Annotated in this window: 221 protein-coding genes, 6 tRNA genes, 1 other RNA gene and 1 pseudogene (1 of these 229 cut by a window edge); 135 read left to right on the plus strand and 94 right to left on the minus strand. The window is 67.8% G+C overall.

The annotated features are described in order from the left end of the window. Window positions 1–56 precede the first annotated feature (56 nt). From clpX to C6I20_RS04200, 4 genes are all read left to right on the plus strand, one after another. On the plus strand, window positions 57–1,328 hold the full coding sequence (gene clpX, locus C6I20_RS04185; RefSeq protein ID WP_118394813.1) for an ATP-dependent Clp protease ATP-binding subunit ClpX: 1,272 nt from the start codon (window positions 57–59) through the stop codon (window positions 1,326–1,328). 46 nt (window positions 1,329–1,374) lie between these two features. Beyond that, on the plus strand, window positions 1,375–2,526 hold the full coding sequence (locus C6I20_RS04190; RefSeq protein WP_118394814.1) for a trans-acting enoyl reductase family protein: 1,152 nt from the start codon (window positions 1,375–1,377) through the stop codon (window positions 2,524–2,526). A 97-nt stretch (window positions 2,527–2,623) separates the two neighbouring features. Beyond that, window positions 2,624–4,024 (plus strand): cytochrome ubiquinol oxidase subunit I, encoded by a 1,401-nt coding sequence (locus C6I20_RS04195; RefSeq protein WP_118394815.1) that lies wholly within the window; start codon window positions 2,624–2,626, stop codon window positions 4,022–4,024. Then, a complete protein-coding gene (locus C6I20_RS04200) occupies window positions 4,021–5,022 on the plus strand; it encodes a cytochrome d ubiquinol oxidase subunit II (RefSeq protein WP_118394816.1) in 1,002 nt (333 codons plus the stop codon). The genes C6I20_RS04195 and C6I20_RS04200 overlap by 4 nt, the downstream gene beginning before the upstream one ends. Here the strand turns inward: C6I20_RS04200 and C6I20_RS04205 are convergent. After that, window positions 5,019–5,954, minus strand: coding sequence for a 1-phosphofructokinase family hexose kinase (locus tag C6I20_RS04205; protein ID WP_118394817.1), 936 nt, complete (start codon window positions 5,952–5,954; stop codon window positions 5,019–5,021). The genes C6I20_RS04200 and C6I20_RS04205 overlap by 4 nt on opposite strands. Next, on the minus strand, window positions 5,951–6,718 hold the full coding sequence (locus tag C6I20_RS04210; RefSeq protein ID WP_118394818.1) for a DeoR/GlpR family DNA-binding transcription regulator: 768 nt from the start codon (window positions 6,716–6,718) through the stop codon (window positions 5,951–5,953). The genes C6I20_RS04205 and C6I20_RS04210 overlap by 4 nt, the downstream gene beginning before the upstream one ends. A 156-nt stretch (window positions 6,719–6,874) precedes the next feature. Here C6I20_RS04210 and C6I20_RS04215 point away from each other — a divergent pair, with 156 nt between their 5' ends. After that, window positions 6,875–8,524, plus strand: coding sequence for a phosphoenolpyruvate--protein phosphotransferase (locus C6I20_RS04215; RefSeq protein ID WP_118394819.1), 1,650 nt, complete (start codon window positions 6,875–6,877; stop codon window positions 8,522–8,524). Between the two features lie 86 nt (window positions 8,525–8,610). Here the strand turns inward: C6I20_RS04215 and C6I20_RS04220 are convergent, their stop codons facing one another. The 6 genes from C6I20_RS04220 to C6I20_RS04245 form a co-directional block, all read right to left on the minus strand. After that, window positions 8,611–9,657 carry a zinc-dependent dehydrogenase gene (locus C6I20_RS04220; RefSeq protein ID WP_118394820.1) on the minus strand — a complete coding sequence of 349 codons (1,047 nt, stop codon included), beginning with the start codon at window positions 9,655–9,657 and terminating at the stop codon, window positions 8,611–8,613. After that, window positions 9,654–10,097: a PTS sugar transporter subunit IIA gene (locus tag C6I20_RS04225; protein ID WP_118394821.1), complete on the minus strand. Its 444-nt coding sequence runs from the start codon at window positions 10,095–10,097 to the stop codon at window positions 9,654–9,656. Before C6I20_RS04225 ends, C6I20_RS04220 begins: the two co-directional genes overlap by 4 nt. Beyond that, the gene (locus tag C6I20_RS17595; protein WP_118394822.1) at window positions 10,090–10,401 is read right to left on the minus strand and encodes a PTS lactose transporter subunit IIB; all 312 of its coding nucleotides are present in this window, start codon (window positions 10,399–10,401) and stop codon (window positions 10,090–10,092) included. Before C6I20_RS17595 ends, C6I20_RS04225 begins: the two co-directional genes overlap by 8 nt. Before the next feature lies 1 nt (window position 10,402). Beyond that, window positions 10,403–11,497, minus strand: coding sequence for a PTS mannitol transporter subunit IICB (mtlA, locus tag C6I20_RS04235; protein WP_118394823.1), 1,095 nt, complete (start codon window positions 11,495–11,497; stop codon window positions 10,403–10,405). 227 nt (window positions 11,498–11,724) lie between these two features. Beyond that, entirely contained in the window at window positions 11,725–14,301 is a 2,577-nt protein-coding gene (valS, locus tag C6I20_RS04240; protein ID WP_118394824.1) for a valine--tRNA ligase, read from the minus strand. Between the two features lie 75 nt (window positions 14,302–14,376). After that, window positions 14,377–16,491, minus strand: a complete 2,115-nt coding sequence (locus tag C6I20_RS04245; protein WP_118394825.1) for an MMPL family transporter — start codon at window positions 16,489–16,491, stop codon at window positions 14,377–14,379. A 238-nt stretch (window positions 16,492–16,729) separates the two neighbouring features. On the opposite strand from C6I20_RS04245, the gene C6I20_RS04250 reads away from it, so the two are divergent. The 3 genes from C6I20_RS04250 to ndk are packed head-to-tail and all read left to right on the plus strand — an operon-like array spanning window position 16,730 to window position 18,876. Then, window positions 16,730–18,067 carry a folylpolyglutamate synthase/dihydrofolate synthase family protein gene (locus C6I20_RS04250; RefSeq protein WP_118394826.1) on the plus strand — a complete coding sequence of 446 codons (1,338 nt, stop codon included), beginning with the start codon at window positions 16,730–16,732 and terminating at the stop codon, window positions 18,065–18,067. A 5-nt stretch (window positions 18,068–18,072) separates the two neighbouring features. Next, window positions 18,073–18,405 carry a DUF4233 domain-containing protein gene (locus tag C6I20_RS04255; RefSeq protein WP_118394827.1) on the plus strand — a complete coding sequence of 111 codons (333 nt, stop codon included), beginning with the start codon at window positions 18,073–18,075 and terminating at the stop codon, window positions 18,403–18,405. Between the two features lie 60 nt (window positions 18,406–18,465). Next, entirely contained in the window at window positions 18,466–18,876 is a 411-nt protein-coding gene (gene ndk / locus C6I20_RS04260; protein WP_118394828.1) for a nucleoside-diphosphate kinase, read from the plus strand. A gap of 5 nt (window positions 18,877–18,881) precedes the next feature. Here ndk and C6I20_RS04265 read toward each other — a convergent pair whose 3' ends face one another. After that, window positions 18,882–19,511, minus strand: a complete 630-nt coding sequence (locus C6I20_RS04265) for a hypothetical protein (RefSeq protein WP_118394829.1) — start codon at window positions 19,509–19,511, stop codon at window positions 18,882–18,884. A 31-nt stretch (window positions 19,512–19,542) separates the two neighbouring features. On the opposite strand from C6I20_RS04265, the gene C6I20_RS04270 reads away from it, so the two are divergent. Beyond that, a complete protein-coding gene (locus tag C6I20_RS04270) occupies window positions 19,543–21,474 on the plus strand; it encodes a TIGR03960 family B12-binding radical SAM protein (protein WP_118394830.1) in 1,932 nt (643 codons plus the stop codon). A gap of 17 nt (window positions 21,475–21,491) precedes the next feature. Here the strand turns inward: C6I20_RS04270 and C6I20_RS04275 are convergent, their stop codons facing one another. Next, on the minus strand, window positions 21,492–22,715 hold the full coding sequence (locus C6I20_RS04275; protein ID WP_118394831.1) for an MFS transporter: 1,224 nt from the start codon (window positions 22,713–22,715) through the stop codon (window positions 21,492–21,494). A 43-nt stretch (window positions 22,716–22,758) separates the two neighbouring features. Here C6I20_RS04275 and C6I20_RS04280 point away from each other — a divergent pair, with 43 nt between their 5' ends. The 17 genes from C6I20_RS04280 to C6I20_RS04355 all read left to right on the plus strand — a co-directional run bounded on the left by C6I20_RS04280 (window position 22,759) and on the right by C6I20_RS04355 (window position 38,172). Continuing rightward, a complete protein-coding gene (locus tag C6I20_RS04280) occupies window positions 22,759–23,523 on the plus strand; it encodes a TIGR03936 family radical SAM-associated protein (protein ID WP_216822986.1) in 765 nt (254 codons plus the stop codon). A gap of 261 nt (window positions 23,524–23,784) precedes the next feature. Next, window positions 23,785–26,304 carry an Rne/Rng family ribonuclease gene (locus C6I20_RS04285; RefSeq protein WP_371682659.1) on the plus strand — a complete coding sequence of 840 codons (2,520 nt, stop codon included), beginning with the start codon at window positions 23,785–23,787 and terminating at the stop codon, window positions 26,302–26,304. Between the two features lie 93 nt (window positions 26,305–26,397). Beyond that, entirely contained in the window at window positions 26,398–26,706 is a 309-nt protein-coding gene (gene rplU, locus C6I20_RS04290; protein WP_118398583.1) for a 50S ribosomal protein L21, read from the plus strand. Between the two features lie 12 nt (window positions 26,707–26,718). Next, the gene (rpmA, locus tag C6I20_RS04295; RefSeq protein ID WP_118394833.1) at window positions 26,719–26,982 is read left to right on the plus strand and encodes a 50S ribosomal protein L27; all 264 of its coding nucleotides are present in this window, start codon (window positions 26,719–26,721) and stop codon (window positions 26,980–26,982) included. Between the two features lie 112 nt (window positions 26,983–27,094). Then, complete coding sequence (obgE, locus tag C6I20_RS04300) at window positions 27,095–28,633, plus strand: GTPase ObgE (RefSeq protein WP_118394834.1); 1,539 nt, start codon at window positions 27,095–27,097, stop codon at window positions 28,631–28,633. Beyond that, on the plus strand, window positions 28,633–29,721 hold the full coding sequence (gene proB, locus C6I20_RS04305; protein ID WP_118394835.1) for a glutamate 5-kinase: 1,089 nt from the start codon (window positions 28,633–28,635) through the stop codon (window positions 29,719–29,721). Before obgE ends, proB begins: the two co-directional genes overlap by 1 nt. A gap of 81 nt (window positions 29,722–29,802) precedes the next feature. Further along, on the plus strand, window positions 29,803–31,050 hold the full coding sequence (locus tag C6I20_RS04310; protein WP_118394836.1) for a glutamate-5-semialdehyde dehydrogenase: 1,248 nt from the start codon (window positions 29,803–29,805) through the stop codon (window positions 31,048–31,050). A gap of 12 nt (window positions 31,051–31,062) precedes the next feature. Beyond that, window positions 31,063–31,206 (plus strand): hypothetical protein, encoded by a 144-nt coding sequence (locus C6I20_RS17020; RefSeq protein ID WP_162891108.1) that lies wholly within the window; start codon window positions 31,063–31,065, stop codon window positions 31,204–31,206. A 5-nt stretch (window positions 31,207–31,211) separates the two neighbouring features. Further along, window positions 31,212–31,847, plus strand: a complete 636-nt coding sequence (gene nadD, locus C6I20_RS04315; protein WP_256372164.1) for a nicotinate-nucleotide adenylyltransferase — start codon at window positions 31,212–31,214, stop codon at window positions 31,845–31,847. Continuing rightward, complete coding sequence (gene rsfS, locus C6I20_RS04320) at window positions 31,844–32,197, plus strand: ribosome silencing factor (RefSeq protein WP_118394838.1); 354 nt, start codon at window positions 31,844–31,846, stop codon at window positions 32,195–32,197. The genes nadD and rsfS overlap by 4 nt, the downstream gene beginning before the upstream one ends. Further along, window positions 32,194–32,841: a histidine phosphatase family protein gene (locus tag C6I20_RS04325; RefSeq protein ID WP_118398585.1), complete on the plus strand. Its 648-nt coding sequence runs from the start codon at window positions 32,194–32,196 to the stop codon at window positions 32,839–32,841. The genes rsfS and C6I20_RS04325 overlap by 4 nt, the downstream gene beginning before the upstream one ends. Window positions 32,842–32,902: 61 nt before the next feature. After that, window positions 32,903–32,975 (plus strand) — tRNA-Ala (locus C6I20_RS04330). A gap of 78 nt (window positions 32,976–33,053) precedes the next feature. Beyond that, entirely contained in the window at window positions 33,054–33,800 is a 747-nt protein-coding gene (locus C6I20_RS04335; protein WP_162891109.1) for a DUF5819 family protein, read from the plus strand. After that, window positions 33,797–34,744, plus strand: coding sequence for an HTTM domain-containing protein (locus C6I20_RS04340; protein WP_162891110.1), 948 nt, complete (start codon window positions 33,797–33,799; stop codon window positions 34,742–34,744). The genes C6I20_RS04335 and C6I20_RS04340 overlap by 4 nt, the downstream gene beginning before the upstream one ends. 153 nt (window positions 34,745–34,897) lie before the next feature. Further along, window positions 34,898–36,223, plus strand: coding sequence for a hypothetical protein (locus tag C6I20_RS04345; protein WP_118394841.1), 1,326 nt, complete (start codon window positions 34,898–34,900; stop codon window positions 36,221–36,223). A gap of 97 nt (window positions 36,224–36,320) precedes the next feature. Then, window positions 36,321–37,076 carry a DUF5819 family protein gene (locus C6I20_RS04350; RefSeq protein ID WP_162891111.1) on the plus strand — a complete coding sequence of 252 codons (756 nt, stop codon included), beginning with the start codon at window positions 36,321–36,323 and terminating at the stop codon, window positions 37,074–37,076. 1 nt (window position 37,077) lies between these two features. Continuing rightward, a complete protein-coding gene (locus C6I20_RS04355; protein ID WP_118394843.1) occupies window positions 37,078–38,172 on the plus strand; it encodes an HTTM domain-containing protein in 1,095 nt (364 codons plus the stop codon). 13 nt (window positions 38,173–38,185) lie between these two features. On the opposite strand, the gene C6I20_RS04360 is transcribed toward C6I20_RS04355, so the two are convergent. Together C6I20_RS04360 and C6I20_RS04365 are read right to left on the minus strand one after the other, a co-directional pair. Next, window positions 38,186–39,397 carry an MFS transporter gene (locus tag C6I20_RS04360; RefSeq protein ID WP_118394844.1) on the minus strand — a complete coding sequence of 404 codons (1,212 nt, stop codon included), beginning with the start codon at window positions 39,395–39,397 and terminating at the stop codon, window positions 38,186–38,188. Window positions 39,398–39,417: 20 nt separating this feature from the next. Further along, a complete protein-coding gene (locus C6I20_RS04365; protein WP_118394845.1) occupies window positions 39,418–41,361 on the minus strand; it encodes a M13 family metallopeptidase in 1,944 nt (647 codons plus the stop codon). A 17-nt stretch (window positions 41,362–41,378) separates the two neighbouring features. Here C6I20_RS04365 and C6I20_RS04370 point away from each other — a divergent pair, with 17 nt between their 5' ends. Genes C6I20_RS04370 through C6I20_RS04380 form a run of 3 tightly spaced genes read left to right on the plus strand, consistent with a single transcriptional unit; the run spans window position 41,379 to window position 44,029 of the window. Beyond that, a complete protein-coding gene (locus tag C6I20_RS04370; protein WP_216822987.1) occupies window positions 41,379–42,209 on the plus strand; it encodes a siderophore-interacting protein in 831 nt (276 codons plus the stop codon). A gap of 27 nt (window positions 42,210–42,236) precedes the next feature. Continuing rightward, window positions 42,237–43,658 (plus strand): bifunctional cytidylyltransferase/SDR family oxidoreductase, encoded by a 1,422-nt coding sequence (locus C6I20_RS04375; protein WP_118394847.1) that lies wholly within the window; start codon window positions 42,237–42,239, stop codon window positions 43,656–43,658. Continuing rightward, window positions 43,655–44,029, plus strand: coding sequence for a hypothetical protein (locus C6I20_RS04380; protein ID WP_118394848.1), 375 nt, complete (start codon window positions 43,655–43,657; stop codon window positions 44,027–44,029). Before C6I20_RS04375 ends, C6I20_RS04380 begins: the two co-directional genes overlap by 4 nt. Window positions 44,030–44,165: 136 nt before the next feature. Here the strand turns inward: C6I20_RS04380 and C6I20_RS04385 are convergent, their stop codons facing one another. The 4 genes from C6I20_RS04385 to C6I20_RS04400 all read right to left on the minus strand — a co-directional run bounded on the left by C6I20_RS04385 (window position 44,166) and on the right by C6I20_RS04400 (window position 48,084). Then, the gene (locus C6I20_RS04385; RefSeq protein WP_162891112.1) at window positions 44,166–45,287 is read right to left on the minus strand and encodes a CDP-glycerol glycerophosphotransferase family protein; all 1,122 of its coding nucleotides are present in this window, start codon (window positions 45,285–45,287) and stop codon (window positions 44,166–44,168) included. A gap of 79 nt (window positions 45,288–45,366) precedes the next feature. Beyond that, window positions 45,367–46,545: a UDP-galactopyranose mutase gene (glf, locus tag C6I20_RS04390; protein WP_118394850.1), complete on the minus strand. Its 1,179-nt coding sequence runs from the start codon at window positions 46,543–46,545 to the stop codon at window positions 45,367–45,369. Beyond that, complete coding sequence (locus C6I20_RS04395; RefSeq protein WP_216822988.1) at window positions 46,535–47,509, minus strand: glycosyltransferase; 975 nt, start codon at window positions 47,507–47,509, stop codon at window positions 46,535–46,537. Before C6I20_RS04395 ends, glf begins: the two co-directional genes overlap by 11 nt. A 23-nt stretch (window positions 47,510–47,532) precedes the next feature. After that, a complete protein-coding gene (locus C6I20_RS04400; protein ID WP_162891113.1) occupies window positions 47,533–48,084 on the minus strand; it encodes a hypothetical protein in 552 nt (183 codons plus the stop codon). 195 nt (window positions 48,085–48,279) lie between these two features. Between C6I20_RS04400 and C6I20_RS04405 the strand changes: the two genes are divergently transcribed. Together C6I20_RS04405 and C6I20_RS04410 are read left to right on the plus strand one after the other, a co-directional pair. Further along, window positions 48,280–50,661, plus strand: coding sequence for an Ig-like domain-containing protein (locus C6I20_RS04405; protein ID WP_162891114.1), 2,382 nt, complete (start codon window positions 48,280–48,282; stop codon window positions 50,659–50,661). A gap of 273 nt (window positions 50,662–50,934) precedes the next feature. Then, window positions 50,935–52,362: an endonuclease/exonuclease/phosphatase family protein gene (locus tag C6I20_RS04410; protein ID WP_162891115.1), complete on the plus strand. Its 1,428-nt coding sequence runs from the start codon at window positions 50,935–50,937 to the stop codon at window positions 52,360–52,362. 12 nt (window positions 52,363–52,374) lie between these two features. Here C6I20_RS04410 and C6I20_RS04415 read toward each other — a convergent pair whose 3' ends face one another. Next, on the minus strand, window positions 52,375–54,096 hold the full coding sequence (locus C6I20_RS04415; RefSeq protein ID WP_118394855.1) for a CDP-glycerol glycerophosphotransferase family protein: 1,722 nt from the start codon (window positions 54,094–54,096) through the stop codon (window positions 52,375–52,377). 126 nt (window positions 54,097–54,222) lie between these two features. Between C6I20_RS04415 and C6I20_RS04420 the strand changes: the two genes are divergently transcribed. Continuing rightward, window positions 54,223–55,557, plus strand: coding sequence for a polysaccharide pyruvyl transferase family protein (locus tag C6I20_RS04420; protein ID WP_118394856.1), 1,335 nt, complete (start codon window positions 54,223–54,225; stop codon window positions 55,555–55,557). A 34-nt stretch (window positions 55,558–55,591) separates the two neighbouring features. On the opposite strand, the gene C6I20_RS04425 is transcribed toward C6I20_RS04420, so the two are convergent. Beyond that, a complete protein-coding gene (locus C6I20_RS04425) occupies window positions 55,592–56,836 on the minus strand; it encodes a polysaccharide pyruvyl transferase family protein (protein ID WP_118394857.1) in 1,245 nt (414 codons plus the stop codon). A gap of 213 nt (window positions 56,837–57,049) precedes the next feature. On the opposite strand from C6I20_RS04425, the gene C6I20_RS04430 reads away from it, so the two are divergent. After that, window positions 57,050–58,456 (plus strand): polysaccharide pyruvyl transferase family protein, encoded by a 1,407-nt coding sequence (locus tag C6I20_RS04430; RefSeq protein ID WP_162891116.1) that lies wholly within the window; start codon window positions 57,050–57,052, stop codon window positions 58,454–58,456. A 68-nt stretch (window positions 58,457–58,524) separates the two neighbouring features. Here the strand turns inward: C6I20_RS04430 and C6I20_RS04435 are convergent, their stop codons facing one another. After that, a complete protein-coding gene (locus tag C6I20_RS04435; protein ID WP_162891117.1) occupies window positions 58,525–60,090 on the minus strand; it encodes an endonuclease/exonuclease/phosphatase family protein in 1,566 nt (521 codons plus the stop codon). A gap of 188 nt (window positions 60,091–60,278) precedes the next feature. Here C6I20_RS04435 and C6I20_RS04440 point away from each other — a divergent pair, with 188 nt between their 5' ends. From C6I20_RS04440 to C6I20_RS04475, 8 genes are all read left to right on the plus strand, one after another. Continuing rightward, window positions 60,279–61,634, plus strand: coding sequence for a TrkH family potassium uptake protein (locus tag C6I20_RS04440; RefSeq protein ID WP_254052247.1), 1,356 nt, complete (start codon window positions 60,279–60,281; stop codon window positions 61,632–61,634). Then, complete coding sequence (locus tag C6I20_RS04445) at window positions 61,627–62,298, plus strand: TrkA family potassium uptake protein (protein WP_118394860.1); 672 nt, start codon at window positions 61,627–61,629, stop codon at window positions 62,296–62,298. Before C6I20_RS04440 ends, C6I20_RS04445 begins: the two co-directional genes overlap by 8 nt. A 93-nt stretch (window positions 62,299–62,391) precedes the next feature. Continuing rightward, a complete protein-coding gene (leuS, locus tag C6I20_RS04450; protein WP_118394861.1) occupies window positions 62,392–65,211 on the plus strand; it encodes a leucine--tRNA ligase in 2,820 nt (939 codons plus the stop codon). A gap of 30 nt (window positions 65,212–65,241) precedes the next feature. Next, window positions 65,242–66,087 carry a DegV family protein gene (locus C6I20_RS04455; protein WP_118394862.1) on the plus strand — a complete coding sequence of 282 codons (846 nt, stop codon included), beginning with the start codon at window positions 65,242–65,244 and terminating at the stop codon, window positions 66,085–66,087. A 112-nt stretch (window positions 66,088–66,199) separates the two neighbouring features. Beyond that, entirely contained in the window at window positions 66,200–66,919 is a 720-nt protein-coding gene (locus C6I20_RS04460) for a helix-hairpin-helix domain-containing protein (RefSeq protein WP_118394863.1), read from the plus strand. A 14-nt stretch (window positions 66,920–66,933) separates the two neighbouring features. Beyond that, window positions 66,934–69,168 carry a ComEC/Rec2 family competence protein gene (locus tag C6I20_RS04465; RefSeq protein ID WP_162891118.1) on the plus strand — a complete coding sequence of 745 codons (2,235 nt, stop codon included), beginning with the start codon at window positions 66,934–66,936 and terminating at the stop codon, window positions 69,166–69,168. A gap of 9 nt (window positions 69,169–69,177) precedes the next feature. After that, the gene (gene holA, locus C6I20_RS04470) at window positions 69,178–70,152 is read left to right on the plus strand and encodes a DNA polymerase III subunit delta (RefSeq protein ID WP_118394865.1); all 975 of its coding nucleotides are present in this window, start codon (window positions 69,178–69,180) and stop codon (window positions 70,150–70,152) included. A gap of 32 nt (window positions 70,153–70,184) precedes the next feature. Then, window positions 70,185–71,312, plus strand: coding sequence for a DUF418 domain-containing protein (locus C6I20_RS04475; protein ID WP_162891119.1), 1,128 nt, complete (start codon window positions 70,185–70,187; stop codon window positions 71,310–71,312). A gap of 38 nt (window positions 71,313–71,350) precedes the next feature. Here C6I20_RS04475 and rpsT read toward each other — a convergent pair whose 3' ends face one another. Then, window positions 71,351–71,611, minus strand: a complete 261-nt coding sequence (rpsT, locus tag C6I20_RS04480) for a 30S ribosomal protein S20 (RefSeq protein WP_118394867.1) — start codon at window positions 71,609–71,611, stop codon at window positions 71,351–71,353. 165 nt (window positions 71,612–71,776) lie between these two features. On the opposite strand from rpsT, the gene lepA reads away from it, so the two are divergent. The 3 genes from lepA to C6I20_RS04495 all read left to right on the plus strand — a co-directional run bounded on the left by lepA (window position 71,777) and on the right by C6I20_RS04495 (window position 74,737). After that, the gene (gene lepA / locus C6I20_RS04485; protein WP_118394868.1) at window positions 71,777–73,630 is read left to right on the plus strand and encodes a translation elongation factor 4; all 1,854 of its coding nucleotides are present in this window, start codon (window positions 71,777–71,779) and stop codon (window positions 73,628–73,630) included. A 78-nt stretch (window positions 73,631–73,708) separates the two neighbouring features. Next, complete coding sequence (locus C6I20_RS04490) at window positions 73,709–74,050, plus strand: hypothetical protein (RefSeq protein ID WP_118394869.1); 342 nt, start codon at window positions 73,709–73,711, stop codon at window positions 74,048–74,050. Window positions 74,051–74,095: 45 nt separating this feature from the next. After that, a complete protein-coding gene (locus C6I20_RS04495) occupies window positions 74,096–74,737 on the plus strand; it encodes an MOSC domain-containing protein (protein ID WP_118394870.1) in 642 nt (213 codons plus the stop codon). Window positions 74,738–74,752: 15 nt separating this feature from the next. On the opposite strand, the gene C6I20_RS04500 is transcribed toward C6I20_RS04495, so the two are convergent. Both C6I20_RS04500 and C6I20_RS04505 read right to left on the minus strand, forming a co-directional pair. Beyond that, entirely contained in the window at window positions 74,753–75,742 is a 990-nt protein-coding gene (locus C6I20_RS04500; protein WP_162891120.1) for an oxygenase MpaB family protein, read from the minus strand. Between the two features lie 46 nt (window positions 75,743–75,788). Further along, window positions 75,789–76,430, minus strand: coding sequence for a TetR/AcrR family transcriptional regulator (locus C6I20_RS04505; RefSeq protein WP_162891121.1), 642 nt, complete (start codon window positions 76,428–76,430; stop codon window positions 75,789–75,791). A 153-nt stretch (window positions 76,431–76,583) separates the two neighbouring features. Between C6I20_RS04505 and C6I20_RS04510 the strand changes: the two genes are divergently transcribed. Then, window positions 76,584–78,419, plus strand: coding sequence for a long-chain fatty acid--CoA ligase (locus C6I20_RS04510; protein WP_118394873.1), 1,836 nt, complete (start codon window positions 76,584–76,586; stop codon window positions 78,417–78,419). A gap of 3 nt (window positions 78,420–78,422) precedes the next feature. Continuing rightward, window positions 78,423–79,589: a radical SAM family heme chaperone HemW gene (gene hemW / locus C6I20_RS04515; RefSeq protein WP_118394874.1), complete on the plus strand. Its 1,167-nt coding sequence runs from the start codon at window positions 78,423–78,425 to the stop codon at window positions 79,587–79,589. 6 nt (window positions 79,590–79,595) lie between these two features. Here hemW and C6I20_RS04520 read toward each other — a convergent pair whose 3' ends face one another. Beyond that, window positions 79,596–80,435 (minus strand): DUF3097 domain-containing protein, encoded by an 840-nt coding sequence (locus C6I20_RS04520; RefSeq protein ID WP_118394875.1) that lies wholly within the window; start codon window positions 80,433–80,435, stop codon window positions 79,596–79,598. Continuing rightward, complete coding sequence (locus tag C6I20_RS04525) at window positions 80,428–80,871, minus strand: hypothetical protein (RefSeq protein ID WP_162891122.1); 444 nt, start codon at window positions 80,869–80,871, stop codon at window positions 80,428–80,430. Before C6I20_RS04525 ends, C6I20_RS04520 begins: the two co-directional genes overlap by 8 nt. Before the next feature lie 59 nt (window positions 80,872–80,930). On the opposite strand from C6I20_RS04525, the gene hrcA reads away from it, so the two are divergent. The 8 genes from hrcA to era are packed head-to-tail and all read left to right on the plus strand — an operon-like array spanning window position 80,931 to window position 87,543. Further along, complete coding sequence (gene hrcA / locus C6I20_RS04530; RefSeq protein WP_118394877.1) at window positions 80,931–81,947, plus strand: heat-inducible transcriptional repressor HrcA; 1,017 nt, start codon at window positions 80,931–80,933, stop codon at window positions 81,945–81,947. A gap of 46 nt (window positions 81,948–81,993) precedes the next feature. Then, window positions 81,994–83,145, plus strand: a complete 1,152-nt coding sequence (dnaJ, locus tag C6I20_RS04535; RefSeq protein ID WP_118394878.1) for a molecular chaperone DnaJ — start codon at window positions 81,994–81,996, stop codon at window positions 83,143–83,145. Beyond that, a complete protein-coding gene (locus tag C6I20_RS04540) occupies window positions 83,142–83,495 on the plus strand; it encodes an HIT domain-containing protein (protein ID WP_118394879.1) in 354 nt (117 codons plus the stop codon). The genes dnaJ and C6I20_RS04540 overlap by 4 nt, the downstream gene beginning before the upstream one ends. A gap of 47 nt (window positions 83,496–83,542) precedes the next feature. Continuing rightward, complete coding sequence (locus tag C6I20_RS04545; protein WP_118394880.1) at window positions 83,543–84,538, plus strand: PhoH family protein; 996 nt, start codon at window positions 83,543–83,545, stop codon at window positions 84,536–84,538. Beyond that, entirely contained in the window at window positions 84,516–84,992 is a 477-nt protein-coding gene (gene ybeY, locus C6I20_RS04550) for an rRNA maturation RNase YbeY (RefSeq protein ID WP_118394881.1), read from the plus strand. Before C6I20_RS04545 ends, ybeY begins: the two co-directional genes overlap by 23 nt. Before the next feature lie 10 nt (window positions 84,993–85,002). Next, a complete protein-coding gene (locus tag C6I20_RS04555) occupies window positions 85,003–86,307 on the plus strand; it encodes a hemolysin family protein (protein WP_254052248.1) in 1,305 nt (434 codons plus the stop codon). Next, window positions 86,291–86,629, plus strand: a complete 339-nt coding sequence (locus C6I20_RS04560; protein ID WP_174232940.1) for a cytidine deaminase — start codon at window positions 86,291–86,293, stop codon at window positions 86,627–86,629. Before C6I20_RS04555 ends, C6I20_RS04560 begins: the two co-directional genes overlap by 17 nt. Continuing rightward, window positions 86,626–87,543, plus strand: a complete 918-nt coding sequence (gene era, locus C6I20_RS04565; protein WP_118394883.1) for a GTPase Era — start codon at window positions 86,626–86,628, stop codon at window positions 87,541–87,543. Before C6I20_RS04560 ends, era begins: the two co-directional genes overlap by 4 nt. Before the next feature lie 179 nt (window positions 87,544–87,722). On the opposite strand, the gene C6I20_RS04570 is transcribed toward era, so the two are convergent. From C6I20_RS04570 to C6I20_RS04580, 3 genes are read right to left on the minus strand one after another with little or no spacing between them, the layout of a single operon-like run. After that, window positions 87,723–87,962 carry a hypothetical protein gene (locus C6I20_RS04570; protein ID WP_162891123.1) on the minus strand — a complete coding sequence of 80 codons (240 nt, stop codon included), beginning with the start codon at window positions 87,960–87,962 and terminating at the stop codon, window positions 87,723–87,725. Window positions 87,963–87,994: 32 nt separating this feature from the next. Beyond that, window positions 87,995–88,261, minus strand: a complete 267-nt coding sequence (locus tag C6I20_RS04575) for an acylphosphatase (protein ID WP_174232941.1) — start codon at window positions 88,259–88,261, stop codon at window positions 87,995–87,997. A 38-nt stretch (window positions 88,262–88,299) separates the two neighbouring features. After that, window positions 88,300–89,907 (minus strand): substrate-binding domain-containing protein, encoded by a 1,608-nt coding sequence (locus tag C6I20_RS04580; protein WP_118394885.1) that lies wholly within the window; start codon window positions 89,905–89,907, stop codon window positions 88,300–88,302. Between the two features lie 135 nt (window positions 89,908–90,042). Between C6I20_RS04580 and C6I20_RS04585 the strand changes: the two genes are divergently transcribed. Then, window positions 90,043–91,062, plus strand: a complete 1,020-nt coding sequence (locus C6I20_RS04585) for a PHP domain-containing protein (protein ID WP_118394886.1) — start codon at window positions 90,043–90,045, stop codon at window positions 91,060–91,062. A gap of 9 nt (window positions 91,063–91,071) precedes the next feature. On the opposite strand, the gene C6I20_RS04590 is transcribed toward C6I20_RS04585, so the two are convergent. Then, window positions 91,072–91,791, minus strand: a complete 720-nt coding sequence (locus tag C6I20_RS04590; RefSeq protein ID WP_118394887.1) for a hypothetical protein — start codon at window positions 91,789–91,791, stop codon at window positions 91,072–91,074. A gap of 42 nt (window positions 91,792–91,833) precedes the next feature. Beyond that, window positions 91,834–92,319 carry a flavodoxin family protein gene (locus C6I20_RS04595; protein ID WP_118394888.1) on the minus strand — a complete coding sequence of 162 codons (486 nt, stop codon included), beginning with the start codon at window positions 92,317–92,319 and terminating at the stop codon, window positions 91,834–91,836. Window positions 92,320–92,400: 81 nt separating this feature from the next. On the opposite strand from C6I20_RS04595, the gene C6I20_RS04600 reads away from it, so the two are divergent. The 9 genes from C6I20_RS04600 to C6I20_RS04645 all read left to right on the plus strand — a co-directional run bounded on the left by C6I20_RS04600 (window position 92,401) and on the right by C6I20_RS04645 (window position 103,533). Beyond that, window positions 92,401–93,339: a MoxR family ATPase gene (locus C6I20_RS04600; protein WP_118394889.1), complete on the plus strand. Its 939-nt coding sequence runs from the start codon at window positions 92,401–92,403 to the stop codon at window positions 93,337–93,339. 5 nt (window positions 93,340–93,344) lie between these two features. Next, window positions 93,345–94,607 carry a DUF58 domain-containing protein gene (locus tag C6I20_RS04605; RefSeq protein ID WP_162891124.1) on the plus strand — a complete coding sequence of 421 codons (1,263 nt, stop codon included), beginning with the start codon at window positions 93,345–93,347 and terminating at the stop codon, window positions 94,605–94,607. Further along, window positions 94,594–96,810 carry a DUF3488 and transglutaminase-like domain-containing protein gene (locus C6I20_RS04610; protein WP_118394891.1) on the plus strand — a complete coding sequence of 739 codons (2,217 nt, stop codon included), beginning with the start codon at window positions 94,594–94,596 and terminating at the stop codon, window positions 96,808–96,810. The genes C6I20_RS04605 and C6I20_RS04610 overlap by 14 nt, the downstream gene beginning before the upstream one ends. 223 nt (window positions 96,811–97,033) lie before the next feature. Further along, complete coding sequence (gene leuA / locus C6I20_RS04620; RefSeq protein WP_118394893.1) at window positions 97,034–98,764, plus strand: 2-isopropylmalate synthase; 1,731 nt, start codon at window positions 97,034–97,036, stop codon at window positions 98,762–98,764. A gap of 122 nt (window positions 98,765–98,886) precedes the next feature. After that, window positions 98,887–99,969, plus strand: a complete 1,083-nt coding sequence (locus tag C6I20_RS04625; RefSeq protein ID WP_118394894.1) for a saccharopine dehydrogenase family protein — start codon at window positions 98,887–98,889, stop codon at window positions 99,967–99,969. A 1-nt stretch (window position 99,970) separates the two neighbouring features. Continuing rightward, complete coding sequence (locus C6I20_RS04630; RefSeq protein WP_118394895.1) at window positions 99,971–101,476, plus strand: aldehyde dehydrogenase family protein; 1,506 nt, start codon at window positions 99,971–99,973, stop codon at window positions 101,474–101,476. 57 nt (window positions 101,477–101,533) lie between these two features. Beyond that, window positions 101,534–101,971, plus strand: coding sequence for a VOC family protein (locus C6I20_RS04635; protein WP_118394896.1), 438 nt, complete (start codon window positions 101,534–101,536; stop codon window positions 101,969–101,971). A 69-nt stretch (window positions 101,972–102,040) separates the two neighbouring features. Then, on the plus strand, window positions 102,041–102,769 hold the full coding sequence (recO, locus tag C6I20_RS04640) for a DNA repair protein RecO (protein ID WP_118394897.1): 729 nt from the start codon (window positions 102,041–102,043) through the stop codon (window positions 102,767–102,769). Then, window positions 102,769–103,533 carry an isoprenyl transferase gene (locus tag C6I20_RS04645; RefSeq protein WP_118394898.1) on the plus strand — a complete coding sequence of 255 codons (765 nt, stop codon included), beginning with the start codon at window positions 102,769–102,771 and terminating at the stop codon, window positions 103,531–103,533. The genes recO and C6I20_RS04645 overlap by 1 nt, the downstream gene beginning before the upstream one ends. 11 nt (window positions 103,534–103,544) lie before the next feature. On the opposite strand, the gene C6I20_RS04650 is transcribed toward C6I20_RS04645, so the two are convergent. Then, window positions 103,545–104,414, minus strand: coding sequence for a hypothetical protein (locus tag C6I20_RS04650; protein ID WP_118394899.1), 870 nt, complete (start codon window positions 104,412–104,414; stop codon window positions 103,545–103,547). A 124-nt stretch (window positions 104,415–104,538) separates the two neighbouring features. Here C6I20_RS04650 and C6I20_RS04655 point away from each other — a divergent pair, with 124 nt between their 5' ends. The 7 genes from C6I20_RS04655 (at window position 104,539) to C6I20_RS04685 (ending at window position 113,137) form a co-directional block, all read left to right on the plus strand. Next, entirely contained in the window at window positions 104,539–105,321 is a 783-nt protein-coding gene (locus tag C6I20_RS04655; RefSeq protein ID WP_118394900.1) for a fumarylacetoacetate hydrolase family protein, read from the plus strand. Continuing rightward, entirely contained in the window at window positions 105,311–106,801 is a 1,491-nt protein-coding gene (gltX, locus tag C6I20_RS04660; RefSeq protein ID WP_118394901.1) for a glutamate--tRNA ligase, read from the plus strand. The genes C6I20_RS04655 and gltX overlap by 11 nt, the downstream gene beginning before the upstream one ends. Before the next feature lie 76 nt (window positions 106,802–106,877). Next, window positions 106,878–106,949: transfer RNA gene (locus C6I20_RS04665), tRNA-Gln, on the plus strand. A gap of 66 nt (window positions 106,950–107,015) precedes the next feature. After that, window positions 107,016–107,091, plus strand: a tRNA-Glu gene (locus C6I20_RS04670). A gap of 383 nt (window positions 107,092–107,474) precedes the next feature. Continuing rightward, entirely contained in the window at window positions 107,475–107,873 is a 399-nt protein-coding gene (locus C6I20_RS04675) for a DUF1761 domain-containing protein (RefSeq protein WP_118394902.1), read from the plus strand. A 51-nt stretch (window positions 107,874–107,924) separates the two neighbouring features. Next, window positions 107,925–111,821, plus strand: coding sequence for a Pls/PosA family non-ribosomal peptide synthetase (locus tag C6I20_RS04680; RefSeq protein ID WP_254052249.1), 3,897 nt, complete (start codon window positions 107,925–107,927; stop codon window positions 111,819–111,821). Next, a complete protein-coding gene (locus C6I20_RS04685) occupies window positions 111,818–113,137 on the plus strand; it encodes a M1 family metallopeptidase (protein WP_254052250.1) in 1,320 nt (439 codons plus the stop codon). The genes C6I20_RS04680 and C6I20_RS04685 overlap by 4 nt, the downstream gene beginning before the upstream one ends. Here C6I20_RS04685 and C6I20_RS04690 read toward each other — a convergent pair. Continuing rightward, window positions 113,109–113,669 carry a 4'-phosphopantetheinyl transferase superfamily protein gene (locus C6I20_RS04690; RefSeq protein WP_162891125.1) on the minus strand — a complete coding sequence of 187 codons (561 nt, stop codon included), beginning with the start codon at window positions 113,667–113,669 and terminating at the stop codon, window positions 113,109–113,111. The genes C6I20_RS04685 and C6I20_RS04690 overlap by 29 nt on opposite strands. A 93-nt stretch (window positions 113,670–113,762) precedes the next feature. Here C6I20_RS04690 and C6I20_RS04695 point away from each other — a divergent pair, with 93 nt between their 5' ends. The 4 genes from C6I20_RS04695 (at window position 113,763) to C6I20_RS04710 (ending at window position 116,685) form a co-directional block, all read left to right on the plus strand. After that, entirely contained in the window at window positions 113,763–115,208 is a 1,446-nt protein-coding gene (locus C6I20_RS04695; protein ID WP_118394906.1) for a DNA-3-methyladenine glycosylase 2 family protein, read from the plus strand. After that, window positions 115,205–115,675 (plus strand): methylated-DNA--[protein]-cysteine S-methyltransferase, encoded by a 471-nt coding sequence (locus C6I20_RS04700; protein WP_118394907.1) that lies wholly within the window; start codon window positions 115,205–115,207, stop codon window positions 115,673–115,675. Before C6I20_RS04695 ends, C6I20_RS04700 begins: the two co-directional genes overlap by 4 nt. 101 nt (window positions 115,676–115,776) lie before the next feature. Then, window positions 115,777–116,184: a Rho termination factor N-terminal domain-containing protein gene (locus C6I20_RS04705; RefSeq protein WP_118394908.1), complete on the plus strand. Its 408-nt coding sequence runs from the start codon at window positions 115,777–115,779 to the stop codon at window positions 116,182–116,184. A gap of 12 nt (window positions 116,185–116,196) precedes the next feature. After that, window positions 116,197–116,685: a hypothetical protein gene (locus C6I20_RS04710; protein WP_118394909.1), complete on the plus strand. Its 489-nt coding sequence runs from the start codon at window positions 116,197–116,199 to the stop codon at window positions 116,683–116,685. Window positions 116,686–116,695: 10 nt separating this feature from the next. On the opposite strand, the gene C6I20_RS04715 is transcribed toward C6I20_RS04710, so the two are convergent. Further along, a complete protein-coding gene (locus C6I20_RS04715) occupies window positions 116,696–117,412 on the minus strand; it encodes an IclR family transcriptional regulator (RefSeq protein WP_118394910.1) in 717 nt (238 codons plus the stop codon). A 71-nt stretch (window positions 117,413–117,483) separates the two neighbouring features. Here C6I20_RS04715 and leuC point away from each other — a divergent pair, with 71 nt between their 5' ends. Further along, entirely contained in the window at window positions 117,484–118,905 is a 1,422-nt protein-coding gene (gene leuC / locus C6I20_RS04720; protein ID WP_118394911.1) for a 3-isopropylmalate dehydratase large subunit, read from the plus strand. A 2-nt stretch (window positions 118,906–118,907) separates the two neighbouring features. Beyond that, a complete protein-coding gene (gene leuD / locus C6I20_RS04725) occupies window positions 118,908–119,507 on the plus strand; it encodes a 3-isopropylmalate dehydratase small subunit (protein ID WP_118394912.1) in 600 nt (199 codons plus the stop codon). Between the two features lie 51 nt (window positions 119,508–119,558). Here the strand turns inward: leuD and C6I20_RS04730 are convergent, their stop codons facing one another. Next, on the minus strand, window positions 119,559–119,744 hold the full coding sequence (locus C6I20_RS04730) for a cold-shock protein (protein ID WP_174232942.1): 186 nt from the start codon (window positions 119,742–119,744) through the stop codon (window positions 119,559–119,561). Window positions 119,745–119,787: 43 nt separating this feature from the next. On the opposite strand from C6I20_RS04730, the gene C6I20_RS04735 reads away from it, so the two are divergent. Both C6I20_RS04735 and C6I20_RS04740 read left to right on the plus strand, forming a co-directional pair. Continuing rightward, window positions 119,788–120,513, plus strand: coding sequence for a 1-acyl-sn-glycerol-3-phosphate acyltransferase (locus C6I20_RS04735; protein WP_118394914.1), 726 nt, complete (start codon window positions 119,788–119,790; stop codon window positions 120,511–120,513). A gap of 12 nt (window positions 120,514–120,525) precedes the next feature. Further along, window positions 120,526–121,527 carry an NAD(P)H-dependent glycerol-3-phosphate dehydrogenase gene (locus C6I20_RS04740; RefSeq protein WP_118394915.1) on the plus strand — a complete coding sequence of 334 codons (1,002 nt, stop codon included), beginning with the start codon at window positions 120,526–120,528 and terminating at the stop codon, window positions 121,525–121,527. Here C6I20_RS04740 and C6I20_RS04745 read toward each other — a convergent pair. Beyond that, window positions 121,524–122,591 carry a PLP-dependent aspartate aminotransferase family protein gene (locus C6I20_RS04745; protein ID WP_118394916.1) on the minus strand — a complete coding sequence of 356 codons (1,068 nt, stop codon included), beginning with the start codon at window positions 122,589–122,591 and terminating at the stop codon, window positions 121,524–121,526. The genes C6I20_RS04740 and C6I20_RS04745 overlap by 4 nt on opposite strands. A 36-nt stretch (window positions 122,592–122,627) precedes the next feature. Between C6I20_RS04745 and C6I20_RS04750 the strand changes: the two genes are divergently transcribed. Continuing rightward, window positions 122,628–123,698, plus strand: coding sequence for a D-alanine--D-alanine ligase family protein (locus tag C6I20_RS04750; RefSeq protein WP_118394917.1), 1,071 nt, complete (start codon window positions 122,628–122,630; stop codon window positions 123,696–123,698). Between the two features lies 1 nt (window position 123,699). Here C6I20_RS04750 and C6I20_RS04755 read toward each other — a convergent pair whose 3' ends face one another. Beyond that, window positions 123,700–124,149, minus strand: coding sequence for a DUF3515 domain-containing protein (locus C6I20_RS04755; protein ID WP_254052251.1), 450 nt, complete (start codon window positions 124,147–124,149; stop codon window positions 123,700–123,702). 3 nt (window positions 124,150–124,152) lie between these two features. Then, the gene (locus C6I20_RS04760; RefSeq protein ID WP_118394918.1) at window positions 124,153–124,389 is read right to left on the minus strand and encodes an Lrp/AsnC ligand binding domain-containing protein; all 237 of its coding nucleotides are present in this window, start codon (window positions 124,387–124,389) and stop codon (window positions 124,153–124,155) included. An 85-nt stretch (window positions 124,390–124,474) separates the two neighbouring features. Between C6I20_RS04760 and C6I20_RS04765 the strand changes: the two genes are divergently transcribed. Next, window positions 124,475–125,431 carry a thiamine-phosphate kinase gene (locus C6I20_RS04765; RefSeq protein WP_118398595.1) on the plus strand — a complete coding sequence of 319 codons (957 nt, stop codon included), beginning with the start codon at window positions 124,475–124,477 and terminating at the stop codon, window positions 125,429–125,431. A gap of 10 nt (window positions 125,432–125,441) precedes the next feature. On the opposite strand, the gene C6I20_RS04770 is transcribed toward C6I20_RS04765, so the two are convergent. From C6I20_RS04770 to rpmB, 3 genes are read right to left on the minus strand one after another with little or no spacing between them, the layout of a single operon-like run. After that, window positions 125,442–125,963, minus strand: coding sequence for a GNAT family N-acetyltransferase (locus C6I20_RS04770; RefSeq protein ID WP_118394919.1), 522 nt, complete (start codon window positions 125,961–125,963; stop codon window positions 125,442–125,444). A 36-nt stretch (window positions 125,964–125,999) separates the two neighbouring features. Next, window positions 126,000–127,415, minus strand: a complete 1,416-nt coding sequence (locus C6I20_RS04775) for an amidase (RefSeq protein ID WP_254052252.1) — start codon at window positions 127,413–127,415, stop codon at window positions 126,000–126,002. A gap of 44 nt (window positions 127,416–127,459) precedes the next feature. Beyond that, window positions 127,460–127,645 (minus strand): 50S ribosomal protein L28, encoded by a 186-nt coding sequence (gene rpmB, locus C6I20_RS04780; RefSeq protein ID WP_118394920.1) that lies wholly within the window; start codon window positions 127,643–127,645, stop codon window positions 127,460–127,462. 162 nt (window positions 127,646–127,807) lie between these two features. Between rpmB and C6I20_RS04785 the strand changes: the two genes are divergently transcribed. From C6I20_RS04785 to coaD, 4 genes are read left to right on the plus strand one after another with little or no spacing between them, the layout of a single operon-like run. Beyond that, window positions 127,808–129,397: a DAK2 domain-containing protein gene (locus C6I20_RS04785; RefSeq protein WP_118394921.1), complete on the plus strand. Its 1,590-nt coding sequence runs from the start codon at window positions 127,808–127,810 to the stop codon at window positions 129,395–129,397. After that, the gene (recG, locus tag C6I20_RS04790) at window positions 129,397–131,538 is read left to right on the plus strand and encodes an ATP-dependent DNA helicase RecG (RefSeq protein ID WP_118394922.1); all 2,142 of its coding nucleotides are present in this window, start codon (window positions 129,397–129,399) and stop codon (window positions 131,536–131,538) included. Before C6I20_RS04785 ends, recG begins: the two co-directional genes overlap by 1 nt. Next, the gene (rsmD, locus tag C6I20_RS04795) at window positions 131,535–132,083 is read left to right on the plus strand and encodes a 16S rRNA (guanine(966)-N(2))-methyltransferase RsmD (RefSeq protein ID WP_118394923.1); all 549 of its coding nucleotides are present in this window, start codon (window positions 131,535–131,537) and stop codon (window positions 132,081–132,083) included. Before recG ends, rsmD begins: the two co-directional genes overlap by 4 nt. Window position 132,084: 1 nt before the next feature. Continuing rightward, the gene (coaD, locus tag C6I20_RS04800) at window positions 132,085–132,558 is read left to right on the plus strand and encodes a pantetheine-phosphate adenylyltransferase (protein ID WP_118394924.1); all 474 of its coding nucleotides are present in this window, start codon (window positions 132,085–132,087) and stop codon (window positions 132,556–132,558) included. An 11-nt stretch (window positions 132,559–132,569) separates the two neighbouring features. Here the strand turns inward: coaD and dinB are convergent, their stop codons facing one another. After that, window positions 132,570–133,754: a DNA polymerase IV gene (gene dinB, locus C6I20_RS04805; RefSeq protein ID WP_118394925.1), complete on the minus strand. Its 1,185-nt coding sequence runs from the start codon at window positions 133,752–133,754 to the stop codon at window positions 132,570–132,572. Window positions 133,755–133,919: 165 nt separating this feature from the next. Here dinB and C6I20_RS04810 point away from each other — a divergent pair, with 165 nt between their 5' ends. From C6I20_RS04810 to C6I20_RS04835, 6 genes are read left to right on the plus strand one after another with little or no spacing between them, the layout of a single operon-like run. Then, a complete protein-coding gene (locus C6I20_RS04810; protein ID WP_118394926.1) occupies window positions 133,920–134,468 on the plus strand; it encodes a DUF177 domain-containing protein in 549 nt (182 codons plus the stop codon). Between the two features lie 3 nt (window positions 134,469–134,471). After that, entirely contained in the window at window positions 134,472–134,657 is a 186-nt protein-coding gene (gene rpmF / locus C6I20_RS04815; RefSeq protein WP_056607529.1) for a 50S ribosomal protein L32, read from the plus strand. After that, window positions 134,654–135,376, plus strand: coding sequence for a ribonuclease III (gene rnc, locus C6I20_RS04820; RefSeq protein WP_216823061.1), 723 nt, complete (start codon window positions 134,654–134,656; stop codon window positions 135,374–135,376). Before rpmF ends, rnc begins: the two co-directional genes overlap by 4 nt. A gap of 9 nt (window positions 135,377–135,385) precedes the next feature. Then, window positions 135,386–136,237: a bifunctional DNA-formamidopyrimidine glycosylase/DNA-(apurinic or apyrimidinic site) lyase gene (mutM, locus tag C6I20_RS04825; protein WP_118394928.1), complete on the plus strand. Its 852-nt coding sequence runs from the start codon at window positions 135,386–135,388 to the stop codon at window positions 136,235–136,237. Window positions 136,238–136,262: 25 nt separating this feature from the next. Beyond that, window positions 136,263–136,733, plus strand: coding sequence for an N-acetyltransferase (locus tag C6I20_RS04830; protein WP_162891126.1), 471 nt, complete (start codon window positions 136,263–136,265; stop codon window positions 136,731–136,733). Continuing rightward, complete coding sequence (locus C6I20_RS04835; protein ID WP_118394930.1) at window positions 136,730–137,962, plus strand: deoxyguanosinetriphosphate triphosphohydrolase; 1,233 nt, start codon at window positions 136,730–136,732, stop codon at window positions 137,960–137,962. The genes C6I20_RS04830 and C6I20_RS04835 overlap by 4 nt, the downstream gene beginning before the upstream one ends. Here the strand turns inward: C6I20_RS04835 and C6I20_RS04840 are convergent. After that, window positions 137,959–138,967: pseudogene (locus C6I20_RS04840) on the minus strand (IS481 family transposase). The gene C6I20_RS04835 and the pseudogene C6I20_RS04840 overlap by 4 nt on opposite strands. A gap of 166 nt (window positions 138,968–139,133) precedes the next feature. Here C6I20_RS04840 and dnaG point away from each other — a divergent pair. The 3 genes from dnaG to C6I20_RS04855 all read left to right on the plus strand — a co-directional run bounded on the left by dnaG (window position 139,134) and on the right by C6I20_RS04855 (window position 141,758). Continuing rightward, the gene (gene dnaG, locus C6I20_RS04845) at window positions 139,134–141,026 is read left to right on the plus strand and encodes a DNA primase (protein ID WP_118394931.1); all 1,893 of its coding nucleotides are present in this window, start codon (window positions 139,134–139,136) and stop codon (window positions 141,024–141,026) included. Window positions 141,027–141,101: 75 nt separating this feature from the next. Beyond that, window positions 141,102–141,695 (plus strand): sigma factor, encoded by a 594-nt coding sequence (locus tag C6I20_RS04850; protein WP_118394932.1) that lies wholly within the window; start codon window positions 141,102–141,104, stop codon window positions 141,693–141,695. Further along, window positions 141,686–141,758 (plus strand) — tRNA-Asn (locus C6I20_RS04855). Before C6I20_RS04850 ends, C6I20_RS04855 begins: the two co-directional genes overlap by 10 nt. A 47-nt stretch (window positions 141,759–141,805) precedes the next feature. Here the strand turns inward: C6I20_RS04855 and C6I20_RS04860 are convergent. Then, window positions 141,806–142,441 (minus strand): hemerythrin domain-containing protein, encoded by a 636-nt coding sequence (locus C6I20_RS04860; protein ID WP_254052253.1) that lies wholly within the window; start codon window positions 142,439–142,441, stop codon window positions 141,806–141,808. Window positions 142,442–142,538: 97 nt separating this feature from the next. Next, window positions 142,539–143,279 carry a PIG-L deacetylase family protein gene (locus C6I20_RS04865; RefSeq protein WP_118394933.1) on the minus strand — a complete coding sequence of 247 codons (741 nt, stop codon included), beginning with the start codon at window positions 143,277–143,279 and terminating at the stop codon, window positions 142,539–142,541. Window positions 143,280–143,306: 27 nt separating this feature from the next. Between C6I20_RS04865 and C6I20_RS04870 the strand changes: the two genes are divergently transcribed. Beyond that, window positions 143,307–143,380: transfer RNA gene (locus C6I20_RS04870), tRNA-Met, on the plus strand. A 57-nt stretch (window positions 143,381–143,437) separates the two neighbouring features. Here C6I20_RS04870 and C6I20_RS17320 read toward each other — a convergent pair. Further along, on the minus strand, window positions 143,438–144,310 hold the full coding sequence (locus tag C6I20_RS17320; protein ID WP_216822989.1) for a hypothetical protein: 873 nt from the start codon (window positions 144,308–144,310) through the stop codon (window positions 143,438–143,440). Between the two features lie 166 nt (window positions 144,311–144,476). On the opposite strand from C6I20_RS17320, the gene heR reads away from it, so the two are divergent. Continuing rightward, the gene (gene heR, locus C6I20_RS04880) at window positions 144,477–145,289 is read left to right on the plus strand and encodes a heliorhodopsin HeR (protein ID WP_118394934.1); all 813 of its coding nucleotides are present in this window, start codon (window positions 144,477–144,479) and stop codon (window positions 145,287–145,289) included. Between the two features lie 12 nt (window positions 145,290–145,301). Here the strand turns inward: heR and C6I20_RS17025 are convergent, their stop codons facing one another. After that, window positions 145,302–145,466 (minus strand): hypothetical protein, encoded by a 165-nt coding sequence (locus C6I20_RS17025; RefSeq protein ID WP_162891127.1) that lies wholly within the window; start codon window positions 145,464–145,466, stop codon window positions 145,302–145,304. 133 nt (window positions 145,467–145,599) lie between these two features. Between C6I20_RS17025 and C6I20_RS04885 the strand changes: the two genes are divergently transcribed. Beyond that, window positions 145,600–146,028 carry a hypothetical protein gene (locus tag C6I20_RS04885; protein WP_118394935.1) on the plus strand — a complete coding sequence of 143 codons (429 nt, stop codon included), beginning with the start codon at window positions 145,600–145,602 and terminating at the stop codon, window positions 146,026–146,028. A gap of 3 nt (window positions 146,029–146,031) precedes the next feature. On the opposite strand, the gene C6I20_RS04890 is transcribed toward C6I20_RS04885, so the two are convergent. Then, on the minus strand, window positions 146,032–146,337 hold the full coding sequence (locus C6I20_RS04890; protein ID WP_118394936.1) for a GNAT family N-acetyltransferase: 306 nt from the start codon (window positions 146,335–146,337) through the stop codon (window positions 146,032–146,034). Between the two features lie 111 nt (window positions 146,338–146,448). Here C6I20_RS04890 and C6I20_RS04895 point away from each other — a divergent pair, with 111 nt between their 5' ends. Then, window positions 146,449–146,958, plus strand: coding sequence for a DUF3145 domain-containing protein (locus tag C6I20_RS04895; RefSeq protein ID WP_118398601.1), 510 nt, complete (start codon window positions 146,449–146,451; stop codon window positions 146,956–146,958). On the opposite strand, the gene C6I20_RS04900 is transcribed toward C6I20_RS04895, so the two are convergent. Then, on the minus strand, window positions 146,955–147,782 hold the full coding sequence (locus tag C6I20_RS04900; RefSeq protein ID WP_118394937.1) for an acyl carrier protein: 828 nt from the start codon (window positions 147,780–147,782) through the stop codon (window positions 146,955–146,957). The genes C6I20_RS04895 and C6I20_RS04900 overlap by 4 nt on opposite strands. 88 nt (window positions 147,783–147,870) lie before the next feature. Here C6I20_RS04900 and C6I20_RS04905 point away from each other — a divergent pair, with 88 nt between their 5' ends. Continuing rightward, window positions 147,871–148,830: an alpha/beta fold hydrolase gene (locus C6I20_RS04905; RefSeq protein ID WP_118394938.1), complete on the plus strand. Its 960-nt coding sequence runs from the start codon at window positions 147,871–147,873 to the stop codon at window positions 148,828–148,830. On the opposite strand, the gene C6I20_RS04910 is transcribed toward C6I20_RS04905, so the two are convergent. Next, window positions 148,827–150,434 carry a phosphatase PAP2 family protein gene (locus tag C6I20_RS04910; protein WP_162891128.1) on the minus strand — a complete coding sequence of 536 codons (1,608 nt, stop codon included), beginning with the start codon at window positions 150,432–150,434 and terminating at the stop codon, window positions 148,827–148,829. The genes C6I20_RS04905 and C6I20_RS04910 overlap by 4 nt on opposite strands. A gap of 47 nt (window positions 150,435–150,481) precedes the next feature. Continuing rightward, window positions 150,482–153,238, minus strand: a complete 2,757-nt coding sequence (gene aceE / locus C6I20_RS04915; protein ID WP_118394940.1) for a pyruvate dehydrogenase (acetyl-transferring), homodimeric type — start codon at window positions 153,236–153,238, stop codon at window positions 150,482–150,484. Between the two features lie 126 nt (window positions 153,239–153,364). On the opposite strand from aceE, the gene C6I20_RS04920 reads away from it, so the two are divergent. Continuing rightward, entirely contained in the window at window positions 153,365–153,751 is a 387-nt protein-coding gene (locus tag C6I20_RS04920; RefSeq protein ID WP_118394941.1) for a DUF3052 domain-containing protein, read from the plus strand. Between the two features lie 14 nt (window positions 153,752–153,765). Here C6I20_RS04920 and C6I20_RS04925 read toward each other — a convergent pair whose 3' ends face one another. After that, window positions 153,766–155,079 carry an HNH endonuclease signature motif containing protein gene (locus tag C6I20_RS04925; RefSeq protein WP_118394942.1) on the minus strand — a complete coding sequence of 438 codons (1,314 nt, stop codon included), beginning with the start codon at window positions 155,077–155,079 and terminating at the stop codon, window positions 153,766–153,768. Between the two features lie 179 nt (window positions 155,080–155,258). Between C6I20_RS04925 and C6I20_RS04930 the strand changes: the two genes are divergently transcribed. From C6I20_RS04930 to C6I20_RS04945, 4 genes are all read left to right on the plus strand, one after another. Continuing rightward, window positions 155,259–155,720: a peroxiredoxin gene (locus C6I20_RS04930; protein ID WP_118394943.1), complete on the plus strand. Its 462-nt coding sequence runs from the start codon at window positions 155,259–155,261 to the stop codon at window positions 155,718–155,720. A gap of 162 nt (window positions 155,721–155,882) precedes the next feature. Beyond that, window positions 155,883–155,956 (plus strand) — tRNA-Val (locus C6I20_RS04935). Between the two features lie 140 nt (window positions 155,957–156,096). Beyond that, window positions 156,097–157,200: a hypothetical protein gene (locus tag C6I20_RS04940; protein WP_162891129.1), complete on the plus strand. Its 1,104-nt coding sequence runs from the start codon at window positions 156,097–156,099 to the stop codon at window positions 157,198–157,200. A 156-nt stretch (window positions 157,201–157,356) separates the two neighbouring features. Beyond that, the gene (locus C6I20_RS04945) at window positions 157,357–157,680 is read left to right on the plus strand and encodes a hypothetical protein (protein WP_118394945.1); all 324 of its coding nucleotides are present in this window, start codon (window positions 157,357–157,359) and stop codon (window positions 157,678–157,680) included. Window positions 157,681–157,711: 31 nt separating this feature from the next. Here the strand turns inward: C6I20_RS04945 and C6I20_RS04950 are convergent, their stop codons facing one another. From C6I20_RS04950 to C6I20_RS04975, 6 genes are all read right to left on the minus strand, one after another. After that, window positions 157,712–159,232, minus strand: coding sequence for a hypothetical protein (locus C6I20_RS04950; RefSeq protein WP_162891130.1), 1,521 nt, complete (start codon window positions 159,230–159,232; stop codon window positions 157,712–157,714). 66 nt (window positions 159,233–159,298) lie between these two features. After that, complete coding sequence (locus tag C6I20_RS04955; RefSeq protein WP_118394947.1) at window positions 159,299–159,823, minus strand: hypothetical protein; 525 nt, start codon at window positions 159,821–159,823, stop codon at window positions 159,299–159,301. Window positions 159,824–159,828: 5 nt separating this feature from the next. Continuing rightward, the gene (locus C6I20_RS04960; protein ID WP_254052254.1) at window positions 159,829–160,422 is read right to left on the minus strand and encodes an isochorismatase family protein; all 594 of its coding nucleotides are present in this window, start codon (window positions 160,420–160,422) and stop codon (window positions 159,829–159,831) included. Between the two features lie 147 nt (window positions 160,423–160,569). Further along, window positions 160,570–160,821 carry a hypothetical protein gene (locus tag C6I20_RS04965; RefSeq protein WP_162891131.1) on the minus strand — a complete coding sequence of 84 codons (252 nt, stop codon included), beginning with the start codon at window positions 160,819–160,821 and terminating at the stop codon, window positions 160,570–160,572. An 84-nt stretch (window positions 160,822–160,905) separates the two neighbouring features. After that, complete coding sequence (locus C6I20_RS04970) at window positions 160,906–161,169, minus strand: metal-sensitive transcriptional regulator (protein ID WP_118394949.1); 264 nt, start codon at window positions 161,167–161,169, stop codon at window positions 160,906–160,908. A 27-nt stretch (window positions 161,170–161,196) separates the two neighbouring features. After that, complete coding sequence (locus C6I20_RS04975; RefSeq protein WP_118394950.1) at window positions 161,197–161,601, minus strand: DUF302 domain-containing protein; 405 nt, start codon at window positions 161,599–161,601, stop codon at window positions 161,197–161,199. Window positions 161,602–161,735: 134 nt separating this feature from the next. On the opposite strand from C6I20_RS04975, the gene C6I20_RS04980 reads away from it, so the two are divergent. From C6I20_RS04980 to C6I20_RS05020, 9 genes are read left to right on the plus strand one after another with little or no spacing between them, the layout of a single operon-like run. Then, a complete protein-coding gene (locus C6I20_RS04980; RefSeq protein ID WP_118394951.1) occupies window positions 161,736–163,109 on the plus strand; it encodes an MBL fold metallo-hydrolase in 1,374 nt (457 codons plus the stop codon). Further along, complete coding sequence (locus C6I20_RS04985) at window positions 163,106–163,921, plus strand: sulfite exporter TauE/SafE family protein (RefSeq protein WP_118394952.1); 816 nt, start codon at window positions 163,106–163,108, stop codon at window positions 163,919–163,921. Before C6I20_RS04980 ends, C6I20_RS04985 begins: the two co-directional genes overlap by 4 nt. Window positions 163,922–163,967: 46 nt before the next feature. Beyond that, window positions 163,968–166,130: an MMPL family transporter gene (locus tag C6I20_RS04990; protein WP_118394953.1), complete on the plus strand. Its 2,163-nt coding sequence runs from the start codon at window positions 163,968–163,970 to the stop codon at window positions 166,128–166,130. Between the two features lie 35 nt (window positions 166,131–166,165). Beyond that, window positions 166,166–166,984, plus strand: coding sequence for a putative protein N(5)-glutamine methyltransferase (locus C6I20_RS04995; protein WP_118394954.1), 819 nt, complete (start codon window positions 166,166–166,168; stop codon window positions 166,982–166,984). A 12-nt stretch (window positions 166,985–166,996) separates the two neighbouring features. Then, entirely contained in the window at window positions 166,997–169,108 is a 2,112-nt protein-coding gene (locus C6I20_RS05000) for an ATP-dependent DNA helicase RecQ (protein WP_118394955.1), read from the plus strand. Window positions 169,109–169,143: 35 nt separating this feature from the next. Then, entirely contained in the window at window positions 169,144–170,274 is a 1,131-nt protein-coding gene (locus C6I20_RS05005) for a Nif3-like dinuclear metal center hexameric protein (RefSeq protein ID WP_118394956.1), read from the plus strand. Next, window positions 170,271–171,863 carry an AMP-binding protein gene (locus C6I20_RS05010; RefSeq protein ID WP_162891132.1) on the plus strand — a complete coding sequence of 531 codons (1,593 nt, stop codon included), beginning with the start codon at window positions 170,271–170,273 and terminating at the stop codon, window positions 171,861–171,863. Before C6I20_RS05005 ends, C6I20_RS05010 begins: the two co-directional genes overlap by 4 nt. 5 nt (window positions 171,864–171,868) lie before the next feature. Beyond that, entirely contained in the window at window positions 171,869–172,612 is a 744-nt protein-coding gene (locus C6I20_RS05015; RefSeq protein WP_254052255.1) for a zinc ribbon domain-containing protein, read from the plus strand. Next, entirely contained in the window at window positions 172,609–173,733 is a 1,125-nt protein-coding gene (locus C6I20_RS05020) for a bifunctional RNase H/acid phosphatase (RefSeq protein ID WP_118394958.1), read from the plus strand. The genes C6I20_RS05015 and C6I20_RS05020 overlap by 4 nt, the downstream gene beginning before the upstream one ends. Here C6I20_RS05020 and C6I20_RS05025 read toward each other — a convergent pair. Together C6I20_RS05025 and C6I20_RS05030 are read right to left on the minus strand one after the other, a co-directional pair. Further along, window positions 173,730–174,494, minus strand: coding sequence for a YaaA family protein (locus C6I20_RS05025; RefSeq protein WP_118394959.1), 765 nt, complete (start codon window positions 174,492–174,494; stop codon window positions 173,730–173,732). The genes C6I20_RS05020 and C6I20_RS05025 overlap by 4 nt on opposite strands. 34 nt (window positions 174,495–174,528) lie before the next feature. Next, window positions 174,529–175,107 (minus strand): TMEM165/GDT1 family protein, encoded by a 579-nt coding sequence (locus C6I20_RS05030; protein ID WP_118394960.1) that lies wholly within the window; start codon window positions 175,105–175,107, stop codon window positions 174,529–174,531. Between the two features lie 260 nt (window positions 175,108–175,367). On the opposite strand from C6I20_RS05030, the gene rnpB reads away from it, so the two are divergent. Then, an RNA gene (rnpB, locus tag C6I20_RS05035) (RNase P RNA component class A) lies at window positions 175,368–175,789 on the plus strand. A gap of 25 nt (window positions 175,790–175,814) precedes the next feature. Here rnpB and C6I20_RS05040 read toward each other — a convergent pair. Further along, window positions 175,815–176,054, minus strand: a complete 240-nt coding sequence (locus C6I20_RS05040; protein WP_118394961.1) for a hypothetical protein — start codon at window positions 176,052–176,054, stop codon at window positions 175,815–175,817. A 164-nt stretch (window positions 176,055–176,218) separates the two neighbouring features. Here C6I20_RS05040 and C6I20_RS05045 point away from each other — a divergent pair, with 164 nt between their 5' ends. Continuing rightward, entirely contained in the window at window positions 176,219–177,055 is an 837-nt protein-coding gene (locus tag C6I20_RS05045; RefSeq protein WP_118394962.1) for an aldo/keto reductase, read from the plus strand. Window positions 177,056–177,119: 64 nt separating this feature from the next. Further along, complete coding sequence (locus tag C6I20_RS05050; protein ID WP_118394963.1) at window positions 177,120–177,305, plus strand: hypothetical protein; 186 nt, start codon at window positions 177,120–177,122, stop codon at window positions 177,303–177,305. Window positions 177,306–177,309: 4 nt separating this feature from the next. Here C6I20_RS05050 and map read toward each other — a convergent pair whose 3' ends face one another. Beyond that, complete coding sequence (gene map / locus C6I20_RS05055; protein ID WP_118394964.1) at window positions 177,310–178,158, minus strand: type I methionyl aminopeptidase; 849 nt, start codon at window positions 178,156–178,158, stop codon at window positions 177,310–177,312. Between the two features lie 51 nt (window positions 178,159–178,209). Here map and C6I20_RS05060 point away from each other — a divergent pair, with 51 nt between their 5' ends. Beyond that, window positions 178,210–178,410 carry a hypothetical protein gene (locus C6I20_RS05060; RefSeq protein ID WP_118394965.1) on the plus strand — a complete coding sequence of 67 codons (201 nt, stop codon included), beginning with the start codon at window positions 178,210–178,212 and terminating at the stop codon, window positions 178,408–178,410. Further along, window positions 178,407–178,679, plus strand: coding sequence for a hypothetical protein (locus C6I20_RS05065; protein ID WP_118394966.1), 273 nt, complete (start codon window positions 178,407–178,409; stop codon window positions 178,677–178,679). Before C6I20_RS05060 ends, C6I20_RS05065 begins: the two co-directional genes overlap by 4 nt. A gap of 1 nt (window position 178,680) precedes the next feature. On the opposite strand, the gene panB is transcribed toward C6I20_RS05065, so the two are convergent. The 4 genes from panB to C6I20_RS05085 all read right to left on the minus strand — a co-directional run bounded on the left by panB (window position 178,681) and on the right by C6I20_RS05085 (window position 183,017). After that, complete coding sequence (gene panB, locus C6I20_RS05070; protein WP_118394967.1) at window positions 178,681–179,550, minus strand: 3-methyl-2-oxobutanoate hydroxymethyltransferase; 870 nt, start codon at window positions 179,548–179,550, stop codon at window positions 178,681–178,683. Between the two features lie 349 nt (window positions 179,551–179,899). After that, window positions 179,900–180,289 (minus strand): HNH endonuclease, encoded by a 390-nt coding sequence (locus tag C6I20_RS05075; RefSeq protein ID WP_216822990.1) that lies wholly within the window; start codon window positions 180,287–180,289, stop codon window positions 179,900–179,902. Then, the gene (locus tag C6I20_RS05080) at window positions 180,289–181,158 is read right to left on the minus strand and encodes a DUF222 domain-containing protein (RefSeq protein WP_162891133.1); all 870 of its coding nucleotides are present in this window, start codon (window positions 181,156–181,158) and stop codon (window positions 180,289–180,291) included. The genes C6I20_RS05075 and C6I20_RS05080 overlap by 1 nt, the downstream gene beginning before the upstream one ends. Window positions 181,159–181,265: 107 nt before the next feature. After that, window positions 181,266–183,017 carry an NAD+ synthase gene (locus C6I20_RS05085; RefSeq protein WP_118394970.1) on the minus strand — a complete coding sequence of 584 codons (1,752 nt, stop codon included), beginning with the start codon at window positions 183,015–183,017 and terminating at the stop codon, window positions 181,266–181,268. Between the two features lie 113 nt (window positions 183,018–183,130). On the opposite strand from C6I20_RS05085, the gene C6I20_RS05090 reads away from it, so the two are divergent. Both C6I20_RS05090 and C6I20_RS05095 read left to right on the plus strand, forming a co-directional pair. Beyond that, window positions 183,131–184,468: a glutamine synthetase family protein gene (locus tag C6I20_RS05090; protein WP_118394971.1), complete on the plus strand. Its 1,338-nt coding sequence runs from the start codon at window positions 183,131–183,133 to the stop codon at window positions 184,466–184,468. Between the two features lie 33 nt (window positions 184,469–184,501). Next, window positions 184,502–187,423 (plus strand): bifunctional [glutamine synthetase] adenylyltransferase/[glutamine synthetase]-adenylyl-L-tyrosine phosphorylase, encoded by a 2,922-nt coding sequence (locus tag C6I20_RS05095; protein WP_254052256.1) that lies wholly within the window; start codon window positions 184,502–184,504, stop codon window positions 187,421–187,423. Between the two features lie 166 nt (window positions 187,424–187,589). Here the strand turns inward: C6I20_RS05095 and C6I20_RS05100 are convergent, their stop codons facing one another. Genes C6I20_RS05100 through C6I20_RS05130 form a run of 7 tightly spaced genes read right to left on the minus strand, consistent with a single transcriptional unit; the run spans window position 187,590 to window position 193,776 of the window. Then, window positions 187,590–187,874 carry a WhiB family transcriptional regulator gene (locus C6I20_RS05100; protein WP_118394972.1) on the minus strand — a complete coding sequence of 95 codons (285 nt, stop codon included), beginning with the start codon at window positions 187,872–187,874 and terminating at the stop codon, window positions 187,590–187,592. A 2-nt stretch (window positions 187,875–187,876) separates the two neighbouring features. Beyond that, the gene (locus tag C6I20_RS05105; protein ID WP_118394973.1) at window positions 187,877–189,106 is read right to left on the minus strand and encodes a cyclopropane-fatty-acyl-phospholipid synthase family protein; all 1,230 of its coding nucleotides are present in this window, start codon (window positions 189,104–189,106) and stop codon (window positions 187,877–187,879) included. Further along, on the minus strand, window positions 189,103–189,849 hold the full coding sequence (locus C6I20_RS05110; RefSeq protein ID WP_118394974.1) for a DUF1365 domain-containing protein: 747 nt from the start codon (window positions 189,847–189,849) through the stop codon (window positions 189,103–189,105). The genes C6I20_RS05105 and C6I20_RS05110 overlap by 4 nt, the downstream gene beginning before the upstream one ends. Further along, window positions 189,843–191,120 carry an NAD(P)/FAD-dependent oxidoreductase gene (locus tag C6I20_RS05115; RefSeq protein ID WP_118394975.1) on the minus strand — a complete coding sequence of 426 codons (1,278 nt, stop codon included), beginning with the start codon at window positions 191,118–191,120 and terminating at the stop codon, window positions 189,843–189,845. Before C6I20_RS05115 ends, C6I20_RS05110 begins: the two co-directional genes overlap by 7 nt. A gap of 15 nt (window positions 191,121–191,135) precedes the next feature. Continuing rightward, a complete protein-coding gene (locus C6I20_RS05120) occupies window positions 191,136–191,351 on the minus strand; it encodes a hypothetical protein (RefSeq protein WP_118394976.1) in 216 nt (71 codons plus the stop codon). Window positions 191,352–191,376: 25 nt separating this feature from the next. After that, the gene (locus C6I20_RS05125; RefSeq protein WP_118394977.1) at window positions 191,377–192,666 is read right to left on the minus strand and encodes an acyl-CoA desaturase; all 1,290 of its coding nucleotides are present in this window, start codon (window positions 192,664–192,666) and stop codon (window positions 191,377–191,379) included. Between the two features lie 21 nt (window positions 192,667–192,687). Further along, a complete protein-coding gene (locus C6I20_RS05130; protein WP_118394978.1) occupies window positions 192,688–193,776 on the minus strand; it encodes a ferredoxin reductase in 1,089 nt (362 codons plus the stop codon). Window positions 193,777–193,918: 142 nt separating this feature from the next. On the opposite strand from C6I20_RS05130, the gene C6I20_RS05135 reads away from it, so the two are divergent. After that, a complete protein-coding gene (locus C6I20_RS05135) occupies window positions 193,919–194,551 on the plus strand; it encodes a TetR family transcriptional regulator (protein ID WP_162891134.1) in 633 nt (210 codons plus the stop codon). Window positions 194,552–194,582: 31 nt separating this feature from the next. Here the strand turns inward: C6I20_RS05135 and C6I20_RS05140 are convergent, their stop codons facing one another. Both C6I20_RS05140 and C6I20_RS05145 read right to left on the minus strand, forming a co-directional pair. Then, complete coding sequence (locus tag C6I20_RS05140) at window positions 194,583–194,987, minus strand: SRPBCC family protein (protein WP_162891135.1); 405 nt, start codon at window positions 194,985–194,987, stop codon at window positions 194,583–194,585. 85 nt (window positions 194,988–195,072) lie between these two features. After that, window positions 195,073–195,786 carry a TetR/AcrR family transcriptional regulator gene (locus tag C6I20_RS05145; RefSeq protein ID WP_118398607.1) on the minus strand — a complete coding sequence of 238 codons (714 nt, stop codon included), beginning with the start codon at window positions 195,784–195,786 and terminating at the stop codon, window positions 195,073–195,075. Window positions 195,787–195,909: 123 nt separating this feature from the next. On the opposite strand from C6I20_RS05145, the gene C6I20_RS05150 reads away from it, so the two are divergent. Next, window positions 195,910–196,830: an NAD-dependent epimerase/dehydratase family protein gene (locus C6I20_RS05150; protein ID WP_118394981.1), complete on the plus strand. Its 921-nt coding sequence runs from the start codon at window positions 195,910–195,912 to the stop codon at window positions 196,828–196,830. 1 nt (window position 196,831) lies between these two features. Here the strand turns inward: C6I20_RS05150 and C6I20_RS05155 are convergent, their stop codons facing one another. Continuing rightward, complete coding sequence (locus tag C6I20_RS05155; protein WP_162891136.1) at window positions 196,832–197,470, minus strand: GNAT family N-acetyltransferase; 639 nt, start codon at window positions 197,468–197,470, stop codon at window positions 196,832–196,834. A gap of 102 nt (window positions 197,471–197,572) precedes the next feature. Between C6I20_RS05155 and C6I20_RS05160 the strand changes: the two genes are divergently transcribed. Beyond that, window positions 197,573–199,984: a hypothetical protein gene (locus C6I20_RS05160; RefSeq protein ID WP_118394983.1), complete on the plus strand. Its 2,412-nt coding sequence runs from the start codon at window positions 197,573–197,575 to the stop codon at window positions 199,982–199,984. A gap of 189 nt (window positions 199,985–200,173) precedes the next feature. Here the strand turns inward: C6I20_RS05160 and C6I20_RS05165 are convergent, their stop codons facing one another. The 4 genes from C6I20_RS05165 to C6I20_RS05180 all read right to left on the minus strand — a co-directional run bounded on the left by C6I20_RS05165 (window position 200,174) and on the right by C6I20_RS05180 (window position 203,115). Continuing rightward, complete coding sequence (locus C6I20_RS05165) at window positions 200,174–200,878, minus strand: hypothetical protein (RefSeq protein WP_118394984.1); 705 nt, start codon at window positions 200,876–200,878, stop codon at window positions 200,174–200,176. A gap of 193 nt (window positions 200,879–201,071) precedes the next feature. Continuing rightward, window positions 201,072–201,401 carry a glutaredoxin domain-containing protein gene (locus C6I20_RS05170; protein WP_118394985.1) on the minus strand — a complete coding sequence of 110 codons (330 nt, stop codon included), beginning with the start codon at window positions 201,399–201,401 and terminating at the stop codon, window positions 201,072–201,074. A gap of 28 nt (window positions 201,402–201,429) precedes the next feature. After that, window positions 201,430–202,647, minus strand: coding sequence for an alpha/beta fold hydrolase (locus tag C6I20_RS05175; RefSeq protein WP_118394986.1), 1,218 nt, complete (start codon window positions 202,645–202,647; stop codon window positions 201,430–201,432). 105 nt (window positions 202,648–202,752) lie between these two features. Continuing rightward, window positions 202,753–203,115, minus strand: a complete 363-nt coding sequence (locus C6I20_RS05180; protein ID WP_216822992.1) for a DUF488 domain-containing protein — start codon at window positions 203,113–203,115, stop codon at window positions 202,753–202,755. 149 nt (window positions 203,116–203,264) lie between these two features. Here C6I20_RS05180 and C6I20_RS05185 point away from each other — a divergent pair, with 149 nt between their 5' ends. Continuing rightward, window positions 203,265–203,444 (plus strand): hypothetical protein, encoded by a 180-nt coding sequence (locus tag C6I20_RS05185; RefSeq protein WP_118394987.1) that lies wholly within the window; start codon window positions 203,265–203,267, stop codon window positions 203,442–203,444. A 10-nt stretch (window positions 203,445–203,454) separates the two neighbouring features. Here the strand turns inward: C6I20_RS05185 and C6I20_RS05190 are convergent, their stop codons facing one another. Further along, window positions 203,455–203,727 (minus strand): metal-sensitive transcriptional regulator, encoded by a 273-nt coding sequence (locus tag C6I20_RS05190; RefSeq protein ID WP_118394988.1) that lies wholly within the window; start codon window positions 203,725–203,727, stop codon window positions 203,455–203,457. A gap of 147 nt (window positions 203,728–203,874) precedes the next feature. On the opposite strand from C6I20_RS05190, the gene gdhA reads away from it, so the two are divergent. Then, a complete protein-coding gene (gdhA, locus tag C6I20_RS05195) occupies window positions 203,875–205,224 on the plus strand; it encodes an NADP-specific glutamate dehydrogenase (RefSeq protein ID WP_118398611.1) in 1,350 nt (449 codons plus the stop codon). A 68-nt stretch (window positions 205,225–205,292) separates the two neighbouring features. Here gdhA and C6I20_RS05200 read toward each other — a convergent pair whose 3' ends face one another. The 3 genes from C6I20_RS05200 to C6I20_RS05210 form a co-directional block, all read right to left on the minus strand. Then, window positions 205,293–206,213: a haloalkane dehalogenase gene (locus C6I20_RS05200; RefSeq protein WP_118394989.1), complete on the minus strand. Its 921-nt coding sequence runs from the start codon at window positions 206,211–206,213 to the stop codon at window positions 205,293–205,295. 60 nt (window positions 206,214–206,273) lie between these two features. Next, entirely contained in the window at window positions 206,274–207,002 is a 729-nt protein-coding gene (locus C6I20_RS05205; protein WP_118394990.1) for a DsbA family protein, read from the minus strand. Window positions 207,003–207,214: 212 nt separating this feature from the next. After that, a complete protein-coding gene (locus C6I20_RS05210; RefSeq protein WP_118394991.1) occupies window positions 207,215–207,997 on the minus strand; it encodes a polyprenol monophosphomannose synthase in 783 nt (260 codons plus the stop codon). A gap of 116 nt (window positions 207,998–208,113) precedes the next feature. Between C6I20_RS05210 and C6I20_RS05215 the strand changes: the two genes are divergently transcribed. Beyond that, window positions 208,114–208,791 (plus strand): response regulator transcription factor, encoded by a 678-nt coding sequence (locus C6I20_RS05215; RefSeq protein ID WP_118394992.1) that lies wholly within the window; start codon window positions 208,114–208,116, stop codon window positions 208,789–208,791. Between the two features lies 1 nt (window position 208,792). On the opposite strand, the gene C6I20_RS05220 is transcribed toward C6I20_RS05215, so the two are convergent. The 3 genes from C6I20_RS05220 to C6I20_RS05230 are packed head-to-tail and all read right to left on the minus strand — an operon-like array spanning window position 208,793 to window position 212,389. Further along, window positions 208,793–210,205 carry a cell wall metabolism sensor histidine kinase WalK gene (locus tag C6I20_RS05220; RefSeq protein WP_162891137.1) on the minus strand — a complete coding sequence of 471 codons (1,413 nt, stop codon included), beginning with the start codon at window positions 210,203–210,205 and terminating at the stop codon, window positions 208,793–208,795. A gap of 22 nt (window positions 210,206–210,227) precedes the next feature. Then, window positions 210,228–211,358: a glycosyltransferase family 4 protein gene (locus C6I20_RS05225; RefSeq protein ID WP_118394994.1), complete on the minus strand. Its 1,131-nt coding sequence runs from the start codon at window positions 211,356–211,358 to the stop codon at window positions 210,228–210,230. Then, window positions 211,355–212,389 carry a lysylphosphatidylglycerol synthase domain-containing protein gene (locus C6I20_RS05230; protein WP_118394995.1) on the minus strand — a complete coding sequence of 345 codons (1,035 nt, stop codon included), beginning with the start codon at window positions 212,387–212,389 and terminating at the stop codon, window positions 211,355–211,357. Before C6I20_RS05230 ends, C6I20_RS05225 begins: the two co-directional genes overlap by 4 nt. A gap of 110 nt (window positions 212,390–212,499) precedes the next feature. Here C6I20_RS05230 and C6I20_RS05235 point away from each other — a divergent pair, with 110 nt between their 5' ends. The 4 genes from C6I20_RS05235 to C6I20_RS05250 all read left to right on the plus strand — a co-directional run bounded on the left by C6I20_RS05235 (window position 212,500) and on the right by C6I20_RS05250 (window position 216,199). Beyond that, on the plus strand, window positions 212,500–213,270 hold the full coding sequence (locus C6I20_RS05235) for a PIG-L deacetylase family protein (protein ID WP_118394996.1): 771 nt from the start codon (window positions 212,500–212,502) through the stop codon (window positions 213,268–213,270). A gap of 92 nt (window positions 213,271–213,362) precedes the next feature. Further along, a complete protein-coding gene (locus tag C6I20_RS05240) occupies window positions 213,363–214,991 on the plus strand; it encodes a bifunctional lysylphosphatidylglycerol flippase/synthetase MprF (RefSeq protein WP_162891138.1) in 1,629 nt (542 codons plus the stop codon). Continuing rightward, window positions 214,985–215,833: a hypothetical protein gene (locus C6I20_RS05245; protein WP_118394998.1), complete on the plus strand. Its 849-nt coding sequence runs from the start codon at window positions 214,985–214,987 to the stop codon at window positions 215,831–215,833. Before C6I20_RS05240 ends, C6I20_RS05245 begins: the two co-directional genes overlap by 7 nt. A 9-nt stretch (window positions 215,834–215,842) precedes the next feature. Next, the gene (locus tag C6I20_RS05250) at window positions 215,843–216,199 is read left to right on the plus strand and encodes an HNH endonuclease (RefSeq protein WP_254052257.1); all 357 of its coding nucleotides are present in this window, start codon (window positions 215,843–215,845) and stop codon (window positions 216,197–216,199) included. Window positions 216,200–216,243: 44 nt separating this feature from the next. On the opposite strand, the gene C6I20_RS05255 is transcribed toward C6I20_RS05250, so the two are convergent. The 3 genes from C6I20_RS05255 to C6I20_RS05265 all read right to left on the minus strand — a co-directional run bounded on the left by C6I20_RS05255 (window position 216,244) and on the right by C6I20_RS05265 (window position 218,139). Then, a complete protein-coding gene (locus C6I20_RS05255) occupies window positions 216,244–216,645 on the minus strand; it encodes a hypothetical protein (RefSeq protein ID WP_118394999.1) in 402 nt (133 codons plus the stop codon). An 89-nt stretch (window positions 216,646–216,734) separates the two neighbouring features. After that, a complete protein-coding gene (locus C6I20_RS05260; RefSeq protein WP_174232943.1) occupies window positions 216,735–217,370 on the minus strand; it encodes a CoA transferase subunit B in 636 nt (211 codons plus the stop codon). Window position 217,371: 1 nt separating this feature from the next. Beyond that, entirely contained in the window at window positions 217,372–218,139 is a 768-nt protein-coding gene (locus C6I20_RS05265; protein ID WP_216823062.1) for a CoA transferase subunit A, read from the minus strand. Window positions 218,140–218,191: 52 nt separating this feature from the next. On the opposite strand from C6I20_RS05265, the gene C6I20_RS17030 reads away from it, so the two are divergent. The 4 genes from C6I20_RS17030 (at window position 218,192) to C6I20_RS05285 (ending at window position 221,677) form a co-directional block, all read left to right on the plus strand. Then, window positions 218,192–218,434, plus strand: a complete 243-nt coding sequence (locus C6I20_RS17030) for a hypothetical protein (RefSeq protein WP_162891139.1) — start codon at window positions 218,192–218,194, stop codon at window positions 218,432–218,434. A 99-nt stretch (window positions 218,435–218,533) separates the two neighbouring features. Beyond that, window positions 218,534–219,817: an acyl-CoA dehydrogenase family protein gene (locus C6I20_RS05275; protein ID WP_254052258.1), complete on the plus strand. Its 1,284-nt coding sequence runs from the start codon at window positions 218,534–218,536 to the stop codon at window positions 219,815–219,817. Next, entirely contained in the window at window positions 219,814–220,872 is a 1,059-nt protein-coding gene (locus tag C6I20_RS05280; protein ID WP_118395002.1) for an acyl-CoA dehydrogenase family protein, read from the plus strand. Before C6I20_RS05275 ends, C6I20_RS05280 begins: the two co-directional genes overlap by 4 nt. Before the next feature lie 34 nt (window positions 220,873–220,906). After that, the gene (locus tag C6I20_RS05285; RefSeq protein ID WP_118395003.1) at window positions 220,907–221,677 is read left to right on the plus strand and encodes an SDR family oxidoreductase; all 771 of its coding nucleotides are present in this window, start codon (window positions 220,907–220,909) and stop codon (window positions 221,675–221,677) included. Window positions 221,678–221,715: 38 nt separating this feature from the next. Here C6I20_RS05285 and C6I20_RS05290 read toward each other — a convergent pair whose 3' ends face one another. The 6 genes from C6I20_RS05290 to C6I20_RS05315 form a co-directional block, all read right to left on the minus strand. Next, a complete protein-coding gene (locus C6I20_RS05290; RefSeq protein WP_162891140.1) occupies window positions 221,716–222,570 on the minus strand; it encodes a universal stress protein in 855 nt (284 codons plus the stop codon). Window positions 222,571–222,701: 131 nt separating this feature from the next. Next, window positions 222,702–223,265, minus strand: coding sequence for a hypothetical protein (locus C6I20_RS05295; RefSeq protein WP_162891141.1), 564 nt, complete (start codon window positions 223,263–223,265; stop codon window positions 222,702–222,704). A 238-nt stretch (window positions 223,266–223,503) separates the two neighbouring features. Continuing rightward, on the minus strand, window positions 223,504–224,478 hold the full coding sequence (locus C6I20_RS05300) for a nucleotidyl transferase AbiEii/AbiGii toxin family protein (protein ID WP_118395006.1): 975 nt from the start codon (window positions 224,476–224,478) through the stop codon (window positions 223,504–223,506). Then, the gene (locus C6I20_RS05305; RefSeq protein ID WP_118395007.1) at window positions 224,471–225,127 is read right to left on the minus strand and encodes a type IV toxin-antitoxin system AbiEi family antitoxin domain-containing protein; all 657 of its coding nucleotides are present in this window, start codon (window positions 225,125–225,127) and stop codon (window positions 224,471–224,473) included. Before C6I20_RS05305 ends, C6I20_RS05300 begins: the two co-directional genes overlap by 8 nt. A 40-nt stretch (window positions 225,128–225,167) precedes the next feature. Continuing rightward, entirely contained in the window at window positions 225,168–225,290 is a 123-nt protein-coding gene (locus C6I20_RS17710; protein ID WP_256372165.1) for a hypothetical protein, read from the minus strand. A 481-nt stretch (window positions 225,291–225,771) separates the two neighbouring features. After that, window positions 225,772–226,335 carry a TetR/AcrR family transcriptional regulator gene (locus C6I20_RS05315; protein WP_216822993.1) on the minus strand — a complete coding sequence of 188 codons (564 nt, stop codon included), beginning with the start codon at window positions 226,333–226,335 and terminating at the stop codon, window positions 225,772–225,774. A gap of 76 nt (window positions 226,336–226,411) precedes the next feature. On the opposite strand from C6I20_RS05315, the gene C6I20_RS05320 reads away from it, so the two are divergent. After that, window positions 226,412–227,178 carry the 5' portion of a zinc-binding dehydrogenase gene (locus tag C6I20_RS05320; protein WP_216822994.1) on the plus strand. It continues 301 nt past the right edge of the window, so the window shows 767 of its 1,068 coding nt (coding positions 1–767); it begins with the start codon at window positions 226,412–226,414; the stop codon falls past the right edge of the window.

Genomic DNA, 227,178 nt, shown 5'->3' on the forward strand with positions numbered 1-227,178 from the left:
GAAACTGTCGACGTCCCGGTCGCGGGCCGGTTCACGCCAACGAAAGGAGTCTTCACGTGGCACGCATTGGTGAGACCGCTGACCTGCTGAAGTGCTCCTTCTGCGGGAAGAGCCAGAAGCAGGTCAAGAAGCTCATCGCCGGTCCCGGCGTATACATCTGTGACGAGTGCATCGACCTCTGTAACGAGATCATCGAGGAAGAGCTCGCCGAAGGTGCCGAGCTCAGCCTGGGCGAACTGCCCAAGCCGCACGAGATCTATGACTTCCTCAACGGCTACGTGATCGGCCAGGACGGCGCCAAGAAGTCGCTCGCCGTCGCGGTCTACAACCACTACAAGCGGGTCCAGGCGCAGGCCGGCAGCACGCGCGGCAAGGATGACCAGGTCGAGCTGGCCAAGTCAAACATCCTGCTGGTGGGTCCGACCGGCTGCGGCAAGACCTATCTGGCCCAGACCCTCGCTCGCATGCTCAATGTGCCGTTCGCGATCGCTGACGCCACGGCGCTGACCGAGGCGGGCTACGTCGGCGAGGATGTCGAGAACATTCTGCTCAAGCTGATTCAGGCTGCGGACTACGACGTCAAGAAGGCCGAGACGGGCATCATCTACATCGACGAGGTCGACAAGATCTCGCGCAAGAGTGAGAACCCCTCCATCACCCGTGACGTCTCCGGTGAGGGCGTCCAGCAGGCGTTGCTCAAGATCCTCGAGGGCACGACCGCCTCGGTGCCGCCGCAGGGCGGGCGCAAGCACCCGCACCAGGAGTTCATCCAGATCGACACGACGAACGTCCTGTTCATCGTGGGCGGCGCCTTCGCGGGCCTGGACCAGATCATCGAGCAGCGCAGCGGCAAGACGAGCTTGGGCTTCAACACTGGCCCCGTCGACGTTGCCAAGACCGTGGCCCCGCAGAAGCTCTACTCCAAGGTGCTGCCGGAGGATCTGCTGAAGTTTGGCCTGATCCCCGAGTTCATCGGTCGCCTGCCGGTCATCGCCGCGGTCGACAACCTCGACAAGGAAGCGCTTGTCGCGATCCTCACCGAGCCACGCAACGCGCTGACCAAGCAGTACATCCGATTGTTCGAGATCGACGGTGTCGAGCTGGAGTTCAGCAAGGAAGCCAGCGACGCGATGGCCGATCTGGCCCTCGCCCGTGGCACCGGCGCACGCGGTCTCCGGTCGATCATCGAGGCCGTGCTCGAGCCGGTGATGTACGAGATCCCGAGTCGCGATGATGTCGCCAAGGTCGTCGTGACCGAGGCGACGGTTGCCGGCACCGAGGGCCCGACGATCCTGACGCACGACGAGGTTGCCAAGAAGGCTTCCTGAACGCAGCCCCTCGGGGCCGCGGCGGCTCTGCCGGTAGGTTGGTGGGATGACTTCTGTCGACATCGCCCTGCTCGGCGCCACCGGTTTCACCGGCGGCCTCACCGCGGACTACCTCTCCACGCACCTCCCCGCAGGCTCGACGTGGGCGATCGCCGGACGCAACCAGGCCAAGCTCGAGGCCGTTGCCGAGCGGGTCCAGAACCTGGGTGGAGTGCGCCCCGAGATCATCTCGGCCGACATCGGCAACACGGACTCGATGGCGGCACTCGCCAGGAGCACCCGCGTTCTCATCACCACAGTGGGGCCTTACCTGCAGCACGGTGAGCCGGCCGTCAAGGCGTGCGCCGAGGCTGGAATCGCGTACGTCGACCTGACGGGAGAGCCGGAGTTCGTCGACCAGATGTGGCTCAAGTACGACGCCGTCGCCCGCGAGACCGGGGCCAAGATCATCCACGCGTGCGGCTTCGACTCGATCCCCTACGACCTTGGCGTGCTCTACACCGTCGAGCAGCTGCCCGAGGGTGTCCCGATCTCGGTCTCCGGCTACATCCGGGCCGGCGGAACTGCATCGGGCGGCACCTACCACTCGGCGATCGGCGCGTTCTCACGTGTTCGCCAGGCCGGCAAAACTGCCGCGGAGCGCAAGCGGTCCGAGGTCCGTCCCGAGGGTCGCAAGGTTCGCGGCGGGGGCAAGATCGGCCGGGGCGCCGGCGGCAAGGGGTGGGCGCTGCCGCTGCCGACGATCGATCCGCAGATCGTGCTGCGCTCGGCCCGCGCGCTGGAGCGCTACGGCCCGGAGTTCAGCTATCAGCACTTCGCCCAGTTCAAGCGGCTCCCGATGCTGGTCGGCACGATCGCCGGCGCGGGCGTGCTGCTGGCCGGCTCGCAGCTCAAGCCAACCCGATCCCTGCTGCTCAAGCTCAAGGACCAGGGCGACGGACCCGACGAGGCCAAGCGGGCCAAGTCGTGGTTCAAGCTGCGCCTCGTGGGCGAGGCCGGAGGCACGAGCGTCACGACCGAGGTCAGCGGCGGAGACCCGGGCTACACCGAGACTGCCAAGATGCTGAGCGAGTCGGCGTTGGCCCTGGCCTTCGACGACCTGCCAACGGTGTCGGGTCAGACGACGACCGCGGTCGCGATCGGCGACGCGTTGATAGCGCGACTCCAGCAAGCGGGCATCAACTTCCGCACGCTGTGAGGACAACGGTGTGGGACGCCGTGTGACGAACTCGTCGCGCGACCATCTCACACCGTTCCGGAAGGGCGCTGCCGGCGGTCCGTCGTAGGCTTGGAGCATGGACTTCGCAGGATCCATCACCCACCTTCTGGCCTCGGGTGATGCTCCGCCCGGCCTGCTCCCCGCACGTGAGCAGATGGCCTTGTCGCTCGGCTGGCACATCATCCTGGCGTGCTTCGGCGTCGCTTTCCCGGCCATGATCTACGTCGTGCACCGGCGTGGACTCGTGCGCAACGACCCCGTCGCGCTGGCGCTCGCGCGCCGCTGGGCGAAGGTCTCGGCGGTGCTGTTCGCGATCGGCGCGGTGTCCGGCACCGTGCTGAGCTTCGAGATGGGCATCCTGTGGCCCGGGCTGATGGGCCGCTTCGGCGATGTGCTCGGCCTGCCGTTCGCGTTCGAGGGCCTGTCGTTCTTCGTGGAGGCGATCTTCCTGGGCATCTACCTGTACGGCTGGGACCGCATGCCGCCGCGCCGCCACCTGGCGATGCTCATTCCGATGGCGGCAGCGGGGGTGGCCGGCACGTTCTTCGTCGTGTCGGTCAACGCATGGATGAACAATCCGACCGGCTTTCGGATCGTCGACGGCGTGGTCACCGACGTGCACCCGTGGCAGGCGATGTTCAACGACGGCGTCTGGCTGCAGTTCGCGCACATGTGGGTTGGTGCGTTCATGGTGGTCGGCTTCGTGGTCTCCGGCGTCTACGCCGCGGGGATGCTGAGGGGTCGGCGCGACGCCCACCACCGGCTCGGCTTCACGGTGCCGTTCGTGTTCGCGACGATTGCTGCCGTGACACAGCCGCTGATCGGGCACGTCCTGGGTCTGCGGGTGGGTGACACCCAGCCGGCGAAGCTGGCGGCGTTCGAGCTGGCCACGACGACCGAGCAACCAGCCCCGCTCCGTCTCGGCGGGATCCTGATCGACGGCAAGGTCTACGGAGCGATTGACATCCCCAAGATCGGTTCCCTGATCGCCCGCAACTCCTTCGACAAGCCTGTGCCCGGGCTCGACACCATCCCGCTGGCGGACCAGCCGCCGGTCAACATCACTCATTTGGCCTTCCAGTCGATGGTCGGCATCGGCACGCTGCTGGCCGTCGCCGCGGTGATGTTCTGGGTGTTCCGCTGGCGGGGCCGCGACCTGCTGTCGAGTCGCTGGTTCCTGCGGGGATCGGTCATCGCGGGACCATTGGCGATCATCGCGCTGGAGTGTGGATGGATCGCGACCGAGGTGGGTCGCCAGCCGTGGACCGTGTGGCAGGTGCTGCGCACCAACGAAGCCGCCAGCACCAGCGGTGGACTCTGGTGGAGCTATGCCGCGGCTGTCGTGGTGTATCTCGGCATGACGATCGGCGCCTTCGTCGTGCTCCGCTCGATGGCGCGACGCTGGCGAGCAGGCGAGGAGGATCTGCCGAGCCCGTACGGCCCGGCCGCACCGGTCGACGAGGAGGCAGGTCGATGAGCCTTGCTGTGCTCGTGGCGGTGGCGATGTTTGCCGGGGTCGTGCTCTATGCCTTGTTCGGTGGGGCAGACTTCGGCTCGGGCTTCTACGACCTGACCGCAGGTGGCTCCCGGCGCGGCGGCGAGCTGAGAGCACTGATCGACCACAGCATCGGCCCGGTGTGGGAGGCCAACCATGTGTGGCTGATCTACATCCTGGTGATCTGGTGGACCGGCTTCCCCGAGACGTTCGCGGCAGTGACGACGACACTGACCCTTCCCCTGGCCCTTGCCCTGGCCGGCATCGTCCTGCGAGGTGCGAGCTTCGTGTTCCGCAAGTACGCCGGCTCGCTGGCACAGGCGCGGCTCTTTGGCGCGGTGTTCGCCGGCTCGTCCCTGATCACACCGTTCTTCCTCGGCGCCGTGGCCGGCGCCGTGGCATCGGGGCGCGTCCCGGCTGCGGGCAACGGCGACCAGCTTGGCTCATGGCTGCATCCGACGTCGTTGTTCGGCGGTCTGATCGCCGTCGGCACCTGCGCATTCCTGGCCGGTGTCTTCCTCACCGCTGATGCGGCACGGTCGGGGCACTCGGGGTTGGCCGAGACGCTCCGGATCCGGACGCTCGGCGTCGGAATCGCCACAGGGGCGATCGTGTTCGCGGCGCTGATCCCCATTCGGCAGGATGCGCCGACCCTCAGCGACCGACTGCTCGGCTCAGCCGCACCGCTCATCGTGATCTCTGCCATGGCGGGCCTCGCGACCCTGGTCCTCGTGCACCGTCGGCACTACTCGCCCGCACGTCTGGGCGCGGTCGCTGCCGTGGCGTCGGTCGTGATCGGCTGGGGTGTGGCTCAGTATCCGTGGATGCTGGTCGACCAGGTCAGCATCCAGGACGCTGCCGGTGCGCCCGCCACGCTGCAGGGCCTGCTGGTCGTCGTCGCTCTCGCCGGGGTCATCGTCGTGCCTGCGCTGGCGTACCTGTTCCGACTGACGCAGAGCGAGCCCTGGACGAGCGGCTAGAGCCGGACGACCTGGGGGAGTGGCGGCAGGTCTGCCGGAGTCGGCATCGTCGAGCCGGGGAGGGATGCCGCTGCGCTGCCGTACGCGATCGCAAGGGCCAGCCTGTCTGCCGGACCGGCGCCGTCCAGTGCTCCGACGAGATAGCCGGCCAGGGCAGAGTCGCCGGCGCCGACCGTGCTGCGGGCGGTGATCGTGGGCGCAGGGGCGGACCAGAGGCCCTCGAGACTCATCAGCAGGGCGCCTTGACCGCCCAGGGTCAACAGGATCTCGCCGACGCCCCGATCGAGCAGGGGTCGGGCGGTTTCGTACGCCGTCTGTGGATCTCCCTCGAACAGGCTTGCCGGCACGTCCAGCAGTTCGCCGAGCTCGTCGGAGTTGGGTTTGATCAGGTCGATCCGTTCGGCCGCTCGGTCGAGTGTCTTGCGCAGCGAGGTGCCCGAGGTGTCGACCGCGATCTGCAGGCCGTCGCCGTGGACTGCCTCGACGACATCGGCGTACCAGCCTGCGTCGACCCCAGGTGGCAGCGAGCCGGACAGGACAGCCCACCTCGCGCCGACCGCCTCGCGGGCGACCTCCCGCACGAGTCGCTCGAGCTGCTTCGGCGACAGCGGGGATCCGGGCGCATTGATCTTCGTCGTGACCCCGTCGGGCTCCGCCAGAGTCAGGTTGACCCTGGCGGCCACGCCGGTCGGCACGGCCCGATGCGTCAGGCCCAGCTCACGCAGGCGGGTCATCAGGGGGTCGTCATGATCGCCGGGCAGGACCGCGACGGCCAGCTGACCGGCCGCCCGCACGACCTGGGCGACGTTGACACCCTTGCCCCCGGCCTGGTCGGCGGCGCTGACAGAGCGCATGACTCCGCCGCGGTCCAGCGGGCCACCGAGTCCGATCGTGCGATCGATGCTGGGATTGGGAGTCAGCGTGACGATCATGCGAGAACGACCTTGATTCCGTGCTCGCGCAGTGCGGCCACGTCGCGGTCTGAGGCGCCCGTGTCGGTCACGACTACGTCGAGATCGTCGTAGGACGCGAAGGAGAAGACGTGGTCGGCGGAGAACTTCGACGAGTCGAACAGGGCGACGACCATGCGGGCTGACCGGGCGAGGGCCCGCTTGACCGCGGCCTCCTCCGCATCCGGCGTGCTCAGGCCGTGGCTGGGCGACGCGGCGTTCGTGGCGATGAAGCCCACGTCGACCTGGACCAGGGCGAGTGCGTCGACCGTGGCCTGTCCGACGGCCGCGGCGGTCACCCCACGCACTCGGCCGCCCAGGAGGTGCAGGCTGACCGAGGGGATGGCGCTGAGCTTGGTGGCCGTTGGCAACGCGTGCGTAATTGCCGTCAGCGGGTGGTCGAGTGGGATTGAGTCGACCAGATGGCTGATCGTGGTGCCGGCATCCATGACGACGCTTCCGCCGGGGTCGGGGAGGAACTCGATCGCGGCCCGGGCAATGCGGTCCTTCTGCTCGGCATTGGTGCTGGACCGCTGCGCGAGACCGGGCTCGAGGACCATCAGGGCACGTGCAGCGACGGCGCCGCCATGGACCCGCTGGGCGAGTCCGTCGCGCTCCAGGACTGCGAGGTCGCGACGGATCGTCTCGCTGCTGACCTCGAGCTCGTCGGCCAGGTCCATGACTGAGAGCCGACCGTCATGCCGGAGTCGATCGGCGAGAAGCTGCTGTCGTTCTGCGGCGTACACGGGGCTCCTCAGTGGATCTCGATGAAGCGATCATCACAAACGTGGTTATGTGTGGTTTTCAGGCAATCTACATATTGTTTTACGTCCGAATGCGTGTAAAGTCAAGAAAACCTCGTGAGGTGCATCACAGCCCTCCGTGACGCTCAAGGAGTCCAGATGTCGACGATTCTCCATGGCAACGGTGTGGTTCCGGGCATTGGGGTCGGCCCTGTCGTCCGGCCGATGCCACGGCCCGAGATCCCGCGGGACGAGGATGCCCCGGACCCCGAGGTGGGCGCGGCGCGATTCAGTGAGGCGGCCTCGCTCGTGGCTGACCGGCTAGCAGCGCGTGCGGGTCAGGCCAGTGGCGCGGCGTCCGAGGTGCTCATGGCGACGTCGTCGTTGGCTCGTGACCGTGGCCTCGTTGCTCTGGTCCACAAGCGACTCGACGAAGGCATGGGCATCTGCGCGTCGACGGCCGGCGCGATCGAGGAGCTCAGCGCGATGTTCGCCGCGGCCGGTGGATTGATGGCCGAGCGGGTGACAGATCTGCAGGACATTCGCGACCGGGTCGTGGCCGAGCTGACGGGTCAGCCGGAGCCGGGCATCCCGACACCGGATGTCGCCTCGGTGCTGTGCGCCGACGATCTTGCCCCGGCCGACACCGCCGGTCTGGATCCAGCCTCGATCATTGCTATCGCGACATCGCTGGGCGGCGCGACGAGCCACACCACGATCATTGCCCGCCAGCTCGGCATCCCGTGCGTCGTGGGCACTGACGGCCTCGACGACATTGCCGAGGGCACCGCGGTGCTGGTCGACGGCTCGACCGGCGAGGTCATCCTGGACCCGGATCCAGAGCTCGCGCGCGTACGCACCGAGGCCGCCGCTGCGGTGGGGGCTGCTGCCGCCTCGTGGCTCTCGCCAGGGGCGACGTCTGACGGCCACTCGATCGATGTGCTCGCGAACGTGCAGGACGGGGCAGGAGCCCGGAGGGCCGCCGAGACGCAGGTCCAGGGCGTCGGCCTGTTCCGCACCGAGCTGTGCTTCCTCGATCGGGATGTCGAGCCGACCGTCGCGGAGCAAGCAGAGATCTACCGCGAGGTCTTCGCGGCGATGGGGGACCGCAAGGTCGTGATCCGGACGCTCGACGCCGGATCGGACAAGCCGGTCAGCTTCGCGACGATCAAGGACGAGCCCAATCCCGCTCTGGGAGTGCGCGGCATGCGTCTGGGTATGCGCGACGAAGGACTCATGGATCGGCAGCTCGACGCGATTGCGCTCGCAGCGGCCGAGTCAACCGGGCCGGTCTGGGTCATGGCGCCGATGGTGGCGACCGAGGACGAGGCCGAGTGGTTCGGAGCGAAGGTTCGCGCCCGAGATCTGGTGCCGGGCGTCATGATCGAGATCCCGAGCGCGGCGCTGCTGGCTGACCGCATCCTGCGGCACGTCGACTTCGTGTCGATCGGCACGAACGACCTGAGCCAGTACGCCTTCGCGGCCGATCGGATGTCGCCGTCGCTGTCCAGACTGACCGACCCCTGGCAGCCGGCGCTGCTGGCGCTGATCGAAAGGGTCGCCGGAGCCGGGCTCGACGCCGACAAGCCGGTCGGGGTGTGTGGCGAGGCGGCGGCAGATCCGCAGCTCGGCTGTGTCCTGGTCGGACTGGGAGTCAGCTCGCTCTCGTCCGCCGCGACAGCAGCGCCTCTGGTCGGCGCCACGTTGGCCGGGGTGACGCTCGAGGCCTGTCAGGCTGCCGCTCGGGCCGCCCTGGGCGCCAAGGGGCCCGCCGAGGCGCGCGAGGCCGCGGCTTCTCACCTCGGCTGAGCCGGACCCACCGGACGGATCCTCACCGGGACAGCGAGACGCCCCGACCGCACGCAGCAGGTCGGGGCGTCTCGGATCGGGACTTCCTACTGTTGGGGCTCGATCGTGACCTTGATGCCCTCACCGCTGCGAACGATGTCGATCGCCTTGGGCACGTCGATCAGGGGCAACCGGTGCGTGATCAGGTCGAGGACCGGGACGGCTCCCGTCGCGATCCGGTCGAGCGCGTCCTTGTTGTTGGCCGGCGACGATCCATTGGCTCCGACTATCGTGAGCTCGCGGTAGTGCACCAGATTGGAGTCCAGCGTGATGGTCGGCTTGTCCTTGGGTAGGCCACCGAAGAAGCTGATGCGACCCTGCCGAGCGGCGTACTGGATCGCCTGCTCCTGCGCGATACCGGCCGCGGTCGCCGTGATCGCGACGTCGACACCGCGGCCGTTCGTCAGGTCCATGACCGCCTCGACGACGTCGACCTCGCCAGCACAGATCGTCTCGTCGGGCTTGACGATGCTCGCGGCCTGCTCGAGTCGGGACCGGTTGAGCTCGATCAGGGTGATGCGGCGGGCGCCGTTGGCGCGGGCCAGGCGTACGTGCAGGCAGCCGATCGGACCCGAACCGACGACGACGACGTCGTCGCCCTCGCCGACCCGGGCCAGGTTCTGCGCGTTGATCGCGCAGGCGAACGGTTCCGCGACGGAAGCCTCGGCATAGCTGAGGCCCTCGGGGATGCGATTGAGACCATCGACCTTGAGCACGGCCTGGGGCACGATCATGAATTCCGCGAACCCACCGTCGAACTGATATCCCATCGACACCTGGTTGGGGCAGACCGACATCTTGCCGTGCGTGCACTCGTCGCACACACCACATGGCACGGCGGCAATGACCTGGACCCGGTCGCCGGCCTGCCAACCGGGCACGGCCGAGCCGACCTCGACGACCTCGCCGGCGATCTCGTGGCCGATGACGCGCGGCGGGTCAAGGTTCTGGTGGCCGGCCGAGAAGATCTTGACGTCGGTGCCGCACGTCGACGTTGCCCAGACCTTGATCTTGACCTCGTCGGGCCCGGGCGTCGGCTCGTCGGCATCTTCGTACCGCAGATCGCCGGGGGCGTAGAAGCGCACTACCTTCATGAGTCGTCTCCTTCGGAGGGTTGCAGCAGACGGAGGACCGACTCGACGTCGGATGCCTCGCGGAGCTGTCGGGCCTGGTCTGGATCGACCAGGATCATGGCGAGCTGGGACAGGATGCCGACGTGGTTGTCGCCGATCGCGGCGATGCCGATCGCGACCCGGACGTCGTGCCCGTTCCAGTCGACACCGTCGGGGAAGCGCACGAACGAGAGCGCATCGCGGCGGACGGTGTCCTTGCTCTCGACCGTGCCGTGGGGGATCGCGAAGCCTTCACCCATGTAGGTCGACACGGACTGCTCACGGGCGAGCATCGCGTCGACGTAGGTCGGGTCGACCGCTCCGGCATCGACCAGGACGCCACCGGTGATCCGGATGGCCTCCTCGGCGGAGGACGCGGATGCCGCGAGTTGCACGGCGTCGCGGCTGAGCAGGTCAGCCATGGACCTGCCCGCCGTCCTTGAGGGTCTTGACCAAGGCAGTGACGGCCGGATCTCCGAGGAACACCTGGAAGGTCACGACCGGCTTGCCGGGTGCGCTGGAACGCGCCCGTTCGGCCAGGGACTTGTGACACACCACGACGTCGGCATCGTCAGGTATGGCACCGACGGGGGTGTGCTCGACCGTGATGTTGGTCTTCTTGAGCTGTCCACGCAGGGTGCTGGCCAGCATCACACTGCTGCCCATCCCGGCGTCGCACGCCACGATCAGCTTGCGTACGGCGTTGGCGTCAATGGTGTTGGTCATGTCAGGCCTCCTGCATCTCGGTGTCGGATTCAACGGATTCGTCATCGCTGCCGTGCCCGAAACCGAGCAGCAGCGAGGCGACGAAGAAGGAGACGGCCGCGGAGACCGTCACGCCGAGGAGCATGCCGCCGTAGTTGCCGAAGCCCTTCGGGGTCTGGGCGAGATAGGCGAAGATGCTGCCCGGTGAGGGCGAGGCAACCAGACCGGCACCGGTGAGCTGGAAGGTCGCGATGCCTGCTGCGCCGCCGGCGATCACGGCGAGGATTAGTTTGGGCTTCATCAGGATGTACGGGAAGTAGATCTCGTGGATGCCGCCGAAGAACTGGATGATGATCGCTGCCGGCGCCGAGGCGCGCAACGAGCGCGGTCCGAAGAGCCAGTAGGCGAGCAGGATGCCCAGACCGGGTCCGGGGTTGGACTCCAGCATGAACAGGACCGACTTGCCTTTCTCGGCCGCCTCAGTGACGCCGAGCGGGGTCAGCACGCCGTGGTTGATCGCATTGTTGAGGAACAGCACCTTGGCCGGTTCGATCACGAACGAGGCGAGCGGCAGCATGTTGTTGTCGACGAGCTTCTCGACGCCGTTCCCGAGCCATGTCGTGAGGTGCTCGACGACGGGGCCGGCGCCCTTGAGGCCGACGATCGCCAGCAGCATGCCCACGATCCCGGCCGTGAAGTTGTCGATCAGCATCTCGAACCCGGGCTTGACCTTGCCTTCGATCGACTCGTCGAGCTTCATGATGATCCAGCCGCCCAGGGGGCCCATGATCATGGCGCCGAGGAACATCGGCACGTCCGTGCCGACGATCACGCCCATCGTGGCGACGGCGCCGACTACGCCGCCTCGATGGCCGTGGACCATCTTTCCGCCGGTGAAGCCGATCAGGAGCGGCAGCAGGAACAGGATCATCGGACTGACGAGGGTGGCGATGTCCTTGTTGGGGATCCATCCGTCCGGGATGAAGATCGCGGTGATCAGACCCCACGCGATGAAGGCGCCGATATTCGGCATGACCATTCCGGCGAGCTTGGATCCGAATCTCTGGATCTTGGCCCGGAGGCCGTCACCCGCGGCATGCGGCGTGTAGTTGGACATGAGGACTCCTCGACTGAGCGCGAGGGATCGCAGCAACTTCCGCGAACCCGTGTGACATGTGCCACGCCTCCATCAAATGCCCGATCATGTGGTTTTGTCAAGGATCAATGTCGTTTTGTGTGGAGAACTGAGCAGTCCGAGCCCCCCTCGGGGCGGAATGCCAAGAACCCCACACGCCCGGGCGTGTGGGGTTCTTGGCGCCGCGCGATCGCGCGGCGGCTGCGGGGTCAGTCCGTCGTGGCAGTGGCCTCGACGGCAAATCCGACGACGTCGTCGTCTGCGACGTACGTCGGCTGGGCGGTGACCCGACCGGCGGCGAGCACATCGGCCATGGCCTGGCGCACGAGATCGAGGTTGGCCTGGCTGGCACTGATCCGCAGGCTGCTGATCTCGGTCTTCTGGCTGACCTTGGCGATGGACTTCGCGCCGCGGATGTCCGCCAGGACCGTCGCGGCCGAGGTCAGCACCGCTGGATCCTGCGCATCGGTCGTCAGGTCGACGTCGTTGACCGGCCAGGCTGCGCGGTGGATCGAGCCCTCCTGCCACCACGACCAGACCTCTTCGGTCACGTACGGCAGGAAGGGAGCCAGCAAACGAAGCTGGACAGACAGGGCGAGCACGAAGGCGCTCTTGGCAGAGGCCGCAGCGGCGTCGTCGCGGCGCGACCGCTCCTTGACCAGCTCGAGGTAGTCGTCGCAGAAGTCCCAGAAGAACTTCTCCGAGACCTCCAGCGCGGTCGTGTAGTCGTACTCCTCGAAGCGCGCGGTGGCCTCGTCGACGACGATTCGCAAGCGGCTGAGCATCGCGAGGTCGACCGGCTCGGTGACCCGTGCGGCGTCCAGGTGGCTCGCGTCGGCACCCAGGCCGTAGGCTTCCTCGGCGGCCAGGACGAACTTGCTCGCGTTGAGGACCTTCATCGCGAGCCGGCGGCCGACCTTCATCTGCGCCTCGTCGAAGGGCGAGTCCGCGCCCGGCCGCGCCCCGGCGGCACGCCAGCGCACCGCGTCCGCACCGAACTTGGTGAGGATCTCGTCGGGCACGACGACATTGCCCTTGGACTTGCTCATCTTCTTGCGGTCCGGGTCGACCACAAAGCCCGACAGGGCGGCGTGCGCCCACGGGACCACGCCGTGCTCGAGGTGGCTGCGAACGATGGACGAGAAAAGCCACGTGCGGATGATGTCGTGGCCCTGAGGACGCAGATCCATCGGGAAGGTGCGCTCGAACAGGTCGGTGTCCCGCTCCCAACCGCAGACGATCTGCGGCGTCAGCGACGAGGTGGCCCACGTGTCGAGGATGTCGGGATCGGCGAGGAATCCTCCGGGCTCACCGCGCTGCGACTCCTCGAAGCCCGGTGGCACCTCCGACGCCGGGTCGACCGGCAGGCTGTCTTCAGCTGCCAGGATCGGGGCGTCGTAGTCGGGCTCGCCGTCCGCGTCGAGGCGGTACCAGACCGGGAACGGGATGCCGAAAAATCGCTGGCGAGAGACCAGCCAGTCACCATTGAGACCTTCGATCCAGTTGGTCAGCCGGGACTGCATATAGGCCGGGACCCAGTCGATCTCGCCGCCGCGGGCGACGAGCTTGCCGCGCAGGTCGGCGCTGCGGCCCCCGTTGGTGAGGTACCACTGGCGGGTCGAGACGATCTCGAGCGGCTTGTCGCCGCGCTCGTAGAAGTTGGCCATGCGCTGCGTCGGCGCCGGTTCGCCATCGAGATCCCCGGTCTCCCTGAGGGCGACCACGACCGCCTCGCGGGCCGAGAAAGTCGTCTTGCCGGCGATGTCGGCGTATCGGTCGGCGGCGTCGGGGTTGATCCAGTCCGGCGTGTCGCGCAGCACGCGGCCGTCACGGCCGATGATCGTCCGGTTGGGCAGCTGCAGCTCGCGCCACCACTGGACATCGGTCAGGTCGCCGAACGTGCAGGACATCACGATGCCCGAGCCCTTCTCGGGGTCGGCCAGCGTGTGGGCCACGACCGGGACCTCGACCCCGTACAGCGGGGAGGTCACGGTCGTGCCGAACAGCGGCTTGTAGCGCTCGTCGTCGGGGTGCGCGATCAGCGCGACGCAGGCCGCGATGAGCTCGGGTCGGGTCGTCTCGATGATGACCGGAGCATCCGCTCCGTGGAAGGCCACCCGGTGGTAGGCGCCGGGGTACTCCCGCGCCTCGAGCTCGGCCTGCGCGACTGCGGTCTGGAACGTCACGTCCCACAGGGTGGGCGCGTCCTGCTGGTAGGCCTCGCCGCGGGCGACGTTGCGGAGGAACGCCCGCTGCGACACGACCTGGGACTCGTCGCCGATCGTGGTGTACTTCTGCGCCCAGTCCACGCTCAGGCCGAGCGTGCGCCACAGCTGCTCGAAGACCTTCTCGTCCTCCTCGACGAGCTCGTTGCACAGCTCGACGAAGTTGCGCCGGCTGACCGCGACCTGCTTCTTGGGGTCCGGCTTCTCCGGCGGTGTGTAGCCCGGCTCGTACGGCAGCGACGGATCGCACCGCACGCCGAAGTAATTCTGGACCCGGCGCTCGGTCGGCAACCCGTTGTCGTCCCACCCCATCGGGTAGAAGACTTCCTTGCCGCGCATCCGTTGGTATCGCGCGATCAAGTCCGTATGCGTGTACGAGAACACGTGCCCGACATGCAGTGATCCCGAGACCGTCGGCGGGGGCGTGTCGATCGAGAAGATCTGCTCGCGGGTCTTGGTGCGGTCGAAGGTGTAGGTGCCCTGCTCGGCCCACCGGGCGGACCAGCTGGCTTCAAGACCTTCGAGGACAGGCTTTTCGGGGACGGTGTTCACAACGGACAAGTCTAGGCGGGCGTGCTCGCGACGCGGGCATCGGCGTCGCGGGCACCCGGGGGTGCCCACGACGCCGATGCAGTCCTACGCGTCGGCCGTCGACCGGATCGGTTCGTCGCGGGACTGGCCGACCGGGACGTCCTTCTTGTGGGCCAGCTGGCTCGGCCACCAGATGTGACGTCCGATGTCCAGGTTGAGAGCCGTCACGAGGACCGACCGGACGATGATCGTGTCGAGCAGGACGCCGACCGCCACGGCGAAGCCGAGCTCGGCCAGGAACACGATCGGCAGGGTCGCGAGTGCCGCGAACGTGCCGGCCAGCACGAATCCCGCCGAGGTGATGACGCCACCGGTCGCTCCCAACCCGATCAACGCCCCGCGCCGAGTGCCGTGCTTCAGCGACTCCTCGCGCACCCGGGTCATGAGGAAGATGTTGTAGTCGATGCCGAGCGCCACGAGGAACACGAATGCGAACAGCGGGAAGGATGAGTCCGCACCGGCGAAGTTGAACACGTGGTGGAACACCAACCCGCTGATGCCGAGCGCGGCGCCAAACGACAGCACGACGGTGACGAGCAGGATGACGGGTGCCGCGATCGACCGTAGGAGCAGGGCCAGCACCAGCAGCACGACGACCAGGATGATCGGAATGATCAGCTTGTTGTCGGCCGACGACGCGCTCTGCACGTCCTTGTTGACTGCGGTGTTGCCGCCGACCTGAGCGTCGGCGCCGGGCACGGCATGGACCGCGGTGCGCGCCGCCTCAACCGTCGCGAAAGCCGCCGACGAGTCCGGGGCGGACGTCAGGGTTCCTTCAAGGTAGGAGGTGCCGCCGGCCTCGCCCTTGATCTCGACCGAGGAGGGATCGAGACCCTCGACGCCACGAAGCGCCTGCTTGACCGCTTGGGCCTGATCGGTTGCGGCCACCACCGCGAGCGGCGACCCCGCGCCACCGGGGAAGTGCTCGGAGAGCTTCTTCTCTGCGGCGACCGAGGGCTGTGCCTGGGTGAAGCTCTCCTCGTTGCTGAGCCCGTTGGCGTCAAGCTGCGCGATGCCGAATGTCAGGCCGACCAGCACCAGGCTCGTGCCGATCCACACTGCCCGCGGGCGTCGCGCGATGCGGCTGCCGACCTTGGACCACATGCCGGTCTCGCTCTTGATCGGGTCGCCGAAGCGGGGCACGAATGGCCAGAAGATCCACCGTCCGACGATCACCAGGAGCGCCGGGAGCGTGATCAGCATGACCAGGAGCGCGATCGCGATGCCCGCCGCTCCCACCGGGCCGAGGCTGCTGGTCGAGTTCATCTGGGCGAACAACAGGCACAGCAGGCCGATGATGACGGTCGCGCCGCTCGCGATGACTGCCGGGGCAGCGCGGTGCAGTGCGTGCCGCATGGCTTCGTGCCGGTCTTCGTAGTTGTGCAGCTCCTCGCGGTATCGGGCCACCAGCAGAAGGGCGTAGTCGACGCCGGCGCCCAGCACGAGGACGCTGAGGATTCCGGCGCTCTGGCCGTTGACGGTCAGTCCGCCGTACTTGGCCAAGAGGTAGACGGCGCCCTGGGCGGTCGACACGGCGCCGACACCGCACAACAGGAACAGGATGGCGAGCTGGAGGCTGCGGTAGGTGACCAGCAGGATCACGAACACGATCAGCAGGGCAGCGAGAAGCAGAATGCCGTCGATGCCGGAGAAGGCTTCCGCCTGATCGGCCCCCAGCGCTGCCGGGCCGGCGATGCGCACCTCGAGGCCGCCGGAGCCCCGGGTCGCGTGCTTCATCTCATCGACGATGCCGGGAAGCTTGTCCCAGCCGTCGTTGCCCATGTTGATCGTGGCGATCACCTGGGCGGCCTGGCCGTCCTGTGACGGGATCGGCTCGGCGGTGACGTCGGTGACCCCAGTGACCTTCGCGATCTTGGCGGCGTCGCTCCTGGCCGTGGCGAGGTCGGCCGGGGTCAGGCCTGTGTCGCGCACGAAGAGCACGACCGCCGGAATGGCGTCAGGGTCGGAGAACTGCGCCGACTTCTGGATGACCTTGGTCGACTCGGCATCACCCGGTAACCACGACGCGATGTCGTTCTCCTGCACGCTGGTCAGCTTGGCGCCGAGCGAACCGGCCCCCAGGATGATGACGAGCGACAGGACCAGGACGATCCACTTGGCCCAGTGATGGGTGACCCAGCCCGCAATGCTGCGATTCATGATTCTCCTGAGATTTCTGTGGTCCTGGGACGACCGGTTCGTGGACCGATCTGTCGATCGTCGCACCGGTGACCGACACAATTGGCCCGCCTTGGCAGCACGAACGCCATGCCATGTGTTCCAGTTAGGAATACTTCCGCTCTGGCGCCTTCGCCGTCAAGTCTTTCGGGCAGAGGAGTGCAAGGTGCAGGGGTGGCGACCCTGAGACGCCCCCGACTTGCTGCGACAATGGGTCGTGATGACACCCACGTACGCGGAGGTCGAGCGCGCGCTCCTCGGCCGGTGGCCCGAGACCCGTCTTGAGCCGTCCCTCGACCGGATAGCTGCCCTGTGCCGACTGCTCGGTGACCCACAGCACGCCTATCCGGTGATCCACCTGACGGGCACCAACGGCAAGACCTCGACGAGCCGCATGATCGATGCGCTGCTCCGCGCACTCGACCTGCGGACCGGTCGGTTCACGAGCCCGCACCTGCAGTCGATGACCGAGCGGATCTGTCTCGACGGCGAGCCTCTGACCGAGGCGCTGTTCGTGGATGCGTTCGCGGACATCGCTGCGTACGCGCAGATCGTCGACGACTCGGCGGCCCACCCGCTGTCCTACTTCGAGATGATCACGGCGATGGCGTTCGCGGCATTCGCCGACGCGCCGATCGACGCTGCCGTCGTGGAGGTCGGGATGGGTGGATCGTGGGACGCGACCAATGTCGCCGACGGGCAGGTCGCGGTCATCACGCCGATCGGCGTCGACCACGAGCGCTATCTCGGCGATCGCGCCGAGATCATCGCGATCGAGAAGGCCGGAATCATCAAGCCCGGCTCGCACGTCGTGATCGCGCAGCAGGAGGACGCCGTGATGGACGTCCTGATGCGGCGAGCGGTCGATGTCGGAGCCATTGCATTGCGCGAGGGCGTGGACTTCGGCGTCAACCACCGCACGACAGCGGTCGGCGGCCAGCAGATCGACCTGCAGGGTGTGGCGTCGGCGTATTCCGACATCTTCCTACCGCTGCACGGTGCGCACCAGGCTCACAACGCGGCCTACGCGCTCGCCGCCGTCGAGGCTTTCACCGGTAGCAAGGAGCTCGACCCCGAGCTCGTTCGTGCGGCCTTCGCCCAGGTGACGTCCCCGGGCCGGCTCGAGGTCGTGCGCCGCAGCCCCACGGTGCTGCTCGACGCCGCGCACAACCCGCACGGCGCGCACGCGACCGTCGAGGCGGTGCAGGACGCGTTCACGTTCAGCCCACTGATCGGTGTCGTCGGTGTGATGGCCGACAAGGACGTCGAGGAGATGCTGCGTATCTTCGAGCCGGTCATGGCCGAGATCGTGTGCACCCAGAACAGCACTCCCCGGGCGATGCCGGCAACCGAGCTGGCTGAGATCGCCGAGGACATCTTCGGCGCCGAGCGGGTCATCATCGCCGACCGGCTCGACGACGCTCTCGAGCAGGCGGTCGCGATGGCCGACTCCGCCGAGGGCAACGAGGAAGCCATGGGCAGCGGCGGCGTCCTGGTCGCGGGATCGGTCGTGACGGTCGGCGAAGCGCGGGTGCTCTTCGGAGGTACGCCCCAGTGAGGGGGATGTGCGCCGCGATGCTGACCCTCGAGGCGATCATCCTGGCACTCGCGGTCCCGGTCATGATCTCGGTCGAGGGCGTCAGCACACCGCTCGCCCTGACGGCGGGGCTGGGGCTGGCCCTGCTGTGCATCCTGACGGCAGGTGCGCTGCGCAGACCCGGCGTGTACCTCGTCGGACACGCGATCCAGGTCGGGGCGATCGCGCTCGGGTTCCTCGTGACGATCATGTTCTTCATCGGGGCGATGTTCGCGGCGCTGTGGCTCGGTGCGTTCTTCCTGGGCCGCCGGATCGAGGCTGACAAGGCCAGATGGGCTCGAGAGGCCGGCGAGGCCTGAGCTACTGCTGGTCGGCGGTCTCCTCGACGGTGCTCGGGCCGCCCGCGATAGGGTCGCGCCATGTCCCAACGCACCCTCGTCCTGATCAAGCCCGACGGCGTACGCCGCGGCCTGGTGGGCCAGATCCTGTCCCGATTCGAGTCCAAGGGACTGCAGATCGTGGCGCTCGAGCATCGCGCGATCGACGCCGCCCAGGCCGATGCGCACTACGCCGAGCACGTCGAGCAGCCGTGGTATCCGCCGCTGCGGGCTTTCGCGATCTCCGGTCCTCTTGTGGCTCTGGTGCTCGAGGGCGATGAGGCCATCTCGGTCGTCCGGGTGCTCAACGGCGTGACAGACGGACGCCAGGCCGCGCCGGGCACGATCCGGGGCGACCTGTCCCTGTCCAACCGCGAGAACCTCGTGCATGCCTCGGACTCCGAGGAGTCCTCGGCGCGCGAGATCGCGCTGTGGTTCCCCGGGCTGTCCTGACCGACTTAGAGCAGTGACTCCGGCCGCAGGTGGTGGGTCACAGCGTGGAAGCGACCCCGGACGTCCTCCGGCAGCCAGATGACGTGATTCGACACCGACGCCATGTCGATGTCCTCCTGCAGCGTCACGACGTCGACCGCCTGACGGGGATCGTCTCCGTGGCGGTCCTCGAACTCGACGAGCGAGACCCGGACGGTGACCCCGAACGGGTTGGGGTTGACCATGCCGACGCCCCAGAACTCCTCTGGGTCGGCGGTCGCCTTCTGCTCGAGGTCGATCATGACGGTCTTGATGTCGGCCTCCAGCGCGGGATGGTCGCTCTGCTCCGCCGCTGCCAACTGGACGTCGACGCCGCGCACGTGCCGTGCGCCGATCCCGTCGAACCGCAGGATGTCGACCAGGGTCCCGCCCGCCGCCAGCAGCGGTCCACCGCCCCGGTGGGAGCCGTTGACGGTCTGTACCGCGACACCGGGCAGCTCACGCCCCCAGAGGTCACGTGCGCTGAAGGAGAGCGTCGGCTGGACCGACATCTCGGTGTTGTTCTTGATGGTCAGCAGCTGATCGGGCGAATCATCCGCCGACAGCGGAACGTACTCGACCGTGAACGGACCAGGGGGGCGCGCGCGACGTCTCACCCCTCGAGCCTAGGACGTTACCCTTGAGAGCATGTCCGTCGACTCCGTCTTTCCTCGCCTCGAACCGCTCCTGCCCTCGATCAGCAAGCCGATCCAGTACGTCGGCGGTGAGCTCAACGCGACGAGCAAGGACTGGGACTCGGCCGAGGTGCGTTGGGCGTTGATGTATCCCGACGCCTACGAGGTCGGTCTCCCCAACCAGGGTGTCCAGATCCTCTACGAGGTGCTCAACGAGCGCGACTGGATCCTCGCCGAGCGGACGTACGCCGTGTTCGCCGACATGGAGAAGGTCATGCGGGACAACGACATCCCGCAGTTCACGGTGGACGCGCACCGCCCGGTCCGGGCCTTCGACCTGATGGGGCTCTCGTTCTCCACCGAGCTCGGCTACACCAACTTCCTCAACGCGATCGACCTGGCGGGCATGCCTCTGCACGCTGTCGACCGCGGTGACGACGATCCGATCGTGATTGCCGGAGGTCACTCGGCGTTCAACCCCGAACCGATCGCAGACTTCATTGACGCCGCCGTGCTCGGCGATGGAGAGGAGATCGTCCTCGCGATCAGCGAGGTCGTGCGCGAGTGGAAGTCCGAAGGGCGACCCGGGGGCCGCGACGAGGTGCTGATGCGGCTGGCCAAGAGCGGCGGCGTCTACGTCCCCAAGTTCTACGACGTGACCTATCTACCGGACGGTCGGATCCAGCGGATCGTGCCGAACCGGCCGGGTGTGCCGTGGCGGGTCGCCAAGCACACGCTGATGGACCTCGATGCGTGGCCGTACCCCAAGAACCCGCTCGTCCCGCTCGCGGAGACCGTGCACGAGCGGTTCAGCGTCGAGATCTTCCGCGGGTGCACGCGCGGCTGCCGGTTCTGCCAGGCCGGCATGATCACCCGCCCCGTGCGGGAGCGCTCGATCGAGGGCATCGGCGCGATGGTCCAGAACGGGCTCGACAAGACCGGCTTCGAGGAAGTCGGCCTGTTGAGCCTGTCGAGCGCCGACCACACCGAGATCGGCGAGGTCGCCAAGCAGCTCGGCGACCGATATGAGGGCACCAACACCTCGCTGTCGCTGCCGTCGACCCGCGTCGACGCCTTCAACATCACCTTGGCCAATGAGTTCAGTCGCAACGGCCGACGTTCGGGCCTGACCTTCGCCCCGGAGGGAGGCAGCGAGCGGTTGCGCAAGGTCATCAACAAGATGGTGACCGAGGAAGACCTGATCCGCACCGTCGCCGCCGCCTACTCCCACGGCTGGCGCCAGGTCAAGCTGTACTTCATGTGTGGTCTGCCGACCGAGACCGACGAAGACGTCATGCAGATCGGTGAGCTCGCCAAGCGGGTCATCCAGACCGGCCGCGAGGTCTCGGGGCGGCACGACATCCGTTGCACCGTCTCGATCGGCGGCTTCGTGCCCAAGCCGCACACGCCGTTCCAGTGGGCCTCGCAGCTCGACCACGAGACGACCGACGACCGCCTGCAGAAGCTGCGGGACTTCGTCCGCGCTGACCGCAAGTACGGCAAGGCAATCGGCTTCCGCTATCACGATGGCAAGCCCGGCATCATCGAAGGACTGCTGTCGCGCGGCGATCGCCGGGTCGGCCGGATCATTGAGGCGGTGTGGCGCGACGGTGGACGATTCGATGGGTGGAGCGAGCACTTCTCGTACGACCGCTGGGCTGAGCAGACCGCCGCTGTGCTGGCCAACGAGCCGGTCGACCTTGACTGGTACACCGTCCGCGAGCGCGAGTACGCCGAGGTGCTCCCTTGGGACCACCTGGATGCCGGGCTCGACCGGGACTGGCTGTGGGAGGACTGGCAGGACTCGTTGAACCCCGACGGCGCGCTGGAGGTCGAGGACTGCCGCTGGACGCCGTGCTTCGACTGCGGCGTGTGTCCGCAGATGGACACCGAGATCCAGATCGGCCCCACCGGCAAGACATTGCTGCCGCTCAGCGTCGTCTAGGACCGCAGGGTCGCCGGTCAGCTGCTGATCCGGTCGCGGGGCCCGCGACCGAGGGTGTCCTCGAGCATGACGGGCCTCGCGACGAACCAGCCGGCAACAGCGATGACCCCGGCGAGGCACATCAGGCCGATGATCGAGGCCGTCCAGGCGCCGGTCGCGTCGTGCAGGATCCCGGCTCCGAGCGGACCGATCCCCGCGACCAGGTAGCCGGGGCCCTGGGTGAACACCGACAGTGCCGTCGTGCCGGCCGCGGTCCTCGTACGCTTGCCGATCATCGTCAGCGTCCAGGTGAAGGAACCACCCCCGACGCCCAGCAGGACCGCCCACAGCCACGTCATGGTCGTCGGCGCCAGCAGAACGCCGAGCCAGCCACCGGCGGTCAGCGCCGCGAATGCCAGGGGCAGCACAGGTCGGTCGCCAATGATCCGCATGAGCCACGGGAGGCCCAGGGTCAGCGGGATCCCCACCCCGCTGAGCAGCCCCAGCATTGCGCCGGCGTGGGCAGTGCTGAGTCCTGCGTCGGTCAGGATCTCGGGGAACCAGCCGAACTGTGCGTAGGCCCCCGCGGACTGCGCCCCGAACAACAGTGCCATCGCCCAGGTCAATGGCGACCGGGCCACTTGTCGCAGGGGGAGTCGGTTCGTGCCCTGCGGGTCGGCACGGATGTCGCTGCGCAGGAATGCGAACCAGGGGAGCAGGGCGACGAACGCCAGGGCAGCCCACAGCCCCAGGCCCTGGCGCCATCCGCCGAGCGCGTCGGACAGGGGCACCGTCGCGATCGAGCCGAGCGTCGCTCCTGCCATCAGCGCCGCGCCGTAGAGCGCGCTGACCAGGGCGATGCGATCGGGGAAGTGCACCTTGACCAGCGGTGGAAGGATGATGTTTCCCATGGCGGCCCCGGCCAGCGCGATTGTGGTGCAAGCCAGGAACAGGGCGGTAGTGTCGGCCATCGCCCGGAGCACCAGGCCGATCGTCAGCATCGCCAGCACGAGTGCCGCGGTGCGGTGCAGACCCAAGCGCTTGACGACACCGTGCGCCCCGACGCCGAAGACCGCGAAGCACAGAACCGGGATGGCTGTCACGATCCCTCCGACGGCCGTCGACATGCCGAGGTCCGAGCGGACCGATCCGAGCACGACCCCCAGACTGCCCACCGCGACTCGCAGGTTGAGCGCCAGCAGCACGATCGCGCTACCGACCAGCAGTCTGCCCCCAGAGGACGCGGGGTTGATGGGTGTCACGAGGCACCATTCAACTCTCCGTTGGCACGGGTAGCCTCATCGGGTGACGACCCTCGAGGGGACACCCAATCCCGAAGCCCCCAATCCGCAGCTGCCGATCGTGCAGAAGATCCGCCTTCGCTACGCCAAACGAGGTCGCCTGCGCTTCACGAGCCACCGCGACTTCGCCCGGGCGTTCGAGCGGGCCGTGCGGCGCGCCGGTATACCCATCGGCTTCTCGTCGGGTTTCACGCCGCACCCCAAGATCTCCTACGCCAACGCGTCACCGACTGGAGCCGCCAGCGAGGCGGAGTACCTCGAGATCGGGATGACCCGTCCGTGCGATGCGGACGAGGTCCGTGCGGCGCTCGATGCAGCCCTGCCGCCCGGTTTGGACATCGTGGACGCCGTCGTGGCGAAACCAGGTGCGCTGGCCGACCGGCTGGAGGCAAGCTCCTGGGAGATCGCGTTGCCGGGAGTCGGGGTCGAGCACGCCCAGAGCGCGGTTGAGGCGTTCCTCGCGACCGACGAGGTCCTGATCGAGCGCATGATGAAGCGAGGCTTGCGCACACTGGACTGTCGGGACGCCGTGCTTGCCCTTTCCGCGCGTTCCGGAGCGACCGCCGCGGGTCCGTGTGCGATACTGGCGGTGGTTGTACGACACGACACACCGTCAGTACGACCGGACGACGTTCTCGCCGGACTCCGATCCAGCGGTGGCCTCGAGCTCGAGCAGACGCCCACGGCGACTCGCTTGGCCCAGGGTCCTCTTGACTCGGAGAACGGCACGGTAGGCGATCCACTTGCCTTCGACCGCGACGCATCCTGACCGGGTGCCGACCGCGGCGGCAGGCGGAGAAGCTGATGTGACAGACCAAGATTCGTCGTCAGTCCCCGGCGCGTGGCGCAGGGGTTGACCGAAGGCTTAGGCCCGCTTGTCGGGCCGCAGACGTGCCCCAGCCGATCACGATCGGCCACGGGCGAAGGAGAGCAGATGCTCGACGACAACGACACCACTGGCGAATCCACCACCGCGACGCCCTCCACCCGCCGGCGAGCGGCCGGTCGGCCCGCAGGGCCACCTGCCGCCGTGAGTTTCTCCGCCCCGGCCGCTCCGCAGGCCAAGGCTCCGGCCAGCGAGCCGGAGGAAGCGCCGGTCAAGAAGGCGCCCGCCCGCAAGAGCGCGGCGAAGGCGCAGGAACCGGCCGAGACGACCGAGCGGGCAGATGCACCGGTTAAGAAGGCTGCGGCCAAGAAGTCCAGCGCCGCGAAAACCGCCGCGAAGGCGGAGGAGCCCGCCGAGGAGGCTGTGCCGGTCGCCTCGACCGCGGCCATGTTCAAGGCTCCCGAGCCAGGACTCGCTCCGGCCCGGCCCAAGCCCAAGCCCGAGCCCGACGCCGACTCCGGTCGCGATGATGATGACGACGACGACGACGACGACAGCGACGGTCCGAAGCGTCGTCGCCGCAGTCGCGGCGGTCGTCGTCGTCGCAAGGGCGACAACGACGGCGACGAGTCCACCAGCGACGGTGACGACGACACCGAGGACGATGGCAACGGCGGCACGCGTCGCCGTCGGCGTCGAGCGCGGGCCGGAGAAGGGGCCGACGCCTCGCCCGACGACCCGGAGAACACCGTGGTGCGGGTCCGCAACGGCCGCACCGCCGAGGACGAGATCACTGGCGTCGCCGGCTCGACCCGCCTCGAGGCCAAGAAGCAGCGCCGCCGTGAGGGCCGCGAAGCCGGTCGCCGGCGCGCCCCGATCGTGTCCGAGGCCGAGTTCTTGGCCCGTCGCGAGTCGGTCAAGCGCGAAATGGTCGTCCGCCAACGCGACGACTACACGCAGATCGCCGTCATCGAGGACAACGTCCTCGTCGAGCACTACGTGGCCCGCGAGTCGCAGGTGTCGATCATCGGTAACGTCTACCTGGGCAAGGTCCAGAACGTCCTGCCGAGCATGGAGGCCGCCTTCGTCGACATCGGTGCCGGCCGAAATGCCGTCCTGTATGCCGGCGAGGTTGACTGGACGACGCTCGGCAACGGCAAGCAGCGCAAGATCGAGGATGCGCTCAAGCCCGGCCAGACGATCCTCGTGCAGGTCTCGAAAGACCCGATCGGCCAGAAGGGCGCCCGTCTCACGAGCCAGGTCAGCCTTCCCGGCCGGTTCCTGGTCCTCGTGCCCGGCGGCCAGACCAGCGGCATCTCGCGCAAGCTGCCCGAGAACGAGCGCGCTCGCCTCAAGACCCTCCTCAAGGAGGTCCTGCCGGACAACACCGGCGTCATCGTGCGCACCGCAGCAGAGGGTGCGACCGAGGAGCAGTTGACCCGCGACGTCACCGCGCTCTCGGCGCGGTGGGAGGTCATCGAGGGCAAGGTGGCGGCCGGCAACGCCCCCGAGCTGCTCTACTCCGAGCCCGATCTGATGATCAAGGTCGTGCGTGACCTGTTCAACGAGGACTTCCACGGGCTTGTTGTCGAGGGCGACGATGCCTGGGACATGATCAAGGGCTACATCGACCACGTCGCCCCGGATCTCGCCGAGCGGGTCAAGCCGTGGCAGAGCGATGACGGCCGGGATGCCTTCACGGCGTACCGACTGGACGAGCAGATCCACAAGGCGCTGGACCGCAAGGTGTTCCTGCCGTCCGGTGGCTCGCTGGTCATCGACCGCACCGAGGCCATGACGGTCGTCGACGTCAACACCGGCAAGTACACCGGCTCGGGCGGCAACCTCGAGGAGACCGTCACCAAGAACAACCTCGAGGCCGCCGAGGAGGTCGTGCGTCAGCTCCGACTCCGCGACATCGGCGGCATCATCGTCGTCGACTTCATCGACATGGTCCTCGAGAGCAACCGTGACCTCGTGCTTCGCCGCCTCGTGGAGTGCCTCGGACGTGACCGCACCCGCCACCAGGTCGCCGAGGTCACCTCGCTCGGTCTGGTGCAGATGACGCGCAAGCGCATCGGCACGGGGCTGCTCGAGTCGTTCAGCGTCGACTGTGACCACTGCCACGGCCGTGGCGTCGTGATCCAGGACGCGCCGGTCGAGCCCAAGCGGGACGAGCAGCGTCGCGGTGGGCGCGGAGGCCGTGGTGGGGGTGGCAACAACGGCAACAGCGGCGGCAACCAGGCCAAGTCCGGCGGCGGCAACGCTAAGTCCGGCGGCGGCAACGATGCCCCCAAGCCTGCAGAGGCCCCCAAGCCTGCAGAGGCCCCCAAGCCTGCGGAGGCCCCCAAGCCTGCGGACGTCGCGAAGCCTGCAGACGCCCCCAAGCCCACCCCGGAGACTCCTGCAAAGGCCGCTGACAGCGTCGAGCAGACCGACCGGGCAGTCCAGACGCCCAGTGTCGCGTCAGTGCCGCAGACCGACATCTCCTCGGTCACCCGGGACGAACCATCCGTCCCGGCCAAGAAGCCCGCCCGCAAGCGAGGGTCGGCCTCCAAGCCGGCTGGCCCGCCGCCCGCGGTGGAACCTGCGTCATCGGCCCCCAAGGCCGCTGTCAGCAACCCGATTCAGGCCGGCACGATCGCGGCTGAAAGTACGAGTTCTGAGCCTTCTGGGAACGACGGGGATGCCCCCGTTTTGACCAGCGAGGGTCAGGTTCCGTAAACTAGTCCCTCGGTGCGCTCTGCGCCCCGTTCTTGCGCGTCCCGCCCACCGGTGGATCGTGCCCCAGAGTTGAATTGAGTGAGGAATCCCGTGGTGTACGCAATCGTCCGCAGTGGCGGCAACCAGCAGAAGGTAGCCGTCGGCGACGTCATCCAGATCGACAAGGTCGCGCAGTCAGAGGGCGAGACCTTGTCTCTGCCCGCCGTGCTGTTCGTTGACGGCGACGCCGTGACGGCCGATGCTGACTCGCTCGCCAAGATCACGGTGACGGCTGAAGTCCTGGGACTGTCCAAGGGCCCCAAGATCGTCATTCAGAAGTACAAGAACAAGACCGGCTACAAGAAGCGTCAGGGTCACCGTCAGAAGTACACCCAGGTGAAGATCACCGGGATCAAGAAGTAGGGGTCTGAGCACATGGCACACAAAAAGGGCGCAGCCTCTACCAAGAATGGCCGCGATTCAAATTCACAGCGCCTCGGCGTCAAGCGCTTCGGCGGTCAGCTGGTTAACGCCGGCGAGATCATCGTGCGCCAGCGTGGCACTCACTTCCACCCCGGCACGAACGTCGGCCGTGGCGGAGACGACACGCTTTTCGCGCTCTCGGCCGGTTCGGTCGAGTTCGGTCGCCGTCGTGGCCGCAAGGTCGTCAACATCCTCCCCGGCGTTCCCGCGGAGTAGTACGGCGACCACACGTCTTTAGAGACAACTAGTTCGAAGGGGCAGTCCGCAGCTGCGGGCTGTCCCTTCGTTCCATTTTCGGCCCTGAGGGGCCCCACGAAAGGAGCGGCCGGTGGCTGTCCCCAGCTTTGTCGACAAGGTCACGCTCCACGTCTCCGGTGGTTCCGGCGGTGACGGCGTCTCCTCGGTGCACCGGGAGAAGTTCAAGCCGCTCGGCGGCCCCGACGGCGGCAACGGTGGCCACGGTGGCGATGTGATCCTTCGGGTTTCCGCCGATGTGACGACTCTCGTCGACTATCACCACGAGCCGCACCGCAAGGCGACCAGCGGCGCTCCTGGCGCGGGCAACAACCGCAGCGGCGGCAACGGTGAGGACCTGGTCCTCAAGGTGCCCGAGGGGACCGTCGTGCGGGACGACCAGGGCGAGGTGCTGGCCGACCTGACCGGTCCCGGCACCGAGCTCGTGATCGCGCCCGGTGGACGGGGAGGCCTCGGCAACTCCGCGCTCGCGTCCTCCAAGCGCAAGGCTCCTGGCTTCGCCCTTCTGGGAGAGCCCGGCGACGACTTGACCTTCACGCTGGAGCTCAAGGTCGTGGCCGACATCGGCCTGGTCGGCTTCCCGAGTGCTGGCAAGTCAAGCCTCATCGCCGCTCTGTCCCGGGCACGTCCCAAGATCGCGGACTACCCGTTCACGACCCTGGTGCCAAACCTCGGAGTCGTCACCGCGGGCTCGACGACCTTCACGGTCGCCGACGTCCCCGGGCTGATCGAGGGCGCCAGCGAGGGACGCGGGCTCGGGCACGACTTCTTGCGTCACGTCGAGCGCTGCGCCGCCCTGGTGCACGTGATTGACTGCGCGACGGTCGATCCCGGGCGTGACCCGCTGACCGATCTGGACATCATCGAGGGCGAGCTCGCCGCGTACGGCGGGCTCGAGGACCGGCCTCGCATCGTGGCTCTGAACAAGACCGATGTGCCTGACGCGAAGGAGATCGCCGGATTCGTCCGTGCTGACCTCGAGTCGCGCGGCCTGTCCGTCTTCGACGTCTCGGCGGCCAGTCACGCAGGTCTGCGCGAGCTCTCGTTCGCGATGGCCGAGATCGTCTCCGCGCGACGCGCCGCGACGCCGGTCTCCGAGGTCACCCGCATCGTGCTGCGGCCCAAGGCCGAGGCTGGCGTGGGCCGGGAGTTCACGATCACCGAGCGTGAGGGCCAGTGGATCGTCCGGGGGGACAAGCCCAAGCGTTGGGTCCGTCAGACCAACTTCAGCAATGACGAGGCGGTGGGCTTCCTGGCCGATCGTCTCAACCGGTTGGGTGTCGAGGACGAGCTGCTCAAGCTCGGAGCCAAGGCCGGTGACGACGTCATCATCGGTGAAGAGGACAACGCAGTCATGTTCGACTTCGACCCGCAGATCATGGCCGGCGCCGAGGTCCTGGGCCGGCGTGGCGAGGACCTCCGGATCGACCAGTCGGAGCGGCGGACCAACGTGGAGCGTCGCGAGGAACTGGCGGCTCGCCGGGCCTTCGAGGCCGAGAGCCGTGAGGCGCGCGAGGACGGTCGGGACCCCGACTGGTCGTTCCCCGAAGAAGATCCCGATCTCACCGATGGACCGACGGACGGTGACCTCGGCGACGAGGACCCGCGCTGATGTCCCGCATCGTCGTCAAGGTCGGCTCGTCGTCGCTGACCTCGGCGGGGGGCGGACTCGACGGTGAGCGGGTCGACGCTCTCGTCGACGCCCTGGCTGCAGCCCGCGGCCGGGGCGATGAGATCGTGCTGGTCAGTTCGGGAGCCATCGCGGCCGGGCTCGCCCCGCTGGGGCTGGGCCGACGTCCACGCGACCTGGCGACGCAGCAGGCGGCCGCCAGTGTGGGCCAGGGGGCCCTCATCGGGCGCTATGCCGAGCGCTTCGCGGGCCACGGGCTGGTGGTCGGTCAGGTGCTGCTGACGGCGGACGACGTGACGCGTCGGAGTCACTACCGCAATGCGTACCAGACGTTCGCCCGCCTGCTGGAGCTCGGCGTGGTCCCGATCGTCAACGAGAACGACACGGTCGCGACCAGCGAGATCCGCTTCGGCGACAACGACCGGCTCGCCGCGCTCGTGTCTCACCTGGTCCACGCCGACCTGCTGGTGCTGCTGTCCGACGTCGACGGACTGTACGACGGGGACCCCCACAGCGACGGCGCGCGGATCGTCTCCGACGTGCATGGGGAGGACGATCTCGCGGGTCTGGACATCGTCCGTCCGAGTGCCTCTGCCATTGGCACCGGCGGCATGGTGACGAAGGTCGAGGCGGCCCGGATTGCGACCGGTGCCGGCATCCCGGTCCTGTTGACCTCGACGCCCCACGCGGCCGACGCGCTCGAGGGCGCCGCGACCGGCACCCGGTTCCACCCCACGGGTCGACGTCGTCCGACCCGCCTGTTGTGGCTGGCACATGCCAGCGACACCAAGGGAGCTGTCCACCTGGACGCTGGCGCCGTACGCGCGCTGGTCGTGCGCAAGGCCTCGCTCCTGCCGGCGGGGATCACCGGTGTGACCGGCACGTTCGTCGCCGGTGATCCGGTCGACCTGGTCGGGCCGGACGGAGTCATGATCGCGCGCGGGATGGTCAACTACGACAGTGCCGAGCTCCCGTCGCTCCTGGGCCGGTCGACGCGTGACCTCGCCGCGGAGCTGGGCGCGCAGTACGAGCGTGAGGTCGTCCACCGCGACGACATGATGGTGTTCTGAGGACGCTGCGGCGACGGCCACCCGATCCGGCCTCGCCGGTTGACCGTCGGCGGCTGTGGGCCGCGAACTAGGATCGGGCCCATGAAGGATCAGGTTCACGCCGCCGCCCGCCGTGCGCGACTCGCAGCCGGCTCACTCGCTGTGGCGACCCGGGCCGACAAGGATGCTGCGTTGCGTGACATCGCCGATGCGCTCGTTGCTGGCACCGACGCGCTCGTCGCCGCCAACGCGATCGACGTCGACATGGCACGTAGCGCAGGAACCAGCGAGAACGTGATCGATCGGCTCCGCCTCGACACCGCTCGTGTTGCGGCGTTCGCCGACGGGGTGCGCGACATCGCCGGGCTGCCCGATCCGGTCGGCGAGGTCGTGCGGGGCTCGACCCTGCCCAACGGTCTGCGGATGCAGCAGATCCGTGTGCCGATGGGTGTCATCGGGATGATCTACGAAGGTCGGCCGAACGTCACGGCTGATGCCGCGGCGATCTGCCTCAAGGCCGGCAGTGCGGTCCTGCTGCGCGGCTCGTCCTCGGCCGCCCGGTCCAACGCCGCCATCATCCAGATCATGCGCGGGGCACTGGAAGCGGCCGGGCTCCCGGCCGACGCGATCCAGCAGATCCCGGCCGACGACCGATCGTCCGCGACCCACCTGATGCAGGCCCGAGGGCTGGTCGACCTGGTCATCCCACGTGGGGGAGCGGGGCTGATCCGTGCGGTCGTGGAGGAGTCGACCGTGCCGGTCATCGAGACGGGAGTCGGCAACTGCCACGTCTACGTCGATGCGGACGCCGATCTGGACATGGCGCTCGACATCGTCCTGAACTCCAAGACCCACCGCACGAGCGTCTGCAACGCGGCCGAGTCGTTGCTGGTCCACCGCGCCGTTGCGGATGTCTTCCTGCCGCGGGTCATCAAGGCCCTGCACGCCGCTGACGTGACGATCCACGGCGACGAGGCCTTCCGCGCTCTCGACGCCGCCGTCGTGCCGGTCACCGACGAGGACCACGCGACCGAGTACCTGTCGCTGGACATCTCGGCACGGGTCGTGGAGTCGATCGACGACGCCCTCGAGCACATCCGCCGGTTCTCCTCGGGGCACACCGAGGCGATCGTCACCTCGTCGCTGGCAGCGTCCTCGCGATTCACGTCGGGTGTCGACGCCGCGGCGATCATGGTCAACGCCTCGACCCGGTTCACCGACGGCGGCGAGCTCGGTTTCGGTGCCGAGATCGGCATCTCGACGCAGAAGCTGCACGCCCGAGGTCCGATGGGTCTGACCGAGATGACCACCACGAAGTACGTCGTTGTCGGCGACGGTCACGTGCGCTGATAGATTGCTCGCATGTTCTCGAACCTCGTGGCGTCTGAAGAGCCCCTTCGCGACATCGGCATCGACCCCTACGCCGTCGGTGCCATTGCGCTGGTGATCCTGGTGGTCCTGATGCTGGGTCTGCTGTCCTTCGGCAAGGGCCGCGAGCACTCCTGACTCGCGTGAGCGAGCACCAGCGGCCGCGCCCCACCGAGGGTGGGCGCCGACGTATCGGTGTGATGGGCGGGACATTCGACCCGATCCACCACGGCCACCTCGTGGCTGCGAGCGAGGTGCAGTCCTGGTTCGATCTGGACGAAGTCATCTTCGTGCCGACCGGCGAGCCCTGGCAGAAGGCCGATCGCGATGTGTCGCCGGCAGAGCACCGCTATCTGATGACCGTCATCGCGACGGCCGCAAACCCGCGCTTCGAGGTCAGCCGGGTCGACATCGACCGAGATGGTCCGACCTTCACGATCGACACCCTGCGCGACCTCTCGGCATCGCACCCCGACGCCGACCTCTACTTCATCACCGGTGCCGACGCCATGGCCGCTCTGCTGACCTGGCAGAACCACGAAGAGCTGTTCACCCTGGCGCACTTCGTCGGCTGCACCCGACCGGGGCACGAGCTGAACGACACGACGCTCGAGGGCCTGCCCCGAGATCGCATCACCCTCGTCGAGATCCCCGCCCTGGCGATATCGTCGACCGACTGCCGCGTCCGCGTCGGGCGGGGAGAGCCGGTCTGGTACCTCGTCCCAGACGGCGTGGTGCAATACATCGCCAAGCACGAACTTTATCGAAAGGTCTCATGAGCGCCACCGAACGCGCAGTCGAGCTGACCCGGGCCGCCGCGGCCGCCGCCGATGACAAGCTGGCCGTGGACATCATTGCCTTCGACGTCTCCGAACAGCTGGCGATCACAGATGTGTTCCTGTTGTGCTCGGCATCGAGCCCTCCGCAGGTCCGTGCCGTGCAGGATGCCATCGAGAAGCGGATGATCGAGCTCGGCGTCAAGGCCGTACGCCGGGAGGGTGAGCGCGAGGGCCGTTGGGTCCTGCTCGACTTCGCCGACATCGTCGTGCACATCCAGCACCACGACGAGCGGGTGTTCTATGCCCTGGAACGGCTGTGGAGCGACTGCCCGGTCGTCCCGCTGGCGTGAGCACCCGTCAGGTCGTCCTGTGGCGGCACGGCCGCACGGAGTGGAACGTCGCAGGACGCGTACAGGGTCAGAGCGACATCCCGCTCGACGAGGTCGGGCGGGCACAGGCCCGCTCGGCTGCCGCCCGTTTGGCGACGCTGGGACCGCACCGCATCGTCACCTCCGACCTCATGCGCGCCGCTGACACGGCGCAGGCGCTCGGGGACCTGACCGGGACGCCCGTCGAGCTGGACCCCCGGCTGCGTGAGCTGAACTTCGGTGCCCGCGAGGGCCTGACGTGGCAGGAGGCGTGGGCGCAGTATCCCGACGGCATGAAGGCCTGGACCTCGGGGGACGAGACCGGAATCCCCGGCAGTGAGACGCATCGCCAGGCGGGGGAGCGGTTCGCAGCGGCGCTGCATGATCTGCTAGACGACCTGCCGCCGGGGGAGGTGCTGGTCGTCGTGGCGCACGGTGCCGTCCTGCGGACCGGCGCGTGCGCATTTCTGGAGATCCCCGAGGAGCACTGGAGCTCCTTCGGTGGTCTCGGCAACTGCTCGTGGTCCGTCCTGGAGGAGTCGCGACACCGTGACTGGTCCAAGTGGCGCCTGACCGAATGGAACGCCGGGACGCTTCCGGAGCCCGTGATGTCGGACGACGAGTGACCCGGTTTGGGCATGAGCGGGGTCAGCGGCTAGCATTGGCGAGGCCCACAACACGGGCAGCGGGGCATTGGCGCAGTTGGTAGCGCGCTTCCATGGCATGGAAGAGGTCAGGAGTTCGAATCTCCTATGCTCCACAGATCGCGGGGGTTCGGCCGTACATCGGCTGGGCCCCCGCACTGCTGTGTTCGGGCGCTGATCGGTACCGTGTGCGCGTGCCCCGGGTGAGTCTTCGGACGTTGTTCGTCGCGGTCAGCGTCATCGTCGTCGCGTTCCACCTCGCCGCCGTGACGTTGGCGGCGCTGCCGCCCAACCGCTACTCCGACGCCGCGGCCCCGCGCACCGGTTATCTCCAGCCCTTCTTCACGCAGAACTGGCGACTGTTCGCGCCGAACCCGGTGGCGGAGGATCGGTCCGTCCTGTTCCAGGGCTCGTACGTTGCTGCTGACGGGTCGACCCGTCAGACAGCATGGGTCGACTGGACCGAGGTGGAGCTGGACCTGATCCAGCACCGGATCGTGGGCGGTCGGGCCGGCTATGTCACCAACAAGATGTTCCCGGCCCTGCAGTCGCGCTATGCCGGTCTCGGAACGAACCAACGACAGGCGGCCACGTCGACCAGCGAGAGCGACCCGCCGGACTGGGCAGAGCTGCGTTCCTCGCTCGGCGGCTCGGGCCGGGCGGCGTCGGCCGCGACGGGATTCCTGCGCTACGAGAAGGCCGTCACACGGCTCGCGACGGATGTCCTGATGGCCCGCTGGCCCGAGCGCGACATCACCTCGGTCCGCTACACGGTCCGGCGACAGGGCGTCGTGCCATACGCCGATCGCGGCGGCTCGACCGCCGAGCGGGCCGCAGCCCGTCCTGAAGCCCGCGACCGGGTCAGCGGATGGCGGGTCCCGTCGCCCGGCCCGACTGCCGAGCTGGACGCGGTCGCCGAATTCGACCGGCGGCACCGATGATCCGGCGGGCGGTCGACTGGCTGACCGAGGACAAGCACTCGACGTACGGGCTCTCCGTCACGCGGATGATCCTGGGCTTCATCGTGGCGAGCCAGCTCGTCGTCAACTGGGGCGATCGTCACTACACGTGGGGCGACGGGTCCCGGTGGACCGACAGTGTGCGCGACGGCCGGGGATGGCCGTCGTTCCTCGGCCTGTTCAGCCAGATCGGGGGGCTGGGCTTCGACCTGGCCTATCTCGCCACCATCGTGTTCGGGATCCTGCTGATGCTCGGGTGGTACACCCGGGCCTCGACCGTCATGACACTCCTGCTGTGGATGTCGCTGTACGTCACCGACCCGTTCGTGGGGTCCGGTGGTGACGCGATCCTGCGGATGGTCCTGCTCTACCTGTGTTTCACCGATGCCGGCCGGCACTGGTCGGTCGACGCGCGGCTCCGGTCACGACGCGGCCAGGTCAAGCAGCTCATGCCGACGTGGTTCAGCGCGACGCTGCACAACCTCGCCGTGATCCTGATCGTGCACCAGATCGTGATGGTCTACGTGGCTTCGTCGTTCTGGAAGGTGCAGAGCGAGCTCTGGCAGGACGGGACTGCGGTCTACTTCCCGCTGCAGACCGATGCGTACTCGCCCTGGCACGACCTGCTGGGCCCGGTGTACGCAAGCGCACCCGTGATCATGGGGGCGACCTACACCGCGATCGCGGTGCAGATGTTCTTCCCGGTCCTGCTGCTCTATCGGCCGTCGCGCTTCGTGGCGCTGATCATGATCACCGGGATGCACCTGGGCATCGGGCTGCTGATGGGAATCATGTATTTCTCTCTCGTCATGATTGCCGTCGATATGATCCTGGTCAGTGACTCGTCGTGGATCCGGGCGGCGAACTGGTGGCGCGATCGACGTTCGCCCGACGTCCCGGTGCCACCTACCACCGCCGGCGTGTGAGCCAACTCACTGACGGGCAGCCGTCATAGCGGAATACGTCGGGTCATCGGGACCTAAGAATGTGGTTAGACTGTCCGAGCAGTCTCGGTGCTGCACCTAGTCACGCCTACTGGGGCGAGCAACCCGCAGAAACAAATCAAGGAGCACTCCCAGATGAATCACAAGCTTGCCAAGAACTCGGTGGCAGTCGGACTGGTGACGTTGATCGTCACCGCCGGCATGTCCTTCTCGGCCAACGGAGCAGACGCTCCCGTGGCGCAGGCAGAGTCCAGCGCCATCACGGCCACGGGTCTGACCGGCATCGTCGACAGCGGCGTGTGCCGCGCCGAGTCGGCCGGCCCCGCAACCGAGGGCTCCGGCACGTGTGGTGTGGGTCTGGGCGTTAGCCAGCCCGCCGTCACGTCATTCGACCAGACGGCCTCCACCGACCTCGACGGTGACAAGGGAACCTCCACAGCTCGCGCTGAAGTTGCCGGCACCGGCATCGACGCGCTGACGACGATCGACCTGTCCGGCGTCGAGGGCGATGTGCTCGGTATCGACACCGCCACGATCCTCGACGGCGTCATCGACGGCCTCGGCCCCGTGCTCGGCCCCGTGTTCCAGACGGCACTGACGCCCCTCCTGAGCGCGATCCAGTCCGCGGCAGTCACGCCGGTGCTCGCCGCCCTACAGGATGCCATCCCGGTGTCCGTCGAGATCGGTGCCGTCTCCAGCACGTGCTCCGCAACGGCCGGAAGCCCGTCGACGATGAGCTCCACCGTCGCCGGTATCGACATCCTGGCCGAGCTCGCTCCGGGCAACGTCATCACGATCCCGGTCACGCTCAACACGGACCCCAACTCCGCACTCGTGGGCGCCATCGCACCGAAGCAGATCGTCGACGGCCTGCTCGTCGGTATCAGGGCCACGCTCAACGACAGCCTGAACGGCGTCCTCGGACCGCTCGCGGACCTGGTCGGCACCGTCCAGGAGACTCTGGTCGACGCGATCCTCGATCAGGTCGGGCCCGCACTGCTCGACCCGGTCGGCGAGGCGATCGTCCCGATCCTGGACGGCACCGTCAACAAGCAGGTCACGAACGACGACGGCTCCGTCGAGGTCACCGCGCTGAGCCTGAACGTGCTCGGCGACACCGCGACGCTCAACCTGGCCCGCACCAGCTGTGGCCCGAACACGCTGTTCGACGACCAGGCCGACGCCGATGCGAACGCTGACGCGAACGCCGATGCCGATGCGAACGCTGACGCTGACGCCGACGCAGTTGCCGATGCTGACGCCGATGCGAACGCTGACGCCGACTCGACCGACGCCGACGCGGTGGCCGACGCCGACGCGCAGGCCGACGCCGACGTGACGACTGCGCTGCCTGACGCCGGTGCGCCGAACCTGCTGCCCTTCTGGGCGCTGGGTCTGGCCCTGGTCATGTTCGGTGGAGCCGTTCTCGTCAACGAGAAGCGTCGCCTCGCGAACGCGTAACCCTTCACCACGACTGCCGGCCACCTCTTGAGGTTGCCGGCAGTTGTGCGTCCGGGCGCCGCCGGATCCGTTGTCGTCAGCACCTAGGATGGAGATCATGGACTCGGAGCCAGGCACGCCCGTGCCGTCGCGTCCGTGGCAGCGCTGGTCCATCCTGTCCCTCGCCGTCCTGGCGGCCGTCCACTCGGTCGTGCTGATGCTGTGGTTGGCGCCGTCCAGCCCGCTCCGCGACGCGGTCGGAAGCAGCAATCTGGCCTCGTACGTCGATCCGTACTTCCAGCAGGGTGACAACGGGGTCGGAATCGGTGCTCAGTTCGTCGACGAGTCGTTCAGCATCCGTGCCCTGATCCGACCCGAAGGCGCCAAGAAGACCACGCTGACCACGTGGGTCGACGTCACAGCAGTCGAGCGCCGTTCGACGGTCCACGACCTCGACCCGGCACGCGTCCACGCCACCGCCCGCCGGCTCGCGACCAACCTGAATCTCGCGATGTTCAATCTCGAGCCCGAGCAGCGCAAGCTCATCCGTTCGGTCAAGGCGCTCGATGGCGTCACCAAGGTCCGCGCCGCGCTGACCAAGAACGGCGCAAACGCCCGATCGATCACGTCATTCCTCGCGTACGACCAGATGGCCACCCAGTTCGCATCGCTGTACGCGCGGTCGCTGTACGACGGCGACCAGGTGGTGCAGGTGCAGTACCGGGTCGGCCGTCGCACCGTGCCGCCATTCGCCGACCGTGACAAGAAGACCCTTGCCGACGTGGACTACCGGATCTTCTACTTCGGCTGGCGCCTGCCGTTCCGCGGTTCGACCGAGGCCCGCGCAGCCTTCGACTCCTATGTGAAGAAGTGACATGGTTCAGGACATCTGGTGGCGTCTGAGAGACGCCTCGACCCACTTGCGGGATCGATTCGACGTCTGGGCGCTCGGCGGCAAACATGCCCTGCGCGGTGCAGCGGCCTGCCGTCTGGGCATCGGGCTCTCCGTGCTGGGTCTGCTGCTGTCGAACTTCTCCCGCCGCGACATGTGGATCGGGCAGGGCTCGGTCTGGGCCGAGCCCGCGCGCGCCGCGAGCAGGTTCCCCGAACTCGCACTCCTGCGCAACGTGAGCGGCGACGTCCTGACGGTCGTGTACGTGGCGACGGTCCTTGCCGCGCTGGCCCTCGTCCTGGGATGGCACACCAAGGCAGCCAACGTGCTGACCTTCCTGGGTTTCATCGCGATCGTGGGTCAGAACCCCGTCGTGGGGACGCAGGGCGACAACCTGATTCGGCTGACCCTGCTGTGGATGCTCCTGATGCGCACGGGGGAGTACTGGTCGCTGGACGCCCGCAGGCACAGCGCGCTCGCCGCGGGCACCCGTGCCGCGCGACGCGCGGAGGACGACGTGCTGCCGCCGTGGCTCTCCACCGGGATGCACAACGTGGGCCTGTTCGGTCTTGGCGCGCAGACCATCCTGGTCTTCATGTCCGGTGGCCTCGACAAGGTCGCGCAGCCCGTGTGGCAGCACGGCACGGCGCTGTATTACACGATGCAGCTGCCCGAGTCGCGGCCGTTCCCGTGGCTGTCGGACCTCCTGAGCAGCAGCTCGCTGGTTCTCGCGGTCCTCACCTACGCCGTCCTGATGGTCCAGCTGTTCTTCGGTCCGCTCCTGCTGCACCCGCTCAGTCGACGGCTCGTGCTGGGTCTGTCGATCGCGCTCAGCGTGATGTTCGCCGTGGTGTTCGCCGCGCCGTGGAGCTCGCTCGCGACGATCGCCGTGACCGGACTGTTCGTGTCCAGCGGCACCTGGGCCCGAGTCGACGTGCTCGTCAGACAGGCGGCCGGTCCTGCTGGTGACTGGCTCGTCCTTCGGTGGTACGACCTGCTCGACCTGCTCGATGCTGGACGCCACCGATTCGTGTTCCCTGCAGTCGACTGGGTCCGGATCACGGTCTTCCGTCGCTGACGGTCATGCGCCGCTAGACGGCAGCCGCGACCCGGCGACCCGAGAGCACGAGCGCGATGACCGGGAGTGTCAGCACGGCCGCTGCTGCGTTGAGGGTGCCGAAGCCGCTGATGGCGACCACGATCCCGGCGAGCAGTCCGCCGAGCGCGCCGGCAAGATTCATGACCAGGTCGGAGAAGCCCTGCACGACCGGTCGGTGCTCGGGTTCCAGCGAGGCGGTGAGCTTGGCCGCACCGGCGATCACCGACGCCGACCAACCGATTCCCAGCAGCACGAGACCCACCGTGATCTGGACGTCGGAGTGTCCGGAGGTGCCGGCGACCGCGACGGCAAGCAGCAGGATCACCTGCCCGAGGAGGATCGTCTGGTCTGCGCCCCACGCGTCGCTGAGCCAGCCCATCACGGGGGAGAGGGCGTACATCCCGGCAATGTGCAGGCTGATGGTCAGGCCGATCACCGAGAGCGCCGAGCCGTGGTCCTGCATGTGCACCGAGGTCAGCGCCATGACCGCGACCATCACGGCGTGCGACGAGCCGATCGCCCACACCGCGGTGAACGTGCGACCCCGGACGTGGGGGAGCGCGGTTCGGATGCCCCGCGGTGCTGGCGGTCCGTCCGCGAGGTGGATCAACGGGTCGGGGCGCAGCAGCACGAACGTGAGCAGGCCGGCGATCGCGAACCCGGTGGCGGAGAACAGCACAGGACCGGACAGGTCAGGCAGGCCGAGGCTGCCGGCGAGCGCCGCTCCGGGTCCGGTCAGGTTGGGGCCGGCCACGGCACCGATCGTCGTGGACCACACGACGATCGAGAGCGACCGCCCGATCTGGCCCGGTTCGGCCCGGTCGACGGCAGCGAACCGGGACTGCAGGTTGGCGGCGGTGCTCGCGCCGAACAGCAGCAGGCCGCCCAGGATCGCTGTCAGCGACTCGAGCTCGGCTCCGAGGACCACGATGGCCGCTCCGGCGGCGCCGGTCATCCAGCCCAGCGTGAGGGCCGGTCGCCGTCCCGTACGGGCTGCTATCGAGGACAGCGGGATCGTGAACGCGGCGGCGCCGAGCGTCAGCATGACGACGGCCATGCCTGCCCACCCGGAAGAGCCGCTGACGTCCTTGATCAGCAGCGCGCCGACCGCGATGCCCGCGCCATTGCCGATTCCACCGACGACCTGGGCTGACACCAGCACCCACAGGATCCGTCGCTGGGCCGGGTCGGGGTTCGTCGTCACCCGAGCAATCTAGTCGGGGATCACCAGATGCTGACGCGGGCCTCGGGCTCGAGCCACAGATCATCGTCCGCCGTGACGCCGAACGCCTCGTAGAACGCGGGGATGTTGCGGACGACCTGGTTGCAGCGGAACTCCGGCGGGGAGTGCGGGTCGATCGTCAACCGGCGTACCGTCTCGGCGGGACGTACCTTCGACTGCCAGGCCTGGGCCCACGAGATGAAGAACCGCTGGTCCGGGGTCAGACCGTCGATCTCGGCCTCGCCCGGCTGGGTCAGGCGGAACGCCCGGTAGGCGATGCCGAGGCCGCCCAGGTCGCCGATGTTCTCGCCGATCGTCAGGGAACCATTGACGGTGCGGTCGTCCGCACCGTCGGGGGTCAGCGCGTCGTACTGCGCGATCAGCGCTGAGGTGAGCTGCTCGAAGGACGAGCGGTCGTCGTCGGTCCACCAGTTCCGCAGTGCACCGGCACCGTCGTAGTGCGAGCCCTGGTCGTCGAAGCCGTGGCCGATCTCGTGGCCGATGACCGCGCCGATCGCCCCGTAGTTGACCGCATCGTCGGCGTCAGCGTGGAAGAACGGCGGCTGCAGGATCGCGGCGGGGAACACGATCTCGTTCATCGTCGGGTTGTAGTACGCATTGACGGTCTGGGGCGTCATGTACCACTCGTCGCGGTCGATCGGCGAGCCGATCTTGGCGAGCTCACGGTCGGTTCCCAGGGCGATAGCCCGGCGCGCATTGCCCAGCAGGTCGTCGGGCGCGGTCACGAGCGCGCTGTAGTCACGGAACTCGTCGGGGTGACCGATCTTGGGGTTGAAGGTGTCGAGCTTTTCGTAAGCCTTCTGCTTGGTTTCCTCGCTCATCCACGCCAGCTCCGAGATGCTCTGGCGGTATGCCTCGATGAGGTTGCCGATCAGCTCGGTCATGCGCTCCTTGGACGCCGGCGGGAACTCCGTGCGGACGTAGATCCGGCCGACCGCTTCGCCGACGGACGCCTCGACGAAGCCGACTCCGCGCTTCCAGCGTGGACGCAGCTCGTCGGTGCCGCTCAGGGTCCGGCCGTAGAACTCGAAGTTGGCGGCGACGAACGGGGACGAGAGGTACGGCGATGCGCTGTGGACGACCTGCCAGCGCAGCCAGTCCTTCCATGAGTCGAGCTCGGCATCGACCAGCAGGGTCTCGAGCCCTTCAAGGTAGGACGGCTGAGCGACGACCATCTCGGCGATGACTGGCGCGGGGATCTGCGCGGCCTCGGACCAGGCTGCCCAGTCGAATGACGGGGCGAGGCCCCGCAGCCCGTCGAGCGCCAGCAGGTTGTAGGTCTTCTGGGCGTCGCGGGACTCGACGCGGTCCCAGTGGAACGCCGCGATCCGGGTCTCCAGGTCCATGATCCGCTGGGCGCGGCCGTCGGCGTCGTCGAGGCCCGCCAGACCCAGCATCGTGGTGAGGTGCGTGACGTACGCCTCGCGGATCGCGGCGGACTCGTCGTCGCGGTAGTACGCCTCGTCGGGCAGGCCGATGCCTCCCTGGACGAGGTGGGTCACGTAGCGGTCGGGCTGACCGCTGTCGGGACCGATGTACATGCCGAACACGCTGCCCACTCCCTGGCGGTCGAGCGTGCCGAGCGTCGTGACGAAGCCCGCGATGCCGGTGATCGCATCCACCTGGTCGAGCTCGGACTGCAGTGGAGTCGCGCCGAGCGTCTCGATGCGGTCCTCGTCCATGAAGCTCGCGTAGAGGTCGCCGATCTTGCGCTGCTCGTCGTCCTCGGGCGCCGTGCTGGCGGTCTCGATGATCGATCGGACTGTCGCCTCTGCCTCGTCGACGAGGGTCACGAACGAGCCGGCCGTGGCTCGGTCGGGCTTGATCTCGGCGTCGCGCAGCCAAGGGCCGTTGACGTGTCTGAACAGGTCGTCCTGGACGCGGATGGAGGGGTCGAACTGCGTCGTGTCTATGCCGTGGGTCACGCCAGTAGGCTACACAGGTGAGCAAGACACTCCCCGCCCGAATGACAGTGCTCCGCACCGAGATCCTGACCCCCTCCATGCGCCGGATCGTGTTCGGTGGCCCGATGTTCGACGAGTTCCTCGGTCCGGAGAACGCCTTCACCGACAAGTACGTCAAATTGGTGTTCCTGACGGACGGTTTCACCTATCCCGAGCCGCTGGACCTGGCTGCGGTCCGCGAGACCATGCCCCCTGAGGCGTGGCCGGTGCTGCGGACGTACACGGTCCGTTGGGTCGACGCCGAGGCCAGGGAGCTGGCGATCGACTTCGTGGTTCACGGTTCCGAGGGCTTCGCCGGGCCCTGGGCCGAGCGGGCGGAGCCGGGTGACGTCATGCACCTGCGTGGACCGAGCGGGGCGTTCGCACCGGACCCTTCTGCCGACTGGCACCTGTTCGTCGGCGACGAGGCAGGGCTCCCGGCGATCTCCTCGGCGCTGGAGGCGCTGCCCGCCGGCGCGCCGGCGGTGGCCTTCGTCGAGGTCGACGGACCCGAGCACGAGATCGCGATCACGACGGATGCAGATTTGGAGATGCACTGGCTGCACCGGGGCGACGCGAACCCGGGCAGCACGACGCTGCTCGACGATGCCGTGCGGGCCTGGTCGTGGCGCGAGGGGCGTTGCCGGGCGTTCGTCCACGGTGAGTCTGCGTTGCTCAAGAGCGTCCGGCCGTACGTCCTGACCGAGCGCGGCGTCGCCCGCGCGGACGTCTCGGTGTCCGCCTACTGGCGGCGCGGCACGACCGAAGATGGCTTCCGCGAGTGGAAGTCGCGACAAACCGATGCCGTGCTTCGACCGGTGGCGTCTTGACGGCGCCACTGGTTGTAACCTCGTCGGGTGACTGAACTCCGCAACGTCGCCGTCATCCTTGCTGGTGGCACCGGCACCAGGGTCGGCCTGTCGATCCCCAAGCAACTGATCAAGATCGCCGGCAAGACGATCATTGAGCACACGATCGCAACTTTCCAGGCGTCCCCGTTGATCGACGAGATTGTGATCCTGATGGCCCCGGGCCACCTCGATCCGGTGCGTGCGATCGTGCAGAACGGCGGGTACGGCAAGGTCTCACAGATTGTCGAGGGCGGTGAGACCCGCAACGAGTCGACGAGTCGGGCTCTCGAGGCGCTAGGCACCGAGGAGTGCAACGTCCTGTTCCACGACGCGGTACGTCCGCTGGTCTCGCAGACCATCATCGGCGACGTCGTCGCGGCGCTGGCGACCCATCAGGCTGTCGACACTGCCATCCCGTCGGCTGACACGATCGTCCAGGTTCACGATACGCCCGGCGGCCAGACTGAGACGATCGCCGACGTGCTGCCGCGCCACCTGCTACGTCGTGGCCAGACCCCCCAGGCCTTCAGGTTGTCGGTGATTCGACAGGCGTACGAGCTCGCGTGGCAGGACCCGGACTTCACCGCGACCGACGACTGCACCGTCGTGCTGCGCTATCTCCCGGAGGTGCCGATCGCGGTGGTTCCCGGTCACGAGCGAAACATGAAGGTCACAGAGCCGATCGACGTCTACATCGCGGACAAGCTCTTCCAGCTTCACTCGGCCGATACGCCAGATCAGCTCAGCGATGAGCAGTATCGAGCGGCCCTCGCTGGCAAGACCATGGTCGTGTTCGGCGGCTCGTACGGCATCGGTGGCGACATCGCGGAGCTCGCCCGCGGCTTCGGCGCCACGGTGCACTCCTTCTCCCGCTCGTCGACCAACACACATGTCGACCGGCGAGAGGACATCGCCGCGGCTGCCGCCACGGTGCTCAGGGAGGCAAGCTCGATCGACTTCGTGGTCAACACTGCTGGCGTACTCGTGATCGAGGACCTCGCGGAGACCTCCGAGGAGACGATCTTCGCCGCGACCGAGATCAACTACCTCGCACCGATCTTCATCGCGCAGGAGTTCTATCCTCACCTCGCGCGGTCTTCGGGATCGCTGCTGCTGTTCACGTCGTCGTCGTACACCCGAGGACGTGGGGGCTACTCGTTGTACTCCTCGGCCAAGGCCGCGGTCGTCAACCTGACCCAGGCGCTTGCCGACGAGTGGGCTGGTGAGGTGCGGGTCAATTGCGTCAACCCCGAGCGGACCGGCACCCCAATGCGTACCAAGGCGTTCGGTGAGGAGCCCGAGGGTACTTTGCTGAGCTCGATGGAAGTCGCGCGCCAGTCGCTCGACGTCCTGCTGGCCAATCAGACCGGCCACATCATCGATATCCGTCGCGGCGGCGGCCCGGCGGCCGTGGGTGGTGGCAGTTGAGGAAGAACCTCCTGAACACGGCGTTCTACCTCCTGCTGGTTCTTGGCTTGATCGCCGTGGTGGTGTTCGTCTTCAAGTCCCTCAACAGGCCGCAGGACGATGAGGCGCCACCGCAGGCGCCCGAGGCGATCGTCATGATGTCGACCGATGGTGTGGTCAGCAACATCGAACGTCGGCTCGGTGCGAAGACCGGCCGCCAGGTCGAGGCCGAGTGCCCCGACGAGGTCGACAAGGCGGAGGGAACGACATTCAGCTGCGACGTCCGCTACACCGGACGCGAGGACAAGATCGCGATCGCCACCGTGGTGATCGACGGCCCGACCGGTGACTTCACCTGGACGTCTGAGTCCATGAAGAAGTCGAGTCCCTGATCGAGCAGCTCCCGGTCAGCCGAGGTGTCAGCGCTGACGGAGTACCCACGCGTATCGATGGGCCGAACCGGCGGAGTGCGGTCGAGTCTTCGCGCGAGGGACGAGGTCGTGTCGGGTTGCTGAGGCTGCATCGGCATCAGGGACCGGTAGCACCGTTGGCCTGCTTGACCGCCCACTGCTCGTCCCGCACCGCGAGGGCGTCTGCGCAGGCCTGAACGAAGCGCGCCGTGGCGACGCCCGGAGCTGGATCTCCGAGGTAGTACTCGACAAGATCGGCTCGTGCCTTTCGCGTGGGGTCCGCGCTCAGCTGCTCCGCGACGATCGTGGCTACCTTCGCATCTGGGTCCAGCAGCGGCACGGTCTCCATGAGCCGACTGGGGGGGAAACCGACTGCCGGCCGGGTCACGAGCAGCGGCTTGCCACTCGGCAACCAGTTCAGGGACACAGCGGAGACATCTGTGACGAGCACGTCGGCGTCGGCGAACGATCGCTCGAGTGGCACGTCGGTGTCTACCCGGTCGGCCAGTGCGCGAACCGCCGCGTCAGCGGCGGCGTACGACGGTCGAATCACACCGTTGAGGGGGTGCGGCCGATAGATCACGCGGTAGGTGCCGGAGAGGGCCCGCAGGAGGGCCACGCCATGCGTCTCGAGCGAGCCGTAGGAGACCGACGGCTGCGAAGCCTCCCACGTCGGGGCGTACAGCACCGTCGGTCGCCCGTCCGGAGACGGCGCGCTGGTGAGCGGGGCTGAGCCGTCGAACTGCGGCTGGCCGACCAGGACGCTGCGCGCCTCGGCGTCATACAGCATGACCGCCGACGAGGTACGGTCGAGCGCTGCGTGGCCGGCGAGGAAGCAGAAGTCGTAGGCCTTGACCTGGTTGGAGACCGAGACTCCCTTGTCGCTGTCTCCGTGCCCGAGGTAGACGTGGACCAACGAGGCGAACCGCAGGCACTCGAAGTTGGCCGGGTCGTGGTTGACGTAGAGCGCGAGCTTGATGTCACTGAGCCCGAGGATCTCGTCAAGCTGACCGTAGCGGGCGAGAGTCAGGCAGTCGAGCTCGGTCTCCTCGCGCACGACGGCCGCCGTCCGAGAGTCCTTGAAGACACACACCACGGGATGAGCGGCGTCGAGTGCCTGCAGCGCGTGATACCACGGCCGGATCTGGTAAAGGCTGTCCTGGGGGGTCGGGAAGTACACCAGGACCTGCTGCGAGAGGGCCTGCCCGACCCGGTCTTCGTCGGTCAGCTTGTCCGGCATCCCGACAGGCAGGAACCGGGAGCGCCGTAATCGGCCGATCGCCCACTGCTGCAGGCGCCTCACCGGACCCCCACGCCGCTCAGAGGCCATGATCGATGATCGCGGCACCATCGGTGAAGTGCGGCGCCAGCTTGTTGTCGAACATGCTGAGCGCCGAGCCGATCGCCATGTGCATGTCGAGGTACTGGTAGGTGCCCAGCCGGCCGCCGAACAGCACATCGGACTCGCCCTTGGCGAGCTCGCGGTAGGCCAGCAGCCGCTCACGGTCCTGCGCGGTGTTGATGGGGTAGTAGGGCTCATCGGCAGCTTCGGCGGCCCGGCTGTACTCCCGCATGATGACGGTCTTGTCGCTGGGGTAGTCACGCTCGGGGTGGAAGTGCCGGAACTCGTGGATCCGGGTGTGGTCGATGTCGGTGTCGGCATAATTCATGACCGGGGTGCCCTGGAAGTCGCCGATCGGCAGGACCTCGGTCTCGAAGTCCAGTGTGCGCCACGACAGGTCGCCGTGCGCGAAGTCGAAGTAGCGGTCGACGGGCCCGGTGTAGACGATCGGCACCTGTCCGACGGTCGAAGCCTTGTTGAACGGCTGCGTCTCGTCGAAGAAGTCGGTGTCGAGCGTCACCGAGATGTTGGGGTGATCGGCCATCCGCTCGAGCCATGCGGTGTAGCCGTCAACCGGCAGGCCCTCGTAGGTGTCGGAGAAGTAGCGGTTGTCGTAGGTGTAGCGCACGGGCAGGCGGGAGATGATCTCCGCGCTCAGCTCGCGGGGGTCGGTCTGCCACTGTTTGGCGGTGTATCCCTTGATGAACGCCTCGTAGAGCGGCTGGCCGATCAGCGAGATGGCCTTTTCCTCGAAGTTGGCCGGATCGCCGGTCAGCATCGAGGCCTGCTCGACGACCCAGGCCCGGGCCTCGTCGGGGGAGTAGGCGGCGCGTTGGTACTGGTTGATCGTGCCGAGGTTGATCGGCATCGGGAAGACTTCGTCGTGATACGTCGTGTAGACGCGGTGCTGGTAGCCGGTGAACTCGGTGAATCGGTTGGCGTACTCCCACACCCGCTGGTTGGAGGTGTGGAACAGGTGAGCGCCGTAGCGGTGCACCTCGATGCCGGTCTCGGGCTCGATCTCGCTGTAGGCGTTGCCGCCGATGTGCGGCCTGCGGTCGATGATCTGCACACGGAGATTCAGCTCGCGTGCGCACCGGTCGGCGATCGTCAGGCCGAAGAAGCCCGAGCCGACGATCAGAAGGTCAGCGTCCATGGGTCAATCGTGCCGGTACGTCGGCTGGATCCATCGGACGCCACGTCTTGTCGCGCCACAGCGCACGATTGGCGCGGAAGCCGCGGGCCAGATCACCGAGCCCCTTGAGGGTGTGCTGGACGACCACGAGGCGGAAGACCTCCTTGGCGAGCGTCAGTGCCGTGCCGAGGCCGAAACCGACCCGGTTGAGCTTGCCGTACTCGGCGAAGTACTTGCCGACATACGCCCGGTTGCGGATGACGTGGAAACGGAACAGAGGGCTGCCGTCGTTGAGGTGGCGGATGCCGAGGTTGACCTGCTTCTGCTCCCGCTTGCGCTTCAGCACGTAGGCATCGACGTAGACGACCTCGGTGTGCTGTGCCGCAAGCCAGGCGTAGGCCGCGTCGTCCCACGAGATGAAGAAGCGCGGGTCGGGCAGCCCGATCTTGCGGACGATGTCGGCGCTGATCAGCATGCCTTCGAACGTCCCGGAGTTGGTCACCGCGTAGCCGTCGCGACCGAACTGCTTGCCGCTGTACGGCAGGGGCACCCCGAGGAAGCCGTTGAACTTGGCCTGCCAGTAGAACGGAGTGCCGTCGAAGTCGTAGCGGCGGCCGTGGATGACCTTGAACCGCTCCATCCACGGGGCGAACTGCTCGAGTGCGTCGGGGAGGATCTCGACGTCATCGTCCATCAACCACACCCAGTCGGCGCCCATCTCGAGGGCGACCTTGGTGCCCTCACTGAAGCCGCCCGATCCGCCGGTGTTGGTGTCGAGCCGGTGGTTGACGACGACGCCCGGCGGAAAGTCCTTCATCGTCTCCGCGAGCACGGCCTGTGTGTCATCGGTGCTGGCGTTGTCGACCACGACGATCTTGAATGGTGGGGTGTCCATCTTGGCCGCGCTGGCGAGTAGCTCACGCAGGAAGGTGGACCGGTTGAAGGTCACGATGGCGATCGCGAGATTTGCCGGTGCCGGGGTCACCCGGGCCACCCTACCCTCAGCGCTCAGCCGCAGAACTGTGCGGACTTGCCCTGGATCGTGTCCATCGAGTCGTTGAGGCTCTCGAGGTTGACGACGAGGGCCTTGAGGAGCTCGACATCCTTGGAGGTCGTGGCCTTCTTGCCCTGCCTGAGGTATCCCAGTGCCTGGGCGTACTCGTCGCGCAGGCTCAACGGGGCCACCCGCTCGGCCTTGCTGTAGCGGGTGATGAGTCCGTCGAACGTCGCGGAGAGCTCCGCGAGGTCGACGCCGTCCTCGTCGTTGTCGCCGGGTGTCGTTAGGCCGCCGCTCTGGATCTGGGCGAAGGCGGGGCAGTAGACGTCCTTGTCAGGAGGGATGACCTCCGGCACAGCCTTCGAGGCCTTCTCCGTCGGGTCGGCCCCCGGGGACTCGGCGGACGACTCGGGTGTCGGGGCTGCGGCAGCGGCTGCTGTGGCGTCCGGGCCGCCGGACGCGGCGACTACCATCACGACGGTCGCCGCGACCAGGACGAGGCCAGCCACAGCGGCGGCGAGCGCCCTCGGACTGCCGATCAGGCGATCCCACAACGTGCGCATGCCCATCTCCGTCCGGGTCCCATCGACCGGCCCGATGCCATCTCGACGAACCGGGCTATCCTAGACCGCACTGCCACGACCGGCCACCCAATCCGGTCCGATCTGCCGACGCAATCAGAATCACCCGGTACGGCAGATGAGAAAGCGTGTAATCTGTGGTCGACGCTCGACCATCAACACCCAGGAAGACTCCCCATGCTGCGTAAGCCCATGCTCCTTGGCGCCATGACGCTGCTCGTCGGTGGCCTGCTCCCCGCGACGATGCCGGCCTCTGCCGCCCCCGCGACGGGTCTGGCAACCGCCACCCAGCTGCGCGACGAGGACCGCTACGTCGACCTCGACGCGGTCGACCGCAATGCTCCAGGCTACGACCCGAAGTCGTTCAAGTCTGTCGAGCCCAATGTGGTGGCGAGCGCGAACGGCAGGCGCGTGGAGATCTACGGCTCGGTCGGTGACAACGAGAACGGCATGGACTGGCGCACGGTCAACGAGTTCGCCTACCTGGTCAACTCGGTGCCCAAGGGCAAGAAGTCGTACACCACGCTGTTCAACAGCTTGTACGACGACCGCTCGATCAGCCGCAGCGCTAACCCTGCCGTCCCGGGCGGCGACAAGTGGACCGTCGCAGGCCGGGACGAGGTCTTCTCGCCCACCGCGGCCTTCCTCAACCAGGTCAACATGTACGACACCGAAGCCGAGCGCCGTCAGTTCATCCATGTGCTCGGTGCCAAGGAGAGCCTTGACGAGGCGGTCGCGGCCAACAGTTCGCTCGCCCGGCTCGTCAAGGCCGGCTACAAGTCGAGCGGCTCGCAGGCCGTCAACTATGCCGAATGCAGCGGTGACGGCGGTTGCCTCTCGGGGCCCGATCACCTGATGCACTCCAAGTACGGCGCCTTCGAGGAGGCCGCTGACTCCACGGGCATGATCCGCCCGAACGTTGTGTGGATCACCTCCTCGAACCTCAACGGCTCCAGCGGCTCCAAGAAGTCCAACATCAGTATCGCGATCTTCGACGACGCCGCGGCGTTCAAGGCCGTCAAGGAGGGCATCTTCGACCCGTCGGTCGCGGTGGCCAACGGCATGTCGGCCTCGGATGCACTCAACACGCCCGCCTACAAGGCGGCAATCACCGTCGATCCGGCGACCGGCGTCGTCGCGGGAATGCCGACGGACTCGGGCATCACGTTGTTCCCGTCGCCACGCCGCAAGACGGCCGCCTCGGACCACACAGATGAGACCGATGTGGAGGCGGCATTCCTGGACCAGCAGGCCGCGAACAACACGACCAAGACCGGCTGCAAGGTCTATGCCGTGCACTCGCTGTTCAACAGCACCCGCAACGGGGTCAAGGACGGACTCGGAAAGCTCGCCCAGCAGAAGTGCGACGTGCGCATCGTGCTGGGGAACAATGCGATCTCCGATCTCGTGGATGGCTACTTCAACATGAGCTCCAGCCTGCGTGAGCTGATCGGCCACGTCGAGTTCGCCAACGTGCACGACAAGACCCTGAGCTACAAGCACGGCGGCACGGCCACGACATTCGGTGGTGCCTCGAACTTCACCGGGACGAGCCTGGAGTACGACGAGCTGGCATTCAAGGCCGACAACCTGGAAGTGACGGACGCCGTTCAGGAGCATTCCGAGCGCATCTATCAGCTGGCCCGGGGTCAGACGAAATGGGCGACACCGTCGAGCGTGTCGATCAGCCCGGCCGGGACCGTCAAGGTCGCGCCGGGCGGATCGGTGCAGCTCAGCCCCCGGCTGAAGCCCGAGAAGGCCTTGGTCACCGACACCACGTGGGTCTCGAGCAATCCCGCCGCGGCCACCGTGAGTCCCACCGGCGTGGTCACGGGTCTGACACCGGGACAGACCACAATTGAGGTGCAGGTCTCGGCGCCCGGCGTGCTGAACCAGCCGCGGGTCTCCAAGACCGCGACTTCCACTGTCGTGGTCGCCAGCGGCGCGACCACGACGGGTGCGGGCGGACGGGCCAGCGTTGCACCAACGCTCACGATGGACAACTACCAGTCACCGGGTGGCAACACTGACATCGTCGTGACCTGGGGGGCCGACGGGCACGAGTACGACGGCGTCGTCAAACTGCAGTACTACTCGGGCGGCTGGAAGACGTACGGCAAGTACGTCACCGTCAAGGACGGAGTAGGCAGCATCTCGCCGTCGTTCAAGGGCAGCAAGACCTGGCGCGCGTACGGGGCCAGGCTCGACAAGATCGACGGCGATGACGTCCCTAACTCGACCGCCAAGACGAAGTCAGCCTGGAGCATCAACACCGTGCGGACCAAGACTTCCAGCTCGACGCCGCGACTGTATGCCACGAACATGGCCAAGAGCGGACAGAAGATCCCATTCTTGATCTCGTGGAGGAAGACCAATGGCGTCGTGCGTCTGCAGATGAGATCGGCAAGAGGTTCGTGGAAGACTCACTCGACCTATCGAATCAGCGGCGGCAGCCAGGAGTTCATCGCTGTGCCGGTCATCAACACCAAATACTGGCGGATCGCCACGAGCACGGGTTCGACGAAGATCTCCAACACCGTCAAGGTTTCGATGAAGTGACCCAGCGATCCGGGTCGGCAGGACCAACACTCATCCGTCCCCGAGGGTGAGCCGGCCCTTCCGGGGCGTTGGTATCGTTGCGGCCATGCAGGTCAGCCCCACCGGAGACGACGTCTCATGACGTCACCGAGTGGCCAGCACCGGCGCCGCGTGCCGAAGAACCGGCGTCCTGTGGCTGGCGGGGCCGGTGGGGCTACGCCGAGATCGCGATTCAGTCGGTCGCTGCGCTCCAGAGCCCCGGGGCGCCGTCTCCCTTATGTCGTGGGGGTCGCGGTGGTTGCAGTCGTGGGGGCGTTGCTGTTTTGGCCAGTCGTCGAGCTCGCCGACCCGGCACCCGTCGCACCAGGTGGAGTCCAGGTGGAGTCGGACGACACCACCGCGACCGCGACGTGGACCCGGGGGCCGGCGACCGCTTTCCGCGTGCAGTACTCCGAGAACCTCGACTTCTCCGATGCCCAGACCCAGCAGGTCGAGCGCAACACGTTTGCGCTGAGTTCGTTGATCCCGGGTACGACATACTTCCTGCGGGTGTCCTCGGTCCGGGGAGACAAGGTCAGCAGGCCGAGCCCTCTCGTGCGATTCACCACGGGGTTCAGTTACGTGGCGCCGAAGCTCGTCGTCGACAGCAAGACATCTGCGTCCCTATCGGCCAGTTGGACCAGCGATGCCACGACGAAGGAGAAGGTCAAGTACGAGGCGCAGCTGGACAAGGACGAGGTGTTCAGCGATCCCAAGACCAAGACCGTCTCGAAGCGCACGGCGAAGTTCACCAAGCTCGGCTACAAGGCGACCTACTCGACACGGGTCAGGATTGTTGGACCTACAGGTGTTGCCCTGAGCCCTTGGTCTGATCCGGAAACGCGACAGACCTTGCGATCGGCGCCGTTGCGTGTCGCGTCGTTCAATGTCCTCAAGTCCTCGAAGGCCAACTGGTCGGCACGCCGGCTGGCCATCGCCGAGACGATTCGGTCGCAAGAAGTCGACGTCGCCGGCCTGCAGGAGGCGACGCCGGTCACCGTCGCCGGCGGAATCAGGCAGTATGCCGACATCGTGCGCGTGCTGGGTCCTGACTGGGCCCTGACCGAGGACTCGAAGGGAGCGACGGGGGAGGCCCGCACGGTCTACAACACCAAGCGTCTTGAGCTGGTCGATCACGGGTACGAGGAGATTCCCGGAAGCACGCGGTTCGGGGTGATGCGCTACATCACCTGGGCCATCTTCGAGCAGAAGAGCACGGCGAAGCGGTTCGTGTTCCTCAACACCCATTTCGTGACTTCCAAGGCCAGTTCGCGCTTCAGTCACCGCACAGCCTCGGCCGGTCAGATGGTGCGGCTCGCGAATTCGATCTCCAAGGGAGAGCTGCCCGTTGTGATGGCCGGCGACTTCAACTCTGCGGCCCACCGCAACAACAGCAACGGCGTGTATCGCACCATCACAGGCGGGGGATTCGTCGATCCTTTGATCAGGAGCGGCAAGCTCGGCGCGGCGGAAAAGCTGACCAATGCCGATCTCAAGACCGTCAACAAGTACGCACGTCAACCGCGACGCGATGCATCGGCACCGATGATCGATCACATCTTTGTGTCACCGATGCGTGTCCTCGAGTGGGAGACCGTCGCCAAGCTTGACGGTAGCGGCCGATTCATCGGCACGATTCCGTCGGACCACAACATGATCCGGCTGACGGTCTACCTACCCTGACCAACCTCGAAGCTAGCGGAGGTAGCGGCGGGCTGTCTCGAGGAACCGATCGGCAATCTGCTCCGGCGGGGTATCGCTGAGGTAGTAGGAGCGCAGCGACCGACGGGTTTCGGCGTGCGAGTCGGGCCCCAACATGTCCTCGACGAGCTCGCTCAGTCCGCTGGCCTCGCGCTTGACGACGTCGAAGACGTAGGCGGCGCGGGCGAGCGGGAATCCCGCGACGAATGCCTCGCCGTGGGCCGACACGGCCGCCATCGCGAAGGGCTTTCCTGAGATCAGGTAGTCCGAGGTCACGCTGGACACGTCCGAGATCATGGCGTCGCTGGCGTTGAAGCAGTCCACGACCGACATTTCGGTCTCGGCCTTCGCTCCGAAGACGTGAGGACGTCCCGTCCGACGGATGTCCGCCTCGAGCAGGCCGATGATCTCGACGCAGGCCCGGGTGTTGCCGCGGTGGCGGCGGGCGTACGGGTGGGGACGGAAGATGACGGTGCACCCGCGTTCCAGCAGGGTCTGGACGATCGCTGAACCTGCGGACAACGAGCTGTAGTTCGAGTCGTCGTAGAAACCCGACCAGGTTGGGCTGTAGAGCACGACCGGCTGCTCCCTCTCGCCGATCGGGCCTCGAGCGGGCTGCACGTCCTCGAGCTGGGGACGACCGACGATCTCGAACTGCTCGGCGAGCGTTGGGACGCCGTGAGTGGCGAAACGGTCGATCGCGGCCTGCCCGGCCACGAAGTTGCGGTCGTACTGACGGAACGTCGGGCTGACGCTCGCGATCTTGTCGCTGTCACCGTGGTTGAGCTGGATGTGCGTCAGGTGGGGGAAGCGGATCATGTGGGAGTTGCGAACCGCGGTGTTGGCGTAGAAGACGGCGCGCAGGGAGGGGGTCACGATGCGGTCGAGGTCCTCGAGACCGGACCGCAGGATGACTGGGGCCGTCGTCATCTTCGACACCTCGGTGAAGTTGGCGATGGTCCGGACGAGTACGAAGTACGGAGTGCCGATGCGCTCGAGGTAGGGCAACCACATGGATGCCTGGTACGCCGTGCCTGCCGGAGCCTGCCAGTGGAAGGCGAACCTCGGGTCCAGCTCCTTGAGGAGGGCCGGAAGTCGTGCCTCGAACCGCCGACGCTGCACGAGGAATCGTGCAGCCTGCAGACAGATGGCGATCATCATCACGACGCCGACAGCGCCGGCGATGGTCGCCGGCGCCGGTGTCAGGTCGAGAACGCCGGACACCGCCAGAAAGGTCGTGCCGAGGGTGTTGACCACGAAGATCCAGGTGGCGAGGCGGGTCGATGGCAGGGCAACGTGGGCGCCGGGAAGGTTCGCCGCCTGAGGTGCCGCAGACTCCACGGGGCGACGCATCGTCTGCTCGCCGACGAGCAGCACCAGCAGGATGATGGCCGCGGCGGCGGTCCAGCCGTCGGAGTCGCGGGTCAGTCCGACGGCCAATGCTCCGGCGGTCGTGGCCATCCGCGCGACGATGCTGTTGCCGAGCCAGAGCCGGTCAACGTTGTCCTGACCGTCCTTGATTGCCTGGTGGGAAGCGCGCCCGACGAGCAGCGCTGCCACGGCGATGATCGAGTACCGGCCCAGAGGCGTGTCGGGGCTGGCGATGGCTGCCGCCAGTGCGAGGACCGCGAGAAGGTTGATGACGACGGGAAAGCCGCCCAACGCCCGCGCAACGTACTGGATCTGGGATCGTCCGTTACGGATCGCGCCTGACATGTGAACCTTTCCGAGAGTAACGCCTCGAAACGTAACACGCGCGTGGCTGGAAACCGTGGCACGGGTCGGCCGTGGAGCGGACCCGCAATGCGGCCGCTGAGACGGCGGGGGTGAGAGGATCGTGCGGTGGACGTCACCAACGAAGGAACACCGATGACCAACCAGTCCGAGCGCATCTGGGTGCGATCCTGCCAGAAGCCCACCGCGAAACTGAGCCCGGCGAAGTCGATCGACTTCATCGGCGGCAACCAGGGCAATCTGCTCTACCAGTTCTCGACCTACCGCGCGCTGGTCCGCGACGACGTGGAGCTGGAGACGATCTCGTACGGCAAGTTCGCCAAGGGTGCGGTCGAGGAGCGCGCCGAGTGGATCAACTCTGAGTGCGACCGGCTGGTGCTCCCGCTTTCGAGCTCGTTCCGTCTGCAGAACATGAAGAACCTGGACCTGTGGGCAGATCTGGTCGAGCGGCTCACGATCCCGGTCACGGTGGTCGGTATCGGGGCCCAACTGCGGCTCGAGGACGTGCGAAACGACACCTACCTGCCGAGCCGAGTGACCGGTATCATTGCCTCCGCCGAAGAGATCGAGCAGCACGAAGCAGCGGCCCGGCGGTTCGTCGCAGCGGTCCTGGACCGCTCGGCGTCGATCGGCGTGCGCGGCGAGATCAGCAAACGCTATCTGCAGCACCTCGGGTTCCCCGCTGACCGTATCGACGCTATTGGCTGCCCGTCGCTGTTCACCTGGGGCCCGGACTTCCAGATGCCGGAGCGTGACATCCGGCTGAACCGCAAGAGCAAGATCTCGCTCTCCTTCGACCACCGGATCGAGGAGAGCGCACAGTTGCTGGACCAGACCATCACCGACTATCGCCGGTCGACTGTCTACATGCAGGAGAAGCTCGGCGCGCAGATGGTCATCACGGGCGAGGACACCCGGCCGGACTGGGACGGCGACGAGCGGTTCCCGGTCCGGACGTCACACCGCACCTTCGCGAAGCACAGGATGGTCTACTACCCGACGGCGTGGTCCTGGATCCGCCACCTCGAGGACGCGGATTTCTCACTCGGGCCCCGCCTGCACGGCACCGTGGCCGCCACCCTGGCCGGCACCTCCGCGCACCTGCTCGTGCACGACTCGCGCACCCTGGAGATTGCGGATCACCACCACCTGCCGCACACCCTGACCGACGACCTGGGAACCGTGCGCTCGGCGGCGGACCTGGCCACCCGTCAGGACTACACCGCGTTCAACGCGTCGTACCGCGAGCTGTTCGGCAGGTTCACGACGTTCCTCGAGCGCAACTCGCTGCGCTCTGCCTACGACGACCCCGGCGCGGCGCTCGAGGCGTTCGACGCCTCGGTCGAGCCCGCAGCGCGTGCTGCCGGTGTGGTCAGCGCGCAGGGTGTTCCGTCCTCGGCACGCGAGCGGGCCGGCGCTCTGGTCCGTCGCATCCGGTCCTGACCGTCGCGCGGTCGGGCGCCGCGGCCGGCCCCGGCTACTTGTGACCCGACACGACCGCCGGCGTCGCCTGTCCGCGGCGGATCGATCGGTCGAAGCGAGGCAGTCGGTTGCGTCCGTCGTAGGCGGTGACGAGTTCGTTGCGGTGCAGGAAGTCGATGTAGGTCCCGAAACGTCCCGGGTACGCCTCGTTGAACGCCGTGTAGTCCGTGCGGTCCCACAGCTCGGCGGCGGTCGGCGGCGTGGCTTCCTCGTCGAGCGTGGAGTAGGGGATCGCGTGGTAGCGCGCGAGCTCGAGAGTGCGGCTGTCGTGTGCCAGCAGGTGCGCCGGCGTACCACCGAGGATCGCCGCGATGTTGCCGTGCAGCCGGTTCCCGAACACGAACTGCATCCGCCCCATCTCGGCGATCCACCCCCAGGGGCTGGCGAAGAACAGGAGTCGGCCACCGCGGAAAAGCGGGTGGGCGGTGTGGACAGGAGTGCGCGGATCTCGCCTGGTCATGTCGAACTGTTCTTCGCCCGTGATGATCATGCGGGCGGACTTCAGGTCCTGCGACACACTCGTGAGCCGGGGGTACAGCGCGACGTTGCGCTCGATGACCGCGCCGATCCCGCGGACCCGGTAGTCGATGTTCATCGACAGCGCGGAGGCCTCCGTCACGGGCCCGTTGCCCTTGTGCACCCGGAATTCAGGTCCCCAGGTGAAGACCGACGGGCAGCCGATGACGTCAATACGCTCGTCCGGAAGGCCGAGACCCACCAGGTATGCCTTGGTGACCGGGCCGCGGACGCCGAAGCTCGTCGACTTCTCCAGGACGGCCTCGACGAATGCGCGCACCCGGTCGTCATGGAACGCTGAGTCCGCTGCGGAGGGCAACTTGCGCCCGCCGGTCTTGCCCATGCGGATTGCCCTCGCATCGTCCGACGCGGCGGTGATCGTGGCCTGAGCGCCGACGCCGACGACGGTCACCGGGACGTCGAGCGCCCGCACCAGCTCGGTCATGGCTTCCAGCGAGGCGCCGTTCTTGTAGCGGAAGGCGTTCGCCAGCGGGACCACGTAGTGGTCGTACCGCTTGTTGATCTTGCGGACCCACGCAGCACGGTCGACCAGGTGTGCGTCGAACGCGCCGGTCTCGACCCGGTTGGAGCGCGCCGCGAGGGTTCGGGCGACGGCGTTGGCGTACAGCAGGTTCCCTGCGTTCGCGCCCATCCGCTCAGCCGAAGCCATCGCCTTGAGCGCGACGGTGGGGTCCTGGGCAGCACGAATCAGAATGCGGGTCATGTGATCGGGTGTTCTCTCAGTCGAACGGGCTCCGCGTGAGTCGCAGAACCGCTCACCTGGACATGATACGGGCGCCCCCGGTCGGGCCGATCAAGCACATTCGGGGGGCCCGCCGGTGCGCCATCAGCAACGGGCTTGCAGACAGGTCGCCTAGTATGCTGAGACCGCAGCGAGCCCTTCGCGGGCTTCCCCGATCTACCGAGAAGAAGTCACGTGAAACGCATTCTGGTGCGATCCCCGAAGGATCCCTTCCACGTCATCAGCCCCGAGCAGGCCCTCGCGCTCTACCCCAAGGGCGTCTTCGGTCGCAACGTCGGCAACATGATCTTCACCGAAGCGATGCACCGGCTGATCTCCGTCCCGGACACCGAGGTGGTCTCCGACTCGTTCCTCAGCGAGCGGCTGCCCGACTCCCGTGCTCATGCGGTGCGGATCAACGAGGAGTTCGACCAGTTCGTCATCCCGTTGGCGAACGCCTTCCGGGCGTCGTTCCACCGCAACCTGGCCCAGATGACGCAGTTGATCGAGAGACTCAACATCCCGGTCGTCGTCGCAGGAGTCGGGGTTGCAGGCGGCGTGGGCAGCCTCGACAACCCGTTCCCGGACAACCCGCCGGAGGTGACGGCGACGATCAAACGATTTCTGAAGGCCGTGCTCGACCACTCGTCGACGATCGGTGTGCGGGGCGAGACCACGCGGGAGTACCTCGCGAGCCTCGGATTCGGCGACGAGCACGTCGAGGTCGTCGGCTGCCCCTCGTTGTTCCGCCGTGGCGCGGACCTGCAAGTCCAGAAGAAGTCGGCGAGCCTCACCGAGGACAGCCACTTCACCATGAACCTCTCCCCGTACGTCCCGCTGATGGATGAGGTGTCCCTCCGCCACGCGGAGCGCTACCCCCACATGACGTACATCCCGCAGGGTCATGACTCGCTCGAGATGATGTTGTGGGGGGTCGACCGGACGCCCAAGAAGCGGCCGGACCTCCCGGCGCACCCGACCCACCCGCTGTACCGCGCCAACCGGATGCGCTTCTTCGTGGATCCGGAGACGTGGAACAGGTATCTGGCGGAGCGGGAGTTCTCCTTCGGAACCCGCATCCATGGCAACATCGCGGCGATCAACGCCCGGACGCCGGCACATGTGATCGCCCACGACGCGCGAACGCTCGAGCTGGCGCGCTACCACGAGATCCCGCACACCCTGGTGCCCGACCTCCCGCCGAACGTTGACGCGGCGGACCTGTTCGAGCGCACCGATTTCACGGCGTTCAACTCCGGTCATGCCGAGCGGTTCGCCAAGTTCGCCCGATTCCTGGAGAAGAACGACGTGGGGCACGTCTACGAGACCGGCAAGAGCAATCCGGCCTACGACGAGCGCATGTCCACGACGCCTTTCCCGCCCGCGGTGGAGACGCTGTATAGCGTCTCCGACCAGTCCCGCGAGGACCTCATCGAGCGGGTCTCCGAGCTGTACCAGGCTGCCGGTCAGCGGACTCTGGCGAAGCGCCACAAGCCGGCCTATCCCTTTGCGCCCGAGGACCCGGACGCGAAACGGCTGGCTCACAGGGTTGCCTCCCGCGGGCCGTTGCGCAAGATTGCCAAGCGGTTGCTGCGACGCTGACCCGGTAACCGTCTCACGGCCGGACGAGAGACTCGTCCGGCCGTGAGATCAGTCAGCGCGGCGACCCGCTATGGCAGGTGCAGCCACATTTGGACCAGGTTGTGGTCCGACGGGATCGTGCCGATGAAGTCACCGCTGGTATCGAGGTTGACCCTCGTGCGCCACGCGCCGACCCGGATGCCGGGAGACGTGTAGATGTAGTCGATATTGGTACCGAGCGGGTAGGCCGTCAGGTGGGCCTTCCGGTCGAAGCCGTTCGAGCTGTTGTACGCGCCGTCGAGCACATGTTCGGCCGTCGCTTCAGAGCCTGCCGCCCAGTTGCTCGAAGCATTGTCGAGCGGGGCCACGAACTCGCCGCCGGTGAAGGCGTAGTACTGCCCGTTGGTGGGTTTCGCCGCCCGGCTCGAGTTCATATCGCCGAGGATGATGGCCGGCCGCCCGCCGGCATTGGCCTCGATCACGTCGAGCACCTCGTTGGCCTGCCGGATGCGCACGTCGTTGTTGGTGCTGTCGGTCTGCGACCCCGGCTCGAGGTGTGTGTTGACCGCGAAGAACGTCTTGCCGCTGGACCTGTCCTTGAAGATCGCCCAGACGGCGTAGCGCTCCGCGCTGCCGTACTCGTAGAGCATCTCGACGCCGGTGTCGAGGACCGATAGACGTTCGGTGTTGTACGCGAGCTTCGTGCCGCTGGAGCCGCGGCGGGTCACCAGGCTGTACTTCTGATTTCCGATCAGGTTGATGATGTCGTCGTACTGCTTGGTGTTGTTGGCGGTGCCGTTCCGCAGCGGGGTGGCCTCCTGCAGCGCGAGGACGTCGGGCTGACTTGCCGTGATGTTGGCCGCGACCGCAGTGCGGCGGCTCGACCAGCTCGGCGAGCCGCTTGCCTTGCGGATGTTGTAACTGATGGCCGAGATGCGCGGGGATGCCGCGCTGCTCGACGTCTTGGCCGACAGCCCGGGACGAGCGGAGTAGGGGCTCTGCGCCTTGCCCCTGGAGTCGATGGCGCGCGAGCGGAAGTAGTAGGTCCGGCTCGGATCGAGGCCCGTGACGACGCCGCCGTGAGTGTCGAACTTGACCGACTTCCACTTCAGAACGGTCAGCGAGGGGTCGGTCGTGTAGCGCAGCACATAGGAGAGCCCCGGACCGCGGCTTCGCCATGACACGTACATCGCTTCGGCGCCGCCTGCGGTGGCCTTGAGATCCACGGGCTCGATCTCGGGGTAGCCCCTGGTCGGCAGCTTCACCGCGATTGCCTTGCTGTAGCTGCTGAGGTTCGAGCGGTCCCTGAAGGAATCTTCCTTCGTGATCGCCTTGACTTGGAAGTAGTAGGTCTTGCCCGGCGTCAGCCGGGGGTAGGACCGCGACGGGTTGGCGTCGGTGTGGGTCCACTCGAAGTAGTTGCCAAGGACGTCCCAGGTGTCCTTGCCCTTCGTCATGGCCGAGTTGGTCGCGAAGCGGACGCGATAGGCATCCTCGCCCGCGCGGTCCCACGACAGGCCGACTCCCTTGGTCGCCACGTGCACGGCGTGCAGGTCGCCCGGGGCCGATATGGCCTGGGCTGGTGAGGTCGTGGCGACGAGACCTCCGAGCGTCAGCGTCGCCGTTGCGACCACTGCGCCCAGACGCGCGCGCATACGTGTTCTAGATGTCTCCATGCCAGTCAACTCCCTTTCGCAGGGTCCGAGTTCCTGCGTCTCCCGGGGACAAGTATCGACCGACGTGCTTCCGAGCGCAGCGATTCGCGAAACTTATCACCTGTCGCTCCTGTCTCGGTAGCCCCAAGAGCCACACCAGTACCGCGGTCCTGAGGTAGCGTCGTGGCGTGCACCTGCCCGGCGGCCTGCGGATCCCCGCAGCGATTGCGCATCCCGTGCGTCTGCTTCCGCTCACATTCCTCGCGCTGATTTTCGTCGGCGCCCTAGCGCTGCTGCTGCCTTTCGCGCGTAACGGATCCGGCTCGTTCGAGCTCATGCCGGCGCTGTTCAGCTCGGCCTCGGCCGTCACGGTCACGGGACTCACGACGGTCGACACCGCGACGTACTGGTCGCCGGCGGGACAGGGGATCATCCTGGTGCTGGTCGAGCTCGGCGGTCTGGGCATCATCGCCCTCGCAACTGTGCTCGGCCTGTTCATCGGTGGCCGACTGGGTCTGCGCACCCGCATGGTCGCCCAGGCCGACATGCACGTCGTGAGCCTGGGCGAGGTGCGACCGCTATTTCGCCGCGTCGCGGTCACGATGGTGTTCTTCCAGTCCGTCACGGCGGTCTTCCTGACAGTGCGCTATCGCGAGCGCTACTTCGACGATCTTCCGACCGCCCTGTGGCATGGCGCGTTCGACGCGGTCATGGCGTTCAACAATGCCGGATTCTCGCTCAACAGCGACAGCATCGGACGGTATGCCGGCGATGGGCTGATCATCCTGCCGATCTCGATCGCGGTGTTCATCGGCGCAATCGGCTTCCCGGTGATGGCCGAGCTTTTCCAGGGGTGGCGGACGCCGTCCCGCTGGACGATCCACACCCGGCTGACGGTGTGGGGCTCGGTGCTGCTGCTGGTCGTCGGCGCCCTGGCGTTCCTCGCCCTGGAGTGGAGCAACCCCGACACCCTCGGTGGGCTGTCGGTCGGCGGCAAGATCGTCAGCGGCATCGAGGGTGGGATCATGCCGCGGTCCGGCGGTCTCAACAGCTTCGACTGGGGATCGGTCACTCCCGAGACGCTCAACATCGGTGTCGTGATGATGTTCATCGGAGGCGGCAGCGCGAGCACCGCCGGTGGCATCAAGATCACGACCTTCCTGCTGCTGGCCTACGTCATCTACGCCGAACTGCGCGGGGACCCTGACGTCACGATCGGCGCCCGTTCGATCAGCTCCGCGGTGATCCGTTCGGCGTTGACGATCGCGCTCCTGGCGGTGATGCTCGTCTCGACCGCGACACTGGCCCTGATGCTCATGACCGACGTGGCCTTCGACGATGCCTTGTTCGAGTGCACATCGGCCTTCGGCACCGTCGGTCTGAGCACCGGAGTGACCGCAAATCTGCCCGCAAAGGCACAGACCTTGCTGATCGGCTTGATGTTCGTGGGCAGAGTGGGCACGATTACGGCTGCGTCCGCGTTTGTCCTCCGACAGCGCGTCCCTAGGTACCACCTTCCCGAGGAGCAACCGATCATTGGCTAAAGGCGACGATTCACCCACAGCCCCAGTCCTCGTCATCGGCCTGGGGCGCTTCGGCTCGGCCGTCGCCAAGTCGCTGGTCCGGCTCGGGCACGACGTCCTGGCCGTCGACGAGCGCGCCGACGTCGTGCAGAAGTTCGCGGGGGACTTCACCCACGTGGTGTCCGCCGACACGACCGACACCGAGGCTCTGCGCCAGATCGGCGCCGAACAGTTTCGCCGCGCGGTCGTCGGCATCGGCACCGACATCGAAGCCAGTGTCCTGACGGTGCTGGGACTCTCGGACCTCGGGGTCAACGAGATCTGGGCCAAGGCCATCAGTGGCAAGCACGCCGCGATCCTCGAACGAGTCGGGGCGACACACGTCGTCCGTCCCGAGTCGGACATGGGCAAGCGGGTCGCTCACCTGGTGACCGGGACCATGACGGACTTCATCGAGTTCGACGACGGCTTCGCGATCGCCCGCACGCGCACCCCGCAAGTCGCCTGCGCGAAGTCGCTGGAGCAGTCGGCACTTCGCTCGCGCTACGGCGTCACGATCGTGGGGGTCAAGACCCGTGGTGCGGACTTCACGTACGCGCGCCCCGAGACCGTGATCTCCCAGTCCGACGAGCTGATCGTGTCGGGTCCGACCAACAAGGTCGAGGTATTCTGCGCCCTGCCGTGACGGGGGCCTTTCAAGCGGCTCAATGGCCGTGGGGTTCGGCCGGCCAAGGAGTGGGGGAGCGGGGATCGTTCCGCCACCGGTAACGTTCGGGCGGTGAACACGCCTGACACCACTCCTGCGTCCTACCGCTACACCAGCGCGCTCGCGAGCGACATCGAGCAGCGTTGGCAGGACCGATGGGACGCCGAGGGCACCTTCGAGGCGCCCAACCCGGTCGGTGACCTGGCGGGCGACGTCGCGGGCGACAAGTACTTCATCATGGACATGTTCCCGTACCCCTCCGGCGCCGGTCTGCACGTCGGCCACCCGTTGGGCTACATCGCCACCGACGTCGTCGGCCGCTACCGCCGGATGCGCGGCGACAACGTGCTGCACGCCCTGGGCTATGACGCGTTCGGTCTGCCGGCCGAGATCCACGCGGTCCAGACCGGCGAGCACCCGCGCACCAACACGGTGTCCAACATCGCGAACATGCGGCGTCAGCTGCGCCGTCTCGGCCTCGCACACGATCCACGACGCAGCTTCGCCACGATCGACCCCGAGTTCGTCCGCTGGACCCAGTGGATCTTCACCCAGATCTTCGATTCCTGGTACGACGAGGCGCTCGGCCGCGCGCGACCCATCAGCGAACTCGTCGCCGAGTACGAGTCGGGCGCCCGCCGGGCACCGGACGGGGCCACCTGGGCCAATCTCGAGCCGATCGAGCGCAAGATCCTGATCGACTCAGTCCGGCTGGCGTACGTCGACGAGTCGCCGGTCAACTGGTGTCCGGGCCTCGGCACGGTGCTGGCCAACGAGGAGGTCACCGCCGACGGACGCAGCGAGCGCGGCAACTTCCCGGTCTTCCCGCGCAACCTGCGGCAGTGGAAGATGCGCATCACGGCGTACTCCGACCGGCTGATCGACGATCTCGAGCGGGTCGACTGGCCCGACTCGGTCAAGAACATGCAGCGCAACTGGATCGGTCGTTCGCACGGTGCACGTGTCAGCTTCCAGATCGAGGGGCTAGCGACGCCGATCGACGTCTTCACGACGCGCCCCGACACACTGTTCGGCGCGACGTACGTCGTGCTGGCCCCCGAGCACGCCCTGGTCGAGCGGCTCACGACGGAGTCGTGGCCCGCTGACACCCCACGGCAGTGGACCAACGGCACGGCCACACCGACCGAGGCGGTCGCTGCCTACCGCGCCATGGCGGCGGCCAAGACCGACCTGGAGCGTCAGGAGAACAAGGACAAGACCGGCGTGTTCACGGGCTCGTTCGCGATCAACCCGGTCAACGGTGAGCAGGTACCGGTGTTCATCGCGGACTACGTCCTGACCGGCTACGGCACCGGCGCGATCATGGCAGTGCCGTCGGGCGATCAGCGCGACTTCGAGTTCGCCGAATCCTACGGTCTGCCCATCGTGCGCACCGTCGAGCAGCCCGAGGGACACGAAGGTGCGTTCAGCGGTGAGGGTCTGGCGATCAACTCGGCCAATGGTGACCTCGACCTCAACGGGCTGGGCGTCGGCGAGGCCAAGACCGCGATGATCACCTGGCTGCAGCAGCACGGCGCCGGCGAGGGCACGACGACGTACCGCCTGCGCGACTGGTTGTTCAGCCGCCAGCGCTACTGGGGCGAGCCGTTCCCGATCGTGTACGACGAGCTGGGCCAGCCGCACGCCCTGCCGGATTCGATGCTGCCGGTCGAGCTGCCCGAGGTGCCGGACTACTCGCCCAAGACGTATGCGCCCGACGATGCGAACAGCGAGCCCGAGCCGCCGTTGGCGCGGGTGCCGGAGTGGGTCAACGTCGTGCTCGACCTCGGCGACGGTCCCAGGCCATACCGTCGCGAGACCAACACGATGCCCAACTGGGCCGGATCCTCGTGGTACGAGCTGCGCTACGCCGACCCGCACAACAGCGATCGGCTGGTCGACCCCGAGAACGAGAGCTATTGGCTCGGCCCACGCGGTGCCGGCGACACAGGCGGCGTCGACCTCTACGTCGGTGGCGTCGAGCACGCCGTCCTGCACCTGCTCTACGCCCGCTTCTGGCACAAGGTCTTGTTCGACCTCGGCCACGTGTCGAGCGAGGAGCCGTTCCGCAAGCTGTTCAACCAGGGCTACATCCAGGCGTACGCGTTCAAGGACGAGCGCGACGTCTACGTCCCGGCCGACGAGGTCGAGGAGCGCGACGACGCCTTCTGGTTCGAGGGCAAGCAGGTCAGCCGCGAGTACGGGAAGATGGGCAAGAGCCTCAAGAACGTCGTGACGCCCGACGACATGTACGACGCGTACGGAGCCGACACGTTCCGCGTGTACGAGATGTCCATGGGCCCGCTGGACGTGTCTCGTCCGTGGGAGACCCGCGCGGTCGTGGGGGCCCAGCGCTTCCTGCAGCGGGTGTGGCGACTGCTGGTCGACGAGGACACCGGCGAGCTACTGGTCGATGACGCCGAGCTCGAGACCGCGACGTTGCACGTCCTGAACGTGACGATCGAGGGCGTCCGAGGCGACATGGAGAACATGCGGTTCAACACCGCCGTCGCCAAGCTCATCGAGCTGACCAACCACCTGACCAAGGACGGTGTCCGTGGGCGCGCAGCTGTCGAGCCCCTCGTGCTGATGCTGGCGCCGCTCGCTCCGCACCTCGCCGAGGAGCTCTGGTTGCGTCTGGGTCACTCGGGGTCCTTGACCCACGAGCCGTTCCCGGTGGCCGATCCGGCTCACCTTGCTGCCGCGTCGGTGACGTGTGTCGTGCAGGTGCTCGGCAAGGTGCGCGGCAAGATCGAGGTCAGTCCCGAGATCTCGGACGAGGACCTCACGGCGCTGGCCCTTGCCGAGCCCAATGTCGTCAGGTCGATCGACGGTCGCGAGGTGCGCAAGATCATCGTGCGGGCACCCAAGCTCGTCAGCATCGTCGTCTGATGTGCGGCACGGGCCGATAGGGTGCGTGACATGACCGTAGCCATCGTCACGGACTCGACGTCATCGCTGGATCCCCAGGATGCCGAGCGGGAGGGCATCACGGTCGTGCCGCTGCAGGTCATCATCGGTGCCGACGTCTACACCGAGGGAGTCGACGTCACGGCGGACATGATTGCCGCGGCGCTCGCGGCGATCGTCCCGGTCAGCACGTCGCGGCCGACGCCGGACGACTTCCTGGCGGTCTATGAGCGGCTGGCCGCCGAGGGCGCCGAGGCGATCGTCTCGGTGCACCTGAGCTCCAAGATGTCCGGCACCCTCGACTCGGCGATCCTGGCGGCCAAGCAGGCGTCCGTGCCGGTGACCTGCATCGACTCAGGCCAGGTTGGTGTCGCGACAGGCTTCGCGGCGGGTCGCGCCGCGCGCGCCTGTGCCAACGGCGGGGACGCCGCTGCAGCCGCCGACGCTGCTCGGCGAGCCGGCGACTCATCGACGGTGCTGCTGTACGTCGACACCCTGGAGTACCTCAAGCGGGGCGGCCGGGTCGGCACCGCTGCGGCCCTGATCGGTTCGGCGCTGGCGGTCAAGCCGATCCTCACGATCACCGATGGGCTGGTCGTGCCACTGGAGCGCGTCCGCACGCAGGCCAAGGCGTTGGCGCGTCTCGAGGCCCTCGCGGTGGACCGGGCGCAGGCCTGCGCGGAGGGGTTCGACATCGGCGTGCAGCACCTGTCCAGCCCCACGATCGCTGCCGCGGTCGCCGAGCGTCTTGCCATGGCCCTGGGCCTGGAGTCGATCGGCGTCGACGAGGTCGGCGCGTCGATCGGCGCTCACGTCGGGCCGGGCATGATCTCGGTGACTGTCACCCCGCACTGCTGAGACCCTGGTCGCGGGAGTCTGGTTTTCCACCGCACGAGGTGTGTCGACGGTCGTCCACAGAGCCGATCTTGCATCGCTGCGGAGCCCCGCTGTGGATGTCTAGGTTCGATGGGTGAGATCCAGGCGCCCGGACCAGCCCGACGAGACCCGGGCGGAGATAGCTCGACGTCGGCTCGCGCAGCTCGCTGCCTCGTTCGACGCCGAGCTGCCTCCGGTCGAGGAGCCGGAGCCTACGCAGACCCGGCGGGCCGTCGAGCTGCCGCACGTCCGGGTCCTCGCCACGATTGCGGTGGCCGCATCGGTGCTGCTGGTGTGGTGGTTGCTGTCCGCTCGGCCCGAGACCAGTGACCCGGTGGCTCCGCTGGTGTTCGGTGAGTCGACCGCACCGACCGGCGGCGCGACGACCGGACCGGCCGCTGGCGATCTGATCATCGACGTCGTCGGCAAGGTCCGCAAGCCGGGCATCGTGAAGGTGCCGAGTGGATCACGGGTCTATCAGGCGATCGAGGCGGCTGGTGGACTCAAGGGGCGCGTCAACACGACGTCGCTCAACCTGGCCCGGGTGCTGGGCGACGGTGAGCAGGTCCTGGTCGGCATCGAGCCGGTCGTGGTCCCCGGAGCAGGCGGCGGGGTGGCCAGCGCCACGGTCAATCTCAACACCGCGACCGCCGAGCAGCTCGAGACCCTGCCGGGGATCGGTCCGGTCACCGCCCAGGCGATCCTCGACTGGCGGCAGAAGAACGGCCGCTTCGGCTCGGTCGAGGACCTGCTCGACGTGCGGGGCATTGGCGACGCGACGCTGGCCGAGCTGCGCGACCACGTCACGGTGTGATGCACGACGTCCGGATGGTCCTGCCCGCGGCCGTCGCGTGGGGCTCTGCGGCATGGCTCGTCACGGCCGGGTCAAGTGTGTCGCTCGGTGTCGCACTCTGCGCTTTGGGTGCCATCGGGGGGCTGTTCCGGTGGGCCCCGGGCTCGGCGCTCCCGTTGACCCTCACGGCGGTGTGCCTGGCGGCGATCGCGGCGTCCTGTGCGTGGCGGCTCACGATGGTCGAGCACTCTCCGCTGACCCGGCTGGCCCACGAACGCCGGCTCGCGACCCTGGACCTGGAGATCCGCAGGGACGCGCGGGCCTTCACACAGCACGGCGAGGCGGCCGTCGTGGTCGAGGTTCTGGTTCGCCGGGTGGTCAGCCGGGACGTGGACGTCCGCATCCGGGATCGCGCAACGGCATTCCTCGACGGACCTGAGCGGGCGCTTGTCGTCGGGCGACGACTCGTCGTCACAGGCCGGCTGGCCCCGGCGGACTCGTCGGACGAGGCCGCCGAGATCGATGTCGTCCACCGGGGGTCGACCGACCGGGCGGCGTGGTGGTGGGAGGCGTCCGAACGGGTCCGCGACGGGGTGCGACAGTCAGTGTCGGGGGTCGGTGCTGAGCCGCGTGCGCTCGTCCCGGCCCTCGTCGACGGGGACGTCGGCCGAGTCAATGACGACGTCGAGGAGGACTTCCGACGCAGCGGGCTGACCCACCTGATGGCCGTCTCGGGCACCAACCTGACGATAGTGCTGGCGGTGGTCATGCTGCTCGGACGCTCGGCCGGGCTGCGTCGACGTGGTCTGTGGGCGCTCGGCGCGTTGTCGATCGTGGCGTTCGTGCTGCTGGCCCGGCCAGATCCCAGTGTCGTGCGGGCGGCCGCGATGGGAGCAGTAGGCATCGCGGCGTTGGGATGTGGCGCTCGTGGCGGTGTCCGTGCCCTGGCCTGGGCAATCATCGGTCTGGTCTTCGTGGACCCGTGGCTCGCCCGATCGGTCGGATTCATCCTGTCGGTGACCGCGACCGGCGGCATCCTCGTGCTGGCGCCGGTGCTGGCCCGACGCCTCACCCGGTGGATGCCGCGGTGGTGCGCGCTGGCGATCGCCGTCCCGGTGGCGGCCCAGCTGGTGTGCACGCCGGTCATCGCCGCAATCTCCGGCCAGATATCGCTCGTGGCTGTCCTGGCGAACCTGCTCGCCGCTCCGGCTGTCGCGCCGGCCACGATCGCCGGGCTGCTGGGTGGCTGCGTCGCGCTGGTGTCGGTCCCTGTGAGCCAGGCGCCCGGTCTGGTTGCGGGGGCCTGCGCAAGCTGGATCCTCACGGTCGGCCATCGCGCCGCGGGGGTGGAGGCCGCGACCGTCCCGTGGCACGCCCCCTGGCCATGGCTGCTGGCGGTGGTGCCGGCTGTCGCGGTTGCGACGATCGTGGTCGCGTCGCGACCGGTCTGGTTCGTCGGGCTCTCGCTCGGCCTGCTCGTCGCAGTCTGGCGTCCGCCGTCGGTCGGCTGGCCGCCCCCGGGCTGGATCATGGTCGCCTGCGACGTCGGGCAAGGCGACGCCGCGGTGCTGGCCGCCGGTGACGGCACGGCGATCGTGATCGACGCCGGGCCCGACCCGGCCGCAGTCGACCGCTGCCTGGACCGCCTTCACATTCGACGGGTGCGGCTGATGGTCTTCACGCATGCCCACGCCGACCACGTCGACGGGTGGTCCGGAGTCAAGGACGGCAGACGGGTCGACCAGATCGCGGTCGGGACGACCGGCGGCCCCGGCGACGACGGCATTCCTCGGCACGTCGTGGCCCCGGGGGACTCGTTCACGATCGGGGAGGTCGCTGCGCAGGTCATCTGGCCCGAACGCACGCCCGGCGCTGAGCAGACCGTCCGGACCCGCGCGCGCGACGGCTCGATCGTCAACGATGCGAGCGTTGTCCTGGCCGTCCGGGTCCGCGGCGTGCGTCTGCTGCTGACCGGCGACATTGAGCCCGACGCCCAGGCCGCGATCCTGCGCCGCCATGCCGATCTCGCGGCCGACGTCATCAAGATGCCGCACCACGGCAGTGCGCGGCAGTCGAGGGCCTTCTTCGACGCGGTCGGTGCCCGGATCGGCACGATCAGCGCGGGGAAGGACAACGACTACGGCCACCCGGCGGCCGCGGCGCTCACGCTCCTGCGGGAGGAGGGCATCCAGTGGTGGCGCACCGACACGGACGGGGACATCGCGATCGTCGAGCGCGACGGGCGAACGCATGTCGTCAGCCGCCACTAGGCTGGCCCCGTGGCCACGGCATTCGGCAAGATCCTGCTCATCACCGGCAATGCCGAGTTCCTCGCCGACCGCACGAGGCGACGCGCCCTCAAGGCCGTCACAGGGGAGCACCCCGAGTGCCAGGTTGCCGAGTCCAGCGCCTCGGGCCTGCAGCCCGGAGAGCTGGCCGGGCTCACGAGCCCGTCTCTGTTCAGTGACGTGAGTGCGCTGGTGCTGACCGATCTGCAGGACTTGCCCGACGCGGCGCAGGGCGAGCTGCTGGCCTACGCCGCAGCGCCTTCGGACGACATCGCGGTCGTGCTGGTGCACGGCGGCGGCAACAAGGGCAAGGGGCTGCTCGACAAGCTCCGCAAGATCGGTTGTGTCAGCGAGGTCAAGGTCGAGCAGCCGAAGTACGAGCGCGACCACGCCCGCTGGGTCTACACCGAGGTCCGCGACCTCGGCGCCCGCATCGACGAGGAGGCTGCGACGCTCCTGGTGGCTTCGGTCGGGCAGGACCTTCGGGCACTGGCCGGTGCCGCCGACCAGCTCGTCGCCAATCTGGACAAGGGTGCCGAGATCTCTGCGTCTCTGGTCCGCCAATACTTCGGCGGCCGGGCCGACGTCCGCGGCTACGAGATCGCCGACGCGGCGATCGACGGCCGGATCAACGTGGCGCTCGAGCAGGCCCGGTGGGCCGAGACCGCCAAGGTCGCCCCGGTGCTGATCACGGCCGCCTTCGCCAGCGGGCTGCGATCTCTGGCCAAGCTGTCCGGCGCACCGCAGGGCCTTCGTGACAACGAGCTCGCAGCCCACATCGGCGCGCCGCCGTTCAAGATCCGGTCGATGCGCCAGCAGCTGCGCTCGTGGGAGCAGGACGGTCTCGCCCACGCGATCGAGGCCGTCGCGCAGGCCGACCTCGACGTCAAGGGCGGAGCCGCCGACCCAGCGTTCGCGATCGAGCGCATGGTCCTCCAGGTCGCGGCGGCGCGCCGCCGCCACTGATGTCCGTTGCCGGCGTGACCACGCCGAGGCGGGTGAACGCGGGCCGTGTCGATTCCGTCGACCTGGCACGAGGCGTTGCGCTGATCGGGATGGTGCTGATCCATGTCGGCCCGCACTGGGTCGATCCCGATCCGCCGATCGGCATCATCATCGCCTCAGGTCGAGCTGCGCCCCTGTTCGCGATGCTCGCTGGCGTCGCGCTCATGATCGTGCACCAGCGCGATCCATATGGTGCCGGATCGACGCGGGCGACCTGGATCCGTGCCGCGCTGCTGATCGTTCTGGGGCTCTCGCTCGGTGCGCTCGAGGACATGCCGGTCCTGATCATCCTGGCGTTCTACGGCGTGCTGGTCGTGCTCGCACTGCCCTTCCGGCGTCTTCGAGCCCGGACACTGCTCGCGCTGGCCGTGGCTTGGGCCGTCGTGGCGCCTGTTGTCGTGATCGGTGCCGAGTCGCTTCACGATCCAGTCCTGGCCGGGCAGGCCGAGCTGTCCGATCTGCGGCACCCGATCGACCTGGCGATGGAGCTCGTGGTCTGGGGCGCCTACCCAGCCGGCGTGTGGTTCGCATACGTCCTGGTGGGTCTGGCGCTCGGTCGCCTCGACCTGCGAAGCGTCGAGATTGCGAGGCGGCTCGTCGTGGTGGGTGCGGGGCTGGTCCTGCTGACGCTGACCGCGGGATGGATTCTGATCCGGACCGGCATGGTCGATGACCCCGACGACCTGGGCTGGCGGCTGCTGGTGGCCGGCATCTCAGGGCGGCCCGCCGGGGCGCGCTGGAACGACCTGTTGCTGGTCGGTTCACACACCTCGACACCCTTGAACCTGCTCAGCTCGGGGGCATCCGCGGTCCTGGTGATCGGGCTGTGTGCGCTGGTTGTGCAAGGGCGATGGGCTCGCCAGCTGCTCACGCCGATCCGCGCTGCCGGTGCCATGATGCTGACGGTCTACACAGTGCACGTGCTGTGGGCCTGGCGCCTGCGCGTCAACCACCTGGAGGAGTTCCCGGGCCAACGGTCCGACGGCGCCCACCAGGACTGGCTGCTCCAGGTCGTGGTGCTCTGCGCGATCGCGGCGTTGTGGTGGCGATTCGTCGGCAAGGGTCCACTGGAGTGGCTCATGCGACAGGTGTCTATCCGGCCGCGATGCGTCAGGACATGAAAAAAGCGCCCCGAAGGGCGCTCAGTCCATGGCGTACGTCAGAGAGACGCGGCCTTCTTGGCGATGGCCGACTTGCGGTTGGCCGCCTGGTTCTTGTGGATGACCTTGCGCGACGCGGCCTTGTCGAGCCTCTTGGTCGCCTCGGCGGCGAGCTTCTTGGCCTCGGCGGCGTCGCCGGAGTCAGCAGCCTCGGTGAAGCGGCGGACGGCGGTCTTGAGGGCCGAACGTACGGACTTGTTACGCTCGCGAGCCAGCTCGTTCTGCCGGTTACGCTTGATCTGCGACTTGATATTCGCCACGGGGCAAACCTGTTTCTCTCGAATGTAATGAGTGTTGCGAAAAGTGTTAGGACGTACCGAGGCACGCGACCGCCAACTCTATCAGTCAGCGTGGGTGAGCCTCAAATCGATGGAACGGGGCGGGTGGCGCGACCGCACCTGCAGTGATGGGACACTGGAGACATCATGAGCAGCAGCCCCGTACCCCAGCCAGGGGCCACAGACCCGAAGATCCTGCGCAACTTCTGCATCATCGCGCACATTGATCACGGCAAGTCGACGTTGGCCGACCGCATGCTTCAGCACACCGGTGTCGTTGACGGACGCGACATGCGTGCGCAGTACCTCGACCGGATGGACATCGAGCGCGAGCGTGGCATCACGATCAAGAGCCAGGCCGTGCGGATGCCGTTCACCAAGTCCAACGGCGACGACGCGGGCACGACGTACATCCTCAACATGATCGACACCCCCGGTCACGTCGACTTCACCTATGAGGTGAGTCGCAGCCTTGAGGCGTGCGAAGGCGCGGTTCTGCTCGTCGACGCGGCACAGGGCATCGAGGCTCAGACACTCGCGAACCTCTACCTCGCGATCGACGCGGACCTCGACATCATCCCGGTGCTCAACAAGATCGACCTGCCCGGCGCGCAGCCGGAGAAGTACGCAGCAGAGATCGCCGGCATCATCGGCGGCGATCCCGATGACGTCCTGCGGGTCTCGGCCAAGACCGGCCAGGGCGTCGAGGAGCTCCTCAACCTGATCGTCGACGAGATCCCGCCGCCGCAGGGCGATCCCGATGCTCCGCCGCGCGCGCTGATCTTCGACTCGGTCTACGACACCTACCGCGGCGTCGTGACGTACGTCCGCGTCTTCGACGGCAAGCTCTCGCACCGCGACAAGATCAAGATGATGTCGACGGGTGCGGTGCACGAGATGCTCGAGGTCGGCGTGATCTCGCCCGACCCGGTCAAGGCCAGGGATCTGGGTGTCGGTGAGGTCGGTTACCTCATCACCGGCGTCAAGGAGGTCCGCCAGTCCCGTGTCGGCGACACCGTAACCTCCAACATCCGCGGTGCGACGGAGCCGCTGGGTGGCTACAAGAACCCCGTGCCGATGGTCTTCGCGGGTCTCTACCCGATGGACGGCGACGACTACCCGACGCTGCGCGACGCGCTGGAGAAGCTGCAGCTCAACGATGCAGCCCTGGTCTACGAGCCGGAGTCCTCCGGCGCGCTGGGATTCGGGTTCCGTATTGGCTTCCTCGGTCTGCTCCACCTGGAGATCGTGCGCGAACGGCTCGAGCGCGAGTTCAATCTCGAGCTCATCTCGACGGCACCCAACGTCGTCTACCGCATCGAGATGGAAGACGGCGCAGAACGCATCGTCACCAATCCCAGTGAGTACCCGACCGGCGAGAAGATTAGTGCGGTCTACGAGCCGGTCGTCCGCGCCACGGTGCTGAGCCCGACCGACTACATCGGCGTGATCATGGAGCTGTGCCAGTCCCGCCGCGGCCAGCTCATCGGCATGGACTACCTCTCCGAGGACCGGGTCGAGATCAAGTACACGCTGCCGATGGGCGAGATCATGTTCGACTTCTTCGATGCGCTCAAGAGCCGAACCAAGGGCTACGCCTCGCTGGACTACGAGCCCACGAGCGAGCAGGCGTCCGACCTGGTCAAGGTCGACGTGCTGCTGCAGGGCGAGGTCGTCGACGCGTTCAGCGCGATCGTGCACCGTGACAACGCCTACGCGTACGGTGTCTCGCTCGCCTCCAAGCTCAAGGAGCTCATCCCGCGTCAGCAGTTCGAGGTGCCGATCCAGGCCGCGATCGGCGCCCGAATCATCGCCCGGGAGAACATCCGCGCGATCCGCAAGGACGTGCTCGCCAAGTGCTACGGCGGCGACATCTCCCGCAAGCGCAAGCTGCTGGAGAAGCAGAAGGAGGGCAAGAAGCGGATGAAGATGGTCGGACGCGTCGAGGTCCCGCAGGAAGCCTTCATCGCTGCCCTCTCCACGGGCGACGTCGACAAGTAGCAGCATCCCGCCCCGAATTTCCCGGCGGGACAGGCCTTTTCGGGTCTAGGGTGAGTCTGCCCAGACCGAGGAGGCCTGATGTTCGGCAAGACGTGGGAAGCAGCAACCGGGACCGTGGTCGAGTCGCGGGTCACGGGTGCATCTGTGGCCGAGCACGGCAGCTCGGTGCGGCGTGAGTTCGTCGTCGAGGTCGTGCCGGCCGCCGGTGCGCCCTACCGTGCGGCGGTCAAGGAAGGGAACTACTCGGACTTCTGGCACCCCAGACCCGGCCAGCGTGTCCTGCTCCAGATCGAGGCGAAGAGCGGCAAGGTCCGCTTCGACAGGTCCGATCCGGGTCTGAGCTTCAAGGAGCACGAGCGGCGGACGTCGGCGGCGTTCGACGCGGCGCTCGACCCCGACACCCCTCCGCCAGCGGGCTGACCTTCCGGTCACGCGGGAGGTCTCCGGCGCCGATAGGGTCGCCACATGGCACAGGTGGAATCGGTCAACGTCGGGCAGACCGTGGACGTGCCGTGGGGACACCTGCGGCGTACCGCTATCGACAAGCGTCCGGTCGAGGGGGCGGTCCACGTCCACCCGTTCGGTGTCGGTCCGGACGAGATCGCCGACCTGCAGCACCATGGCGGCCCCGACCAGGCGGTCTACGCCTATGCGCGGGAGGACCTGACGGCCTGGGAACAGATCACCGGTGTCGAGCTGCCGGCAGGACGGTTCGGGGAAAATCTGACGACGCAGGGGATCGACCTCAACGAGGCGAGGGTCGGCGACCGGTGGCGCGTGGGCGAGGCTCTGCTCGAGATCTCCGGTGTGCGCATCCCGTGCTCGGTCTTCCAGGGTTTCGTGGACCAGGAGCAGTGGGTCAAACGGTTCACCCAGCACGGTCGCCCCGGTCCGTACCTCCGTGTCATCGAGCCCGGCGGCGTCCGGTCCGGAGATCCCATCGAGGTCGTGGAGCAGCGCGATCACGACCTGACGGTCGGCCTGGTGTTCCGCGCGCTGACGACCGAGCGCGATCTGATCAGCCGGCTGGACGAGGAGCCCCGCCTCGCGGCGTTCGTGAAGCGCAGGCTGGCCGGGCGCCGCAGGCAGGGCTCGAGCACGCGGTGAGCCCCACCCCCGGAGTCAGCGTGCCGCGACGGCCTCGCGGTCGACCTGGCTGCTGAGGTACTGCTCGCGCGGTGTGGGCCGTCCGGCTCGGCGCCATGCCTCGTCGACCGGGACCGTCTCGGAGTTCAGCGGCGACACGTCGAGGGCCACCGGAGCGATCACGGGGTAGGCCAGTGGTGAGACGGTCCGCAGCATCTCGGTCATGATCTGCGGGCGTCGTGCGGCGATCCGGAACATGGGACGGAGCAACGCCGTCACGACCACGTCGGTCACAGCCCCCTGCCGGATCCCGAGCTGCGCGCGCATCCATCGCGGCAACGTCGCGATCGTCGCCTTGCGGGCGAGCAGGTCCAGCGCGGGCCGGAGAACGCGAAGCCGACCGGGCGCTGCGCTGAACACCGTGTTGGCCGTGTCGAGAATGATCCGCACGTGCTCGATTGCGGCGGGGCTGGCAGCGAGCTCGGGTCGGACCCGGTCGTAGTACGCGCGCATCTCGGCGCGATTGCGCGGCACGGTGTCCGGATCGATCGTCTGAAACGCGGCGGCGATCCGGCACTCGGCCCAGTACTGCTCATCCTCCTGCGGGCTGAGCGGCCCAGGACCGAACTTCTCGTAGACGTAGAGCACCGAGTGCCACTGCGTCAGGTGGATCCACAGCTGGCCGGCCGGGTCGTTGGGGTCGTACGGGGTGCCGCTCAAGGGCTCCACGCCGCGGACGTGGGTGTGGATGCGCATGAGGGTGTCGGCGGCCTCCACCGCGGCGGCGCTGCCGCCGAAAACCAGCGTCCCGGTGTACTGCAGTGTGCGGTCGTAGCGAACCGCTGGACGGTCGCGGAGGGAACCGGAGTCGTCGACCGAGGCCACGACGAACGGATCGAGCATCTCGGTCAGTGCCGTGCGCTGGAAGCCCACCGAGACCGATGTCGGGAATCGGTAGACCTTCCAGGTCACCGAGTCCGGACCGAAGATTCCATGGTCAGCGTGCGGCGCCACCGTGTAAGTCATGCAACAGATACTGACGCAAGTGTTGCATCGCGTCAAGAGGTCGGCGTTACGGGCCGGGCACCCCGAGGACGAGCGGCACCAGAGTCTGTCGTGCGTACGCGCGTGCGCCGTCGGCGGACCGGACGTCGATCGCGTGCTGGGCGGGCAGCAGGATGAACGACGCGAACAGCCGAGCCATGGTCTCGCCGACCTGGTCGGCATCGAGGTGGATCGCCACGCCGTCCGCCTGCGCCCGCCGCACGCCCGCGGCGATAAACGTGCTGCCGAGCACCAGGAGCGCGGCGCCGTCGGCCAACCCCGCCGCGATGAGGTCCTGCGGCTCGAACTCGGCCGTCCGGCGTATGACCGGATGGGCCTCGGCGAGCCGCATCGCCGCGACAAAGGCCTCGACGAGCTGGTCGGCCGGCTCCTCGACGCCCGAGATGGCCACGAGGATGCCCTCGGCCATACGGCGGCCCTCCCGCAAGGTCATCGCCTGGAGCATCGAGTCACGATCGCCGAACCGGCGATAGATCGTGACCCGGTTGACGCCGGCTCGACGAGCGACGCCGTCGATCGTGAGAGCGCCGATCCCGCGTGAAGCGCACTCCGAGACGGCGGCATCCAGGATGCGCGTGGCCGTGGTGTCCTCGGGAAGCTCCGAAGCTCCACCGGCGAAGGCGCGACCGAGAACGCTGCCGAGATCCATGCGAGCAGGGTATCTCCGTCGCATTCCAGGCCCGACGGCACGCGGGCGTTCAAGCGGTGCGGCGCATCGAGCCACGAGGCGATGAGCCTACTGCGGGGTAGGTTAGGGTGACCGGCAACACATTCCTCCAGTACGTACGTGAAGGACCACCGCATGCCAGCTCCAGTCGCCACTCCCGAACAGCTTGCAGTCATCGAGAATCGGGCCTCCAGCGTCTCAGCCCTCTTCTATGACCGGGTCAAGCAGAGCGGGCCTCGCGAGGCCTTCCGCTATCCCGACGAGAAGGAGGTCTGGCAGTCCCTGACCTGGGACCAGACCGGGGAACGCGTCACGCGGCTCGCCGCGGGTCTGGTGTCGCTGGGCATCCAGGCCGAGGAGCGTGTCGCGATCGCGTCAGGCACCCGCCTGGAGTGGATCCTGTCCGACCTCGCGATCATGGCTGCCGGCGGAGCGACGACGACGGTCTACCCCACGACGATGGCGGGGGACGTCGCCTACATCCTGGCCGACTCGGACAGCCGTGTCGTGTTCGCCGAGGACGACGAGCAGGTCGCCAAGCTGCGTGAGAAGCACTCCGAGCTCCCCTCCATCGTCAAGGTTGTCGTGTTCGACGGCACGGGCGACGGCGACTGGGTCATCACCTTCGCCGAGCTGGAACAGCTCGGCACCGACTACCTAGCCGAGCACCCCACCGCGATCGAGGAGCGAGTCGCAGCCACGACCAAGGACTCGCTCGCGACCCTGATCTACACCTCGGGGACGACGGGCCGTCCCAAGGGCGTACGCCTGGCGCACGACGGGTGGGTGTACGAGGGCGCTGTCATGGTCGCCGCCGACATCCTGTCTGAGGACGACCTGCAGTTCCTCTGGCTGCCGATGGCCCACTCGTTCGGCAAGGTGCTGCTCTCGACCCAGCTCGCGATCGGCTTCGCCACGGCGATCGACGGCCGCGTGCCGCGGATCGTCGACAACCTGGCGATCGTCAAGCCGACCTTCATGGGCGCCGCGCCGCGCATCTTCGAGAAGGCCTACGGCCGGATCGTCGGCATGACCGAGGCCGAGGGCGGCGCCAAGCTCAAGATCTTCAAGTGGGCCGAGGGCGTCGGCCTGGAGCACTCGCGGGCGATCCGCTCGGGCAAGACCGTGTCGCCGGTCCTCAAGGCCAAGTTCGCTGTCGCGGACAAGCTCGTGTTCTCCAAGGTGCGTGAGCGCTTCGGTGGTCGCGTCCGCTTCTTCATCTCCGGCGCTGCGGCGCTGTCGCCCGACATCGCCGAGTGGTTCCATGCTTCGGGCGTCCTGATCCTCGAGGGCTACGGCCTGACCGAGAACTCGGCCGGCGCCTTCGTCAACCAGCCCGACAACTTCAAGCTCGGCTCGGTCGGGCTGGCGTTCCCCGGCAGCGAGGCCAGGATCGCCGAGGACGGCGAGATCCTGATCAAGGGTCCGCACGTCATGCGTGGCTACCACAACCTCGACGCCGAGAGCGCCTCGACGCTGACGGCGGAGGGCTGGCTCCACACCGGCGACGAGGGTCGCATGGACGAGGACGGGTTCCTCTACATCACCGGCCGCAAGAAGGAGCTGTTCAAGACCTCCGGTGGCAAGTACGTCGCGCCGCCACACATCGAGGGCACGTTCAAGGGCATCAGCGCCCTGACGAGCCAGATCGTGGTGCACGGCAACGAGCGCAACTTCTGCTCCGCCCTGATCACCCTTGATCCCGATGCGGTGACCGAGTGGGCGGCTGGCCACGGCATGGCCGACAAGTCCTACGCCGAGGTCGTCAGCTCCCCGGAGATGCACGATGTCATCCAGGGTCAGATCGACGAGCTGAACACCAAGATCAACCGGTGGGAGACGATCAAGAAGTTCGCGATCCTCGATCACGACCTGTCGATCGAGTCCGGCGAGATCACGCCGAGCATGAAGGTCAAGCGCAACGTTGTGGAAGCCAACAACAAGGCTCTCCTCGACGGCTTCTACGCTTAGTCAGTGCCAACGACCGAAGGACCGCTCTCCCAGTCGGGGGAGCGGTCTTTCGGCGTCTACGTGCACGTGCCGTTCTGCTCCGTCCGGTGTGGCTACTGCGACTTCAACACGTACACCGCCGACGAGCTCGGCGAGGGCGCCACCCGCGCTTCGTACGCCGACACCGCGATCCTGGAGGTGCGGCAGGCCGGCCGGGCGCGCGCTGCGGCACCACCGGTCGAGACGGTGTTCTTCGGCGGTGGGACGCCGACCCAGCTGCCCTCGCACGATCTGGTCCGCGTCCTGGATGCGATCCGCGACACCTTCGGGCTGACCGATGACGTCGAGGTCACGACCGAGGCCAATCCGGACAGCGTCACCCCGGAGTCATTGGCGATCCTGAAGGCTGGCGGCTTCACCCGCATCTCCTTCGGCGTCCAGTCGGCCGTGCCACACGTCCTGGCGACGCTCGACCGCACGCACGACCCGGCCGGTGTCCCGCAGGCCGTCCGCTGGGCCCGCGAGGCCGGCTTCGAGCAGCTCAGCGTCGACCTGATCTACGGCACACCGGGGGAGTCGATGGCCGACTGGCGTGCCAGCGTCGAGCAGGCGATCGCCCTGGAGCCCGACCACATCAGCGCGTACGCCCTGATCGTCGAGAACGGCACGGCGTTCGCCCGCAAGGTCCGCCGCGGTGAGGTCCTGATGCCCGACGACGACGAGACCGCCGACAAGTACCTCCTCGCCGACGAGTTGTTCGCCGCCGCCGGGCTGGAGTGGTACGAGCTGTCCAACTGGGCCCGCGACGAAGCGGCCCAGTGCCGCCACAACGTGCTCTACTGGCGCAGCGCCGACTGGTGGGGGATCGGACCCGGGGCGCACTCGCACGTCAACGGCGAGCGCTGGTGGAACGTCAAGCATCCGGTGGCGTACGCCCAGAGGCTGACCGGGGGTGAGTCGCCGCGGCACGACGGGGAGATAATCGATGGGTCCACGGCGGAGGTCGAGCGGATCATGCTGGAGACTCGACTGCGCTCAGGGCTTGACCTCTCCAGCCTGGGTGCTGACGCGCGCAGTGCCGTGGCCGGGATCGTGAGGCGTGAGCTGGCGACCGTGGCCGACGACCGGCTCGTGCTGACCCGCTCGGGCCGGCTCCTGGCCGACGCCGTCGTGCGCGATCTCGTCGATTGAGACGGGTCAGTCGGCTGGAGCAGTCACGAAGTCGATGAGCTCCTCGACGCGGCCCAGGAGCTCGGGCTCGAGGTCGGCGTAGGAGTCGACCCGGCCCAGGATGTGCTTCCAGGCGCGGGCGATGTCCGCCTGGTCGCGGTGCGGCCAGCCGAGTGCCTCGCAGATGCCGTGCTTCCACTCGGTGCCCTTGGGGATGACCGGCCAGGCGCTCATGCCGAGGCGATCGGGCTTGACCGACTGCCAGACATCGACGTAGGGGTGCCCGACGACCAGGACGTGGGCACGCGACGAGACCTGCTGCGCGATGCGGGTCTCCTTGGAGCCCGGCACGAGGTGATCGACCAGGACGCCGAGACGGCGGTCGGACGCCGGCGCGAAGTCGTCGACGATGGCGGCGAGGTCATCGATGCCACCGAGGTACTCGACGGCGACACCCTCGATCCGCAGGTCGTCGCCCCACACCTTCTCGACCAGCTCGGCGTCGTGGCGGCCCTCGACATAGATGCGGCTCGGCAGGGCCACCCGTGCGCGGGCACCCTCGACCGCGCGGGAGCCCGATGCGGTCCGTCCCGAGGCGGCCTTGGTCTTGGCCGAGGGAGGCCGCAGGTTGACGGGCTTGCCGTCCAGCAGGAACCCGGGTCCGAACGGGAACGACCGGCGCTTAAGGCGACGGTCCTCGAGGATCATCATCCCGAGATCCTTCTCGATGACCATGACCTCGCCGCAAAATCCGGTGGTGGCGTCCTCGACGACCATGCCGTGCTCGGCGACGACCTCGACGGTGCGCCCACGTGGGGGCTTCTTCCAGTCGCCTGACAGCACGTCGGCGCCGTAGCGGTCAACCATGGAGCGCGCCGAGGAGTCGTTGGTGCAGCGCCTCGACGTCGTCCTTGCTGACGGCGGCGGGGAGGATCTCCGGGCTGCCCTCCATGAGTCCGAGTGCGAGGTCGACCGCGACGGGCCAGCTGGGCGCTACGTGCGCGGGCAGCTCGTCGGCCCACAGTGCGCCGATCGTGACCCATCGACGGGTCTGGTCCAGCCCGATGTGGCTGACGGTCATGACGAGCTCGCCGCCTGCCGGACCGTCGCCGAGGTGTGCGACCTCGACGAACCAGTCACCACCCAGGTCGGTCGCCCAGACCGAGGACATGTCACCACCGCGCGACTCGTGCGCGATCGTCGTGCCGTCCGCGAGGCGCACCTCGTAAGCGGTGAAGGTGAGCGATGTCTCGTCACCCTGCACGGCGATGGCTCCGTCGGCACTCTCCGTAATTGCTCCCACCTCGCTAGACTGGCACTTGACCGGTGAGAGTGCCAGCACGACGCGCGGAAGGAGATGCGATGTCTGACGACCGTCGAATCGACGTCCTCCGGGCGATCGTCGAGGACTACGTCGCGACGCAGGAGCCAGTCGGCTCCCGCTCGCTGCTCGACCGGCACCAGCTCGGTGTCTCCCCGGCCACGATCCGCAATGACATGGCCGCTCTCGAGGACGAGGGCTACCTCACGCAGCCGCACACGAGCGCGGGACGCATCCCGACCGACAAGGGCTACCGGATGTTCGTCGACCGGCTCGGGTCGGTCAAGGCGTTGTCGGCGGCCGAGCGTCGAGCCATCGAGACGTTCCTGACCGGGGCGGTCGATGTCGATGACGTCGTCCAGCGTTCCGTGCGAGTCCTGGCGCAGCTGACCAACCAGGTCGCGATCGTCCAGTACCCGTCGCTGACCCGCTCGACGGTCCGCCACATCGAGATCGTGGCGCTGGAGGGCGCACGGGTCCTGCTCGTCGTCATCACCAGCAGCGGCCGGGTCGAGCAGCGCATCATCGAGCTGGTCTCGACACCCGGCGAGAACCTGATCAGCGACATGCGTTCACGCATCACCCATGCGACGGTGGGTCAGCGACTCCCGGAGGCGTCGCTCCGGCTTGCCGACCTGATCCAGACCTTCGACCCGAACGACCGGCCGATCGTCACCTCGATCGTCACGACCCTGTCGCAGACGTTCTCCAACGAGCGCTCCGACGAGCGCATCGCGGTGGGCGGCACGGCCAATCTGGCCCGCTTCGGCAGCGACTTCGATACGGCGATCAAGCCGGTCCTCGAGGCGATCGAGGAGCAGGTCGTGCTGCTCAAGCTGCTGGGTGAGGCGACGAGTGGGCTGACGGTCCGTATCGGCAGCGAGACGGGTCATGAAAGCCTTGCCAGCACGGCCGTCGTGTCGACCGCGTACGGGCTGGACGAACAAGCCCTCGCGACCCTCGGCACCGTCGGGCCGACCCGCATGGACTATCCCGCAACGATGGCCGCCGTGGGCGCCGTCGCCCGCTATGTCGGTCGCATGCTGGCCGACAACTGACCTCTCGACTTGATTCACTCGACTTGATTAAGGGCACCTAGGACTTATGGCACAGGACTTCTACGCAACACTCGGCGTCGGGCGCGACGCTGGCGCTGACGAGATCAAAAAGGCGTACCGCAAGCTCGCGCGCCAGCTGCACCCCGACGTCAACGACGCAGCGGATGCCTCGGACCGCTTCAAGGACGTCACGATCGCCTACGAAGTGCTCTCGGACCCGCAGAAGCGCTCGACGTACGACCGCGGTGGCGACCCGTTGAGCAACAACGGGGGTGGCGGTGGCTTCGGCAACCAGGGCTTCAACTTCGACGACATCATGGACGCCTTCTTCGGCCAGAACGCCGGTCGCGGTCCGCGGTCCCGCTCGCAGCGTGGGCAGGATGCCCTGCTGCGGCTCGATGTCGACCTCGCCGAGGCTGCATTCGGCGCTACCCACGAGATCAAGGTCGACACCGCCGTGGCCTGCACGACTTGCGAGGGCAGTGGGGCGGCCAACGGCTCCGAGCCGGTCACGTGTCGCACGTGTCACGGGCACGGCGACGTGCAGCACGTCCAGCGATCCCTGCTCGGCGACATCCGCACGTCACGACCCTGCCCGACCTGCCACGGCTTCGGCTCGGTCATTCCCGATCCGTGCCCCGAGTGCGCGGGTGAGGGTCGCGTGCGGTCACGCCGCACCATCTCGGTCACGATCCCGGCCGGTGTCGACCAGGGCACCCGCATCCAGCTGACCGGCGAGGGCGAGGTCGGGCCCGGCGGTGGTCCGGCCGGGGACCTGTACCTCGAGATCAACGTCGCCCGCCACCCGGTGTTCCAGCGCAAGGGCGATCAGCTCTTCTGCCAGATCACCCTGCCGATGACGGCGGCGGCGCTCGGCACGCACCTGGACCTGCCGACGCTCGAGGCCGATCTGCCCGAGCCCGAGGAGGGCACGACCCAGGTCGAGCTGGACGTCACGCCCGGCACGCAGTCCGGCGACACCCTCACGATCAAGGGATTCGGTGTACCTCGGCTGCGCGGTCCCGGCCGTGGCGACCTCAAGGTGCAGGTCGTGGTCGAGACGCCCGGCCGCCTGGACGAGGAGCAGCGCAGCCTCCTGGAGCAGCTGGCCAAGCTGCGCGAGGAGGAGCGCCCCGAGGCGCTGATCGCGAGCAATCACAAAGGTGTCTTCGGTAAGCTGAAGGATGCGTTCAAATGAGTCTGACCACTGACCCGGACTGCCTGTTCTGCAAGATCGTCGCGGGTGACATCCCTGCGGAGATCGTGTCCGAGACCGAGCACACCGTTGCCTTCCGTGACCTCGACCCGCAGGCGCCGACGCACGTCCTGGTCATCCCGCGTCGGCACGAGCCGGACATCGGCACGCTTGCGGCCGCGGACGCCGAAGCGACGATCGCTCTGCTCTCCGAGGCCAAGCAGATCGCCGAGGGAGCGGGCAACGGCTCGTACCGGCTCGTGTTCAACACCGGTGCGGATGCGCACCAGACGGTGTTCCACTGCCACGCGCACGTCCTGGCCGGGCGTGGCCTCGGATGGCCACCCGGGTGATCGGGAATTAGCGCGCCGACGCGGCAATTGCGTACGATTGAGACCACATGACTGATGACACCACGCCTGCTCACGCCTTCGAGATCCCGTCGAGCGTTCCGGCAGTTGCCCTGCTCGGCCCGGCCGATGATTTCCTGCGTCTGATCGAGGACTCCTTCGAGGCACGCATCCACGCCCGCGGTAACACCATCACGGTGACCGGCTCGCCGGCCGAGGCCGCACTGGTCGAGCGGCTGCTCGACGAGCTCGTGACGATCGTGCGTACGGGCCAGAACCTGACCCGCGAGACCGTCGAGCGGAGCATCACGATGCTGCGCGCCGAGACCGAGGAGAAGCCCGCCGAAGTGCTGAGCCTCAACATCCTGTCGAACCGCGGCCGTACGATCCGACCCAAGACGGTCAACCAGAAGCGCTACGTCGACGCGATCGACAATCACACGATCGTGTTCGGGATCGGCCCGGCCGGCACGGGCAAGACCTACCTGGCGATGGCCAAGGCGGTCCAGGCCCTGCAGGCCAAGGAAGTCACCCGCATCATCCTGACCCGGCCCGCGGTCGAGGCCGGCGAGCACCTGGGCTTCCTGCCCGGCACCCTCGGCGAGAAGATCGATCCCTATCTGCGGCCGCTGTACGACGCGCTCCACGACATGATCGATCCTGAGACGATCCCCAAGCTGCTGACATCGGGCGTCATCGAGGTCGCACCGCTGGCGTACATGCGCGGTCGCACGCTCAACGATGCGTTCATCATCCTCGACGAGGCGCAGAACACGACGCAGGAGCAGATGAAGATGTTCCTGACCCGCCTGGGCTTCGGCTCGAAGATCGTCGTGACCGGCGACGTCACCCAGGTCGACCTGCCGTCGAGCACCAAGAGCGGCCTGCGGGTCGTCCAGGACATCCTCGACGACGTCCTCGACATCCACTTCTCTCGTCTGACGGCCTCCGACGTCGTCCGGCACAAGCTCGTCGGGCGCATCGTTGCTGCCTACGACGAGTTCGAGGCGGGTGCAGACAGCCATGAACGTCGACGTTCTCAATGAGTCCGGGGCCGACGTGGACGTCGTCGGCCTGACCCGGTTGTGCCGCTTCACGATGCGCCGCATGCGCCTGCACCCGGCGACCGAGCTGACCGTGCGCCTGGTCGATCCCGACACGATCGCGGTCCTCAACGAGCAGTGGATGGGCAAGGTCGGGCCGACCGATGTGCTGTCCTTCCCGATGGACGAGCTGACGCCCGGGCGAGACGGCGTCGAGAGCCCTGAGGGCTATCTGGGTGACATCGCGCTGTGTCCCCAGGTCGCCGAGCAGCAGGCGCCCGCAGCAGGGCATGCCACGCAGGACGAGGTCGACCTGCTGACGGTGCACGGCATCCTGCACCTCCTGGGCTACGACCACGCCGAACCCGAGGAGCACCAGGAGATGTTCGGTCTCCAGGGCCGACTGCTGCTGGAGTGGCAGCAGGCGGCCGAGGGCCACGACCCCGAGCAACCGTGACGGGCCGATGATGAGCTGGATCCCGATCATGGGCTCGGTCCTGCTTGCGCTGGTCGCTGGCACCCTGGCGAGCGTCGATGCCGCGATCTCGGCGTTCTCCAAGGCCCGCGCCGAGGAGCTCGAGGACGAGGGCCGAAGCGGCGCAGGCCGACTCGCGCGGATCCTCGCGGACCCCGCGCCCTACCTCAACTCGGTCCTGCTCGTGCGCGTGCTCGCCGAGACCTCCAGCATCGTGCTGGTCGCGCTGTTCGTCGCCGACCACGTCGACGGGCTGTGGGCGCGATTCAGCATTGCGGTGGGGATCATGGTCGTCGTCAGCTTCGTCCTGATCGGTGTGGGGCCGCGCACACTCGGCCGGCAGCACGCCGAGTCGATCGCCCTGGCCTCGGCGTTGCCGGTCATCGGTCTGCGGACGTTGCTCGGCCCGATCCCGCTGGTGCTGATACTGCTCGGCAACGCCGTCACCCCGGGCAAGGGATTCCGTGAGGGCCCCTTCGCTTCTGAGGTCGAGGTGCGCGAGCTCGTCGATCTCGCTGCGGCGAGCTCGGTCATCGAGTCCGACGAGGGCAAGATGCTGCAGTCGGTCTTCGAGCTGGGCGACACGATCGTCCGTGAGGTCATGGTGCCGCGCACCGACCTGGTGTTCGTCGAGCGCCATAAGACTCTGCGCCAGGCGATGTCCCTGGCCCTGCGCAGCGGCTACTCCCGCATGCCGGTCGTGGGGGAAAACCTCGACGACGTCATCGGCATGGCGTACCTCAAGGACATCACCAAGCGCGTTTTCGACAACCATGTGGCCGAGACCACCGAGCGGATTGAGTCGATCGCTCGGCCGTGCCTTTTCATCCCGGACACCAAGCACGCTGACGACCTCCTCAAGGAGATGCAGGCCCAGCGCACGCACGTCGCGATTGTCGTCGACGAGTTCGGTGGCACCTCCGGGATGGTCACGATCGAGGACATCGTCGAGGAGATCGTCGGCGAGATCACCGACGAGTACGACACCGAGCCCGAGGAGAGCGAACAGCTCGTCGACGGATCGTGGCGAGTCAGCTCCCGGTTCGAGGTCGACGACCTCGAGGACCTGTTCGACATCCCGATCGACGACGAGGATGTCGACTCGGTCGGTGGACTGATGGCCAAGCATCTCGGCAAGGTCCCGATCCGCGGAAGCGTCATCGAGCTGGAGGGTCTACGGTTCGAGGCCGAGGGCCCGTCCGGCCGACGCAATCGCATCGGTCGTGTCCTGGTGAGCCGGCTCGACGTCCACACTGTTGCCCCATCGAAAGGTTCCGATCATGGACATCACTCCTGAGGACGCCAAGCTCGTGACGTTGGCCCGCGCATCGCGGGCCCGCACTGGCGCGCGGCACGGCGCGGCGGTGCGCGACCAGGACGGCCGTACGTATGCCGCCTCGACCGTCGAGCTGCCGTCGGTCAAGATCGACGCCCTCGACCTCGCCGTGGCGATGGCGGTCTCGTCCGGTGCGACCGGCATCGAGGCTGCGGCGCTCGTGGCCGACCGCCACCCCGAGCCGATCGTCCGCGGCACCGCAGTGCGCGACCTCTCAGGCGGCGGCGTCAACGTCTTCATCGCCGACCCAGCCGGCGACGTCGTCCGGGTGGGGACGACATGAGCGAGTTCAAGTCAGGGTTCGCCTGCTTCGTCGGCCGCCCCAATGCCGGCAAGTCGACGCTGACCAATGCGCTGGTCGGTGGCAAGATCGCGATCACCTCGTCCAAGCCGCAGACGACCCGCCACGCGATCCGCGGGCTCGTCAACCGCGAGGATGCCCAGCTGATCCTGATCGACACGCCGGGGTTGCACAAGCCGCACACCTTGCTGGGCGAGCGGCTCAACGCGGTGGTTCGCTCCACCTGGTCCGAGGTCGACACGATCGGCATGTGCTTGCCGGCCAACGAGTCGGTCGGCGAGGGTGACAAGTTCCTGATCCGTGAGCTCGCGCAGATCCGCCGCAAGCCGGTCTTCGCGATCGTGACCAAGACCGACCTGGTCAAGCCCGAGAAGCTCCGCGATCACCTCATCGCCGTCCAGCAGGCCGGCATCGACCTGGGCCTGCAGTGGCAGGAGATCATCCCCGTGTCTGCGGTGGCCAACGACCAGGTCGACCTGCTCGCCGATCTTCTGGTCGGCACGCTGCCCCCGGGGCCGGCGCTGTACCCCGAGGGTCAGCTGACCGACGAGCCGGAGGAGACGCTGATCGCCGAGATCATCCGCGAGGCGGCGCTCGAGGGCGTGCGCGACGAGCTCCCGCACTCCATCGCCGTCGTGGTCGACGAGATGGTGCCGCGCGAGGGTCGGCCTGCGGACAAGCCGCTGATCGACGTACGGGTCAACGTCTACGTCGAGCGGGACAGCCAGAAGGGCATCATCATCGGTAAGCAGGGGGCCCGGCTGCGCGAGATCGGTACCGACTCCCGGTCGCAGATCGAGAAGCTGCTCGGAACGCCGGTGTTCCTGGACCTGCACGTCAAGGTCGCCAAGGAGTGGCAGCGCGATCCCAAGCAGCTGCGCAAGCTCGGCTTCTGACGCGGACCGACGTCGGCGTGTTCAGGCGGCGCGGGGTTGAAGCTGGGTGTGCCGGGCGTGGCAGTCGCCATCGTGCAGCAGGTGGTGGTGCACGAGGCGGAACAGGGCGCCGTTGCCGATCGTGACGGTCGCCGGGAGCCCTCCGGCGTGGGGGAGCGCCCTGGCCGGCAGATGCTCGATCAGCTCGCAAAACGCCCAACGAGTAGCCGTGCGTGCCTGAGGTCGTCGGTCGCCAGGATGGTGGCACGCCCGAGCAGGATCTGCTGACCGTCGGCGCGCTCCTCCGCGCCGATCCCGTCCGGCAGCTCGGCCACGGCGCGCGCGACGATGCCGGCCTGCCCGGTCGTGATGTCACCGGTTGCCCACGCAGCCCGGTTTGCCTCGGTCTGGTTGGAGAAGACCGCCTGCACACGCCCCACGATTCAAGCCTACGCCGAGCCTCGGACGTGCCTCATTGCTCGTCGAAGCCCGAGAATCCCGCGGGCTCCTCCTCGGTCACCTGGATGCTCTCGACCACGGCTCGCGGCGGGCCTGTCCGGCACCACTCGACCAGGTGCTCGACCGCCGAGGCGTCACCCTCGAAAACCGCCTCGACCGAGCCGTCTGGTCGATTGGAGACCCAGCCGGAGACCCGGTGCCTGCGGGCCTCCTGCTGGCAGGAGGCCCGGAAGAAGACGCCTTGGACCGTCCCACGCACCACGACGCGTCGACGGATCACGTGGTCACCCGCCGGCGGGTCGAAGTGGGCGGGTCACGTCAGCCGGCCCGGTTCTGCAGCGCCGTGACGAAGACGTTCGCGATGTCCGCGGGCGTGCGGGCGATGTAGCTTGTGCCTCCGGTTGCCTCCGAGATCTGCTTGAGCACGGCGGCGTCGGCATCCGCCGTGATGCCGATCGTCACGATGATCACGGGTCGCGTCGGGTCGAACTCCTCCTTCAGCGTGGTCAGCAGCGATTTCAGCGAGATGCTGCCGGGGTCGTCATTGGCCCCGTCGGTCAGCAGGATGACGCTGTTGATGGCCTTCGGGTCGTACGCCTTCTTGACCTCGCGGTAGGCCGCGAGCGTCGTGTCGTACAGCCCCGTGCCACCGCCGACCTTGGGCTTGAGGGATCGAGCGGCCTTGAGGACGATCTCGCGTTGCGTCGTGTCACCCACCTCGGCGTCCATCCGACGAATCTTGACGAGCGCCTTGTAGTCCTTGTTGCCGTCCAGCTTGGTCGAGAAGGACCACAGGCCCAGCTGTGCCTTGCCGGGAAACAGGCCGAGCCCGGTCTCGCTCGCCTTGATCGTCAGGGCCATCCGGGTCGTGCTGCCGGCAGGAAACGCCATCGACCCCGAGACGTCGTCGACGGCCAGGGCGCGGATCGGCAACGCAAGTCGGGCGAAGGTCGTGAGCGCGTCACTGACGGCGGACAGGTCGGCTGGCGCGAGCTTCGCGACCTTGCCGACACCGCGGTCATCGTCCAGCGGCGCGCCGTTGGGAAGGCGGAAGCCGGTAGAGGACAGCTCCGCCTGCGCCTCGGAGGACGAGAGCACCGCGGCCAGGAGCTTGCCGACCCTGCGCGCAGCGGGGTGGTCACCGCTCGACGGTTCGGTGACGGCCATCGGGAAGTCGAGGAACACTGAGCCGTCCTTGGGCACCGCGGTCGACACCGCACCTGACGGTTGCGACACGACGGCCTGTTCGGTGACAACGGCGGTGCCGCCATCGGCCATGACCTCGTCGATCCGCTTTCCCTGGCTCGTCTCCGGGTCGGAGGAGAGCTGGGCCTGCGCGATCGGCACCATGGCGGCGGTGACGACCTTGGTGTCCGAGCTTTCCGCCTGCGCAACGGCGAGGCTGCCGATGATCGGGGCTGCCGAGACGCTGCTGGTGAGGGGATCTCCCAACCCGAGTCCCTTCGTGCGGAGGACGTCGAGCCAGGTGTCCACCTCTGGTTGATCACCCTGGGCACCGATCGCAACCACCGGGGTCGTCGCGATCGACTCGCTCACGATGTCGGGAGACTGGGCGGTCGCCTTGCCGAGTCGGTACAGCCACAGGCTCGAGTCCGGGATCCAGAGTGCGGGGGCCTTGCCTCCCGAGACCGCGGCCAGGGCCGCGGCGCTGGGTACGGCCTCCACGGCGAGATCTGTGCAGTCCAGGTCGGATGCTGACTGCAGCGCGACGAGCCGGTCGACGACTGGCGCGAGAGCTGGATCGACCGCGACAGTCATCTCCGAACTGTTGGCGCACCCACCGCTCAGTGCACGGAAGGCCGACACCGCGCCGAACGACAATGCGACGAACAGGAGCGCAGCCAAGGCCAGCGCCAGTCCACGCTTGGATCTACGATGCTGGTGCGCTCGATGGACCCCACTCATGGGACTTCCCCCTAGAAGTGAGCAGCGATGACTTGTGGTCCGCCGCCCGAATCGTTCGTTGTGTGCCGTCCAGTGTGCCAGTTTCAATGGTGCACCGAATCATAATTGCCGGGATAGCAGCATGGAGGTCGGAGCATGGATGCGCGCGAAGCGCTGCGAGAGATCGGGTTCTGGCTCGAACGTGAGCAGGCCACGACGTATCGCGTCGATGCCTTCCGCCGGGCGGCGTCCGCGATCGAGGATCTGACCGCTGAGCAGATCGTCGAGCAGGTGGCCGATGGCAGGCTCCGCCGGGTGAAGGGAATCGGGGACCGCACGTTCGGCGTCATGGCGCAAACCGCGCGGGGCGAGGTGCCGGACTATCTCCTCGATCTGCGAGAGCGTGGCGCGTCGCCGTTGGCAACCGGCGGGACGGACCTACGGGCACAGCTCCGTGGCGATCTGCACAGTCACTCGGACTGGTCGGACGGTGGTTCGTCGATCCACGAGATGGCACGCGCCGCGGTGTGGAGGGGGAGGGAGTACCAGGTGCTGACCGACCACTCGCCGAGGCTGACGATCGCCAATGGGCTGTCCGCCGAGCGGCTCGCGGAGCAGCTCGAGGTCGTGGCCACGGTCGATGCCGAGCACGACGACTTCAGGCTGCTGAGTGGCATCGAGGTCGACATTCTCGACAACGGCGGGTTGGACCAGACCGAGCAGATGCTCGAGCGGCTCGACGTCGTGGTCGCCAGCGTGCACTCCAAGCTCGCGATGGATCGCGACGTTATGACCCGCCGCATGGTGACTGCGATCAGCAATCCCTTCACCAACGTGCTCGGACACTGCACCGGGCGGCTCGTCGCGGGCTCGCGCGGCAGGCGGGACGAATCGCAGTTTGACCCGGAGATCGTGTTTGCGGCCTGCCAGCAGTTCGATGTCGCGGTCGAGATCAACTCCCGGCCCGAACGGCAGGACCCGCCGAGCCGGCTGATCGAGATGGCGTTGGACTTCGACTGCATGTTCGCGATCGACACCGATGCGCACGCGCCGGGGCAGCTGGACTTCCTGGACTACGGCGCCGAGCGGGCCACGGCCAGCGGCGTGCCAGCCTCCCGCATCGTGACGACCTGGCCCGTAGACCGCCTGCTGGCGTGGTCGCACGCCAAGCGTTGACCCGGTTGGTCAGGCGAGGCTGTCAGCGAGCTCGCGGATCTGGGCGGCGGAGACCTCCTGCGCGGCCCGGCCGGTGACCGCGTCGTACACGTCGACCAGCGCGGCGAGGTCCTTGACCATGCGGCGGGCGCGAGCCGGTTCGTTACCGCAGTCGGCGCGACACTCGCCGGAGGCCGCGATGCGGTGGGCGATCACGAGTGCAGTGAGCGCGTACGCCTCGGCGGCCTCGAGCTCGGGGGACAGCACGAACGGGAACATCCGCGAGGCGCCGTCGTGGAATGCGAGGTGATCGGCATCGAGCTCGCCCGTGACCAGCGGGAACGAAACAGCCTCGGCGAAGGCCGCGCGAACGTCGTCGTCCGTGCTCTCGCGGTCGATCCACTCCTCGGCCCGGGCGACGGCAGCCAGGGCGTGCCCCCGGGCGCCGGGCTCCAGCAGGGCGATGACCTGACGGGTCTGGGCCATGCGGAGCCTGGCACGGAGTGCCGGCGTGTCCTCGGTCGTACCGAACAGGCGCCCGATCAGCGGGACCAGGCGGGTGCGGTCGCTGTCGCGCAGCAGGTCGTTCGTCGTGCGTGCCTCGTGGGCCAGCAGGGGGTGAGTGCACTCGGGGCGGTCGCTCCAGTCCTCGCCGGCGAGCAGCGAGACGTACTCCATGACGCACGCCTCGCCATGGTCCGCGTCGTGGGAACCGGCGGCGAGTGTCGGGAGTGCATCGGGAACGTTCACGACTCGATCATCTCCCGGCGGGCCAAGGAGTGCGACGTACAGTCACGCCATCAGCAGGGCGGCGACGGTGCCGCCGAGCTCGTACGCCGCGTCGAGATCCGGCTGCTCCACATCGCCCATGACCTCCAGGACGGACGCGGACTGGGTCCATGGCAGCGCACCGATGATCGACTGCACCGACCTGACGGCTCCGGTCGTGTCGTAGCGTCCATGCACCCACAACCCGTACGGCTTCTTGCCGCCCGATCCGCTCCCCGCAGAACCGTCGTCGGACAGTGAGCCACCCATCTGCAGGAAGTGCGAGTCGAAGAAGTGCTTGAGCGCGCCGGACATGTAGCCGAAGTTGGCGCTCGTGCCGAGCAGGAATCCGTCCGCCGTGTGGACATCGTCGGGCCGGACCTCGAGGGCGGGACGCACGACGACCTCGACGCCCAGGATTGCGTCATCGGAAGCTCCTGCGACGACGGCCTCGGTCAGGCGCTGCGTCGCGGCCGTGGGGGAGTGGTGGACGATCAGGAGCCAGGGCATGACACCAACGTAGCCACCAAGGGGACGTGAACTCTCAGAATTCGTGACTGCGGGTTTGACCCGATGTGCTTACCATCACATATGGAGTTCGAGAGAGTCGCACGCGCCATTCTCGGCAACATCGAGAAGGTCATCGACGGCAAGCCCGAGGCAGCCGAGGCCGCGCTGGTCGTGTTCCTCGCCGAGGGGCACCTGCTCATCGAGGACGTGCCTGGCGTCGGCAAGACGGTCCTCGCCAAGGCCCTCGGTCGCTCGGTCAGCTGCTCGGTGCGGCGGATCCAGTTCACTCCTGACCTCCTGCCGTCGGACATCACGGGCGTCTCGGTCTACAACCAGGTCGACCGCGAGTTCGAGTTCAAGCCCGGCGCGGTGTTCGCCAATATCGTGATCGGTGACGAGATCAACCGTGCCTCGCCCAAGACGCAGTCGGCGCTGCTCGAGGCGATGGAGGAGCGGCAGGTCACGGTCGACGGCACGACGTACGTCCTGGCCAGCCCATTCTCGGTCGTGGCGACCCAGAACCCGTTCGAGATGGAGGGCACCTATGCCCTGCCCGAGGCCCAGCGGGATCGCTTCATGGCGCGAATCTCGATGGGTTATCCCGATGCGCGGGCAGAGCTTGCGATGGTGCGGGGCCGCGACGCCGAAAACCCGTTCGACGACCTCGAGTCCGTCGCGTCGATCGAAGACGTGCAGGCGATGATCGCGTTCGCCCGGGCGATCTACGTCTCGCCGTCGGTCGAGCAGTACGCCGTCGACATCGCCCAGGCGACCCGCGCCGATGCGGATCTGCGGCTGGGTGCCAGCCCGCGCGCCACCTTGCAGCTGGTGCGCGCCGCCAAGGCCCGGGCGGCGGTGCAGGGCCGCGACTACGTCCTTCCGGACGACATCGACGCCTTGGTGCCGGTCGTGCTGCCGCACCGACTCATCCCGATGCGAGGCGCGGCAAGCGTCGAGGACATCGTGGACCGCATCGTCGCCGAGACGCCCGTCCCGGCCGGTGCGGTCCAGCCGAGCTGAGCGTGATGACCGCCGACCAGCAGCCCAGCCGCCTCCGGGGCGCTGCGAGCTCGGTCGTACTGACCCCCCGCGGGGTGGGCTTCCTGGTCGTCGGGGTCGTGAGCTTCGCGGCAGCGCCGGCGCTGTCCCTCCCGGCACTCCTGTACGTGACGGGACTGCTGCTCGCTCTGGTCCTGCTGTCCGGACTGTTCGTCTTCGTGGGCCACTCGCGGGTGCGCATCGAGCGTTCCTTCAACCCCCAGGTCGTGCGGCCCGGGCAGGCGTCGCGAGCCACGGTGCGTATCACCAACTTGTCGTTGCTGCCGTGCCTGGAAGCGCGTTGGAGCGATGTTCTCCCGCGGGGCATCTCGGGCGATGCCGAAGGGGTCCTTCCTGCAATGACAGGCAGCCGCGGGGCGGACACACGGGTGAGCTTCTCGTACGGTCTGCAGGGCACCCGGCGCGGGCTGCATCCCGTCGGACCACTCCGGGTCAACGTGCTGGATCCGTTCGGGCTGGTCTACCGCCGGCACAGCTTCGGTGCGCCGGAGTCCCTGACGGTACTGCCACGCTGTGTCGAGCTGCGACCCATCGCGCCTCGTGGCACCAGTGATGATGGGGCAACCCGGCCCGCTCCTCAGCACGTCGGGCTGGGTGAGGACGACGTGATCGCACGCAGCTACCTCCCCGGCGATGCCATGAAGCGTTTGCACTGGAAGGCGACGGCCCACCGCGGTGAGCTCATGGTCCGTCAGGAGGAGCAGCAGCTGACACCGCGCGCGGCGGTCATCCTCGACTGCGACCCCCGTTCGCAAGGCACGGCCCGCGACCGCCAGGGCGTGTGGGAGCACTCCGCATCGTTCGAGTGGTGCGTCGTGGCCACCGCATCGATCACAGCTCATCTGGTGAAGGCCGGTTACGTCACGATTCTGCAGTCAAGCGGCCCGGCGATCGAGCGGTTTGTCGCCGAGGGTCAGGACACCGTCGAGGACGCGATGGCCGATCTCGCCGTCGTCGAGCCGCAGGAGCAGGACCACGAGCATCGGATCGCGCCCGAGCGCACGGCCTTCGTCGTGCTGGGTCACCTGAGCGTCGAGCGGGCCCAACACTGGGTCACGCACCTCGCGACGACTCGCACCGTCCTGGCGTTCGTCTCGGCCGGCACCCCGCCTGACGCCCTGGACGTGCTCGACGGTGCCCGCTGGAGGGTCGTGAGATATCGACCCAAGGACGACGTCAGCGCCGCATGGGCCGAGCTCGACGGGACGCGGACCCATGCTGCGGGCTGATCCCTCGACGCGTCGCACGACGCGGACCAACCGTGACACGTGGCTCGACCATGTCATCATCGCGATCGCCTTCGCGGTGCTGCTCTCGGGTTTCCGCTCCGTGATCAGCGGCAACGACTGGTGGATCACGACGATCCTGGTCGCCATGCTCACGGGCCTGACCTGCGCCGTGCTGCGCGCTGTCAGCGTGCGCTGGGTTGCACCGATCGCGATCGTGGTCGAGCTGCTCGCACTCGCGTGGGTCTTCGTCCCGGACACCCTGATCGTCATCGTGCCGACTCTCGACACCTTCCAGGGGCTCGGCAGTCTCGCGTCGGCGGCGAAGACCATCATCGTGGGCGAGCAGGCTCCGGTGGTTGCCGCCGAGCCGGTCGTGCTGGTCATGGCCAGCTCGTTCGGGCTGCTGGTCGTCGTGGCCGACTCGCTGCTGGCGCGTCGGCGGGCAGCTGCGACGGTCGGGGCTCTGCTGCTCGCGGTGTTCGTGACGCCGGCGCTGATCTCCGGCGACACGCCATCGGTCTGGTTGTTCGCGACGGTTGCGGCGCTCTGGCTGGTGATCCTGCGGTCGCGCACGGCGCTCGGCGGTTCGCTCGCGCAGCGCGGCCGTGGGCCCGCTCTCGTGCTGGGAAGCGCCGCGTTGGCGGCCGCGGTCGCCTTCCCGATCCTCTCGCCCGACGTCAGCGCGGTCGCGACGTCGTGGGGCAAGCCGCCGCCGGCGGTGTTCGGTCGGGGCATCAACCCGATGCTGGAGCTGGGGCAGAACCTGCGCCGCAACGGCACCGCGACGGCACTGACCTACACGACGGGACTTTCCGAAGCGCCGTACCTCAAGGTCGCGACGCTGCGGGACTTCACCGGCAGGACCTGGAAACCGGGTTCGACCAAGCGGTTCGACGCCGCCGAGGGGGAGTTCGCGGTCAAGGACGGGATCAAGACCGAGAAGGCGTTGACCACGATCGCGATCCGGCAGCTGCGCACCACGATGCTGCCGGTTCCCTATCCGCTGTACGAGGTCGCCGGGCTCGAGGGCACATGGTCACGCGAGAGATTCGGGTTGACGATGGGCTCGACCGACAGCGACACCCGTGGTCAGACGTACTCCGTCACGAGCCTGGACATCCAGCCCACAGCGCAGCAGATGCGGGCGATCAGGACCGACATCGGCCTGCAGCTGCAAGAAGAGGTCAAGCTGCCCGACAAGATCCCCGCCGCGATCGAGGAGACCGCCCGTGAGGTCACTGCGGACGCCACAAACCAGTACGACAAGGTCATCGCCCTGCAGAACTTCCTCCGCAACGGCGCGTTCACCTACTCCGAGACCGCCCCGGTCGCCGACGGCTACGACGGCAACGGTGTCGAAGTCATCGCGGAGTTCCTGCAGAGACGCGCGGGCTACTGCGTGCACTTCTCCTCGGCGATGGCCGTGATGGCGAGGACGCTCGACATCCCCTCACGCATCGCGGTGGGATACGCGCCGGGCACAGTGACCGGGGTCCGAGACGACCGCAACGTCTACGAGGTGACCTCCGACGACCTGCATGCCTGGACCGAGATCTACTTCACGGGCGTGGGCTGGGTCAGGTTCGAGCCGACGCCGGGCGTCGGTTCGACTCCGGGGTTCGTCGAGCCGGGGGTGCCATCCTCCGACGTGAGCTCGGAGGATGCCCCGCCCGTCGACCGCCCGTCGGTCCGAGGCGAGAACGACGCCGTCGCAGCTGCCCCCACGACCTCGGAGGCCTCGCGGACCGCTCCTCGCACTGCGCTGACGACCTTGGCCGGGCTGATCGTCCTGATGAGCGCACCGGCGCTCATCCGGGGCGCGCGCCGGCGCTGGCGGCTCGCCCGGGCGGAGGTCGACCCGCTCTGGCGCGAGCTCGAGGACACCGCTATCGACCTCGGTGTCCGGTTCTCGGTCGCCGACACCCCCCGCGGCTTCAGCCGACGATTGCACGATCGGTCCGGCGTGGACCACGAGGCGCTGGACCGCTTGCTCGACCGGATCGAACGGGCCCGCTTCGCGCGCAGCTCCGGAGTGGACGGGGACGGTGCCGGCGACCTCCGGATCGTCATCGCCTCGCTGCGGGCCGGAGCGTCGGCCCGGCAACGATGGCGGGCCACCCTGCTTCCACGTTCGCTCGCCGGCCGTCGGTCGCACGCTGCGCCTGCACCACTCGCGACGGACGTCGTGGGGCGGACCGGGTGATCCGGTCAGGGATCTAGCTCGTGTCGCGGTCGAACTGCTCCTTCGGCTCAACGTACGAACCCGGCGCCCGACGATTGCTCATGCTGATAAAGTACGAACCATCATGCGGAACCAGAGCCTGCTCCTTCTCTGCCGCGCCGAGGTCCTCTAGGTCGGACCCCTCGGCGCGGAGTTTGTCACGCACCGGCCGCAACATCAGCCAGACAAACCCAGAGGAAGTCCGATGAAACCCTACGCCAGCACGCCGCAGCAGCCCAGCGGTATGTCGTTCCAGCGCTACCTGCCATTCGTGCCGGTCGATCTGCCTGACCGCACGTGGCCCGCCAAGACCATCACCGAGGCCCCGCGATGGTGTGCGGTCGACCTGCGCGACGGCAACCAGGCGCTGATCGATCCCATGACCCCGGCCCGCAAGCTCGCAATGTTCCAGCTGCTGGTGCGCATGGGCTACAAGGAGATCGAGGTCGGCTTCCCGAGCGCGAGCCAGACCGACTTCGACTTCGTCCGCCAGCTCATCGAGGGCAACCTGATCCCCGACGACGTCGTGATCCAGGTGCTGACGCAGTGCCGCGAGCCCCTGATCGACCGCACCTTCGAGTCGCTGGTGGGCGCCAAGCAGGCCATCGTCCACTTCTACAACTCGACGTCGACCCTGCAGCGACGCGTCGTGTTCGGCCTGGACAAGGATGGCATCACCGACATCGCGACGCAGGGTGCGCGGCTGTGCATGAAGTACGCCGAGATCCACACGCCGGACACCAGGATCTCGTACGAGTACTCCCCGGAGTCCTACACCGGCACCGAGCTGGACTACGCGCTGGAGATCTGCAGCCGGGTCATCGACGTCATCGACCCGACCCCCGAGTGGCCGCTGATCATCAACCTGCCGGCGACGGTCGAGATGGCCGTTCCCAACGTCTACGCCGACTCGATCGAGTGGATGCACCGCAACCTGCCGCGTCGCGACAGCATCGTCCTGTCACTGCACCCGCACAACGACCGGGGGACCGGTGTCGCCGCGGCGGAGCTGGGCTACCTGGCCGGCGCCGACCGTATCGAGGGCTGCCTGTTCGGCAACGGTGAGCGCACCGGGAACGTGTGCCTCGTGACCTTGGGTCTCAACCTGTTCAGCCAGGGCGTCGACCCACAGATCGACTTCCACGACATCGACGAGATCCGCCGCACCGTCGAGTACTGCAACGAGCTGCCGGTGCCCGAGCGGCACCCGTACGGCGGCGACCTGGTCTACACGGCCTTCAGCGGCTCGCACCAGGACGCCATCAAGAAGGGCTTCGAGCACATGGCGATCGACGCGGCGGCGGCGGGCAAGCCTGTCGACGACATGCCGTGGGCCGTGCCGTACCTGCCGATCGACCCGCGCGACGTCGGCCGCTCCTACGAGGCCGTCATCCGGGTTAACAGCCAGTCCGGCAAGGGTGGCGTCGCGTACATTCTCAAGAACGACCACCAGCTCGACCTGCCCCGTCGACTGCAGATCGAGTTCAGCCAGGTCGTGCAGGGACTCACCGAGGGCGAGGCCGGGGAGATCGAGCCCAGCGCGATCTGGGCCGCGTTCCGACGCGAGTACCTCGAGCGCGAGTCCCCGTACTCGCTGCAGAGCTACAGCTCGGTGACCTCGGCCGACGGTGGGGACGAGCAGCTCGTCGCGCTGCAGGTCCGCGGGCGGGTGCAGGAGTTCAAGGGTGCTGGCAACGGCCCTGTCGCGGCCTTCATCGACAGCCTGCGCCAGGCCGGAGCCGACATCCGGCTGCTGGACTACTCCGAGCACGCGCTGTCATCGGGTGGCGACGCGGTCGCTGCCGCGTACATCGAGTGCGACGTGGCCGGCGAGACCGTGTGGGGAGTGGGCATCCACGAGAACATCGTGACCGCCTCGCTGCGCGCCGTGGTCTCCGCGGCCAACCGGGCCATTGCCGAGACCATCCCGGTCTGAGCGAAATTACTGTACTGGCCGGTACAGTAATCGGCCGTTGTTGCGATAGCCTCAGTGTGACGCCGAACACCCTCGGCGCATGGTTGCCCGCGGTGCGATCCGCCGCGGCGTGAGGAGGATTCGTGGCGCGCATCATCAATCAGGTCGCAGTGTTCGGTCTTGGCAAGGTCGGCGAGCTTGTCGCCGTCATGCTGGGCGAGTCGGGGTTCAAGGTCGTCGGCTACGACGCAGCTCCCCGCGACGATCTCGGATTCGAGGTCAAGCCGCTCGACGTGCAGGACACTGCGGCCCTGCGTGAGTCGCTGCGCGGCGTCGATGCGGTCGTGTCATGCCTGCCGTACTACCTCAACATTGACGTGGCCGAGGCCGCGTCCGACGCTGGGACGCACTACTTCGACCTGACCGAGGACGTGCCGACGACCAACCGGGTCATCGAACTGGCCGGCCAGAAGCAGGGCGCGGCCTTCGCCCCGCAGTGCGGTCTCGCGCCGGGCCTGATCGGCATCATCGGCGCCTCGATCGCCAAGACCTTCGACGAGATCCGGTCGATCGAGCTCAAGGTCGGCGCCCTCCCACAGAACCCCACGGGGCTGCTCGGCTACGCCATCAACTGGTCACCCGAGGGCGTCGTCAACGAGTACCTCAACGATTGTGAAGTGTTGCGCTCGGGCAACCGGCAGATGGTGCCGGCCATGACTGAGAAGGAGCGCGTGTTCATCGGTGGCATCGAGCTCGAGGCGGCGCTGACCTCCGGTGGGCTCGGCACGATGTGCGAGACGTACGAGGGCCAGGTGCACCGCCTCGACTACAAGACGTTGCGCTATCCCGGACATTTCGACCAGATGCACTTCCTGTTCGACGAGCTCAACCTGCGCGACGAGCGCGAGCTGGTCGGCCGGATGCTGGTCGACGCGAAGCCTCCGGTCAACGACGACGTCGTGTTCATCCACGCGGCGGTCGAGGGTCGCAAGAACGGTCACCCGTTCCGTGAGAACCACGTGCGCGCCTACAAGCCCCTGGAGATCGCCGGCCGGGTCTGGCGGGCGATCTCGTGGACCACGGCCGCCTCGGCGGTCAGCGTCGTCGAGCTCGTCGCGGACGGCATGCTCGCGCAGAGCGGTTTCATCAAGCAGGAAGACATCGCGCTCGAGCAGCTGTTCTCCACCCAGGCAGGACGCCACTTCGCCGAGCAGGGAGAGGTCTGACATGACTGACATCGCCAACCGCGCACAGGACATCCTCGACCGGCTCGGTGCCGGCAACCCCTTCGTCACCGATGGTGACCTGGTCAGCCGCTCGCCGATCGACGGGAGCGAGCTGGGCCGGCTGCGGTCGCACACCGCCGACGAGGCCGCCGACATGATCGGCCGGGCCCAGGCGGCGTTCGAGCAGTGGCGCAGCGTCCCGGCCCCGGTCCGCGGACAGTTCGTCCGTGAGCTCGGAGAGCTGTTGCGTGAGCACAAGGACGATCTGGGTGCCCTGGTCTCGATCGAGGCCGGGAAGATCGTGTCCGAGGGCCTCGGCGAGGTGCAGGAGATGATCGACATCTGCGATCTCGCGGTCGGTCTGTCGCGCCAGCTGCACGGCCTGACGATCGCGACGGAACGTCCTGGTCACCGCATGATGGAGCAGTGGCACCCGCTCGGGGTCATCGGCGTCATCTCGGCGTTCAACTTCCCGGTTGCGGTGTGGTCGTGGAACGCCGCACTCGCGTTCGTGTGCGGTGACGCCGTGGTGTGGAAGCCGTCTGAGAAGACCCTGCTGACCGCACTGGGTTGCCAGGCGCTGGCCACCGAGGCCGGCCGTCGCGCTGGCGTGCCCGAGGGGCTGTCGGCGGTGCTGATCGGCGACCGCACGGTCGGCGCGGCGCTGGTCGACGACCCGCGCGTGCCGCTGGTGTCGGCGACCGGCTCGACCCGGATGGGCAAGGAGGTCGCACCACGCGTCGCTGCCCGGCTCGGCCGCACTCTGCTCGAGCTCGGTGGCAACAACGCCGCGATCGTTGCCCCGTCGGCCGACCTGGACCTCGCGGTCCGCGGCATCGTGTTCTCCGCGGTCGGCACTGCGGGGCAACGCTGCACCTCGCTGCGCCGGATCATCGTGCACGAGTCGATCAAGGACGACCTCGTGGCGAGGCTGAAGGCCGCGTACGAGACGTTGCCGATCGGCTCGCCGCTTGAGCCCACGACGCTGGTGGGCCCACTGGTCGACCAGAGCGCGTTCGACGCCTTCGGCGCTGCGATCAAGCAGGCGCAGGCCGACGGCGGTGACGTCGTGACCGGCGGCACCCAGGCCGCGGTCTACGGAGATGGCTTCTACGTCCACCCGGCGATCGTCGACATGCCCCAGCAGACCGAGATCGTCAGGGCCGAGACGTTCGCGCCACTGCTGTACGTGTTGACGTACACCGACTTCGCCGAGGCGATGGTGCTGCACAACGAGGTCGCCCAGGGCCTGTCGTCGTCGATCTTCACCCTCGACGTGCGTGAGGCCGAGCTGTTCATGTCGGTCGTCGGCTCGGACTGCGGCATCGCCAACGTCAACATCGGCCCCTCGGGCGCTGAGATCGGGGGCGCCTTCGGCGGCGAGAAGGAGACTGGCGGGGGGCGCGAGTCGGGCTCGGACGCGTGGCGTGCGTACATGCGTCGCTCGACCAACACCGTCAACTACTCGACCGAGCTGCCGTTGGCACAGGGTGTCGAGTTCGGCTGACGCGCCGCGGCGTCGGGATCGGCCGGTTGTGTCGGCGGACGGATGCATGCTGGCCCCATGAGCAGAGAATTTCAGGTGACGTTCGACTGCGCCGACCCGGCCGCCCTGGCGGAGTTCTGGGCTGCTGCGCTCGACTATGCGGTGCAGGCGCCGCCCCGCAGCTTCGACTCGTGGGACGCCGCGCTGGAGGCCTTCGGAGTGCCACCGGAGGACTGGAACTCCCGCTCGGCGATCCTGCCTGTCGATGGTGAGGGGCCACGGCTGTTCTTCCAACGAGTCCCTGAGGGCAAGGTGGCCAAGAACCGGCTACACCTCGACCTCCGCGTCGCGGCCGGACTCGAGGGTGATGTCCGCATGGAGGCGCTGGAGGCCGAGGCCACGCGACTCGCGTCCCTCGGTGCCACCCGCGCCTACCGGGTCGAGCCCGCACCGCCGATGGAGTACGGCTTCATCACGATGCTGGATCCAGAGGGCAACGAGTTCTGCCTCGACTGATCAGCGGACCTGGGCGCTCAGGGCGCGCCGTGCGGCACATACGTCAGACCCACACGGCACAATGGGCGGGTGAGCCTCTACCGCGACACCGGCATCGTGCTGCGTGTCCACAAGCTCGGCGAAGCCGATCGCATCATCACGTTGCTCACCCGTGACCGTGGCCTGGTGCGAGCCGTCGCCAAGGGCGTCCGCAAGACGACATCACGATTCGGCGGACGGCTCGAGCCGTTCATGCACGTCGACCTCCAGCTGGCCGAGGGGCGATCGCTCGACATCATCACGCAGGCCGAGACGGTCAACGCGTTCGCGAAGGATCTCGGCGCCAACTACGCGGCCTACACCGCCGGCACCGCGATGCTGGAGACCGCCGAGCGGCTCGTGACCGAGGACGGCGAGCCGGCCGTGCCGCAGCTCCAGCTGCTCGTCGGGGCCCTGCGCGCGCTCACGGAGGGACGCATGACACCGAGCCTGATCCTGGACTCCTATCAGCTCAGGGCGCTGTCGATCGCGGGCTACGCGCCAACGTTCGACGGCTGCGCCCGCTGCGCTGCCGAGGGCCCGCACCGCAACTTCCACGCCGCATCCGGTGGCATGCTGTGCGACGACTGCCGGGTCGCCGGCTCCGCGGCCCCGTCGCCGTTCACCGTGACGCTCCTCGCCGGCCTGCTCAGCGGTGACTGGGCGTCGGTCGGTGCGTCGGACGACCGTTCCCGCCGTGAGGCCAGCAGCGTCGTCAGCGCCTATCTGTCCTGGCATCTTGAGCGCGGACTGCGGTCCCTGACCCACGTGGACCGCTGATGAAGCGCGACGTACGCCAGCCGGTCCCGCACTCCTCGGGAGCGACCCCGCCGAACATCCCGATCGATCAGGTCCCGCGCCATGTCGCGATCGTCATGGACGGCAACGGACGATGGGCCAAGCAGCGCGGGCTCCCGCGCACCGCCGGTCACGAGATGGGCGAGGCGGCCTTGTTCGACGTCGTCGAGGGCGGCATCGAGATCGGCGTCAAGGCCATCTCGGCCTACGCGTTCTCGACCGAGAACTGGAAACGCTCACCCGATGAGGTGCGTTTCCTGATGGGCTTCAACCGTGATGTGATCCGGCGGCGGCGCGACGAGATGCACGAGCTCGGGGTGCGCGTGCGCTGGGCGGGTCGCCGCCCTCGCCTGTGGCGCAGCGTCATCAAGGAGCTCGAGACCGCCGAGGAGCTGACCCAGGACAACGACGTGCTGACGCTGACGATGTGCGTCAACTACGGCGGTCGCGCCGAGATTGCCGATGCCGCCGCAGCCCTGGCCCGCGACGTCGCCGCCGGCCGGGTCAATCCCGACAAGATCACCGAGAAGACCTTCGCCCGCTACCTTGACGAGCCCGACATGGAGGACGTCGACCTGTTCTGGCGGACGTCAGGGGAGCAGCGCACCAGCAACTTCCTGCTGTGGCAGTCGGCCTACGCCGAGATGGTGTTCTCTGACATCGCCTGGCCCGATGTCGACCGACGAGCGCTGTGGGTCGCGATCGAGGAGTACGCCGCGCGCAACCGGCGCTACGGCTCGGCCTAGGTCCCCGGGGATCAGCCGGTCTTCTGTGCCCACGCGCACGGGATGTAGGGGCCGTACTCGTCGAACGTGGCCGAGTCCTCGTTCGGTCCGAAGCCGACGAGGACCCAGTCATCGGAATTGAGTCTGCTGCTCGCCCCGAGCGGCAGACCGTAGTACGAGTAGATGTCCTCGCCGGTGACCTCAGTTGTGGAGTCGTCCGGGCCGGTGAACAATCGGGTGTCCTCCAACAGGTAGGCATCAGCGTCGCCGACTCCAGGTTGTGGGCAGTTCCCGCCGTAGCCGCCATATCCCTCGGCCTGCACGGGCCGGCCGTCCACGATCGAGACGGTCCGCGTGACGTCGTGGGGCGGGGTCTCGCTGCACGCGCCGATGTCAGCCAGATCGAGGCGCTTCTCCGAGACCCGGAAGGCGCCCTCGACCGGGGTGACCTTCGTGACGACGGTCGCGCAGCGTGCCGTCTCGGCGATCGGGTCGAGTACCTGGACCGCAGTTTCCTTGTCTGCGTCCCACAGCCAGACGTACCAGATCTGGGAGAGCCCGTTGCCCTCGATCCGGGTCAGGTTCGCCATGGCGTCCTCGAACCCGTCGGCATCGACATCGCCGTACACGATGGGCTTGTCGCCGAGGGAGTACTGACCGCGGTCGATCGTGCCGACGGGCTTCGAGCCGTCCAGTGTCACCGACTCGTCCCGCGGGGTGTCGAACCACTTGGCGGTCGAGAAGTCGAACTCACGGATCGCCTTGGCGTTCGGATCCGGACCCTGGGAGAGCGTGGGGCCCGCCGGCGGCGTGGGGCCGTCGGCCTGGGGGGCTCCTGATCCGCAGGCGGTGATCGTGGCGACCACCACGGCGATCAGGGAGGCTCTCACCTGCGAGCGCATGAATCCCAATCTACGACTGGAGATCTCGAAGTGCAGCGGATCGTGCGAATTCGGTGCCGGCGCCGCCGGGCTCCGGACCGGCGGCGCTCTGAGCAGGTAGGGCGGACCGATAGGCTGCGGGCATATGAGAATCGCCAGGTTTGCGGGTGACGACGACCCCCGCTTCGGAGTCATTGGGGACGACAATGGTGTCCCCACCATCGCTGTGCTGAACGGGGACCCCCTGTACGCAGGGCTCAACCTCAGCGGCCAGAAGATCCCGCTCGCCGACGTGCGTCTGCTCGCGCCGGTCATCCCGCGCAGCAAGGTCGTGTGCGTCGGCAAGAACTACGCCAAGCACGCCGCCGAGATGGGCGGCGAGGTGCCGGCAGAGCCGCTGATCTTCCTCAAGCCCAACACCAGCGTCATCGGGCCGGGCGAGCCAGTCTTCTACCCGACCCAGAGCCAAGACGTGCACTACGAGGGCGAGCTCGCCGTCGTGATCGGTCGCATCTGCCGCGACATCTCCGCCGCGGACGCTGCCAAGGTCATCTTCGGCTACACGATCGGCAACGACGTCACGGCACGTGACCTGCAGGCCAAGGACGGCCAGTGGGCGCGAGCCAAGGGCTTCGATACCTTCTGCCCGCTCGGACCGTGGATTGAGACGGACTTCGACCCGTCCGACGTCGCGGTCACGACCCGCCTCAACGACGAGATCAAGCAGGACGGACGCACGTCCGACATGGTCTTCACAGTGCCGGCCATCGTCGAGTACGTCTCGTCGTTCATGACGCTGCTCCCGGGCGACGTCATCCTCACCGGCACCCCCGAGGGTGTCGGTCCGATGCAAGTTGGTGACGACGTCAGCGTGACCATCGAGGGCATCGGCACCCTGACGAACAGCGTGGTGAGCCGTGAGCAGTGATCTGATTCGTCCCGTCGTGGCGCGGTTCTGCCCGTCCCCGACCGGCAACCCGCACGTGGGCATGGCCCGCACGGCCCTGTTCAGCTGGGCGTTCGCACGCCACAACGCCGGCCGATTCGTCTTCCGCATCGAGGACACCGACACGTCGCGCGACAACGAGGAGTCCTACGCCCTGCTCGTCGAGGTCATGCACTGGTTGGGTCTGGACTGGGACGAGGGCCCCGAGGTCGGGGGCCCGAACGGTCCCTACCGCCAGTCCGAGCGCATGGACATCTATGCCGACGTCGCGCAGCAGCTGCTCGACGCGGGCTTCGCCTACAAGGCGTACGACAGCGCCGAAGAGCTGGAGCAGCGCCGCAACGCAGCACGAGCCGCCGGCAAGCCCAGCGGCTATGACGGTTTGCACCGCGACCTCACCGCTGAGCAGATCGCGACGTACGAGGCCGAGGGTCGCGAGCCGGTCATCCGGTTCAAGATGCCCGAGCGCGTCTACACGTTCACCGACCTGGTCCGGGGCGAGATCTCGTTCGACTCGGCCAACGTCCAGGACTATGTGCTGGTGCGCGCCAACGGCCAGCCGCTCTACACGCTGACCAACCCGACAGACGACGCCATGATGGGCATCACGCACGTCCTGCGCGGCGAGGACCTGCTCAGCTCGACACCCCGGCAGATCGCTCTGTACGAGGCATTCGCCGAGATCGGAATCGGCGGGGGATTCACCCCCGAGTTCGGCCACCTGCCGTTCGTCATGGGTGAGGGCAACCGCAAGCTGTCCAAGCGCGATCCCGAGTCCAACCTGCTGGACTACAAGCCCAAGGGCTTCCTGCCCGAGGCGCTCCTCAACTACATGGCGCTCCTCGGCTGGTCGATCGCCGAGGACCGGGACGTGTTCTCGATCCCCGAGATGGTCGAGGCGTTCGAGATCGGCCGGGTCAACCCCAATCCGGCCCGCTTCGACATCAAGAAGGCTGAGGCCATCAACGGCTCGCACATCCGGCTGCTGCCCGAGGCGGAGCTGCGAGAGCGACTGGTGCCGTACTTCCAGGCCGCCGACCTGATCGATGCGGAGCCGACCAACGAGCAGCTTCGTCGACTCGAGGCGGCGACGCCGTTGGTGCACGAACGTATGACCTTGCTCACCGAGGCCGTCGACATGCTGCGCTTCCTGTTCATCGCGGAGTCCGACTTCTCGATCGATGAGACCGACCGGGCCAAGAATCTCAACGAGGCGGGCATCGACGTCGCGCGTGCGGCTCACGGCGCCCTCGCGGGCGTCACCGACTGGACCACCGAGGCGATCGAGGCTGCCCTGCGGACAGCGTTGATCGACGGTCTCGGCCTCAAGCCGCGGCTGGCGTTCGGGCCGGTTCGCGTTGCGGTCACGGGCAGTCGCATCTCTCCGCCGCTGTTCGAGTCGCTCGAGCTGCTCGGGCGCGACGTCTCGTTGGCCAGGCTGGCAGCAGCGGTCGGCGCGTGAAGAGGCCTCCCGGTTTGAATCCGAGCGGGGGCGTCGGGTAAAGTGTGACCTCGGCCCGGACCTCGTCCGGCGCCATTGGGATATGGTGTAATTGGCAACACAGCGGTTTCTGGTACCGCCATTCTAGGTTCGAGTCCTAGTATCCCAGCGAAACCCTCCGAGCGGCTCCCGAGCATGCTTTGGTAGGGTTTTGTGCGGTCGCAAGACCAACCATGGCCCCGTTGTGTAGCGGCCTAGCACGCCGCCCTCTCAAGGCGGTAGCGCGGGTTCGAATCCCGTCGGGGCTACCATGGACAAAGACCCTCTGACCTGCGGAAACGCGGGACAGGGGGTCTTCTTGTATGTCGGTCACCGCGCTGTGCGACTGGTGTGCGGCCAGGTACCTGGCACGAGTCGCGAGCCCAGACGCGGGAGGTGTTGTCCGCCGGGCTGACAGAGCGCCCGGCTTGGCCCGCGGCGGGCACGAATCGGATCTTGTGGAGGCCGCCGGAGTCGACCCGGCACGTTGTCACCGGGGCGCAGTCTCCTGATCAAACAGGTCAGGACCGCCGGCTCATGGCGGAGACACCCATGCCCGCTCGACTCACGTCCGCGGCGCCGATCTCGGTCGGACGTTCGCCCGACGTCTCGCCGAGTCTGGACGGGGTCGACGTGCAGGCCCTACGTTCGGGGCATGGATGACCTCTCGTTGGTTGGCATCATCGTGGCGGCGCTGGCGTTCTTCTTCCTCGGCGCGGCCTGGTACTCGTTCCTGTTCCGCAAGCCGTGGGCCGACGACATGGGCTACACCAAGGACATGCCGGGCAATCCGCAGTCGCCCGGCGCGGGGCTCCTGATCGGTTCGCTCGTCGCCGCGCTCGTGCTGGCGCTCTCCACGGCGTGGTTGGTCGGTGCCGGCGGTGCCGGCGAGGGAGCGAAGGTGGGCCTCGCGATCGGCGCGGTGTCGGCCGCGATCATGGGCCAGAATGCTCTGTACGACAACCGTCCGACGCGCCTGTGGCTGATCAACGCCGGCTACGCCTTCGTCGGCGCGATCATGGTGGGCGTCATCTGCGGAGCCTTCCAGGGCTGAGTCGCCAGTGTTGTTCACCGCGCGTTCAGATCGACGGGGCATGCTGGGCGGGTGACTGCACCGGGCGCCCCTTCGTCCCCTGTCGGCGCCACCTCCCGGATGCTGCGGTCAAGCCAGGCACCTCCGGTCCGCACGCTGGTCGACATCCTGCGTGAGACGGCGCTCGCCGCTCCCGACGCACCAGCACTCGACAATGGCTCGCGAGTGCTGACGTACGCGGAGTTCTGCGAGGCCTCGGACCACATGGCCTCTGCTCTCCGCGAGCGCGGAGTGGGCCGCGGAGACCGGGTCGGGGTGCGCGTCGACTCCGGCACCATCGATCTCTACGTCGCGATCATGGGCATCCTGGTGGCCGGCGCGGCCTACGTCCCGGTCGACGTCGACGATCCGGACTCGCGGGCCCGGACGGTGTTCTCCGAGGCCGACGTGACGGCCGTGGTCGGCAACGAGCTGATCATCACCACCCGCCGTGAAGGCAGCACGACGGCCGACAACGCCGAGCCGCTGCCGACCGACGATGCATGGGTCATCTTCACGTCGGGCTCGACCGGCATCCCCAAAGGGGTCGCGGTCTCGCACCGCTCGGCAGCGGCGTTCGTCGATGCCGAGGCGATGGTGTTCCTGCAGGAGAGTCCGCTCGGCCCGGGTGACCGCATCATGGCGGGCCTGTCGGTCGCCTTCGACGCGTCCTGCGAGGAGATGTGGCTTGCCTGGCGCCACGGCGCATGTCTGGTGCCCGCGCCGCGCTCGCTGGTCAAGAGCGGCGGTGACCTGGGGCCGTGGATGATCGCCAACGGCATCACGGTGGTGTCGACGGTCCCGACCCTGGTCGCGCTCTGGCCCGCCGGCGTCCTCGACGACGTCCGTCTGTTGATCGTCGGCGGCGAGGCGTGTCCACCCGAGATCGGTGAACGGCTCGCGGTCCCCGACCGAGAGGTCTGGAACACGTACGGTCCGACCGAGGCCACGGTGGTGGCCTGCGCCGCTCGCCTCATGGCCGGGGAGCCGGTTCGGATCGGGCTGCCCCTCGCGGGCTGGGACCTCGCGGTGGTCGACGCGGACGGCCACCACGTCCTGCCGGGTGAGTCCGGCGAGCTGATCATCGGCGGAGTGGGCCTGGCCCGCTACCTCGACCCTCCGAAGGACGCCGAGAAGTACGCGCGGTTCCCGACTCTGGGCTGGGACCGGGCGTATCGCAGCGGCGACATCGTGCGGTACGACGAGGACGGCCTGGTCTTCATGGGTCGGGTGGACGAGCAGATCAAGATCGGTGGCCGGCGCATCGAGCTCGGCGAGATCGACAGCGCGCTCCTTGGACTGCCGGGCGTCGTCGCTGCTGCAGCAGCCGTGCGCACGACGGACGCCGGCAACCGCATCCTGGTCGGCTACGTCGCGACCGATGCAGCATTCGACCTGACCGCTGCGCTCACGATCCTGCGGCAGCAGATGCCCGAGGCGCTCGTGCCGCGCCTCGGACTTCTGGACACCATGCCGACGCGCACCTCGGGCAAGATCGATCGTGACGCGCTGCCGTGGCCGATGCCGGGTGCAGGATCGGCCGACCGTGAGACAGAGCTGGAGGGGACCAGCGCGTGGCTCAGGGACATCTGGCTGGAGCTCCTGGGCGCAGTCGTCACGAACCCGGCGGACGACTTCTTCACCTTGGGCGGTGGGAGCCTCAGTGCGGCGCAGCTCGTCGGACGTCTCCGCGACCAGTTCCCGGAGGCCACCGTGGCCGACGTGTACGAGCACCCGACCATCGCCGATCTCGCGGCGAGCCTTGACGCGATGTCGTTGGCCCAGACCCGCCGGAACTCCGCGGTGCGTCCGGTGCGCCTTGCGACCCAGATCGCCCAGGTCCTGCTGGTGGTGCCGCTGCGAACCATCACGGGCCTGCGCTGGCTGGTCTGGGCCGCGGCGGCTCATCACGTCGCGTCGGCCGCGCTGGGATGGCAGTGGCTGCCCGAGGTCTCGTGGTCGTGGATCGCGCTCGGCGGCCTCCTGCTGATCAGTCCTCCCGGCAGAATGCTGCTCGCGGCAGCGAGCGCGCGAGCGCTGCTGCGCGGCGTCCGACCGGGTGCCCATCCGCGCGGTGGCGGAGTCCACCTGCGGCTGTGGCTGGCCGAGCGCATCGCCGATGAGCTCCGCGCCGGCTCGCTGTCCGGAGCCGCCTGGCTCGGCCTGTACGCCCGGGCGCTCGGCGCGCAGGTCGCGAAGGACGTCGACCTGCACTCCCTGCCACCGCTCACCGGGATGATGACGATTGGGTCAGGGGCGTCGATCGAGCCGGAGGTCGATCTGTCGGGTCACTGGCTCGACGGCGACACCCTGCACGTCGGGTCGGTCGCGATCGGCGCGGATGCCCGCATCGGTGTACGTAGTCTGCTGGGTCCGGGTGCCCGCGTTGGCGACCGGGCCGAGGTCGGCGCGGGATCTGCCGTGCTCACCGAAGTGCCGGCGGGGGAGTACTGGTCCGGCGCACCGGCGCACCCCAACGGCCCGGCCCGCGGACCGCGGACGAGCGACCGGGCGCCGCGGTTCGTGCGGTGGACTGTCGCCTACGCCACCGCAGCGGTCGTTCTCGCAGCCCTGCCGGTCCTGGCCGTGGTGGCCGGTAGCCTCGCCGTTGTGCCCGTGGTCAAGCCCGCCGACGGTCTGGCAGACGCGATTCTCCGGCTGGCGGCTGTGGCCCCGCTGGGCGTCGCGGTCGCCTACCTCGCCCTCGCCCTGCTGGTCGTGGCCGTCGTGCGGGTCCAGTCCGTCGGCCTGGCGAGCGGCACCTATCCTGTGCACAGTAGGCGGGGCTGGCAGGCATGGTCGGTGTTCCGGGTCATGGACGAGTCCCGGACCTGGCTGTTTCCGCTCTACTCGAGCACGCTGACCCCGGTGTGGCTCCGAGCCCTCGGCGCGCGGATCGGCGATGACGTCGAGGCATCCACGGTTCTGATGCTCCCGGCTCTCACAACGGTCAATGACGGGGCGTTCCTCGCCGACGACACGATGCTCGGGATGTACGAGCTGGGTGGCGGGTGGCTGCGCGTCGAGCAGGTCAAGATCGGCCGGCATGCCTTCGTCGGCAATTCCGGGATGACTGCGCCGGGGCGCAAGGTCCCCAAGGGCGGGCTCGTGGCGGTGCTGTCCGCGGCGCCGCAGCGGACCAAGGCCAAGGCGGGGACATCGTGGCTCGGCAGCCCGCCGCAGAAGCTGCGAAGGGCGGCAGGTCAGGTCGACGTCGGGCGGACCCTGGAGCCGTCCCGTCGACTGCGCGTGGCGCGCGTCCTGGTTGAGGCGGCCCGGGTCGTCCCGATGGTCCTCGGTGGCCTGCTCGCCCTCGCGGCGGTCGCCGGCCTCGAGATCGTCATCGATCGCGCCGGGTGGCTTGCGGCCGCGGGCCTGTCCGGGATCGTCATGGTCGGGGTCGGGATCTTCGCGGCGACCGTGTCGGCCGCCGCCAAGTGGGCCTTGGTCGGCCGGGTGCGGGTCGGCGAGCACCCGCTGTGGAGCTCGTTCGTGTGGCGCAACGAGCTCGCCGACACCTTCGTCGAGCTCCTCGGGGCGCCGTGGGTCACCCGTACGACGAGCGGCACCCCGTTGCTCAACCTCTGGCTACGCGCGCTCGGAGCCGACGTCGGACGCGGCGTGTGGTGCGAGACGTACTGGTTGCCCGAGGCCGACCTGATCGCGTTGGGCGACGGCAGCACCGTCAATCGGGGGTGCGTGGTGCAGACGCACCTGTTCCATGATCGGATACTCAGCATGGACACCGTGACGCTCGAGGCAGGATCGACGCTCGGTCCGCATGGGGTCATCCTGCCGGCCGCGACCCTTGGGTCCCACGCGACGATCGGACCGGTCTCGCTGGTGATGCGCGGTGAGTCCGTGCCGCGCAAGACCCGATGGATCGGGAACCCGATCGGTCCGTGGGTCGAGGACGACGCGAGCCGGTGAAGCCCTCCCTCGCCGCGACGACGAGCAGCGACCCGTACGTCCCGGGTCATGGTGATCTCTCCTTCGACGTCGACCATTATCTGCTCGAGCTGGAGTACAACGTCGAATCCAATCGTCTCGCCGGCCGGGCGACTCTGACCGCCACGGCGCGCCAGGACCTCGACCGGTTCGAGCTGGATCTCTACCACCTCCGGGTCTCCAAGGTCACAGTCGACGGTGCCGCTCCCGCCAAGCACGCACACCAGAAGAACCGGTTGATCATCCGCCCGCGATCGCCGATCGCGACCGGCGACAGCTTCACCGTGTCGGTCGCGTACGCCGGTTCGCCCCGGCCGATGCCGGGACCGGATGGTGACGCGGGGTGGGAGGAGCTGGCCGACGGAGTCATCGTGGCCTCCCAGCCGCACGGAGCGCCCTCGTGGTTCCCGTGCAACGACCGACCGTCGGACAAAGCGACGTACGAGATCGAGACGACGACGCCGTCGAGTTATGTCGTGGTGGCCAACGGGGTGCTGGAGAGTCGCCGTCGGCGCGCCGGCTCGACGGTGTGGCGACATGTCGAGACCTCGCCCATGGCGACGTATCTCGCGACGATCCAGATCGGTCGGTACGAGCAGGCCGAGACGGACACCGCGATACCGATCCGGACGGTGTATCCGGCGGGGGCCGGCGAGGTCACGATCGAGATGTTCGCCCGGCAGGCCGAGATGATGGCCCTGTTCGTGCGTCGGTTCGGGCCCTATCCCTTCGAGGCCTACACGGCCGTCATCACCGAGGACGAGCTTGAGATCCCGCTCGAGGCGCAGGGCCTGTCGGTGTTCGGCTCCAACTTCGCGACCAGTGCGTGGGAGCATCAGCGTCTGATCGCCCATGAGCTCGCGCACCAGTGGTTCGGCAACAGCCTGACGCTCGGCCACTGGCGGGACATCTGGCTGCACGAGGGCTTCGCGTGCTACGCCGAGTGGTTGTGGTCGGAGGAGTCTGGCGGGCCGACGGCACACGATCAGGCTGACCGGCACTGGCATCTGCTCGAAGAGCTTCCGCAGGACCTCGTGCTCGGCGATCCGGGGCCCGACCTGATGTTCGACGACCGGCTGTACAAGCGCGGCGCGCTGCTGCTGCACGCACTGCGACGGACCGTCGGGGACGACGCATTCTTCCAGCTGCTCCAAGCCTGGACGACGCGTTACGCCAAGGGCACGGTCACCACCGAGCAGTTCGTCGCCCTGGCAGCCGAGCGGTGCGGAGCATCGGTCGGCGAGTTGTTCGACCGGTGGCTGCGCGACGTCAGACTGCCGGAGCTGCCGGCCTCGTGACGAGGCACGGACGGTCGTTCGCGAGGATCGACACAGCACCGACGAAGCCGTCCGGCGACACCAGATCGAACATCCACACGGCTCGGTCGATCGGTTGCGGCTCTGGCCAGGACAGCAGCTCTGGCGGAAGGCCGGGTTCGCTCACCGTGATCGTCTCGGGATCTATCGTCAGGCCGTGCCCGGTGGCCTTGACCAGCGACTCCTTGCGGACCCACGTCACCAGGTCGGACGAGCCCTGTTCCACATCGATGCCGATCGGGCCCGCATCCGTCACGGCGACGACCGCCGCGCCTGCGGACCTGCTGAGGCTCAGGTGCAGCGGAGTATGGCCGTGGGGCAGGACGATCTGCGGCTTGCCGTGACGATCGCTCCCGCACGACCTGCACGCGCGGACGACGCGGACGTGGGCGGCGGGCGTGCCGCTGAAGTCTGCAATGAGATCTGTCAGCAGACCCTGGCCGACATCGCCCGCAGCGATCCAGCTCACCACGACATGGCCCGCTGGATCACCCGGCTCGGCTTTGCTGCTCACCCGCACGGTCTATCACGTGCCGATGAAGGAGGGCGCAACCGCCATGTCCGTTTACCGCTGGTATGTGTCTGCGGCGCGCGTCATGCTGGACACATGTACACCGATCACGAGCGCTGCTATCGGGCCGTTCAGTCCCGTGACGCCCGCTTCGACGGCGTCTTCTACACGGCGGTGAGGACGACCGGCATCTATTGCCGTCCGTCATGCCCCGCTGTGACCCCCAGACCGGGCAATGTGACCTTCCATCCGTCCGCGGCGGCTGCCCAGGACGCCGGATTCCGCGCCTGTCGACGCTGTCGCCCCGACACGACGCCCGGCTCGCCGGAGTGGAATGTCCGGGCCGATGTGGTGGGACGCGCGATGCGGCTGATCGGTGACGGGATCGTGGAGCGGGAAGGTGTTGAGGGGCTTGCCAATCGGCTCGGCTACAGCCAACGCCATGTCACACGGATGCTGACGCAGGAGCTGGGTGCCGGTCCGCTTGCGCTGGCCCGCAGCAACCGGGCGCACGCTGCGCGGGTGCTGATCGAGACGACCGAGATGCCGATGTCTGACATCGCGTTCGCGGCTGGATTCGCCTCGATCCGACAGTTCAACGACTCGGTGCGAAGGGTCTACGCGCTCTCGCCGACCCAGATGCGGGGGGGTCGACGCAGCACGCCGACGGGCCGGGTGACGGTGCGGCTGGCGGTGCGCCAGCCCTTCCATGCCGAGGCACTGCTCGACTTCCTCGTCGCACATGTCCTACCGGGGGTCGAGACCGTCCGCGATCGCACCTATGCCCGGGTGCTGCGACTCCCGCACGGGCCGGGCGTGATGGCACTGACGCTGCACGCCGACCACGTGTCGTGCGAGCTGGAGCTGGCCGATCTGCGCGACACTGCCGTCGCGATCGGCCGGGCCCGACGCATGCTCGATCTGGACGCCGACCCGGTCGCGGTCGACTCGGTGCTTAGTGACGATCCGGCCCTGCACGACCTGATCGCGGCAGCACCAGGTTTGCGGGTGCCCTCGCACGTCGACGGCTTCGAGGTCGCGGTGCGCACGATCGTCGGCCAGCAGGTCTCGGTGGCCGGAGCCAACACGGTCCTGGGACGACACGTGCCGACGCGGGGGACTGCGGTCGATTTCGAGCTCGCCACGTCATTCGGCCTGACCCACGCGTTTCCGGCACCCGAGGCATTCGCCGAGGCGGATCCAGCCGAGATGGGCATGCCCCGGTCCCGAGGGCGCACGATCGTCGATCTCGCACAGGCCGTCGCCGACGGCAAGCTCGAGCTGGATCCCGGCGTCGATCGCGAAGCTGTTCGCGAGCAGCTTGTCGCGATGCGGGGCATCGGGCCGTGGACCGCCGACTATGTCGTGATGCGCGCGCTCGCACACCCCGACATCCTCCTGACCACCGATCTCGTCCTCCGCCGTGAGCTCGAACGACGCGGCCTGTCCAAGGACGACACCGACCGGTGGCGCCCGTGGCGTTCCTACGCAGGCATGCACCTGTGGCGCGCCACCTCAGCATTCGAAAGGACACCGACATGAGCACCATGACGCGATGGATGGACTCTCCGATCGGCGGGCTCCGCATCCATGTCTCCGCCGGACTCATCACCGCGATCGACTTCGGTGCGGGCGAACCGCGCCGGCAGCAGACCGGCAGCACGCTGCTCGACCAGGCCGAACGTCAGCTCGACGAGTACTTCGCGGGTGAGCGCACCGACTTCGACCTCCCGCTGGCCAATGACGGCACGGAGTTCCAGAAGAAGGTGTGGGCCGAGCTGCGCCGCATCCCGTACGGCGAGACCGCGAGCTATGGCGACATCGCTCGCCGGCTGGGCTACGAGCCGGTCATCTCGCGTGCGGTTGGGGCCGCCAACGGTGCCAACCCGATCCCGATCGTGGTGCCGTGCCACCGGGTCATCGGGGCGGACGGTTCGTTGACCGGATACGCCGGCGGTGTGGATCGCAAGAAGACGTTGCTGGATCTCGAGCGGCCCGGCCTGTTCTGACCGCTGACCCCATGTACGGGCATTGTGGGTCCTGCGTTGGCCCGCCGTTCACCTGTGCCGGGCACGATGAGCTTCATTCGATCCGTGACCAGAGGGTGAGCATGTCCAGCAAGAATGACAAGAAGGCGCACGGGACCGGCAAGGCCGAGCGCAAGCTCGCCGCCGCGAACTCGTCCGTCGAGGCTCTGACCGCCGAGGTCAAGGTGCTGCGTACGCAGGTCAAGACCCTGCAGGCCGACGCCGAGAAGCACAAGTCCCGGGTGCAGAAGATCCGCGCCAACGCCGAGAAGGCCATCGCCAAGGCGACTGCCAAGCGCAAGAAGGCCAAGGCCAGGGCGCGCCAGGCCATCGCGGACCACCCCCGTGCCGAGCCCCGCGCGCTCAAGGACGCGCCCGAGCTGCCGCAGCCCAGCTGGACCGTCACCCGCCTGCGGGCAGCCGCCAAGGATCAGGGCGTCGCCGGATACTCGCGGATGCGCAAGGACCAGCTGCTCTCCGAGCTGGTCTAGAGCGACCGGCTGATGGCTGTGGACGACGGGTTCGACCCGGGCACGATCTGGGTCGATCGTGGATCCATGACGACATCACGCTCGCCCGATCCCCACGGTCTCCCGCTCGTGCGCACGCCTGCCGAGCTCGAGGCAGTGTGGCGCCAGCTCATCGAGCCACTGGGCTTCGCCAGCCGGCAGATCTTCGCGCTGCTGCTGGACCGCGATGGCGTCGTGCTTCCATCCGTCCTCAATGTGGCCGAGTGTCCCGCCGCACCGGATGGACCGATGGTGGTCAACCTCGCACGCTCCCTTCGCCAGGCGCTCGATGACGTCGACCCGGACGGCTCGTGCGCCGTGCTGTGGGCGCGGCCGAGCGATGCCGGCACCCGGGCCTCGGACATAGCGTGGATCCGGGCCATCACGGCCGCGATGTCGATCCAGTCCCTCGCGAGCTGGCCCGTGCACACGGCCGACGATGCCGTGCTGCGGGTCATGTCGCCGGACGATCTCGCCGCGTAGGACTACCTGGCTAGTTAGAGCGCCGCAGGCTCTGCGAGAGCCGCTCGGCCGCGGCCACGACGGCCGGCGCGTGCATGCGTCCGGGCTGTCGGGTCAGCCGTTCGAGCGGGCCGGACACCGACACTGCTGCGACGACCTTGCCGGAGGGGGAACGTACGGGGGCGGACACCGAGCCGACGCCGTTCTCCCGCTCGCCGACGCTCTGCGCCCAGCCGCGACGGCGTACGGCCGACAGCTCGGCAGCCGCGAACGTCGCCTTGAGCAGGCCCTTGTTCATGCGCTCGGGGTCCTCCCACGACAGCAGGATCTGGGCGGCGGAACCAGCGCTCATCGTGAGCTGGCTGCCGACCGGGATCGAGTCGCGCAGGCCGGTCGGTCGGTCCGCGGCGGCAACGCACACACGGAAGTCGCCCTGCCGGCGGAACAGCTGGGCGGACTCCCCGGTGATGTCGCGCAGCCGGGCCAGGACGGGTCCGGCCGCGGCGAGCAGGCGGTCCTCGCCGGCGGCGGCGGCGAGCTCGCCGAGGCGTGGGCCGAGGATGAAGCGCCCTTGCATGTCGCGGGCGACGAGCCGATGATGTTCCAGAGCCACCGCGAGCCGGTGGGCGGTGGGACGGGCCAGGCCCGTGCTGGCGACAAGGCCGGCCAGCGTGGCCGGACCGGGCTCGAGAGCAGCAAGCACCAGTGCGGCTTTGTCGAGAACCCCGACTCCGCTAGAGTTGTCCATGTCTTGATACTGCCGTATCGCATTGTGAGACGCAAGCCTGAGAAGCAGAGCATCCGTTGAGGAGAAGCACCATGGGCAAGACCCTGGCCGAGAAGATCTGGGAAGAGCACGTCGTCCGCCGCCACGAAGGTGAGCCGGATCTGCTCTACATCGATCTGCACCTGATCCACGAAGTCACGAGTCCGCAGGCCTTTGACGGCCTCCGGATCGCTGGCCGTCCGGTACGTCGTCCTGACCTCACGTTGGCGACCGAGGACCACAACATCCCGACGACCGATCTCGACAAGCCGATCGCCGACCTGGTGTCCCGCACCCAGGTCGAGACGCTTCGCCGCAACTGCGCCGAGTTCGGCGTCCGACTGCACCCCATGGGTGACATCGACCAGGGCATCGTGCACGTCGTCGGACCGCAGCTGGGTCTGACTCAGCCGGGCATGACGATCGTCTGCGGTGACTCGCACACCTCGACGCACGGCGCGTTCGGCTCGATCGCCTTCGGCATCGGCACTTCCGAGGTCGAGCACGTGCTCGCGACACAGTCGCTGTCGCAGGCCAAGCCCAAGATGATGGCCGTCGACGTCGTCGGCGACCTGCCGACCGGCTCGACCGCCAAGGACCTGATCCTGGCGCTCATCACGCAGGAGACCACCGGTGGCGGCCAGGGCTACATCGTGGAGTACCGCGGCGACGCAATCCGTGCGCTGTCGATGGAAGCCCGCATGACGATCTGCAACATGTCGATCGAGTGGGGCGCGAAGGCCGGACTCATCGCACCCGACCAGGTGACGTACGACTACCTCGAGGGTCGCCCCAACGCGCCCGTGGGTGGTGACTGGGATGCCGCGGTCGCGCACTGGGACAGCCTGGTGACCGACGAAGACGCCGAGTTCGACAAGGTCATCACGATCGACGCCTCGACCATCACGCCGTTCGTCACGTGGGGGACCAACCCCGGCCAGGGCGTGCCGCTGTCGGGCAACGTTCCGGACCCCGCCTCGTTCGAGGACGACAACGAGCGGATCGCTGCCGAGAACGCCCTGCGGTACATGGGGCTCGAGGCCGGTACGCCGATGAAGGACATCAAGGTCGACACGGTCTTCATCGGATCGTGCACCAACGGTCGGATCGAGGACCTGCGGGTCGCGGCCGCCCTGATGGAGGGCCACAAGGTCGCCGACGACACCCGCATCCTGGTCGTGCCGGGATCGGTCCGCGTACGTCTGCAGGCCGAGCAGGAAGGCCTCGACGTGATCTTCAAGGACGCTGGCGCCGAGTGGCGCGGCGCGGGCTGCTCGATGTGCCTGGGCATGAACCCCGACCAGCTGATGGTGGGGGAGCGTGCGGCCTCGACGTCCAACCGCAACTTCGAAGGACGCCAGGGCAAGGGCGGCCGTACGCACCTCGTGTCGCCCGACGTCGCGGTGGCCACCGGAATCCTCGGCCACCTGGCCGGACCGGCCGACCTGGCCCAGCTCGAGAAGGCAGGAGCCTGATCATGGAGAAGTTCTCCTCGCACACTGGAGTCGGAGCGCCGCTGCGGCGCAGCAACGTCGACACCGACCAGATCATCCCTGCGGTGTGGCTCAAGAAGGTCACCCGCGACGGCTTCGAGGAAGGTCTGTTCTCGGCCTGGCGAAGCGACCCGGCCTTCGTGCTCAACCAAGACGCGTACAAGGACGCCACGGTGCTGGTCGCCGGTCCCGACTTCGGCACCGGCTCGTCCCGCGAGCACGCCGTCTGGGCGCTGCAGAACTATGGCTTCAAGGTCGTCATCTCGCCGCGCTTCGGTGACATCTTCCGGGGCAACTCCGGCAAGGCCGGGCTGCTGGCCGCCGAGGTCGACGACAAGGTCGTCCAGCGGCTGTGGGACTACCTCGACGAGAACCCGGGTGGGTCGATCACGATCGATCTCGAGTCGCGCACGGTCAAGGCCGGCGAGGGCGCCGATGCGATCGAGGACTCTTTCACGATCGACGACTACACCCGCTGGCGTCTGCTCGAGGGCCTGGACGACATCGGTATCACGCTGGGCCACGCGGCGGACATCGAGACGTACGAGGCCACCCGCCCCAGCTTCAAACCCGCCACCCTCTAACGCACGGGTCATTTTTCGCCCCCGCCGGGGGCGAAAAATGACCCGTCAGCGTTAGTTCCAGATCTTGATGGACGTCACGGTGGTGCCGTCGGTCTCGACGAACACGCGCTGACCCACGCGCAGGTGCCGGATGTGCTCGGCCAGCGACGAGGCGGGGAACTCCAGTGGCATGCCCTCGTCGGTCAGGAGCTTTCCGCTCCGGGTGGTCTGGTCGAAGGTCGCGACGGTGCCCTGCATGGCAGTCACCCTAGTGCTGAGCCGAAGGATTAGGCTCGCGCCCATGGTGAGACGTCCCGTGCCCACGACCGTCCGGGTCATCAGATTCTTCCTCAGGCCACTGCTGATGCTGGTGACGAGGCGGGACTGGCAAGGCATGGAGCACCTGCCGGACGGCGGATTCGTGCTCGCGCCCAACCACATCTCGCACCTCGACCCGTTCCTGATCTCGCACTTCATGCTGGACAACGGCATCGCGCCGCAGTTCCTCGCCAAGGACACGCTGGTCGGCGCCAAAGGATACGGCTGGATCCTGCGGTCCGCCGAGCAGATCCCGGTCTACCGCGACACCGAAGGCGCTGCCGAGTCGCTGCGCGCGGCGGCAACGGCCGTCGAAGCCGGTCGGGTCGTCACGATCTACCCCGAGGGCACGATCACCCGAGACCCGGCTGCCTGGCCCATGAGCGGCCGCACGGGAGCCGTACGCGTCGCACTGATGACCGGGCGGCCATTGGTGCCGCTGATGCAGTGGGGGCCCCAGGAGATCCTGTGGCCGTATGCCAAACGGGTCCGGCTGTTCCCCCGCGCGACGATCCACATCCGAGTCGGTGCGCCGATCGACCTGACCGACTTCGCCGACCAGGAGGTCACCGAGCAGGTGCTCCACGACGCGACCGACCGACTGATGAACACGCTGAGTGCCATGATGTCCGAAGTGCGTGGTGAGGTCCCCTCGACACCTCGCATCGATGTGCATACCTTGGGCAAGCCGAAGACCAACTACAAGTGATTGGAATCGTGAATGGCGCAGACAGCCGTGATGGGCGCAGGATCCTGGGGCACGGCATTCGCGATGGTGCTGGCCGACGCCGGCAACGACGTACGCCTGTGGGGTCGCCGGCCTGAGCTCTGTGAAGCCATCAACACGACCCACCAGAACCCCGACTACCTCCCCGGCGTCGAGCTGCCGAAGGTCATCACGGCTACCTCCGACCCGGCCGAGGCAATGGCTGGTGCCGAGATCGTGGTCCTGGCCGTCCCGTCCCAGCAGCTCCGCGCCAACCTCGAGTCGTGGAGCGAGCACGTGCCGCCCGACGCGATCTTCGTGAGCCTCATGAAGGGCGTCGAGCTCGGCACCCACAAGCGGATGAGCGAGGTCATCGCCGAGATCACCGGCGCTGGTCCCGAGCGTATTGCGGTCGTCTCCGGCCCCAACCTGGCCCGGGAGATCGCCAACCGCGAGCCCGCTGCCAGTGTCGTGGCGTGCGTCGACCAGGCCGTCTCCGAACGGCTGCAGAAGGCGTGTCACACCGCGTCGTTCCGCCCGTACTCCATGACCGACGTGATCGGCTGCGAGCTGGCTGGCACCGCCAAGAACATCATCGGGCTCGCGGTCGGCGTGTGCGTCGGTCTGGGCTACGGCGACAACACCAAGGCCTCGGTCATCACCCGCGGTCTGGCCGAGACCGCGCGCCTCGGCGCCGCGATCGGCGCCGACCCCGTGACGTTCATGGGCCTGGCCGGCATGGGTGACCTGGTCGCAACCTGCTCGTCGCCGCTGTCACGCAACCGTACGTTCGGCGAGAAGCTCGGCCAGGGCATGACCGTCGCCGAGGTCGCGGCGCAGACCAATCAGGTCGCCGAAGGCGTCAAGTCCTGCGTGTCGGTCAGTGAGCTCGCCAAGCTCCACGGCGTCGAGATGCCGATCGTCGAGCACGTCGCGGCATTGATCGCGGGCGAGCTGAGCCCCGCCGACCTGGTGTCGAGACTGATCTCGCGGCAGGCCAAGCCCGAGACGGTCTAGGCGAACGCCGCGAGTGCGGTCTGGATGTCGAGCCAGAGGTCCTCGACGTCCTCGATGCCGACCGAGAACCGGATCAGGCCCTCGGGCACGCTCTCGGGCTCTCCGGCGTGGCGGCGGCGACGTTCCCACGTCGACTCGACGCCACCGAGGCTCGTCGCGTACGTGATGACGTCGCTCTGCTCGGTCATCTTCTGCGCGACCGCGGCGCCGCCGACGACTTCGAACGCGATGATCGTGCCGAATCCGGGGTAGCGGGAGTACACGACGCGGTCCGAGGCCGATAGTCGTTTGTGCAGCTCGCGAGCGTTGGCCTCGGCCCGGTCCAGCCGCACGTGGAGCGTCCGCATGCCACGTGTTGCGAGCCAGGTCTCCATGGCCCCCGGGATTGCGCCGAGCACGCTGCGCCGTTTCTCGATGGCGGCGTACGCCCGATCGCTGTTGGTCACGACGGCACCGAGGATCACGTCGCTGTGCCCGGAAAGCAGCTTCGAGGCCGAGTGCACGACGAAGTCCGCGCCCTGCTCGAGCGGCTTCTGGCGCAGGGGAGTGGCGAAGGTGTTGTCGACCGCGACCGCGGTGCCGCCTGCGGATGCGGCCTGCGCGATCGCCGCGATGTCGGCGATTTCGAGAGCAGGATTGGTCGGAGACTCGATCCACACCAGCGCAGCACCCTCGCAGGCGTCGACGACCTGCTGGGTGTTGTCGATGTCGACGAGCCTGAGCTCGATCAGTCCGCGCCGGGCGCGTTCCTTCAGCTGGTTGATCGTGCCGTAGTACGCATGCCTCGGCGCCACCACGGCAGCTCTGCCGGGCACCAGGTCGAACAGCGCCGTCGTGGCAGCGATGCCCGAGGCGAAGGCCAGCGCCCGACCGCCTTCGAGCGCGCCGAGCACCGCCTCGAACGACTCCCAGGTGGGATTACCGTGGCGGCCGTATTCCGAGGCGCCACCGGGCACCAGCGCGCTGGCGAGCGTGATGGGCGTGTTGAGTGGTCCCCCCGGGACCCGGTTCGGACGCCCAGCACCGACGGCAATGGTCGAGGGCGAAAGTTCGTGTCCGTGCATGAAGACATCATGCCTTGACCGGTATCGTGCTCGGCAATGAGCCTCTCGGTGGACACTTCAGTCGGTAGACCGCGCCTTGCCGTCATTTTTGGCGGCCGTTCCAGTGAGCATGGCGTCTCGTGCCTCACTGCTCGCGAGGTGATCGCGGCGATCGACGGCGAACGGTACGACATCCGGCCGATCGGGATCACTCGTGACGGGCGCTGGGTCGAGGAGACCGCCGAGTGGCCTGATCTCCTGGCCGGCCAGCTCCCGGAGGTGCGCGCCGACCGTCCGGCGTTCCGGTGGGAGGAGCTCGGAGACTTCGACGCGGTGTTCCCCCTCCTGCACGGTCCGTGGGGCGAGGACGGCACGATCCAGGGCCTGCTCGAGATGGCCGACGTGCGGTACGTCGGCGCCGGGGTGCTGTCCAGCGCTGTCAGCATGGACAAGCCGTTCACCAAGACGGTGTTCTCCGCGGCCGGCCTGCCCCAGATCCCGTACGTCACGGTGCTGCCATGGCAGTGGAAGCGCGAGCGCGACCGGGTCGAGGCGCGGATCCGCGCCCTGGGGCTGCCGATCTTCGTCAAGCCCGCACGCGCCGGGTCCAGCTCGGGCGTCACGATGGTCGAGACGTGGAGCGAGCTCGACGTCGCGATCGGCAAGGCCCGGGAGTTCGACCCCAAGGTCATCGTCGAGGCCGCAGCTCTGGGCAAACGCGAGCTCGAGTGCGCCGTGATGCAGCAGCCCGACGGCAAACCCGTCGCGAGCGTCGTCGGCGAGATCACGGTCGCCGCGGAGTCGAGCCACGAGTTCTACGACTTCGAGGCGAAGTACCTCGACGGCACGAGTCTCAACGTCGTGCCCGCCGACATCTCCGAGACGCTGCGCGAACGTATTCGCACGTACGCGGTGCAGGCCTTCGAGGCGGTCGGTTGCGAGGGCCTGGCGCGCGTGGACTTCTTCTCGACCGACGACGGGTTGGTCATCAACGAGATCAACACGATGCCCGGCTTCACGCCGTACTCGATGTTCCCCGTGCTGTGGGAGGCCAGCGGTGTCTCCTACCCCGAGCTGGTGGACCGGCTGATCCAGCTCGCGCTGCACCGCGACAAAGGTCTTCGCTAGGTCACACGCAGGGCTGGACGACGGGATCGTGCCGTGCGACGAAGTCTGCGAGGTCGGCCAGGGCATCGGCCTCGGGGTCGTAGTCGTGCGGCACCTCGACGCTGACGAAGTACTCCCGGCCGATCGTGGTGAACAGGTAGCCGTCAGCGGTCGACTCCGTGAACCAACCGACGTCGTTGATCATGTCGCAGCGAGCGGCCGGCCCGAGCTCGCGCGGCTTCTCGACACCGCACCTCAGGATGATCGCGGGATCGCCCCATGCCGCAGCGTTGCCGTCACGGACGAGTCGGTTCTTCTGTCCGGCCACGGTCAGCGGGTGATCGGCCACCAGGGCCTTGCAGTTGACCGAGGTGCCGCTCTCGGTCGGGTAGTCGTCGACCGACAGTGTCGATCCGCAGGACGCGAGCAGCATCGAGCCCAGCAGGGCTGCTGCCAGGGGTGCGCGCTTCACGCCTCAGATACGGACGATGGGGCAGGTCAGCGTGCGGGTGATACCGGGAACGTTCTGGATCTGGGTCACGACCAGCGCGCCCAGCTCGTCGACGCTGGGGCCCTCGGCCCGCACGATGACGTCGTAGGGACCAGTGACGTCCTCAGCGAGCGTGACGCCCGCGATGGCCGCGATGGCCGTGGCGACGTCGGCGGCCTTGCCGACCTCGGTCTGGACGAGGATGTATGCCTGCACAGCCATCGAGAACCCCTTTGTTTGACCGGACTGTGCCACGCTACCTGATGCGGATGACCGGGTGGTCCGGTGGCTGCGACACAATGCCTTCATGGCGACCACAGCGGGGGACGAGCCCACGATCGGCGATGTCGGAGAGTTCGGACTGATCGACCAGGTCCGCGCCCAGATCGGCGACAACCGCTACGTTCTGCTCGGCTCGGGGGACGATGCGGCCCACATCTCGACCAATGACGGGTCGTACATCGTGTCGACCGATCTGCTGATCGAGGGCCGCCACTTTCGCCGCGACTGGTCCTCCGCGCACGACATCGGGCGCAAGGCCGCGGCATGCAACCTGTCGGACCTCAACGCGATGGGTGGGGTCGCGACAGCCCTGACCCTGGGGTTCGGCGCTCCGGCCGACCTGCCGGTGTCGTGGGTCCTGGAGATGGTCCGCGGCTTCGAGGAGGAGTGCGCCAACGTCGGCGCCCACATCGTCGGCGGTGATGTCACGGCCTCGGACAAGATCGTCCTGGCCGTCACCGCGATGGGTGATGTCGCGCGGCCCGTGCTGCGGTCTGGTGCACTCCCGGGTGATGTGGTCGCGTACGCCGGGACGCTCGGACTCGCGGGTGCTGGCTACGCGACGCTGAGCAGGGGGTTCCGTTCGCCGAAGGCCGCGGTCGAGGCGCATCGCGTGCCACACCCGCCGTACGCCGCCGGCCCGCAGGCAGCGGCGGCCGGCGCGACCGCGATGACCGATGTCAGCGACGGGCTGCTCGCGGACCTGGCGCACGTCGCCGATGCCAGCGGCGTGTCGATCGACCTCGAGTCTGCGGCCTTCGACATCCCGACTCCGGTGGCGACGGTCAGTGAGGCGCTCGGCGCCGACGCGCTCTCATTCATGCTGACCGGTGGCGACGACTACGCCCTCGTCGCGACCTTCAGTTCGCAGGGACCCCTGCCGAGCGGGTGGACCCGGATCGGCACGGTGGCGGATGGTCGCGGCGTGACGGTGGACGGATCGACGTTCGACGGCCCGACCGGGCACCAGCACTTCCGCTAGGGCCGGGATCTCAGACCCAGTACCTCCGCTTGGGGATGTCGGCCAGGCCCGGAACAACCGACTCGAGGACGCCGCCGTTGGCCTGGATGACCTTGGCTGAGGCGACGTTGTCGTCGTCGCACGTCACGAGGATGTGCTCGACACCGCGGTCCCGGAGGATCAGGACGGCCTGCCGAAGGATCTCGGTCGCGTAGCCCCGACCACGGAACTGTGGACGGACGGCATAGCCGACGTGCCCGCCGAGGGTGCTCAGGAAGTCGTTGAGCTCGTAGCGGATGGAGCACCGTCCGACGACGACACCATCGACGTCGGCAACCAGGTCGGCGTTGGCGACGAAGTCCGCCGGCAGCCCCAGGCCGTCCTCCCAGCCGTGCACGAGATCGACGTAGGCCGGCCAGCCGATGTCGGGATGAAGTCGGTACGACCACGAGCGGCGCTCTGCCTCGAACTCGGCGACAGCCGCCGTGATGTCGGGCTCGTCGGTGAGTGCGAGCCGGCGCAGGATGAGCCGGCCCGGCGGTGATGTCACCATGACTCGAAGGCTAGTGGCATCGCCGCCGGCTCGTGCTCAGCGGATCGTCGCGAACGGCTGCGCCGCCTCGAGCTCGTACGCGATCTCCAGAAGCGTCTGCTCGTCACCGTGATCGGCCGAGAAGTGCACGCCGATCGGCATGTCGGCCGATGACCGGCCCAGCGGCAGTGAGATGGCCGGGCCGCCTGAGGCGTTGTTGAGCGGGGTGAACGCGGCGTACTGGATCAGCCGGTCGAACATGACGGGGAAGTCGACGGCGGGGGACAGGTAGCCGAGCTCGGGCGTCGCGAAGCCCAGCGTCGGGGACATGATCAGGTCGACGTCGGCGAATGCGGCGCGATAGCGCTGCTCCGAACGCTTGAGGCCCCGGATCGCCCCGGGTGTCCGCCATGCCTGCCGGATGAACTTGCGGGCCAGTCCTCGGGTCAGCGGGTCCGTCAGGGTCTTGTCGAAGTCCGGACCCATGACCTTCTTGCCGAAGTGCTGGGTCGAGAACGCCAGAAGTCCCCAGTAGTGCTTGAAGTCCGCCATGAACGCCTGGTCGACCGGCAGCTCGACCTCGACGACCTCGTGGCCCAGCCCGCCGAGCAGATCGGACGTGGCGAGCACGGCCTTGCGGCTGTCTTCGTCGGTCGGGACCCCGGTGACGGAGTCGACGATCAGCCCGATGCGCAGACGGCGGTCCGACGGGCCCTCCACCAGCCCAAGGGGTCGCAGGCCAGCGGCCGGCAGGTACGCCTGGGTCGCCGCGAGGAAGTGCGCCGTGTCGCGAACCGTCCGAGTCACGACGCCGTTGGAGACGATGTCGACCGGCAGCTTGGCGGCCTCGACGGCCGGCACGACCCGGTCGCGGGTGGGCTTGAGCCCCACGAGTCCGCAGGCGGCGGCCGGGATGCGGATCGAGCCGCCCCCGTCGTTGGCATGCGCGATGGGCACGACTCCCGCCGCGACCAGCGCTGCGGAGCCGCCTGAGGACGCGCCGGCGGAGTATCCCGTGTTCCACGGGTTGCGGGTCGGGGGGAGAGTCTCGTACTCGGTCGTGGCGTTGAAGCCGAACTCCGGCATCGTCGACTTGCCCAGCACCGTCAGGCCGGCCGACAGGAATTGATCCGTGAACGGCGCGTTCGCGACGGCGGGCCGGGAGTTGACCGCGAGCGATCCCTGGTCCGTCGGTAGGCCCGCGACGTCGGTGTTGTCCTTGACGAACGTTGGTACGCCCGAGAAGGCACCCGTCGCAGGCCGATCGGCAGCGCTGCGGGCGCGGTCGAAATCAGGGTGCTGGATCGCGTTGAGCGCAGGGTTGACGCGCTCGGCACGGGCTATCGCAGCCTCGGTGGCTTCGCGCGCACTGATCTCGCCCGCGGCAATGGCAACGGCGACCCCGACAGCGTCGAGGTCGCCGAGTGCATCATCGCCAAAGGCATGGACACGGGTGGTCATCTCGTTGTTCACGAGATGACTCTAGGGTCAATTCGCTGGTTGGACCAGCGAAACGACTAACGTGAGACTTTGCCGGCCTTGAGGCAGCCGGTGCACACGTTGACCCGCTGGGGGGTCCCGTTGATCACAGCGCGAACGCGCTGGATGTTGGGATCGAACCGACGCTTCGTGCGTCGGTGCGAGTGGGAAACGTTGTGGCCGAAGCCGGGTCCCTTGGCGCACACATCACAGACCGCAGCCACGGCGAACTCCTGAACATTGAGACTTCACGAACAAATGGGGGTGCCCTCGTGACCCGATGGGTCCAGATGACAACTGCTCAAGAATAGCGGACGAACCGACGCAGACGCGAATCAGCCCGACTGGTCACCTGTGGGGGAGGTTCGGACCGATAGCCTCCCCCCATGGGCCTCACCCTCAACTCCACGGCATTCCGGGCGTGGACCCAGCTGTGTGCTGGCGCTCTCGCCTCGGCACGCGCCGAGATCGACGCTCTCAACGTCTTCCCGGTCCCCGACAGCGACACCGGCACCAACGCCTACCTGACCTTCGTCTCCGGCGCCGATGCCGTCGCCGCGACTGGTGCCGACGAGCCGATGTCCGCCGTGGTCAAGGCGTACGTCGACGGGTTGCTGACCGGCGCCAAGGGCAACACCGGGGTGATCCTCTCGCAGCTCGTGCGGGCGTGCTTCAAGGATCTTGACCTCGAAGGTGGCGAGATCACCGCCGCCGACGTCGCCCGTTCGTTCGCGGCCGCCTCCGACGCCGCGTGGGCGGCCGTCGGCGCGCCCGTCGAGGGCACGATCCTGTCGGTAGCGAAGGCTGCTGCGCACGGTGCCACGGAGTCAGCCGAGGCCGGGGTCGACGGACGCACAGTCTTCGGCAAGGCCGCCCGTGCTGCCCGCGAGGCATTGGCCCGCACCCCGCAGCAGATGCCCCTGCTGGCTCGTGCCGGGGTCGTGGACGCCGGCGGGCGGGCCCTGGTCGTCGTCCTCGACGCCACCGAGCAGGCGCTGACCGGTCGGGTGCCCGAGCGGGCGAGCAGCCATGTCCCCGTGCCGATCGTGGTTGCCGGCGACGACCTCAGCGCGGACGGTCCGTCCTACGAAGTCATGTACCTCCTCGAGGCCGACGACGATCGCATCGCCGAGCTGCGCGCCGCCCTGATGCCACTGGGTGACTCCCTTGTCGTCGTGGGAGGAGAGAGGCTCTGGAACGTCCATGTCCACGTCGACGACGTCGGCGCGGCGATCGAGGCCGGCATCGGCGTCGGACGGCCCTACCGGATCGCGGTGACCCACTTCGCCGATCAGATCGCTCGGGCCCCGCGTTCGGGTCGCGTCGTGATCTCCGCAACGACCGGAGTCGGCCTCACGGCGCTGTGCCGGGAGGCGGGCGCACAGACCCTGGAGTTCACCCGCGAGCATCCGCTGACGATCGCCGAGATGAGCGCCTCGCTGCGTGAGGCGGGCGCTGACGAGGTCATCGTGCTGCCCAACAATCAGCGCTACGTCCGGCAGTTCGAGGCCGCCGCCCAGGCCGCCCGCCAGGACGGTGTGCGGGTCGCGGTCATCCCCACCTACGCGCAGGTCCAGGGGCTCGCGGCGCTCGCGGTGCACGATCCGGGCCTGGCCTTCGACGAGGTCGTCGTGGCGATGTCGAGCGCCGCTGCGCACACCCAGCACGGTGCGGTGACGGTCGCGACCGAGCCGGGCATGACGATGGTCGGGCCGTGCGAGGTCGGTGACGTCCTGGGCGTCGTGGCCGGTGACTTCGCGGTCGTGGGCCAGGACGTTCTCGCGGTCGCGTACGACGTCATCGACCGCATCCTGTCCCCGGCCGGTGAGATGCTGACCGTCGTGGTGGGTGAGGGCGTGGAGGGCGGCATCGAGGAGTCGATCTCGGCCCACCTCCGTACGCTGCGCCCCGACGTCGACCTCGTGGTCTACGACGGGGGCCAGGAGAACTATCCGCTGTTCATCGCGGTCGAGTGATGGTCGACCTGTCGACCAAGCTCGTCAACGTCCTGGGGGACAAGACGACCAAGCCGCTCACCAAGGCGTTCGACATGCTGGTCGTGGAAGACCTGTTGCGCCACTACCCGCGCCGTTACGCCGAGCTCGGCAAGCTGACCGACCTGTCGGGTCTTGAGGTCGGTCAGCACGTCACGATCATGGCGCGGGTCGCGTCGGTCAAGAACTACTCGTTCGGCCCGGGCGGCCGCCGCACCCGCACCGAGGTCGTCGTGACGGACGGCACGGGTCAGCTGACCCTGACGTTCTTCCAGCAGGCCTGGCGACTCAAGTCGATGGAGGAGGGCTCGCTTGGCCTTGCGGCGGGTGTCGTGAGCGAGTTCAACCGCAAGTTGCAGCTGACCCACCCCGACTGGGAGCCGCTCACCGAGGCTGACGATCCGACCGAGAGCTCGCGGCTCAGTCGCGGCATCATCCCGCTCTATCGCGCAACCGCCAAGATGCCCTCGTGGAAGATCGAGCAGTGCATCGGGATGTGCCTGGACGCGATCGGGCCGCTCGATGATCCGCTGCCCGGCCAGGTGCGCACGGAGCGTGGGTTCTTCGACCTGAGCGGCTCGTTCGAGGCGATCCACCGTCCGCGCAACACCGCCGACTGGCAGGGCGCGCGCGACCGTTTCCGGTTCGAGGAGGCGTTCGTGGTGCAGACGATCTTCGCGCAGCGCCGCCGACAACTGGAGCATGAACGGGCCGCATCGCGACCCGTCGTCACGGGTGGGATCCGCGAGCGGTTCGAGGCCCAGCTGCCGTTCGAGCTGACGGCGGGTCAGCAGGAGGTCGTCGCCGAGGTATCCGCAGACCTCGGACGTACCCACCCGATGCACCGTCTGCTGCAGGGCGAGGTCGGCTCCGGCAAGACCATCGTGGCGCTGATCGCGATGCTGCAGGTCGTAGATGCGGGCGCCCAGGCGGCGCTCCTCGCACCGACCGAGGTCCTGGCGTCCCAGCACTTCCGCGGCATCACCGCGATGCTGGGCGACCTCGCCAAGGGCGGCATGATCGGTGGCGCCGACGGTGCCACCCGGGTGCGCCTGCTGACCGGCTCGCAGGGCGCCAAGGCGCGCAAGGAGTCGCTCCTGGACGCAGCCTCGGGCGAGGCCGGGATCGTGATCGGCACACATGCACTGATCCAGGACCACGTGCAGTTCGCCGAGCTCGGCCTCCTGGTCGTGGACGAGCAGCACCGGTTCGGTGTCGAGCAGCGGGCGGCCCTGGTCGACCGGGCCGAGGTCACGCCGCACGTGCTGGTCATGACCGCGACGCCGATCCCACGCACCATCGCGATGTCGGTGTTCGGCGATCTCGAGGTGTCGACCCTGCGTGAGCTGCCGGCCGGTCGGCAACCGATCCAGACGACCGTCGTCCCGTACGCCGAGCGCCCCGCGTGGCTCGAGCGTGGGTGGCAACGAGTGCGCGAGGAGGTCGCCAAGGGCCGCCAGGCGTACGTCGTGGTGTCCCGCATCGGTGACAGCGACGATGGCGAGGAGAAGGACACCCGGTCCCTGGTCGAGCTGCACGAGGAGCTCGCGGGCGGCGTGCTGCACGGCCTCCGCCTCGGTAGCCTGCACGGACGCATGTCTGCCGACGACAAGGACGCCACGATGAACGCGTTCGCGCGCGGCGACGTTGATGTCCTGGTCGCGACCACCGTGGTCGAGGTCGGCGTCGACGTACCGAACGCGACAGTCATGGTCATCATGGACGCCGACCGCTTCGGCATGTCACAGCTGCACCAGCTGCGCGGTCGCGTGGGTCGCGGCTCCGAGGCCGGTCTCTGTCTGCTCGTCACGACGTCCGGGGACGACTCGCCCGCCCGCGAGCGGCTCGACGCGGTCGCCTCGACCTCGGACGGGTTCGAGCTGTCCCGGCTCGACGTCGAGCTGCGTCGCGAGGGCGACGTGCTGGGCGCCCGGCAGTCCGGCATCCGGTCAAGCCTCCGGCTGCTGTCGGTCGTCAAGGATGGCGAGATCATCGACGACGCGCGCCGCATCGCCGACTCCGTCGTGGAGGCCGATCCCGGTCTGGCGGCCCACCCGGCCCTGGCCGCCGCGGTGCACGACCTCGAGCATTCCGAGCGAGCCGACTACCTGGAGCGCACATGACCCGGATCATTGCGGGGCAGTACGGCGGACGACGGATCCAGACACCCAAGGGCGACGGCACCCGGCCGACCAGCGATCGTGTGCGCGAAGCGCTGTTCTCGTCGCTGGAGTCCGAGCTCGGCGGGTTCGTGGCCGAGCTGCGCGTGCTCGACCTGTTCGCGGGGTCCGGGGCACTGGGCCTCGAGGCCCTGTCGCGGGGGGCCGGCTCGGCACAGTTTGTCGAGTCCGATCCCAAGGCCGCGGCCGTGGTCAGGGCCAACGTCAAGGAGCTGGGCGCACCCGCCGCTGTCGCCCGCGTGACTGCGGAGCGCTATCTGCGGGACACTCCGGCCGAGGCATTCAGCCTGGTCTTCATCGATCCTCCGTACGCCCTGCCGACCGCTCAGGTTGCTGCGCTGGTGGCAACGATCAAGGCGTCGTGCGCTGCGCCGGAGGCCCTTTTCGTCGTCGAGCGCTCGACCCGTGATCCGTTCGTGTGGCCCGACGGGGTCGAGGGTCTGCGCAGCAAGAAGTACGGCGAGACGACCCTTTGGTACGGTCGCTGACATGACGAAGGTCGTATGCCCCGGTTCCTTCGACCCGGTGACCAATGGTCACCTCGACATCATCGAGCGGGCTGCGCGTCTGTTCGACGAGGTCGTGGTCGCGGTGCTCGTCAACGAGAACAAGCAGGGCCTGTTCACGATCCCGGAGCGGCTGGAGCTGCTCGAACGCGCCACGGCGCATCTGCCCAACGTCTCGACGGGGTCCTTCGGAGGGCTGCTCGTCGACTTCTGCAACGACAACGGTGCGACGGCGATCGTCAAGGGTCTGCGAGCCGTCACGGACTTCGACTACGAGCTGCAGATGGCGCAGATGAACAGCAGCCTGACCGAGGTCGACACAATCTTCATCCCGACGACCCCGGAGTACTCCTTCCTGGCCTCGAGCCTGGTCAAGGAGGTCGCCAAGCATGGCGGCGACGTGTCCAGGCTCGTTCCCGACTTCGTCCTGACCGAGCTCAAGACGAAGTACTCCTGAGCCGAGCCGTCTCAGTCCGGCAGCAGCGGCGCCGCGATGGGGTCGCGCCGCCCGATCTGGACGGCACGCTTCAGCGACGCTGACCCATATTTGCCGCGGACCGCGTCGATCGCGTCGTCCAGCTCGGCGCTGGCGGTGACGTCGAGGGGGAGCGCGAGCTGAGCCGGGCTGTCGTCGAGGGAACCGACCGAGACCCCGATCAGGGTGATGCCGCGCTCGGCAATCGTTGCCTGCCTCGATCGCAGGAGCTGTCGGGCGATGTCGAGCACCGTCAGGTTGTGAGCCGTCGGCCGGTCCAGCGTGTGCGAGCTGGTCGACCGGGTGAAGTCGCCGAACCGCAGCCGGATCGTGACGGTGCGTCCGGTGCGCCCAGCAGAACGCATGCGGCCCGTGACGCGGTCGACGAGCGTCAGGAGCGCGAGGTCCAGCTCGGCGGCGGAGTGCGGCCCGCGACCGATCGCCTGCTGGGCGCCCATTGAGTCGCGCTGCTTGCCGGCCACGACCGGGCGGGGGTCGCGGTTGTGCGCCAGGGCGTGCAGGTGGCGCCCTGCGCCGGGTCCGAGCAGCTGCACGAGCTCGATCTCGTAGAGGGCGGCGACATCACCGACCGTGACGATGCGGGCGTCCCGCAATTTTTGTGAGGTGACCGCGCCGACGCCCCACAGGCGCTCGACCGGCAGGGCGTGCAGGAAGGTGAGCTCGCTCTCGATCGGGACAACGAGCATGCCTTCGGGCTTGGACACCGCGCTGGCGACCTTCGCGAGATATTTGGTGCGGGCGACGCCGACCGAGATCGGCAGCCCGACCCGCTCGCGCACGTCGTGCCGCAACTGCTGGGCGATCGATGACGGCAGCCCGCGGATGCGCCGCAGCCCACCGACCTCCAGGAATGCCTCGTCGATCGACAGGCCCTCGACCAGTGGAGTCGTGTCGTGGAAGACGTCGAACACGTCGCGGCTGGCCTGCGTGTAGGCGTGCATGCGCGGCGGGACGACGACAGCGTCGGGACACACCCGCAGCGCCTGCTGCCCACCCATCGCGGTCCGCACACCGCGGGCCTTGGCCTCGTAGCTGGCCGCGAGAACGACTCCGCCCCCTACGATCACAGGGCGTCCGCGCAGCGATGGGTCGTCGCGCTGCTCGACCGACGCGTAGAACGCGTCGAGGTCGGCGTGCAGCACGGTGCCCTCGGACATACCTGCATGGTGTCACCGGGCACCGACACGGGCGATGCGATTGGCCTCGGTGTGGCCCCGCGGGTTACGATTTACGTCGGCCTGCTTGCGGGTCGAAGTTTTGTCGTGCACTTGAACGGATGGGCAAACGTGCTTTCGGGACCCTTGGTTTTCGATACCCACGCGATGGGTCGCAAACCGGGCGCCGAACGCACCCACACCCTGACGACTCCCGCGCCGGCAGAGATGGGACACGACGTCTACGCCGTGCCCGAGGGTTCCCCGATGGAGATCGAGCTCCGGCTCGACGTCATCATGGAAGGTGTCCTGGCAACAGGCACCGTCTCGGCACGTGCCGTGGGTGAATGTGTGCGATGCCTGGAACCGATCGACGAAGCTGTCGTGGTGGGATTCCAGGAGCTGTATCTCTTCGAGGCACCTTCTGACAAGGAAGAGGCCGAAGAGGAGGAGTTCTACCTCGAGGACGACCTGCTCGACCTCGAGACCGTCCTGCGGGACGCGGTGGTGCTTGCACTGCCGCACAACCCGTTGTGTGGTCCGGAGTGTCCGGGACTGTGCCCTGAATGTGGAGCGCGGCTTGCGGATGATCCAGAGCACACACACGGTGAGGCGATTGACCCGAGATGGGCATCGTTGAGCCAGCTGGCGGAGCAACCGGTCTCGCCAGCCGACCGATCAGTGTCGGACACCTCGTCCGACGACAGCAAGGAGTAGATCGTGGCAGTCCCGAAGAGGAAGATGTCGCGCAGCAACACGCGCCACCGTCGTTCGCAGTGGAAGACGACCGCCACGGCGATCGTCGACTGCGCCAACCCCGCGTGTGACTCGAAGGTGCAGCCGCACCACGCGTGCACCAAGTGCGGACAGTACGGAGCTCGCGGCGAGCGTCGCCAGGTCCTCTGATCGCTGCAGCAGCCAATGCTGATGCACTCCGCCAGGTCCTCGGAGTAGAGGACCTGGACGCGGGGCTGCTCCAGCATGCCCTGACCCACCGCTCGTACGCGTACGAGAACGGTGGTGTGCCCAACAACGAGCGCCTGGAGTTCCTGGGCGACTCGGTGCTTGGGGTCGTCGTCACCGACACGCTGTTCACCGAGCATCCCGAGCTCCCCGAGGGGCAGCTCGCGAAGCTGCGCGCCGCCGTCGTGAGTGCCAAGGCGCTCGCGGAGGTTGCGCGCACGCTCGGCATCGGCGACCACGTGCGCCTCGGGCGTGGCGAGGAGGCGACCGGCGGCCGCGACAAGGCGTCGATCCTGTCCGACACCGTCGAGGCCCTGCTGGGTGCGATCTATGTGCAGTTCGGCATCGAGCGCGCCGCCGAGGTCATCCACCGCGTGTTCGACCCCGTCATCGCGGTCGCCGCCGATCTGGGTGCCGGACTCGACTGGAAGACGTCGTTGCAGGAGATCACCGCCAACAACGACCTCGGCGTCCCGCACTACGTGCTCGAGGGCACCGGCCCCGACCACGACAAGTCGTTCACCGCTGAGGTCCACGTGGGGGAGCAGATCTACGGCGGCGGCACCGGCCGATCCAAGAAGGAAGCCGAGCAGATGGTCGCGGAGATCGCCTGGCGTGGCATCAACGCCGGCGTCGAGGTCGCGGTCACCGACCAGGTCTAGGCTCGACGCGTGCCAGAGCTTCCCGAGGTCGAGGTGGTACGCCTCGGCATTGCTTCCCACGTCGTCGGCCGAACCATCACCCGGGTCGTCGTCCACGACGTCCGCTCGGTGCGTCGTCACCCGCCCGGCGCGACCGACTTCGTCAACCGGCTCGAGGGACGCACCGTCGTCGGTGCAGCCCGGCGCGGCAAGTATCTGTGGCTGCAGCTCGACCACGGTGATGCCGTGCTGTGCCACCTCGGCATGAGTGGCCAGTTCCTGATCTCGGCGGCCGAGGCCGACAATCCGCGGCACCTGCGCATCACCCTGACGCTGGACGACGGCCGCGAGCTGCGGTTCGCCGACCAGCGGATCTTCGGCGGCATGGCGTTCAGCGAGGACGGAGCGGAGCTGCCCCCCGAGATCGCGCACATCGCGCGTGATCCGCTCGACCCACTGTTCGACCCCGCGGAGTTCGCAGCGAGGCTTCGCAAGCGCCAGACCGGCATCAAGCGCGCGATCCTCGACCAGACGCTGATCTCGGGTGTCGGCAACATCTACGCAGACGAGGCGTTGTGGCGCACGCCGCTGCACTACGCGCGGAACACCCGGCACCTGCGGACGCGGGAGGTCGAGGGCCTGCTGGTCCACATCGGGGAGGTCATGCTCGAGGCCCTGGCCCAGGGCGGCACGTCCTTCGATGCGCTCTACGTCAACGTCAACGGCAACAGCGGCTACTTCGACCGCTCACTGCAGGCGTACGGGCAGGAGGACCAGCCGTGCGAGCGATGCGGCACGCCGATCCGCCGGGACGCCTTCATGAACCGTTCGTCGTTCTGGTGCCCCACCTGCCAGCCCCGGCCGCGCAACGGCAAGTTCTGATGGTCCGGCGCGATAGCCTGCGCGAGTGAGTCTCGTCCTGGTGCCCATGTCCGCCGAGCGATTCATCTCGTGGAACGAACGTCTCGTCGCCGAGTACGCGCAGGAGAAGGTCGACGCGGGCAACTGGCCCGCCGAGGGCGCCCTCGAGCGTTCGATCACGGAGAACCGCACGCTTCTTCCCAAAGGCGTCGACACCCCCGCGCACCACCTGTTCATCGGCGCCGTCGATCGCGAGGAGGTCGGCGTCCTGTGGCTGTTCACCGATCTTGCGGTGCCGGTCCCGGAGGCCTTCATTTACGACATCGAGATCGGCCAGGCGCGCCGCGGGCAGGGCTACGGGCGGGAGCTACTCGAGGCGGCGGAGGGCTGGTGCGCCGACCACAGCATCGCGGTCCTGCGACTGCACGTCTTCGGCTCCAACACGACCGCGATCAGCCTCTACGAGTCGTCCGGCTTCGAGATCACGAACCTCAACATGAGCAAGCAGATCCGATGACGGACCAGCCCTACGGTGACGAGGCCCGCGAGCGTTTCGTCGACGAACCGCCCAAGCGATCGGGACGCACTCCGTTCGAGCGTGACCGGGCCCGCGTCGTCCACTCGGCGGCACTGCGACGGTTGTCGGCGAAGACCCAGGTGATGGGCGCGGGATTCGACGACTTCGTGCGTAACCGGCTGACCCACTCGCTCGAGGTGGCGCAGGTCGCCCGTGAGCTCGGCAAGTCCTTGGGTTGTGATCCGGACATCGTCGACTCCGCTGCGCTGGCACACGACCTGGGACACCCGCCGTTTGGCCACAACGGCGAGGTCGCGCTCGATGAGGCGGCCCAGTCGTGCGGCGGCTTCGAGGGCAACGCCCAGACGCTGCGGATCCTGAGCCGGTTGGAGTCCAAGGCATTCGCCGCGGACGGCAGCAGCGTCGGCCTCAACCTCACCCGTGCGACGCTCTCGGCGTGCGTGAAGTATCCCTGGCCGCGCGGCGAGGCACCCGACGGGAGCGGCAAGTTCGGTGCGTACGCCGACGACCTCGCAGTGTTTACGTGGCTCCGTGACGGGGCGCCGGCCAAGCGTCGTCCGATCGAGGCGCAGGTCATGGATCTGGCCGACGACATCGCGTACTCGGTCCACGACGTCGAGGACGGTGTCGTCGGCGGCTGGTTCGGGCTGCGGTCCGGAGAGCTCGACCGAGATGCGATCCACGACGTCGCCCGCGACTGGTACGCACCCGATGCCGGTGACGACCGGCTCGACGCGGCGCTGGGACGTCTGCACGAGCTGCCCGAGTGGCCGCGGACTCAGTTCGATGGCAGTCGCGCCGAACGTGCCGTGCTCAAGAGTCTGACGAGCGCCCTGATCGGACGATTCGCGCGCGCTGCCGAGCTTGCAACGGTGCAGCAGTGGGGCGATGGTCCGCTGATCCGCTTCGCAGCCGACCTCGAGGTGCCCGCGGACACCCGTGACGAGATCACGGTGCTCAAGTCGATCGCCGCCCACTACGTCATGCGATCGGACGACCGTGCCGGCGCCCTCGGTCGGCAGCGCGAGCTCCTGTCGGCGCTGGTCGAGGTGCTCGACCGCTCCGACGGCACCGAGCTCGAGGCCGAGTTCGCTCTCGACTTCGCTCAGGCGAGCGACGACTCGGCCCGTCGTCGGGTCGTGATCGACCAGGTTGCGAGCCTGACCGACGTCTCCGCGCACGCGTGGGCGCTACGGCTCCTGCACTAGCTGTGATGCCCAGCCAGGTTGTCCAATCTGGTGATGGGTGCTTTCTTCCCGACTGCTGAGTGGGGCCGGTGGTGGTTGTATTGGTGGATCCATGATGGCAGGGCGGCGAGTCGGGCTGATTCGGAGTTGTAGAACTTCTTGAAGGCCCAGCCCTCGGCCAGGGTGCGGTGGAAGCGTTCGATCTTGCCGTTGGTCTGGGGCCGGTAGGGCCTGGTCCGGCGGTGCTTGACTCCCAGATTGGCGCAGGTCTCGGCCCAGAGGTGGCTGCGGTAGCAGCTGCCGTTGTCGGACAAGACCTGCCGAACGATCACGCCGCGTTCGGCGAACCACGCGACGGCGTTGCGCAGCACTTCGGTGGCGGTCTCCTTGGTCTCATCGTCATGGGCTTCGACGTAGGCGACGCGGGAGTGGTCATCGATCACGGTGTGCAGGTAGCAGGTCCGATCAATGGGTTGCCGTACTTGTTGCGTGGACCACCGATGCGCACGGTCGTCGCTGATCTGTTCTTGTCGCCCTGGCCGCGGCCGACGTAGCGCCACCCTCCGCCGTCAGGGACTTTCCCGAGTTTCTTGACGTCGACATGGATCATGTCGCCCGGACGCTCGTGTTCGTAGCGGCGGATCGGTTCACCGGTCACGCGGTCGATGTGGGTCAACCGGTTGAGCCGGCAACGGACCAGCACCGCATGCACGGTCGAGGCCGGCATGTTCAGCCGGTCGCCGATCTCGATCGGCCCCAGTCGCTGCTTCCAGCGCAGGTGCACGATCTTTCGAACCATCGGTTGCGGCGTCCGGTTCGGCTGACGGTGCGGCCTGGAGGACCGGTCGACCATTCCGGCCTCACCCTCGGCCGGTAGCGATCAGCCCACTTCGTCGCGGTCTTCCACGACACGTCATAACGTTCAGCGGCCCGCGCTGGCGGCCAACCATGGTCGACAACAAGACGAGCCAACCGAAGCCTGGCTCGCGGCGTCAAAGCCGCGTTGGAATGGGTAGCGTGGCACATGAAGACCTCCTGGTCGTGAAGCGGTTTCTCAACAGCTCCACTCCACACCGGGAGGTCTTCACCCGTCTACAAATTCAGATCAAGACATCGCACGATCTCGACCAACGTGCCTGGGCATCACAACTAGCGGTCCTGCGGGTGGGCCGGGCCGACTAGCATTCACCCCATGGCCGGGCGCATCAAGGACGACGACATCCAGCTCGTCCGTGAGCGCGCACGGATCGATGAGGTCGTGGAGCAGTACGTCACGCTCCGCAATGCTGGCGGCGGTTCCCGCAAGGGGTTGTGCCCGTTCCACGACGAGAAGTCGCCGTCGTTCAACGTCCGACCCGTGCAGGGCTTCTATCACTGCTTCGGCTGTGGCGCCTCGGGAGACGTCTACAAGTTCCTCATGGAGATCGAAGGCCTGACCTTCGTCGAGGCCGTCGAGCGCATCGCGATCAAGGTCGGCATCACCCTCAACTACGAGGAAGGCGGCAACACCGGACCGCGTCGCGACCCGCAGCAGCGCCCGCGGCTGCTCGCGGCACACCGCGAGGCCGCTGAGTTCTACGCCACAACACTGCAGTCCTCACCCGATGCTCAGGCAGGCCGTCAGTTCGTCAAGGACCGCGGGTTCGACCAGGCGGCCGCCGAGAAGTTCGGCATGGGCTTCGCGCCGCGTGGGGGAGAGGCGCTGGTGGCTCACCTCAAGGCCAAGGGCTTCACCGATGAGGAACTCACGGTCGGCGGTCTGGCGGCCAGCGGCTCGCGCGGCCTCTACGACAAGTTCCGGGGCCGCGTCCTCTGGCCGATCCGCGAGATGACGGGGGACGTCGTCGGCTTCGGCGCCCGGCGCATGTTCGATGATGACCGCATCGAGGCCAAGTACCTCAACACGGCCGAGACGCCGATCTACAAGAAGAGCCAGGTCCTCTACGGCCTGGATCTCGCGCGTCGGTCGATCTCGTCGTCGAGCCAGGCCGTCATCGTCGAGGGCTACACCGATGTCATGGCGTGCCACGAGGCCGGTGTGACGACCGCGATCGCGACCTCCGGCACGGCGTTCGGCGAGGACCACGCCCGCATCCTCCGACGACTCATGCTTGACCACGACGCGTTCCACGGCGAGGTCATCTTTACTTTCGACGGCGACGAGGCTGGCCAGCGCGCTGCGCTCAAGACCTTCGGTGGCGATCAGCAGTTCGTGGCCCAGACCTATGTCGCGGTCGAGCCGCGCGGCATGGATCCGTGCGACCTGCGACTGGCCGATGGCGATGCCGCGGTCCGCGAGCTCGTCGCGTCCCGCATCCCGCTATACCGGTTCGTGCTGGACAACATGCTCAGCAAGTACGACCTCGACCGCGGCGACCAGCGCGTCGACGCGGTGCGCGAGGCGGTCTCGTTGAGCTCGGCGATCCGCGACAAGTCCAAGGTCGACGAGCTGCTCCGCGAGATCGCCGGGCGGGTCGGTACCGACATCGAGCAGGTCCGTGCCGAGCACCGCCGTCGTTCGACGTCAAGTCCCAAGGGCGCGCCTGCCGCGGCCGCCGCGACCAGCGACGCTGCACCCACTGCCTTGCCGAGCCCTGCGGTCAACTTCGGGCTCCCGCAGTTCGCCGACGAGCGCGAGGCGCTCAAGGCGATCGTGCAGCACCCTCACCTGGCCGGTTGGTACGCAGACGACATCGGTGACAACGACTTCACCCACCCGGTCTCCAAGCAGCTCTGGACACACATCCAGTCCATGCCGTGGCCGACTGGTCCTGACTCGAACTGGTTGCCCCGTCTCTCGGACACGATCGAGGACCTTGACGTCAAGCGGGTGCTGTCGATCGCTGCGGTCGAGCCGATGCGGGCGCGGGAGAACAACACCGAGGCCGTGGTCAAGTCGATCATCGTGCGGCTCCAGATGATGACCTGTGGTCGCAAGCTGGCCGATCTCAAGTCCAAGCTGCAGCGGACCAACCCGATCGACCAGGCTGAGATCTACAACCGCATGTTCGGTGAGCTCATCGCCCTGGAGCAACAGTTCCGTCTGCTGCGCGATCGCTCGCTCGGCGGCGACGCCCCCAGCTGACCTCGGCGCTGCGGGCGGTCCACAGCGGCCGTGGCAGGGGGAGCGACGAGGCCCTGATGGGCCGAGTCTGGGTGGATGGACCGATTCGTGCGCGACTTTCTCGCCCTCCCGCCCCTGGATGCCGCTCAGGAGCTCGTGCTGGCCCGGCTGGCGCGTCGCGGCGACCGTGAGGCGCGGGAGGCCCTCATCATGTCCGGCATGCGGGCAGTGGCGATGCGGGCCAGACGACGAGGTCTCCATGGTGAAGAGCTGCGCGACGCGGTGCAGTCCGGCGCGATCGGGCTGATCCAGGCAATCGATCGTTATGACCCCGATCGTGGAGCGCGACTGGCGACGTACGCCTGGCACTGGATCGGCGCAGCGATGATCGTTGAGCGGCGGCCCGAGCTGCCGCTGGATGATCGGGATCGTCCGGCCGAGGTCCCGATCTGCTCTGACCTGGACTTGCTCGACGGGATGCCAGCACAGCTTGCGGAGGTGCTGCGAGTCCGGTTCGGCCTGTCCGATCCGACCGCCTCGCCCCTGCCGCGTCACAGGGTCGCCGACCGGCTCGGCCTGACGGTGGCGCAGGTTCGAGCCCTCGAGGGCAAGGCGATGCGACAACTCCGCACCCGGCTTGCTAAAGTTGTCGACCGTGCTCCTCCGCAGCGAGGAGCCGATCCCCCATAGCTCAATTGGCAGAGCATTCGACTGTTAATCGGAGGGTTCTTGGTTCGAGTCCAAGTGGGGGAGCAGGACCGGAACGGCGCCGATATCGGCGCCGTTTCGTCGTTCTAGGCTCAGTTGCGGATCGCCCCGGTCTCCTTGGCGTGCTGGCGTCGGCCGATGAGCCTGTACGCGACTCGCGCCGGCGGTGGGACCAGCTTGAGGAACTGCTTGCGCTCCGCCTCGTCGGCCTCTTCCAGGATGTGGCCGAGGATCACCAGGCGACGTTTGCCGGGGATTGCCCCGAACCCGTGTTTGCCGAGTTGTCCCCACTCCTCCTCGGAGAAGTGCGTCGACACCAGCGGCAGGATGCGGCTCTCTTCTTCGGCCAGGTGCTCGATGAGCACGCCGTGCACGCCCTCCAGTCGGCTCGCCATCCGCTCGGCGACGTCGGCGTCGGCGGTGGGGGACCAGGTGGCGAGGTCCCGCCGGACGTCCGCCACGGCGGCGGCGATCTGGTGGTGCTGAGCCTCCATCCGATCTATGAGCTCACTCTCGAGCTCAACGCGGGGGCGCAGCACCGGCCAGAGGAGCTCGTCCTCGCCGGTGTGATGCGTGTGCAGGAAGTCGAGCATCTCGTTGGCGTGTGTTGTCAGGCGAGCGGCCCGGGCCGGGTCGCCGGCGGCCGCGCGGAGCTGGTCGGGCAGCTGCCCGATCTCTCGCCGGACGACGCGATGTATCAGCAGCATGTCGTGGGTGTCGGTGGTCACGGGAGTCTTCTTTCAGGCTTGCGCCGCTCCTCATCGCGACGCGATAACGCAGAAACTACTCCTGCTCGGCGGCCCCGGGAATACCTCCCGCGGAGCCTTATTCGCCCCATACGAGGGAAAATACCTCGAATGCCGTGGCGTGGGTGACGCCCATCCGTGAGCCGGTTGGCCGAGACGCGCCCTCGAGGAACTCGGCCGGGTCGAAGTTCTCCCAGCCCAGTCCCTCGATGTACGCCTGGTGGGCCCGGAGTGACTGCACGCCCCGGTCGAACGTGTCGGTCGTGTCGACGCCGTGTCTGCTGTCGGGGGAGCCCGCGGCCCACACCTGTCTGACCCCGCCCCACTGCTCGAGCCCGGCAACCAGCTGATCGGGATAGATCCAACGGTTGCCCGCATCGCTAGCGCTGTTCATTGCCGCACGTCCGACCGCCATGTGATCGGGCTGGTTGGGCATCGAGCCGCCCCAGGTCTCGCGGAAGTTGTTCGTGATGATGATCTCCGGCCGGTGCAGACGCACGGCTCCGGTGATGGCCCGGCGCAGCGGCACGCCGTACTCCAGCGTCCCGTCCGGCAGCCCCAGGAACTCGACCTGCTCGACGCCGACCACATGGCCCGAGGCGATCTGCTCGCCGATCCGGATTTCGCGGCACTCGTCGGGCGGGATGCCGTCGATGCCGGCTTCTCCGCTGGTCACCATGCAGTAGACAACGGTCTTGCCCTGGTCGGTCCACCTTGCGATGGCCGCAGCAGCACCGAACTCGATGTCATCGGGATGCGCCACGACGACGAGGGCGCGTTCCCAGCTCTCGTCGACGGGTTCGAGGGTTGAGGGTTCCATTCCGTTAGGCTAAGCCCGCATTCCCTCGGGGAGGTAGCTCAGCTGGTTAGAGCAGGGGACTCATAATCCCTGGGTCGCGGGTTCGAGCCCCGCCCTCCCTACTTGCGAGCCCCGACCACTCCATCGGTGGTCGGGCGTTCCTCACGATCTGCAGCGGGTCAGCCGCACTCCGCGTAGAAGTACTTCGCGAGGTTCTGGCTGGCCTCGACGTAGCCGTCCATGTCACTCGCTTCGAACGGGTCGTCTCCGTCGACCTCACCCGCTGCCATGTCACCCATCGTGGCCATGTACTTCGTGAGCACGGCGATGTCGGCCTTGAGCTCAGTAGGTGCGCTCTGGGCCAGCGCGTCGTACGCGTCTTCAACCCTCTCCAGCTGATCCGCGGCACCCGCCGCAATGTCTTCCAGGTCCGGTGTGGCGCCGGCGGACGGCATGCTCTTCACGGCGTCGAGGCCGATCTCCTGGACGTTCTTCATCGCAGCGCAGAACTCGGGCTTGCTACCGCCGGATGACGGCTCGTCGTCTTTGACGTCGTCGCTCCTGGAGCTGGCTGCGAAGGAGGGTTTGCCGTCGTCATCGTCACCGAGGGCGTTGGCGGCGAACAGCCCGCCGCCGATGACCAGTGCTGCGGCGACGAGAATGCCCACCGCGCGGACGGTGTTCTTGTTGCTGTCGCCGTCGACGCCCTGCGCGGGTGCCGATTCGGTTGCTGCCGCGGCTACGGATGTGGGCTCGATGAGAGTGTCATCGGCCGAGCTCGAAGCGGTCGGCGCCGGTGGTGCCGGCGGCCCGGGTGGCAGCGGTGGCGGCGGGGGCGGCGGGGGAGGTGTGACAACAGCTTCGCGAGCGGTGACGGCTGCGCGTACCTCGTCGTCACCGTGCTCGGTGAGCCACTCGAGCAGTCCGGGGTAGGCGGACGGGTTGGCCGCGATGGCGGTCCACGTGGTCCGATCCTCCTGCGCGATCTCTTGCAGGCGAGCCGGCGTGGTTGCTGGATCCGCGGCTTCGCGCATGAGCTTGCCAGATTCCATGGGTGTGTCCTCCCGAGAGAGCCTGCCCCGTGGCATGGCGGTGCTCGGAACCCTAGTGGGGTGATCGGAGTTGACCAGGAGTGGGTCAAGGATCCGTCGTGCCGGTGATCTGCGTGGTGCGTCTCCCGGCGATGCGGACAGCGGGCATCACCCCTAGTCTCGACGGATGACGACCGACATCGCTGAGACCCGTTTGCACCGCAGCATCGACCGCCTGCCGCCCGATGAACGCCAGCAGATCGGCCGTCTGCGCAGTTTCAACCTCGTCATGGGGCTCGTGCATGCCGTGTCGGCGAGCGTCATGCTGGCGCTCTCGAGCAGCTTCTCGATCGACGTCATCAGCTTGTTCCAGAACGCACAGCCGGGTGCCGAGCTCGATCCCGCACGCCTGGAGTCGGTCGGCGGCCTGCCGATTGCCGCGCTGACCGTCTCGTTCCTGTACATCTCGGCGTTCTTCCACCTGCTGATCGCCTCGCCCCTGGGATGGCGGCGCTACGAGCTCGAGATCGCCAACGGCATCAACCGGTTCCGCTGGGTCGAGTACTCGATCAGCTCGACGCTCATGATCGTGGCTATCGCGCTGCTGCCCGGCATCCAGGACATCGCCGCGCTGGTCGCGATCGCCGGAGCGAATGTCGCGATGATCCTGTTCGGCTGGATCATGGAGGTCGCGAACCCGCCGGAACGGAAGTCGACCTGGTGGACACCGTTCACGATGGGCTCGGTGGCCGGGGCCGTCCCGTGGATCGCGATCACGATCTACCTGATCGGTGGCGGCTCGAACGTCCCCAACTTCGTCTACGGCATCTTCGTCAGCATTTTCGTGCTGTTCAACTGCTTCGCGATCAACCAGTGGCTGCAATATCGCGGCCGTGGACGGTGGGCCAGCTACCTGTTCGGCGAGCGGGTGTACGCCTGGCTGAGCCTGACCGCCAAGAGTGTTCTGGCGTGGCAAATATTCGCCAACACCCTGGTGTGACGCGGCGCTGGATCAGGCGTCGACAATCGCCGCGTCCACGGGCTCGGTGATCCAGCTCCACCCCTGCTCCACGAGCCGGGCTTCGAGCTTGCGACCCGCGCTCGAGCCCATCCGCCACGAGAGCTCCTCCTCCGGCACCGGGGAGACGTATCCACGGTGACTAGTCCTTTTCGCCATGTCGATCCTCCGTCTCGCGGGTTGGTTGCGATCCAGAGATTAGAACAACAGACATAGCCGGACAAGATATTTCGGGCCACAAACTTATGCACTTTCCTGGCTCCCGGAATCCCGCGGTGCGAGACAATGAGACATGCGCGACGCGGTGATCTTCGACATGGACGGCACGCTCTGTGACACCTCGGCGATCGAGCACCTGATCGCGGGGGAGGACAAGGACTTCGCGGCCTTCCACGCGGCGTCGGCCGACTGCCCGCCGCGGCCTGAGATCGTCGAAGCAGCCCGCGAGCAGAGCCGTCAAGGGCACGCCGTCCTGGTGGTGACGTCCCGCGAGTTCATCTGGCGTGACCTGACCCTGGACTGGTTGGTCGGCCAGGACATCCTGTACGACGCGCTCTACATGCGGATCGTTGGCGACTACCGCAGGGACGTACAGGTCAAGCAGGACATCCTGGCGCAGATCTGCGCCGACGGATTCACCGTGCGTGCTGCATGGGACGACAAGCCGGCCGTCATCGACCTGTGGCGTGACAACGGCATCGAAGTCACGACGGTCGGGTAGCCCTCAGAGCCCGAAGGTGCTCCGCTGGTCCTCCGGGACCAGGTCGAGGAATTCCGGGTTGTCCCGGATGACCTTCGGGACGAACGGGCAGAACGGCAGCACCGAGCCGCCTCGGGAGGCGATCTCGGCGAGGGCGCCGCTGATCAGCTGGCCGCCGAGGCCGCGACCTTCGAAATCGGTGAAGATCCGGGTGTGCGGCAGCGCGTACTCGGTGCCGTCCTTGCGGTAGTCCACATAGCCGGCGAGCTCACCGTCGACCGTGATCTCGAACCTTGACGAGCTGGGATTGTCCTGCACTGTGGTCGTCATTCGACATTCCCTTCGGGCCGGATGTTGTCCCTAGACGCGTGGATGCGTCACAATGGTCTCAGGTGCATCCAAGACGCTGGGGAAGGCGACACTAGGGAGGCACCGATGAACATGTCTTCGCCGACGACCCCGACCAGGGGTGTGCTCTTTGTGCACTCCGCTCCATCTGCGCTGTGCGCACACGTGGAGTGGGCTGCTGCTGGCGTGCTCGGAGGTACCGCCGACCTTGCCTGGGTGCCGCAGCAGGCCGAGCCCGGCACGTATCGAGCCGAGTTGTCGTGGCAAGCCGGATCCGGCACGGCCGCAGCGTTGGCCTCGGCGATGCGCGGTTGGGAACGCTTGCGCTTCGAGGTCACCGAGGAGCCGACGGCGACGTCGGAGGGTGCCCGCTACTCGTACACGCCGTCTCTGGGGATCTTCCACTCAATGACCGGCCTGCACGGGGACATCGTGATACCCGAGGACCGCATCAAGGCGTTCCGGGTCAAGGTCGCTCTCGGCGAGGTCGACATGGACTCCGCACTTGACGGGCTTCTCGGCGTGGCATGGGATGCCGAGCTGGAGCCCTTCCGGCACGCCGGCGAGGGTGCACCGGTGCGCTGGCTGCACCAGGTGATCTAGCCGATCTGGACCGTCACGGCCGGAGTGGACTTGCCGGCCTTCTTGTCGGTCAGCCGGAACTGCCGCTCGCCCTGGCGCGAGGTGTAGATCTGGGTCTTGAACTTCGCTCCCTTTGTGGTCGTGGTCGCGATCGGGAAGTCGTCCCACTCACTGCCCGCGTCCTTGACCTGCACCTGGAGCGATGTTCCGACGCCGGCCGACGGGAAGGTGCCCGACAACGTGAAGCGCTCACCGGGTGCGACCTGCTTGCTCGACACGTTGAGCTCCGGGTCGGGGGTCTCGGGCTCGGATGTCGTCGCCTCCGGAGTCGGCTCGGGGGTCGGTTCGTCCGTGGGTGTGGGTGCGGCGGTTGACGGCGCGGAGATCGGGGGCAGATCGACTGAGCTGATGCCTGTTGCGCTGACGAGAGCCGAACCGCCCAGGCCGAGCACGAGACCGAGCGCCGCGCCGACGAGGACGAACCAGAACGCCAGGCGACGGGCCAGACTGCGGCGTTCCGCATTCTCGTCATCCTCGTCTCGGACAGGCGGGGCGGGGGACTCCAGCCCGATCGGCAGCTTTTCAGCGTGACCGGGCGACCGACTGCCGTCGTGCAATGCGACGGCGTCGATGGCGTCCTGGACCGTCACCAGCGCGTCGACGGTGTCGTCGGACAGGTAGACGTCGAACCGCTTGCCCAGTTCCTCGGCCAGCTCGATGATCGTGAGCGAGTCGGTGCCGAGGTCCTTGAGGACCGCCTCGGGCACGACGGCATCGTTCGTGCATCCGACCAGGCGAACGAGAATGTCCGTGAGCTGCTCATGGACTGCGGCGGGTTGAGACACGAGGCGAGTCTAACGAGGGTGCGGAGGATCACGCGCATCCGTGCAGCGAATCGGCGGTGCCTGACCCTCCTCGGCCTAGGATGATTTGATGGAAAAGGTCGAAGACATCCAGTATCTGGTGGTCCACGGCTATCGTCGAGCATTCCGCATCTCCGGTTCCGGTCCTGCCGTTCTCCTCATCCACGGGCTCGCCTGCGACTCATCAACGTGGCTCGACGTCATCCCGAAGCTGTCCGAGCACTTCACTGTGATCGCGCCTGATCTGCTGGGCCACGGCGAGTCCGACAAGCCCGATGCCGACTACTCGCTCGGCGGCTATGCCAACGGCATGAGGGACCTCCTGACGGTGCTGGGCATCGACAAGGTGACGGTCGTCGGCCACAGCTTTGGCGGCGGAGTCGCGATGCAGTTCGCCTATCAGTTCCCCGACCGGACCGAGCGGGTCGTCCTGGTCTCGACCGGCGGCCTCGGCCGCGAGGTCACTCCGCTGATCAGGTTGCTGACAGTGCCCGGAAGCAGCGCTGCGCTGGCCGTCGCCACCTTTCGACCGTGGCGGCCACTCGTCGCAGGAGGCATGCGGGCGCTGGCCAAGACACCATTGCGTGTGACACGCGACCTCGACGAGGTTGCCCGGATCTATGAGTCTCTCGCCGACCCGGCGGCGCGAACAGCCGTCCAGCGGGTGACGAGCCACGTGCTGAACTGGAAGGGTCAGTTCGTCACGATGACAGACCGCAGCTACCTGGCCCGGCTGATGCCAGTCCTGGTCGTCTGGGGTCGAGACGACATGGTCATCCCCTCGGCCCACTCCGAGGCCGCGCCGACGCACGGATCATCGGACGTGCACGTGTTCGACGACTCAGGGCACTTCCCGCACAAGGACCACCCCGAGGAGTTCAGTCGTCTCGTGACGGAGTTCATCGAGGACAATCCGCCCGCGCAGTATCACCGTGGTCGCTGGCGGGCACTGCTCCGCCGCGGCGATCAGTACGCTCTCGAGCCCGTGCCGGTGCTCGGCGGCGACGACGTCACGCCCGCGGTCGTCTAGGACGCGGGCCGGACCTCAAGCGGCGGGGGCGCCACGATGGCCTCGGCCTCGGTCCCGGCCTCGGCCTCGGCCTCGGCCTCGGCCTTGCGCCGTTGTCGTTTGGTGTTGCCCGTGGCCCATGCTCCGATCACGACTGCGATCCAGCCGATGAAGGCCCCCGCGACATCGTCGGCGAGGTAGTGCCAGCCGAAGTAGATCGTGGCCAGCACGACCAGTCCCAGGTAGACCCAACCGATCATCTGCACGACCTTGCGCTGGTTGGTCGCGCGCAGGAACAACGCCGCCGAGACCACCACGGACACATGCAAGGAAGCGAAGCCGGCGATGCCGTACGTCGTGCCGCCGGTCGGATCCTCGTAGAACCTCGTGGCAGCACGGAACAAGCTCCCTTGCAACTGGGCTGCGCTGGTCTCGGGCAGATTCGCGAACATGGCCGGCTGCACGAACGCCGGGCCGAACGTCGGGAAGATGTAGTAGCTGATGACCCCGAGCACCCAGTTGAGACTCAGCGCGGTTGCGTACCACGCGCCGAGCGACAGGTCCTTGCCCCACACCAGGAAGGCGCCGAGGGACAACGGGATCAGCGGGAGGTAGGCGACGTAGATGACCGACAGGAGCTGCGCCGAGAAGCCCACGCCCAACAGGTCGTGCAGGACCGGTGCCGGGTTGTGGTTGAAGAACAAGAAGTAGTCGATGTCGAGCATCTGCTTGTCGAAGTGCACGCCTTCACGAGCCAGCGGCAGATCGCTCTTGAGGTTGCGATAGCTCACGTAGCAGACATAGAACGAGATCAGGCCCAGCGCGATGTACGTGACGCGCTTCCAGGTCCACTCCGCACGGATGATCTCCATGAACTGGAAGAGCCGCGGAGTCTGGTCCAGGGAGCGCAACGGCGTCAGGTCAGCCGGGACACTGCCAGCCTCGAAACGGCGGGCGGCAACCAAGCGGTCGGCGCCGTTGGAGACAAGCCACAGCGGAATCGCGAGGAGCCCGAGCCAGGCCCAGTCGCCGATCCGCGGGTGCAGGCTGCTTGCCACGGAGCTGACCAGGAAGAGCGGAAGGACGATCCGCAGCATCTGCCGGGCGATCGCGCGTCTCCACGTCAGCGGGCGCAGCGTCGACTCGTCGAGCACCACGATCTCGGTCAGGCGCGAGATCGTGGTGATGCCGGTCCGAGTCTGGCTGCGCAGCTCGTAGAGGGCGAACGGGCCGATGACCGCAACCGCCACGACACCCACCGCCACGTGTCCCGCGGTGGAGCCGTTCGCCGCGGCCCAGGCGATCGCGACGATTCCGGCGGCCAAGCCCCAGAAGAACGTCGAGACGAACCCGTCAAGCAGGCGACTCACGACCGATGAGCCGTGCTCGAGCGAGCGCCGCCACTCCACGGTGTGCGTGAACGAGCGGCGTGAGCGGTTGAATGCGGGGGGCACGATGCCCGCGGCAAAGAACAGCAGACCGATCAGCGGAAGCCGGATGTAGGCCGGTCCGAGGAACCCGTCAGGGTCGCGCAGAGGCACGTCATAGCGGTTGGACGCGATGATCGCGGCCAACCCCACGGCCACCGAGAGACACACGGCAAAGGTATAGGGCCGACGACGCATAGGCGCCATCCTATTAGGTGACCCTGAGATTCAGTTGTGAGGGCGGCTCAGGCGTCTCCGCCCTCCTGTGCAACCCCCGCGACGGCGGTCGGATCATCGATCTGGAATCGGTTGAAGGCCTCGCGAACGGTCTCGGGTCGGACCGAGCCGCGTTGGGCGAGTGTCTGCAGAACCGACACGACGATCGACTCGGTGTCGACCTGGAACGTGCGACGTGCGGCCGCGCGGGTGTCCGCGAAGCCGAAGCCGTCGGTGCCCAACGACTGCCATGCTCCGGGCACCCATCGGGCGATCTGGTCGGGCACTGCGCGCATGTAGTCGCTCACCGCGACCGTCACCGCAGAGGTGTCCATGAGCTTGACCGTGATGTAGGGCATCCGGCTGTACTCGCCCGGGTGGTTGAGGTTCCACTTTTCGGCAGCGACACCGTCGCGGGCCAGCTCGTTCCACGACGTCACGGACCACACGTCGGCCGCGACTCCGTAGTCGGCGGCGAGGATCTCCTGCGCCTTGAGCGCCCAGGGGACCGCGACTCCGGACGCCATGATGCGAGCAGTGACATCGCCGTCCGCAGCCTTGCGGTAGATGTAGGCGCCCTTGAGGATGCCCTCGACGTCTACGTCTTCCGGCTCGACCGGCTGGTTGATGGCCTCGTTGTAGACCGTCAGATAGAAGATGATGTCTTCGCCGTGGGGGAACGTCTCGGTCGATCCGTACATCCGCTCGAGGCCGTACTTCATGATGTGGCTGATCTCGAAGCCGAATGCGGGGTCGTAGTGCACGACCGCCGGATTGGTCTGCGCAATCAGCGGCGAGTGGCCGTCGGCGTGCTGCAGGCCCTCGCCCGTCAGGGTCGTACGACCTGCGGTGGCACCGATCAGGAAGCCACGGGCCAGCTGGTCGGCCATGGCCCAGATCGAGTCGGCGGTGCGCTGGAAACCGAACATCGAGTAGAACATGTAGACCGGGATCATCGGCTCGCCGTGCGTCGAGTACGAGCTGCCAGCGGCGATCGCCGACGCCATCGCGCCTGCCTCGCTGATGCCCTCGTGCAGGAGCTGGCCCTGGGCGGACTCCTTGTACGCGAGCAGCAGCTTGCGGTCGACCGAGTCGTAGGTCTGACCGGCCGGGTTGTAGATCTTGGCCGAGGGGAACATCGAGTCCATGCCGAATGTGCGGTACTCGTCGGGAGCGATCGGCACGATGCGCCGACCGATCTCGGGATCCTTCATCAGATCGCGCAGCAGGCGGACGAAGGCCATCGTCGTTGCGATCTGCTGCTTGCCCGAGCCCTTCTTGAGCTCGTCGAAGGTCTTGTCCTCGGGCAGCTTGACACTGACCGGGTTGACCACGCGCTTGGGCAGCGAACCGCCCAACGCATGGCGGCGCGCCTTCATGTACTGGATCTCTTCGCTGTCCGGACCGGGGTGGTAGAACGGCGCGATGTCACTGCCGTCGATCTGCTCGTCGGAGACCGGGATGTTGAGCCGGTCGCGGAAGCCCTTGAGGTCGTCCTTGGTCAGCTTCTTCATCTGGTGCGTCGCATTGCGTCCGGCAAACGACTCGAGCAGCCAACCCTTGACGGTGTGCGCGAGGATCACGGTCGGCTGGCCGGTGTGCTTCTGGGCAGCCTCGAACGCGGCGTAGACCTTGCGGTAGTCATGACCGCCTCGGGGGAGCCGCTCGATCTGACCGTCGGTCAGGTGCTCGACCATCTTCTGCAGCCGCGGATCGGCACCGAAGAACTTCTCCCGGTTGTACGCGCCGGACTCCACCGACAACGTCTGGAACTCACCGTCCGGGGTGCGGTTCATCTGGTTGACCAGTGCGCCGTCGGTGTCGCGGGCCAGCAGGTCGTCCCACTCGCGTCCCCACACGACCTTGATGACATTCCACCCGGCGCCCCGGAAGGTCGACTCGAGCTCCTGGATGATCTTGCCGTTGCCACGCACGGGGCCGTCGAGCTGCTGCAGGTTGCAGTTGACGACGAACGTCAGGTTGTCGAGCTCTTCGCGCGCAGCGATGCCGATCGCGCCGAGCGACTCGGGCTCACCCATCTCGCCGTCACCGAGGAACGTCCAGACGTGCTGCTGGCTGGTGTCCTTGATGCCACGGTTGTGCAGGTAGCGGTTGAAACGTGCCTGGTAGATCGAGTTGATCGCGCCCAGGCCCATCGAGACCGTGGGGAACTCCCAGTAGTCGTTCATGAGACGGGGGTGCGGATACGACGACAGGCCGTTGCCGGCACCGTGAGAGTGCTCCTGACGGAACCGGTCCAGCTGTGTCTCGGACAGACCGCCCTCGAGGTATGAGCGTGCGTAGATGCCTGGTGCAGCGTGACCCTGGAAATAAATGTGGTCACCGCCGCCGGGGTGGTCCTTGCCGCGGAAGAAGTGGTTGAAGCCGACTTCGTACAGACTCGCGGCCGACTGGTACGACGCAATGTGTCCGCCGACGCCCAGACCCGGGCGGTTGGCACGCGACACCATGACGGCGGCATTCCAGCGGATGTAGGAACGGATGCGACGCTCGATCGCCTCATTGCCGGGGAACCACGGCTCGCGCTCTGGTGGAATCGTGTTGATGAAGTCGGTGCTGCGGAGCGCCGGGACGCCGACGTTTTGTTCGCGGGCGCGTTCAAGGAGCCTGAGCATCACGTAGCGGGCACGGCTGCGCCCCCGGCTGTCGATCATGTCGTCGAGCGAGCTGACCCATTCTGCCGTCTCATCGGGGTCGATATCGGGTAGCTGGGTCGGCAGACCCTCGTGAATGACTGGCGGACGTTCGTGACCGGATTGCGGCATGCTTGCTCCCTTGCGTCTTGTGGACGTGTCCATCATTCCACCTCGGGTTCGCTACTGTGATAGCGGCAACAGTGCCGACGTACCTACTTTTCAGTAGGTTTTCAACGAACGTAGGGAGACATCGCGGTGGACGCGGGCAAGTTGGGCTTCGGTCCTGACACCGTCATCCAGGAGCTTGGCTGGGATGAGGACGTCGACGAGGAGCTCCGTGTCGAGATCGAGCGCGTCACCGGCAACAACCTGGTCGATGGTGACCATGGTGATGTCGTCGATGGCGTGATCGTCTGGTGGCGAGACAAGGATGGCGATCTGATCGACTCCTTGGTCGACTCGTTGCAGGATCTCGCCGAGGGGGGATCGGTGTGGTTGTTCACGCCCAAGGTTGGCCGCGAGGGATACGTCCCGGGCGCTGACGTGGTGGAGGCAGCACCCATCGCGGGTCTGTCGACGACCACGACGGCGTCGGCCTCCGACGAGTGGGCATCGACGAGGCTGACCGCGCACAAGCGCTGAGCTCGGCTAATGACCTAGGGTCGCCACCGGTGATTGCGCCGCCAGATCGTTGATCTCGGTGCGCGATATTCGGGGTGACCGTCGCGATCCGAGAATCGGATCGCCCATCCGTCCTGATGGACGGTGCGATGGTGGTGTGCGCAGATCAGCACGCCTTCGGCCAGGATTGTGGTCTGCCCGACTGCGAACGGCGTCCTGGCGTGGTGTGCCTCGCACCATCCGGGTGGGCGGTCGCAGCCCGGGAACGAGCAGCCGCCATCGCGACGCTCCATGGCGCGCCGCTGGACGACCGTGAACGCACGCTTCTCGGCGCCGTGATCGAGGGGGAGCGACGCCCCTCCGAAGACTTGCGGGATGAGTCCGAGGTTGCAGGCCATCTGACGGGCCTGCCCGGCAGAGATGCGGGTGCCGGTCGAGAGGGTTGCGGCTCGAACACCGTTGACGAGGGTTTCATAGTCGAGCGCCACCATGAGGGTGGCGCCGACACCGCCACGCCCTGGCAGCTGGTCGGCCGGCAGGTGGCCGCAGAGCTCGGCGAATCCGAGGCCCTGGCGGGTGCGCGCGATGAGGTCGCGGTCGTAGTAGGACGCCGCGGCTGGAGTCGCGTCGTGAAGATGATCGCGCCGTGGGGCGGAGATCGCCTCGATAGCGGTGCGGAGCATGTCGGCCTGGGCATCGGGTAGGACGAAGCTGCCCCGGTGGGTGCCGTCGCGGTTGTCGACCATCCAGAATTCCGACCGTTTCCAAGCTGACTTCTCCCGGGACTCGAGCGACTCGTTTTCGTGAGCGTCGACCTCAGGCTTGGGCTTGAACTGATCGGTGATTCGCAATGACCTCGACCGCAGGTCCTTGAGGCTGAGCCGGGAGGCATCACCGATCAGCCGGTCCTCGCACCGGTGCTTGTGCTCGTCGAGGGTGTCGTCCGGCAGGTCGGAGATGGCTCCGGCGATGATCGCAGCTTGAGCGGCACCAATGTCTCCGCGCGCCAACGCGTCCTCGGTGCGGCCCGCTGCCCGCAGCGTCTCGCCCATGCGCACAGCCGACTCGGCCGAACGACGGTCACCGCCGAATGCCCCGGCGAGCATCGCTCCGGTCGAGGTTGCGCCCTTGCGCTTCGCGTAGTCGGAGTGGTCGAGCGATCGGGCAGCAGCCACGAGCTGCGCCCTGACCCGGGCCTCGATCCGCATCAGTCGTTCGCTCAGCGCGGCGATCGTGGCCGGCTCGAGGTTTTCCCACGCGTCGATCGGCATGCGGTCGAGCGCGCCGCCGATGTCTTCGACACCACGCGTTAGCGGGTGGGGGAGGGGGGTGGCGAGAGCGGCAGACATGATCCTCGCAGCGACTAGAACGTATGTTCGATTCTAGCATCGAAGGAGCGGCGGCGTCAAGGAGTAATAGTCTGAAATATGTTGCTATTCCAGTGCGATATGAGGCGCGCCTCCAGTGGCTCGATCCTGCGCGCAGCCTCCGGCAAGCCGCCTCGGGTGGTCGCACCTAGGCTGATCGCATGACTCTCGACATCGGCTCTGCCGCCCCTGATTTCACCCTCAAGAACCAGCACGGCGAGGACGTCTCGCTCTCGTCATTCCGAGGTGACAAGAACGTCGTCCTGGTGTTCTTCCCGTTCGCGTTCAGCGGCATCTGCACTGGTGAGCTCTGCGAGCTCCGCGACAACCTCGGCGACTTCGAGTCCGATGGCGCCGAGATCCTGGCGATCTCGTGCGACCACTTCTTCTCCAACCGCGCATTCGCGGATCGTGACGGATACAAGTTCTCGATCCTCAGCGACTTCTGGCCGCACGGGGAGGTCTCTCGTGTGTACGGCACGTTCAACGAGGGTGCCGGAGCCCCCAATCGCGGCACGTATGTGATCGATCGCGAGGGCATCCTGCGCTGGAAAATCGAGAACGGCATCCCCGATGCGCGCGACCTGTCGGCCTATCGCGCGGCGTTGGCTGAGATTTCCTGAAATCTTCCGCAATAACCTGCGCGCTCGACGGCCCGTGAGGTTTGATTAAGCCCACGCGGCTGCCAGGGACCCGAGACCTTGGCAGCTGCGGTTCTTTTTGTCCCGGCTCCCTGTGGATGAGGGTGGTTGCCGGCGCTTGCGGTATCGTTCCGCTGGTCCTGAGGGCGAATAGCTCAGTTGGTTAGAGCATCCGGTTTACACCCGGAAGGTCGGGGGTTCGAGTCCCTCTTCGCCCACTTGCTTTCGTCGGTCGCAACCATGGCTGTCCTGGTCGACCGCAGAAGGGTGAGTCCTTCCTGGCCTGCGCCCAGCTTGCCGATGGGGCGGCGTTCCAAATTCCCAACAAACGGGACATCTGCTGCTCTATCTTTGGCCCGTGACCATGAAGGTAGGAGCAACGCAGCAGGACGTTCTCAAGGACGGCCGCCACCGCACCCGGGTGCGCGCGACGTTCTCCGACGGCACTCATCGCGATCTCACGTTCGTGACTCGGGACAACATCCCCTTCGTGAAGACCAACAAGGGCGACATCTGGTTGCCGACCATGCTGGTGGTGGCGATGCGCCGTGGTGAGGACCTTGAGCTCACTGATCCGATTTCCGAGCGTGCCGTCGCGATCAACCGTGTTCAGGACATCCTGACGACGTGGTACTCGCGGCGTATGAAGCGCGTGGAGGTGCAGGCACCTCCCGCTCAGAGCAACCGCCGGCGGCTGCTCGCATCTCCCGAGCGGTTGACGGGGACGTGCTTCACCGGCGGCGTGGACTCCTTCTACAGCTTGACCAAGAACCAGGACCGCGTCGGAGCGATCGTCTATGGGTTCGGTCTAGACGTGCCGTTGCGTGAGACTGCGGCCATCGAGCGCACTACTTCACTGCTTGAGCAGGTCGCCGCAGAGAGCGGCAAGCAGCTCCTCACCGCCAGGACGACGATCCGAAAGTTCCTGGCGCCAGACACCCGCTGGGGCAGCGAAGCCCACGGCGCGGCCCTCGCCAGCCTCGGGACCCTGTTCTCTCCCGTCATCGATCGGATTCTGGTGCCCGCGACCCACAGCTACGCGACCGGCCAGAAGTGGGGTTCGCATCCCCTGCTCGACGATCTCTGGTCCACCCGCCGACTCATCGTCGAACATGACGGCGCCGAGGCTGGCCGTGCACTGAAGACGTCGCTGATCGCTGACAACCCGGTTGCTCAGCGGCACCTTCGTGTCTGCTACATGGAATTCGCCACGATGAATTGCTGTCGCTGCCTCAAATGCCTGCGCACGATGGCGAATCTCGCCGCGGTGGACCGGCTGGACAGCTTCCCGACGTTTCACGAGCCGCTCGACCTCCAGCGGCTGGGCTCGTACGAGCTGCGCCGGGGCAATGCCGTGAACCAGATTCGTGACCTTCACAACTTCGTCCGCCGCACCCCGGGGAAGGAGGACATCACCGAGACTCTCGCGGGGATGCTTCAACGCGTGGGCGTCGCCAAGTAGGTAGGGAAAACCCTGGTCTCCGGGCAAACTGCCCCGCCACGGCATGAATGCTTCGTACTTCCAGGTCGACTCTCCAAACGAAGGAATCGACCATGAGACGGCGGGCGGCAGCGATTTCACCCTGGTGCAGGACGGCGTGGAGTCCGGGGACGATGCATGGCCAACGACGACGTCATCGGCGGATTCGGGTCGGGCGAGAGCGTCTGGGATCGTCGGGGACTGTGCCGCCGGGTTCGTGGTCGGGCCGGCATCGACGATTCCTCCGACACAGGCGCGATCGGACGGCTCAGGATCAACTTCGACGGCTCGGGGGACTTCCTCGGGGTCTACGACGGCGGTGACGCCGAGGACATCGTGGTCATCATCAACCTGACGGACAAGTTGACGATCAAGTCATCGCGCGGGAACCCCGACGAGTCGACCGTCGTTGGGTTCGGTGAGCCTGAGGCGCTGTGCCGGGGTGCGCTTCCGACCGACTGAGCGGTGGATCGTTGTCTAGCGGCGTCGGGTGTCAGCCGACGGACTGGCCGAATCGGGCCCCGGTCTGTTCGGGGCCGGGCTGCCAGGCGCGCGACTCCTCGGTGCTCGACAGCACGTAGACGGAGCCGCCATCCTGGTTCGGGCTCGTGATGGCGAACACCGCCTCGCCATAGTCCCTCGGCTGGTTCACCGAGACGCTGTCGTTGGACGGAAGCCCGGCGACCGCTGCTCCGAACCTGTTGCCCACGCGGACCGCACCCGGAGTGCCGGGGGAGTCCTCGGTGATGAAGGGGGAGGGGAATGAGAGCTGGGAGATCCCGATCCGCAGGATCTGGGCGCCTCCCGCATCGGGGACCCGGCCGACGTCCTCGCCGGGTATGCCGATCACCAGCGTGCGGTCGTCGCGGTACGCGACGGCCGAGCCGAACTGGTCGCCGGACTCCACGATGCCGGCCACGCCGGAGGTCGACTGGGTCAGCGTGATGGCCTTCAGGATACTGGTGGGGCCGTAGCGCTTGAGGACCGTGACGCTGCCGGCGTCCTTGACCTTGCCCACGTCCTCGCCGGGCACGCCGATGGCGAACTGACGCAGGGATGACAAGGGAGGCAGCTCGCTGCCGCTGAGGCTCGACCCGAAGCGATCGCCGGCCTCGGCCTTGCCGGGGACGCCGGACGTGTTCTCGGTGATCAGCCTGGACCTCGCGTACTTGCTGATGGCTGTCACGGACCCTGCCGCGGTGTGACCGTCGACCCGGTCGCCGGGGGCGCCGACGTAGAGGTAGAAGTCCTCGGCATCTGCCACTGGCAGGTAGTTGAGGAACTGGATCACCTCACCGAAGCGGTCTCCCGCCTGCAGGGTTCCGGGAAGACCACGCGAGCCCTGTCGCTCCTGGACGGCCGCCGAAGGCCGACCGAGGTCATCGGTTCGGTTGACGACACCTCCGTCGTTGTTCTCTCCCGGAGCGCCGAAGGCGAATGTGACCGGGTACTCGTCGCTACCGCCGAGAGCCGCGACCGAGTAGCCGAACTCGTCGCCGGCCTCGACGTTTCCGCCCACGTCGCCCTGGTCGACGTTGTCGATGAGCTCCTGCTCGATGTCGTCGTTGGGGCCACCGTTGATGGTCAGGACGTGCCCCATCCCGGCGTCGACCTTCCCGTCGACGTCCTCTCCCGGCGAGCCGATGATGATGCCGTAGCAGCCGTCGATGCTGGTCCGATTGGCGGCGACGGCCCAGCCGAAGTGATCACCGGCCTCGGGGGTCTCGCCGAGATCTGTCTGGGTGAGCACCCGGCGGCTGCCCCCGCCCATGACACCTTCGGCGTCGCCGAACAGGATCGTCACGGTGCCCGCCTCGGGCTGACCCGCGACGGTCGCCTCCGGGTCGCCGACGACGACATCCTCGAATCCGTCGCCGTTCAGGTCGCGGTATGGGCGCGAGGAGTCGCACGGCTCGGTCGCGGCGTCGGCCGGGCCCGCCAGCGCCAGCGGCGCAGCCAGCGCTGCGACGGTCGCCGCGATGCCCAAGGCGAACATGCTTCTCGTCGGTGTCATAGAGGGACTTTGCACCAGCCTCTCTCAATTAACAAGGGGGGCGATCACTCGCCCGGCGTGCGTCCCTCAGACGTCCGCCTCCGGAGGGTGGCTGGTCACTCGGCGCAGCACGAACGGGGTGCCCGGAGCGTGGCGCAGGCCGACCCGGTCGACGAAGGTCAGGCCGAGGAGCACGCTGTCCTCCCACGGGCGGAACTCATCGCGCACCCATCGCCACGGACGGGGGGCGTCGGCAGGGTAGGTCACGACCAGTGCGGGGCCGCCGTCGGCGAGCGACGCCGCGAGGGTCGCCCGCATGGGGAGGGTTGCGGTCAGGGCGGATCCGTCGACCGTGCGCAGGAGGTTCCTGCCTTCGAGGGCGGTCGATTCCCCGTCAGGGGAGTCGAAGTGCTTCCCGAACCATCTCGGCAGCCCAACGAGAGCCAAGCCGCGGGGCGCGACGGTCTGCAGCGTCCTGCCGACGTACGTCGCCTCGAAGGTGCCGCAGAGGTCGGTGAGGCGTGGTTCGTCCAATGTCCACCATGCCCGGCGCAGGTGGGCCATCGAGTGGTCGTGGATGCTCGCGCGGGCCGCAGCCTCGAAGTTCGACATGACGCTCACCGTAGTGCTGGCCCAGTGAGTGCTGTCCAGACGCCGGTCAGGCGAAGCTGACTGACCCGGCCGGCGCAGTGCCGGCCTGAAGCCCGGGCGCCTGGTGCTCGTGCCAGTAGAGGTTGGTGTGCGCCACGACGAGGTCGGGAGTCGGTGCGCCCCGCTCGCTCAGGTCCTGGGTCGTGTGGGAGTCGGACACCAGAGCGGCGTCGCGGCCGCGGACGATCGCTCCGTGAAGCGTCGAGCCTATCGCACTCGTCGGTCTGGGCGCCGGCGACGACCAGGCGGCCGACCTGCCGTTCGGCCAGAACCGCCTCGAGGTCGGTCTCCTCGAAGGAGTCGGGGTAGGTCTTGTGGACCAAAGGCTCGGACTCGTCGCGGACCAGCTCGGGCACGTACACCCAGCCGTCGCTGCCCTGCGGCATCGACTCCGAGGAGTGCTGCACCCAGATGACCGGCACCTGCTCGGCGCGGGCTCGCTCGACCAGGCGCGCGATGTTTGCGACGACTCGATCTCGGTCGTGGGCGTCGCTCACGACGTCGTTCCGGACGTCGATGACGAGTAGTGCAGTGCTGGTGCGGTCGGTCAAGGTCGTCATGTCGGGCTTCTGCCGGTTCCGTCCGACAGTAGGCACGCGAGCCGACAGTTTCTAGGAACAGGCGGACACGACCAGGTCGTGCACCTGTGCGAATCCGGTGACTCGGGCGGAGTCGTCGCGATGGATGCGGGCGATGAGCGCGACGCCTTAGTCGCGGTGCAGCTCGCGGTACGCCGCGGAGGTGCCACCGTCGACGAGCGCCACGACGCCCAGCCGGGTGCTCTCGGCGAAACGGACAGTGAAGCCGTCGCCGACGAGCCCGCCGACCCGCTCGATCGTGTTCTTGGCGTCGATCGTGGTTCGGTCACGGCTGCAGACCAGGTCCGGCGCGACGAGCACCGCGGGGGAGGTGTGGCCGGTCGAGCAGGCGGCAGCCCCGCCGAGAAGGGCGACGGTCAAGATGAGGGTGCAAGCCCCGAACCGTGGACGCACAAGTCCAGCCTCACCCTGCGCATCCCGCTCCCGCAACAGGGGTCGGGAAGATCAGGCCAGGGCGAGGAAGAGCTTTTCCATCTTCTTGACGTCCACGCCGTCCAGACCGTCGCCGTCAGCGAGGCACTGCTGCAGTCCTGTTGCGACGATCGCGTAGCCGGCGCGGGACAGCGCCTTGTTGACCGCCGCCAGCTGTGTCAGGACCGACTCGCAGTCGGCGCCGTCCTCCATCATGCGGATGACGCTGCCGAGGTGGCCGTTGGCGCGCTTCATCCTGGTGATGATCGCCTTGATCTCGGTGGGCTCGAGCTCCATGGGATTCCTTTGTTCTGCTGGTTCGGGTCAGGGAGTTGCGACGGCGGTGAGCGCCGCGGTCAGTCGGGTACGAGCGTCTTCGGCGACCTCGCGGACGGCGCCGGCCGCTTCGCCAGCCATCGACATCATGATCTGCGGGTCGAACGCCTCGACGACGGTCCGATCCTCTCCGACGCTTCGAACGACGACGTTGCACGGCAGCAGGGCGGCGATCGAGGGATCCGCCTGGATGGCCAGGTGTGCCAGCTGCGGCCGGCACGCGCCGAGGATGATCTGCGGCTCGATGTCGACGTCGAGCTTGTTCTTGAGCGTCGTCTTGAGGTCGATCTCGGTCAGGACGCCGAAGCCGGCCTCGGCGAGCTGCTCACGTACGGCCTGGACGGTGGCCGCGTAGGGGCGGTCTGTGGTGATCTGGATCGTGTAGTCAGTCATCTGCGCAGTCTCCGTTGCCTCGGTTCGAGGGATTGTCGGGGGTGTCCGACACCTCGACAATACATCCCCCCGGGGGGATATGTTAACGTCGGACCGTAACCCCCAGGGGGGATTTTTGCGAGAGAGGGTTGACCATGACAGATCTGGCTATTCGTACGCTCGAAACCGCGTCGCTGGGCGACCGCACCTATCTCGTCCATGACGGGGAGGTGGCCCTCGTGATCGACCCGCAGCGCGACATCGACCGGGTGCTCGAGCTCGCAGCGACGGAGGGCGTTCGGATCACCCACGTCTTCGAGACGCACATCCACAACGACTACGTCACCGGCGGCCTCGCGCTCGCCCGCGAGACGGGCGCGGCCTACCTGGTCAATCGCGCCGATGACGTGTCCTTCGAACGCACGCCGATCGACGACCGCCAGATCATCGCGGTGGGTGACCGGATGCGGATCACCGCCCTCGCCACCCCCGGGCACACCTTCACGCACCTGTCCTATGCCCTGCGCGACGAGGGCACCGACGCCGACGTCGGGGTCTTCACCGGTGGATCGCTGCTGTTCGGCGCGACCGGCCGTCCTGACCTTCTCGGTGATGAGCACGCCGACGAGCTCGCCCGTCACCAGCACGCCTCGGCGCAGCGCCTGGCCGAGGAGCTCCCCGACGACACGGGTGTCTTCCCGACCCACGGCTTCGGCAGCTTCTGCGCCGCGACCCAGTCCGATGCCACGGAGTCCACGATCGGGCAGGAGAAAACATCGAACCCCGTCCTCACGCAGGACGAGGAGACGTACGTCCGTGAGTTGCTCGACGGCCTGGGCGCATGGCCGGCGTACTACGCCCACATGAGCCCGGCCAACGCCGCAGGCCCGGACGCGCCCGATCTCAGCACCCCGGCTCGTGCCGACGCCGACGAGCTCCGCACCCGTATCGAGGCCGGGGAGTGGGTCGTCGACCTGCGGAACCGGACGGCGTTTGCCGCCGGCCACGTGCGTGGCACCCTCAACTTCGGTCTCGACGGCGGATTTGTGACGTACCTTGGCTGGCTCATCGCGTGGGGCACCCCCGTGACGCTGCTCGGCGAGACGGCAGAGGACGTCGCGGAGGCGCAGCGCGAGCTCGTACGCATCGGCATCGACCGTCCGGCCGCGCACTCGACCGGCGGGCCGCAGGACTGGACCCGCGACGAGCTGGCGAGCTTCCCGACCGCGACCTTCGCCGATCTCAACCAGGTCCGGCACCACCGCGAGGTCGTCATCCTGGACGTCCGTCGTGCCGACGAGCACGAGTCGGTCTCGATCGTCGGTGCGCTCGGCGTGCCTCTTCACGAGCTCTCGGGCCGCCTTGACGAACTGCCTGGTGGTGAGATCTGGGTGCATTGCGCCAGTGGCTACCGCGCGTCGGTGGGCGCCTCGATCCTGGATGCCGCGGGCCGCAAGGTCGTGGCGATCGATGACGACTTCACGCAGGCTGCGGACGCCGGTCTGCAGCTTGCCGAGCCAGCGGAGTGACAGCGGTCCTACTGGCTCTGTTCCTCGGCGCCCTGATCGGACTCTCGGTCGGCGCGCTCGGCGGTGGCGGTTCGATTCTGGCCGTCCCGGTGCTGGTCTACCTGCTGGGTGAGTCCCCGGCGCAGGCCACGACCGGTTCCCTGGTTGTCGTTGCCGTGACCTCGGTGATTGCCGCGTTGACGGCTGCGCGTGCGGGGAACGTGCTACTCGCCCGCGGCGCCGTGTTCGGCGTCGTCGCGATCGGAGGGACCGCGGTCGGAGCGAGGGCAGCAGTGCACGTCGACGAAGACGTTCTCATGGTGAGCTTTGCCGCGCTCCTGCTCCTCGTCGGCGCCACGATGGCCTGGCGACAGCGTCCCGGCCGGATCGCACCCAAGGCGCCACGCCGGCGCGCTGTCGACGAGTCGGCGACGGGTGCGATGTCGGCGGCTCGCCTCCGGCAGGCGGCTGGTGTCCTGCTGACCGCGACGGTGGTGGGTCTGCTGACCGGCTTCCTCGGTGTCGGAGGCGGATTCCTGGTCGTACCTGCCCTGTTGCTGGTCCTGGCCCTGCCGATGCGGTACGCCGTCGGCACTGCGCTGGTCGCGATCGCGATCACCAGCACGGCCGCTCTCGCGCTCCGCGTCGGCGCTGGCATCCAGCCGGACTGGACCATCGTGCTCGCCCTCACTGCCACGTCCGCGATCGGTGGCTTTGTCGGCGCCAGGCTTGCCACGCGGATCGACGCCAAGCGACTCACGCTCGGCTTCACAGTCCTGGTTCTCTCGGTCGCGGTCTACACCGCCGCCCGCGCCATCCCTGCTCTCTTCTGACCACACCATCCATCCACACCTGACACTTCGTCGAACGGAAATCACCATGTCCAGCACCACCACGCAGCACCGCGCTGCAGCGCCAGCGCCGCACGAGTCCCGACCTGGGCCGCTGGGCCGCCTCGGCCACTGGGTCACCGACCACGCACGTCTGGTCCTGGTCGTCTGGGCTCTCCTGATCGTCGGCCTCGGCGTCTTTGCGCCCAGGGTCGAGAGCAGCCTCTCGGGCGCCGGATGGCAGGCCAACGGTTCTGAGTCCGTCGCCGCCCGCGAGATCGCGCGCGAGCACTTCGGTGGCAACGCGTCCTCGGCGATCCAGGTCGTGGTCCGCTCCACCGACGGACCAGTCACGGAGGGCGCGGGCAAGGCCGTCCTCGCCAAGGTGACCGCGGTGCTCGAGAATGAGCCCCGGATCGCCGACGTCGTCCAGCCGACACCCGGCGCGACCCTGAGCCAGGACGGCAGCACCGCGATCGTCCTGGCAGGTGCTGGCGTCGACACCAACGAGATGGTTCGTGTCGCCACGGATCTCAAGGGTGAGCTGCAGGACATGTCGGTCGACGGGGTGCAGGTCAACCCGACCGGTTCTTCGCTGCTGTGGTCGGACTTCAACGACGCGAACCTCGAGGCGATGCTGAAGTCCGAGCTGATGTCGTGGCCCGTGACGATGGCGATCTTGGTCCTGGCCTTCGGCGCGCTCGTCGCCGCAGGTCTTCCGCTGCTGCTGACCCTCGCCGGGCTGGTGGCCTCGGCAGGCTCGCTCGTGCTGATCAGCGAGGTCGTCCCGGTCTCGATCTGGGCGATGAACTTCGCCATGATGTTCGCCTTGGCTCTGGGCATCGACTACGCCCTGTTCCTCGTGGTCCGATTCCGGGCCGCGCGCATGGGCTCGGGGCTCTCCGCCCGTGATGCTGTCGCGCAGATGATGGACACGGCCGGCAAGGCCGTCCTGCTCTCCGGCGCGACGGTGCTGGTCTCGCTGTCGGCAGTCATGCTGGTGCCATCCCCGGCGTTCCGGTCGATGGCTGGCGGGATCATGCTCTCGGTCCTCTTCGTGCTCGGCGCCACGCTGACGCTGTTGCCGGTCGTGCTGTTCAAGCTCGACCACCGCATCAACAAGCTGGCGCTGCCGTGGGTCAAGACCGGTGAGCACCGCTCCGCGAAGTTTGCTGCGTGGGGTGAACGGCTCTGGAAGCGTCCCTTCGCGTGGGGCCTGGGATCTCTCGTGATCCTGTTGGTCCTCGCGGCTCCGATCGTCGGGCTCAAGACGGCGATGCCGTCGATCAACGTCCTCCCCGAGGACGCGTCCGCCCGGATCGGCTATGACGTCGTGAAGGACGCCTTCGGTGAGGGCGCACCCGGAACGCTGCAGATCGTCGTGGATCACGCTGATGCATCCGCGGCCACCGCAGTGCTCGCCGCTGACCAGGGGATCGCTGGTGCCATGCCGGCGGTCGAGGCCGGCGACAGCAGCGGCTACGACATGATCCAGGCCGTCCCGACCGTGGATCCGTCCGATCCCGCCCTGGGCGACACGATCGACCGGCTCCGCGCCGATCTGCCCGCCTCGGCCCAGGTCGGTGGTGCTGCGGTGGAGAATCTCGACCTGAAGTCCCAGCTCGACACCTCGACACCGCTGGTCATCGGCGTGGTCCTGGTCCTGGGCTTCCTGCTGCTCCTGATCGCGCTGCAGGCTCCGTTGATCTCGTTGCTCGGCACGCTCGCGAGCCTGCTGTCGACCGCCGCGGCGTTCGGCGTGGCCCGGCTGATCTTCCAGGAAGGCATCGGCGCGAGCCTGCTCGGGTTCGAGTCGCAGGGCTTCCTGGATGCCTGGGCCCCGGTGTTCTTCTTTGCGATGATCTTCGCGATCGCGATGGACTACACGGTCTTCCTGCTGGCCTCGGCCAAGGAGCACTACGAGATCTCCGGTGATCCCAAGGAGGCCATGGTCGGTGCGCTCGCGCACTCCGGCCGGGTCATCTTCGCCGCCGGTGCCGTGATGGTCGCGGTGTTCTTCACCTTCGCGCTCTCCGGGCCGATCCCACCCAAGGAGATGGGCATCGTGCTGGGTGTCGCGGTGCTGCTGGACGCGTTCCTGGTGCGGCTCGTGCTGCTGCCGGTCATGCTCCGGCTGACCGGCAAGGCCGCCTGGTACTCCCCGGCCTGGCTGACCAAGGTGCTGCCTCGCATCACCTTCTCGCACGGCTGAGCCGGACTTCGGGCTGAATCTGCCACGATGACCGCATGGCTCCGGGCAACCTCGCGTACGACCAGATCGTCGCGGCGTTGCGCGGAGCCGGCTGTGTCTTCGCCGAGGACGAGGCGACGCTGATCGTGCAGGCCGCGGAGGGGCCCGATCAGGTCGCGTCGATGGTCCGGCAGCGGATCGAAGGACGACCGCTGGAGGTCATCGTCGGCTGGGCCGAGTTCTGCGGCCTGCGCGTCGCGGTCGAGCCCGGCGTGTTCGTGCCTCGGCGCCGCACCGAGGTCGTGGTGCGCGAGGCAGTCGCCCGCGCCCGGGCGGGGGCAGTCGTGGTCGACCTGTGCTGCGGGACGGGAGCCGTCGGGGCGGCGATCCACGCCGTGGTGGAAGCGGTCGAGCTGTACGCCGTGGACATCGAGCCGGCGGCCGTGGCCTGCGCCCGTCGCACCCTCGAACCGCTCGGCGGGCGGGTGCTCGAGGGTGACCTGTTCGCACCGCTGCCCGCGACGCTGGTCGGCCGGGTCGACCTGCTGGTGGTCAATGCGCCGTACGTGCCGACCGATGCCATCGCGCTGATGCCGCCGGAGGCTCGCGAGCACGAGCCCCGTGTGACGTTGGACGGGGGAGCGGACGGCGTCGAGGTGCAGCGCCGCGTCGCTGCCGGAGCAGGGCGCTGGCTCGCGCCCGGCGGACACCTCCTGATCGAGACGAGTCGGGGGCAGGCCGGCCGTACGGTCGAGGCATTCGTGGCCGGTGGACTCTCGGCGCAGGTGCAGCGCGCCGAGGACGTCGACGGGACCGTCGTGGTCGGTTCGGCGATCGGGCCCGCCAGGCGCGGAGGCGCTGTCACCAGCGACTGACACAGTGGTGCCATGCCTTCGTCGACGACCACCGCACTGGACGCCACCACAGCCCTGCGTCAGCTGACCGGCCGCAACGACGCGGTCTTCCACGACGGTCAGCTCGAGGCGATCCAGGCGTTGGTCGACGACCGTCGCCGCGCCCTCGTGGTGCAGCGCACGGGTTGGGGCAAGTCGGCGGTCTACTTCATCGCGACCCTCCTGTTGCGGCAGCGCGGAGCGGGTCCGACCCTCCTCGTGTCGCCGCTGCTGGCGCTGATGCGCGACCAGGTCGCCGCCGCCGCACGTGCGGGTGTGCGAGCCGTCGCGATCAACTCGGCCAATCCGCACGAGTGGGAGCAGACCCGGGCCATGCTGGCCGCCGACGAGGTCGACATCCTGCTGGTCTCGCCGGAGCGGCTCAACAACCCCCGATTCCGGGACGAGCAGCTGCCCGACCTGATCGGACGCATGGGCATGCTGGTGGTCGACGAGGCCCACTGCATCTCGGACTGGGGGCACGACTTCCGCCCCGACTACCGCCGCCTGGCCGAGCTGATCGGCCAGCTGCCTGCGGACCTGCCGGTGCTGGCGACGACAGCGACCGCCAACGAGCGCGTCGTGACCGATGTCGCCGAGCAGCTCGGCGCGGCCGACCAGGTCCTGACGATCCGGGGCTCGCTCGCGCGCACGTCCCTGCGGCTCGGTGTGCTGACGCTGCCCGGATCGCGCGACCGGCTCGGCTGGCTGCTCAGCCACCTGGCCGAGCTGCCCGGCAGCGGCATCATCTACTCGCTCACGGTGTCAGCGGCCGAGGACACCGCCAGGCTGCTGCGCGAGGGTGGCCACGAGGTCAGGGCCTACACGGGGCGCACCGACCCCGAGCAGCGCGAAGAGCTCGAACGCCAGCTCAAGGACAACGAGCTCAAGGCCCTGGTTGCCACCAGCGCGCTCGGGATGGGTTTCGACAAGCCCGATCTCGGCTTCGTGATCCACCTCGGCGCCCCGTCGTCCCCGGTCGCCTACTACCAGCAGGTCGGCAGGGCGGGCCGCGCGACCGACAACGCCGACGTGCTGTTGCTGCCGGGGCGTGAGGACGCCGAGATCTGGCACTACTTCGCGACCTCGTCGATGCCGAGTCCCGAGCGCGCCGCAGCCGTCATCGGAGAGCTCAGCGACAAGCCACTGTCGACGCCGGCGCTCGAGGCGCTGGTCAACCTGCGCCGCACCCCCTTGGAGCTGCTGCTCAAGGTGCTCGACGTCGACGGTGCGGTGCGGCGGGTCACCGGCGGGTGGGTCGCGACCGGGCAGCCGTGGACGTACGACCAGGAGCGCTATGGACGCATCTCCGAGGCCCGCCTGGCTGAACAGGCCTCGATGGTCGCCTACGAGAGCTCGACGACGTGCCGCATGGAGATGCTGCAGCGCGATCTCGACGATCCGACCGCGGCACCGTGCGGCCGTTGCGACAACTGCGCCGGAGCATGGTTCCCCACCGACGTCAGGGCCGACGCCGTCGAGGTCGCATCGAGCACGCTCGACCGGGTCGGCGTCGAGATCGAGCCACGAGCGCAGTGGCCCACGGGCGCGACCCGGCTCGGCGTCGAGGCCAAGGGCAAGATCGCGGTTGACGAGCGGGCCGAGCCCGGACGCGCCGTTGCCCGCCTGACCGACCTCGGCTGGGGTGGCGTCCTGCGCGAGCTGTTCGCGCCCGGTGTGCCTGACGCAACGATCACCGACGAGCTGCTCGGGGCATGTGTGCGGGTGCTCAAGGACTGGGGCTGGTCCGAACGACCCGCAGCCGTCGTCAGCATCCCTTCGCGATCGCGCCCCCTCCTCGTCGACTCGATGGCGCGCGGGATCGCTCGCATCGGTCGGCTCGAGGACCTCGGCACGATGGACCAGCTCGGCGAGGGATCGCGCAACGGGCCGGGTGGCAACAGCGCCTACCGGCTTGCCGACGTGTGGGGCACGTTCGGCGTCGGCGCCGAGCTGGCCGCCGGGCTGTCCGGGTTGGGCGGTCGGCCCGTGCTGCTGATCGACGACCGGGTCGACAGCCGCTGGACCATGACCGTCGCGGCTCGTGAGCTGCGTCGCCACGGTGCCGGTGCGGTGCTTCCGCTCTCGCTGGCCGTCATCGCCTGACGGGCAAAGTCGCAGAGCCTCGCTAGAGTGCGGCCATGCCTTCTCTGCGCGACGTCGTCGGCGTCCTCGACAGCCTCTACGACCCACGCTGGGCCGATGACTGGGATGCCGTGGGCACCGTCGCCGGCGACCCCGACGCCGAGATCGGACGGGTGTTGTTTGCGGTCGACCCGGTGCAAGCGGTCGTCGACGAGGCGATCGTCTGGGGCGCCGACCTGATCGTGACCCACCACCCGTTGTGGCTCAAGGGCGTCACTTCGGTCGCCGCCGGATCCCCGAAGGGCCGGGTCGTGCACGACCTGATCAGCCACGGGATCGCTCTGCACACGTGCCACACCAATGCCGATTGTCCGCCGCTGGGTGTCTCGGAGTCGATGGCGTTCGCGCTGGGGCTGACCGACGTACGCCCGCTGGAGCCGGATCCGGCCGATCCGGTCGACGCCTGGGTCGTCTACGTGCCCCGGGCCGACGCAGACGCCATCGCCGCGGCGATGCACGATGCGGGCGCCGGCGCGATCGGTGACTACGACCTGGCCCAGTTCCAGTCCACCGGGACCGGCTCGTTCCGACCGCGCGAGGGAGCCAACCCGGCGATCGGCGAGGTCGGAGCCGTCGAGCAGGTGCCCGAGACCCGGATCGCGATGGTGGCGGCCCGACGACTGCGGGAGGATGTGCGCGCGGCCGTGCTGGCCGCCCATCCGTACGAGGAGATCGCCTACGAGGTGCTCGAGATTGCTGACCGGGCATCGGACCGGGGGAGTGGGCGGATCGGCACGCTGGCCGAGCCGACGACACTCGCGGAGTTCGCCGCGCTGGTCGCCGAGCGTCTGCCGTCGCACCGCAGCGCGACCCGGGTCGCGGGGGACCCGGCCCGCCCGATCCGCACGGTTGCCCTGTGCGGTGGATCTGGTGATTTCCTGCTCTCGACGGCGAGCGGCGTCGGAGCCGATGTCTATGTCACGTCTGACCTGCGTCACCACCCGGTGAGCGAGCACCTCGAGAAACCGGCTGCCTGTGCTGTCATCGACGTGCCCCACTGGGCCGCGGAATGGACCTGGCTGCCAGTTGCCTCGGCGGCGCTCGCGGAGCGCCTGGCGGGGATCGAGGTCGCCGTGTCGACCATCGTCACCGACCCGTGGACCGCAGCGATCGTCTCTGCCGAATGATGCGTCCACTCCCGCTGATCGAGGCGTTGCACGCCGGCGCGACTCTCGCCGTGGAGGGAGGCCTGGCCCGACCGGTCGGGCCCAGGACAGTCTGGAGGCTGGCCGGCGCCGGGTTGCGGCACCAGGTCTCGGCATCCGCGCTGCTGGCGTTGAGCGCGGCGCAGTGGCCCGATCGTGCTTGCGTCATCGACGATGACGGCCCGACCTCCTACTCCGACGTCTATGCGCGCACCGGTCGCCTCGCCGGTGCTCTGCGGGCCCAGGGAGTGACCCGCCGGAGCCGGGTGGGGGTGATGTCCCGCAACCACGTCGGCTTCGTCGTGGCCAGCTTCGCGATCCTCTGGGCTGATGCCGATCTGGTGCTGGTCAACACCGACTTCAGCGGTCCGCAGCTCGGCGCAGTCGCGGGCGACCAGGGGCTCGACCTGCTCGTGCATGACGTCGAGTTCGCCGATCGAGTCGCGACCGCGGGCCTGGAGGGCATCGCGGTGACCGCGGACCGGGCAGGCTCCGGCTCCATCGAGGCGCTCGAGGCGCTGTCGCTCCCGCCGCCGCGCACCGGCGGCAGCCACGGACGCCTGGTGATCCTGACGTCCGGCACGACAGGCGCTCCCAAGGGCTCGCGTCGGGACGCGGACCTGCTCGGGGCGCTCGCACCGGTCAGCTCCCTGCTGCGCGGCATCGGTCTGCACAGCGGCGACCCGGTGCTGATCGCACCGCCGGTGTTCCACGGATTCGGGTTGGCCTACCTGTTGATGAGCCTGGCCTTCGGCTGTCCCGTCGTACTGACCCGACGGTTCGACGCCGAGGACATGCTGCGCCGCATCGAGCGTGACCGGGTCACGGTGATGTTCGCGGTGCCGGTCATGCTCGGCCGCCTGCTCGACGTGCCGACGGACGTCCGAACGGCGATCGACGTGTCAGCACTGCGTGCCGTCCAGTCCGGGGCCGCGCCGCTGTCGCCGGCGCTCGCGACCCGGTTCATGGATGCCTTCGGTGACGTCCTGCACGACGTCTACGGATCGACCGAGACCGGCTGGTCGACGTTGGCCACCCCGGCCGACCTGCGGGCCGCGACCGGCACTGTCGGTCGTCCCCTCAGAGGGGTGTCGGTGCGGATTCTCGACACCGACGACCGTCGACTGCCGGCGGGGGAGGTGGGTGGCATCTTCATCTCCAGTGGCATGACGGCTCCGGCCTACACCGGCGGAGGTAGCAAGCGAGTTGTCGACCGTCACGTCAGCACCGGCGACCTGGGCCACCTGGACGCTTCCGGTCGGCTCTTCGTCGACGGGCGAGAGGACGACATGATCGTCTCCGGCGGGGAGAATGTGTTCCCGGGCGAGGTCGAGGACCTGCTCGATTCGCACCCCGACGTCCAGGAGGCGTACGTCCACGGTGTCGACGATGAGGAGTTCGGTCAACGGCTGCGCGCGGTGATCGTGCTGAGGCCCGGTCGTCAGCTGTCGGTGACCGATGTCAGGTCGTACGTGCGCGAACGCCTGGCGCGTTACAAGGTGCCCCGGGACGTCGAGTACGCCAAGACGCTCGAGCGCACGGCGACGGGGAAGGTCAAAAGGGTACGGTAGCCCTTGTGAAAGCCGACCCCACCGCCCAGTCCGCGCTGCTTGACCTGCAGGCACAGGACTCGCTCCTCGCCCAGCTCGAGCATCGCCGGAAGTCGCTCCCAGAGCACGCCCGGATCGAGGAGCTGCAGGCGCGGGCTCGAGAGATCGACGGTCTGCGCATCGAGGCCGACACCCAGGTGTCCGACCTGAGCGCCGCGCAGCGCAAGGCCGACGCCGAGGTGGAGCAGGTCAAGGCCCGCCGCACCCGCGACGAGGAGCGGCTCAACTCGGGCGCGATCAGCAACCCCAAGGACCTGGAAAGCCTCCAGCACGAGCTCGGCGCGCTCGAGCGTCGCATCTCTTCACTTGAGGACGACGAGCTCGAGGTCATGGAATCGCTCGAGGAGGCCCAGGGACGGCTGCTCGCCGCCGAGGCCGACCTCGGTGAGGTCACCGAGGACCTCAACCAGACGACAGATGCCCGTGATGCCGCGATCCGCGTGCTCGACGAGCAGGCCGCGGGTGCCCAGGCCGATCGCGCCCAGGCCGCGACCGGCGTGCCGGACGATCTCGTCGCCCAGTACGACAAGTCCCGTGCGCAGTACGGCGGACTCGGCGCGGCTGCCCTGCGCGCGAAGCGCTGCGAGGGCTGCCGGCTCGAGATCAATGGTGCCGACCTGAGGGAGATCGCCGCGGCACCTGAGGACGAGGTCCTGCGCTGCCCCGAGTGCGGCCGGATCCTCGTCCGCACGCCTGAGTCAGGTCTGTGACCTCGCGGATCATCATCGAGGCCGATGGCGGGTCCCGCGGCAACCCGGGCCCGGCGTCCTACGGTGCCTTGGTTCGCGACGCCGAGACCGGCCAGGTCATGGCTCAGCGTGGCGAGACGATCGGGATCGCGACCAACAACGTCGCGGAGTACTCGGGTCTGATCGCCGGACTCGAGCTGGCCCGTGAGCATGCGCCCGACGCCAGCGAGGTCGAGGTGCGGATGGACTCCAAGCTGGTCGTCGAGCAGATGGCTGGCCGGTGGAAGATCAAGCACGAGAGCATGAAGCCGCTCGCGCGTCAGGCGCAACAGCTCGCACCTCCCGGGGTCGTCTGGACCTGGATCCCGCGGGAGCGCAACCAGGCCGCCGATGCGTTGGCCAATGCCGCGCTCGACGACGCGGCGGCTGGCGGCACCGGCAGGATCGGCGATCTGGCCGGGGCTGGCGCCGGGCCGTCCGCCTCTGCCGCCAAGAGCCCCGTGGCCAGCTGGCGGGCTCGCTCGGACGCCCGCCCCACCACCGTGGTGCTGCTGCGTCACGGTGTGACGACGTCCACCGAGCGCAAGCTGTTCTGCGGCAGCGGCGGATCCGATCCGGGACTCACTGAGGCCGGTCGACAGCAGGCCGAAGCTGCGGCGACGTGGATCGAGCGTCTCGGTGGGATCGACGCAGTTGTCTCTTCGCCGCTGCGCCGCACGCAGGAGACCGCCGGGTCCGTCGCCCGAGCGCTGAGCCTGGAGGTCCAGGTCGAACCGGGTCTGGCTGAGGCCTCGTTCGGCGACTGGGACGGCCACAGCTTCGCCCAGATCATGCAGCGTTGGCCCACCGAGCTCGAGGAATGGCTCGGCTCGACTGCCGTTGCACCGCCCGGTGGCGAGACGTTCGACGCAGTCCACGCCCGGGTGTCGGCAGCACGCGACCGTCTGGTCGAGTCATACGCCGGACAGACGATCGTCGCGGTCAGCCACGTGACGCCGATCAAGCTGTTGGTGCGGCTGGCTCTCGACGCACCGATGCAGGTCATCTACAAGATGGAGCTGGCGCCGGCGTCGATCACCACGATCCAGTGGTGGCCCGATGGCGCGGCATCGCTGCGCAATTTCAACATCGTTCCGGACTAGACCTCGGCGACGACGACGTCGAGCCGTTGACCATCGCGCTCGACGTTCCAACCGAGGTCCGCGAGGATCGTCTGCAGCTCCTCGATGCTGGTCGGATCGGCGCCGGACTCGAGCAGTCCCCGGACGATCCGGCCCTTGGTCGCCTTGTTGAAGTGGCTGACGACCTTGCGGGTGCCGTTGTGCTCGTGAAGCACGCGCATCGTGGCGGTACGGTCGGCCAGCCCGACCGGCGGTTTGCCCAGCGCCGCGTACGTGCCGGAGCGCAGGTCGACCAGGAGACCATCGCCGGTCTGCTCGGCGATGACGTGCGGCAAGGTCGTCCGCCAACGTCCCGGCACCGTCCCGAGCCGGGGGAGTGTGACGTTGCCCGAGAGTCGGTAGGCGGGGATGGCATCGTCGGGTCGCAGCAGACCGAACAGCCCGCTCGCGATCGCGAGTGACTCGTCAGCGCGTTTGCGAGCGGCGTCGTCCAGGCTGGTCAGCTCCAGCTCTCCGAACAGCACCCCGGTGTAGATCTCGTCGGCACGAGCTGTCGGCTCGTCCAGCAACACACGGTTGACCGCGACCGCCTCGCCCTGGGTCGCGCCCAGCCCGAGCACGTCCATGGCCCGCTGAGGCGCGCCGTTGCACAGCTTGACCAGTGCCCGCAGGAGCTGCGCACGGACGGGGTTGAGGCGGGAGAAGGACAACGAGTCCAGATCCAACGGAGCTCCCGATACCGGCCGGGTCTTGCCTTCGGACGGCGGGAGCAGGATCAGCACGGGACGACCCTATCCGGGGTCGTGCGGGCGCCGATCACAGCCAGCCGGCGCCGTCGACGATCAGTAGGACGCCGAACACGATGAACGCCAGCGTTGCGCCGATCTTGATGGCCCGATCCGGGAGGTGCCGACCCAGGACCGCGCCGACCACGATGGCCATGGCGTCCGCGAGGACCATCCCGAGTGTGCTGCCGATCCAGGTCCCCAGCCACCCTTCCTGCGTCGCCAGGGTGATCGTTGCGAGCATGGTCTTGTCGCCGAGCTCGGCCAGGAAGAAGGCGATCCCGATCGCGACGATCGCGGCTCCCTTGCGCGCTCCGGCCCGGCTGGCTTCCTCCTCGCTGAGCTCGTCACCCCGCCACGTCCAGGCTGCGAAGAGCAGGAAGGCGAACCCCGCGATGATCGAGATGACGTGCTGGCTGTTGGCGAAGCTGTCGCCGATCAGGGCGCCGATGCCGACCGAGGCGAGGTGCACGATGGCGGTCGCCACGGTGATGCCGAGCAGCACATCGCGCATGCGGTGGCGGGTCGCGAACGTCATGGCCATGAGCTGGCTCTTGTCGCCGAGCTCGGCGACGAAGATCACCGCGGTGCTCAGGAGGAACGCGTACATGGGAAAGGCCCTTCGTCCGCCTGGACGAAGAGCCTAGGATGACAAGCCTCCGACCAGGCATTGCCAATGACAAATTCTGGTCGAAAGTCTCGTCCGCCACGAGCCCGAGACAACCCGGACGTCTTGGCCTGCTGCACCGGAATCCACAGGTTGCGTGGAGTCAGTATGTCGACACAGCCGTTGGGGACTACTCCCTTTCGTGCCTCCAGCCTAGCGGAGGTCCGGGCGAGTTGGGGGAGCGGTAGGATCGGCGACGCGAATGAGTCGGCCGGGCGGCCGCGGCGTCCACCGCGAGGTGTGGCGTCGAGGAAAGTCCGGACTCCGTAGAGCGACGGTGGTGGCCAACAGCCACCCACGGCGACGTGCGGGACAGTGCCACAGAAAACAAACCGCCAGCGGCCTTCGGCCGACCGGCAGCGAGCTTGTCTCGCCGACGGAGAAGTCGAAGGTGCGGGTAAGGGTGAAACGGTGAGGTAAGAGCTCACCAGCGTTCCGGGTGACCGGAGCGGCTAGGTAAACCCCACCGGGAGCAAGACCAAGAGGACCTTCGGGTCTGCGCTGACGGGCTGCTCGTCCAATGTCAGCGGGTAGGTCGCACGAGGCGTCCAGCAATGGGCGTCCCAGATGGATGGTCGCCCGGGCTTCGGCCCGACAGGATCCGGCTTACAGGCCGGCTCATTCGCCCCTGTCGGCCCGCCGCGCTCGATTCAGCCGGCGTCGGCGAGGTGCAAAGAGTGCTGGATCGCCAGCGCGTCGAACTGCCATGTGACCTCGCGAACGATGTCGACGACATCAGGGTCATCGGACTCGATCGTGACGATCAGGTGGCGGTTGTTGTTCCAGGCGGGGGCATCGATCGAGACGTCCGGAAGGGCGCCAAGTGCAAGCGAAACGGTCGAAAATGCGTCGTCGCTGCTCATCTGCATGTTGAGTACGACTCGGTGCATGGGATTCCCTTCCGCTGGTCCCTTTATTTTAGAACGATCTCGACGGCAATAAGTTAGCGGATGCGCGTTCCAGTCTGCGACGTATTCTTGAACGGCAGGCCCGCCGGCGACGGCCGCGGCCGCCAGACCGACAGAATCCTCCCTCGAACTACAGGAGCCGACCCATGAGCACTGTCCCCACGATCGCCCTGAACAACGGCGTCTCGATCCCGCAGCTCGGCTTCGGCGTCTACCAGATCCCGCCGGAGGAGACCAAGGAGACGACCCTGGCAGCCCTCGAGGTCGGCTACCGGCACATCGACACCGCACAGATGTACGGCAACGAGCAGGGCGTCGGCGAGGCCGTCCGTGCATCCGGCCTGGACCGCTCTGACGTGTTCGTCACGAGCAAGCTCAACAACGGCTTCCATGCCCACGACGACGCGATCAAGGCGTTCGACACGTCACTGGAGACGCTGGGATTCGACCACCTCGACCTGTTCCTCATCCACTGGCCGCTCCCGGGCATCGACGTCGACTTCGTCGAGACGTGGCAGGCCCTCGAGGAGATCTACCGCACGGGTCGCGCCAAGTCGATCGGCGTGTCCAACTTCCAGCCGAGCCACCTGCGTCGGCTGATTCAGGAGACCCAGATCGTTCCCGCGGTCAACCAGATCGAGGTCCACCCCTACCTGGCACAGGAGGATCTCCGCGCGGTCGACGCCGAGCACGGCGTCGCGACCGAGGCATGGTCGCCCATCGCGCAGGGCCTGGTGCTCGACAACCCGACGATCACCGGCATCGCGTCCGAGCAGGGCAAGACCGCCGCGCAGGTCGTGCTTCGCTGGCACATCCAGCGCGGCGACATCGTGTTCCCCAAGTCGGTGACCCGTAGCCGGATCGAGGAGAACTTCGACCTGTTCGACTTCGAGCTCTCCGATGGCGACATGGGCCTGATCACGGCCCTCGACAAGGGCCAGCGTCTTGGCCCCGATCCCGACACGTTCAACTACATCCCATAAGCCGGGTCCGGCACGCTGTCACAAACAGTTACACCCCGCCGCGCTGACGGCTACGCTTCGGGCCATGACTGAACATCACAGCCCCGAGCCGCCGTCGACCTTCACGTACGCGGTCGGTGCCGGACTGGGCGTCCTGATTGGTGGAGCCGTCGGGCTCTTCCTGGGAGACGGCTACTTCCTGGCCGCGGCGCTCCTCGGCGCCGGCATCGGCATCGTCGTGTCGTTCTTCGTCAGGGCATTCCTGCGCTGAAGCGCTAGGACAGGGTCAGGATCTCCGCGCCCTGCGCCGTGACGAGCAGCGTGTGCTCGAACTGCGCGGTGCGCGACTTGTCCTGCGTCGTCGCGGTCCAGCCGTCGTCCCACATGTCCCACTCGATCGAGCCGAGCGTCAGCATCGGCTCGATCGTGAACGTCATCCCCTTCTCGATCACGGTGTCGAACGACGGGTCGTCGTAGTGGGGGATCACGAGGCTGTCGTGGAATGCTGGTCCGACTCCGTGACCCGTGAAGTCGCGCACGACGCCGTAGCCGAAACGTTTGGCGTAGGACTCGATGACCCGGCCGATCACGTTGATCTCACGTCCGGGCTTAACCGCGCGGATCGCCCGCATGGTGGCCTCGCGGGTGCGCTCGACAAGCAGTCGTGATTCCTGGTCGACATCGCCGACGAGATAGGTCTTGTTGGTGTCGCCGTGCACCTCGCCGATGAAGGCCGTGATGTCGATGTTGACGATGTCGCCGTCCTCGAGTCGGCGGTCGTCGGGAATTCCGTGGCAGATGACCTCGTTGACGCTGCTGCACAGGGACTTGGGGTAGCCGCGATAGCCCAGCGTCGAGGGGTAGGCGCCGTTGGCGACGAGGAACTCATGACCGACGCGATCGAGCTCATCGGTCGTGACGCCGGGCGCGATCGCGGCCTCGACCGCGTCGAGGGCCTGGGCTGCGATGCGACCCGCGACGCGCATCGCGGTGATCATCTCCTCATCGCGGACCGAGGGCCCGCGGTAGGGCAGGGGAGCGATCTGTCCGACGTACTCGGGACGCTCGATCGAGGCGGGCACGGCACGTTCGGCGGACACTCGGCCAGCAGTCAGGACAGTCACCCGGTGAGTCTAGGGGCCGCACGCCAGCCGTCGCTGGGGCAGGATGGGGGCATGACCGACGCGAAGTTCTACTACTGCACCAAGCACGACCGGGTCGAGGGCGAAGAGGGCTGCCGCGCTGCAGACCGGCTGGGCCCCTACGACACCGAGGCCGAGGCCGCGCGGGCGCTGGAGATCGCCGCCGAGCGCACCAAGGAGTGGGACAACGACCCGGACTGGAACGACGGCTCCACCGACGCGCCGAAGGAATGAGCCGCCGGCGCGTCCAGCTCGAGCGTTCCGGCCCGTGGATCGCGATCGTCGGGCTCTTCATGGTGCTGTGGTGCTCGGTCTCGACGGTGCTGTTCGCCCCGTGGTGGGGAGTCGTCCTTGCGCTGCTGCTGCTGGTGCCACAGGTCTGGCTCGTCGCGAAGTGGGCACGTACGCGACCGCGACTGACCGTGGCCGTGCCGGTCGGAGGTCTCCTGCTGTGGATCGCACTCGCCTGGATCGGTGCGACCCAGTGGGGCTGGAGCGTCTGATTCAGCTCTCGAAGCTGTGCTCGTCCGCCGGGAACGCGCCGTCCTTGACGTCTGCGACGTAGGCCCGGGTCGCGTCGAGCATCACCGAGTGCAGGTCGGCGTACTTCTTGACGAACCGCGGCACCCTGCCGGTCGTGATGCCGAGCATGTCGGTCCAGACCAGCACCTGGGCGTCGCAGTCGACTCCGGCGCCGATGCCGATCGTCGGGATGCGCAGTGCAGCGGTGACCTCGGCGGCAACCGGCGCAGGGACCATCTCCATGACGATCGCAAACGCTCCTGCGTCCTCGAGTGCCCTGGCCTCCTCGATCAGCCTGCTCGCGCCGTCTCCGCGGCCCTGTACGCGGTAGCCGCCCAGGTTGTGCTCGGCCTGCGGGGTGAACCCGATGTGGGCACAGACCGGGATGCCGGCGTCCGTCAGCAGCTTGACCTGCGGCACCATCGCCAGCCCGCCCTCGAGCTTGACGGCGTGTGCGCCCGCCTCCTTCATGAACCGGACCGCGGTGTGGAATGCCTGCTCGGGCGAGCCTTGGTAGGAGCCGAACGGCAGGTCGGCGAGGACGAGGGCGTACTTGGCCGAGCGCGACACCGCCCGCACCAGCGGGATCAGCTCGTCGACCGTGACCGGCAGCGACGTCCCGTTGGCGAACACGACGTTGGACGCTGAGTCGCCCACCAGCAGCACCTCGACGCCGGCGTCGTCGAAGATCGCGGCGGTGTTCTGCTCGTACGCCGTCAGCATCGTCCACTTCTCGCCTTGTTGCTTCATCTGCTGCAGGTGGTGAGTGCGGATGCGCTTGCGGGTCGCGGGCTTTGCGGCGGTAGATCCAGTGCCGTAGGGCGCAGTCTCTTCGGGGGTGGCATCGGCCATGGCAGATCTCCTTGTCGTCTCGCAGCTCCTCACGGAGTCCACGGATGGCCTCCAGCCTGCCAGATCCGCCGTCCTGTGGCCGGGAGTGTGAAGGAACTCATAGGGCTGGGCCGACCCGTCTGGGCCTGCCGGTGTCGTGGATCCAGCGGATGGCGATGCGGGCCGCTGCGTCGAGCCGACGTCATGGATCGGTGGATCTCTCGCCCATCCGAGCTCGGATGCCCTAGCAGCTCACCGCGCAGCCGCGGGATGGCCAACTGAGTCACCGCCCGACGAGTTCGAGCGGCCAAGCCCGCTTGTGTGTCCATGCTGCCGGTTCGGGCGTGCCGGTGGGCCGCCGGGCGTGTGGTCAGGCGGCTTGGCGGTAGTTGCTTCGTCGTCGGCGTCGGCGCAGGGTGCGGCCGGCTTTGGTGGTGAAGGTGAATCCGTCGACGGCGTTGCCGGTGATGTTGAGACGACCACGGTGCAGCAGATGATGGCATCTGGTGCAGAGTCCGACCAGGAGGTCGAGGTCTGTCGGTCCGCCCAACGACCACCAGATGCTGTGATGGATCTCCAGGTGGGTGTGGTGGCAGCCCGGCGTCGCGCACACACCGTGCTGGCGGGCGATGACCGACCTGCGTTGCAGCAGGTTCGGTTGGTACTTCGCGGTCCCGGCGTTGAGGATCTGAGCCTGGCGGTCGCTGCCGCCGTCCTTCATCAGGAATGCGGTGAAGTCACTGACACACAAGAAGTACATCAACAGGTTTGGTCCGATCGCACCGTGGCCGGCGAGCTTCGCCGGCCGTGTTGGCGGCATGTGGTCGGGATCAGGTGTGGGTTCTCGGTCGTGGCCTTCACATGCGAAGCAGCCGCTTCCAAGGTGTCGGCGTCCACGAACACCGACAGGTGCGGTTTGACGCCCTTGTCGGAGGGGAGCCCGTCGCCCAGGATGTCGGTCAACAGGTCATCCAGACCTTGGACCCGACGCTGCGCACCGGTGCGGGTGTCCTCGGCATCGTGCGGTGCCGAGACAGAGTCCAGGACCTTCTTCAACTTCGCCCCGGTGACCGTGTTGAGGAAACCAGTCACGTGCCAGCCGTCGGGCAAAGCGTCGACGGCGATGTCTTCTTTGTCCATGCCCCGTTCCCACGCATCGTCCAGATCCTCGGGATGGATCGTGTCCTTCAAATGCTTGACCGTCTCGAACAGTTCAGCCGGATCATGGTTGCGGGCGACGTCGACGAACACGTCCTCGAACTGGCGCATCGGCTCCAACCCCACATGCGCCAACCCATAGACGAACACCCGCACATGGGCGGCGCTGATCTGCCCCGACAGGGCTGCGCCGGCCATCAGCGGCAGGTCACGCAGAGCGACCACGTTCTTGACCAGCGAGGTGGCCTGGCCCGAGTTGAGCCGCAACTGGTTGCGGACCCAGGCATTCAACGTCGAGGCACCGTCGATCTCGTAGTCCTTCGTTGCGTCGATCTCGGCCAGAGCGACCGCCTTGGCAGCATCAAGGGCGTCTTGCGCCACCTGGATCGCGCGCGCCCGGTCCCTGGCATCCCCTGTGCGCAGCGCCTGAGCGGCAGTGCGCATCGCCGCGATCGTGGGTTCCGGATTCATACCTCCATCGTACTCGAACACGCGTTCGAGTGCAAGAGGCATTCGCTGCAATCAGAGAGAAAAAGTGCGTGTCAGCACCGATTGGAAGAATCGCCAGCAAGACCCGGCTACAGCTTCTCTCGCCAGCGATGTGTGATCGGCACGCGCCGGTCGCGGCCGAAGTTGCGGCGCGAGACCTTGGGTCCCGGCGGATACTGACGGCGCTTGTACTCCGCGCGGTCGACCAGCATGATGACGCGCTCGACGAGGGCGGGCTCGAAGCCCTCGGCGATGACAGCAGCCGAGCCGAGATCGCGCTCGACGTAGGCGTCGAGAACCGCGTCGAGCAGGTCGTACGGCGGCAGGGAGTCCGAGTCGAGCTGACCGGGACGGAGCTCGGCCGAAGGCTCCTTGGTGATCGTGCCCTCGGGGATCGGCGGAACCTCGCCGCGATCGGTCGCGGCCTGGTTGCGCCAGCGGGCCAGCTCCCACACCAGGGTCTTGGGCACGTCCTTGATCGGTGCGTACGCGCCGACGGCGTCGCCGTAGATCGTCGAGTAGCCGGTCGCGAGCTCGGACTTGTTGCCGCACGCCAGAACCAGGTGGCCGTGCTGGTTGGAAAGCCCCATCCAGATCACCGCACGGATACGGGCCTGCAGGTTCTCCTCGGCGAGGCCGTCCAGGTGCAGCGACTCCTGGTATGCGTCGAACATCGGCGCGATCGGGATCGTGTCGAGCGACAGCCCGGTGCGTTGGGCTTGCTCGGCAGCGTCGGACTTGGAGTGATCGGTCGACCAGGCGCTGGGGTTGGACACCCCGAACACGTTCTCGGGGCCGAGCGCGTCGACCGCGATCGCCGCCACCAGTGTCGAGTCGATCCCGCCGGACATGCCGAACAGCACCGAGGCGAAGCCGTTCTTGTGCACGTAGTCGCGTAGCCCCGTGACCAGCGCGGTCCAGATCTCCTCGTGCCGGGAGATGCGCTCGTGGTGGATCGTCGGCAGCGGCTCGTATGCGGCGAACGGCTCGGACGTCACGATGGTTCGCTTGATGGCCAGTCCGCCGAAGCGCTCGTTGACGTCGGGCATCGTGGGAGTCGCGGCCGGCAGGTCGAGATCGACGACGAGCAGCTCTGACTGGAACTGTCCGGACCGGCCCAGCACCGAGCCGGCTGCGTCGACGACGATCGAGTCGCCGTCGAAGACCAGCTCGTCCTGCCCGCCGACCAGGTTGACGTACGCCAGGACGCAGTCGCCCTCGGCGGCACGTCGGGCGCACAGCTCGAGGCGTACGTCGTCCTTGTCGGCCTCGTAGGGGGAGCCGTTCGGCACGACCAGCAGGGCCGCATCGGCAGCCTTCGCCGCTGCAGAGGGTCCGTCGCGCCACAAGTCCTCGCAGATCGCGAGCGCGACGTCGATGCCGCCGATCTGCACGATGTTGATCGTGTCGCCGGGAACGAAGTTGCGGATCTCGTCACCGACGCCGTAGTTCCAGAGGTGGTGCTTGGCCTGCCGGGCGACGATCCGGCCGCCGTGCATGACGCCGACCGAGTTGGTGGGTGCGTTCTTGGGGATGCCGAGCCCCTCGGTGACCCCCTCGGCCTGGTCGAGGAACCCGACGACGACGGCGAGGTCGCCGCAGCCCTCGTCCTGCAGCCGTACGGCGAGCGCTTCGGCAGCCGCGCGCGAGGCCCGGATCAGCGACGCACGCATCGCGAGGTCTTCGATCGGGTAGCCGGTCAGCATCATCTCGGGGAACACCACGAGGTGGACCCCCTGGGCGACGGCTTCCTTGCAACGCTCGACGACGATGTCGGCATTGCCGGCCAGGTCACCGACCGTGGCATTGACCTGGGCGAGGGCGAGACGGATCTGGGGCACGGCACGAGACTATCGCCATGTCGGGAGTGGCCGCGTCCGGCCGAAACTCCGTGTCGGCGCTCGCGGATGGACCCCGAAACACGGCCGTAACACGGCTTCGTCACACTGGCGGCATGGGAAAACAGGAAGACTTCGTACTGCGCGCCCTCGAGGAGCGTGACGTCCGGTTCGTGCGTCTGTGGTTCACCGACGTGCTGGGATCCCTGAAGTCGGTCGCGATCGCGCCGGCCGAGCTCGAGGGCGCCTTCGCCGAGGGCATCGGCTTCGACGGATCCGCGATCGAGGGCTTCGCCCGGGTCCATGAGTCGGACATGCTCGCGATGCCGGATCCGTCGACGTTCCAGATCCTCCCGTGGCGCGGTGAGACGCCCGCGACGGCCCGGATGTTCTGCGACATCCTGATGCCCGACGGCACCCCGTCGTACGCCGATCCGCGGCATGTCCTCAAGCGGACGCTGCAGAAGGCCGCCGAGGCGGGTTTCACCTTCTACACGCACCCCGAGATCGAGTTCTACCTGTTCAAGGGCAAGCCAGGTCTGGGCGAGCAGCCCGTCCCGGTCGACGACAGCGGCTACTTCGACCACACCGCGCAGGGCGGCGGCCAGGACTTCCGCCGCGAGGTCATCACGATGCTCGAGAACATGGGCATCTCGGTCGAGTTCAGTCACCACGAGAACGGCCCCGGTCAGCAGGAGATCGACCTCCGCTACGCCGACGCGCTGTCGACCGCCGACAACATCATGACGTTCCGCACTGTCGTCCGAGAGGTCGCGCTGAGCCAGTCCAAGTGGGCGTCGTTCATGCCCAAGCCGTTCACCGAGCACGCGGGCTCGGGCATGCACACCCACGTGTCGCTGTTCGAGGGTGACGAGAACGCCTTCTACGAGGCCGGCGCCGAGTACCAGCTGTCGCGGACGGGCCGCGCGTTCATCGCCGGGGTCCTCGAGCACACGCCGGAGATCACCGCGGTCACCAACCAGTGGGTCAACTCCTACAAGCGGCTCGCCGGCGGGGGAGAGGCGCCCAACTACGTCTGCTGGGGTCACAACAACCGCTCGGCCCTCGTCCGCGTCCCGATGTACAAGCCGCACAAGGGCGGGTCCGCACGGATCGAGCACCGCGGCATCGACTCCGCCTCCAACCCGTACCTGACCTTCGCGCTGGTGCTGGCGGCCGGGCTCAAGGGCATCGAGGGCTCGTACGAGCTGCCGCCCGAGGCCGAGGACAACGTCTGGAGCCTGAGCGAGAACGAGCGCAAGGCGATGGGCATCGCACCGCTCCCGCGCAACCTCGACGAGGCGATCCGCACGATGGAGAGCAGCGAGCTCGTGGCCGAGACGCTCGGGGAGCACGTCTTCGACTTCTTCCTGCGCAACAAGCGTGCGGAGTGGCAGGACTATCGCTCGCAGGTCACGCAGTTCGAGCTCGACCGCCTCATGCCGATGGTCTGATCCAGCGATCCCACAGCCGGGTAGCCTGCACACGTGGCAACTGATGCGCGTGAGCTGGCCCTGACACTGGCTCGCAAGGGCTTCCGCAATGGCGAAGGTGCTGTCGCGGACCTGATGCGGATGGGCGACGTCCCCAGCTCCCTGGTCGACCAGATCGCCGGAGTGGCGAGTCCTGACTCGGCCCTGGCGTCTCTGACGTCGATCGCCGAGCGGCTGGGTGGCTCGACGCTGCTTGACCTGGTTGCCAAGGACGATCAGCTGCGCCAGCGACTGCTCGTCGTGCTCGGCACCAGCGAGGCGCTGGGCGACTTCCTGACCCGCCACCCCGAGCACGTCCTCGATCTGGCGACCGACAACCTCGCAGTGACCCCGATCCGGCTCGACGTACGTCGCAGCCAGATGGAGGAGGCGAACAACGCCGATGAGCTCCGGGTCGCCTACTACCGCAAGCTGTTGCACATCGCGGCCCGCGACCTCACGGCTCTGACGTCGTTCGAGCAGTCCTCCGCCGAGCTGTCCGATCTCGCGGTCGCGACCCTCGGTGCGGCCCTTCGGATCGCCAAGGCTGGCGAGGGTGATGCGGCGCTGTGCCGGTTCACGATCATGGCGATGGGCAAGACCGGCGGGCACGAGCTCAACTACGTCAGCGACGTCGATGTGATCTTCGTGTACGACTCGTGCGATGGCGCCGACGACGGGGCCGCGATCGCGGCCGCGACGCGCCTGGCTGCCTCGGTGATGCGGCTGTGCCACGAGCACACCGGCGAGGGCACGATCTGGGAGGTCGACGCCAACCTGCGCCCGGAGGGCAAGAACGGCCCACTGGTCCGCTCGCTGCCGAGCCACATCGCGTACTACGAGCGGTGGGCCACGACGTGGGAGTTCCAGGCGCTGCTCAAGGCGCGCTTCGCCGCGGGCGACGAGGAGCTGGGCCAGGCGTATCTCGATGCGTTGTCCCCGATGATCTGGACCGCCAGCACCCGCGACAACTTCGTCACCGACGTCCGGGCGATGCGCCGACGCGTCATCGACAACATCCCTGCCAGCCACCGCGACCGGCAGCTCAAGCTCGGTGCGGGCGGTCTGCGCGACGTCGAGTTCGCGGTGCAGCTGCTGCAGCTCGTGCACGGCCGCGCGGACGTGTCACTGCGCAGCCCCACGACGGTCGAGGCGCTCACGGCATTGATCGAGGGTGGATACGTCGGACGCCGCGACGGTGCCGCGATGGAGGACGCGTACGAGTTCCTCCGGACCCTCGAGCACCGGATCCAGCTGTTCAAGCTGCGACGCAGCCACATCGTCCCTGAGGACGTCGAGGACCTGCGGCGTATCGGCCGCAGCATGGGATTCCGGCAGAACCCCGCCGACAGCCTGACCAAGGAGTGGCAGGCGCACCGACGCATCGTGCGACGGCTGCACGAGAAGCTCTTCTACCAACCGCTGCTCGAGGCGGTTGCCTCGCTGCCGTCGGCCGGTCTGCGGCTCACCCCGCTGGCGGCCGAGCAGAGGCTCACGGCTCTTGGCTTCATCGACCCCAAGGGCGCCCTGGCCCACATCCAGGCGCTCACCTCTGGCCTGTCGCGACGCGCGGCGATCCAGAAGTCGCTGCTGCCGGCCATGCTCGCGTGGTTCGCGGAGTCACCTGATCCGGACGCCGGGCTGTTGGCGTTCCGCAAGATCTCCGAGGGGCTCGGGGAGACGCACTGGTATCTCCGCAAGCTCCGCGACGAGGGTGAGGGGGCGGAGCAGCTTGCCCATGTGCTCTCGTCCAGCCGCTACGTCACTGACCTGATCCTGCGTGCACCCGACTCGGTCGCCCTGCTCGGCGACAACAACGAGCTCCGTCCGCTGGAGCGCGCGCGTCTGCGCACCGAGGTCGAGCTCGCGGCCGGTCGGCACAAGGACCCACAGGACGCGATCCGCGCCGTGCGACGGGTTCGTCGCCGTGAGCTGTCCCGGATCGGCATCGCTGACGTGCTCGGCCGGCTCGACATCCTCCAGGTCGGCGAGGCTCTGACGGACGTGTCGACCGCGACCCTCGCGGGTGCGCTGACGGCGGCAACGTCGGCGGTCGAGGCCGAGCGTGGCGTGATGCCGACCCGGATGTCGATCGTGCTGATGGGCCGGCTCGGCGGCGGGGAGGCCGGATACGGGTCCGATGCCGACGTGATGTTCGTGCATGACCCGATCGAGGGTGCGGACGGGACCGAGGCCGCAGAGGCTGCCATGGCGGTTGCACAGGGCTTGCGCAAGATGCTTGCGGCCCCGGCCGACGATCCGCCGCTGGACGTCGACGCGGACCTGCGCCCCGAGGGCAAGAACGGCCCCCTCGTGCGTACGTTCGGGGCCTACCAGGCGTACTACGAGAAGTGGTCGTCGGTGTGGGAGGCCCAGGCGTTGCTGCGCGCCAGCGCGACGGTCGGCGACACCCAGCTCAACGAGCGATTCACGACGTTGATCGATCCGCTGCGCTGGCCCGAGGGCGGCGCGACCCCGGCCGAGGTCCGGGAGATCCGACGGATCAAGGCGCGGGTCGACTCCGAGCGGCTGCCGCGCGGCGCCAACCCCAACACCCACCTCAAGCTGGGCCGCGGCGGCCTCGCCGATGTCGAGTGGACCGTGCAGCTCCTGCAGATGCAGCACGCCCACGCCGTCCCCGCAATGCGGACGACCCGCACGCTCGACGCGTTGCACGCCGCCGCCGAGGCCGACCTCGTGACCCAGTTCGACGCGCAGGCGCTGGAAGCCGCCTGGCGGCTCGTGAGCCGCATTCGCAATGCGGTCGTCCTTATGCGCGGCAAGCCCGCCGAGTCGATGGTCGAGCAGGCCAACGAACGGGCCGGTGTCGCCCACCTGTTGGGCTACGGCATGGAGGAGAGCGAGCGGATGGTCGATGACTACCTGCGCACGACGCGCCAGGCGCGCAAGGTCGTCGAGCGCATCTTCTACGAATAGCCAACCACCCCGCTGAGTGTGATGTCTGGGGGCCGGTCCCACTCGGAGATGAAGTACCTCGGCGGCGACCTGTTCGCTTGAGGGCCGTCCTAACGCACGAACGCCGACGGTTGGCTCTCCTCGCAGCAGCCAACCGCCGACCATCACACGCTAGGACAGCCGAGGGTCAGCCGGTCCGCTGGTGCTGCAGGACGTTCTCGCGCTCGTTGATGTTGAGCCCGCCCCACACGCCGTACGGCTCGCGCACGGCGAGCGCGTGGTCGAGACACTGCTGCACGACGGGACAGACGGCGCACAGTGCCTTGGCGGACGCCTCACGATTGCGCCGACGGGGTCCCCGCTCGGCGTCGGGGGAGAAGAACGTCTCGGGATCGATGCCCTTGCAGGCTGCGTCGTACTGCCACTCCCAGACGTCCTGCAGTGGCATTGGCAGGCGAGCGATGCTGGCCATGATCAGACCTCCGCCGGACGTGACATCGTGATCTGGAATACGTCGAGGTAGCCCGTGCGGAACCCGGCCTCGCAGTACGCGAGGTAGAACTCCCACATGCGGCGGAACGTCTCGTCGAATCCTTGGGCGTTGATCGTGTCCCAGTTGGCATTGAAGGTTTCGCGCCACTCGTGCAGCGTGCGGGCGTAGTCCTGACCCAGCGTGCGGTGGTTGGTCACGGCGAGCGTGGTGTGCTCGTCGAGGGTCTGGTCGATTGCGTCGAGCGAGGGGATCAGTCCACCCGGGAAGATGTACTTCTGGATCCAGCCGTACGAGTTGCGCGTAGCCAGGTAGCGGTGGTGCGCCATCGTGATCGCCTGGATCGCGACGCGACCCCCGGGAGCCAGCAGCTTGTCGATCGTGGCGAAGTATGTCGGCCAGTACTCTTCGCCGACCGCCTCGATCATCTCGACGCTGACGATCGCGTCATACTCACCGGTGACCTCGCGATAGTCGACGAGCTGGAGATCGACGTCGACCCCGGCCTCGGCGAACCGTTCCTCCGCGAGGGCGGCCTGCTCGGTCGAGATCGTGATCGTCGTGACCTTGGCGCCGCGCTGGGCGGCGCGGATCGCGAGGGCGCCCCAGCCGCTGCCGATCTCGAGGACACGGGTGCCCTCGGTGACCTTGGCGTCGTCGAGGATCGCGTCGATCTTGCGCAGCTGCGCGGCCGCCAGATCCTGCTCGGGTGATGCGAAGTACGCCGCCGAGTAGCTCATCGACGGATCCAGGAACTGAGCGAACAGGTCGTTGGACAGGTCGTAGTGGGCCTCGATGTTCTTGCGGGAGCCCTGCACCGAGTTGCGCTGGTGGTGCGGCAGTTTCTTGTCGACGAAGCCGCGGAATTTTTGCAACGGCTCGGGGACGATCGAGGACATCCGCTCGGCGAATGGCGTCAGGAGGTCGGCCAGGTCGGTGCCGTGCCCAGCGGTCCAGTCGCCGGCCATGTAGGCCTCACCGAAGCCGATCTTGGTCTCGGCGCCGAGCCGGGCGAAGAACGCCTTGGGGCGGATGACGCGCATCTCGGGGGAGTCGGCGTCGCCGGCGCCCCAGACGGTGCCGTCGGCGAAGGTCAGGCGCACCGGGACGCGATTGGCGGTGGGGCGAAGGATCGCCTTGGCAGCGCGCGCCTTCAAAGGGGTGCGGGGAGTGTGGGCGATACCCGGCCAACGGGCGGTGGCGAGCTGCGTCATTGCGTGCCTTCCTGCGGTTCGTGTGCCGGACGGGGAATGACCGGCAGCTTGCGGATCCAGAGCCATACACCCTGTATTCGGATCAGCAGGCTGGTGCGATGGGTCATGAGAGGCATTTTGATGAGAATTCTTGCCAGCCGCCCAGGTGTGGCCTGCCGAGGCGTACCCCGGAAGGTCGCGGTGAAAACAGCTTCACCGCCCTGTCGCAGGATCACGGTCGAGGACACCTTCTCGGGGCTCAGCGTGAACTGCAGGTCGTACTTGCCGTCGACGTTGAAGAACGGCGAGACGTAGAACGCCTTGTCGACCTGGCTGCGGCCCGCGTCATCGGTCTGCAGCAGGTAGGCGTGGCGTTCGCCGTAGGTGTTGTGGACCTCCGCGACGATGCAGGTCAGCGATCCGTCCGGAGCGATGGCCCAGAACACGCTCAGCGGATCGAAGGTGTGACCGAGGATCCGGGCGTTCGCGAGCATCAGCACCCGGTGTCCGCTGATGTCGACGCCCTGCGCCTGGCAGAAGCGTTCGATATTGGCGTGGATCGAGTCCTTCGGGTCGCCGATGTGGTCGGCCGCGCTGAACGTCGAGAATGGTCGCAGCACGCGGGACATGCGCGGGAGGTCGTCGACGTCGACGAGCCACTGGTAGACACGGTTGGTGAAACGGTGACGCAGGGGAGTCCGACGCGTGTGGCCAACTGTGCCCTCGACGAGGGCGGGCAGGACCGGGAGCGCCGGAGTCACCATGGCGTCCCCAGGGCGGCCGCGGCGTCGACGCCCGAGCGGCAGCCGTCCTCGTGAAATCCCCAACCGTGGTAGGCGCCGGCAAACACGGTCTGCTCGGTGAACAGGCTCGACAACTCGCCCTGCGCCGCGACGGATGCGGGGGTGTAGATCGGGTGGGTGTAGTCCATGCGGGCCACGACCTTGGTGGGATCGATCCGCTCGGATGCGTTGAGCGTGACCAGGAAAGGCTCACTGCTCTCGATGCCTTGGAGTCGGTTCATCCAGTACGTCACCGCCGTCAGATCGCTGCGTTGTGCACAATCGTCCATTCGATAGTTCCATGCCGACTGCGCCGCCGTGGCGTTTGGCAGCTGCGAGTCGTCGCGGTGCAGCAGCGTCTCGTTGTGCGAGTACTCGAAGGCGCCGAGGACCCGGCGCTCGTCGTCGCTCGGGTCGGTCAGGAGGGCCAGTGCGTCATCGGCATGGGTCGCGATCACGATCGCGTCGAACTGGTGCCGGTCGCCGACCGAGTCGACCAGCTCGACACCGTCGGGCTTGCGGGTGATCGCGGAGATGCCGCGGGAGGCGCGCACGTCACCGACGGCGGCGGTGACCTTGTCGATGTAGGTGCCCGAGCCGCCGACGACGGTGTACCACTGCGGCGAGCCCTTGATGGACAGAAAGCCGTGGTGCTTGAGGAACTCGAACAGGTAGCGCGCGGGGTAGGACAGCGCTGTCTCGTGACCCGAGGACCACACGCACGACACGACCGGGATCGCGTAGTGCGAGATGAAGTACTCCGAGAAGCCGTGAATGCGCAGGAAGTCGCCGTACGTCTGCGGCTCGTCAGCGGACTCGACGGAGTCCAGCAGGGCCTGGGCGAGTCGGCCGAAGCGCTTCACCCCGACGAGCATCGCGAGATAGCGCGGATCCGCGACTCGACGCTTCTGGGCGAAGATGCCCTTGCCGCCCCGACCGCCGGCGTACTCGAGCCCGCAGCCGTCGCAGTGGATGCTCATGCTCATCTCGGTCGCGTGGACCTCGACGTCGAGCTCGCCGAACAGGCGGCGCAGCAGGGGATAGGTGCGGTCGTTGTGGACGATGAAGCCGCTGTCGACGCGATGCGTCTGGTCGGTGTCCTCGACGGTGTGGGTGTGTGCGTGGCCACCGATACGGTCGGCAGACTCGAACACCGTGACGTCCCAGTCCTGGCGCAGGACGTAGGCCGCGGTGAGTCCGGAGACGCCCGATCCGATGACGGCGACGGTTCTCTTGGCAGCAGTGTTGGTCATGCTGGTGGTTCGTTGCTAGTCGGTCGCCGGATTGGTGCTTTCGGCGTCCTCACCAGCCCGTCTGCTGGCTTCGCTGATCTCGAAGATCTCGGTGCCGAACGCGCCGATCTCGGTCGTGATCTTGCGCGCAGACTCGAAAATGATGGCCGCGACATGCCCCGCAGTCGCAATGGCGGCCTCGGTCGACTGCTGCATGACGTCCTTGACGATCTCTCGTCGGCTCAGCGCCATCGTTGTCCCTCTCGGTCGGGGCGGACTACGAGGTCAAGTGTGGCGTACGAGCGTCCTCGGTGCGACGTGCAGCCTCTTCGCGCTTGGCGCGGCGCAGCGCCTTGGACTCGGGGCTGTTGCCAATCTTGTACGGATCCGAGGGCTTGATGCCGAACTTGGCGAGCTGGCGGACCACGCTGAGCATCTGCTTGGACAGCCGGCCGGAGTTGTAGCTCAGGCCGTACTGCTCGACGAGGCGCTTCACGTCCTCGGCGACCTGGGGGTAGCGGCGCGCCGGGATGTCGGGGAACAGGTGGTGCTCGATCTGGTAGCTCAGGTTGCCCGTCATCAGGTGGAACGGGGCATGACCGGAGATGTTGGCCGAGCCGAGCAGTTGGCGCAGGTACCACTGGCCGCGGGACTCGTTCTGCGCGTCCTCCTCGGCGAAGGTCTGGACCTCGGCCGGGAAGTGTCCGCAGAAGATGATGCAGAACGTCCAGACGTTGCGGATGATGTTGGCCGCGATGTTGGCGCCCAGGATGGCCAGCGGGGCCCACCAGCCGACGAACGGCACGAGGGCGAGACCGACGACGGGCCACGCGATGTAGTCCTTGAAGACCTGGCGGCGGATCTTCTGCATCGCACGCTTCTTGCGACCCTGGAAGTCTTCCTTGGTGATCTTGCCGTGGAGGTACTGGTCGAGCTCGACACCGTGGTACATGATGCCCCACTCGAAGACGAGCATCAGGAGGAAAGCCAGCGGCAGGTTGAAGCGGTGGCTGCCGTACCACGGCTGGTCGTCGTCGATCCGGAACAAGTTGTAGCCGATGTCGCGGTCCATACCGTGGATGTTGGTGTACGTGTGGTGGATGTAGTTGTGGCCGTGCTTCCAGTCCTGCGACGGGGCGATGTTGTCCCACTCGTAGCGTGCGCCGTCGACCATCGGGTCGTTCATCCAGTCGTACTGGCCGTGCATGACGTTGTGGCCGATCTCCATGTTGTCGAGGATCTTGGCCACCGCGAGCAGCGCGATGCCGACGATGAAGACGGGCAGGAAGAACGGGAACAGGATCCCGACGCGTCCGAGGACCTCGCTGGCCTTCTGGACCTTGATGACGCGGCGGATGTAGTCGGCGTCCTTCTGGCCGAGGTCGTCCAGCACGCGCTGGCGCACCGTGTCGAGCTCGCGGCCGAAGTCGTCGAGCTGGTCGTACGTCATGTACTCCAGGCCGATCGTGGCAGGCTTGTCTGAGTGCTTGTTGATCAGGCTCAGCGGTGCCGCATTGTGGTTGCTGGCGCTGTGTGGCTTGATCGGTGCGAGCTTCTTCTTGGCCATGGTGGTGGGTTCTCCCTCTGCCTAGAGCGCGACGTTGACGTCGCCGATGGGGACCTGAACACAGATCTTGATGGTCTCGTCGGTGTTGGCGCGGATCTCGCCACTCACGACATGGCGCACGGCGCCACTGTTCTTCTTGATGGCGCAGGTGTTGCACACGCCCATGCGGCAGCCGAACTCCGGCTTGAGGCCGGCGGCCTCGGCCTGCTCGAGGATCGTGGCGCCGGAGTTGGCGGCCTCGATCCCGGCGCCGTCGAAGCTCAACGTCCCCGTGGCGTCCGCAGCGTCGAGGTCGACCGACGGCACCTTGAAGTACTCCATGCGGAGCTGGTCGGCCGCACCCAGCTCGGCGTACGTGTCGCGCACCCCGGCGATGAGGCCGGCCGGACCACACACGTACGTCAGCGTCGAGGTCGGATCGATGCCGAGGTGCTCTAGGTGATCGATGTCGAACCGACCCTGGAGGTCGACGTTCGCGGCGGGCTCACGGGTGTAGATGCGCTTGACGGTGACATTGGGTTCCGCGGCGAGCTCGTCGAGGTCGGCGGAGAACATCTCGTCGGACCGCGACCGGGCGTAGTGCAGGAACGTGACAGCGCCACGGTGGCCGGAGTCGCGCAGCGTGCGGATCATCGACATGACCGGGGTGACGCCCGATCCGCCGCTCATCAGCAGCAGGTTGTCGGGGACGTCCTTCGGCAGGACGAACTCACCTTCGGCCTGCGACAGGTAGACAATGGTCTTGGGCTTGAGCTGGTGGTGCAGGAACTGGGAGACGTAGCCGTCGGGGTGGGCCTTGACCGAGACGCTGAACGTCCCGTCCTTGGCGGCCCGCGAGCTGGAGACCGAGAAGCACCGGATCCGGCGCTTGCCCTCGACCTCGACACCGAACTGCACGTGCTGGCCCGGGATGAAGCCGGTCCACGTGCCATTGGGTCGCAGGACGACCGTGCTGGCATCGCCGGTCTCCCGGATCACCTCGACGACGCGGGCGCGAACATTTTCGGCGGCCAGCATGGGGTGGATCTGATCCAGGTAGTGGTCGATCGTGAGGGGCGAGGTCAGCGACGCGACGGGACGCGAGCGAAGCGCTCGGCGGATGATGCCCATCCCGGAACCTCCTCAAAATCAGTGAACATGCGTACACTCAAAGTGTGCATCACCCACGTTGCAGGCGCAACCGACGCGCCGAGTGACCTTGGCCACGATGGGTACGGGTGTGCACCGAAAGGGTGGTGACTACGCTGTGAGGATGCCCGACCCTGCCCCATCCGCATCGCGCCAGGAGCAGAAGGAGCGCACCCGGCAGTCGATCTTGAGCTCGGCGCTCGAGCTGAGCCTGAAACAGGGGTTTGCGCAGGTCAGCCTGCGGCAGGTGTCCCGCCACGCGGGCATCGTCCCGACGGCGTTCTATCGGCACTTCGAGTCGATGGACCAGCTCGGGCTGGCGCTGGTGGAGGAGTCATTCTCGACGTTGCGCCAGATGGTCCGGGATGCGCAGCGCGATCCGGAGGTCTTCGAGAACATCATCGATGCGGCGGCCGATGTGCTCGTCGAGACCGTCAAGCAGCGCAAGACGCACTTCGGTTTCGTCTCCCGTGAGCGCATGGGCGGCCCCGACGTCGTGCGCACCGCGATCCGGCACGAGCTCGACCTGTTCGTCAGTGAGCTTGCCGTCGTGCTGGCCCGGTTGCCCAACATCGAGGACTGGTCGAGCGATGACGTGCAGATGGTCTCGCGTCTCTTCGTCCGCAACATGGTGACGAATGCCGAGGAGGTCGTCGAGATGCCGGACGGGCGTCCGGATCTCGAGGAGCGGATCAAGGAAGGCGCGCGACGTCAGATGCGTCTGATCGTCGTCGGCTTCAAGGACTGGCGCAGCTAGAACTGTGCCGGCCGGCCCGCATTGCTGCGGGTCAGGCCTGCTGCGACGTGCCGAAGGCGTCCTGCGCACTCGTGGCGAGCCGGTCGAGTGCGAGGGCGAAGACGTCATCACCGATCGAGTCCTCGAGCTGCTGCAGGAGCGTCTCGTCGGCGGTGAACTCCGCCTGCCAGGTGACGTACGAGCACGAGTGGCCGGCGTCCTCGACGAGCACCGTTGCGCGGTGGTTCGCGATCGGGAACGGCGGGTCGGGCATGTGATACGACAGCGTCATGGCCTCGTCGTCACGAGATATGACCGAGACCACGAGCTCGGGCGAGGCCTCTGGGCCGTCGGCGTAGATGCGGAGCTTGGGGTGCCACTGGGCGAAGTCGCCGGCCAAGGGCCACACGTGGCTGGCGGGGGCGGCTACGAATGTACGACGGGTGATGCGAGGCATGGTTTCCTTCGGCACAGCGGGGACACGTTGACACATTGTCCCTTGCCGGCCTCCCGCAGGTCTCGTTCGGGGAGTGAGGCATTTGTCACGCGAGCCCGATATCACCCGCGAGACGAAGCGAGACCGCCTCGAAGTAGGCCTCGAAGTCGCTCACCGATCCTTTGAGGTGGCCGAAGAGTTCGAACGACAGGGTGCCGAAAAGTGACGACCACGCGATCAGTGTGCGGACCACGACCTCGGGTGGGACGTCGTCGGCCGCGACCTGACGATCGCGCATGTATGCGATGGCGCCGGCCACGAACATCGACGGGTCCTCTGACCCGCGAGCGGCGACCGGCTCGGTCGCACCGGCGGCATGTGCATCGGTGATGATCTCGACGAGCCGCACGATGACCCGGGTGGCCGGGCCGACGGTGTCCTGCGGCGCCGCATAGCCGGGGACGGGCGAGCCGTAGAGGAGGGCGTAGTCGTGCGGGTGCGCGACGGACCAGGCGCGGACCGCCCGGCAGGTCGCCATCCAGCGGCCCGGGTAGTCGCGACGATCGGTCACCGCGTCGTCGGCTGCCTCGGCTGCGGCGCCCAGGTCGTCGTACGCGGCGATCAGGAGGGCGGTGAGCAGTTCGTCGCGGCTCGCGAAGTAGCGGTAGACCGCGGACGAGACCATGCCGACGTCACGGGCGACGGCGCGCAGCGAGAGTGCGGCGGGTCCGGTCTCGCGCAGCTGTGCGCGGGCTGCCGACAGGATCTCGGCGGTGATCTCTTCGCGGGCGCGCTCGCGGGCGGTCCTGGTTGCCGTCATGGCACCACTGTGGACCATACCGAGAGCGGGTGCAACAAAAGAGAGCACTGCTCTTGATCGGCGCCCCTCCATGTGGGACGCTCTGATTGAGAGCAGCGCTCTCCAACGGCTTGAAGGAGCATCATGACCGATCGTCACCTCGTTGTCGGAGCCGGACCTGTCGGCCGGCACGTCGCCCAGATGCTGGCCGCACGCGGGTCGGAGGTCGTCGTGGCGACCCGCTCGGGCACCGACACCGGATTCGCCGGCATCACCCACAAGCGGCTGGACGCGTCCGATTCGGACGCGTTGAGCGCAGAGGCCGAGGGTGCTGCGGTGCTCTACAACTGCGCCAATCCGGGGGACTACACGGCGTGGGATCAATTCTGGCCGCCCCTGGCGTCCGCGCTTCTGACCGCCGCGGAGCGTTCCGGTGCGGTGCTCGCCATCACCGGCAATCTCTATCCGTACGGCCCGGTCGACGAGCCGATGCACGAAGGACTGCCGGACGCCGCGACGGACCACAAGGGTGCGCTACGTGCACAGATGTGGGCCGATGCCAAGGCGCTCCACGATGCCGGCCGGATCCGGGCCATCGAGATCCGCAGCTCGGACTACGTCGGCACAGGTGTCGGTGACAACGGCCATGTGAGCCGGCAGGTGCCCGGTGCCATGCAAGGCAAGCGAGCCTGGGTCATCGGCCGCAAAGACCAGCCGCACACCTTCACCGATGTGCTCGACACCGCACGACTGCTGGTCGCGGCAGCCGAGGACGGCACCGCCCACGGCCGGGTCTGGCACGTGCCCAGCAACGTGCCCCGGACGCAGCAGGAGGCGATCACCGATGTGCTGGCCAGCGTCAGGAGGCCGCCGGTCGGGGTCACAGCCATGCCGGCACCCGTTCTTGCCGCTGCCTCGCGGTTCGTGCCGATGCTGCGGGAGCTTCGCGAGCTGTCATACCAGTGGACCCGGCCCTACGTTCTGGACGACAGCGCCGCGCGCCAGCACTTCGCGATGGAGCCCACGCCATGGGACGAGGTGTGCCGGCGCACTGCGGTGCAATAGGTCAGGCGTTGCCCATCAGTGACCACATGTCGAGGCAGGTCTCCCAGCCGATCGCTTCGTAGAGGCCCCGGCCGTCAGCGCTGGCCGCGAGAATGCCCGAGGTGGCGCCCTCATCGGCCGCGCGGTTGCTCAACGAGATCATGACGTGACGCGCCAGCCCCCGTCGCCGGTAGGCCGGCATCGTCTCGACCGCGTCGTAGACCGCATCGGCTGCCAGCACTCCGACCACGCCGGAGGCGGCGACGCGTCCATCGTGCTCGACCGAGTAGGTGTGACGGCGTTTCTCGACGTCCCAGCGGGTCGTGAAGACCTCGTCGATCGCCGGGACGGGTTGGGGGACGAGGTGGGTTGCCATCAGCACCTCGTCTTCGCGATCGACGCGCACTCCGGTGGGCAGCGTGAGTGACCGGTAGGGGTCCGTGTCGGCCGCGATGACCGTGAGCATCGCGCGAGGATCGCCCTCGATGTGCTGCAGCATGTCGGCGAAGGTCGAGCGGTCGGGTTGGGCGCAGACGATCTCGGACTCCCGGCTGGGCGACTCCACGTGGACCAGCGGCCAGCCCTCGACGTCGGAGACCTCGAGCTCGCGCACGTGCGCCCATGCGTCGATCCATCTCTGGACGAGGCGTTCGTGGGTCATGTGCAGATCTTCGCAGCGCCCTGGGACAGTCGCCGGACCCGACCCCTCGCCTTGGGGGTCACTGTCGGCCATCATGGGGACACGGCGACGGAGGGGGTCCTGATGACCGACCATGCCAATTGGGTCGAGCTGCGGGTGCACGGCGTGAGCGGAACTCCGCCCGAAGCGCTCCTGGACCACCCACACGTCGCGCAGGTCGACGGTGGCGGAGCCTCACGGTTCTTTCGCCCGGTCGATGCAGGCGGACGGGAGCTTCCCGGACGCGATGGACAGGTGCTCGAGGCGTACCACTGGGGGCACTACACGTCCGGCTCGTCGTTGCAGGCGCTGTGGTTGCTGCTGGTGCCCTTCGGCCTGATCAACGCCGCCCAGTTCATGCTGCCCGCACCGCCCGAGCGCCCCACCCGATCGTTGACGGCGCAGGCCACGGCCAGTGCCCTGCTGCGCCTTCTCGCGCTGCTGCTGACCCTGCTGCTGGTGTTTGCTGCCGGACTCACGCTGATGGATCTCGTGGCGTGGCGCTGGGCACCGGGCGCGAAGAGCCTGGCCTCGTGGGACGCGTCCGCGGTGCTGATGTTGGCGACGCTCCTCACCGCGATGCTGGTCGTCGGACTGTGGTTGCTCGGCCGCCTGACCGCAACCTCCACGCCGTTGATGGCCGGTGGACTGTCCCCGAACGAGGCCCGCGCCCACGCCGAGGAAAGGCACACCCCGCTCGCGGACCCGCACTTCTACCAGGGGACGTCGGACTCGCCGACCCTCAGCCGCCTGCACCTCGCCGCCGGGTTGCTCCTCGTCGCCGCGATGGCGCGGTGGGTGCGTGAGCCGGACGGCCACGGGGTGCTGTTGTGGACGTCCGTGGTGCTGCTGCTGGTCGTCGCGGCGGCCGTCACGGTGCTGGGTGATCCGGAGTCGATCGCGACCGCAGACCTGGGTGAGGCTGGCCTACGGATGCGGGCTACGTGGCACGAGGCGGCCGCGTTGGGCTCGTGGATCGTCTGCGGCGCCGGTGTCGCGCTGATCGCACTGGCGGTGTGGGCAATGCCGGGATTCACCCCTCCGACCGAGTCGAGCCTGCGCACCCCGATTGCCGGCTACGAGCGCATCTCCGTCGTCCTGCTCCTGGTCGGCGTCGTCACGGTTGCGGCGCTGGTGCTGGTCAATGCGCGGATCGTCGTGACCACCCCGACGAGTCACCCTTCGCCCGATGACCCTGCGTGGTACTTCCGGCCGTACGCGGGTGGCTACGCAGCCAGCGTCGTCGCGGCGCTCGCGGTCTTCATCGGCGTGGGGCTGTCGGCCTCGGTGCCCACCACGGTCTCGTCGGCGCTGCGACTGTCGAGCAGCAAGGTCGGCGTCACGCCGATGCTCGACCGGGTGGCCTACGCCTGGGGCCTCACGTTCTTCGTCCTGCTCGCGATCGCGGCGGCCCTCGCGGCGCAGTACGTCGCCCGTCGGGCACACCTGAAGGTCCGCTCCGCCACGATGTTCGAGGGTGCCGCTCCTGTCGACCCGGGCGACTACGCCGTGCCGGCCTGGCAGCCTGAGGCGAGCGCGACCGGACTCTGGGTCGGACGAGTTAAGAACTTCGTCCCCGCCATCGCACTGACCTTCGTTGCCGCCGGGGTCGCGATGTCGCTCGCGATCGTCTATGAGCTGCATCCGGCGTGGAAGGATCCAGTCGCCTGGCGGCCACAGCGTGCTTGGGGCTGGTTCGACCAGCTGTCGGCCGGCCGAGCCAGGATCGGGGCTCCGTTCGAGTCGTCGTTCGCCAACGTCACGATGGTCGGTGGTGCGTGGATGCTGCTCGGGTTCGCGGCGCTGTTGGTCCTCCTGGCCCGTCGCGGCTTTCGGACCGATACGTCCCGGCGCGGCGTCAACGTCGTCTGGGACGTCGTCTCCTTCTGGCCGCACGCCGTCCATCCGTTCGTGCCGAAGCCCTATTCCCAGCATGCCGTGATGCACCTGCAGCGTCGGATCGTCCAGCATCTCGCGACCCGCGAGACCGACGGTCCGGCCGTCGTCGTCAGCGCGCACAGCCAGGGGAGCCTGATCGCTTTCGCCTCGCTGCACCTGCTGACGGATGCGGAGCGAGCCCGGGTGGCCCTGCTGACGTACGGCTCCCAGCTCCGGCAGATCTTCCCGCGGGCGTTCCCTGCGTACGTCAACTATGACGCGATATCGCGGTTGCAACGCGACCTCGACGGCGCATGGATCAATCTTTATCGCGAGACCGACCCGCTCGCCGGGCCAGTTCTGTCGTGGAATCACCTGGGGGAGGGTGCGGGCCTGGCGACATCGACACGTCTCGTGCAAGGCACTGCGGTGACAACCCGTGATGCGTACGTCGTGGGTTCGGGAGTGCGCCGCAGCGGTGACGACTGGCGGCTGCTCGACCCGGCGCCGATCACGACCGACGAGCAGCATGGACCGTCGACGCGGCTGTGGGGTCACAGCGGCTACTGGCTGGACCCGGCCTATCGGGTCGCCCTCGGTGAGCTGCGAAAGAGTTGAAAGTGCCCCCGCGCCGTTGGTGCGGCCGGGGGCGTTGGGCTCGAGCCTCTAGATAGGGAGGACCGAAACCATGGCCAAGCCTACGCGAGGAACACGACAGCGCCTACTCGGCCTCCATCGTCGCGCCACGGTCGAACGCACGGGTGGTTCCGAGCCGCCGAGGCAACCGGGAACCACCCTGCGAACGGGCTACTTGATGGTGCCGCTGCCTTCGCCCTCGACCTTGTCGTCGTGCAGAAGATCGGCCTTGTCATCGACGGGGACGGCCCCGACCTTGAACGTGATCGGCGAGTTCTTCTGGTAGCGGAAGTTCTCGCCCACGGAGTAGGACTGGCCCTTGCCGAACGTGAAGATCGCCGGCTCCTTGAACTTGCCCGGCGCAAAGCCCTCTGTGTTGACGTTCTCCTGCTCGAACAGAGCGGAGTCGACGATCGAGTCCATGCCCTGCATGAACTTCCAGTCCTTGTAGCGGGCCTGGACATCGACCAACGAGGCGCCGAGGTCGATCGGCGCACCTGTGTTGGTGATCACGTAGTTGACGAACACGATGTCGTCGCCCTCGTCGATAATCGGCTTGTTCGTTTCGGGGTCGACGAACTGACCTGTCTTGGTCGCCTGCGTGACGCCGACCTGGTAGACGTCGACCGTGATGTCGCCAGCCTTGACCGTGGCGATCTTGTCTCCGACCTGCGTGGCGGGCTTTGCCCAGTCGGGCAGGTCACCCGATGCGGCGGCGCTGTCGGCCGTGGTCTCGGCGGGAGCCGGCGTGGCTGAGGCCGTCTTCTCGGTCTTGGCGTCATCGGAACCCCCGCCGCAAGCGGCGAGACCGAAGAGGGCAAGTGATGCGACCAGTGCCACGGCGGCCCGGCTCGTAGGCGTACGAGTGCTGAACATGGAATCCCCAAATCTGTAGTCGAACAACCGGATCCGAGAGCAGCAAACTCAGTATCGTGACCGAGTCAGACAGATGCCGGCGCCGCCGAGCGTATAGAGCCGCGCTCGGGCTTGAGCCATCGCCCCGCGGGGGGATGGTCGACCTCCTTACGTGGTGCAATACCCCCGGTTGGGTCCGCGGGCACACCGACGCTCAGGACGATTTGCGCATCGCGCGAAGCCTGCGGACTATCCCGTTGGAGGCCGGCGGCTCGGGCTGATAGTCGGGGGCGATGACCCTGATCGCATCGACCACCTGCCGGACCGAGGGGTTGACCAGGGCCTGGCCGCCGACGAACACCGTCGGCACGGTCTCGTCACCGCCCGTGGCCTTCCGGACCCGGGCCGAAGCCTGCGTGGACGACCAGATGTCGTGCTCGACGGTGGCGACTCCGGCTCGCCTCAGCCCACGGCGCAGTGAGCTGCAGAACGGGCAGCCGGGGCGCCACATGACCTCGACGGGGGGCGTGCCGGGGTGGGTCATGGAGTGTCCTTCGGATTCGGGTCGGCGGTCATCGTAGCGAGGTGCGCACGTTGATCTCGGAGTGCAGGGTGCGGTGCACGGGGCACCGATCGGCGATCTCGAGGAGCCTCTGTCGCTGCTCGTCGTCGAGGTCCCCGGTCAAGGTGATCTCGCGCTCCACGCGGTCGAGCTGGCCAGCCTCAGTCTCGCACTCCGCGCAGTCCTTGGCGTGGATCCGGGAGTGGCGCAGCGCGACCTCCACCTTGTCCAGGGGCCACTTCTTGCGGGCGGCGTACATCCTCACCGTCATCGAGGTGCACGCTCCCAGCCCGGCGAGCAGCAAGTCGTACGGTGAGGGCCCCGTGTCGTGCCCGACCGGGGTCGGCTCGTCGGCGCTCAGGACGTGCTGACCGACCGTGATCTGTTGCCCGTACGGCCCGCGTCCGTTTTCCGACACCGTGACCAGCGTGGCGTCGAGGACTTCAGCGGGCTGCGGGCTCGGCGGCGGGGCATCGAGATAGCGATTCACCCATGCCGCGAGCACGGAGGCGGCGAACCGCGCGTCTGCCGGTCGGGTGAGCAGGTGGTCCGCGCCGTCGAGAGACACGAACGACTTCGGGTGCACCGCAGCGTCGAAGATGCGGCGCGCGTTGTCGACACCGACCGTCTCGTCGGTGGGTGAGTGCATGACCAGGAGCGCCGCATCCAGCGCTCGGATGCGCTCCGCCTGGGGTTGATCGGAGATGTCGTCAAGGAACTGCTTGCGGATGCGGAACGGTCGGGAAGCCAGGCAGACCTCGGCCTCGCCATTCGTCTCGATCTCCTCGCGGCTCTGGCTGAGCAGGTGCTTCAGGTGCTCGGTGCCCGCCGGAGCTCCGATCGTCGCGACCGCGCGGACCTCGGGGATGTGCTCGGTGGCGGCGATGACCGCTGCGCCGCCGAGCGAGTGGCCCAGGAGGATCGTCGGTGCGGTGTGCTCGGCGCGCAGGTAGTCCGCGGCATTGACCAGGTCTGCGACGTTGGAGCTGAAGTTGGTGTTGGCGAAGTCGCCGTCAGATCCGCCGAGCCCGGTGAAGTCGAAGCGCAGCACGGCGATGTCCAGACCCGCCAGCGCCTTCGCGATCCGCGAGGCGGCCACGACGTCCTTGCCACACGTGAAGCAGTGTGCGAAAAGTGCGTACGCCCGCGGTGGGGCGTCAGGAAGGTCCAGACGGCCGGCCAGCTGGGCGCCGTTCGTGCCCGGGAAGGTGACGTGCTCGCTGTGCATGGGTCCGAGTCCTCTCGGCGGCGGGAAGCTCCGGCTGCCGTGAGGGTAACCCTGCGGGGTCGTCGGTTCATTCCAGCTCGGGGAAGCGCGGCCCGGTGGCTGGCCTCAGTGACCGAGGTTCGCCAGGTGGCGCGCCAGTGCGGGTAGGTGACTCAGCTCGACGTCACGGGTCGCGGTCACCAGTTGGGCCGGGCCCGTGCCGATCGCCCGGACCATCGCGTCCAGAGCATCGGCCATCGCGGGATCGGCCAGCTCGTGCTCATATCGCGTCGTGAACTCCGCGTGGCGCTCCGGCTGGTGTCCGTACCACCGGCGCAGCTCGTTCGACGGGGCGACCTGGGGGTGCCAGGCTCCGACCCGGGGGTCGTCGCGCCGCATTCCGCGCGGCCACAGACGATCCACGAGCAGCCGAGCGCCGTGAGCGGTGTCGAGCTCGTCATAGACGCGGCCGATCTGCACATCCAACACCGTGCGTCACCTCCTGGCTCGACACATCGTCCAGCCAATCATCCACCCGGTGGTGCGAGGCGTACGGGACGGGGATCGCCCGGACCCGGGGGATAACCGGGCATACGCTATTCTGATACCCCTAGGGGTATCCAATCGAAGGAGTTGTCATGTGCCAAGCCGTGAAGTGCCGCCAGTGCGGGAAGACCACCTGGTCCGGATGTGGCCAGCACGTCGATGCCGTCATGGCGGGCGTCGCCAAGAGCGACCGTTGCCCCGGGCACACCAAGGCCGCGAGCCAGAGCGAGTCGACCAGTGGCGGGTTCCTGTCCCGCCTGCGTCGCCGCTGACCGACTCAGGTCAGGCGAGCGACAGGAAGAGCTTCTCGAGCTGTTCCTCGGTGAGCGGCGAGTCGCTGCCGCCCTCGCCCAGTACGCACTCGCGCATGCTGGTCGCGATGATCTTGAAGCCGGCCCGGTCGAGGGCCTTGGACACGGCGGCGAGTTGTGTCACGACGTCCTTGCAGTCGCGGCCGGCCTCGATCATGCCGATCACGGCGGCCAGTTGACCATTGGCGCGGCGCAGGCGGTTGAGCACCTCGGTGGTGCTCGCGGTGCTGGTGGTGGCGGTCATGGTGTCTCCTCGTCCTTGAGACCGAGGATACCCGTCGGGGTATCGCGGTGTCGGTGGTGGGCGCAGTTGTTGCCCGCCTGCTGCGCGGCGTGGTGAGGCGCGCGGATAGCCTGCGCCAGTACCCCACCCATCGAAGGAGTGTCCGGTTTGTCGAATCTTGATGAGGCGCTGCGCGACATCTACCACGAGGTCCTTGGCCGCAACGCCGGTGAGACCGAGTTCCATCAAGCGGTGCGCGAGGTCCTGGACACTCTGGGTCCGGTCGTCGCCAAGCATCCGCAGTACACGGACGCTGCCGTCCTGCGCCGCTTGTGCGAGCCCGAGCGCCAGATCATCTTTCGCGTCCCGTGGGTCGACGACGAAGGGCAGGTGCAGATCAACCGCGGCTTCAGGGTCGAGTTCAACTCCGCGCTGGGGCCGTACAAGGGCGGCCTGCGGTTCCACCCCAGCGTCAACCTGGGCATCGTCAAGTTCCTCGGCTTCGAGCAGATCTTCAAGAACGCACTGACCGGCCTGCCCATCGGCGGCGGCAAGGGCGGCTCGGACTTCGATCCCAAGGGTCGATCCGATGGTGAGGTCATGCGGTTCTGCCAGTCGTTCATGACCGAGCTCTACCGACACATCGGCGAGTACACCGACGTGCCGGCTGGCGACATCGGCGTCGGCGGCCGGGAGATCGGCTACCTGTTCGGCCAGTACAAGCGCATCACCAATCGATACGAGTCCGGTGTCCTCACCGGCAAGGGGATCAACTGGGGCGGATCCCAGGTACGCACCGAGGCGACCGGCTACGGCGTGGCGTTCTTCGTCGACGAGATCCTCAAGACCACCGGCGACTCCTTCGACGGCAAGCAGGTCGTCGTCTCGGGATCTGGCAACGTCGCGATCTTCGCGATCGAGAAGGTCCACCAGCTCGGCGGCACCGTCGTCGCCTGCTCGGACTCCTCGGGCTACGTCGTGGACAGCAAGGGCATCGACGTGGATCTCCTCAAGGAGATCAAGTCGGTGCGCCGTGGACGCATCCAGGACTACGCGGAGGAGCGTGGCAGCGACGTACGGTTCATCGCGGGCCAGTCGATATGGGACGTTCCGTGCGACATCGCACTGCCGTGCGCCACCCAGAACGAGCTGGATCGCGATCATGCGTTGGCACTCGTCAAGAACGGCTGCCGGATCGTGGCGGAGGGCGCCAACATGCCCACCACCCCGGACGCGGTCAAGGTCTTCGTCGAGGCCGGGGTCAGTTTCGCGCCCGGCAAGGCCGCGAATGCCGGTGGCGTTGCCACCAGCGCCCTGGAGATGCAGCAGAACGCGTCACGGGACTCGTGGTCGTTCGAGCACACCGAGCAGCGACTGAACGACATCATGCGCAACATCCATGACCGTTGCCTGGAGACGGCGGACGAGTACGGAACGCCCGGCAACTACGTCGCGGGTGCCAACATCAGCGCGTTCACCCACGTCGCCGACGCGGTCCTCGCTCTCGGTGTCATCTAGCCGGGTCGCGAGCCGACCGGTGCGCCGGGACGTGGGGCGTTGTGCCCCGCGTGTCCCGGCGCTTCGGGTCAGGGCGCGCCGGTGACGAACTCCGCCACGATGTGGCCGAGCTCGGTCCCGGCATCCTCCTGCAGGAAGTGACCGGCATTGGTGACCACGGGGTGCTCCAGTCCACGGGTCCCGGGCACGAGCTTGCGCAGGATCGGCGCCATCGCGCCGGTGATGGGGTCGCTGTCGCTGAACGGCGTGAGGAAGGGCTTCTCCCACTGGGTCAGCTGGGCCCACGCCGCGCGGTTGGCGTCGGATGCGGGATCGTCCGGCGTGTTCGGCACGAGGCTCGGCATGACGCGCGGCCCGGCCTTGGACTCCTCGACCGGGAAAGGTGCGTCGTAGGCCTCTCGCACCTCGGTGCTCATGCCACGGACGCAGCCGGACTCGACGAAGCGCCCGACCTGCAGGACCTCGGCCTTCTCGACTGCTTCGCGGAAGCCCCACCAGATGTCGGGCATCCGGTGGTCGCCGGTCGGGAGGCCGGTGTTGGCCGCAACGATCTTGGCGAAGCGCTCGGGGTTCTCGGCCGCCAGCCGCAGGCCGATCAGCCCGCCCCAGTCCTGGCCGACCAGCGTGACGTCCTGCAGGTCGAGGCGGTCGAACGCCAGCTCGCGAACCCACTCGACGTGACGCGCGTAGGTGTGGTCGGCTGTGGCCAGCGGCTTGTCGGAGCGCCCGAACCCGACCAGGTCCGGGGCGATACAGCGGACGCCTGCCTGCACCAGGGCGTCGATGACGTGCCGGTAGAGGAAGGACCACGTCGGCTCGCCGTGCAGCAGCAGCGCGACGGGGCCGTCCGCTGGACCCGCGTCGATGTACGCCATGCGCAGGGGCGTGCCCGACTCACCGTCGGGCAGGGTGACCTCGGCGTAGGAGGGCTCCCAGGGGAAGTCGGGGAGGTTGGCGAACTGGTCATCGGGGGTGCGGTAGAGATCCATGGATCATGTCCTGACGTTGTCGGTGGGGAATCGTGCGGCAAAGACTCTCGTGCGGGCGAGCTACTTCTTCTGGCGCCGGCTTCCGCCGTGCCAGTCCTCCTGGGTTCCGGCCTCGTCTTCGGCCACGCCCAGCGCCTGGAGCTGCGGCAGCTCGCGCAGGCTGCGCTTGAGCTCGGAGAACCCGCTGAACTTCGCGAGGCCCACGACGTGGTCCCACAGCTCGGTGGCCTCTTCGTCCGACGGCAGCCGGCTGATGACCGGGCCGAAGAATGCCGAGCCGTCCGGGGGAGCGATGTGCAGGATCGGGGTGCCCACGTCCTTGCCGGTCAAAGCCAGGGCCTCGTCCGTGGACGCCTGGATCTGCTCGTCGCGGCTGTCGTCGTCGAGGAAGTCCGCGAAGTCAGGGGACAGGCCAGTCTCGGCCAGGGCTGCCTCGACGAGCTCTCGGGTCTGGCCCGGGATGTCCCGCGCTGCCTCGGGGGCGACGTCGAAGATCCGCGAGCTGAGGGCGGGGTACAGGCGAGCGACCGCCTCGGGTCCGTGGGCGTCCAGGACGTGGGCGCACACCCGCAGCATCCGGAGCCCGGCGGTGTGCCCGGCTTCGTACTCCGGTGGGAAGTGCGCGTCGTAGTCGATGTGTTTGTTGAGCAGGCGCAGCGAGATGAACCGCCACTCGACGGTGTAGTCGCGCTGCTCCTGGACCTTGCGCACCCACTTGCTGGTCATCCAGGCGAACGGGCACACAGGATCGAACCAGAAGCGGACGTCCGGCTCGGCTTGGTCGGTCATGGGGTTCCCATCATCGTGGTTGGCGGAGGTTGTGGTGAGGTCATCAGAAGTCGACGGTTTTCGAGTCTACGGTCCTGGCCCTCAAATAGAACCCTTCGGTAGCAAAGAACCGAGCCTCGTCCGGTCGGGCAGGTGAATTCGCCGAGCCGACCCGCGACCACCTGCGCGACGACACGGGCTGTCTCGTGCGATGTCAGTGTTCGACTGCCCGGTCACCTGGTGGCGATGAAGCTCTGCCGTGCGGGGGAGGCGCCCAGGTGCAGACCGTGCCTGATCTCGTTCCATCGCCACACCAGGACGAGGGCGATCGCTTCCCTGACGATTGCTGCCGACATCTTCGACGTGCCAGTGGTGCGGTCCGTGAACGTGATGGGGACCTCCGTGGTGGTGAGCCCGAGCCGGCTTGACCGCCAGCTGTTCTCGATCTGGAAGGAGTATCCGTTCGAGCGTGAGTCCAGGACATCCAGGCGCTCCAACGACTCGCGCCGGAAGGCACGAAAGCCGGCAGTCGCGTCGTGGATCGTCAGGCCGAGCACGGCTCGGACGTAGGCGTTTCCCGCCCACGAGATCAGGCGTCGACGGCGGCTCCAGTTGCTCACACCACCACCGGTGACATACCGGGAGCCGATCGCGATGTCACTGGTCTGCAGCGCGGCGATCAGCTCGGGAATCTTGGCTGGAGGGTGGGAGAGGTCCGCGTCCATCTGGACGATGACGTCGTAGTCACGATCCTGGGCCCAGGCGAACCCGGCTCGGTAGGCGGCGCCGAGTCCGTCCTTGTCGGGACGGTTGAGCAAGAAGACCTGGGCGGGATAGGAGGGGTGAGCGGTGACGAGGGCTGCTGTGCCGTCGGGGCTGTTGTCGTCGACGACCAAGATGTCGGCCGAGGGCTCGGCGCGCAGCACCGCGTCGAGCACGATCTCGATGCCATCGGCCTCGTTGAACGTGGGAATGATGACGATCGTCCGCGCCGTGGGCCCCGTAGTGGCTGTCATGGCATCAGCGTGACTCGCCTGACCTGCCAAGGACCTGACTGCACGAGGTGTACCGCGCCGCCGCCTCGAGTCCGCTCCGCACAGGGCACGATGGGGGACGACCCGGAGGAGGGCCGATGAGAGTGCTGCTCGTCGAGGACGAGGTTCGTCTCGCCGACACCATCAAGCGTGGACTCGTCGACCACGGCTTCGTGGTCGACGTCGCCCATGATGGCAATGAAGGTCTCTGGTTGGCGACCGAGAAGACGTTCGACGCGATCATCCTGGACATCATGCTGCCGGGGATGAACGGGTACGACGTGCTCAAGGGCATCCGGCAGCACCGGGTGTGGGCTCCCGTGCTGATGCTCACGGCGAAGGACGGCGAGTTCGACCAGGTCGACGCCTTCGATCTCGGCGCCGACGACTACCTGACCAAACCGTTCAGCTTCATCGTCCTGCTGGCTCGGGTTCGCGCGCTGATACGTCGTGGAGCACCCGAGCGTCCGATGATCATGCAAGCGGGCGATCTGAGCCTCGATCCGACGACACATCGCGTGACACGCGCCGGGGCCGACGTGACGTTGACACCCAAGGAGTTCGCCCTGCTCCAGTTCTTCATGCAGCATCCCGGAGAAGCGATGACCAAGTCGCACATCCTCGACAACGTGTGGGACGCCGCGTACGACGGCGACCTCAACGTCGTCGAGGTCTACGTGCGATACCTCCGGCTCAAGCTCGACGTCCCGTTCGGCCGCCATGCACTCGAGACCATCCGCGGCGTCGGCTATCGGCTGGACCCGGCCGGGGGTTGAGTCAGGCGTCGGTCGGGTCCGCCGAACCGTCTCGCGGCAGGCGCACGACGAAGCGCGCTCCACCCCACTGCGACGTCTCGACGACGACCGAGCCACCGTGGCCGGCGATGATCTCCCGCACGATCGCCAGGCCCAGACCGGTTCCACCCTCGTCACGGTTCCTGCTCGAGTCGAGTCGGACGAATCGCTCGAAGATGCGGCCACGCTCGGCCTCCGGAACGCCGGGTCCGTCGTCCTCGACCGTGAGGACGGCAGTATCGCCCTCGGCCGCGATGCTGACCATGACCCGCCCCCGACTGGCCTGTGCCGCGTTCTCGACCAGGTTGCGCACCGCCTGCGAAAGGCTCTGCCCGTCGCCGATCACTCGCACGATCTCGATCGACGCGGTCACCTGCACGGAGCCGGCCGAGCGGAGTCGTCGCACCTCCTGATCCACGATGTCGTCGAGGTCGACCTGCTCCTGGCTCAGCAGGAGACCGCGGTCGTCGGCCTTCGCAAGGAGGAGCAGATCATCCACGAGCCGCCTCATCCGCTCGACCTCCAGCGACATCACGGTGCGCATCTCGGACCAGTCCGAGGCATTCGGGTGGGCATCGGCAATCTCCAGGGACGCCGAGAGTGTGGCGATGGGGCTGCGCAGCTCATGGCTGGCATCGGAGACGAATGCACGCTGGATCCGCTCTGCGGTCTCCAGCCTCCGGAGCATGTCGTTCATCGTGGTGGCCAGCCGAGCGACCTCGTCGTGAGACTCCGGAACCGGGACGGAGTCGGCCAGGTCGCCGGCTCGGATCGCCGACACCCGACGTCGAATCGCCTCGACCGGCTGCAGGGCCCGTCCGACGACGATGCACGTGCCGGCCCCGACCAGCAGGCCCGCGACTGGCACCAGCACCAACAGGTAGGTGATGAGGATCTCGATGGACTCGCTCTGGGGAGCGATCGACGTGGCAACGATGACGGTGTAGGTCTGGCCGTCGCGGCTGACGCCCTGGGCCGTCACGAGGTAGGCGTCCTTGGTGTGCAGGACGTCCAAGGTGTCGCGTTGCTCGCGAACGACCTGCCCGGGCGCCGGGCGCAGCTTCGACAGCAAACGATCCGATGCGCGTATCGAGGAACTCGCCACGACCCGCCCGGCCGGGTCGATCAGCTGCGCCACCTGGCTCTCGACGGTGTTGTCGGTGAGGTCCTTCTGGATGGTGGCGAGATCGGCGGTGGCAGCGACCCGTGACACCGATTCCGCGCGCGATGCCGCGTTCGCCTCGACGGTCGAGATCAGGGTGCGCTGGAGCACGATCAGCAGAAGGGTCGAGCCGACGGACGTCCCGATCAGCACCACGACGGTCGCGGCGATGGCAGAACGAGCGCGCACGCTCGCCGTCAGGCGCCGGACGGCCGAGGGCGCCCTGCGGGTCACGGCCATGAGCAGACGCCCTCCATCAGGTACTGATCATCGATCCTAGTCGGCGTGGCACCCGCTCACGATCGATGCGCGAGACGGCGCGCTGGTAGAGCACCTCGTGCCTGGCCAGCACCGCTGGCCACGCCATGTCCGGGAGCGTCGAGCGGTTGTGCTCGGCGATTCTGTGGCGAAGCGGCCGATCGGTGGCGAGCCGTAGGAGCGCGTCGGCCATCTCGTCGTCATTGCGGACCAGAAGTCCCTCGCGGTCGTCGCGGACGAACTCACCCGTCCCACCTTGACGCATCGCCACTACCGGGACCCCCGCGCACCGCGCCTCCAGCGCGGCGATGCCGAACGACTCCAGTGTCGCGGGTGCGGCGAAGGTGTCGGCCTGAGCCAGGACGGTCTTGATCTGGTCGCGGGTCAGGGCGCCAGGAAGCTCGATCACGTCGGCCAGGCCCAGTCGGCGCGCGTCGTCGCGCACGGCGTGCATCTGGTCGCCGTCGCCCACGATCACTGCGCGAAGCCGTTGGGAGGCAGGGAGCTCTGCCCTCACCCGGGCAAGGGTCGCCACGAGCGAGCGCTGCCGCTTGCGGCGCGCGAACCGGCCGACCGAGACCACCGTGAACACGTTGTCCGGGCCGACGTGCCGGCAGGCCCATTCCTCGGGGTCGATCCCGTTCGGGAGGATGTGGACCGGCATCCGTTCCCCCATCGCCCGACGCCACGGCGCAGCGGCGGCCTCACTGACGGCGGTGAACGTGGCCGAGCTGGAGGGGAACCCCGTCAACACGACCCCGGACCGGACCAGGGCGGGCACGTCCGGAACGACCGAGTGGACGGTTGCGAGGGTGGGGGTCGTCCCCCCGACCGCCCGCACAGCCGTCCACGCGAGGGGAGAGGCGACCGAGAGGTGCGCGTGCACGACGTCGATCCCCAGCTCCGTCCGGAGGTCCTGCACGCGGCCCCGCGTACCCAGTGCCAGCGGGCCGCAGGACAGGCGTTCGACCGCGAACGGGCGCTGGTCATCTGAATCCGTGCCTGAAGTCCGGGTGAGTACAGCCACGTCGTGGCCTGCTGCTGCCTGACGCGTCGCCAGGTCGTTGACGTGCATCTCGATGCCTCCCAGCCTCGGCAGGAAGCAGTCCGTGACATGGAGGATCCTCATGCCGCCACCAGCTCATGGGTCGTCGCGCGGTGGTGGCGGAACCAAACCAGCGCGCTGATGCCACCGAGAGGGATCTCCAGCAGGAAGGTGAAGAGCCGGTACAGCAGGATCCCGGATGCCGCGCCGACAGGATCCACGCCCAGGGCGACGAGGACGGCGACCGATCCGAGCTCGGCGAGGCCGCTGCCGCCGGGTGTGAAGGGGATGACGGTGATGAGGCGCTCGACCGCGAAGGCGACCGCGATGAAGGTCCACGGCACGTGAGCCCCGACGGCGATCAGGCAGCCTGCCATCAGGAGTGCCTGCAGGAAGAGATAGGCCAGCACGCCCAGCGTCAGACGAGCCCAACTGGTGGAGACGGTTGCCGAGTTGGCCGCGCGGGTCTCGTGGACCCACGTCCGGGCCTCAACCCGACGGGGCGACCCGAGGCGTCTGAGCACCGCGTTGATGCCGATGTCCAGACTCCGTCCCAGCCGGTCTGCGACCGTCCTGCTCGAGAGCGCGACGATCAACGCGATCGTCACCGCCAGAACCACGGCGGTCCCGTAGGCGAGGACACCGTGGAAGGCCGGCGGCAGGTTGACTCCCAGGATCAGGGCGGCGCTGATCAGCACGGTTCCGACCAGCAGCTTCCCGACGACGTTCCACAGGTTGCTGATCGCCGTGAACGAGGCGAAGGACGCCGGGGAGACCTTCCAGGATCGGGCCATCACGTACCCGAGACCCACCCCGGCCGCTCCACCGAACGGGGCAACATTCGACACTGCGCTGCCCGAGATGTTCAGGAGCAGCGCTCGCCGGGTCGTCAGGCCCGGCAGCGCGGCCCGTAGGACGATGGTGTGTACCAGCAGGCCGGCCGCCCACAGCACACCGAGACCCACGAGAGTCACCACCGAGATGCCGGCCAGGACGGTAATGATGGCGGACCAGGACATTCCCACCATGACCGGAATCAACGCCGTGAGGCCGACCGAAGCCACCACCGCTGCCGCGGAAAGGATGTGCCTGAGCGGACGTGACGTCGAATTCATGGGAGGGCCTTCCTGGGCAGATCTCGGGTGCTCTTCATCGTGCGGCTTCACTGCTGAGCGCCCGCTGAGAGCCGATAGCGTGATCCGCGCAGGGATGCCACGCTCAGCCCATGGCCTTCACCGTCGTCTCCTTCCACGCCCACCCCGATGACGAGGCGCTCCTCACCGGTGGCACCCTGGCGCGTTGCGTGGCGGAGGGACACCGTGTCGTCATCGTCACCGCGACCGACGGCGCGGCCGGCCTCGCTGACGAGCACGACCATCCGCGTGAACAGCTCGGGTCGATACGGCTGCGTGAGCTCGAGGCCGCTGCTTCGGCGCTGGGGGTCCACCGGGTCGTGGCCCTGGGCTATGCGGACGGAGCTTTCTCCGACACCCCCGTCGCCGAGGCAGCAGATGCCCTCGCCGCAGTGCTGCGCGAGGAGGGCGCGGACGTTCTGACGACCTACGACCGCGCCGGCGGCTATGGGCATCCCGATCACGTTCACGTGCATCGTGTCGGTGCAGCGGCGGCCCGTCGCGCCTGCACCCCGGTCGTGCTCGAGGCGACGGTCGACCGCTCCCTGCTGATGCGGGCGACCGCCTTGATGAGGATGCTCCCGGGACGCCTGCCCGTCAGCTCGGCGTCCTTCGCCCAGTCGTACTCCGCACCGTCGGAGATCACCCACCGCGTCGACGTCCGCCCGCAGGTCGGCGCCAAGCGCGCTGCGCTCGCGGCGCACCTCAGCCAGTCCACGGGGGCGCAGACCCGAACGGTCCGGTTCCTGCTCGCAGTGCCCACCGTCGTGGGCCGCCGCGTCCTGGGTCACGAGTGGTTCATCGAACAAGGTCGCCCCGTGACCGAGCACCCGATCGATGACATCTTTGCGAGCCTGAGATGAGGCGGCGGACCGCCAGTCGGACCGCCGGTGCCGATCTGATGCCTCGCACCTCCTCGGGCCGGTCCTGGGGGGTCCGAGACCGGAGCCGGCGGGTGGCCGCTACTGCCGCCTGCGCGGTCGGCGGGCTCGGGCTGGTGTCGGCCGTGTTCGCGCCGGCACGTGACCACCTGCAGTCCGTCATCGACGTCGTCCCTGCGTTGTCGCCGGACTCGGCCGGCGTCACGCTGGTGTTCGTCTCATTCGCCCTCGTCCTGATGGCTCGCGGGCTCCGGCGCGGCCTTCGAGCGGCGTGGACGGCCACCCTGGTCCTGCTGGTTGCCTCGGTCAGCATCCACGTCCTGCACGAGGACGTGACACTCTCGGTCGTTCCGCCGGCGGCGGCCGCACTGTGGCTCGCGACCCGTCGTGCCTGCTTCCCGGTCGTTCAGTCCGGCACCGCGATCAGGCGGGCCATCGCCATCGCGGCAGGGGGGATCTTCTCGGCGCTCGCTGCGTCCACGGTCCTGGCGGCGGCACTCGACCAGGGCGGTGTCACGGCGACCGGATCTGCGGCACTGCGGCTCAGCGGCATGAGCGCCGTCCCGCTCGGCTACGGCGGACGGTTCGCCACTCCTGCGCTCATCGCGGTCGGACTGTGCGTGCTCACCATGGCCTTGTGGTCGTTGCTGTCACCGCGGGAGAGTGCCCCGGCGACTGTGGGCGACCGGGACACGGCGGAGGCCCGGGCCCGCGAGATCGTCGCCGCCTACGGTGGCGACACGCTGGCGTACTTCGCCCTCCGCGACGACAAGCAGTGGTTCTTCGAGGGATCGAGCCTGGTGGCGTATGCCGTGCGGGGTGGCGTCTGCGTCGTCGCGCCCGACCCGATCGGTCCCGTGGCCGAGCGGGAGCAGACGTGGACGGCGTTCACGACATTCGCCGAGTCCCACGGGTGGACCGTGAGCCTCCTGGGCGCCTCGGCCGACTGGTTGCCCGTCTACGAGGCGAGTGGGCTGCACCCGGTCTACCTCGGCGACGAGGCGATCATCGACTGCCAGGGCTTCAGCCGGGAAGGACGCGCGATGCGGTCGGTGCGGCAGGCCCACAGCCGGGTCCGACGCGCCGGCTACTCCGTCACCCTGGTCGATCCTGCATTGATGAGTGTCGACCTCCGCGACCGGCTCGGGTCGATCGCCACCCTGTGTCGGCACGGATCCTTCGAGCGCGGCTTCTCGATGACGCTCTCGCGGCTCTTCGACCCCCGGGATGCCGGGCTGGTCATGTCGATCGCGATCGACACGGACGGGACGCCGCAAGCCTTCATCCAATGGGTCCCCTGCGAAGGTGGGTGGTCGCTCGACGTCATGCGTCGCAACACCGACTCCACCCTGACGAACGGGATCATCGACTACCTGATCGTCGAGTCGGTCGAGGCGTTCCGGGCGCAGGGCTTCGCCCGGATCGGCCTCAACTTCGCCGTGTTCCGGAGCATCGTCAGTGGTGAGAACACGACCTGGTTCGGACGAACGGTCCGCCGCGCGATCCAGGGCGCCGCGTCGCAGACGCAGATCGAGTCCTTGTGGCGATTCAACGCCAAGTTCTCGCCGCAGTGGACTCCCCGCTACGCCGTGCTCGGAAGCGCGGACGCGATGGCTGCCCAGAGCATCGTGATGGCAGGGGCGGAAGGGCTCAGCGAGCTTCCGGTCGTCGGCCGGTTCATGACCGGGATGGCGCGATGCTGACAGGGATCGTGGCAGCGGTTCTCGCAGCCCTCGGCTATGGCGTGGCGACAGTCCTGCAGTCGCAGGCAGTGGCGCCGGCCGGCACGCCCGGCCGTGTGCTCGGCCGCCTGTTCGCGGTGGGAGTCGTCGTCGACGGCGCCTCGTGGCTGGTGTCGCTCGCGGCGTTCCGGCACCTGTCGCTGGCCGCCGCACAGGCAGTGCTCGCATCGTCGGTCGCGGTGACGGCCGTCATCGTGGAGTCCGGCTCGCGCACGCGAGTCGCGCGAAGAACCTGGGTCGCTGGGGGGCTGTTCGTGCTCGGCTCCACCCTGATCGCATCCGCCGCGGGCCCGGTCACGGCCCGCCACGTGACCCTTGCCTCGCTGGGTCTTGCCGCCGCTGTGCTCGCAGTGGTGGGCCTCCTGACGGCGAGGGCATACCGGAACGGGTCGGCGATGCTGTTGTCGGTGCTGGCCGGCGCCGCCTTCACCGGTACTGCCGTGTACGGAGGGCTGCTTCAGCTGTCGATGCACATGTCGTTCGCCGCATTGTTCGACGTCGGCCTGGTGCTCGGCTTCTCAGGCCTCGGGCTGCTGGCCTTTGCCCGTGCCCTCACACAAGGGTTCGAAGCGCGTGTCGCCGCCGTCATGTGGACCACCGAACTGGTCCTAGCGGTCGTGGCTGGCGTGCTAGTGCTCGGGGACCCGCTACATCCGATGTCCTCGGTCGCTGCTCTGATCGGCGTTGGCGCAGCTGTCGTCGCATGCGGGATGCTCGGCGTGGATCGCCCGTCGACCGCCTCCAGCACAGTGCACCTCCCTGTTTCGGGAGCATCTGGGCCCGCGATGCGCATCGGAACATAGGCTGGGCCCATGGTGGCCAACGGGAGTCGCAAGGCGAGGTACGCCAAGCGGCGCAAGCGCCGGATGGACAGCGTCGAGCACGACCTGAGCCCGGAGCAGTGGAGTGCCGTGCAGGAGGCGTGGGGCGGGTGCGCCTACTGCGGCGTGACCGACAAGCCCCTGCAGCGGGACTGCGTGCTGCCCATCTCACGCGGCGGCCGCTACACCCTCGACAACATCGCCCCCGCATGTGCCTCGTGCAATGCGAGCAAGTGCAACGACGAGGTCACCGGCTGGCTCCGGCGCAAGAAGTACGACGAGAGCGCATTCCTGCTCCGGCACCTCGAGGTGCGCAAACTACTGGCTCGCGCCTTTCCCGTCGTCTAGCTGCGGTTGGCCCGCACCCAGGACTGCGCCGCTCGCGGCGGCTGTCAGAAGACCGTGCGTTCGCCCTTGGTCCAGCGTGCGGCATCGGGGATGTCCATCGCCAGCGAGAGGCCGTTGACCACGAGCAGGACGTAGAGGTAGATCTCGTAGGTCGTCGACATGTCGTCGGAGTGGCGAAGCAGCGCAAAGACGACCACAGGCATCAGGGGGACCCAGGCGAGGACGTGGGGGACACCCATGACGCTGGTGAAGCGGCGGTGGCGCACCAGCAACGCGACGTTGGGTAGCAGACCGGCGAACACCAGCGCGGCGATCGGGATCGCGAACGGCTCATCGAGGAACAGCAGGATGGCCAGATTCGCCGGCACCAGGGCCAGGCACAGCCACACCAGGACCCTCGCGGGCATCTGGAGGGCCGAATCGCGCAGCTCGGTGAGAAGACTCATGGCGAGGACCCTAGCGTGGGAGCAGGGTGCCAAGAACCGCGCGTCGACCGCAGGGCTCGCCTCGGCAGTGGTGCTCCGGGTGGCGGGGCTCAGCGGCCGTCGGTCAGTGGGGGTTCGGTCGCGGCGACGACCTCGTCGTAGCTGACATCGGGAGCCAGCTCGCGCAGCACCAGCCCGTCGTCGGTGACGTCGATGACGGCCAGGTCGGTGATGATGCGGTCGACCACGCCGCGCCCGGTCAGCGGCAACGAGCATTCGTTGACGATCTTGGCCGAGCCGTCGCGAGCGACGTGCTCCATCAGCACGATGACTCGTCCTGCGCCGTGGACGAGGTCCATCGCTCCACCCGGACCCTTGACCATTTTGCCGGGGATCATCCAGTTGGCGATGTCGCCGGTCACGGACACCTGCATGGCGCCGAGGATGGCGGCGTCGATCTTGCCGCCGCGGATCATCCCGAAGCTCATGGCCGAGTCGAAGAAGGCCGTGCCGGGCAACGTGGTCACGGTCTCCTTGCCGGCATTGATCAGGTCAGGATCGACGTTGGCCTCGGTGGGGTAGGGGCCGACACCGAGGATCCCGTTCTCGGACTGCAGAACGACGCTGCGGCCCTCGGGGACGTAGTTGGGGACCAGTGTGGGGAGCCCGATGCCGAGGTTGACGTACGACCCGTCGGCAAGCTCCAGCGCCGCTCGGGCGGCCATCTCGGTGCGTGTCAGTGCCATGTCAGGCCTCCTCGGTGATGGTGCGCTTCTCGATGCGTTTTTCGATGTCGGTGCCGACCTCGACGATGCGGTTGACGTACACCCCGGGGAGGTGGACGTCGTCCGGATCGATGTCGCCGGGCTCGACCAGCTCCTCGACCTGGGCGATGCAGATCCGGCCGGCCATGGCAGCAAGTGGGGAGAAGTTGCGGGCCGCCTTGTTGAACACGAGGTTGCCGTGGCGGTCGCCGCGCCACGCGTGCACCAGTGCGAAGTCGGTGGAGATGGCGTCCTCGAGGACGAAGTCGTGCGCCGTGCCGTTGACGTCGAAGCTGCGCACCTCTTTGGCCGGCGATGCCATCTCGACCGATCCGTTGGGTGCATATCGCCGGGGCAGGCCGCCCTCGGAGACCTGGGTGCCCACGCCAGTCTGTGTGAAGAACGCTGCGATGCCGGAGCCGCCCGCGCGCAGCTTTTCTGCCAACGTGCCCTGGGGGGTCAGCTCGACCTCGAGCTCGCCGGTCAGGAACTGACGTTCGAACTCCTTGTTCTCACCCACGTAGGACGAGGTCATCTTGCGGATCCGTTGTGCCCGCAGCAGTACGCCCAGGCCCCAGTCGTCCACTCCGCAGTTGTTGCTGACGACGCTCATGTCGTCGGCACCCTGGGCCAGGAGGGCTTCGATCAGCACCATGGGATTTCCGCTCAGGCCGAACCCGCCGACCGCGATGGACGAGCCGCTCGCGATGTCGGCCACGGCTTCACTCGCGCTCGCGACTGTCTTGTCGATACTCATGCGGATGCTCCCTCGCTGCTGGATGCCTGTAGTCCGGACAATACCGATGGAACGTCCCCCAGAGTCGATCGGTCGGCGAGACGACCCAATGTCAGGTGTGATGCTGGACGATGTTGAGCAGGTTGCCGTCGGGCGCACGGACGAAGAAGCGCGTGACGTTCCGCTCCTCGGTGGTCAGGGATGCACGATCTCGAAGCCTCGCTCCCGCGCCTCGGCGTACGCAGCCTCGATGTCGTCGACCTTGACCGAGAGCACGGGGTTCTCGGGCGCCGAGGCATCCCGCTCCTGACCGTCGGTGGCCGGTCACGATGATCCCCGCGCGTTCGTCGAGCCGTCGAGAGGGCCCCGTCCGGCCGGTGCCGTTGGGCACTGTTGCTTTCGACACGGGTTGGGTATCGTAGGTGAAGATGAGTTCACGTTCGATAATTCGCGAGCTCGTGCGGGAGGCGCGGCCCCCTGTGAGGCGCCCCGATCGAACACCAGTCCCGGAAGGTGGTTGACCGTGGTCGACCTGCACGCAGAAGTTGCCACGTTGGTCCAACGCTTTGATCTGGATACCGTCGATCGGGCGGAATTCCTGGGTGCCCGATTCGATGCCGGGCTCGCCTGGGTCCATTTCCCACTCGGGCGCGGGGGACTGGGCCTGCCGCGGAACGAGCAGGTCGTGGTCGAGCGGCTGCTGGGGGCGGCAGGCGCGCCGCCGCCAGATTTTGGACGCAACAGCATCGGCCTCGGAATGGCTGCTCCGACACTCGTCGAGTTCGGCACCCCAGAGCAGCAGGACCGGTATCTGCGGCCCCTCTTCACCGGCGAAGAGATCTGGTGCCAGCTGTTCAGCGAGCCGGGGGCGGGATCGGATCTTGCTGCGGTGGCCACCAAGGCAGTTCCCGACGGCGAGGCCTGGACGGTCAACGGGCAGAAGGTCTGGACCTCCAGCGCTCACAACGCCCAGCGTGCCATCCTGCTGGCGCGCACGGATCCGACGGTCGTCAAACATGCCGGACTGAGCTACTTCGTCGTCGACATGAGTGATCCAGGTGTCGAGGTTCGGGCCTTGCGGCAGATCACCGGTGAAGCCGAGTTCAACGAGGTGTTCCTCAACGATGTGCGGATTCCGGACACCGACCGGATCGGCCAGATCGGTGAAGGGTGGCGCGTTGCCACGACGACGCTCAACAACGAACGGGTCGCGATCGGCAGCGGGGCCGATCGCGAAGCTGGACAGATCGGCGTCATCACCCAACGCTGGCGGACGGATCCAAGCATCAGGTCCGAGGCCGAGCACGACCGACTCATGCGGTGGTGGGTCGAGACCGAAGTCACGCGACTCGCCGGTGAGCGACTGCGGCAGCAGCTGGCCATCGGCCAACCAGGTCCGGAGAGCTCAGCCATGAAACTGGCATTCGCGAGCCAGGCGCAGAAGGTTTCTGGCTTCGCCCTGGAGCTGGATCCTGACGCGGGTCTGCTGTACGACGACTGGACCATGGTGCGGACCGCCTCGGCGACGTTCCTCGGTCGAGGGCCGGGGTTTCGCTATCTGCGGGCCAAGGGCAACTCGATCGAGGGTGGAACCTCCGAGATCATGCGCAACGTGGTGTCCGAGCGCGTGCTCGGGTTGCCGGCCGACCACCGACCCGACAAAGGGATCCCCTTCAACGAAGTGCCACGATGAGCGATCTTCTCTACTCCGACGTCGAGGAGTCCTTGCGCGCCAGCGTGCGGGGCGCCCTGGACCGGCATGTCACGACTGATCTCGTCGCTGCGCTCTACGACGACCCCGACACCGATGTGTCGGCGGTGTGGCGTGCGCTCGCGAACGACCTCGGGCTGGCAGGCCTGCTGATCCCCGAGTCCTTGGGCGGCGCGGGCGCGACTGCCCGTGAGGCCGGTGTCGTCCTGGAAGAGCTCGGCCGTGCCGTCGCACCGGTCCCGTTCCTCACGAGTGCGGTGATCGCGACGTGCACCCTGCTGGCTGCCGGTGACGACGCCGTCCTGCCCGGACTGGCAGAGGGTCGACAGGCCGTCCTGGTGCTGCCGTGGTCGGCTCGGGCGGGGGAGTGGACGGCACCACAAGGGCGGGTTGCGCCGGTTGCTGGCGCTGACCGTGCTGACGTCTTCTTGGTGCCGGTTCACGACGGCGACCGTTTGGAGCTGCGACGCTTCGACTCCGCAGACGTGGAGCTGCTGACGTCCTTGGACATGAGTCGTCCCCTCTGTGCCGTGACGGTGCTCGGAACCGGCGAGCTCGTCGCCGAGGGCGATGCGGCGCAGGCCGCGATCGATGCGGGGCTGTCGGCTGGCGCAGCGCTGCTGGCATCCGAACAGGTGGGGCTGGCGCAGAGATGCCTCGAGACAACCGTCGAGTACACCAAGAACCGGGTCCAGTTCGCGCGGCCCATCGGCTCTTTCCAGGCCATCAAGCACCGATTGGCAGACCTGTATCTGGAAGTGGCCCAGGCGCAGGCGGCCGCCCGCCATGCGGCCGACACGTTGGCGCGCGGCGATGACGACGCACCCGTGGCGCAGGCCGTGGCGCAGGCCTACTGCTCCGACGTGGCAGTGCACGCGGCCGAGGAAGCTCTGCAGCTACACGGCGGGATCGGGATGACGTGGGAGCACGGCATCCACCTGTACCTGAAACGGGCCAAGTCCGACCAATTGGCCCTGGGCACTCCGGCAGCCCACCGGCACGACCTCGCCGGGCTTGTTGACCTGCCCGTCACCTGACCACAGACCGTTCACCAACAAGGAGTATCGACACATGGACACCAGCTCACTTTTCAGCCTCGAAGGCCGAGTCGCCCTGATCACGGGTGGCTCCCGGGGAATCGGCCGAATGATCGCCGAAGGCTTTCTGTCGCAAGGCGCTCGCGTCTACATCTCGGCTCGCAAGGCCGAAGCCTGTGATGCTGCTGCCGAGGAGATGTCGGAGCTGGGCACCTGTGTATCGCTGCCAGCCGATGTGTCGACCGCGGACGGCATCGCCGATCTGGTCGCGCGCTACCGGGAGCACGAGTCGGGTCTGGACATCCTGGTCAACAACGCCGGAGCTGCCTGGGGCGCGCCGTTCGACGAGTTCCCCGAGAGCGGCTGGGACAAGGTCATGGACCTGAACGTCAAGTCGTTGTTCTTCCTGACCCAGGCGCTCAAGTCCGATCTGGTCGCGGCCAGCGAGGACCACCTCGCCAAGGTCATCAACATCGCCTCGATCGACGGCATCTCGCTCAACCCGCAGGAAACGTACTCCTATCACGCCAGCAAGGCGGGTGTGATCCAGCTGACCCGAAGGATGGCGATTCGCCTGATCGAGGACCGCATCGTCGTGAGCGGCATCGCGCCGGGCGCCTTTGCGTCGGACATGAACAAGGACGCACGTGACAGCGCCGAGGAGATCAAGCACGACATTCCCTCCGGCCGTATCGGTGAGCCCGAGGACATGGCGGCGGCCGCGATCTACCTGGCATCGCGCGCCGGTGACTACGTCGTGGGCTCGACCATCACGGTCGATGGAGGAGTGACGCACGCCCGGTGACGAGCAGAACCGTCGACGGATGGGGCGACCGCTCGCTCCTAGGGTGCGGAGCGGACAACCGCGACCGGGCAGCCGGTGAGGTGCAGCATCTTGTGGGTGACTGATCCGACCGCGAGCCCGTGGAAGCCGCCGCGTCCCCGTGAGCCGAGAACCAGCAGGTCCGAGCGGTGGGATGCTTCGACCAACGAGTGGAGGGGCGCTATCCGGTGCACGTCCAGCACCACCTCGACGTCGGGATACTGCTCGCGCAGGGCAGCGATCTGTTTCTCCACGTCCTGGCGACGCGCGGCGACCTCCTCGTTGTCGGTCGGCACGGGGAGCAGCAGATGCGTCGGCCACCCCTGCGGTAGTCCGAGGGCGCTGATGACCATCACCTGCGAACCGTGGAGCTGTGCTTCGTGGAATGCGAAGGCAAGCGCCGCCGCGGAGTCGGGCGACCCGTCGGTGCCCACCGCGACCCGGTGGTGCCCGGTGGTGACGTGGCAGACCACCACGACGGGGCAGGGGGAGTGGCCGACGACCTGGAGGACCGTGGAGCCGAGTAGCACGTTGCCGATGTCCTCTCCCTTGGCGCCGAGGACGATCATCTGTGCTTGCTCGGACTCGGCGATCATCGCTCCGGCTGGTGTCGTCATCGGGAGATCCGTGGAGATCTGGACGTCGGGGTTGACCTCACCTGCGAGCGACACCGCCTCGTCCATGATCTGGTGCCCTCGGGCCTCCGCTATCTCGAACCGGCCGGGCGGGAAGAAGGGGATGTCTCCTTCGTACCGCGGCAGCGTGTGCACGATGCGGAGAGGACTCTCACGCAACGATGCTTCGTGGCTCGCCCAGACGAGCGCGCTCACGCTTCGCCCCGTGCCGTCCACGCCGACGACTATCGGATCGGACATGTGCTCTCCTCCAAGTTTCGGCATACCTTCCGGTTTCAGGCTAGGCCGATGCAGGGGCGGTTCCTAGGGTCGAAGGGCCCATCCGCTCGGGTGCTGGTCCCAAGCCTGTCCGGGGCCCGTCAGCTTGCGGATCAGCAGTTGGCCTCGAGTGTGGCCGAGCTCCGGTCACCGTGGGTTCTCGTCGGGCCAATGGCACGTAGGTCGAGCGTTCCGTTCACCTGACGGCCTGAGGCGGTCAGGTCGACGGTGTCGCTGGGCACGCTGTAGATCATCTTCGCGTTCTTGCCCTGGTCGTCGAAGTCACCCTCGACCAGGCCGGACATGACGGGCTCGTCATCGGTGAGCCCGGCCCTGCCCATCGACATGCCGAACTGTCCGTCGGCCGTGCGGCCCGAGAGGTCGTATCCGTTGCTGAGAGGGAAGCCGGAGGGATCCGTGTCCTGGGTATCGCAGCTGGACATCACGAACTCGTACACCGTGCCGTCGGCAATCGTGAGGGTCGCGCGACCAGAACTGGCCTGCTCAGGTTCGGACGTTTCGCCATCGGTGGTGTCTGGTGCTTGCACGCTCTCGGTTGGTGTCGCGGCCGAATCATCTGAGCTCCCACAGGCCGCGACGACCGTGGCGAGGCCGAGCACCAGCGCAGGCAAGCCAGCAAGGCGTCGGAAAGAACGATTGGACGGGCGAGAATTCATCGAACCACGCTAGCCCAGGGGGACCGCTCGCGAGGCGGTTCGACGAAGCTGCGTGCTGTCCGGCCGACGCGCGCGGGCGCAGAACAACGAAGAACGGCCCCGACACTGGAACACGTCCGAAGACGTCTTCACAGGTCAGGGGCCGTTTTCGGCAACTACTGACAGAGGGTCTAGGCCCTCGGATCAGATGTCGTAATAGTGACGACTTACCCCGTCTGACCTGCACAAACGTTGATCCTCAGGGTGCTGGGTACGCTCTGGGTGCGCTCGGCGTGGTGCTCCAGACCAGTTTCGAGGGGTCCCAGAGCGCTTCATCCGATCCTTTGTCGAGGGCTGGGTCGATGAATGCGGCGACCAGTTCGGCGGCTGTTGCGGCTGTGTAGGTCTCGGCGGTCGGCACGCCCTTCGCGGTGCCTGGGTAGGTGCGGTGCCAGTCCTCGGGGATGTCGATGTGGTCGAACGGTGCAAGTCCGCTGAGCAGTCGCTTGGCCTCGATCGCGGCGTGTAGTTCGGTCAGCTCCACGCTCTGGAACTGAGCGAGCACGACGAGGTCGACCAGGTCCTTGACACGGCTGCTTCGCTTGCCGCCCGGGTAGGTGTCGACCGTGGCGCAGACCTTGTCGCCGATCTGGTCGACGACGGGGTAGAGCCGGTAGGGGTGGGTGACCAAGGGGCGGCGTAGATGCAGGCGGTTGGCAGGCTCGACGGCCTCGACCTCACCGACCGGCGTGGGCCCCACGACGACGTCGACGGTGATTGTCTCGACCTGGACGTCGTCGTCGGTCTCAATGCACGCGAAGACAAAACGGCGGGTTGCGACGCCAGGCTGGTTGTCACCCTGGCCGGTGGGTGCAGTGCGGATGAGCCGGAAGGTGAGGTGGTCACCGAGGTCGACGGCCACCAGTTCGGAGAGAGCGCGTTCGGCCTCGGCGAGATCGGTGGAGTGCAGCGTGGCCAGGTCGACGTCCTTGGTGGTGCGCGAACGAGGCACTCGGGCGAGCATGCTCATGCCGCCTTTGAGCAGCCACTCTGATTCCTCGCCGTCAGCGAAGACGCGGGAGAGGAATCTGTCGAAGCGAGCCTGCTTGATCTGGGCGCTGACCGACGCGGCGCTGACCCCTGGGCCAGCCTGAGCGGCGGCCTTCTTCGCGGCGTCCTTGATGGCCAGCTCCAGTGAACGCCAGTCGCCGTAGGGTTCAGCCGGCTCAGTCACGGTCCCAGCCTTCCGGATGGACCCCGGCGAGCTCGAAGAGGTCGTTGGCCAGCGCGCTGCCGGTGGTCTTGCGTCGGTTGGCAATGGGGGAGAGGTGGTCGACCAGACGGTCCGGAGCCACGAGTTTGTCGGCACGGACCGCGTCGCGCAGAGCATCGGCCACCAGCGAGGCATCGGTGCCGATGTCGACCAGGTCGGCGATGGTCCGCTCGACGGTCAGGGTGGGTAGTCCGGCGACGGGTATGACGTCGTCACGGCTCAGCGTCCGGATGCGCAGACGCACACCGGGCAGCCGGGTGCCTTTGCGGCTGGGGACGATGAAGTCGTAACCGGAGGGGAAGAAGTCGCCGATGTCGTGCGCGATGGCTGCGGTCGTACCCGCGGCCACGATCGCAGCGACACCGGTAGCGGCACGGGGTGCGGACGCGCCTCCGAGTGCCAGCCAGGTCGCATAGATCGACTCGTGCTCTTGGGCTGGCGATCCTGCCATCCGGTAGACCCCTTGGGCTAGGCGCTCGATGGCCCCGGTGCTCGCCATCCGGGAGAGTTGCTTGCGGGCAATGCCGGCAGCTTCGGCCTGAGCGGTCGTGAACAGACCCCACCGCCGTTCCGCGATGGACCCGAGCGCTACCAGCGTCGAATCTGCCATGACAACGATTGTACCCACTTCCGGGAACAAATGTTGTCCTCTAGTCATGGCCGGGCTCGTCTTCATCGTCATCCTCAGCGACGTCGTCATCGGCCAAGGTGTCGGGGTGGGTGCCGAAGACTGAGTCGATGGCACGCTTGGTGCGCTCTGAACTTCCCTCCATGAGATGCGTGTAGGTCCGCAGGGTGAAGCCGGGGTCGGCGTGCCCGAGATATTCGCTGACGGCCCTGATCGTCCCGCCCTCATAGGCGCCGCGCTGGCGAAGAAGTGGCGCAGTGCGTGGCAGCTGTTCTCGCGCAGGTCGGGGATGCCGGCCCTCATCAGCGCAGGGCGCCAAATGTAGGTGTTGAAGTAGCTGCGGTTCAGCGCCTTCCTCTCCCGCGTCACCAGCAGCAACGATGTGGTCGTGGCTTTCCCGTCAGGAACGATCTTGTCAGCGATGCAGGGGATCGAGCCTGACATCGGCACTGCGAACCAGGCCGACTGAGAATCTCGGCCGGCAAGTCAGGGCCGGTATAGGGGAGTGGTCGACAACCTCGGGTCGCTGACGGTAATCCGGGGCCGGCCCCGGCGTACCCGCAGCACATCGGACCAGGAGTCGAACCACTTGCCCCTCGTCGGCCGGTACCAGTCCTGAGGCGTCCTCATCCCTCCAGCAGCCGAGCGGCTGCAGATCGGGCGGCGGCGACCGCGTCGAGCCCGGGCGCCGTGCCCCGCAGGCTGAGCACCCCTTCGTGCAGGCACATCAGCTGGACCGCCAGGGCGCCCTCGCCGGAGAAGCCGCCTGCGCGCAGCGAGTCGGCGAAGAGCTCGAGGAGCCACTGCTTCTCGGCCAGCACGACGCCTCGACCGGGGTGCTCGGGCTCGGGCAGCTCAGCGAGGGCGTTGACGAAGGCGCACCCACGCTCGGCCCCCTGCAACCAGGTCGCGAGAGCGTCGAAGGGCGCTAGCACCCGCGCCACCGGGTCCGCGGCGTCGTCGCGCCGCGCCTCCACGAGCGAGCGCCACCTCCGGTCGCGCTCGAGCAGGTACGCCGCGACGAGCTGCTGCTTCGAGCCGAACCGGTCGTAGAGGGTTCGCTTGGTCACGCCCGAGCGCTGCGCCACCAGGTCGACGCCGACCGACGTGATGCCCTGCTCGTAGAAGAGCACGGCAGCAGCGTCGAGGATGCGACGGGCAGCGGGAGTCAGCTGGTCGGGGTCGGGCACGTCCACATTGACCTCACAGATCGGTATACCTACAGTGGAACTTACAGATCAGTGAAGTCTAGGTGAGGAGCAGATCGTGGACCAGCAGCAGATCCCCCGCACGATGCATGCCGCGGTGCTGACCCGGCACGGCGGGCCCGAGGCCGTCGAGCTTCGGGAAGTCCCCACACCTGAGCCGGGCCCCGGCGAGGTGCTCGTGCGCGTGGGCGCCGCCGGGCTCAACAACACCGACCTGTGGACCCGCGAGGGCGCCTACGGCAGCAGCGCCGAGGACCCCGACGCCCGCTCGGGCTGGCGCGGACCGATCGACTTCCCCCGCATCCAGGGCGGCGACGTAGCCGGCGTCGTGGTCGCAGCCGGTCCGGATGCACCGGCGGACCTGGTGGGTCGCAGGGTGCTGGTGGACCCCGCGACGCGCTACGACCGCAACGGGCCTGACGCGCACCCGACCCACATTCTCGGCAGCGAGGACGACGGCGGGTTCGCCGAGTTCGTGGTCGTCGACGCCACGCGGGCCCACGTCGTCGACGACTCCCCGCTCAGCGACGTCGAGCTGGCCGCGCTGCCCATCGCCTACGGCACCGCCCTGGGCATGCTCGAGCGCGGTCGCGCGGCGAGCGGCGACACCGTGGTGGTCACCGGCTCCTCCGGCGGGGTGGGCCTCGCGGCCGTGCAGCTCGCCGCGGCCCGGGGCGCTCGCGTCGTGGCGGTCACCAGCGGCGTGCACGCTGAGGCGGTGCGCGCCGCTGGCGCTCACGCCACCGTCGACCGCACCAGGGGGGACCTGCGCGACGCGCTCGCCGAGGCCTGCCCCGAGGGCGTCGACGTGGTCGTCGACGTGGT

It is taken from the genome of Aeromicrobium sp. A1-2 (genome assembly GCF_003443875.1).
Taxonomy (GTDB): Bacteria; Actinomycetota; Actinomycetes; order Propionibacteriales; family Nocardioidaceae; genus Aeromicrobium.

Coding starts and splice junctions, on each gene's coding strand:
- C6I20_RS05090 (WP_118394971.1), top strand. CDS start 183,131: ATGGGAAAACAGGAAGACTTCGTACTGCGCGCCCTCGAGGAGCGTGAC.
- C6I20_RS05165 (WP_118394984.1), bottom strand. CDS start 200,878: ATGTTCAGCACTCGTACGCCTACGAGCCGGGCCGCCGTGGCACTGGTC.
- C6I20_RS05065 (WP_118394966.1), top strand. CDS start 178,407: ATGAGCCGCCGGCGCGTCCAGCTCGAGCGTTCCGGCCCGTGGATCGCG.
- C6I20_RS05135 (WP_162891134.1), top strand. CDS start 193,919: ATGCCCGACCCTGCCCCATCCGCATCGCGCCAGGAGCAGAAGGAGCGC.
- C6I20_RS04785 (WP_118394921.1), top strand. CDS start 127,808: ATGGGCCTCACCCTCAACTCCACGGCATTCCGGGCGTGGACCCAGCTG.
- C6I20_RS04705 (WP_118394908.1), top strand. CDS start 115,777: ATGTCCAGCAAGAATGACAAGAAGGCGCACGGGACCGGCAAGGCCGAG.
- C6I20_RS04835 (WP_118394930.1), top strand. CDS start 136,730: ATGACGGACCAGCCCTACGGTGACGAGGCCCGCGAGCGTTTCGTCGAC.
- C6I20_RS05245 (WP_118394998.1), top strand. CDS start 214,985: ATGCTGACAGGGATCGTGGCAGCGGTTCTCGCAGCCCTCGGCTATGGC.
- C6I20_RS04655 (WP_118394900.1), top strand. CDS start 104,539: ATGAGAATCGCCAGGTTTGCGGGTGACGACGACCCCCGCTTCGGAGTC.
- C6I20_RS04340 (WP_162891110.1), top strand. CDS start 33,797: ATGATCCGGCGGGCGGTCGACTGGCTGACCGAGGACAAGCACTCGACG.
- C6I20_RS04310 (WP_118394836.1), top strand. CDS start 29,803: ATGAAGGATCAGGTTCACGCCGCCGCCCGCCGTGCGCGACTCGCAGCC.
- coaD (WP_118394924.1), top strand. CDS start 132,085: ATGACGAAGGTCGTATGCCCCGGTTCCTTCGACCCGGTGACCAATGGT.
- C6I20_RS04975 (WP_118394950.1), bottom strand. CDS start 161,601: ATGACTGACTACACGATCCAGATCACCACAGACCGCCCCTACGCGGCC.
- C6I20_RS04225 (WP_118394821.1), bottom strand. CDS start 10,097: ATGGCTGACCTGCTCAGCCGCGACGCCGTGCAACTCGCGGCATCCGCG.
- glf (WP_118394850.1), bottom strand. CDS start 46,545: ATGGACGCTGACCTTCTGATCGTCGGCTCGGGCTTCTTCGGCCTGACG.
- C6I20_RS05130 (WP_118394978.1), bottom strand. CDS start 193,776: ATGGGCATCATCCGCCGAGCGCTTCGCTCGCGTCCCGTCGCGTCGCTG.
- C6I20_RS04990 (WP_118394953.1), top strand. CDS start 163,968: ATGTCCAGCACCACCACGCAGCACCGCGCTGCAGCGCCAGCGCCGCAC.
- C6I20_RS04415 (WP_118394855.1), bottom strand. CDS start 54,096: ATGTCAGGCGCGATCCGTAACGGACGATCCCAGATCCAGTACGTTGCG.
- C6I20_RS05305 (WP_118395007.1), bottom strand. CDS start 225,127: ATGGCAGATTCGACGCTGGTAGCGCTCGGGTCCATCGCGGAACGGCGG.
- heR (WP_118394934.1), top strand. CDS start 144,477: ATGACGACCGACATCGCTGAGACCCGTTTGCACCGCAGCATCGACCGC.
- C6I20_RS04740 (WP_118394915.1), top strand. CDS start 120,526: ATGGCGCAGACAGCCGTGATGGGCGCAGGATCCTGGGGCACGGCATTC.
- C6I20_RS04760 (WP_118394918.1), bottom strand. CDS start 124,389: ATGGCTGTGCAGGCATACATCCTCGTCCAGACCGAGGTCGGCAAGGCC.
- C6I20_RS04555 (WP_254052248.1), top strand. CDS start 85,003: ATGAGCTGGATCCCGATCATGGGCTCGGTCCTGCTTGCGCTGGTCGCT.
- C6I20_RS04400 (WP_162891113.1), bottom strand. CDS start 48,084: ATGCGCACGTTGTGGGATCGCCTGATCGGCAGTCCGAGGGCGCTCGCC.
- C6I20_RS05250 (WP_254052257.1), top strand. CDS start 215,843: ATGGTGGCCAACGGGAGTCGCAAGGCGAGGTACGCCAAGCGGCGCAAG.
- C6I20_RS04745 (WP_118394916.1), bottom strand. CDS start 122,591: ATGCACGGACACGAACTTTCGCCCTCGACCATTGCCGTCGGTGCTGGG.
- leuC (WP_118394911.1), top strand. CDS start 117,484: ATGGGCAAGACCCTGGCCGAGAAGATCTGGGAAGAGCACGTCGTCCGC.
- C6I20_RS04205 (WP_118394817.1), bottom strand. CDS start 5,954: ATGATCGTCACGCTGACTCCCAATCCCAGCATCGATCGCACGATCGGA.
- C6I20_RS05040 (WP_118394961.1), bottom strand. CDS start 176,054: ATGCACCGAGTCGTACTCAACATGCAGATGAGCAGCGACGACGCATTT.
- C6I20_RS04355 (WP_118394843.1), top strand. CDS start 37,078: ATGGTTCAGGACATCTGGTGGCGTCTGAGAGACGCCTCGACCCACTTG.
- C6I20_RS04730 (WP_174232942.1), bottom strand. CDS start 119,744: ATGCAGGGCACCGTCGCGACCTTCGACCAGACCACCCGGAGCGGAAAG.
- C6I20_RS05190 (WP_118394988.1), bottom strand. CDS start 203,727: ATGACCGCCACCACCAGCACCGCGAGCACCACCGAGGTGCTCAACCGC.
- C6I20_RS04500 (WP_162891120.1), bottom strand. CDS start 75,742: ATGACTTACACGGTGGCGCCGCACGCTGACCATGGAATCTTCGGTCCG.
- proB (WP_118394835.1), top strand. CDS start 28,633: ATGTCCCGCATCGTCGTCAAGGTCGGCTCGTCGTCGCTGACCTCGGCG.
- C6I20_RS04545 (WP_118394880.1), top strand. CDS start 83,543: ATGACTGATGACACCACGCCTGCTCACGCCTTCGAGATCCCGTCGAGC.
- C6I20_RS04850 (WP_118394932.1), top strand. CDS start 141,102: ATGGACCGATTCGTGCGCGACTTTCTCGCCCTCCCGCCCCTGGATGCC.
- C6I20_RS05255 (WP_118394999.1), bottom strand. CDS start 216,645: ATGAGTCTTCTCACCGAGCTGCGCGATTCGGCCCTCCAGATGCCCGCG.
- C6I20_RS04950 (WP_162891130.1), bottom strand. CDS start 159,232: ATGACACCGACGAGAAGCATGTTCGCCTTGGGCATCGCGGCGACCGTC.
- C6I20_RS04510 (WP_118394873.1), top strand. CDS start 76,584: ATGCCAGCTCCAGTCGCCACTCCCGAACAGCTTGCAGTCATCGAGAAT.
- C6I20_RS05280 (WP_118395002.1), top strand. CDS start 219,814: ATGAGCGATCTTCTCTACTCCGACGTCGAGGAGTCCTTGCGCGCCAGC.
- C6I20_RS05210 (WP_118394991.1), bottom strand. CDS start 207,997: ATGACAGCCACTACGGGGCCCACGGCGCGGACGATCGTCATCATTCCC.
- C6I20_RS04560 (WP_174232940.1), top strand. CDS start 86,291: ATGGACATCACTCCTGAGGACGCCAAGCTCGTGACGTTGGCCCGCGCA.
- C6I20_RS04215 (WP_118394819.1), top strand. CDS start 6,875: ATGTCGACGATTCTCCATGGCAACGGTGTGGTTCCGGGCATTGGGGTC.
- C6I20_RS04890 (WP_118394936.1), bottom strand. CDS start 146,337: ATGACGACCACAGTGCAGGACAATCCCAGCTCGTCAAGGTTCGAGATC.
- C6I20_RS17025 (WP_162891127.1), bottom strand. CDS start 145,466: ATGGCGAAAAGGACTAGTCACCGTGGATACGTCTCCCCGGTGCCGGAG.
- C6I20_RS04895 (WP_118398601.1), top strand. CDS start 146,449: ATGTCTTCGCCGACGACCCCGACCAGGGGTGTGCTCTTTGTGCACTCC.
- dnaG (WP_118394931.1), top strand. CDS start 139,134: ATGGCCGGGCGCATCAAGGACGACGACATCCAGCTCGTCCGTGAGCGC.
- C6I20_RS05205 (WP_118394990.1), bottom strand. CDS start 207,002: ATGACCGACCAAGCCGAGCCGGACGTCCGCTTCTGGTTCGATCCTGTG.
- C6I20_RS04770 (WP_118394919.1), bottom strand. CDS start 125,963: ATGGTGACATCACCGCCGGGCCGGCTCATCCTGCGCCGGCTCGCACTC.
- C6I20_RS04945 (WP_118394945.1), top strand. CDS start 157,357: ATGGCCAACGACGACGTCATCGGCGGATTCGGGTCGGGCGAGAGCGTC.
- C6I20_RS05150 (WP_118394981.1), top strand. CDS start 195,910: ATGACCGATCGTCACCTCGTTGTCGGAGCCGGACCTGTCGGCCGGCAC.
- C6I20_RS04220 (WP_118394820.1), bottom strand. CDS start 9,657: ATGAAGGTAGTGCGCTTCTACGCCCCCGGCGATCTGCGGTACGAAGAT.
- C6I20_RS04195 (WP_118394815.1), top strand. CDS start 2,624: ATGGACTTCGCAGGATCCATCACCCACCTTCTGGCCTCGGGTGATGCT.
- aceE (WP_118394940.1), bottom strand. CDS start 153,238: ATGCCGCAATCCGGTCACGAACGTCCGCCAGTCATTCACGAGGGTCTG.
- C6I20_RS17320 (WP_216822989.1), bottom strand. CDS start 144,310: ATGGAATCTGGCAAGCTCATGCGCGAAGCCGCGGATCCAGCAACCACG.
- C6I20_RS04520 (WP_118394875.1), bottom strand. CDS start 80,435: ATGGTTGACCGCTACGGCGCCGACGTGCTGTCAGGCGACTGGAAGAAG.
- rpmA (WP_118394833.1), top strand. CDS start 26,719: ATGGCACACAAAAAGGGCGCAGCCTCTACCAAGAATGGCCGCGATTCA.
- C6I20_RS05295 (WP_162891141.1), bottom strand. CDS start 223,265: ATGAATTCTCGCCCGTCCAATCGTTCTTTCCGACGCCTTGCTGGCTTG.
- C6I20_RS04970 (WP_118394949.1), bottom strand. CDS start 161,169: ATGGAGCTCGAGCCCACCGAGATCAAGGCGATCATCACCAGGATGAAG.
- C6I20_RS04270 (WP_118394830.1), top strand. CDS start 19,543: ATGTCCGTCGACTCCGTCTTTCCTCGCCTCGAACCGCTCCTGCCCTCG.
- dnaJ (WP_118394878.1), top strand. CDS start 81,994: ATGGCACAGGACTTCTACGCAACACTCGGCGTCGGGCGCGACGCTGGC.
- C6I20_RS04455 (WP_118394862.1), top strand. CDS start 65,242: ATGACCGTAGCCATCGTCACGGACTCGACGTCATCGCTGGATCCCCAG.
- C6I20_RS05045 (WP_118394962.1), top strand. CDS start 176,219: ATGAGCACTGTCCCCACGATCGCCCTGAACAACGGCGTCTCGATCCCG.
- C6I20_RS05235 (WP_118394996.1), top strand. CDS start 212,500: ATGGCCTTCACCGTCGTCTCCTTCCACGCCCACCCCGATGACGAGGCG.
- C6I20_RS04495 (WP_118394870.1), top strand. CDS start 74,096: ATGGCACAGGTGGAATCGGTCAACGTCGGGCAGACCGTGGACGTGCCG.
- C6I20_RS04645 (WP_118394898.1), top strand. CDS start 102,769: ATGAAGCGCGACGTACGCCAGCCGGTCCCGCACTCCTCGGGAGCGACC.
- C6I20_RS04750 (WP_118394917.1), top strand. CDS start 122,628: ATGAGCCTCTCGGTGGACACTTCAGTCGGTAGACCGCGCCTTGCCGTC.
- C6I20_RS05185 (WP_118394987.1), top strand. CDS start 203,265: ATGTGCCAAGCCGTGAAGTGCCGCCAGTGCGGGAAGACCACCTGGTCC.
- hrcA (WP_118394877.1), top strand. CDS start 80,931: ATGTCTGACGACCGTCGAATCGACGTCCTCCGGGCGATCGTCGAGGAC.
- C6I20_RS04735 (WP_118394914.1), top strand. CDS start 119,788: ATGGTGAGACGTCCCGTGCCCACGACCGTCCGGGTCATCAGATTCTTC.
- ndk (WP_118394828.1), top strand. CDS start 18,466: ATGTCCCAACGCACCCTCGTCCTGATCAAGCCCGACGGCGTACGCCGC.
- C6I20_RS17030 (WP_162891139.1), top strand. CDS start 218,192: ATGGAACGTCCCCCAGAGTCGATCGGTCGGCGAGACGACCCAATGTCA.
- recG (WP_118394922.1), top strand. CDS start 129,397: ATGGTCGACCTGTCGACCAAGCTCGTCAACGTCCTGGGGGACAAGACG.
- C6I20_RS05110 (WP_118394974.1), bottom strand. CDS start 189,849: ATGGTGACTCCGGCGCTCCCGGTCCTGCCCGCCCTCGTCGAGGGCACA.
- C6I20_RS05005 (WP_118394956.1), top strand. CDS start 169,144: ATGCCTTCTCTGCGCGACGTCGTCGGCGTCCTCGACAGCCTCTACGAC.
- C6I20_RS04910 (WP_162891128.1), bottom strand. CDS start 150,434: ATGCGTCGTCGGCCCTATACCTTTGCCGTGTGTCTCTCGGTGGCCGTG.
- C6I20_RS04925 (WP_118394942.1), bottom strand. CDS start 155,079: ATGTCTGCCGCTCTCGCCACCCCCCTCCCCCACCCGCTAACGCGTGGT.
- C6I20_RS05175 (WP_118394986.1), bottom strand. CDS start 202,647: ATGCACAGCGAGCACGTCACCTTCCCGGGCACGAACGGCGCCCAGCTG.
- panB (WP_118394967.1), bottom strand. CDS start 179,550: ATGGCCGATGCCACCCCCGAAGAGACTGCGCCCTACGGCACTGGATCT.
- C6I20_RS04635 (WP_118394896.1), top strand. CDS start 101,534: ATGAGCAGAGAATTTCAGGTGACGTTCGACTGCGCCGACCCGGCCGCC.
- C6I20_RS04675 (WP_118394902.1), top strand. CDS start 107,475: ATGGATGACCTCTCGTTGGTTGGCATCATCGTGGCGGCGCTGGCGTTC.
- C6I20_RS04980 (WP_118394951.1), top strand. CDS start 161,736: ATGACAGATCTGGCTATTCGTACGCTCGAAACCGCGTCGCTGGGCGAC.
- C6I20_RS17595 (WP_118394822.1), bottom strand. CDS start 10,401: ATGACCAACACCATTGACGCCAACGCCGTACGCAAGCTGATCGTGGCG.
- C6I20_RS05170 (WP_118394985.1), bottom strand. CDS start 201,401: ATGACCCACCCCGGCACGCCCCCCGTCGAGGTCATGTGGCGCCCCGGC.
- lepA (WP_118394868.1), top strand. CDS start 71,777: ATGAGCAGCAGCCCCGTACCCCAGCCAGGGGCCACAGACCCGAAGATC.
- leuA (WP_118394893.1), top strand. CDS start 97,034: ATGAAACCCTACGCCAGCACGCCGCAGCAGCCCAGCGGTATGTCGTTC.
- C6I20_RS04435 (WP_162891117.1), bottom strand. CDS start 60,090: ATGCGCGCGCGTCTGGGCGCAGTGGTCGCAACGGCGACGCTGACGCTC.
- C6I20_RS04600 (WP_118394889.1), top strand. CDS start 92,401: ATGGAGTTCGAGAGAGTCGCACGCGCCATTCTCGGCAACATCGAGAAG.
- C6I20_RS04865 (WP_118394933.1), bottom strand. CDS start 143,279: ATGGAACCCTCAACCCTCGAACCCGTCGACGAGAGCTGGGAACGCGCC.
- C6I20_RS04425 (WP_118394857.1), bottom strand. CDS start 56,836: ATGACCCGCATTCTGATTCGTGCTGCCCAGGACCCCACCGTCGCGCTC.
- C6I20_RS05225 (WP_118394994.1), bottom strand. CDS start 211,358: ATGAGGATCCTCCATGTCACGGACTGCTTCCTGCCGAGGCTGGGAGGC.
- C6I20_RS05260 (WP_174232943.1), bottom strand. CDS start 217,370: ATGGCACTGACACGCACCGAGATGGCCGCCCGAGCGGCGCTGGAGCTT.
- mtlA (WP_118394823.1), bottom strand. CDS start 11,497: ATGTCCAACTACACGCCGCATGCCGCGGGTGACGGCCTCCGGGCCAAG.
- C6I20_RS04595 (WP_118394888.1), bottom strand. CDS start 92,319: ATGCCCTGGCTCCTGATCGTCCACCACTCCCCCACGGCCGCGACGCAG.
- C6I20_RS04505 (WP_162891121.1), bottom strand. CDS start 76,430: ATGGATCTCGGCAGCGTTCTCGGTCGCGCCTTCGCCGGTGGAGCTTCG.
- C6I20_RS04345 (WP_118394841.1), top strand. CDS start 34,898: ATGAATCACAAGCTTGCCAAGAACTCGGTGGCAGTCGGACTGGTGACG.
- C6I20_RS04350 (WP_162891111.1), top strand. CDS start 36,321: ATGGACTCGGAGCCAGGCACGCCCGTGCCGTCGCGTCCGTGGCAGCGC.
- C6I20_RS05125 (WP_118394977.1), bottom strand. CDS start 192,666: ATGGCCAAGAAGAAGCTCGCACCGATCAAGCCACACAGCGCCAGCAAC.
- C6I20_RS05075 (WP_216822990.1), bottom strand. CDS start 180,289: ATGTACTTCTTGTGTGTCAGTGACTTCACCGCATTCCTGATGAAGGAC.
- C6I20_RS04580 (WP_118394885.1), bottom strand. CDS start 89,907: ATGAGTGGGGTCCATCGAGCGCACCAGCATCGTAGATCCAAGCGTGGA.
- C6I20_RS05115 (WP_118394975.1), bottom strand. CDS start 191,120: ATGACCAACACTGCTGCCAAGAGAACCGTCGCCGTCATCGGATCGGGC.
- ybeY (WP_118394881.1), top strand. CDS start 84,516: ATGAACGTCGACGTTCTCAATGAGTCCGGGGCCGACGTGGACGTCGTC.
- C6I20_RS05155 (WP_162891136.1), bottom strand. CDS start 197,470: ATGACCCACGAACGCCTCGTCCAGAGATGGATCGACGCATGGGCGCAC.
- C6I20_RS04955 (WP_118394947.1), bottom strand. CDS start 159,823: ATGTCGAACTTCGAGGCTGCGGCCCGCGCGAGCATCCACGACCACTCG.
- C6I20_RS04385 (WP_162891112.1), bottom strand. CDS start 45,287: ATGCCGGACAAGCTGACCGACGAAGACCGGGTCGGGCAGGCCCTCTCG.
- C6I20_RS04405 (WP_162891114.1), top strand. CDS start 48,280: ATGCTGCGTAAGCCCATGCTCCTTGGCGCCATGACGCTGCTCGTCGGT.
- C6I20_RS17710 (WP_256372165.1), bottom strand. CDS start 225,290: ATGGAGGGAAGTTCAGAGCGCACCAAGCGTGCCATCGACTCAGTCTTC.
- C6I20_RS05285 (WP_118395003.1), top strand. CDS start 220,907: ATGGACACCAGCTCACTTTTCAGCCTCGAAGGCCGAGTCGCCCTGATC.
- C6I20_RS05145 (WP_118398607.1), bottom strand. CDS start 195,786: ATGACGGCAACCAGGACCGCCCGCGAGCGCGCCCGCGAAGAGATCACC.
- C6I20_RS05000 (WP_118394955.1), top strand. CDS start 166,997: ATGCCTTCGTCGACGACCACCGCACTGGACGCCACCACAGCCCTGCGT.
- C6I20_RS04905 (WP_118394938.1), top strand. CDS start 147,871: ATGGAAAAGGTCGAAGACATCCAGTATCTGGTGGTCCACGGCTATCGT.
- rsfS (WP_118394838.1), top strand. CDS start 31,844: ATGAGCGCCACCGAACGCGCAGTCGAGCTGACCCGGGCCGCCGCGGCC.
- dinB (WP_118394925.1), bottom strand. CDS start 133,754: ATGTCCGAGGGCACCGTGCTGCACGCCGACCTCGACGCGTTCTACGCG.
- C6I20_RS04630 (WP_118394895.1), top strand. CDS start 99,971: ATGACTGACATCGCCAACCGCGCACAGGACATCCTCGACCGGCTCGGT.
- C6I20_RS05100 (WP_118394972.1), bottom strand. CDS start 187,874: ATGGCCAGCATCGCTCGCCTGCCAATGCCACTGCAGGACGTCTGGGAG.
- C6I20_RS05215 (WP_118394992.1), top strand. CDS start 208,114: ATGAGAGTGCTGCTCGTCGAGGACGAGGTTCGTCTCGCCGACACCATC.
- C6I20_RS04765 (WP_118398595.1), top strand. CDS start 124,475: ATGGCGACCACAGCGGGGGACGAGCCCACGATCGGCGATGTCGGAGAG.
- C6I20_RS05050 (WP_118394963.1), top strand. CDS start 177,120: ATGACTGAACATCACAGCCCCGAGCCGCCGTCGACCTTCACGTACGCG.
- rsmD (WP_118394923.1), top strand. CDS start 131,535: ATGACCCGGATCATTGCGGGGCAGTACGGCGGACGACGGATCCAGACA.
- C6I20_RS04695 (WP_118394906.1), top strand. CDS start 113,763: ATGTACACCGATCACGAGCGCTGCTATCGGGCCGTTCAGTCCCGTGAC.
- C6I20_RS04960 (WP_254052254.1), bottom strand. CDS start 160,422: ATGACGACCTTGACCGACCGCACCAGCACTGCACTACTCGTCATCGAC.
- C6I20_RS05140 (WP_162891135.1), bottom strand. CDS start 194,987: ATGCCTCGCATCACCCGTCGTACATTCGTAGCCGCCCCCGCCAGCCAC.
- C6I20_RS05120 (WP_118394976.1), bottom strand. CDS start 191,351: ATGGCGCTGAGCCGACGAGAGATCGTCAAGGACGTCATGCAGCAGTCG.
- C6I20_RS04810 (WP_118394926.1), top strand. CDS start 133,920: ATGGGTCGCAAACCGGGCGCCGAACGCACCCACACCCTGACGACTCCC.
- C6I20_RS05290 (WP_162891140.1), bottom strand. CDS start 222,570: ATGTCCGATCCGATAGTCGTCGGCGTGGACGGCACGGGGCGAAGCGTG.
- C6I20_RS05105 (WP_118394973.1), bottom strand. CDS start 189,106: ATGACGCAGCTCGCCACCGCCCGTTGGCCGGGTATCGCCCACACTCCC.
- C6I20_RS05030 (WP_118394960.1), bottom strand. CDS start 175,107: ATGTACGCGTTCCTCCTGAGCACCGCGGTGATCTTCGTCGCCGAGCTC.
- C6I20_RS04190 (WP_118394814.1), top strand. CDS start 1,375: ATGACTTCTGTCGACATCGCCCTGCTCGGCGCCACCGGTTTCACCGGC.
- C6I20_RS04885 (WP_118394935.1), top strand. CDS start 145,600: ATGCGCGACGCGGTGATCTTCGACATGGACGGCACGCTCTGTGACACC.
- C6I20_RS04610 (WP_118394891.1), top strand. CDS start 94,594: ATGCTGCGGGCTGATCCCTCGACGCGTCGCACGACGCGGACCAACCGT.
- C6I20_RS04245 (WP_118394825.1), bottom strand. CDS start 16,491: ATGAATCGCAGCATTGCGGGCTGGGTCACCCATCACTGGGCCAAGTGG.
- C6I20_RS05060 (WP_118394965.1), top strand. CDS start 178,210: ATGACCGACGCGAAGTTCTACTACTGCACCAAGCACGACCGGGTCGAG.
- C6I20_RS04650 (WP_118394899.1), bottom strand. CDS start 104,414: ATGCGCTCGCAGGTGAGAGCCTCCCTGATCGCCGTGGTGGTCGCCACG.
- C6I20_RS04930 (WP_118394943.1), top strand. CDS start 155,259: ATGACTCTCGACATCGGCTCTGCCGCCCCTGATTTCACCCTCAAGAAC.
- C6I20_RS04255 (WP_118394827.1), top strand. CDS start 18,073: ATGTGCGCCGCGATGCTGACCCTCGAGGCGATCATCCTGGCACTCGCG.
- C6I20_RS04700 (WP_118394907.1), top strand. CDS start 115,205: ATGAGCACCATGACGCGATGGATGGACTCTCCGATCGGCGGGCTCCGC.
- C6I20_RS05200 (WP_118394989.1), bottom strand. CDS start 206,213: ATGGATCTCTACCGCACCCCCGATGACCAGTTCGCCAACCTCCCCGAC.
- C6I20_RS04465 (WP_162891118.1), top strand. CDS start 66,934: ATGGTCCTGCCCGCGGCCGTCGCGTGGGGCTCTGCGGCATGGCTCGTC.
- C6I20_RS05230 (WP_118394995.1), bottom strand. CDS start 212,389: ATGAATTCGACGTCACGTCCGCTCAGGCACATCCTTTCCGCGGCAGCG.
- C6I20_RS04250 (WP_118394826.1), top strand. CDS start 16,730: ATGACACCCACGTACGCGGAGGTCGAGCGCGCGCTCCTCGGCCGGTGG.
- C6I20_RS05010 (WP_162891132.1), top strand. CDS start 170,271: ATGATGCGTCCACTCCCGCTGATCGAGGCGTTGCACGCCGGCGCGACT.
- C6I20_RS04585 (WP_118394886.1), top strand. CDS start 90,043: ATGGATGCGCGCGAAGCGCTGCGAGAGATCGGGTTCTGGCTCGAACGT.
- C6I20_RS04710 (WP_118394909.1), top strand. CDS start 116,197: ATGGCTGTGGACGACGGGTTCGACCCGGGCACGATCTGGGTCGATCGT.
- era (WP_118394883.1), top strand. CDS start 86,626: ATGAGCGAGTTCAAGTCAGGGTTCGCCTGCTTCGTCGGCCGCCCCAAT.
- C6I20_RS04540 (WP_118394879.1), top strand. CDS start 83,142: ATGAGTCTGACCACTGACCCGGACTGCCTGTTCTGCAAGATCGTCGCG.
- C6I20_RS04200 (WP_118394816.1), top strand. CDS start 4,021: ATGAGCCTTGCTGTGCTCGTGGCGGTGGCGATGTTTGCCGGGGTCGTG.
- C6I20_RS04490 (WP_118394869.1), top strand. CDS start 73,709: ATGTTCGGCAAGACGTGGGAAGCAGCAACCGGGACCGTGGTCGAGTCG.
- leuD (WP_118394912.1), top strand. CDS start 118,908: ATGGAGAAGTTCTCCTCGCACACTGGAGTCGGAGCGCCGCTGCGGCGC.
- C6I20_RS05160 (WP_118394983.1), top strand. CDS start 197,573: ATGACCGACCATGCCAATTGGGTCGAGCTGCGGGTGCACGGCGTGAGC.
- C6I20_RS17020 (WP_162891108.1), top strand. CDS start 31,063: ATGTTCTCGAACCTCGTGGCGTCTGAAGAGCCCCTTCGCGACATCGGC.
- C6I20_RS05080 (WP_162891133.1), bottom strand. CDS start 181,158: ATGAATCCGGAACCCACGATCGCGGCGATGCGCACTGCCGCTCAGGCG.
- C6I20_RS04715 (WP_118394910.1), bottom strand. CDS start 117,412: ATGGACAACTCTAGCGGAGTCGGGGTTCTCGACAAAGCCGCACTGGTG.
- C6I20_RS04605 (WP_162891124.1), top strand. CDS start 93,345: ATGACCGCCGACCAGCAGCCCAGCCGCCTCCGGGGCGCTGCGAGCTCG.
- C6I20_RS04995 (WP_118394954.1), top strand. CDS start 166,166: ATGGCTCCGGGCAACCTCGCGTACGACCAGATCGTCGCGGCGTTGCGC.